At 72.0% G+C, this 229,375-nt stretch carries 200 protein-coding genes, 5 tRNA genes, 5 pseudogenes and 2 riboswitches (2 of these 212 only partly in view); of the genes and pseudogenes, 151 read left to right on the top strand and 59 right to left on the bottom strand.

Features of this window, described 5'->3' with window-relative positions:
• Positions 1–1,799, bottom strand: partial view of an ABC transporter ATP-binding protein gene (locus tag ACFUJY_RS20930; protein ID WP_383301631.1) — the 5' portion only. The gene continues 82 nt to the left of window position 1, outside the view; the window shows 1,799 of its 1,881 coding nt (coding positions 1–1,799); the start codon lies at positions 1,797–1,799; its stop codon lies off the left edge, out of view.
• Positions 1,796–3,736, bottom strand: coding sequence for an ABC transporter ATP-binding protein (locus tag ACFUJY_RS20925; RefSeq protein ID WP_383301628.1), 1,941 nt, complete (start codon positions 3,734–3,736; stop codon positions 1,796–1,798). The genes ACFUJY_RS20930 and ACFUJY_RS20925 overlap by 4 nt, the downstream gene beginning before the upstream one ends.
• A 162-nt stretch (positions 3,737–3,898) precedes the next feature.
• On the opposite strand from ACFUJY_RS20925, the gene ACFUJY_RS20920 reads away from it, so the two are divergent.
• The 4 genes from ACFUJY_RS20920 to ACFUJY_RS20905 are packed head-to-tail and all read left to right on the top strand — an operon-like array spanning position 3,899 to position 7,607.
• Positions 3,899–4,864: an ABC transporter ATP-binding protein gene (locus tag ACFUJY_RS20920; RefSeq protein WP_383301626.1), complete on the top strand. Its 966-nt coding sequence runs from the start codon at positions 3,899–3,901 to the stop codon at positions 4,862–4,864.
• A 1-nt stretch (position 4,865) separates the two neighbouring features.
• On the top strand, positions 4,866–5,645 hold the full coding sequence (locus ACFUJY_RS20915) for an ABC transporter permease (RefSeq protein ID WP_383301623.1): 780 nt from the start codon (positions 4,866–4,868) through the stop codon (positions 5,643–5,645).
• Positions 5,646–5,679: 34 nt separating this feature from the next.
• The gene (locus ACFUJY_RS20910; RefSeq protein WP_383301620.1) at positions 5,680–6,933 is read left to right on the top strand and encodes a sensor histidine kinase; all 1,254 of its coding nucleotides are present in this window, start codon (positions 5,680–5,682) and stop codon (positions 6,931–6,933) included.
• A gap of 23 nt (positions 6,934–6,956) precedes the next feature.
• On the top strand, positions 6,957–7,607 hold the full coding sequence (locus ACFUJY_RS20905) for a response regulator transcription factor (RefSeq protein ID WP_143619627.1): 651 nt from the start codon (positions 6,957–6,959) through the stop codon (positions 7,605–7,607).
• A gap of 167 nt (positions 7,608–7,774) precedes the next feature.
• Here ACFUJY_RS20905 and glgX read toward each other — a convergent pair whose 3' ends face one another.
• On the bottom strand, positions 7,775–10,021 hold the full coding sequence (gene glgX, locus ACFUJY_RS20900; protein WP_383301616.1) for a glycogen debranching protein GlgX: 2,247 nt from the start codon (positions 10,019–10,021) through the stop codon (positions 7,775–7,777).
• Positions 10,022–10,173: 152 nt separating this feature from the next.
• Between glgX and ACFUJY_RS20895 the strand changes: the two genes are divergently transcribed.
• The 5 genes from ACFUJY_RS20895 (at position 10,174) to ACFUJY_RS20875 (ending at position 15,163) form a co-directional block, all read left to right on the top strand.
• A complete protein-coding gene (locus ACFUJY_RS20895) occupies positions 10,174–11,400 on the top strand; it encodes an Ig-like domain-containing protein (RefSeq protein ID WP_383301613.1) in 1,227 nt (408 codons plus the stop codon).
• Between the two features lie 201 nt (positions 11,401–11,601).
• Positions 11,602–12,855 carry an Ig-like domain-containing protein gene (locus tag ACFUJY_RS20890; protein ID WP_383301611.1) on the top strand — a complete coding sequence of 418 codons (1,254 nt, stop codon included), beginning with the start codon at positions 11,602–11,604 and terminating at the stop codon, positions 12,853–12,855.
• 140 nt (positions 12,856–12,995) lie between these two features.
• Positions 12,996–13,763 carry an enoyl-CoA hydratase/isomerase family protein gene (locus ACFUJY_RS20885; RefSeq protein WP_383301608.1) on the top strand — a complete coding sequence of 256 codons (768 nt, stop codon included), beginning with the start codon at positions 12,996–12,998 and terminating at the stop codon, positions 13,761–13,763.
• Between the two features lie 251 nt (positions 13,764–14,014).
• Positions 14,015–14,530 (top strand): ATP-binding protein, encoded by a 516-nt coding sequence (locus ACFUJY_RS20880; protein ID WP_383301605.1) that lies wholly within the window; start codon positions 14,015–14,017, stop codon positions 14,528–14,530.
• Positions 14,531–14,947: 417 nt separating this feature from the next.
• Positions 14,948–15,163: an EF-hand domain-containing protein gene (locus ACFUJY_RS20875; protein WP_018102550.1), complete on the top strand. Its 216-nt coding sequence runs from the start codon at positions 14,948–14,950 to the stop codon at positions 15,161–15,163.
• 160 nt (positions 15,164–15,323) lie between these two features.
• Here ACFUJY_RS20875 and ACFUJY_RS20870 read toward each other — a convergent pair whose 3' ends face one another.
• Positions 15,324–16,304: a terpene synthase family protein gene (locus tag ACFUJY_RS20870; RefSeq protein ID WP_383301686.1), complete on the bottom strand. Its 981-nt coding sequence runs from the start codon at positions 16,302–16,304 to the stop codon at positions 15,324–15,326.
• Between the two features lie 652 nt (positions 16,305–16,956).
• Positions 16,957–18,285: an SGNH/GDSL hydrolase family protein gene (locus ACFUJY_RS20865; RefSeq protein ID WP_383301602.1), complete on the bottom strand. Its 1,329-nt coding sequence runs from the start codon at positions 18,283–18,285 to the stop codon at positions 16,957–16,959.
• 97 nt (positions 18,286–18,382) lie between these two features.
• On the opposite strand from ACFUJY_RS20865, the gene ACFUJY_RS20860 reads away from it, so the two are divergent.
• Together ACFUJY_RS20860 and ACFUJY_RS20855 are read left to right on the top strand one after the other, a co-directional pair.
• Positions 18,383–18,961: an IS607 family transposase gene (locus ACFUJY_RS20860; RefSeq protein WP_383301599.1), complete on the top strand. Its 579-nt coding sequence runs from the start codon at positions 18,383–18,385 to the stop codon at positions 18,959–18,961.
• On the top strand, positions 18,954–20,606 hold the full coding sequence (locus ACFUJY_RS20855; protein ID WP_383301597.1) for an IS200/IS605 family accessory protein TnpB-related protein: 1,653 nt from the start codon (positions 18,954–18,956) through the stop codon (positions 20,604–20,606). Before ACFUJY_RS20860 ends, ACFUJY_RS20855 begins: the two co-directional genes overlap by 8 nt.
• Positions 20,607–20,782: 176 nt before the next feature.
• Here ACFUJY_RS20855 and metG read toward each other — a convergent pair whose 3' ends face one another.
• The 5 genes from metG to gcvT all read right to left on the bottom strand — a co-directional run bounded on the left by metG (position 20,783) and on the right by gcvT (position 27,012).
• Positions 20,783–22,489, bottom strand: a complete 1,707-nt coding sequence (gene metG / locus ACFUJY_RS20850; RefSeq protein WP_383301594.1) for a methionine--tRNA ligase — start codon at positions 22,487–22,489, stop codon at positions 20,783–20,785.
• A gap of 101 nt (positions 22,490–22,590) precedes the next feature.
• Positions 22,591–23,973 carry an L-serine ammonia-lyase gene (locus ACFUJY_RS20845; protein WP_383301591.1) on the bottom strand — a complete coding sequence of 461 codons (1,383 nt, stop codon included), beginning with the start codon at positions 23,971–23,973 and terminating at the stop codon, positions 22,591–22,593.
• A gap of 165 nt (positions 23,974–24,138) precedes the next feature.
• On the bottom strand, positions 24,139–25,398 hold the full coding sequence (gene glyA, locus ACFUJY_RS20840) for a serine hydroxymethyltransferase (protein WP_383301588.1): 1,260 nt from the start codon (positions 25,396–25,398) through the stop codon (positions 24,139–24,141).
• Positions 25,399–25,417: 19 nt separating this feature from the next.
• Complete coding sequence (gcvH, locus tag ACFUJY_RS20835) at positions 25,418–25,795, bottom strand: glycine cleavage system protein GcvH (RefSeq protein WP_383301585.1); 378 nt, start codon at positions 25,793–25,795, stop codon at positions 25,418–25,420.
• Between the two features lie 101 nt (positions 25,796–25,896).
• On the bottom strand, positions 25,897–27,012 hold the full coding sequence (gene gcvT / locus ACFUJY_RS20830; protein ID WP_383301584.1) for a glycine cleavage system aminomethyltransferase GcvT: 1,116 nt from the start codon (positions 27,010–27,012) through the stop codon (positions 25,897–25,899).
• 143 nt (positions 27,013–27,155) lie between these two features.
• Positions 27,156–27,249, bottom strand: a riboswitch (glycine riboswitch).
• Between the two features lie 184 nt (positions 27,250–27,433).
• Here gcvT and ACFUJY_RS20825 point away from each other — a divergent pair.
• From ACFUJY_RS20825 to ACFUJY_RS20780, 10 genes are all read left to right on the top strand, one after another.
• The gene (locus ACFUJY_RS20825; RefSeq protein ID WP_383301581.1) at positions 27,434–28,111 is read left to right on the top strand and encodes an AAA family ATPase; all 678 of its coding nucleotides are present in this window, start codon (positions 27,434–27,436) and stop codon (positions 28,109–28,111) included.
• A gap of 125 nt (positions 28,112–28,236) precedes the next feature.
• Positions 28,237–29,007 (top strand): enhanced serine sensitivity protein SseB, encoded by a 771-nt coding sequence (locus tag ACFUJY_RS20820; RefSeq protein ID WP_383301578.1) that lies wholly within the window; start codon positions 28,237–28,239, stop codon positions 29,005–29,007.
• Positions 29,008–29,121: 114 nt separating this feature from the next.
• Positions 29,122–29,889 (top strand): enhanced serine sensitivity protein SseB C-terminal domain-containing protein, encoded by a 768-nt coding sequence (locus ACFUJY_RS20815; RefSeq protein ID WP_383301575.1) that lies wholly within the window; start codon positions 29,122–29,124, stop codon positions 29,887–29,889.
• 349 nt (positions 29,890–30,238) lie between these two features.
• Positions 30,239–31,231, top strand: coding sequence for an ABC transporter permease (locus tag ACFUJY_RS20810; protein WP_383301572.1), 993 nt, complete (start codon positions 30,239–30,241; stop codon positions 31,229–31,231).
• A 44-nt stretch (positions 31,232–31,275) separates the two neighbouring features.
• The gene (locus ACFUJY_RS20805; RefSeq protein WP_383301570.1) at positions 31,276–33,036 is read left to right on the top strand and encodes an ABC transporter substrate-binding protein; all 1,761 of its coding nucleotides are present in this window, start codon (positions 31,276–31,278) and stop codon (positions 33,034–33,036) included.
• A gap of 89 nt (positions 33,037–33,125) precedes the next feature.
• The gene (locus tag ACFUJY_RS20800) at positions 33,126–34,115 is read left to right on the top strand and encodes an ABC transporter permease (RefSeq protein WP_383301567.1); all 990 of its coding nucleotides are present in this window, start codon (positions 33,126–33,128) and stop codon (positions 34,113–34,115) included.
• Positions 34,112–35,200: an ABC transporter ATP-binding protein gene (locus ACFUJY_RS20795; RefSeq protein ID WP_383301565.1), complete on the top strand. Its 1,089-nt coding sequence runs from the start codon at positions 34,112–34,114 to the stop codon at positions 35,198–35,200. The genes ACFUJY_RS20800 and ACFUJY_RS20795 overlap by 4 nt, the downstream gene beginning before the upstream one ends.
• Entirely contained in the window at positions 35,197–36,396 is a 1,200-nt protein-coding gene (locus ACFUJY_RS20790; RefSeq protein WP_383301562.1) for an ABC transporter ATP-binding protein, read from the top strand. The genes ACFUJY_RS20795 and ACFUJY_RS20790 overlap by 4 nt, the downstream gene beginning before the upstream one ends.
• Before the next feature lie 18 nt (positions 36,397–36,414).
• Positions 36,415–37,074, top strand: a complete 660-nt coding sequence (locus ACFUJY_RS20785; protein ID WP_383301559.1) for a trimeric intracellular cation channel family protein — start codon at positions 36,415–36,417, stop codon at positions 37,072–37,074.
• 58 nt (positions 37,075–37,132) lie between these two features.
• Positions 37,133–37,969: a thioesterase family protein gene (locus ACFUJY_RS20780; RefSeq protein WP_383301556.1), complete on the top strand. Its 837-nt coding sequence runs from the start codon at positions 37,133–37,135 to the stop codon at positions 37,967–37,969.
• Positions 37,970–37,978: 9 nt separating this feature from the next.
• Here the strand turns inward: ACFUJY_RS20780 and ACFUJY_RS20775 are convergent, their stop codons facing one another.
• A complete protein-coding gene (locus tag ACFUJY_RS20775; RefSeq protein WP_383301553.1) occupies positions 37,979–38,629 on the bottom strand; it encodes a TetR family transcriptional regulator in 651 nt (216 codons plus the stop codon).
• Between the two features lie 114 nt (positions 38,630–38,743).
• Here ACFUJY_RS20775 and ACFUJY_RS20770 point away from each other — a divergent pair, with 114 nt between their 5' ends.
• From ACFUJY_RS20770 to ACFUJY_RS20760, 3 genes are all read left to right on the top strand, one after another.
• Entirely contained in the window at positions 38,744–38,896 is a 153-nt protein-coding gene (locus tag ACFUJY_RS20770; protein WP_383301551.1) for a hypothetical protein, read from the top strand.
• A complete protein-coding gene (locus ACFUJY_RS20765; protein WP_383301548.1) occupies positions 38,893–39,162 on the top strand; it encodes a DUF4190 domain-containing protein in 270 nt (89 codons plus the stop codon). The genes ACFUJY_RS20770 and ACFUJY_RS20765 overlap by 4 nt, the downstream gene beginning before the upstream one ends.
• A gap of 86 nt (positions 39,163–39,248) precedes the next feature.
• Complete coding sequence (locus ACFUJY_RS20760; RefSeq protein ID WP_383301545.1) at positions 39,249–40,418, top strand: cysteine desulfurase family protein; 1,170 nt, start codon at positions 39,249–39,251, stop codon at positions 40,416–40,418.
• Positions 40,419–40,421: 3 nt separating this feature from the next.
• On the opposite strand, the gene ACFUJY_RS20755 is transcribed toward ACFUJY_RS20760, so the two are convergent.
• On the bottom strand, positions 40,422–41,102 hold the full coding sequence (locus ACFUJY_RS20755) for an N-acetylmuramoyl-L-alanine amidase (RefSeq protein WP_383301542.1): 681 nt from the start codon (positions 41,100–41,102) through the stop codon (positions 40,422–40,424).
• A gap of 61 nt (positions 41,103–41,163) precedes the next feature.
• Here ACFUJY_RS20755 and mnmA point away from each other — a divergent pair, with 61 nt between their 5' ends.
• From mnmA to ACFUJY_RS20685, 14 genes are all read left to right on the top strand, one after another.
• A complete protein-coding gene (mnmA, locus tag ACFUJY_RS20750; RefSeq protein ID WP_383301539.1) occupies positions 41,164–42,294 on the top strand; it encodes a tRNA 2-thiouridine(34) synthase MnmA in 1,131 nt (376 codons plus the stop codon).
• A 168-nt stretch (positions 42,295–42,462) separates the two neighbouring features.
• Entirely contained in the window at positions 42,463–43,002 is a 540-nt protein-coding gene (locus ACFUJY_RS20745; RefSeq protein ID WP_361019895.1) for a TIGR00730 family Rossman fold protein, read from the top strand.
• Positions 43,003–43,045: 43 nt separating this feature from the next.
• The gene (locus ACFUJY_RS20740) at positions 43,046–43,735 is read left to right on the top strand and encodes an SDR family oxidoreductase (RefSeq protein WP_383301536.1); all 690 of its coding nucleotides are present in this window, start codon (positions 43,046–43,048) and stop codon (positions 43,733–43,735) included.
• Between the two features lie 23 nt (positions 43,736–43,758).
• Entirely contained in the window at positions 43,759–44,784 is a 1,026-nt protein-coding gene (locus ACFUJY_RS20735) for a methionine synthase (protein ID WP_383301535.1), read from the top strand.
• 30 nt (positions 44,785–44,814) lie between these two features.
• On the top strand, positions 44,815–47,031 hold the full coding sequence (ligA, locus tag ACFUJY_RS20730; protein ID WP_383301532.1) for an NAD-dependent DNA ligase LigA: 2,217 nt from the start codon (positions 44,815–44,817) through the stop codon (positions 47,029–47,031).
• Between the two features lie 231 nt (positions 47,032–47,262).
• Positions 47,263–49,437 (top strand): putative bifunctional diguanylate cyclase/phosphodiesterase, encoded by a 2,175-nt coding sequence (locus ACFUJY_RS20725; protein ID WP_383301529.1) that lies wholly within the window; start codon positions 47,263–47,265, stop codon positions 49,435–49,437.
• Positions 49,438–49,723: 286 nt separating this feature from the next.
• On the top strand, positions 49,724–50,020 hold the full coding sequence (gene gatC / locus ACFUJY_RS20720; RefSeq protein ID WP_018102521.1) for an Asp-tRNA(Asn)/Glu-tRNA(Gln) amidotransferase subunit GatC: 297 nt from the start codon (positions 49,724–49,726) through the stop codon (positions 50,018–50,020).
• Positions 50,021–50,025: 5 nt separating this feature from the next.
• Positions 50,026–51,528: an Asp-tRNA(Asn)/Glu-tRNA(Gln) amidotransferase subunit GatA gene (gatA, locus tag ACFUJY_RS20715; RefSeq protein WP_383301525.1), complete on the top strand. Its 1,503-nt coding sequence runs from the start codon at positions 50,026–50,028 to the stop codon at positions 51,526–51,528.
• Positions 51,525–51,767, top strand: coding sequence for a hypothetical protein (locus ACFUJY_RS20710; protein ID WP_073963825.1), 243 nt, complete (start codon positions 51,525–51,527; stop codon positions 51,765–51,767). Before gatA ends, ACFUJY_RS20710 begins: the two co-directional genes overlap by 4 nt.
• Positions 51,768–51,782: 15 nt before the next feature.
• Positions 51,783–53,291: an Asp-tRNA(Asn)/Glu-tRNA(Gln) amidotransferase subunit GatB gene (gene gatB, locus ACFUJY_RS20705; RefSeq protein WP_383301522.1), complete on the top strand. Its 1,509-nt coding sequence runs from the start codon at positions 51,783–51,785 to the stop codon at positions 53,289–53,291.
• Positions 53,292–53,546: 255 nt separating this feature from the next.
• Positions 53,547–55,760: an MMPL family transporter gene (locus tag ACFUJY_RS20700; RefSeq protein ID WP_383301519.1), complete on the top strand. Its 2,214-nt coding sequence runs from the start codon at positions 53,547–53,549 to the stop codon at positions 55,758–55,760.
• Positions 55,761–55,815: 55 nt separating this feature from the next.
• Positions 55,816–56,412 (top strand): hypothetical protein, encoded by a 597-nt coding sequence (locus ACFUJY_RS20695; RefSeq protein WP_383301516.1) that lies wholly within the window; start codon positions 55,816–55,818, stop codon positions 56,410–56,412.
• A gap of 215 nt (positions 56,413–56,627) precedes the next feature.
• Positions 56,628–56,804: a hypothetical protein gene (locus tag ACFUJY_RS20690; protein ID WP_383301515.1), complete on the top strand. Its 177-nt coding sequence runs from the start codon at positions 56,628–56,630 to the stop codon at positions 56,802–56,804.
• 76 nt (positions 56,805–56,880) lie between these two features.
• Positions 56,881–60,015 carry an AAA family ATPase gene (locus tag ACFUJY_RS20685; RefSeq protein ID WP_383301512.1) on the top strand — a complete coding sequence of 1,045 codons (3,135 nt, stop codon included), beginning with the start codon at positions 56,881–56,883 and terminating at the stop codon, positions 60,013–60,015.
• A 9-nt stretch (positions 60,016–60,024) separates the two neighbouring features.
• Here the strand turns inward: ACFUJY_RS20685 and ACFUJY_RS20680 are convergent, their stop codons facing one another.
• Entirely contained in the window at positions 60,025–61,212 is a 1,188-nt protein-coding gene (locus ACFUJY_RS20680) for a PQQ-dependent sugar dehydrogenase (protein ID WP_383301509.1), read from the bottom strand.
• A 179-nt stretch (positions 61,213–61,391) separates the two neighbouring features.
• Positions 61,392–62,348, bottom strand: a complete 957-nt coding sequence (locus ACFUJY_RS20675; RefSeq protein WP_383301684.1) for an aldo/keto reductase — start codon at positions 62,346–62,348, stop codon at positions 61,392–61,394.
• A gap of 110 nt (positions 62,349–62,458) precedes the next feature.
• Between ACFUJY_RS20675 and ACFUJY_RS20670 the strand changes: the two genes are divergently transcribed.
• The 7 genes from ACFUJY_RS20670 to ACFUJY_RS20640 all read left to right on the top strand — a co-directional run bounded on the left by ACFUJY_RS20670 (position 62,459) and on the right by ACFUJY_RS20640 (position 72,814).
• On the top strand, positions 62,459–63,421 hold the full coding sequence (locus ACFUJY_RS20670) for a 2-hydroxyacid dehydrogenase (protein ID WP_383301506.1): 963 nt from the start codon (positions 62,459–62,461) through the stop codon (positions 63,419–63,421).
• Positions 63,422–63,702: 281 nt separating this feature from the next.
• The gene (locus tag ACFUJY_RS20665) at positions 63,703–66,564 is read left to right on the top strand and encodes a putative bifunctional diguanylate cyclase/phosphodiesterase (RefSeq protein WP_383301503.1); all 2,862 of its coding nucleotides are present in this window, start codon (positions 63,703–63,705) and stop codon (positions 66,562–66,564) included.
• A 229-nt stretch (positions 66,565–66,793) separates the two neighbouring features.
• Positions 66,794–68,650: an acetolactate synthase large subunit gene (locus ACFUJY_RS20660; RefSeq protein WP_383301500.1), complete on the top strand. Its 1,857-nt coding sequence runs from the start codon at positions 66,794–66,796 to the stop codon at positions 68,648–68,650.
• Positions 68,651–68,673: 23 nt separating this feature from the next.
• Complete coding sequence (gene ilvN, locus ACFUJY_RS20655) at positions 68,674–69,201, top strand: acetolactate synthase small subunit (RefSeq protein ID WP_018553223.1); 528 nt, start codon at positions 68,674–68,676, stop codon at positions 69,199–69,201.
• A 116-nt stretch (positions 69,202–69,317) separates the two neighbouring features.
• A complete protein-coding gene (gene ilvC, locus ACFUJY_RS20650) occupies positions 69,318–70,319 on the top strand; it encodes a ketol-acid reductoisomerase (protein ID WP_164637845.1) in 1,002 nt (333 codons plus the stop codon).
• Between the two features lie 216 nt (positions 70,320–70,535).
• The gene (gene serA, locus ACFUJY_RS20645; RefSeq protein WP_383301496.1) at positions 70,536–72,128 is read left to right on the top strand and encodes a phosphoglycerate dehydrogenase; all 1,593 of its coding nucleotides are present in this window, start codon (positions 70,536–70,538) and stop codon (positions 72,126–72,128) included.
• An 86-nt stretch (positions 72,129–72,214) separates the two neighbouring features.
• Positions 72,215–72,814, top strand: a complete 600-nt coding sequence (locus tag ACFUJY_RS20640) for a TetR/AcrR family transcriptional regulator (RefSeq protein WP_383301493.1) — start codon at positions 72,215–72,217, stop codon at positions 72,812–72,814.
• Between the two features lie 3 nt (positions 72,815–72,817).
• Here the strand turns inward: ACFUJY_RS20640 and ACFUJY_RS20635 are convergent, their stop codons facing one another.
• Complete coding sequence (locus tag ACFUJY_RS20635; protein WP_383301490.1) at positions 72,818–73,960, bottom strand: PucR family transcriptional regulator; 1,143 nt, start codon at positions 73,958–73,960, stop codon at positions 72,818–72,820.
• A 188-nt stretch (positions 73,961–74,148) separates the two neighbouring features.
• Between ACFUJY_RS20635 and ACFUJY_RS20630 the strand changes: the two genes are divergently transcribed.
• Together ACFUJY_RS20630 and pruA are read left to right on the top strand one after the other, a co-directional pair.
• Positions 74,149–75,075: a proline dehydrogenase family protein gene (locus ACFUJY_RS20630; RefSeq protein ID WP_383301488.1), complete on the top strand. Its 927-nt coding sequence runs from the start codon at positions 74,149–74,151 to the stop codon at positions 75,073–75,075.
• A 48-nt stretch (positions 75,076–75,123) separates the two neighbouring features.
• A complete protein-coding gene (gene pruA, locus ACFUJY_RS20625; protein ID WP_383301485.1) occupies positions 75,124–76,755 on the top strand; it encodes an L-glutamate gamma-semialdehyde dehydrogenase in 1,632 nt (543 codons plus the stop codon).
• An 87-nt stretch (positions 76,756–76,842) separates the two neighbouring features.
• On the opposite strand, the gene ACFUJY_RS20620 is transcribed toward pruA, so the two are convergent.
• From ACFUJY_RS20620 to ACFUJY_RS20610, 3 genes are read right to left on the bottom strand one after another with little or no spacing between them, the layout of a single operon-like run.
• Positions 76,843–78,054: a lysophospholipid acyltransferase family protein gene (locus ACFUJY_RS20620; protein ID WP_383301482.1), complete on the bottom strand. Its 1,212-nt coding sequence runs from the start codon at positions 78,052–78,054 to the stop codon at positions 76,843–76,845.
• Entirely contained in the window at positions 78,051–78,911 is an 861-nt protein-coding gene (locus tag ACFUJY_RS20615; RefSeq protein ID WP_383301479.1) for a phosphatidate cytidylyltransferase, read from the bottom strand. The genes ACFUJY_RS20620 and ACFUJY_RS20615 overlap by 4 nt, the downstream gene beginning before the upstream one ends.
• Positions 78,908–79,480 (bottom strand): CDP-alcohol phosphatidyltransferase family protein, encoded by a 573-nt coding sequence (locus ACFUJY_RS20610; RefSeq protein WP_383301476.1) that lies wholly within the window; start codon positions 79,478–79,480, stop codon positions 78,908–78,910. The genes ACFUJY_RS20615 and ACFUJY_RS20610 overlap by 4 nt, the downstream gene beginning before the upstream one ends.
• A 340-nt stretch (positions 79,481–79,820) precedes the next feature.
• Between ACFUJY_RS20610 and ACFUJY_RS20605 the strand changes: the two genes are divergently transcribed.
• The 14 genes from ACFUJY_RS20605 (at position 79,821) to ACFUJY_RS20540 (ending at position 98,448) form a co-directional block, all read left to right on the top strand.
• Positions 79,821–79,952, top strand: a complete 132-nt coding sequence (locus tag ACFUJY_RS20605) for a hypothetical protein (RefSeq protein ID WP_018102494.1) — start codon at positions 79,821–79,823, stop codon at positions 79,950–79,952.
• A 126-nt stretch (positions 79,953–80,078) separates the two neighbouring features.
• Positions 80,079–81,116, top strand: a complete 1,038-nt coding sequence (locus ACFUJY_RS20600; RefSeq protein ID WP_383301473.1) for a 3-isopropylmalate dehydrogenase — start codon at positions 80,079–80,081, stop codon at positions 81,114–81,116.
• 229 nt (positions 81,117–81,345) lie between these two features.
• Positions 81,346–82,431, top strand: coding sequence for a branched-chain amino acid aminotransferase (locus ACFUJY_RS20595; protein ID WP_383301470.1), 1,086 nt, complete (start codon positions 81,346–81,348; stop codon positions 82,429–82,431).
• A 504-nt stretch (positions 82,432–82,935) separates the two neighbouring features.
• The gene (cimA, locus tag ACFUJY_RS20590; RefSeq protein WP_383301467.1) at positions 82,936–84,543 is read left to right on the top strand and encodes a citramalate synthase; all 1,608 of its coding nucleotides are present in this window, start codon (positions 82,936–82,938) and stop codon (positions 84,541–84,543) included.
• 347 nt (positions 84,544–84,890) lie between these two features.
• Positions 84,891–85,865 (top strand): LacI family DNA-binding transcriptional regulator, encoded by a 975-nt coding sequence (locus ACFUJY_RS20585; protein ID WP_383301464.1) that lies wholly within the window; start codon positions 84,891–84,893, stop codon positions 85,863–85,865.
• A 128-nt stretch (positions 85,866–85,993) separates the two neighbouring features.
• A complete protein-coding gene (locus ACFUJY_RS20580; protein WP_383301462.1) occupies positions 85,994–87,670 on the top strand; it encodes an ABC transporter substrate-binding protein in 1,677 nt (558 codons plus the stop codon).
• A gap of 24 nt (positions 87,671–87,694) precedes the next feature.
• The gene (locus ACFUJY_RS20575; protein ID WP_383301459.1) at positions 87,695–88,756 is read left to right on the top strand and encodes an ABC transporter ATP-binding protein; all 1,062 of its coding nucleotides are present in this window, start codon (positions 87,695–87,697) and stop codon (positions 88,754–88,756) included.
• The gene (locus tag ACFUJY_RS20570) at positions 88,753–89,733 is read left to right on the top strand and encodes an ABC transporter permease (protein ID WP_383301457.1); all 981 of its coding nucleotides are present in this window, start codon (positions 88,753–88,755) and stop codon (positions 89,731–89,733) included. The genes ACFUJY_RS20575 and ACFUJY_RS20570 overlap by 4 nt, the downstream gene beginning before the upstream one ends.
• A 3-nt stretch (positions 89,734–89,736) precedes the next feature.
• Positions 89,737–90,723, top strand: coding sequence for an ABC transporter permease (locus ACFUJY_RS20565; RefSeq protein WP_383301454.1), 987 nt, complete (start codon positions 89,737–89,739; stop codon positions 90,721–90,723).
• Positions 90,720–91,733: an ABC transporter ATP-binding protein gene (locus tag ACFUJY_RS20560; RefSeq protein ID WP_383301451.1), complete on the top strand. Its 1,014-nt coding sequence runs from the start codon at positions 90,720–90,722 to the stop codon at positions 91,731–91,733. Before ACFUJY_RS20565 ends, ACFUJY_RS20560 begins: the two co-directional genes overlap by 4 nt.
• Positions 91,734–91,763: 30 nt before the next feature.
• Positions 91,764–93,182 (top strand): GH1 family beta-glucosidase, encoded by a 1,419-nt coding sequence (locus tag ACFUJY_RS20555; protein WP_383301448.1) that lies wholly within the window; start codon positions 91,764–91,766, stop codon positions 93,180–93,182.
• A 120-nt stretch (positions 93,183–93,302) separates the two neighbouring features.
• A complete protein-coding gene (locus tag ACFUJY_RS20550) occupies positions 93,303–96,380 on the top strand; it encodes a glycoside hydrolase family 3 N-terminal domain-containing protein (protein ID WP_383301445.1) in 3,078 nt (1,025 codons plus the stop codon).
• Positions 96,381–96,468: 88 nt separating this feature from the next.
• Positions 96,469–97,905 carry a hypothetical protein gene (locus ACFUJY_RS20545; RefSeq protein ID WP_383301442.1) on the top strand — a complete coding sequence of 479 codons (1,437 nt, stop codon included), beginning with the start codon at positions 96,469–96,471 and terminating at the stop codon, positions 97,903–97,905.
• A gap of 39 nt (positions 97,906–97,944) precedes the next feature.
• Positions 97,945–98,448 carry a hypothetical protein gene (locus ACFUJY_RS20540; protein ID WP_383301439.1) on the top strand — a complete coding sequence of 168 codons (504 nt, stop codon included), beginning with the start codon at positions 97,945–97,947 and terminating at the stop codon, positions 98,446–98,448.
• A 79-nt stretch (positions 98,449–98,527) separates the two neighbouring features.
• On the opposite strand, the gene ACFUJY_RS20535 is transcribed toward ACFUJY_RS20540, so the two are convergent.
• On the bottom strand, positions 98,528–100,153 hold the full coding sequence (locus ACFUJY_RS20535) for an adenosine deaminase (RefSeq protein ID WP_383301436.1): 1,626 nt from the start codon (positions 100,151–100,153) through the stop codon (positions 98,528–98,530).
• Between the two features lie 303 nt (positions 100,154–100,456).
• On the opposite strand from ACFUJY_RS20535, the gene ACFUJY_RS20530 reads away from it, so the two are divergent.
• The 4 genes from ACFUJY_RS20530 (at position 100,457) to ACFUJY_RS20515 (ending at position 103,769) form a co-directional block, all read left to right on the top strand.
• Positions 100,457–101,311 (top strand): GH25 family lysozyme, encoded by an 855-nt coding sequence (locus ACFUJY_RS20530; protein WP_383301433.1) that lies wholly within the window; start codon positions 100,457–100,459, stop codon positions 101,309–101,311.
• A gap of 92 nt (positions 101,312–101,403) precedes the next feature.
• Positions 101,404–102,531, top strand: a complete 1,128-nt coding sequence (locus ACFUJY_RS20525; protein ID WP_383301431.1) for a glycoside hydrolase family 3 N-terminal domain-containing protein — start codon at positions 101,404–101,406, stop codon at positions 102,529–102,531.
• A 78-nt stretch (positions 102,532–102,609) separates the two neighbouring features.
• Positions 102,610–103,077, top strand: coding sequence for a carboxymuconolactone decarboxylase family protein (locus ACFUJY_RS20520; protein WP_383301428.1), 468 nt, complete (start codon positions 102,610–102,612; stop codon positions 103,075–103,077).
• 32 nt (positions 103,078–103,109) lie between these two features.
• Complete coding sequence (locus tag ACFUJY_RS20515) at positions 103,110–103,769, top strand: class I SAM-dependent methyltransferase (RefSeq protein WP_383301425.1); 660 nt, start codon at positions 103,110–103,112, stop codon at positions 103,767–103,769.
• On the opposite strand, the gene ACFUJY_RS20510 is transcribed toward ACFUJY_RS20515, so the two are convergent.
• Both ACFUJY_RS20510 and ACFUJY_RS20505 read right to left on the bottom strand, forming a co-directional pair.
• Positions 103,766–104,017 carry a DUF397 domain-containing protein gene (locus ACFUJY_RS20510; protein WP_383301422.1) on the bottom strand — a complete coding sequence of 84 codons (252 nt, stop codon included), beginning with the start codon at positions 104,015–104,017 and terminating at the stop codon, positions 103,766–103,768. The two genes, ACFUJY_RS20515 and ACFUJY_RS20510, sit on opposite strands and share 4 nt — an antisense overlap.
• Complete coding sequence (locus ACFUJY_RS20505) at positions 104,014–104,838, bottom strand: Scr1 family TA system antitoxin-like transcriptional regulator (RefSeq protein WP_383301419.1); 825 nt, start codon at positions 104,836–104,838, stop codon at positions 104,014–104,016. Before ACFUJY_RS20505 ends, ACFUJY_RS20510 begins: the two co-directional genes overlap by 4 nt.
• Before the next feature lie 111 nt (positions 104,839–104,949).
• On the opposite strand from ACFUJY_RS20505, the gene ACFUJY_RS20500 reads away from it, so the two are divergent.
• A complete protein-coding gene (locus ACFUJY_RS20500; protein WP_383301416.1) occupies positions 104,950–105,456 on the top strand; it encodes an ATP-binding protein in 507 nt (168 codons plus the stop codon).
• Here ACFUJY_RS20500 and ACFUJY_RS20495 read toward each other — a convergent pair.
• Together ACFUJY_RS20495 and ACFUJY_RS20490 are read right to left on the bottom strand one after the other, a co-directional pair.
• Positions 105,431–105,658, bottom strand: a pseudogene (locus ACFUJY_RS20495) (Txe/YoeB family addiction module toxin); the annotation flags it as partial. The gene ACFUJY_RS20500 and the pseudogene ACFUJY_RS20495 overlap by 26 nt on opposite strands.
• Positions 105,659–105,684: 26 nt before the next feature.
• On the bottom strand, positions 105,685–105,942 hold the full coding sequence (locus tag ACFUJY_RS20490) for a type II toxin-antitoxin system Phd/YefM family antitoxin (RefSeq protein ID WP_383301413.1): 258 nt from the start codon (positions 105,940–105,942) through the stop codon (positions 105,685–105,687).
• 140 nt (positions 105,943–106,082) lie between these two features.
• On the opposite strand from ACFUJY_RS20490, the gene ACFUJY_RS20485 reads away from it, so the two are divergent.
• The 3 genes from ACFUJY_RS20485 (at position 106,083) to ACFUJY_RS20475 (ending at position 108,835) form a co-directional block, all read left to right on the top strand.
• The gene (locus ACFUJY_RS20485) at positions 106,083–107,681 is read left to right on the top strand and encodes an FAD-dependent oxidoreductase (RefSeq protein ID WP_383301410.1); all 1,599 of its coding nucleotides are present in this window, start codon (positions 106,083–106,085) and stop codon (positions 107,679–107,681) included.
• A 62-nt stretch (positions 107,682–107,743) separates the two neighbouring features.
• On the top strand, positions 107,744–108,286 hold the full coding sequence (locus ACFUJY_RS20480; RefSeq protein ID WP_383301408.1) for a DinB family protein: 543 nt from the start codon (positions 107,744–107,746) through the stop codon (positions 108,284–108,286).
• A gap of 30 nt (positions 108,287–108,316) precedes the next feature.
• The gene (locus tag ACFUJY_RS20475; protein WP_383301405.1) at positions 108,317–108,835 is read left to right on the top strand and encodes a proline dehydrogenase; all 519 of its coding nucleotides are present in this window, start codon (positions 108,317–108,319) and stop codon (positions 108,833–108,835) included.
• A gap of 5 nt (positions 108,836–108,840) precedes the next feature.
• Here ACFUJY_RS20475 and ACFUJY_RS20470 read toward each other — a convergent pair whose 3' ends face one another.
• Entirely contained in the window at positions 108,841–109,461 is a 621-nt protein-coding gene (locus ACFUJY_RS20470) for a YceI family protein (protein ID WP_383301402.1), read from the bottom strand.
• Positions 109,462–109,686: 225 nt separating this feature from the next.
• Here ACFUJY_RS20470 and ACFUJY_RS20465 point away from each other — a divergent pair, with 225 nt between their 5' ends.
• Positions 109,687–110,226 (top strand): hypothetical protein, encoded by a 540-nt coding sequence (locus tag ACFUJY_RS20465; protein WP_383301399.1) that lies wholly within the window; start codon positions 109,687–109,689, stop codon positions 110,224–110,226.
• Positions 110,227–110,304: 78 nt separating this feature from the next.
• Here the strand turns inward: ACFUJY_RS20465 and ACFUJY_RS20460 are convergent, their stop codons facing one another.
• Positions 110,305–111,534 carry a glycoside hydrolase family 64 protein gene (locus ACFUJY_RS20460; RefSeq protein WP_383301396.1) on the bottom strand — a complete coding sequence of 410 codons (1,230 nt, stop codon included), beginning with the start codon at positions 111,532–111,534 and terminating at the stop codon, positions 110,305–110,307.
• A 375-nt stretch (positions 111,535–111,909) separates the two neighbouring features.
• Here ACFUJY_RS20460 and ACFUJY_RS20455 point away from each other — a divergent pair.
• A pseudogene (locus ACFUJY_RS20455) lies at positions 111,910–112,878 on the top strand (hypothetical protein); the annotation flags it as partial.
• A gap of 5 nt (positions 112,879–112,883) precedes the next feature.
• Here ACFUJY_RS20455 and ACFUJY_RS20450 read toward each other — a convergent pair.
• Positions 112,884–114,516: pseudogene (locus ACFUJY_RS20450) on the bottom strand (IS200/IS605 family accessory protein TnpB-related protein).
• 99 nt (positions 114,517–114,615) lie between these two features.
• Between ACFUJY_RS20450 and ACFUJY_RS20445 the strand changes: the two are divergent.
• The 8 genes and pseudogenes from ACFUJY_RS20445 to ACFUJY_RS20410 all read left to right on the top strand — a co-directional run.
• Positions 114,616–115,827 (top strand): annotated as a pseudogene (locus ACFUJY_RS20445) (NPCBM/NEW2 domain-containing protein); the annotation flags it as partial.
• A 79-nt stretch (positions 115,828–115,906) separates the two neighbouring features.
• Entirely contained in the window at positions 115,907–117,259 is a 1,353-nt protein-coding gene (locus tag ACFUJY_RS20440; protein ID WP_383301393.1) for a serine protease, read from the top strand.
• A complete protein-coding gene (locus ACFUJY_RS20435) occupies positions 117,256–119,526 on the top strand; it encodes a tetratricopeptide repeat protein (protein WP_383301390.1) in 2,271 nt (756 codons plus the stop codon). The genes ACFUJY_RS20440 and ACFUJY_RS20435 overlap by 4 nt, the downstream gene beginning before the upstream one ends.
• A 77-nt stretch (positions 119,527–119,603) precedes the next feature.
• Positions 119,604–121,007, top strand: coding sequence for a hypothetical protein (locus ACFUJY_RS20430; protein ID WP_383301387.1), 1,404 nt, complete (start codon positions 119,604–119,606; stop codon positions 121,005–121,007).
• Complete coding sequence (locus tag ACFUJY_RS20425) at positions 121,004–122,035, top strand: hypothetical protein (RefSeq protein ID WP_383301384.1); 1,032 nt, start codon at positions 121,004–121,006, stop codon at positions 122,033–122,035. The genes ACFUJY_RS20430 and ACFUJY_RS20425 overlap by 4 nt, the downstream gene beginning before the upstream one ends.
• Positions 122,032–123,276 (top strand): carbohydrate ABC transporter substrate-binding protein, encoded by a 1,245-nt coding sequence (locus ACFUJY_RS20420; RefSeq protein ID WP_383301381.1) that lies wholly within the window; start codon positions 122,032–122,034, stop codon positions 123,274–123,276. The genes ACFUJY_RS20425 and ACFUJY_RS20420 overlap by 4 nt, the downstream gene beginning before the upstream one ends.
• Positions 123,277–123,430: 154 nt before the next feature.
• Positions 123,431–125,014 carry an acyl-CoA carboxylase subunit beta gene (locus ACFUJY_RS20415; protein ID WP_383301377.1) on the top strand — a complete coding sequence of 528 codons (1,584 nt, stop codon included), beginning with the start codon at positions 123,431–123,433 and terminating at the stop codon, positions 125,012–125,014.
• A gap of 18 nt (positions 125,015–125,032) precedes the next feature.
• Positions 125,033–125,236 (top strand): acyl-CoA carboxylase subunit epsilon, encoded by a 204-nt coding sequence (locus tag ACFUJY_RS20410; RefSeq protein WP_328902593.1) that lies wholly within the window; start codon positions 125,033–125,035, stop codon positions 125,234–125,236.
• Positions 125,237–125,385: 149 nt separating this feature from the next.
• Here ACFUJY_RS20410 and ACFUJY_RS20405 read toward each other — a convergent pair whose 3' ends face one another.
• The 8 genes from ACFUJY_RS20405 to ACFUJY_RS20370 all read right to left on the bottom strand — a co-directional run bounded on the left by ACFUJY_RS20405 (position 125,386) and on the right by ACFUJY_RS20370 (position 136,022).
• On the bottom strand, positions 125,386–125,967 hold the full coding sequence (locus ACFUJY_RS20405; protein WP_014048542.1) for an ATP/GTP-binding protein: 582 nt from the start codon (positions 125,965–125,967) through the stop codon (positions 125,386–125,388).
• The gene (locus ACFUJY_RS20400; RefSeq protein ID WP_383301373.1) at positions 125,948–126,604 is read right to left on the bottom strand and encodes a DUF742 domain-containing protein; all 657 of its coding nucleotides are present in this window, start codon (positions 126,602–126,604) and stop codon (positions 125,948–125,950) included. Before ACFUJY_RS20400 ends, ACFUJY_RS20405 begins: the two co-directional genes overlap by 20 nt.
• Before the next feature lie 97 nt (positions 126,605–126,701).
• Positions 126,702–127,115, bottom strand: coding sequence for a roadblock/LC7 domain-containing protein (locus ACFUJY_RS20395; protein WP_018102439.1), 414 nt, complete (start codon positions 127,113–127,115; stop codon positions 126,702–126,704).
• 10 nt (positions 127,116–127,125) lie between these two features.
• Entirely contained in the window at positions 127,126–130,353 is a 3,228-nt protein-coding gene (locus ACFUJY_RS20390) for a nitrate- and nitrite sensing domain-containing protein (RefSeq protein ID WP_383301370.1), read from the bottom strand.
• A gap of 381 nt (positions 130,354–130,734) precedes the next feature.
• A complete protein-coding gene (locus ACFUJY_RS20385) occupies positions 130,735–131,319 on the bottom strand; it encodes an ATP/GTP-binding protein (protein WP_028444348.1) in 585 nt (194 codons plus the stop codon).
• A complete protein-coding gene (locus ACFUJY_RS20380) occupies positions 131,300–131,707 on the bottom strand; it encodes a DUF742 domain-containing protein (RefSeq protein WP_018521347.1) in 408 nt (135 codons plus the stop codon). The genes ACFUJY_RS20385 and ACFUJY_RS20380 overlap by 20 nt, the downstream gene beginning before the upstream one ends.
• Before the next feature lie 127 nt (positions 131,708–131,834).
• Positions 131,835–132,248, bottom strand: a complete 414-nt coding sequence (locus tag ACFUJY_RS20375) for a roadblock/LC7 domain-containing protein (protein WP_006127850.1) — start codon at positions 132,246–132,248, stop codon at positions 131,835–131,837.
• Positions 132,249–132,257: 9 nt separating this feature from the next.
• Entirely contained in the window at positions 132,258–136,022 is a 3,765-nt protein-coding gene (locus tag ACFUJY_RS20370) for a nitrate- and nitrite sensing domain-containing protein (protein WP_383301365.1), read from the bottom strand.
• Positions 136,023–136,605: 583 nt separating this feature from the next.
• Between ACFUJY_RS20370 and ACFUJY_RS20365 the strand changes: the two genes are divergently transcribed.
• From ACFUJY_RS20365 to ACFUJY_RS20325, 9 genes are all read left to right on the top strand, one after another.
• Positions 136,606–136,794 carry a hypothetical protein gene (locus ACFUJY_RS20365; RefSeq protein WP_383301362.1) on the top strand — a complete coding sequence of 63 codons (189 nt, stop codon included), beginning with the start codon at positions 136,606–136,608 and terminating at the stop codon, positions 136,792–136,794.
• Positions 136,795–136,883: 89 nt separating this feature from the next.
• Positions 136,884–137,660 carry a fumarylacetoacetate hydrolase family protein gene (locus ACFUJY_RS20360; protein WP_383301360.1) on the top strand — a complete coding sequence of 259 codons (777 nt, stop codon included), beginning with the start codon at positions 136,884–136,886 and terminating at the stop codon, positions 137,658–137,660.
• Positions 137,653–139,164 (top strand): glutamate--tRNA ligase, encoded by a 1,512-nt coding sequence (gene gltX / locus ACFUJY_RS20355; RefSeq protein WP_383301357.1) that lies wholly within the window; start codon positions 137,653–137,655, stop codon positions 139,162–139,164. Before ACFUJY_RS20360 ends, gltX begins: the two co-directional genes overlap by 8 nt.
• Before the next feature lie 91 nt (positions 139,165–139,255).
• The gene (locus ACFUJY_RS20350; RefSeq protein WP_383301354.1) at positions 139,256–139,975 is read left to right on the top strand and encodes an HAD family hydrolase; all 720 of its coding nucleotides are present in this window, start codon (positions 139,256–139,258) and stop codon (positions 139,973–139,975) included.
• Between the two features lie 85 nt (positions 139,976–140,060).
• Positions 140,061–140,132 (top strand) — tRNA-Gln (locus ACFUJY_RS20345).
• A gap of 27 nt (positions 140,133–140,159) precedes the next feature.
• Positions 140,160–140,232, top strand: a tRNA-Glu gene (locus tag ACFUJY_RS20340).
• A gap of 60 nt (positions 140,233–140,292) precedes the next feature.
• Positions 140,293–140,365 (top strand) — tRNA-Glu (locus tag ACFUJY_RS20335).
• Between the two features lie 12 nt (positions 140,366–140,377).
• Positions 140,378–140,449: transfer RNA gene (locus ACFUJY_RS20330), tRNA-Gln, on the top strand.
• Between the two features lie 27 nt (positions 140,450–140,476).
• A tRNA-Glu gene (locus ACFUJY_RS20325) sits at positions 140,477–140,549 on the top strand.
• Positions 140,550–140,618: 69 nt separating this feature from the next.
• On the opposite strand, the gene ACFUJY_RS20320 is transcribed toward ACFUJY_RS20325, so the two are convergent.
• Positions 140,619–141,260, bottom strand: coding sequence for a MerR family transcriptional regulator (locus tag ACFUJY_RS20320; protein ID WP_383301351.1), 642 nt, complete (start codon positions 141,258–141,260; stop codon positions 140,619–140,621).
• 102 nt (positions 141,261–141,362) lie between these two features.
• On the opposite strand from ACFUJY_RS20320, the gene ACFUJY_RS20315 reads away from it, so the two are divergent.
• Positions 141,363–141,845, top strand: coding sequence for a DUF4188 domain-containing protein (locus ACFUJY_RS20315; protein WP_383301683.1), 483 nt, complete (start codon positions 141,363–141,365; stop codon positions 141,843–141,845).
• 71 nt (positions 141,846–141,916) lie between these two features.
• On the opposite strand, the gene ndgR is transcribed toward ACFUJY_RS20315, so the two are convergent.
• Positions 141,917–142,633 carry an IclR family transcriptional regulator NdgR gene (gene ndgR / locus ACFUJY_RS20310; RefSeq protein WP_026237628.1) on the bottom strand — a complete coding sequence of 239 codons (717 nt, stop codon included), beginning with the start codon at positions 142,631–142,633 and terminating at the stop codon, positions 141,917–141,919.
• 174 nt (positions 142,634–142,807) lie between these two features.
• Here ndgR and leuC point away from each other — a divergent pair, with 174 nt between their 5' ends.
• From leuC to ACFUJY_RS20290, 4 genes are all read left to right on the top strand, one after another.
• Entirely contained in the window at positions 142,808–144,235 is a 1,428-nt protein-coding gene (leuC, locus tag ACFUJY_RS20305) for a 3-isopropylmalate dehydratase large subunit (RefSeq protein ID WP_383301349.1), read from the top strand.
• 2 nt (positions 144,236–144,237) lie between these two features.
• Positions 144,238–144,831, top strand: a complete 594-nt coding sequence (gene leuD, locus ACFUJY_RS20300) for a 3-isopropylmalate dehydratase small subunit (RefSeq protein WP_383301346.1) — start codon at positions 144,238–144,240, stop codon at positions 144,829–144,831.
• 104 nt (positions 144,832–144,935) lie between these two features.
• On the top strand, positions 144,936–145,163 hold the full coding sequence (locus tag ACFUJY_RS20295; RefSeq protein ID WP_018102425.1) for a hypothetical protein: 228 nt from the start codon (positions 144,936–144,938) through the stop codon (positions 145,161–145,163).
• Between the two features lie 142 nt (positions 145,164–145,305).
• Positions 145,306–145,974: an HU family DNA-binding protein gene (locus ACFUJY_RS20290; protein ID WP_383301343.1), complete on the top strand. Its 669-nt coding sequence runs from the start codon at positions 145,306–145,308 to the stop codon at positions 145,972–145,974.
• 144 nt (positions 145,975–146,118) lie between these two features.
• On the opposite strand, the gene ACFUJY_RS20285 is transcribed toward ACFUJY_RS20290, so the two are convergent.
• Positions 146,119–146,322 carry a hypothetical protein gene (locus ACFUJY_RS20285; protein ID WP_018102423.1) on the bottom strand — a complete coding sequence of 68 codons (204 nt, stop codon included), beginning with the start codon at positions 146,320–146,322 and terminating at the stop codon, positions 146,119–146,121.
• A gap of 16 nt (positions 146,323–146,338) precedes the next feature.
• Complete coding sequence (gene cofC, locus ACFUJY_RS20280; protein WP_383301340.1) at positions 146,339–147,022, bottom strand: 2-phospho-L-lactate guanylyltransferase; 684 nt, start codon at positions 147,020–147,022, stop codon at positions 146,339–146,341.
• Positions 147,023–147,184: 162 nt separating this feature from the next.
• Here cofC and ACFUJY_RS20275 point away from each other — a divergent pair, with 162 nt between their 5' ends.
• The 3 genes from ACFUJY_RS20275 to ACFUJY_RS20265 all read left to right on the top strand — a co-directional run bounded on the left by ACFUJY_RS20275 (position 147,185) and on the right by ACFUJY_RS20265 (position 150,181).
• On the top strand, positions 147,185–147,937 hold the full coding sequence (locus tag ACFUJY_RS20275) for a lysophospholipid acyltransferase family protein (protein ID WP_383301338.1): 753 nt from the start codon (positions 147,185–147,187) through the stop codon (positions 147,935–147,937).
• Positions 147,934–148,944, top strand: coding sequence for an NAD(P)H-dependent glycerol-3-phosphate dehydrogenase (locus ACFUJY_RS20270; protein WP_383301335.1), 1,011 nt, complete (start codon positions 147,934–147,936; stop codon positions 148,942–148,944). Before ACFUJY_RS20275 ends, ACFUJY_RS20270 begins: the two co-directional genes overlap by 4 nt.
• A gap of 79 nt (positions 148,945–149,023) precedes the next feature.
• Positions 149,024–150,181: a D-alanine--D-alanine ligase family protein gene (locus ACFUJY_RS20265; protein ID WP_383301332.1), complete on the top strand. Its 1,158-nt coding sequence runs from the start codon at positions 149,024–149,026 to the stop codon at positions 150,179–150,181.
• Positions 150,182–150,237: 56 nt separating this feature from the next.
• Here ACFUJY_RS20265 and ACFUJY_RS20260 read toward each other — a convergent pair whose 3' ends face one another.
• The gene (locus tag ACFUJY_RS20260; RefSeq protein ID WP_383301329.1) at positions 150,238–150,723 is read right to left on the bottom strand and encodes a DUF3515 domain-containing protein; all 486 of its coding nucleotides are present in this window, start codon (positions 150,721–150,723) and stop codon (positions 150,238–150,240) included.
• Between the two features lie 20 nt (positions 150,724–150,743).
• Positions 150,744–150,977, bottom strand: a complete 234-nt coding sequence (locus ACFUJY_RS20255) for an Lrp/AsnC family transcriptional regulator (RefSeq protein ID WP_383301326.1) — start codon at positions 150,975–150,977, stop codon at positions 150,744–150,746.
• 239 nt (positions 150,978–151,216) lie between these two features.
• Here ACFUJY_RS20255 and ACFUJY_RS20250 point away from each other — a divergent pair, with 239 nt between their 5' ends.
• Both ACFUJY_RS20250 and thiD read left to right on the top strand, forming a co-directional pair.
• Entirely contained in the window at positions 151,217–152,188 is a 972-nt protein-coding gene (locus tag ACFUJY_RS20250) for a thiamine-phosphate kinase (protein WP_383301323.1), read from the top strand.
• A 10-nt stretch (positions 152,189–152,198) separates the two neighbouring features.
• Entirely contained in the window at positions 152,199–153,008 is an 810-nt protein-coding gene (gene thiD, locus ACFUJY_RS20245) for a bifunctional hydroxymethylpyrimidine kinase/phosphomethylpyrimidine kinase (RefSeq protein WP_383301320.1), read from the top strand.
• 81 nt (positions 153,009–153,089) lie between these two features.
• Here thiD and rpmB read toward each other — a convergent pair whose 3' ends face one another.
• Positions 153,090–153,275: a 50S ribosomal protein L28 gene (rpmB, locus tag ACFUJY_RS20240; protein WP_026171429.1), complete on the bottom strand. Its 186-nt coding sequence runs from the start codon at positions 153,273–153,275 to the stop codon at positions 153,090–153,092.
• A 280-nt stretch (positions 153,276–153,555) separates the two neighbouring features.
• Between rpmB and ACFUJY_RS20235 the strand changes: the two genes are divergently transcribed.
• The 9 genes from ACFUJY_RS20235 (at position 153,556) to mutM (ending at position 162,637) form a co-directional block, all read left to right on the top strand.
• Positions 153,556–155,193, top strand: coding sequence for a DAK2 domain-containing protein (locus tag ACFUJY_RS20235; protein WP_383301316.1), 1,638 nt, complete (start codon positions 153,556–153,558; stop codon positions 155,191–155,193).
• 63 nt (positions 155,194–155,256) lie between these two features.
• Positions 155,257–157,467, top strand: a complete 2,211-nt coding sequence (recG, locus tag ACFUJY_RS20230; RefSeq protein ID WP_383301313.1) for an ATP-dependent DNA helicase RecG — start codon at positions 155,257–155,259, stop codon at positions 157,465–157,467.
• Between the two features lie 112 nt (positions 157,468–157,579).
• Positions 157,580–158,164 (top strand): 16S rRNA (guanine(966)-N(2))-methyltransferase RsmD, encoded by a 585-nt coding sequence (gene rsmD, locus ACFUJY_RS20225; protein ID WP_383301310.1) that lies wholly within the window; start codon positions 157,580–157,582, stop codon positions 158,162–158,164.
• Positions 158,165–158,190: 26 nt separating this feature from the next.
• Positions 158,191–158,670 carry a pantetheine-phosphate adenylyltransferase gene (coaD, locus tag ACFUJY_RS20220; RefSeq protein ID WP_383301680.1) on the top strand — a complete coding sequence of 160 codons (480 nt, stop codon included), beginning with the start codon at positions 158,191–158,193 and terminating at the stop codon, positions 158,668–158,670.
• Positions 158,671–158,780: 110 nt separating this feature from the next.
• A complete protein-coding gene (locus tag ACFUJY_RS20215; protein WP_383301307.1) occupies positions 158,781–159,875 on the top strand; it encodes a cell division initiation protein in 1,095 nt (364 codons plus the stop codon).
• Positions 159,876–160,066: 191 nt separating this feature from the next.
• Positions 160,067–160,675, top strand: a complete 609-nt coding sequence (locus tag ACFUJY_RS20210; RefSeq protein ID WP_383301304.1) for a YceD family protein — start codon at positions 160,067–160,069, stop codon at positions 160,673–160,675.
• Positions 160,676–160,677: 2 nt separating this feature from the next.
• Entirely contained in the window at positions 160,678–160,851 is a 174-nt protein-coding gene (rpmF, locus tag ACFUJY_RS20205; RefSeq protein WP_003965982.1) for a 50S ribosomal protein L32, read from the top strand.
• Between the two features lie 19 nt (positions 160,852–160,870).
• Entirely contained in the window at positions 160,871–161,695 is an 825-nt protein-coding gene (rnc, locus tag ACFUJY_RS20200; protein ID WP_383301301.1) for a ribonuclease III, read from the top strand.
• Between the two features lie 81 nt (positions 161,696–161,776).
• Positions 161,777–162,637: a bifunctional DNA-formamidopyrimidine glycosylase/DNA-(apurinic or apyrimidinic site) lyase gene (gene mutM, locus ACFUJY_RS20195; protein ID WP_383301299.1), complete on the top strand. Its 861-nt coding sequence runs from the start codon at positions 161,777–161,779 to the stop codon at positions 162,635–162,637.
• On the opposite strand, the gene ACFUJY_RS20190 is transcribed toward mutM, so the two are convergent.
• Both ACFUJY_RS20190 and ACFUJY_RS20185 read right to left on the bottom strand, forming a co-directional pair.
• Complete coding sequence (locus ACFUJY_RS20190) at positions 162,634–163,035, bottom strand: winged helix-turn-helix transcriptional regulator (RefSeq protein WP_383301296.1); 402 nt, start codon at positions 163,033–163,035, stop codon at positions 162,634–162,636. The genes mutM and ACFUJY_RS20190 overlap by 4 nt on opposite strands.
• 97 nt (positions 163,036–163,132) lie before the next feature.
• Positions 163,133–164,137, bottom strand: coding sequence for a CAP domain-containing protein (locus tag ACFUJY_RS20185; protein WP_383301293.1), 1,005 nt, complete (start codon positions 164,135–164,137; stop codon positions 163,133–163,135).
• A 142-nt stretch (positions 164,138–164,279) separates the two neighbouring features.
• On the opposite strand from ACFUJY_RS20185, the gene ACFUJY_RS20180 reads away from it, so the two are divergent.
• The 4 genes from ACFUJY_RS20180 (at position 164,280) to ACFUJY_RS20165 (ending at position 170,532) form a co-directional block, all read left to right on the top strand.
• Entirely contained in the window at positions 164,280–164,561 is a 282-nt protein-coding gene (locus ACFUJY_RS20180; protein ID WP_383301290.1) for an acylphosphatase, read from the top strand.
• Positions 164,562–164,996: 435 nt separating this feature from the next.
• Positions 164,997–165,206 carry a hypothetical protein gene (locus ACFUJY_RS20175; protein WP_018102403.1) on the top strand — a complete coding sequence of 70 codons (210 nt, stop codon included), beginning with the start codon at positions 164,997–164,999 and terminating at the stop codon, positions 165,204–165,206.
• A 227-nt stretch (positions 165,207–165,433) separates the two neighbouring features.
• Positions 165,434–169,006 carry a chromosome segregation protein SMC gene (gene smc / locus ACFUJY_RS20170; RefSeq protein ID WP_383301287.1) on the top strand — a complete coding sequence of 1,191 codons (3,573 nt, stop codon included), beginning with the start codon at positions 165,434–165,436 and terminating at the stop codon, positions 169,004–169,006.
• Positions 169,007–169,107: 101 nt separating this feature from the next.
• Positions 169,108–170,532: a sugar porter family MFS transporter gene (locus tag ACFUJY_RS20165; protein ID WP_383301284.1), complete on the top strand. Its 1,425-nt coding sequence runs from the start codon at positions 169,108–169,110 to the stop codon at positions 170,530–170,532.
• Here ACFUJY_RS20165 and ACFUJY_RS20160 read toward each other — a convergent pair.
• Positions 170,529–171,908, bottom strand: a complete 1,380-nt coding sequence (locus tag ACFUJY_RS20160) for a purine-cytosine permease family protein (RefSeq protein ID WP_383301281.1) — start codon at positions 171,906–171,908, stop codon at positions 170,529–170,531. The genes ACFUJY_RS20165 and ACFUJY_RS20160 overlap by 4 nt on opposite strands.
• A gap of 124 nt (positions 171,909–172,032) precedes the next feature.
• On the opposite strand from ACFUJY_RS20160, the gene ftsY reads away from it, so the two are divergent.
• The gene (ftsY, locus tag ACFUJY_RS20155) at positions 172,033–173,226 is read left to right on the top strand and encodes a signal recognition particle-docking protein FtsY (protein ID WP_383301279.1); all 1,194 of its coding nucleotides are present in this window, start codon (positions 172,033–172,035) and stop codon (positions 173,224–173,226) included.
• Between the two features lie 73 nt (positions 173,227–173,299).
• Here ftsY and ACFUJY_RS20150 read toward each other — a convergent pair whose 3' ends face one another.
• Complete coding sequence (locus ACFUJY_RS20150) at positions 173,300–173,959, bottom strand: bifunctional DNA primase/polymerase (protein WP_383301277.1); 660 nt, start codon at positions 173,957–173,959, stop codon at positions 173,300–173,302.
• A gap of 360 nt (positions 173,960–174,319) precedes the next feature.
• On the opposite strand from ACFUJY_RS20150, the gene ACFUJY_RS20145 reads away from it, so the two are divergent.
• The 5 genes from ACFUJY_RS20145 (at position 174,320) to ffh (ending at position 182,169) form a co-directional block, all read left to right on the top strand.
• The gene (locus tag ACFUJY_RS20145) at positions 174,320–175,792 is read left to right on the top strand and encodes a hypothetical protein (RefSeq protein ID WP_383301275.1); all 1,473 of its coding nucleotides are present in this window, start codon (positions 174,320–174,322) and stop codon (positions 175,790–175,792) included.
• Between the two features lie 537 nt (positions 175,793–176,329).
• Positions 176,330–177,679, top strand: a complete 1,350-nt coding sequence (locus tag ACFUJY_RS20140) for an ammonium transporter (protein ID WP_383301273.1) — start codon at positions 176,330–176,332, stop codon at positions 177,677–177,679.
• A complete protein-coding gene (locus ACFUJY_RS20135; RefSeq protein WP_018102395.1) occupies positions 177,676–178,014 on the top strand; it encodes a P-II family nitrogen regulator in 339 nt (112 codons plus the stop codon). Before ACFUJY_RS20140 ends, ACFUJY_RS20135 begins: the two co-directional genes overlap by 4 nt.
• Positions 178,015–178,066: 52 nt before the next feature.
• The gene (locus tag ACFUJY_RS20130) at positions 178,067–180,520 is read left to right on the top strand and encodes a [protein-PII] uridylyltransferase (protein ID WP_383301269.1); all 2,454 of its coding nucleotides are present in this window, start codon (positions 178,067–178,069) and stop codon (positions 180,518–180,520) included.
• A gap of 98 nt (positions 180,521–180,618) precedes the next feature.
• Complete coding sequence (ffh, locus tag ACFUJY_RS20125) at positions 180,619–182,169, top strand: signal recognition particle protein (RefSeq protein ID WP_383301266.1); 1,551 nt, start codon at positions 180,619–180,621, stop codon at positions 182,167–182,169.
• Positions 182,170–182,232: 63 nt separating this feature from the next.
• Here ffh and ACFUJY_RS20120 read toward each other — a convergent pair whose 3' ends face one another.
• Entirely contained in the window at positions 182,233–183,078 is an 846-nt protein-coding gene (locus tag ACFUJY_RS20120; protein ID WP_383301264.1) for an SAM-dependent methyltransferase, read from the bottom strand.
• A gap of 518 nt (positions 183,079–183,596) precedes the next feature.
• On the opposite strand from ACFUJY_RS20120, the gene ACFUJY_RS20115 reads away from it, so the two are divergent.
• From ACFUJY_RS20115 to ACFUJY_RS20030, 18 genes are all read left to right on the top strand, one after another.
• Positions 183,597–184,190 (top strand): hypothetical protein, encoded by a 594-nt coding sequence (locus tag ACFUJY_RS20115; RefSeq protein WP_018521397.1) that lies wholly within the window; start codon positions 183,597–183,599, stop codon positions 184,188–184,190.
• A gap of 157 nt (positions 184,191–184,347) precedes the next feature.
• On the top strand, positions 184,348–184,782 hold the full coding sequence (rpsP, locus tag ACFUJY_RS20110; RefSeq protein WP_164400952.1) for a 30S ribosomal protein S16: 435 nt from the start codon (positions 184,348–184,350) through the stop codon (positions 184,780–184,782).
• Between the two features lie 2 nt (positions 184,783–184,784).
• Positions 184,785–185,024 carry an RNA-binding protein gene (locus ACFUJY_RS20105; protein WP_005311361.1) on the top strand — a complete coding sequence of 80 codons (240 nt, stop codon included), beginning with the start codon at positions 184,785–184,787 and terminating at the stop codon, positions 185,022–185,024.
• 79 nt (positions 185,025–185,103) lie between these two features.
• Positions 185,104–185,688: a ribosome maturation factor RimM gene (rimM, locus tag ACFUJY_RS20100; protein ID WP_383301261.1), complete on the top strand. Its 585-nt coding sequence runs from the start codon at positions 185,104–185,106 to the stop codon at positions 185,686–185,688.
• Positions 185,688–186,509: a tRNA (guanosine(37)-N1)-methyltransferase TrmD gene (gene trmD, locus ACFUJY_RS20095; protein WP_383301259.1), complete on the top strand. Its 822-nt coding sequence runs from the start codon at positions 185,688–185,690 to the stop codon at positions 186,507–186,509. The genes rimM and trmD overlap by 1 nt, the downstream gene beginning before the upstream one ends.
• Before the next feature lie 128 nt (positions 186,510–186,637).
• The gene (gene rplS, locus ACFUJY_RS20090; RefSeq protein ID WP_073963715.1) at positions 186,638–186,988 is read left to right on the top strand and encodes a 50S ribosomal protein L19; all 351 of its coding nucleotides are present in this window, start codon (positions 186,638–186,640) and stop codon (positions 186,986–186,988) included.
• A gap of 45 nt (positions 186,989–187,033) precedes the next feature.
• Positions 187,034–187,816, top strand: coding sequence for a signal peptidase I (gene lepB / locus ACFUJY_RS20085; protein WP_383301255.1), 783 nt, complete (start codon positions 187,034–187,036; stop codon positions 187,814–187,816).
• Positions 187,809–188,870, top strand: a complete 1,062-nt coding sequence (lepB, locus tag ACFUJY_RS20080) for a signal peptidase I (protein ID WP_383301254.1) — start codon at positions 187,809–187,811, stop codon at positions 188,868–188,870. Before lepB (ACFUJY_RS20085) ends, lepB (ACFUJY_RS20080) begins: the two co-directional genes overlap by 8 nt.
• A complete protein-coding gene (lepB, locus tag ACFUJY_RS20075) occupies positions 188,752–189,678 on the top strand; it encodes a signal peptidase I (protein ID WP_383301677.1) in 927 nt (308 codons plus the stop codon). The genes lepB (ACFUJY_RS20080) and lepB (ACFUJY_RS20075) overlap by 119 nt, the downstream gene beginning before the upstream one ends.
• Complete coding sequence (gene lepB, locus ACFUJY_RS20070) at positions 189,675–190,577, top strand: signal peptidase I (RefSeq protein ID WP_383301251.1); 903 nt, start codon at positions 189,675–189,677, stop codon at positions 190,575–190,577. The genes lepB (ACFUJY_RS20075) and lepB (ACFUJY_RS20070) overlap by 4 nt, the downstream gene beginning before the upstream one ends.
• Positions 190,578–190,626: 49 nt before the next feature.
• Complete coding sequence (gene lepB, locus ACFUJY_RS20065) at positions 190,627–191,376, top strand: signal peptidase I (protein WP_383301249.1); 750 nt, start codon at positions 190,627–190,629, stop codon at positions 191,374–191,376.
• A complete protein-coding gene (locus ACFUJY_RS20060; RefSeq protein ID WP_383301246.1) occupies positions 191,366–191,854 on the top strand; it encodes an NUDIX hydrolase in 489 nt (162 codons plus the stop codon). Before lepB (ACFUJY_RS20065) ends, ACFUJY_RS20060 begins: the two co-directional genes overlap by 11 nt.
• Before the next feature lie 63 nt (positions 191,855–191,917).
• Positions 191,918–192,226, top strand: coding sequence for a DUF2469 domain-containing protein (locus tag ACFUJY_RS20055; protein WP_018102380.1), 309 nt, complete (start codon positions 191,918–191,920; stop codon positions 192,224–192,226).
• Positions 192,227–192,310: 84 nt separating this feature from the next.
• Complete coding sequence (locus ACFUJY_RS20050) at positions 192,311–192,670, top strand: YraN family protein (protein WP_383301243.1); 360 nt, start codon at positions 192,311–192,313, stop codon at positions 192,668–192,670.
• A complete protein-coding gene (locus ACFUJY_RS20045; RefSeq protein WP_383301240.1) occupies positions 192,670–194,295 on the top strand; it encodes a YifB family Mg chelatase-like AAA ATPase in 1,626 nt (541 codons plus the stop codon). The genes ACFUJY_RS20050 and ACFUJY_RS20045 overlap by 1 nt, the downstream gene beginning before the upstream one ends.
• Positions 194,292–195,569 carry a DNA-processing protein DprA gene (gene dprA, locus ACFUJY_RS20040; RefSeq protein ID WP_383301237.1) on the top strand — a complete coding sequence of 426 codons (1,278 nt, stop codon included), beginning with the start codon at positions 194,292–194,294 and terminating at the stop codon, positions 195,567–195,569. The genes ACFUJY_RS20045 and dprA overlap by 4 nt, the downstream gene beginning before the upstream one ends.
• Before the next feature lie 288 nt (positions 195,570–195,857).
• Positions 195,858–196,694 (top strand): RNA polymerase sigma factor WhiG, encoded by an 837-nt coding sequence (gene whiG, locus ACFUJY_RS20035; RefSeq protein WP_383301234.1) that lies wholly within the window; start codon positions 195,858–195,860, stop codon positions 196,692–196,694.
• A 103-nt stretch (positions 196,695–196,797) separates the two neighbouring features.
• Positions 196,798–197,370 carry a TetR/AcrR family transcriptional regulator gene (locus ACFUJY_RS20030; protein WP_073863156.1) on the top strand — a complete coding sequence of 191 codons (573 nt, stop codon included), beginning with the start codon at positions 196,798–196,800 and terminating at the stop codon, positions 197,368–197,370.
• Positions 197,371–197,429: 59 nt separating this feature from the next.
• On the opposite strand, the pseudogene ACFUJY_RS20025 reads toward ACFUJY_RS20030, so the two are convergent.
• A pseudogene (locus tag ACFUJY_RS20025) lies at positions 197,430–197,933 on the bottom strand (murein hydrolase activator EnvC family protein); the annotation flags it as partial.
• Positions 197,934–198,293: 360 nt separating this feature from the next.
• Here ACFUJY_RS20025 and rpsB point away from each other — a divergent pair.
• The 5 genes from rpsB to ACFUJY_RS20000 all read left to right on the top strand — a co-directional run bounded on the left by rpsB (position 198,294) and on the right by ACFUJY_RS20000 (position 202,867).
• Positions 198,294–199,196, top strand: a complete 903-nt coding sequence (gene rpsB / locus ACFUJY_RS20020) for a 30S ribosomal protein S2 (RefSeq protein WP_143625983.1) — start codon at positions 198,294–198,296, stop codon at positions 199,194–199,196.
• 95 nt (positions 199,197–199,291) lie between these two features.
• The gene (tsf, locus tag ACFUJY_RS20015; protein ID WP_018102373.1) at positions 199,292–200,128 is read left to right on the top strand and encodes a translation elongation factor Ts; all 837 of its coding nucleotides are present in this window, start codon (positions 199,292–199,294) and stop codon (positions 200,126–200,128) included.
• 156 nt (positions 200,129–200,284) lie between these two features.
• Complete coding sequence (pyrH, locus tag ACFUJY_RS20010) at positions 200,285–201,061, top strand: UMP kinase (protein WP_383301232.1); 777 nt, start codon at positions 200,285–200,287, stop codon at positions 201,059–201,061.
• Between the two features lie 157 nt (positions 201,062–201,218).
• The gene (gene frr, locus ACFUJY_RS20005) at positions 201,219–201,776 is read left to right on the top strand and encodes a ribosome recycling factor (RefSeq protein WP_018102371.1); all 558 of its coding nucleotides are present in this window, start codon (positions 201,219–201,221) and stop codon (positions 201,774–201,776) included.
• Positions 201,776–202,867, top strand: coding sequence for a phosphatidate cytidylyltransferase (locus ACFUJY_RS20000; protein ID WP_383301229.1), 1,092 nt, complete (start codon positions 201,776–201,778; stop codon positions 202,865–202,867). Before frr ends, ACFUJY_RS20000 begins: the two co-directional genes overlap by 1 nt.
• 65 nt (positions 202,868–202,932) lie before the next feature.
• On the opposite strand, the gene ACFUJY_RS19995 is transcribed toward ACFUJY_RS20000, so the two are convergent.
• On the bottom strand, positions 202,933–203,460 hold the full coding sequence (locus tag ACFUJY_RS19995; RefSeq protein ID WP_383301226.1) for a hypothetical protein: 528 nt from the start codon (positions 203,458–203,460) through the stop codon (positions 202,933–202,935).
• A gap of 117 nt (positions 203,461–203,577) precedes the next feature.
• On the opposite strand from ACFUJY_RS19995, the gene rlmN reads away from it, so the two are divergent.
• The 4 genes from rlmN (at position 203,578) to ACFUJY_RS19975 (ending at position 208,786) form a co-directional block, all read left to right on the top strand.
• The gene (gene rlmN / locus ACFUJY_RS19990) at positions 203,578–204,684 is read left to right on the top strand and encodes a 23S rRNA (adenine(2503)-C(2))-methyltransferase RlmN (RefSeq protein ID WP_164401695.1); all 1,107 of its coding nucleotides are present in this window, start codon (positions 203,578–203,580) and stop codon (positions 204,682–204,684) included.
• Positions 204,685–204,755: 71 nt separating this feature from the next.
• Positions 204,756–204,872, top strand: a riboswitch (TPP riboswitch).
• An 84-nt stretch (positions 204,873–204,956) separates the two neighbouring features.
• Positions 204,957–206,066: a thiamine ABC transporter substrate binding subunit gene (locus ACFUJY_RS19985; protein WP_383301222.1), complete on the top strand. Its 1,110-nt coding sequence runs from the start codon at positions 204,957–204,959 to the stop codon at positions 206,064–206,066.
• 86 nt (positions 206,067–206,152) lie between these two features.
• On the top strand, positions 206,153–207,757 hold the full coding sequence (locus ACFUJY_RS19980) for an ABC transporter permease (RefSeq protein WP_383301219.1): 1,605 nt from the start codon (positions 206,153–206,155) through the stop codon (positions 207,755–207,757).
• A 3-nt stretch (positions 207,758–207,760) separates the two neighbouring features.
• On the top strand, positions 207,761–208,786 hold the full coding sequence (locus ACFUJY_RS19975; RefSeq protein ID WP_383301216.1) for an ABC transporter ATP-binding protein: 1,026 nt from the start codon (positions 207,761–207,763) through the stop codon (positions 208,784–208,786).
• 3 nt (positions 208,787–208,789) lie between these two features.
• Here ACFUJY_RS19975 and ACFUJY_RS19970 read toward each other — a convergent pair whose 3' ends face one another.
• The 3 genes from ACFUJY_RS19970 to ACFUJY_RS19960 form a co-directional block, all read right to left on the bottom strand.
• Positions 208,790–209,920, bottom strand: coding sequence for an LOG family protein (locus tag ACFUJY_RS19970; protein WP_383301213.1), 1,131 nt, complete (start codon positions 209,918–209,920; stop codon positions 208,790–208,792).
• A 95-nt stretch (positions 209,921–210,015) separates the two neighbouring features.
• Entirely contained in the window at positions 210,016–211,197 is a 1,182-nt protein-coding gene (locus ACFUJY_RS19965) for a hypothetical protein (protein WP_383301210.1), read from the bottom strand.
• Positions 211,179–211,916 (bottom strand): ABC transporter ATP-binding protein, encoded by a 738-nt coding sequence (locus ACFUJY_RS19960; protein WP_073963688.1) that lies wholly within the window; start codon positions 211,914–211,916, stop codon positions 211,179–211,181. The genes ACFUJY_RS19965 and ACFUJY_RS19960 overlap by 19 nt, the downstream gene beginning before the upstream one ends.
• 245 nt (positions 211,917–212,161) lie before the next feature.
• Between ACFUJY_RS19960 and ACFUJY_RS19955 the strand changes: the two genes are divergently transcribed.
• Entirely contained in the window at positions 212,162–213,601 is a 1,440-nt protein-coding gene (locus ACFUJY_RS19955; protein WP_383301207.1) for a gamma-aminobutyraldehyde dehydrogenase, read from the top strand.
• Positions 213,602–213,714: 113 nt separating this feature from the next.
• Positions 213,715–214,245: a hypothetical protein gene (locus tag ACFUJY_RS19950; protein WP_383301205.1), complete on the top strand. Its 531-nt coding sequence runs from the start codon at positions 213,715–213,717 to the stop codon at positions 214,243–214,245.
• Between the two features lies 1 nt (position 214,246).
• Here ACFUJY_RS19950 and ACFUJY_RS19945 read toward each other — a convergent pair whose 3' ends face one another.
• From ACFUJY_RS19945 to ACFUJY_RS19925, 5 genes are all read right to left on the bottom strand, one after another.
• Positions 214,247–215,437 (bottom strand): serine hydrolase domain-containing protein, encoded by a 1,191-nt coding sequence (locus ACFUJY_RS19945; protein ID WP_383301203.1) that lies wholly within the window; start codon positions 215,435–215,437, stop codon positions 214,247–214,249.
• Between the two features lie 93 nt (positions 215,438–215,530).
• Entirely contained in the window at positions 215,531–216,262 is a 732-nt protein-coding gene (locus ACFUJY_RS19940) for a response regulator (RefSeq protein ID WP_383301200.1), read from the bottom strand.
• The gene (locus tag ACFUJY_RS19935; RefSeq protein WP_383301672.1) at positions 216,259–217,461 is read right to left on the bottom strand and encodes a sensor histidine kinase; all 1,203 of its coding nucleotides are present in this window, start codon (positions 217,459–217,461) and stop codon (positions 216,259–216,261) included. The genes ACFUJY_RS19940 and ACFUJY_RS19935 overlap by 4 nt, the downstream gene beginning before the upstream one ends.
• On the bottom strand, positions 217,461–218,171 hold the full coding sequence (locus ACFUJY_RS19930; protein WP_383301199.1) for a glycerophosphodiester phosphodiesterase: 711 nt from the start codon (positions 218,169–218,171) through the stop codon (positions 217,461–217,463). Before ACFUJY_RS19930 ends, ACFUJY_RS19935 begins: the two co-directional genes overlap by 1 nt.
• A 24-nt stretch (positions 218,172–218,195) precedes the next feature.
• Positions 218,196–219,230, bottom strand: coding sequence for an adenosine deaminase (locus tag ACFUJY_RS19925; RefSeq protein WP_383301196.1), 1,035 nt, complete (start codon positions 219,228–219,230; stop codon positions 218,196–218,198).
• 112 nt (positions 219,231–219,342) lie between these two features.
• Here ACFUJY_RS19925 and ACFUJY_RS19920 point away from each other — a divergent pair, with 112 nt between their 5' ends.
• Positions 219,343–220,311 (top strand): DUF4190 domain-containing protein, encoded by a 969-nt coding sequence (locus ACFUJY_RS19920; protein WP_383301194.1) that lies wholly within the window; start codon positions 219,343–219,345, stop codon positions 220,309–220,311.
• A gap of 60 nt (positions 220,312–220,371) precedes the next feature.
• Here ACFUJY_RS19920 and ACFUJY_RS19915 read toward each other — a convergent pair whose 3' ends face one another.
• Positions 220,372–220,941 (bottom strand): NADAR family protein, encoded by a 570-nt coding sequence (locus ACFUJY_RS19915; protein ID WP_383301671.1) that lies wholly within the window; start codon positions 220,939–220,941, stop codon positions 220,372–220,374.
• A 168-nt stretch (positions 220,942–221,109) separates the two neighbouring features.
• Between ACFUJY_RS19915 and ACFUJY_RS19910 the strand changes: the two genes are divergently transcribed.
• Both ACFUJY_RS19910 and ACFUJY_RS19905 read left to right on the top strand, forming a co-directional pair.
• Positions 221,110–221,568 (top strand): hypothetical protein, encoded by a 459-nt coding sequence (locus ACFUJY_RS19910; protein ID WP_383301191.1) that lies wholly within the window; start codon positions 221,110–221,112, stop codon positions 221,566–221,568.
• A 100-nt stretch (positions 221,569–221,668) separates the two neighbouring features.
• Positions 221,669–223,498 (top strand): chitinase, encoded by a 1,830-nt coding sequence (locus tag ACFUJY_RS19905; protein ID WP_383301188.1) that lies wholly within the window; start codon positions 221,669–221,671, stop codon positions 223,496–223,498.
• Here the strand turns inward: ACFUJY_RS19905 and ACFUJY_RS19900 are convergent.
• Together ACFUJY_RS19900 and gabT are read right to left on the bottom strand one after the other, a co-directional pair.
• On the bottom strand, positions 223,452–224,270 hold the full coding sequence (locus ACFUJY_RS19900) for a phosphatase PAP2 family protein (protein WP_383301186.1): 819 nt from the start codon (positions 224,268–224,270) through the stop codon (positions 223,452–223,454). The genes ACFUJY_RS19905 and ACFUJY_RS19900 overlap by 47 nt on opposite strands.
• 102 nt (positions 224,271–224,372) lie before the next feature.
• On the bottom strand, positions 224,373–225,713 hold the full coding sequence (gene gabT, locus ACFUJY_RS19895; protein ID WP_383301183.1) for a 4-aminobutyrate--2-oxoglutarate transaminase: 1,341 nt from the start codon (positions 225,711–225,713) through the stop codon (positions 224,373–224,375).
• 248 nt (positions 225,714–225,961) lie between these two features.
• On the opposite strand from gabT, the gene ACFUJY_RS19890 reads away from it, so the two are divergent.
• A complete protein-coding gene (locus tag ACFUJY_RS19890; protein WP_383301181.1) occupies positions 225,962–228,412 on the top strand; it encodes an ATP/GTP-binding protein in 2,451 nt (816 codons plus the stop codon).
• A 130-nt stretch (positions 228,413–228,542) separates the two neighbouring features.
• Positions 228,543–229,375 carry the 5' portion of a PucR family transcriptional regulator gene (locus ACFUJY_RS19885; protein WP_383301179.1) on the top strand. Its footprint extends 742 nt past the window's final position, so 833 of the gene's 1,575 nt are visible here — the first part of the coding sequence; its start codon is at positions 228,543–228,545; its stop codon lies beyond the right edge, outside the window.

Below are 229,375 nucleotides of genomic sequence, written 5' to 3'. Positions count from 1 at the left end.
TCCACGATCCGCCCCCGCTCCATCACGAGCACCCGGTCCGCCACCTCCACGGTCGAGAGCCGGTGCGCGATCACCACCGCGGTGCGGCCGTGCAGCACCGTGTCCATCGCCTGCTGCACCGCGCGCTCACCGGGGATGTCCAGCGAACTGGTCGCCTCGTCGAGGATGAGCACCGCCGGGTCGGCCAGCAGCGCCCGGGCGAACGCCACCAGCTGCCGCTGCCCCGCCGAGATCCGGCCGCCCCGCTTGCGCACGTCGGTGTCGTAGCCGTCGGGCAGCCCGGTGATGAAGTCATGGGCGCCGATCGCCTTCGCGGCCCGCTCGATCTCCTCCCGGCCCGCCGCCGGGCGGCCGATCGCGATGTTCTCCGCGACCGTCCCGGAGAACAGGAACGCCTCCTGGGTCACCATCACCACCCCGCGCCGCAGCTCGGGGGTGGCCAGGTCGCGCAGGTCGGTGCCGTCCAGCAGGACCCGGCCCGCGCTCGGGTCGTAGAACCGGGCGAGCAGCTTGGCGAGCGTCGACTTGCCGGCCCCCGTGGAGCCGACCACGGCCACCGTCTGCCCCGCCGGGATCGTCAGGTCGAACCGGGGCAGCACCTCGCCGCCCGTCCGGTATCCGAAGCTCACCCCGTCGAAGACCACCTCGCGGCCGGGCAGGTCCCCGGCCCTGGCCGGCAACTCACGGGGCTCCAGGGCCTCCGGGACCGTCGGCGCCTGCGCCAGCAGCCCGGCGATCTTCGCCAGCGAGGCGGCCGCGGACTCGAAGGAGTTGAGGAACATGCTGAGCCGGTCGATCGGGTCGTACAGCCGCCGCAGATAGAGCACCACCGCGGCCAGCACCCCCAGCGCGAGACCGCCGTCCGCCACGCGGTACGCGCCCCACAGCACGATTCCGGCCACCGCGGTGTTCGCGACGAGCCGCGAGCCGACGACGTAACGCGCGTTCTCCAGCATCGCGTCGCCGTTGGCGGTCCGGTGACGCGTGTTCAGCTCCTGGAAGGCCGCGTCGTTGATCCGTTCTCGGCGGAACGCCTGGACGGGCCGGATGCCGTTCATGGTCTCCGCGAACTTCACGACGACCGACGCGATCGCCGTCGAACGGCCCGCGAAGATCACCGAGGACCGCTTCCGGTACAGCCGCACCAGCAGATACAGCGGCAGGAAGGACGCCACCGCCGCCGCGCCCGTCGCCAGGTCCAGCCAGAGCAGCACCACGGCGATGGACGCGAACGACAGGACGATGTGGATCAGCTCCTGGAGCCCTTCCTCCAGCAGCTCCCGCAGCGACTCCAGATCGGTCGTGGACCGGGAGATCAGCCGGCCCGAGGTGTACCGCTCGTGGAAGTCCACGCTCAGCGCCTGCGCATGGCGGAAGATCCGGCCGCGCAGGTCGAGCAGGACGTCCTGGCTGACCCGCGCGGACAGCTGGATGAACGCGTACTGCAGGGCGCCCGAGACCACCGAGCAGAGGGCGTAGCCCAGCGCCACGGCGATCAGCGGCCCGTAGTCGTCGTCGCGGAAGGCGGGCACCCCGCTGTCGATGGCGTATGCGACCAGCAGCGGTCCGGCCTGCACCGCCGCCTGCTGCAACAGGATGGCCAGGGCGGACGCGGCCACCCGTCCCCGCATCGGCCGCAGCAACGAGGCGAGCAGCTGCCCGGTGGCACCGCGCGGCGTGGGCAGGTCGTCGCGGTCGAAGGGGTCCCCGGCCGCCGCGTCCGGGGCGGACGCCTGCTGCTCCTCCGCGCCGCCGGAGCCGGCGGGCTCGGCGGGCCGTCCGGTCGTCGTGCTGGTCATCGGGTGCTGCCCTCCTCGGCAGGGGCCTTCGCGCCCAGGGGTTCGGTGAGGTCGGTGTCGGGGGTGGGCCGCGCCTGCGCACCGGGCTCCGGTACGGGCTTCGCCTCCGGTACGGGCCGCGCCCGCGCACCGGGCTCCGTGCCCGCGCCGCCCTCCGCCCCGGCGTCGTCCGACGCCCCCGCGCCCGACATCAGCCAGGCGTACTCGGCGTTGGTGCGCAGGAGTTCCTGATGGGTGCCGACCGCGCTGATCCGGCCCCCGGACAGCAGCGCCACCCGGTCCGCGAGCATCACGGTCGACGGCCGGTGCGCGACCACCACCGCCGTGGTCTCCGCCAGGACCTGCCGGAGCGCCGCCTCCACCAGGGCCTCCGTGTGCACGTCGAGCGCGGAGAGCGGGTCGTCGAGGACCAGGAAGCGCGGCCGGCCCACCACCGCGCGGGCCAGGGCGAGGCGCTGGCGCTGGCCGCCGGACAGGCTCAGGCCCTGCTCGCCGACCTCCGTGCCGGCACCCTGCGGCAACGCGTGGACGAAGTCGGCCTGGGCGACCGAGAGCGCCCGCAGCAGCTCCTCCTCGCCGGCCCCCTCGGCACCCATCAGCACGTTCTCCCCGACGCTGGCCGAGAAGAGCGTCGGCTCCTCGAACGCCACCGACACCAGCTCCCGCAGCCGGGCGCGCGGCATGGCCGTGATGTCCTCGCCGTCCAGGGTGATCCGCCCCGCGGTCGCCTCGTACAGCCGGGGCACCAGTGAGGTGAGCGTGGTCTTGCCGGAGCCGGTGGCGCCGACCAGGGCCATGGTCTCGCCCGGCCGGACGTGCAGGTCGACGCGGTCGAGCACGGGCGCCGAGCCCTCCTCCGCGTCGGGATAGCGGAACCCGACGCCCTCGAAGACCATGCCGCCCGCCTCCCGGGCCACGGGCGCCGCCGCCCGGCCGGTGTCCTCCTCCTCGGCGGCGTCCATCACCTCGAAGTACCGTTCGGTCGCCGTCGCCGCCTCCTGGCTCATCGCCAGCAGGAAGCCGATCGACTCGACCGGCCAGCGCAGCGCGAGGGCGGTGGAGAGGAACGCGACCAGGGTGCCCGCCGACAGACCGCCGTCGGCGACCTGGATCGTGCCGAACACCAGGGCGGCCCCGATGGCGAGTTCGGGGAGGGTGGTGATCAGGGTCCAGATCCGCGCGAGCAGCCGGGCCTTGCCCAGCTCCGTGGTGCGCAGCTTCCCGGCGAGCGCCCGGAAGGCGTCGGACTGGCTGCGGTGGCGGCCGAAGCCCTTGATGATGCGGATGCCGAGCACGCTCTCCTCGACCACGGTGGTCAGGTCGCCGACCTGGTCCTGGGCGCGGCGCGCGACCGCGGCGTACTTCGCCTCGAAGGCCGAGCAGATGATCACGAGCGGGACGACGGGGGCGAGCAGCACCAGGCCGAGCGTCCACTCCTGGAACAGCAGCACCACGAAACCGACGAGGATCGTGGTCGCGTTGACCAGCAGGAAGGTCAGCGGGAAGGCCAGGAACATCCGGACCATCATCAGATCCGTCGTCCCGCGCGAGAGCAACTGCCCCGAGGGCCAGCGGTCGTGGAAGGCCACGGGCAGCCGCTGAAGGTGCCGGTAGAGCTCCGCCCGCATCGACGCCTCGACCCCGGCCAGCGGACGCGCCACCATCCACCGGCGCACCCCGAACAGCACCGCCTCGGCGATGCCCAGGAGCAGCAGGTACAGCGCGCCGAGCCACACCCCGCCCGGGTCCGAGTCCGCGACCGGGCCGTCCACGATCCACTTCAGGACGAGCGGGATCACCAGGCCCAGACAGGAGGCGACGACCGCCACCAGAGCGGCCCCGAAGAGCCGTGCCCGTACCGGCTTCACGTACGGCCACAGCCGCAGCAGCGAGCGGACGGCCGACCGGTCCTTGGGTTCTACATGTTCCTGGCGCATCAGGGAGGAGCCTACGGTCCGTCCGGATATCGGTCCTGCGGTTTTATCCCGCCACCGGACGCACCGGCGGATGGTCGTAGCGGGTATCAACCGATCGGCGGATACCGGTTCGAGCGCGATGGCCGATACCGGCGCGGGCCCGCCGGGCGGATGCTCGGTGCCATGGCAGTCATCGAAGCGAACGGGGTGCGCAAGTCCTACGCCGGCCGCCCCGTGGTCGACGGGGTCACCTTCTCCGTCGAAGAGGGGGAGATCTTCGGGATTCTCGGCCCCAACGGCGCGGGCAAGACCACCACCGTCGAGTGCGTCGCGGGCCTGCGGGTCCCCGACGCGGGCACCGTCCGGGTCGCCGGGCTCGACCCGGTCGCCGACCGCGACCGGGTGACCGGGCTGCTCGGCGCCCAGCTCCAGGAGAGCGAACTCCAGACCAAGATCACCGTGCGCGAGGCCCTGGACCTGTACAGCGCCTTCTACCTCCGGCCCGCCGACTGGCGCCCGCTCGCCGAACGGCTCGGCCTGAACGGCAAGCTCGACACCCGCTTCCACCGGCTCTCCGGCGGTCAGAAGCAGCGGCTGTCCATCGCGCTCGCCCTCGTCGGCCGGCCCCGCGTCGTCATCCTCGACGAGCTGACCACCGGCCTCGACCCGCGGGCCCGGCGCGACACCTGGCAGCTGATCCAGGACGTGCGCGACGGCGGCGTCACCGTCGTGCTCGTCACCCACTTCATGGAGGAGGCCCAGCGCCTCTGCGACCGCATCGCCGTCATCGACAAGGGCCGCGTCGTCGCGCTCGACACCCCGGCCGGGCTCGTCGCCGGCGCCGACGGCTCCACCGTCATCTCCTTCACGCCCTCCGCACCGCTGCCCGACGCCGAACTCGCCGGGCTCCCCGGCGCGGTGTCGTACGAGACCGAGGGCGGCCGGATCGTCATCAACGGCACCGACGAGACCGTCAACGCCGTGATCTCGCTGCTGGCCCGGCTCCGCGTCACCGCGCACCGCCTGCGCGTCTCCGAGACCACCCTGGACGACGCCTTCCTCGGGCTCACCGAGCAGCCGGACCGCACGGAGGACCCCCACCGCACCGGCCCCGCCGACGGGCCCGGCCTCACAGAACGGGCAGCCTGAGATGGCCCTCGCACCCACCGCCGCGTCCCGCACCGCCGTGCCGGGCGCGACGCTCGCCGTCCTCAAGGCGGAGACCCGGCTCTTCCTGCGCGAACCCGGCAGCCTGTTCTGGATCGTCGTCTTCCCGACCGTGCTCCTGGCGATCCTCGGCTTCGTCCCCTCCTTCCGGGAGCACGACGACGCCCTCGGCGGCCGGCGCGTCATCGATCTGTACGTCCCCGTCGCGGTGCTGCTCGCCCTGATCATGTCCGGGCTCCAGGCCATGCCGCCCGTCCTCACCGGCTACCGCGAACGCGGCATCCTGCGCCGTATGTCCACCACACCGGTGCGGCCCTCGGCGCTGCTCGGCGCCCAGATCGCGCTGCACGGCGCCGCCGCGCTCGTCTCCGCCCTGCTGGTCGTGGCCGTCGGCCGGACCGCCTACGGAGTGCGGCTGCCGGAGCAGCCGTCCGGCTATCTGCTGGCGCTGCTGCTCGCGGTCGTCTGCGTCCTCGCCATCGGCTCGCTGATCTGCGCCCTGTCCCGTACGACGAAGATCGCCGCCACCGTGGGCTCGCTGGTCTACTTCGCCATGATGTTCACGGCGGGCGTCTGGGTCCCCGTCCAGGCCATGCCCGACGCGCTGCGCCGCATCGTCCAGGCCACCCCCTTCGGCGCCGCGTCCCAGGCCCTGGACCAGGCCGCCCGGGGAGACTGGCCGGCCTGGGGCTACCTCGGCGCGGTCGCTGCCTGGGCCCTCGCGGCGGGGTGGACCGCGATCCGCACGTTCCGGTGGCAGTAGAGGGCGGCCGGGGGCGCTTGGGAGACTGGCGGCCATGCGCGCACAGGTGACGACGGCCGAGCAGTGGTGGGGGCGGTTCTTCCGGTACGGCCCGTACGGGCTGCTCGGCCTGGCCACCGTCGTCTCGGCCGTCTCCCGGAACCTCGTCATGTCCCCGGCCGACGAGCGCGCCGCCCTGGTGCTCCTCCCGGCGGCGCTCGTCCTCCAGCTGTGGTGGTCCCGCACCCCGCCGGGCGCCGGCCCGGCGGCCGGGGTCTGCTACTTCACCGCCCGCACCCTGCTGGCCCTCGGGCTCACCTGGTGCAACCCCTTCTTCTCCATCTACGCGGTGGTCGGCTACTTCGACGCCGCCCGGGTCCTCCCGCAGCGCGCCATCCGGCCCGGCCTGCTCGCGGTCGCCGTTATCATGGCCGGCGCGCAGAGCGGCAGCCCCCTCCCGCCCGCCACGTTGAGGAACTGGATCGTCTTCGGCGTCGTCCTCGCCGTGCACGCCACACTCACCATGGTCTTCGCCCAGATCGGCGACCGGGAGGCCGAGCAGGACCGGGCCCGCACCAGGACCATCACCGCCCTGGAGACCGCCAACGCCCGCCTGGAACAGGCCCTCGCGGAGAACGCCGGACTGCACGCCCAACTCCTCGTCCAGGCCCGCGAGGCCGGGGTGGCCGACGAGCGGAGCCGGCTGGCCGCCGAGATCCACGACACCATCGCCCAAGGACTCACCGGCATCATCGCCCAGCTCCAGGCCGCCACCTCCACCGCCGACACCGACCCGGACCTCGCCCGCGAACACCTCGTCCGGGCCGCCGCCCTGGCCCGGCACAGCCTCGGCGAGGCCCGCCGCTCCGTGCACAACCTGCTCCCCGCGGCCCTGGAACACGACGACCTGCCCGGCGCGCTCCGGAAGACCGTCGCCACCTGGTCCCGGCGGACCGGGGTGCGCGCCGAGTTCACCGTCACCGGCACCGTGGCCCCCCTGCACGACGAGGTCGGCGCCACCCTGCTCCGTATCGCCGAGGAGGCCCTGGCCAACGCCGGCCGGCACGCCGAGGCGTCCCGCGCCGGGGTCACCCTGTCGTACATGGGCGACGAGATCACGCTCGACGTCCGCGACGACGGCCGCGGCTTCGACCCGGCCGCGCTGCCCCCGTACCGGGGAGCCGGCGGATTCGGCCTCGGCGGCATGCGCTCGCGCGCCGAACGCATCGCGGGCACCGTCGAGGTGGAGACCGGACCGGGCCTCGGTACGGCGGTCAGCGCCCGCGTCCCGCTCGTGCCGCACGGCTGACCCGGTCCGTTACCGTGGGCGCCATGGACCGGGAACCCGCGCGCGTCATCACCCTGATCGTCGTCGACGACCACCCCGTCGTACGGGACGGGCTGCGCGGGATGTTCGCCGCCGCGCCGGAGTTCCGGGTGCTCGGCGAGGCGGCCGACGGGGTCGAGGGCGTCGAGATGGCCGCCCGGCTCGACCCCGACGTGGTGCTCATGGACCTGCGCATGCCGGGCGGCGGCGGGGTCGCCGCGATCACCGAGCTGACCCGGCGCGGCGCCCGCTCCAAGGTCCTCGTCCTCACTACGTACGACACCGACTCCGACACCCTGCCCGCGATCGAGGCGGGCGCGACCGGCTACCTCCTCAAGGACGCGCCCCGCGAGGAGCTGTTCACCGCCGTCCGGGCCGCCGCCGAGGGCCGGACCGTCCTGTCGCCGGCCGTCGCCTCGCGCCTCGTCTCGGCGGTGCGCGCCCCGGCCGCCCCGGGCAACGAGACGCTGTCGGCCCGGGAGCGCGAGGTGCTGACGCTCGTCGCGCGGGGCACCTCCAACCGGGAGATCGCCGCCGAGCTGTTCATCAGCGAGGCCACCGTGAAGACCCACCTCACCCACCTCTTCGCCAAGCTCGGCGTCAAGGACCGGGCCGCCGCCGTGGCCGCCGGCTACGACCGGGGCATCCTCGGCTAGGGGGTGTCTTGCCGGTCAGGGCCGGGTCCGTGGCGTCCGGCACGGCACCTCGCGGCGTTGTCGTCAGTCAACAACGCTCCGCGTTGCCTCCATCCTCCGCCTTGCGATGCACCGCACCAGACGCCGCGGCCTGATCCGGCCCTGACCGGCAAGACACCCCCGGCGGCTCACTCCCGCACCCGCAGCAGCAGCACCGACCGCTCCGGCACCGTCAGCCGCTCGCCGCCCCGGTGCACCGTGCCCGGGGGCCGGGCCTGGTCCTCCCGCGAGGTGTCCAGGACCAGTTCGTACGCCCGCGCCCACGGAGGACCCGGCAGCAGGAAGTCCGCCGGTTCGTGGCCCGCGTGCAGGACGGCCAGGAAGCTGTCGTCGGTCACCTGCGCACCGCGCGCGTCCCGCCCCGGGATGTCCCGGCCGGAGAGGTAGAGCCCGAGCGTCGCGGCGGGCGCGTACCAGTCGGACTCGGTCATCTCCGCGCCCGCGCGGGTGAACCACGCCAGGTCCCGCAGCCCGTCCGGTGCCTGCGGCCGGCCGGAGAAGAACGCCCGGCGGCGCAGCACCGGATGGCGGTGGCGCAGCGCGAGCACCCGCGCGGTCAGCGCGGCCAGCTCCCGCCACTCGGGCCGTTCCAGCAGCGACCAGTCCACCCAGCCGGTCTCGTTGTCCTGGCAGTACGCGTTGTTGTTGCCGCCCTGGGTACGCCCCATCTCGTCGCCCGCGACCAGCATCGGCACCCCGGTCGACAGGAGCAGCGTGGTGAGGAGGTTGCGCAGCTGGCGGCGGCGCAGCGCGTTGACGCCCGGGTCGTCCGTCTCGCCCTCGGCGCCGCAGTTCCACGCCCGGTTGTCGGAGGTGCCGTCCCGGTTGTCCTCGCCGTTGGCCTCGTTGTGCTTCTCCTGGTAGCTCACCAGGTCGCGCAGGGTGAAACCGTCGTGCGCGGTGACGAAGTTGACCGAGGCGTACGGGCGGCGCCCGCCCCACGCGTACAGGTCGCTCGACCCGGTCAGCCGGTAGCCGAGGTCCCGTACGTCGGGCAGCGCGCCGCGCCAGAAGTCCCGTACGGCGTCCCGGTAGTGGTCGTTCCACTCCGTCCACAGCGGCGGGAACGCGCCCACCTGGTAGCCGCCGTTGCCGACGTCCCAGGGCTCGGCGATGAGCTTGACCCGGCGCAGCACCGGGTCCTGGGCGATCACCGCGAGGAACGGCGAGAGCATGTCCACGTCGTGCATGGAGCGGGCCAGCGCCGCCGCCAGGTCGAAGCGGAAGCCGTCCACGCCCATCTCGGTCACCCAGTACCGCAGCGAGTCCGTGATGAGCCGCAGCACGTTCGGCTGGACGACGTGCAGGGTGTTGCCGCAGCCGGTGTAGTCGGCGTACCGCCGGGCGTCGGCCTGGAGGCGGTAGTACCCCCGGTTGTCGATGCCGCGCAGCGACAGCGTCGGGCCCAGCTCGCCCGCCTCCGCGGTGTGGTTGTAGACGACGTCCAGGATGACCTCGATGCCCGCGTCGTGCAGCGCGCGCACCATCCGCTTGAACTCGCCGACCTGCCCGCCCGCCGTGCCGCTCGCCGAGTAGCCGGCGTGCGGGGCGAAGTAGCCGATGGAGTTGTAGCCCCAGTAGTTGCGCAGCCCGCGCCGCAGCAGATGGTCCTCGTGCGCGAACTGGTGCACCGGCAGAAGCTCCACCGCGGTCACCCCGAGGTCCTTCAGATACCCGGTCGCCGCGGGGTGGGCGAGCCCGGCGTACGTGCCGCGCAGCTCCTGGGGGATGCCGGGATGGAGCCGGGTGAACCCCTTCACGTGCAGCTCGTAGATGACGGAGTCCGCCCACGGTGTCTTCGGCCTGCGGTCGTCGGCCCAGTCGTCGTCGTCGTGGACGACGACCCCCTTCGGGACGTACGGGGCGGAGTCCCGTTCGTCCCGGACGGTGTCCGCGAACCGCTGGTCGGGCCAGTCCCTCACATGGCCGTACACCTCGGCCGGAAGGGTGAATTCACCGTCCACGGCCCGGGCGTACGGATCGAGCAGCAGCTTCGCCGGGTTCCACCGGGCGCCCGTCCACGGGTCCCACCGGCCGTGCACCCGGTATCCGTACCGCCGGCCCGGCCGCACCCCGGGCACGAAGCCGTGCCAGACCTCGTGGGTCAGCTCGGTCAGGGGGAGCCGGGTCTCCGTGCCGTCCTCGTCGAAGAGGCACAGCTGGACGGCCTCCGCGCCGCCCGCCCAGAGCGCGAAATTGGTGCCCGCCACCCCGTCCGGGCCGGTCCTGAAGCGGGCGCCGAGCGGCATCGGCGCCCCCGGCCACACCACCGGCGGCCGCCGGCCGGCTGCGGCGGCGGCGACCCGTTCCGCGACCGCCCCGGCCGTCCCCGCGTCCGCCTCCGGTACTGCCTCCTGCTCGGCTGCGCTCGACACCTGCTCGCCTCCCGCGGCTCGTGGGACCGGCACCGGAAGGGGGAGCGCGGCGTCCCGGCCGCGGCTCCCCGAGTGCGGCCGTCCCCTGAGTTCTGCCCACCGGGCGGCCCGCACTCACGTTTCCCGCGACCGGCCCCCGTCGTTGGGGGGACATGACTGACGTAGCGAAGAAGGCAGGGACGCGCCCGGTCACCACTCCGCCCGGGCGGTGGCTGCTCGCCGTACTGGCGCTGTTGGCCGTGCTGACGGGCTGTTCGGGCGCCGGTTCGTTCATCGGCGGGAAGGGGAAACCGCAGGAGGCCATCCGGGTCACGCCCGCCGACCGGGCCGAGGGCGTCCGGGCGGACGGCCGGGTCGCGGTGGAGGTCCCCGACGGGCGGCTGGAGAGCGTCCGGGTGCGGCGGATCGAGGACGCGCGGGAGCAGGAGGTGCCGGGCCGGATCGCCGAGGACGGCCACTCCTGGGCACCGGTGAAGGGGGCGCGGCTCGGCCTCGCCGCCAAGTACAGCGTCGACGCGGTCGCGGTGGACGGCGGCGGCCACCGCGCGGCCCGGCACACCACCTTCACCACCGCGGTGCCCGAGGACCGGTTCATCGGCTACTTCAAGCCGGAGAACCGCTCGACCGTCGGCACCGGCATGATCGTCTCCTTCGAGTTCAACCGCCCCGTCACCCGCCGCGCGGCGGTGGAGCGGGCGATCCGGGTGACCGCCGATCCGCCGGTGGCCGTGACCGGGCACTGGTTCGGCAAGAGCCGCCTGGACTTCCGCCCCCGGGAGTACTGGCGGCCCGGCACTGAGGTCACCGTGGACATCGGGCTGGCCGACGTGGAGGGCGCGCCCGGGGTGTACGGCAGCCAGCGCAAGACCGTGCGCTTCACGGTGGGCCGGGAGCAGATCTCCCGGGTGGACGCGGCGGCGCACACGATGGAGGTGCGCCGGGACGGGGAGCTGGTCTCCACGGTCCCGGTCACCGCGGGCTCCGCGACGACCACCACGTACAACGGCAAGATGGTGGTCAGCGAGATGCACGAGGTGACGCGGATGGACGGGCGGACCGTCGGCTTCGGCGGCGAGTACGACATCAAGGACGTGCCGCACGCCATCCGGCTGACGAAGTCCGGCACCTTCCTGCACGGCAACTACTGGTCCGACGAGGACGTCTTCGGCTCCACCAACGTCAGCCACGGCTGCATCGGGCTGCGGGACGTGCAGGGCGGCAGCGGTTCGACCCCGGCCGGCTGGTTCTTCGACCGCACCCTCGTCGGGGACGTGGTCGAGGTCGTCAACTCGGCCGACAAGACGGTCGCACCGGACAACGGACTCGGCGGCTGGAACCTGGGCTGGGCCAAGTGGGGGGCGGGCTCCGCGCTCCGGTAGCGGGCCGCCGCGGCACCCCCGGGCGTGACGGCGGAAACCCTGCCGTCACTTGGGACGGAACAGTGACAATTCCGGGGGGATCTGCCCGCAGTCGGTGTGATTATCTCTTTGCTGAGCGTGCATGTGCAGCGCGCGGGGGTGGGAACCCGAGGGTTCCCGGGGCCTAGGCGGGGCCAGGCCGTGTGAGGGGAGACGACCACATTGAACGGGCAGCCGATATCGGGGACATCGGCCGGAACGGGCGGCAGACGGCGGCTGCGGGGAGCCACCGGTCTGCCGGCCCTGGCGGTGGGTGCGCTGTTGCTTCTGGTGACGGCGTGCGGCGGGGGAGACGCCGACGGCGCGAGCGCGGACGCCAAGGCGGGCGGGGTCAGGAACCAGGACACCAGCGCCTCGCAGGCCGTGGTGACCGTCGCGCCCAAGGACGGCGCCGACGACGTCGCGACGAGCGGCGCGCTGAAGATCACCGCCGAGCGCGGGAAGCTGACCACGGTCAAGGTCTCGGACCCCAAGGGCGGCGAGGTCGAGGGCAAGATCGCGGCGGACGGCGCGAGCTGGGTGCCCGACCGGCACCTGGCCTCGGCGACCAAGTACAAGGTCCACGCGGTGGCCAAGGACGCCAAGGGCCGTGAGTCCGCGAAGGACACCTCCTTCACCACGCTGGTCCCCAAGAACACCTTCATCGGGCAGTACACCCCGGAGGACGGCTCGACGGTCGGCGTCGGCATGCCGGTCTCCATCCACTTCACGCGCGGCATCACCGACCCGGAGGCCGTCGAGAAGGCCATCGAGGTGACCGCCGAGCCCGCCGTCCCCGTCGAGGGCCACTGGTTCGGCAACGACCGCCTGGACTTCCGCCCCGAGCAGTACTGGGCCGCCGGCACCAAGGTGACCGTGAAGCTCGACCTCGACGGCGTCGAGGGCCGGCCCGGGGTCTACGGCAAGCAGGCCAAGACCGTCTCGTTCACCATCGGCCGCAGCCAGGTCAGCACCGTGGACGCGAAGTCGCACCGGATGAAGGTCGTCCGCGACGGCAAGCAGATCAAGGACATCCCGATCTCGGCGGGCGCCCCGGCCACCACCACGTACAACGGCCAGATGGTCATCAGCGAGAAGCTGCGGGTGACCCGGATGAACGGCGACACCGTCGGCTTCGGCGGCGAGTACGACATCAAGGACGTGCCGCACGCGATGCGCCTGTCCACCTCGGGCACCTTCATCCACGGCAACTACTGGGGCGGCCCCGGGGTGTTCGGCAGCGCCAACACCAGCCACGGCTGCGTCGGCCTCCAGGACGTGCGCGGCGGCGGCAACTCCGCCATGCCGGCGTCCTGGTTCTTCAACAACTCGCTCATCGGCGACGTGGTCGTCGTGAAGAACTCGCAGGACAAGACGATCAGCCCGGACAACGGCCTCAACGGCTGGAACATGAGCTGGTCGGAGTGGACCGCGTGACCGCGTAGCTCCTCGCCCCGCGCGTCCCGGCGGGCCCGGCACCGAGATCCAGGGTGCCGGGCCCGTCCGCGTCCGCCGTGACGCACGGCACCGCCCCCGGCACGTGCCGCCCGTGGTTAGCGTTGGTTAACCTGCATCCCATGACCGTAACCCTCGAAGTAAGCGGCGGCGTCGGCACCATCCGGCTGGACCGCCCGCCGATGAACGCCCTGGACGTGGCGACCCAGGACCGGCTGCGCGAGCTCGCCGAAGAGGCGTCCCGGCGCGACGACGTGCGCGCCGTGGTGCTCTACGGCGGCGAGAAGGTGTTCGCGGCGGGCGCGGACATCAAGGAGATGCAGGCGATGGACCACGCGGCCATGGTGCTGCGCTCCAAGGCCCTCCAGGACTCCTTCACCGCCGTCGCCCGCATCCCCAAGCCCGTCGTCGCGGCCGTCACCGGCTACGCGCTCGGCGGCGGCTGCGAGCTGGCCCTGTGCGCGGACTTCCGCATCGCCGGGGACAACGCCAAGCTCGGCCAGCCGGAGATCCTGCTGGGCCTCATCCCGGGCGCCGGCGGCACCCAGCGGCTCGCCCGCCTGGTCGGCCCCGCCAAGGCCAAGGACCTCATCTTCACCGGCCGCCACGTCAGGGCGGACGAGGCCCTGACGATGGGGCTCGTGGACCGCGTGGTGCCCGCCGCCGAGGTGTACGAGCAGGCGCACGCGTGGGCTGCCGGCCTGGCGAAGGGGCCGGCGCTGGCGCTGCGCGCGGCCAAGGAGGCCGTCGACGCGGGGCTGGAGACGGACATCGACACCGGCCTCACGATCGAACGGACCTGGTTCGCGGGTCTGTTCGCCACGGAGGACCGGGAACGCGGCATGCGCAGCTTCGTGGACGAGGGCCCGGGCAAGGCGACATTCGTCTGACCGAACGCCGGTTGAGAACGGCAACGGGAGCGTTCATCCGTGCGGGCGGATTGGCGCACCCCTGGGGGAGCCGTGCGAGAGCCCGCGGCCGGGCCGTCGGTGAACCTCGCCGAAGGCGGCATAAGTGCAGGTCAGACCGGCTGTCTCGGGGTGCGTAGTGCCTCTGGCATATGCCTGCGGGTCCTCGGGGACCGACTGATTACGGGTCGCGTATTCCACCGGAACGGCCCCGGAAGGCCCGTCGTGCGGCCATGATGGTGTCCATGGCGGGCCTGGAGGGTGTGGAGCAGCCGCGACCGCGCAGCAGCGCGACAGCGGCACGGAGATTGCCGGCCGTCGAGGACGAACAGGCGTTCAAAGCGCTGGAGTTGTTCGGAAACCCGACGGAGGAAGAAGTCCGGCTGCCCTCCCGCCCGGAGTCGGCGGCCACGGCGCGCCGGCTCACCTCGTGCGTCGTCCTGCATCAGTGGGCGCTCTCCTCGCAGGCCGCCGAGCACGCCGTCCTGCTCGTCTCCGAGCTCGTCGGCAACGCGGTACGGCACACCGGGGCCCGGGTCTTCGGGCTGCGTATGCTGCGCCGTCGCGGCTGGATCAGGATCGAGGTGCGCGACCCCTCGCGCGGGCTGCCGTGCCTCATGCCGGTCCGCGAGATGGACATCAGCGGCCGGGGCCTCATGCTCGTGGACAAGCTCTCCGACCGCTGGGGCGTGGACCTCTTACCCCGGGGCAAGACCACCTGGTTCGAGATGCGCATCTCCGACCGCTGACGCCCTCTTCCGCAGGCCGCCCCGGGCAGACAGAAGCCCCCGTGTCGGCCGTGGTGCGGCGCCTCGGGGGCTTCTGTGGGGGGACCGTGAAATGGGGGGTGTGTTCACGGCCGCTCATGACGACCTGGCCCGGGTCAATGGGGGTCGTGGCATCGACTATGACAGACGGAAGACTCCCCAGCCAAAGCCGTATTCTTCGCATACCCCTGCACATCCGGACATTTCACTGAAGAAACGCAGGTGTGGTGGGTCACGTGCCTGGAAATCGATGAATATTCATGAGTTCATGCGCATGATCCATTGATCGTCCACGATATGGACGGCGTGTGCCGGTGTGCCGCCCCTCCCACGCGCCGGGCCGCCCGGCCCGCCCGATAATCTGAGCCCCGTCAGACAGTCATACGAAGGGGCGGAACAGTGGCGGACATCGAGTCGGCGCGCAAGGCGTTCGAGCGGTACGACCTGAACGGCGACGGGTTGATCTCGGCCGCCGAGTACAAGAGCGTCATGGCTCAGCTGGGTGACCCGTACGTCACCGAGCCGGTCGCGCAGGCCGTGATCAACTCCCACGACGCGAACGGCGACGGGCTCCTCACGTTCGACGAGTTCTGGGCCGCGCAGAACAAGGGCTGATCCGGGACAGGTGCCGGGACCACCGGTTCCGGCCACCGGCGGCCTCCCCGTCTGTGACCGGGGGCGCGGGGGGCGGCGCGGCGAGAAATGTCCGGAAATCGCTGACGCGGCCCCGCGCACCGGTCCCGGCCACCGCCCCGCCCGCCCCCGTCCCGGCCCGTCAGGCCGCGAAGTTCCGGGACATCGAGTCGTCCTCGTCGATCTCCGTCAGCTCCGGGCGGGTGTAGCGCTCGGCCCGGGCGTGGTAGTCGAAGTCCCCCCGTACAAGCCCCCGGTAGTCGCGGACGCAGCGCTCCAGCGCGATGCGCACCGAACCCTCGATTCCCGCCGCCTCGATCTCCTGCACGAGTTCCTTCTCGGCCCGCTGCACGCGGTCGGCGATACGGCCGAGCAGAATTCCGGCTTCCTCCACCGCCTCCTGGAGCGAGCAGCCCCGGTCGCGCTGGAGCAGCCGTACGGTGTTGTGCTCGTATCCGAGGACGGCCTCCTTCTCGAACGAGCAGATGTCGTTGCAGAGCCCGGAATGGTCGGCCACCGCATTGCGCAGCGCGATATAGGCGGGGAGGCTGCGGGCGGATTCCGGAAGGTCGATTCCGGCGGTGATCTCGTGCAGATCCAGGAACGGCTGCATCGCCACCGAATCGCGGCGGTGCTTGACGAAGTCGGCGGTGCTCGGCACATGTCCCGCCGCCCGGTCCACGGCCTCCGCGTAGTACGTCCACAGCCAGGCCGCCGTGTCCCGCCGGAACTGCCGCACCCAGTGCGCCGGGCGGTCCACGCAGGTCCGGGCGAGCAGGTCGTCCAGCGCGTGCTCCATGCGGCCGACGGGCGCCCGCACCCCGTCCAGCACGTCCACCAGACGCCCGATCGCGCTCTCGCACCGCCGGGGGTCGCGTCCGGCCGGGCCGTCGTCGAACTCGTCGTCCACCAGGAAGGCCCAGAAGAGCCACTGGCAGAAGAGGTCCAGATGTTTCTGCGAGGCCCGGGGGAATATCAGGGAGATCCAGAGTTCCGGGCGCGTTCTGATCATTTTCTTCTCGGCCACGGGTGACAGGACGAGATCACTGGCCTCCGCCCATTCCCAGGCGGCCTTCTTCGTCTTCTCAACTCCCGGATGGCATCCCGCACTCTCGAACGGCATGTGGAATTCGGGAAGCGCGATCTTGCTCATGGTGCACCTCGTCGTGACGATAAGAACAGGGCAGGGGGATGCGCGAGTCGGATACGCGCACGCGGAATGCGGGGTGACGAGAGGCGGACGTGCGCACGGCCGGCCGGCGGCAGGCCGCGCCGGCACGACGGGAACGCACCCGGGCCGCGGTCCGGCCGCGACGACGCCCGCCGCCCCGGCGGACCGGAGCGGGCGGGAAGGGCGGCCGTCGTTGGGCCCCCGGCCACCCCCTCCGGAGGGCCGTACGCGGCCCGCACGGCCGGAACGCGCCATGGGCGTGCCGGGGAACGGGTGGCTGGCATGGCTGTCCTCTTTCCTCCGCGCGGACCGGGCGACCGGAGCAGGGCCCAGGGCAGCGCGCCGCCTGACGTGCGCGGCGTTCGCGTCACCCCTCGTCACGTCCAGTGAACTCCCCGCGAGCACGGGAGGGAAGGAGCAGGTGACCGAAAATGTGTGATCGGCGCGAACTCCTGCGCGGTTGTGAGCAGTTGGATTACTCCTGAGCCGCCCGCGCGTCGGACGGCGGCGGGCACCGCATGGCCGATTCGGTGAGCCGCACCGGGAACGCGAAAGGCGGGTCCGCGCACCGGCACCGGTGCGCGGACCCGCCCTCGGGCGCGGGTCAGTTGTAGCCGAAGCCCGCCCGGAGCGGCGACGGCTCGAACAGCCGGACCGGGACGGCCTCGGCGAGGGCCCGGTATCCGGCCGGGTTCAGGTGCAGGTGGTCGCCGACGTCCAGCGAGGCGCGGAGCGCGGCGGGCCGGTGCGGGTCGCGGACCGCCCGGTCGAAGTCCAGCACCGCGTCGAACCGGCCGCTGGTGCGTATCCAGCTGTTGACCGTACGCCGGGCCTCCTCGCGGTACCCGTCCGGATCGTCGTACATGGTGTTGCCGCCGAACGGCGTCAGCGTCGCCCCGTACACCCGGATGCCCTGCGCGTGGGCGCGGGTGATGATCTGGTCGTACGCGGTGATGACGGCCTCGGCCGTGGCCTTCTGGGCCGCCGGGGTGGCGTCCGCCGTGCCGATGTCGTTGACGCCCTCGAAGACGATCAGCCGGTCCGTCCCGCTCTGCGCCAGGACGTCGCGGTCGAGCCGGGCCAGCCCGTTGGGGCCCAGGCCGTCGGCGAGCAGCCGGTTGCCGCCCGCCGCCTGGTTGACCACGGACGTGCGGGCCGTCAGCCGCCGCTGGAGCACGTCCGGCCAGCGGTCGTTGCCGTTGGTCGTGGAGCCCCGGCCGTCCGTCAGCGAGTCCCCGAGCACGGCCGTCGCAGACGTGGTCTTGCGGGCCCAGACCTCGACGCCGCTGAGGAGGTACCAGTGGTCGGTGGGCGTGGCGCCGGGCAGGTCCCCGTCCCGGACATGGTCGCCGCGCAGCAGGTACGAGGTCGTGCGGGAGCCCGGGTGCGAGGTGAGGGCGGTGGACGCCTGCCCGGTCGCCAGGTAGGCCGTCGCCGTGAGGTTGGACCCCGGGGCGACCCGGAAGTCCAGCGGGTCGGAGACGGCCTGCGCCCCGGCCGGTACGTCGATGGACGCCGAGCCCCGGAAGGTCACCCGGTGCGAGGTCCCCGGGCGGATCGCCCCGGTCCCCGCCTTCCCGTCCAGCGGAAGGGCCACGGAGACCTCGGTGATCGGCAGCACCGCACCGCCGAACGCGTTGGAGAACCGCAGCCGGATGTGGTCGCCGCCCGCCGAGACGTGGACGGTCTGCCGCAGCGTCGTGTCCGTCAGCACGGAGTCGTCGCCGGTGAACGGAGCCGGGGGCATGTTCGAGGGTTCCGTCAGCTGGGGCATCGACGTCCAGGTGCTGACCCAGTGCGCGCCGCGTTCCCGGGGGCCGGGCTCGCCGCCGGAGTGCGCGTCGCCGGCGCCGAGGGCCGGGGAGACGGCGGCGAGGGTCGCGCAGAGCGCCCCCGCGGTGATCAGGCTGAGGAGCGGCGTTCTTCGGTTCATGGCGGTGTTCCCTCTGCGTGGTGGGGGTTGCCGACTGTTGGCTTCGAAGGGTCGTTGAGTGTGCGTAACCATGCGGGAGTGGTGGCGTTATCAGCGTATGAACCTGACGGAGTGGGCGCGTTTGCAGGGGGTGAACCCGCATACGGCGTATCGGTGGTTTCGTGAGGGGACTCTTCCGGTGCCTGCCCGCCGGGTGGGGCCTCGCACGATCCTGGTGAACATCGACGCGAACTCCTCACCCGCCGTGACCGGTGGCGTGGGTCTGTATGCCCGTGTCTCCTCGCACGATCAGAAGCCGGATCTGGAGCGGCAGGCGGCACGGTTGTCGGCGTGGGCGGCGAAGGCGGGTCACGAGGTCGTGCGTGTCGAGTTGGAGATCGCCTCCGGTATGAACGGCTGCCGCGCGAAGGCGAAGCGGCTGCTGGCCGACCCCAAGGTGACCACGGTCGTGGTCGAGCACAAGGACCGCCTCGGCGGTATGAACGTGGAACTCGTCGAAGCCGCCCTGTCCGCGTCCGGGCGCCGTCTCGTCGTGCTGGATGACGGCGAGGTCGAAGACGATCTGGTCCGCGACATGGTCGAGGTCCTGACCTCGTTCTGCGCCCGGCTGTACGGCCGCAGGTCGGCGAGGAACCGTGCGCGCAAGGCGCTGGAAGCGGCGGTCTCGGATGACTGAGCCGAAGAAGAGGAAGAAGGAGCTGCGGACTGTCGAGGCGCCGTTCGTCGCGCTCGGCCCGTCCGGGGTGGCGGTACGCGACCGTCTCAAGCAGCTCACGCCCGTGGACGAGGAGGTGTTGCGCCGGGTCGGCGAACACCTCGGGCGCCTGGCGTCCCTGGACCTCAAGACGCGGTGCGCTGAGGGCCTGGACCACGACGCGCAGTCGTGGGCGGCCCGCAAGCAGGGCCTGACCAGTGACTCGTCGTCCCGCTGGGCCGGTGCGATCACGAAGGCGACCCACGATCAGTGGGCCCTGTCCCGCCGCTGCCAACTCGCTCACATCCAGTCCCTCGAAGCGGGCGTGCGCACCTTGACGCACCGCCTGTCGCTGCCGATCGGTGCGAAGGGCACCAAGCGGGTTCCGGGTGGCTACCGTTCCAAGGGCGAGTGGTTCCACAAGTCCCGCCGCCTGGCCACCCTTCAACACCGCCTCGACGTGGCCCGAGCCGAGTGGGAGGCCGGTGCCGTGCACGTCGTGCGCGGCGGCCGGAAGCTTCTGAAGAACCGTCACAGCCTGGATGCCGCACAGCTCACCGAGCACGAGTGGCGCCAACGCTGGGAGAGCGAGCGGTGGTTCTTCGCCGCCGATGGTGAGTCCGGCAAGCGCTTCGGGAACGAGACGATCCGTGTCACCCCGGACGGCGAGGTCAGCATCAAGCTGCCCCCACCGCTCGCCCACCTCGCCAACGCCAAGCACGGCCGGTACGTCCTCGCCTCCCAGGTCGCCTTCCAGCACCGGGGCCAGGAGTGGCGCGAGCGCGTCGAAGCGCACCGGGCCGTGGCCTACCGCATCCACCTCGACGTGGAACGCGGGCGCTGGTACCTGACCGCGTCGTGGACCCGGCCCTCGGTCAGGACCGTGCCGTTGGCCAGTGCCCGTGCTCAGGGCATGGTCGGTGTGGACACGAACGCCGACCACTTCGCCGCCTACCGGCTCGACGCGCAGGGCAACCCGGTCGGCGACCCGCGCCGGTTCTTCTACGACCTGTCCGGCACCGCCACTCACCGTGACGCCCAGATCCGGCACGCCATCACCCGACTGCTGCACTGGACCAATCGGCATGGCGTGAAGGCCATCGGCCTGGAGAACCTGGACTTCACGGCGGAGAAGAACCGCGAGAAGCACGGACGCAAGAAGAAGTTCCGGCAGCTCATCTCCGGCATCCCCACCGGCAAACTCAAAGCCCGGCTGGTCTCCATGGCCGCCGAGCACGGACTGTCGATCGTCGCCGTTGATCCCGCGTACACGTCGATGTGGGGCGATGAGCACTGGAAGAAGTCCCTGACCAGCAACAAGCGAAAGATGTCCCGTCACGATGCCGCCGGCATCGCGATCGGGCGACGTGCCCTCGGGTACCCGATCCGGCGACGGACGGCACCGCCCCGCGACGACCGGAGTGATCGTCGCGGGCATCGGACCGCCCAGGCCGGACCAGGCGTACGAGGGCATGAGGGAACCCGCCCACCAGTCACGGAGCGTGCACACGATGCGCGTCGCCGGACCGGGGAACAGCGAACGCGGGAACCCAGCGCATCCAACACCGCTCGGGATACGCGCAGTTCTCGGAGCTGGCATCAGATGTCACTCCTGGACACTGCTTAGGAACGGTTTCTCCATGCACACGTGCGTGCCCCGGCCGGGCATGCGGCAGGCTAGCGGCACCGGAACTTTCGGTCAACGGTTCGAAATGTTTCGACGGTCCACGGGTGACGGTCCCCGAACGCGAAGTCGCCCGGCCGGAAGGACCCGGCCGGGCGACGACGTACGACTGTGCGGGACTACTGGGCGCCGAAGCGCGAGCGCCACGCCTCCAGGTCCTCGTCGGTGATCTTGGCGAAGAGCACCGGCGGCACCGTGAAGGCGGTCCCCGCCGGCACGGACGCCAGGGCGCGGGCCTCGTCGGCGCTCACCCAGGTCGCCGTGTCGTCCGCCAGGGCGAACGCCTCGCGCATGGCCCGCGCGGACGACGGGATGAACGGCTCCGAGACGACCGCGTACAGGTGGATCAGGTTCATCGCGGTGCGCAGGGTGAGCGCGGCGCCCTCCTGGTCGGTCTTGATCTCCAGCCAGGGGGCCTTCTCCTCCAGGTAGGAGTTGCCCGCGCTCCACAGCGCCCGCAGGGCCTGGGCGGCCTTGCGGAACTGGAGCGCCTCCATGTGGCCCTCGTACTCGGCGAGCAGCCGCGCGATCTCCTCGCCCAGCTTCCGCTCGGCGTCCCCGGCCTCCTTGCCCGCCGGGACGTCGTCGCCGAAGCGCTTCCGCGAGAAGGACAGCACCCGGTTCACGAAGTTGCCGAGGGTGTCGGCCAGGTCCTTGTTCACCGAGGTGGCGAAGAGCTCCCAGGTGAAGGACGTGTCGTCCGACTCCGGGGCCTGCGCCATCAGGAAGTAGCGCCAGTAGTCGGCGGGCAGCAGTTCGAGGGCGGTGTCCGAGAAGATGCCGCGCTGCTGCGACGTCGAGAACTTGCCGCCGTAGTAGTTCAGCCAGTTGAACGCCTTGACGTGGTCGACCCGCTTGACCGGCTCCCGGGTGCCGATCTGCATGGCCGGGAACATCACCGTGTGGAACGGGACGTTGTCCTTGGCCATGAACTGCGTGTACCGGACGTCGGACGCCTCGTACCACCAGGACTTCCAGTCCCGGCTCCCCGGCTCCAGGTCCGCCCACTCCTTCGTCGCCCCGAGGTACTCGATGGGGGCGTCGAACCAGACGTAGAAGACCTTGCCCTCGGCCGCCAGCTCCGGCCAGGTGTCGGCCGGGACCGGCACGCCCCAGTCCAGGTCACGGGTGATCGCCCGGTCGTGCAGGCCCTCGGTGAGCCACTTGCGGGCGATCGAGGACGCCAGGTGCGGCCACTCGTCGCTGGTCTCGTCGATCCACGCCTCGACCTCGCCGGACAGCTTCGACTGAAGGAGGAAGAGGTGCTTGGTCTCCCGGACCTCCAGCTCGCTGCTGCCGCTGATCGCGGAGCGCGGCTCGATCAGGTCCGTCGGGTCCAGCACACGGGTGCAGTTCTCGCACTGGTCGCCGCGCGCCTTGTCGTACCCGCAGTGCGGGCACGTGCCGACGATGTAGCGGTCCGGCAGGAAGCGGTCGTCGGCGATCGAGAAGACCTGGCGGATCGCCCGCTCCTCGATGAAGCCGTTCTCGTGCAGCTTGCGGGCGAAGTGCTGGGTGATCTCGCGGTTCTCGGCGGAGGAGCTGCGCCCGAAGTAGTCGAACGCGAGCCCGAATCCGTCGTAGACCGCCTTCTGCGCGTCGTGCTGCTGCGCGCAGAACTCGGCCACCGGCAGCCCGGCCGCCTTCGCGGCCAGCTCCGCCGGGGTGCCGTGCTCGTCGGTGGCGCAGATGTACAGCGCCTCCTCGCCCCGCTGGCGCAGATACCGCGTGTAGACGTCCGCCGGGAGCATCGACCCGACCAGGTTCCCCAGGTGCTTGATCCCGTTGATATAGGGAAGCGCGCTGGTGATCAGGTGTCGAGTCATCGTCGGATGCTCCCAATTTCTACGGTGCGGGTGCCTCTGTCGCAGGCCGTTGGCATCCTATCGAACGGGGGACACCCCCCTTTACCGGATTTCCGGCGCCCTCAGCACTCGATGATGTTCACCGCGAGCCCGCCCCGGGCGGTCTCCTTGTACTTCACGGACATGTCCGCGCCGGTCTCCTTCATCGTCTTGATGACCTTGTCCAGGGAGACCTTGTGGCTGCCGTCGCCGCGCAGGGCCATCTTCGCCGCCGTGACCGCCTTCACCGCCGCCATCCCGTTGCGCTCGATGCACGGGATCTGGACGAGGCCGCCGACCGGGTCGCAGGTGAGGCCCAGGTTGTGCTCCATGCCGATCTCGGCGGCGTTCTCCACCTGCTCGGGGGTGCCGCCCAGGACCTCGGCGAGGGCGCCGGCGGCCATGGAGCAGGCGGAACCGACCTCGCCCTGGCAGCCGACCTCGGCGCCGGAGATGGAGGCGTTCTCCTTGAACAGCATACCGATCGCACCGGCCGCCAGTAGGAAGCGGACGATGCTGTCGTCCTTCTCCGCCTCGGTCGCGCCGCCCGCCGCGAAGTTCACGTAGTAGTGCAGGACGGCCGGGATGATGCCGGCCGCGCCGTTCGTCGGGGCGGTGACCACGCGGCCGCCCGCCGCGTTCTCCTCGTTCACCGCCATCGCGTAGAGGGTGATCCACTCCATGGCGTGCGTCTGGGGGTCGCCCTCCGCGCGCAGCTGGCGGGCGGTCTTCGCGGCGCGGCGGTGCACCCTGAGGCCGCCGGGCAGGACGCCCTCGCGGGACATCCCGCGCGTCACGCACGCCTGCATGGCCCGCCAGATCCCGAGGAGCCCGGCGCGGATCTCCTCCTCGGTGCGCCAGGCGCGCTCGTTCTCCAGCATCAGCGAGGAGATCGACAGACCGGTCTCGCGGGCCAGGCGCAGCAGCTCGTCGCCGGTGCGGAAGGGGTGCTTGAGGACCGTGTCGTCGAGCACGATCCGGTCCTCGCCCACGGCGTCCTCGTCCACGACGAAGCCGCCGCCGACCGAGTAGTACGTCTTCTCCAGGAGCGGGGCGCCGTCGGCGTCGTACGCGAAGACGGTCATGCCGTTGGCGTGGTACGGGAGCGCCTTGCGGCGGTGCAGGATCAGCTGCTCGTCCGCGTCGAAGGGGATCTCGTGCATGCCGAGGAGGTTGATCCGGCCGCCGGCGCGGATCGCCTCGACCCGCTCGTCGGCCGTCTCGACGTCGACGGTGCGGGGGGACTCGCCCTCCAGGCCGAGCAGGACCGCCTTGGGGGTGCCGTGGCCGTGGCCGGTGGCGCCGAGGGAGCCGTACAGCTCGGCCCGGATCGAGGCGGTGTGGGCGAGCAGGCCCTCGTTCTTCAGGCGGCGCGCGAACATACGGGCCGCACGCATCGGGCCGACCGTATGGGAGCTGGACGGGCCGATGCCGATCGAGAACAGGTCGAAGACCGAGATGGCCACGGGGGAACTCCTCAAAGTTGGTAGACGCCGTTGTCTGCCGGGTGGTGCGGTACGGGCGGGACGGCCCGGAGTGCAAGAGACAAAGCGGGAAACAAGGGACGGGACACCGCGCCCACTGTTCAGTGTGCGGGTGCCCCTCCCGGAGACGCGAATGCGCCGGGCCGGCTACTTCAGGCCGGGGTACAGCGGGAACTTCTCGGCCAGCTTCGCGACCCGGGCCTTCAGGTCGTCCGCGTCGTAGGACGGCTTGAGGGCCGAGGCGATGATCTCGGCGACCTCGGTGAAGTCCTCGGCGCCGAAGCCGCGGGTGGCCAGGGCCGGGGTGCCGATCCGGAGGCCGGAGGTGACCATCGGCGGGCGCGGGTCGTTGGGGATCGCGTTCCGGTTGACCGTGATGCCGATCTCGTGGAGCCGGTCCTCGGCCTGCTGGCCGTCCAGCTCCGAGTTGCGCAGGTCCACCAGGACCAGGTGCACGTCGGTGCCGCCGGACAGGACGGAGACGCCCACCTCGGTGACGTCGGGCCGGACCAGGCGCTCGGCCAGGATGCGGGCGCCCTCCAGGGTGCGCTGCTGGCGCTCCTTGAACTCCTCGCCCGCCGCGACCTTGAAGGAGACCGCCTTGGCCGCGATCACGTGCTCCAGCGGGCCGCCCTGCTGACCCGGGAAGACCGCCGAGTTGATCTTCTTCGCGAGCTCCTGGGTGGAGAGGATCACACCGCCGCGCGGACCGCCGAGGGTCTTGTGCGTGGTGGTGGTGACGACGTGGGCGTGCGGCACCGGGTTGGGGTGCAGGCCCGCGGCGACCAGACCGGCGAAGTGCGCCATGTCGACCATCAGGTACGCGCCGACCTCGTCCGCGATGCGGCGGAAGGCGGCGAAGTCCAGCTGGCGCGGGTAGGCGGACCAGCCGGCGACGATCAGCTGCGGCTTCGCCTCCTTGGCCAGGCGCTCGACCTCGGCCATGTCCACGACCCCGGTGTCGTCCACGTGGTACGGGACCACGTTGTAGAGCTTGCCGGAGAAGTTGATCTTCATGCCGTGGGTCAGGTGACCGCCGTGCGCCAGGTTCAGGCCCATGATCGTGTCGCCCGGCTTCAGCAGCGCGAACATCGCGGCGGCGTTCGCCTGCGCACCGGAGTGCGGCTGGACGTTCGCGGCCTCGGCGCCGAAGAGCGCCTTGATCCGGTCGATCGCGATCTGCTCGACCACGTCGACGTGCTCACAGCCGCCGTAGTAGCGGCGGCCGGGGTAGCCCTCGGCGTACTTGTTGGTCAGGACGGAGCCCTGTGCCTCCATGACCGCGACCGGAGCGAAGTTCTCCGAGGCGATCATTTCGAGCGTGGACTGCTGGCGCAGGAGCTCGGCGTCGACGGCGGCGGCGACGTCCGGGTCCAGCTCGTGGAGGGAGGAGTTGAGAAGCGACATCAGGTGGTCCCTTGGGGTCTCAGTTGCCGGAGAACTCGGTGTACTCGTCGGCGGAGAGCAGGTCCTTCGGCTCCTCCGCGACACGTACCTTGAACAGCCAGCCGCCTTCGAACGGAGCGGAGTTGACCAGCGACGGGTCGTCCACGACGGCCTGGTTGGACTCCGTGATCTCACCGGTCACCGGCGAGTACAGGTCGCTGACCGACTTGGTCGACTCCAGCTCGCCGCAGGTCTCGCCCGCGGTCACCGTGTCACCGACCGCGGGAAGCTGCGCGTAGACGACGTCACCGAGCGCGTTGGCCGCGTGCTCCGTGATGCCGACCGTGGCCACACCGTCCTCGGCGGGCGACAGCCACTCGTGCTCCTTGCTGTACCGCAGCTGCTGGGGGTTGCTCATGGTCTGAATTCTCCTGTACGCGGGGAGTGCGGATGAACGGTGGTCTTACGGTGTGAGACGGGACCGCGTCACGTACGCGGCACCGGCCGGGTCCTACGGTTCTACTTCTTGCGCTTGTAGAAGGGGAGCGCCACGACCTCGTACGGCTCGTGGCTGCCTCGGATCTCCACCGCGACTGAGGCGGTGCCCGGCTCGGCGTGCGCCGCGTCGACGTACGCCATGGCGATCGGCTTGCCCAGGGTGGGGGAGGGGGCACCCGAGGTGACCTCGCCGATGACCTGACCGCCGGCGACGACCGGGAACCCGGCGCGCGGCACCCGGCGGCCCTCGGCGACCAGGCCGACGAGCTTGCGCGGCGGAGCGGTCTCGGCGCGCTCCGCGGCGGCCTCCAGCGCCTTGCGGCCGACGAAGTCGCCGTCCTTCTCGAACTTCACGACCCGGCCGAGCCCGGCGTCGAACGGGGTCAGCGAGGTCGTCAGCTCGTGCCCGTACAGCGGCATGCCCGCCTCCAGGCGCAGCGTGTCACGGCAGGAGAGGCCGCACGGGATCAGGCCGTGCGCGGCACCCGCCTCGGTGAGCGCCTGCCACAGCTGCTCGGCGTGGCCGGGCGCGACGAACAGCTCGAAGCCGTCCTCGCCGGTGTAGCCGGTACGGGCGATCAGCGCGGGCACCCCGGCGACGGTGCCGGGCAGTCCGGCGTAGTACTTCAGGCCGTCCAGGTCGGCGTCGGTCACCGCCGCGAGGATCGCCGGGGACTCGGGGCCCTGGACGGCGAGCAGCGCGTACGCGTCGCGGTCGTCGCGGACCTCGGCGTCGAAGCCGGCGGCGCGCTCGGTGAGCGTGTCCAGGACGAGCTGGGCGTTGCCGGCGTTGGCGACGACCATGTACTCCGTGTCCTGGAGGCGGTAGACGATCAGGTCGTCGAGGATGCCGCCGTCCTCGGCGCAGATCATCGTGTAGCGGGCCCGGCCGGTCGAGACCGTGCCGATGTTGCCGACCAGCGCGAAGTTCAGCAGGTCCACCGCCTGCGGGCCGGTGACCGTGATCTCGCCCATGTGGGACAGGTCGAAGAGGCCGGCCTTCGTGCGGACGGCGTTGTGCTCGTCGCGCTCGCTGGCGTAACGCAGCGGCATGTCCCAGCCCGCGAAGTCGGTCATGGTGGCGCCCAGCGAGCGGTGCAGGGTGTCGAGGGCTGTGAGGCGGGGGGTGCTGCTCATGAAACGGGCTCCCAGGGCATGACGACGGCGAGGACGATCCCTCCCCATCTGTCATCGGAACCTGAGAGGTTCGCCGAGAGGCCCCAGGGGGGTCGGCTTGCACCTTGGGTGGAGCCGCCGGGCGGCTCGCTTTTCAGATATGCCTCATCCACGCGGTACGGGGCCTGAGAGATTCAAGGGAGGATCTTGCTCCTTCGGCGCCCGGCACGGTGACCGGGACTCTCCCGCGCGGATTCAAGCGGCCTGTATGCAGTTGGCGGGGTCATCATCGCACGCATTCCGGGGGAGTGGTGCGCCGGGAGCGGTGCCGCTCGTCACGGTCTTCCGGCGGGTCGGACGGTTGTGCCGCATTACCTTTTCTTTACACTTCCGGGGTAGGTATCGGTCCTGCACGCGTCGGCCGTACGGCCAGGGGGAGGCGATGACGTTGCGCTACGCGACGACCGCGGGAACCACCAGCACGGCACTGCCCGCCCAGTCCGGCTCACCACCCCGGCAGGCGGTGGGCACCCATCCGCCCGTCGTCCGGGACCTGCGCGGCCGGGCCGGCCCGCGCGCCCTGCGCTTCGCCGCCGGGGACGTGGTGGTGGTCTCCGGACTCCCCGGCAGCGGCAAGTCCACCCTGATCTCCCGCACCGCCCCGGCGTACGCGGTCGACTCCCAGGACACCCGGGACCGCTGGGCCCGCCGGCTGCCCCGTTTACTGCCCTACGCCCTGTACCGCCCGCTGGTCCGCCTCGCCCACTACCGGGGGCTGCGGCGGGTGCTGCGCTCCGGCGCCTCCGTCGTCGTCCACGACTGCGGTACGCAGAGCTGGGTCCGCGCCCTGCTCGCCCGCCATGCCCGGCGCCGGGGTGCCGGCCTGCACCTGGTCCTGCTCGACGTCTCCGCCAGGACCGCGCGCGAGGGCCAGCGCGAGCGCGGCCGGGGCGTCTCCGCGTACGCCTTCGCCCGGCACCGCAAAGCCGTCGGGCGGCTGCTGCGGAACACCGAGGCGGGGCTGCTGCCGCGCGGCTGCGCCTCGGCGGTGCTGCTCGACCGCGAGGCGGCCGGGGCGCTCACGCGCATCACATTCGCAGACGCACAGACCGACGGCTGAAAACGGACCGTCCAACAGACGGACAGGAGCCGGGTACCGGCGGTTTCCGGACAGCCCCCAGGGCCGACGGAGGCCGCGCGAGGCCGTACCCTCTTGCTTCACGGCAACGGGGCGAGAGGGAAGCAGTGGACATTCCGGCACAGGCCGGGAGCCTGCCGCAGGGCGGCTGGCCGGCCAATGAACTCGAAGAGGTGCTGGGCGCCTCGCTCGGCACCCCGGAGGCGGGCGGCCGCCTGCTGGAGGTGCTCGGCCGCAGCCACGTCTGGGTGCCGCTGCCCAACGGCGGCGGACCCGACGCCCGGGACCTCGACCTGCCCGCGATGGAGATCGACGGCGCCGCGTACGTCCCCGTCTACAGCTCCGAGCACCAGTTCCTCACCTGCGTCGGCGACCGGATGTCCTTCACCGTCGCCCCCGCCGTCGAGTTCGCCCGCGGCCTGCCCCCGCAGCTCGGCATCGCCGTGAACCCGGGCGGCGCCGTCGGCCTGCCGCTGCCGCCGCCCGCCGTCGCCGAGCTGTGCCGGGCCGGCCGCACCCCGCTCGACGGCCCGGCCACCGGGGGCCGCGTCCGGCTGTACGAGCCGGACTGGAAGGAGGAGCCCGTCGACTTCCTGGCCGCCGCGGCCGGCGAGTTCCAGGAGAGCGGCGTCGTCCGCACCGCCCGCCGGGTCCTGGCCAGCATCGAGGGCGACGACCCCGTGCTCTTCGTCGGCGTCGAGTTCTCCACCTGGGACGGCGCCGGACAGAGCGCCCCGATGGACGCCCTCGGCCGGGCGCTGGGCCGCGTCGCGGTGCCGTGGCCGGTCAACCTCGTCCTCCTCGACGTGGCGCAGGACCCGGTCGCCGACTGGATGCGCGAGCGGGTGCGGCCCTTCTACACGCGCGTCCCGGAGTGACGGGGACGGCCGTGGCGTCAAGCCGGTGACAGCACGGCCGCATAAGCTGGTTTGATGGCTGAAGGCCGATGCCCGGTGGCCGAAGCAGAGGATCTACGAGGGGCGGGACCCAGGGTGAGTGCGTCAGGCACCGCGGCGGCCGGTCAGGTCGAGCACATGCTGCGACAGGTCGCGCCCGGGCGCTACGACGCGTACGAGGCGCTGCTCCAGGCCCTGTCGGCCGGCCGGGTCTGGATGCTCCTCTGGCACGGCCGCCCCGGCGCCCCCGACGCCCAGTACGGGAACATGGAGGTCGACGGCCTCGGCTACGCCCCGTGCGTCACCTCCCCCCAGGAGCTCACCGCCAGCGGCTGGAGCCGGGACCACGAGGTGGTGGCCGGACTGGACATCGCGCGCGCCCTCTACCCCGACCGCTGGGGCGTCTGGCTCAATCCGCACGCCCCGGGCGGCGGCGTCGGCATCCCCTGGCTGGATCTGCGCCGCATCGCGACCGGCCTCGACCGGATGCCCGCCGGGCCGCTCAGGATCAGCGAACCGGCCATCGAGATCCCGCAGTTCTACGCCCAGCTGACGCAGAACGCCCACCACACCCCCGCGATCCGCTCGCTGCGCCGGGCCTGGGTGCAGCCCGCGCTCGGCGTCCCCTACCTCGCCGTCGGCCTCGACCTGTACGACACGAGCCGGCCGTCCGTCGACGCGGTGCGCGGGATGATGCGCCAGTCGATCGGCGCCGTCCCCGAGGGTCTGCCGGTCTCCACGGTCGCGATGTCCGACGAGTACGACCCGGTCGCGATGTGGCTGCGCGCCAACTCCTGCCCCTTCTACGACCGCGAGGCGCACGCCGCGCCCGGTTACGGGTACCCGCAGGCACCCGCGTACTGAGCCGGTGTCAGGCCCCCGGCGAATCGGGGGCATTGCGGGCACTTCGGGGTTCGTGCGCGAAGTGTTCGTTATCGCTGTTTTGCGACCGAGAGGCCCGATTGCCGAGTCCGGCTGTTCGGATACCGGAAGCATTTTGGCGTCATCACGTTTGAGCAAACATTCCCCGTCAGGTCTGGCGGGTGTGCGCGCAGTGGCTGAAGACTCCCTCGCAACAGGTGCTCTGTGCCCGTAGTCGCCCCCCTTTCCGGTCCGGGCCGACGGGCGCCGTCACTCGAATCGGGCTATGTAGGAGCCGCTACCGCGGCGGTCACGGGCCGGCCACCGCCGGCCGAGAGGGGTCTCCAGCGCAATGACGGCACCTATCGAGACCACCAGGGCGGATACGCAGCCCGAAGCGGTGCTGGAAGGCGCGGACCGCAAGGAGATCGAGGGCCGTTCGCTCGGCCGCATCGCCTGGACCCGGTTCAAGCGGGACAAGGCCGCGATGGCCGGTGGCATCGTTGTCGTCCTGCTGATCCTGACCGCGGTGCTCTCCAAGCCGCTCCAGTCGCTGCTGGGGCTCGACCCCAACGCGTTCAACCAGAGCCTGGTCGACCCGGTCATGCTGGCGCCCAAGGGCAGCTTCGGCGGGATGAGCTGGGACCACCCGTTCGGCGTCGAGCCGCAGACCGGCCGCGACATCTTCGCGCGCATCCTCGAAGGCTCCTGGGTCTCGCTCGTCGTCGCCGTCGGCTCCACCCTGCTCTCCGTCGCCATCGGCGTCGTCATGGGTGTCGTGGCCGGGTTCTACGGCGGCTGGGTGGACAGCGTCATCAGCCGGCTGATGGACACCTTCCTCGCCTTCCCGCTGCTGCTCTTCGCGATCTCCATCTCCGCTTCCCTCCAGGGCAACGCCTTCGGGATGGAAGGGCTCACGCTGCGGATCGCGGTCCTGATCTTCGTGATCGGCTTCTTCAGCTGGCCGTACATCGGCCGCATCGTGCGCGCGCAGACGCTGTCGCTCCGCGAGCGCGAGTTCGTGGAGGCCGCCAGGTCGCTGGGCGCCCGCGGGCCGTTCATCCTCTTCCGTGAGCTGCTGCCCAACCTGGTCGCGCCGATCCTCGTGTACGCGACGCTGCTGATCCCCACGAACATCCTCTTCGAGGCGGCCCTGTCCTTCCTGGGCGTCGGCATCGCCCCGCCGCAGGCGTCCTGGGGCGGCATGCTCACGCAGGCGGTCGACCTCTATGAGGTGGACCCGATGTTCATGGTCATTCCCGGCATGGCGATCTTCATCACCGTGCTGGCCTTCAACCTGCTGGGGGACGGGCTGCGTGACGCACTCGACCCTCGTGGCAAGTAAACGCGGCAGTGCCGCACAGGACTAGCGAGGGGGCTTTCCTCAGCATGCAGAACAGAAAGACAGCGGCGCTCATAGCCGTCGCGATCGCGGTGTCGCTGGGCGCCACGGCGTGCAGCAAGGACTCGGACGGCGGCAGCGGCAAGGGCGGCGGCGGCAACGCCAAGGCCGACGCCGGCCTGACGAGCATCGTCAACGCCAGCGACAAGAAGGGCGGGACGGTCACCTACGAGCACACCAGTGGCCCGGACTCCCTCGACCCCGGCAACACGTACTACGGCTGGGTGCAGAACTTCGCCCGCCTGTACGCCCGTTCGCTGGTGACCTTCCAGCCGGCCGCCGGCAAGGACAGCCTGAAGGTCGTCCCCGACCTCGCCACCGGCCTCGGCAAGGCGAGCGCGGACGCGAAGACCTGGACCTACACGCTGCGCAAGGGCGTGAAGTTCGAGGACGGCTCCGAGATCACCTCGCAGGACGTCAAGTACGCCATCGAGCGCTCCAACTTCGCGCCGGAGGCCCTGTCCAACGGCCCGACGTACTTCAAGGCGTACCTCGAGGGCGGCGACAAGTACAAGGGTCCCTACAAGGACAAGTCGCCCGAGGGTCTGAAGTCCATCGAGACCCCGGACAAGTACACGATCGTCTTCCACCTGAACAAGCCGTTCGCGGACATGGACTACCTGGCGGCATTCTCGCAGACGGCCCCGATCCAGCAGAAGGCCGACACGGGCGCCAGCTACGTCCAGAAGATGGTCTCCTCGGGTCCGTACAAGTTCTCGGCGTACGACGAGAGCAAGGGCGCGACCCTGGTCCGCAACCCGGAGTGGGACCCGAAGACGGACCCGATCCGCAAGGCGCTGCCGGACCGGATCGAGCTGAAGTTCAACGTCAACCCCACCACGGTCGACGAGCACCTGCTCAACGACGAGACCACCGCGGACATCGCGGGCACGGGTCTGCAGTCCAAGACCCAGCCCAAGGTCCTCAGCAAGGCGTCCGAGAAGGCGAAGACGGACAACCCGTACGCCGGCGCCCTGCAGTACCTCGCGCTGAACGTCAACGTGAAGCCGTTCGACAACGTCGAGTGCCGCAAGGCCGTCCAGTACGCCGTCGACAAGCAGAGCATGGTCGACTCGATCGGCGGCTCGGTCAAGGGCGACCCGGCGAGCACGGTCATCCCCCCGACCGTCGCCGGCTACAAGAAGTTCGACCTGTACCCGACCGAGGGCAGCAAGGGCGACGCGGCCAAGGCCAAGGAGCACCTGGCCAAGTGCGGTCACCCGGACGGCTTCAAGACCACGCTGACGGCACGCTCCGACCGTCCTGACGAGGTCACCGCCGCCACGCAGCTCCAGAACAGCCTGAAGGCGGTGGGCATCACCGCCGAGATCAAGCAGTTCCCGGCGGACAAGTACTTCACCGACTTCGCGGGCGTCCCGGCCTGGGTCCACAAGAACAACGCGGGCATGATGATGATGGCCTGGGGCGCCGACTGGCCGACCGGCTTCGGCTTCCTGGACCAGATCGTCAACGGCTCGGCCATCAAGCCCTCCGGCGGCACCAACCTGATGGAGCTGAACGACAAGGGGATCAACGACCTCCTCGTCAAGGGCATCGGGACCGTCGACACCACGGAGCGCAACGCCACGTGGGGCGAGGTCGACCAGAAGGTCATGGAGAACGCCTCGGTCGTTCCGCTCTTCTACCGCAAGAACCTGCTCTACCGCCCGGACTCCGCGGCGAACGTCACCGTCACCGACGCGTACCTCGGCATGTACGACTACGTGCTCATGACGTCCACCAAGTAGCGCCTGTTCATCAAAAGCATCCCCTGAAAGGCAGGTGAAGGCGCCGGGCGGCGGGGTTTCCCGCCCCACCCGCCCGGCGCCGCACGGCTGTGGCTGCGTATATCATCCGACGCGTATTCGCCGCGGTGTTGCTGCTGCTGGTGGTCAGCGCAGTCACGTTCGCGATCTTCTTCCTGGTGCCCCGCCTCGGCGGGCAGACCCTCGACTCCATGGCCGCCCAGTACGTGGGGAAGAGCCCCGACCCCGACGTCATCGCGGCGGTCAAGAAGAACCTGGGGCTGGACCAGCCCCTGTACCTCCAGTACTGGCACTTCATCAAGGGCATCGTGGTCGGCGCCGAGTACCAGTTCGGCCCGGACCCCGTCATGTGCAACGCCCCGTGCTTCGGGTACTCGTTCAAGACCCACACCGAGATCTGGCCGCAGCTCGTGGACCGGGTCCCGGTCACGCTCTCGCTGGCCGTCGGTGCCGCCGTCATCTGGGTCGTCTCCGGTGTCGCCATCGGCGTCGTCTCCGCGCTGAAGCGGGGCTCGCTCTTCGACCGCCTCTCCATGGGCGTCGCCCTCGCCGGCGTCTCCCTCCCGATGTTCTTCACCGGCCTGGTGGTCCTGGCGCTCTTCGGCAACGGGGAGTACGTGCCCATCACCGAGGACCCGGTCGCCTGGGCGGGCAGCCTGGTCCTGCCCTGGTGCACGCTCGCCCTGCTGTACTCCGCGCTCTACGCCCGGCTGACCCGGGCCGGGATGCTGGAGACCATGGGCGAGGACTACATCCGGACCGCGCGCGCCAAGGGGCTCCAGGAACGCAAGGTGGTCGTCAAGCACGGGCTGCGGTCCGCGCTCACCCCGCTGGTCACGATCTTCGGCATGGACTTCGCGCTGCTCCTCGGCGGCGCGGTCATCACCGAACGCGTCTTCTCCTTCCAGGGGCTCGGCGCCTTCGCGATCCAGGGCGTGACCACCGCCGACCTGCCCAAGGTGATGGGCGTGACCCTGGTCGCGGCCTTCTTCATCGTCATCTGCAACTTGCTGGTGGACCTCGTGTACGCCGCGATCGACCCCCGGGTGAGGCTCTCATGAGCGGCGCGACCAAGAAGGACCCCCAGACGGACGGGACCGTTCCGGCCCCCCGCCCGGGCGACGGCCACCCCTTCCTCTCCGTACGCGACCTCAGCGTCCACTTCGACACCGACGACGGCCTGGTCAAGTCCGTGGACGGCGTCAGCTTCGACCTGGGGGCCGGCCAGACCCTCGGCATCGTCGGCGAGTCCGGCTCCGGCAAGTCCGTGACCTCGCTGGGGATCATGGGCCTGCACACCTCGGAGCGGGCTCGGATCGGCGGCGAGATCTGGCTCGACGGCGAGGAGCTGATCGGCTCGGGCGCCGAGCGCGTACGCAAGCTGCGCGGCCAGAAGATGGCCATGATCTTCCAGGACCCGCTCTCCGCCCTGCACCCCTACTACACGATCGGCGCGCAGATCGTGGAGGCCCACCGGGTCCACCACAAGATCGACAAGAAGACCGCGAAGAAGCGCGCCGTCGAGATGCTCGACCGGGTCGGCATCCCCGAGCCGCACCGCCGGTTCGAGGACTACCCGCACCAGTTCTCCGGCGGCATGCGCCAGCGCGCGATGATCGCGATGGCCCTGGTCAACAACCCGGAACTGCTCATCGCCGACGAGCCGACGACCGCCCTCGACGTCACCGTCCAGGCGCAGATCCTCGACCTGATCCGCGATCTGCAGAAGGAGTTCGGCTCCGCGGTCATCATGATCACCCACGACCTCGGCGTCGTCGCCGAGATCGCGGACGAGATCCTCGTGATGTACGCGGGCCGGTGCGTCGAGCGCGGCTCCGCCGAGAAGGTGTTCTACGAGCCCCAGCATCCCTACACCTGGGGCCTGCTCGGCTCGATGCCGCGGATCGACCGGGAGCAGACCGAGCGGCTGATCCCCGTCAAGGGCTCGCCGCCCAGTCTCATCAACGTCCCGTCGGGCTGCGCCTTCCACCCGCGCTGCCCGTACGCCGACGTCCCGCCCGACAACATCACCCGCACCGAGCGTCCGGAGCTGCAGCAGGTCGGCGACGGGCACTACTCCGCGTGTCATATGTCGCGTGAGCAGCGGGAACGGATCTGGACCGAAGAGATTGCGCCGAAGCTGTGACTGAGCTGAACAAGAAGACTCCCGCGCCGGCCGCGGCCGGGTCGGACGGGTCCGGCCCCGAACCGCTCCTCAAGGTGGACGGCCTGGTCAAGCACTTCCCGATCACCAAGGGCGTGCTGAAGCGCAAGGTCGGCGCGGTCCAGGCGGTCGACGGGCTCACCTTCGACGTGCGCCCCGGGGAGACCCTGGGCGTCGTCGGCGAGTCGGGCTGCGGCAAGTCGACCATGGGCCGGCTGGTGACCCGGCTGCTGGAACCGACCGGCGGCAAGGTCGAGTTCCAGGGCCGCGACATCACCCACCTGTCCGCCGGACGGCTGCGGCCGATGCGGCGCGACATCCAGATGATCTTCCAGGACCCGTACGGTTCGCTGAACCCGCGTCACACGGTCGGCGGGATCGTCTCCACCCCCTTCCGGCTCCAGGGCGTCAAGCCCGAGGGCGGTGTGAAGGCGGAGGTCCAGCGGCTGCTGGAGCTGGTCGGGCTCAACCCCGAGCACTACAACCGCTACCCGCACGAGTTCTCCGGCGGTCAGCGCCAGCGCATCGGCATCGCCCGGGCGCTCGCGCTCAAGCCGAAGCTGGTCGTCGCGGACGAACCGGTCTCGGCGCTGGACGTGTCGATCCAGGCGCAGGTGGTGAACCTGCTGGACGACCTCCAGGACGAGCTCGGGCTCACGTACATGATCATCGCGCACGACCTGTCGGTGATCCGCCATGTCTCGGACCGGATCGCGGTCATGTACCTCGGCAAGATCGTCGAGCTGGCGGACCGCACGTCGCTGTACGAGGCGCCGATGCACCCGTACACCAAGGCGCTGATGTCCGCGGTGCCCGTGCCGGACCCGCGCCGGCGCGGTGCCAAGAGCGACCGCATCCTGCTCAAGGGCGATGTGCCGTCGCCGATCTCGCCGCCCGCCGGCTGCCGGTTCCACACCCGGTGCTGGAAGGCGACGAAGGTCTGCGGGACGACCGAGCCGCCGCTGCTCCAGCTGAAGACCGGGCACCAGGTGGCCTGCCACCACCCGGAGAACGGCGAGGACCAGGTGCCGGGTGACGCCCCGCTGGTCGCGGACGTCATCACGGTCCGGTCGGCTCCGGCGGAGGAGCCCGCCTCGGAGCCCGCGGCCGAGGCGCCGGAGCAGCCCGCGAAGGCCGCCGAGCCCTCCGAACCCGCCCCGGACGGTACGAAGGAGTAGTACGGGCACAATTGCCCGGTGCTCAACGAACTGTTCACGCCCTCCGTCCAGCACGCGCTCGACATCGTGGGGATCTTCGTCTTCGCGATCTCGGGCGCCCTGCTCGCCGTACGCAAGAACTTCGACGTCTTCGGCATCGCGGTGCTCGCCGAGGCGACGGCGCTGGGCGGAGGGCTGTTCCGTGATCTGATCATCGGCGCGGTGCCACCCGCCGCCTTCACGGATCTGGGGTACTTCACCACCCCGCTGCTCGCCGCCGGTCTGGTCTTCTTCCTCCATCCGCACGTGGAGCGCATCCAGGTCGGCGTGAACGTCTTCGACGCCGCCGGGCTCGGGCTGTTCTGCGTCACCGGCACGGTGAAGGCGTACGACTACGGGCTCGGCCTCACCTCGTCGGCGGCGCTGGGCCTGGCCACGGCGGTCGGCGGTGGTGTGCTGCGGGACGTGCTGGCCAACGAGGTGCCGTCGCTGCTGCGCTGGGACCGGGACCTGTACGCGGTGCCCGCCATGGTGGGCGCCACCGTGATCGCGCTCTGCATCCGCTTCGACGCGCTCAACGCCCTGACCAGCGGCGCGGCCGTGATCACCGCGTTCGTCCTGCGGCTTCTCGCGCTCCGCTTCCACTGGCGGGCCCCGCGCGCCTACAACCGGCGCTCGGCGCGGGCGGAGGAGGCGTGACCTACACGGCCGGACAAAAAGCTACCGCTCAGTAATACAATCGGTGTACGGTGCCACCATGGCACAGGCAACCATCGGGGACAGCGAGTTCGACCGGGACACCGCGGTCACCCTGCGCGAAGAGGGCGTCTACGACGCGGAGCTCTCGGCGGGCTGGACGATCATCCAGGCCGTCAACGGCGGCTATCTGCTGGCGCTGCTCGGCCGCGCGCTCGGCGAGGCCCTGCCGCACGCGGACCCGTTCTCCGTCTCGGCGCACTACCTCACCGCGTCCGTGCCCGGCCCGGCGGTGATCCGGACCCAGACCGTCCGCACCGGCCGCACCCTCTCCACCGGCCAGGCGTCCCTCTTCCAGTACGCCGAGGACGGCACCGAGGTGGAGCGCATCCGCGTCCTCGCCACCTACGGCGACCTGGACGGACTCAGCGACGACGTCCGCACCTCCGCGAAGCCGCCGGCCATCCCGCCGCGCGAGCACTGCCTCGGCCCCAGCGACGGACCGGCGCCGATCCCGGGCAGCTCCGCGATCACCGACCGGCTCGACATCAAGCTGGACCCGGCGACCATCGGCTGGGCGATCGGGCAGCCCTCCGGCAAGGGCGAGATGCGCGGCTGGTTCGGGCTTGCCGACGGCCGCGACCCCGACCCGCTCTCCCTGCTGCTCACCGTGGACGCGCTGCCGCCCACCTCGTTCGAGCTGGGGCTCAAGGGCTGGACGCCCACCATCGAGCTCACCACGCACATCCGCTGCCGCCCGGCCCCCGGCCCGCTCCGGGTCTCCATCACCACCCGCAACCTGGCGGGCGGCTTCCTGGAGGAGGACGCGGACGTCTGGGACAGCGCCGACCGCCTGGTCGCCCAGTCCCGCCAGCTCGCCCGCGCCCCGCGCGGCTGACCCGCTCCCTCAGGCGCCCTGTGCCGGCTCGTCGAGCCAGTGCAGGGCGCCCAGCGCGATGAGCCGCAGCCGGCGCCCCGCCGTGCGGGCCACCCGCTCGTCCTCCGCCGGGCCCGCGTCCAGCAGGGCCGACGCGGTGATCACCATGTGGTCCACATAGAGACCGCCCAGCATCAGCAGGTCCTCCTCGGACCAGCCCTTCGCCTCCGGTTCCGCCGCGAGGGCCGCCGCCACCTCCTCGGCGAACAGCCGCAGCTGCGCCGCGATGGCCTCGCGCACCGGGCCGACCCCGCCGTGCTGCTCCCGCGCGATGAAGCGGAAGTGCGCGGGCTGCTCCCGTACGTGACGCCGTATCAGCTCCACGCTGCGGTCGAGCCGGAGCTCGCTGTCGCCCGTCTCGGCGAGTATCGCGCCGATCATGCCGTGCAGGCTGCCCAGGGTCTGCTCCACCAGGGCCACGCCGAGCGACGCCACGCTCCCGAAGTGCCGGTAGAAGGCCGTGGGCGTGATGCCGGCCGCCCGGGACACCTCGCGCAGCCCGAGGCTGCTCAGGCTCTGCTCCGCCAGCAGCCCCAGGGCGGCGTCGAGCAGCGCCTGGCGCGTCTTCAGCTTCTGGCTCTCGCGGATGCCGTTCCCTCGGACTCCGGCGGTGTGACTCATGCCATTCAGTAAACAACTGTTCTCCGGGCCGGGGAAGAGGTGCGCGGGTTTAGACTCGTAAGTCAGTGAACAGGTGTTCTCTGAATGGTCCGTCCGCACACGGAAAGGCCGAACATGATCGTCCTCGTCGTCGCCCTGCTCCTGCTGGGCATCGTGCTGGGAGCGGTGGCCCAGATCCCCCTCCCGCTGTCCCTCGTCCTCGGCGCCCTCATCGGCTGCTGGCTGCTGGTCTTCGCCGTGCGCGAGCGGGCGCGGGGTTCCCGGTGAGCGCGCCGGTGCAAGCCGCCCCGCGCTCCCGCCGGGACGCCGACGGGCTCGCCGTCGCCTCGTTCGTGCTCGGGCTCGTCGGGCTGCTGGTGATGAACCTCCTGCTGGGCCCCGCCGCGATCGTGATGGCGCTCGTGGCCCTGGCCCGCTCCACCGCCCGGCGCGGCCGTGCCTTCCTCGGCCTCGCGCTCGGCGTCGCCGACCTCGTGGTCCTCGCCTTCCTGGTCACCGGGAACGGCACCGTCTCCTGGGGCTTCGGCGGCTGACCGGGGCCCCCGTGCGCGGCGCGCGGGTCCCGGCACCCATGCGCCCGGCGTGGGCGCCGCCGGCGGCTCGTAGAATCGAGCCCACCATGGCTTACCTCGACCACGCCGCGACCACGCCGATGCTTCCCGAGGCGATCGCGGCGATGACCGCGCAGCTCGCCGTCACCGGCAACGCGTCCTCACTCCACGCCGCCGGGCGCCGGGCCCGCCGTACCGTCGAGGAGTCCCGGGAATCCCTCGCCGACGCCCTCGGCGCACGCCCCAGCGAGGTGGTCTTCACCTCCGGCGGCACCGAGTCGGACAACCTCGCGGTGAAGGGCCTGTACTGGGCCCGCCGCGACGCCGACCCCCGCCGCACCCGGGTCCTCGCCAGCCCCGTCGAGCACCACGCCGTGCTCGACGCCGTCGACTGGCTGGCCACCCACGAGGGCGCCACCGTCGAATACCTCCCCGTCGACCGGTACGGGCGCGTCCACCCCGAAGCGCTGCGCGAGGCGGTCCTGCGCGACCCCGACGACATCGCGCTGATCACCGTCATGTGGGCCAACAACGAGATCGGCACGATCCTCCCGGTACGCGAACTCGCCGAGGTGGCCCGTGAGTTCGGCATCCCGATGCACGCCGACGCGGTCCAGGCGTTCGGTCAGCTCGACGTGGACTTCGCCGCGTCCGGGCTCGCCGCGATGACCGTCAGCGCGCACAAGATCGGCGGGCCCACCGGTGTCGGCGCGCTGCTGCTCGGCCGCGAGCACACCCCGGTGCCCGTGCTGCACGGCGGCGGGCAGGAGCGCCATGTCCGTTCGGGCACCCTGGACGTGCCGGGCATCGCGTCGTTCGCCGTCGCCGGAAGGATCGCCGCCGACCGGCGCGAGGACTTCGCCCGGGAGACCGGCGCCCTCCGCGACGCGCTGGCCGCCGCCGTCCTGGCGGAGGTCCCCGACGCCCTCCTGGGCGGCGACCCGGCGCCGGGCGGCCGGCTGCCGGCCAACGCGCACTTCACCTTCCCCGGCTGCGAGGGCGACTCCCTGCTGCTGCTGCTGGACGCCCAGGGCATCGAGTGCTCCACCGGCTCCGCCTGCACCGCCGGGATCGCCCAGCCCAGCCACGTCCTGCTCGCCACGGGCACCGACCCGGACCTGGCCCGGGGCACCCTGCGCTTCTCGCTCGGCCACACCTCGACCGGGCAGGACGTCCAGGACGTGGCCCGGGCGATCGGCCCGGCGGTGGAACGGGCGCGCTCGGCGGGGCTCAGCTAGTCCCTAGGACTTCTCCGCAGCGGGGGCCGAGGCCGCGCGGCGGACCAGCTCCAGGTAGCGGTCCCAGTCCCAGCCGCGCCCCGGGTCCGTGTGGTCGGCGCCCGGGACCTCCACGTGCCCGATGATGTGCTCGCGGTCCACCGGGATGCCGTACCGCCCGCATATCGACGCGGTGAGCTTCGCCGACGCCCGGTACATCGCGGGGGTGAAGTCCTGGGGGCGCTCCACGAAGCCCTCGTGCTCGATGCCCACGCTGCGTTCGTTGTACGAGCGGTTGCCCGCGTGGAACGCCACGTCCAGCTCGCGGACCATCTGCGTCACATGCCCGTCCTTGCGCACCACGTAATGCGCCGCCGCCCGGTGCCCGGGGTCCTGGAAGACGCGGACCGCGCTGCTGAAGCCGCCCTGGGTGACGTGGATGACCACCCGGTCGATCCCGTAGTCGTCGGGGCGGTCGGCCCGCCGCCAGTTCGCCTCCGAGGCCGCCACCCACTCCGCCCCCGCGTAGTCCACCGCCCCCGGAGTGCGCGGCTTCTCCACGCCCGGCAGCCGCCACCAGGCCCGCTTCAGCCGGTCCCGCGCCAGCACCGCCGTGCCCACGGCCGTGACGGCACCGCCGATCAGCACCGAGCGCCGGCTGATCCCGGTCCCGGTGCCGCCGCCGTCCGTCCCCTTGGTCCCCATGAGACGGACAACGCATATCCGCGGGCTTTCGGTTCCCGCCCCCACGTACCCTGGTGGGGCTATGACTCAGACTCCCCAGCGCCCCCTCCGCGTCCTCGCCGCCATGTCGGGCGGTGTCGACTCCGCCGTCGCCGCGGCCCGCGCCGCCGAGGCGGGCCACGACGTGACCGGTGTGCACCTCGCCCTCTCCGCGAACCCGCAGTCCTTCCGGACCGGCGCCCGGGGCTGTTGCACCATCGAGGACTCCCGCGACGCCCGCCGCGCCGCGGACGTCATCGGCATCCCCTTCTACGTCTGGGACCTGGCGGAACGCTTCCGCGAGGACGTCGTGGAGGACTTCGTCGCCGAGTACGAGGCGGGGCGCACCCCCAACCCGTGCCTGCGCTGCAACGAGAAGATCAAGTTCGCCGCCCTCCTCGACAAGGCCCTCGCGCTCGGCTTCGACGCGGTGTGCACCGGCCACTACGCCACCGTCGTCACCGGCGCGGACGGCAGCCGGGAGCTGCACCGCGCTTCCGACATGGCCAAGGACCAGAGCTATGTGCTCGGCGTCCTGGACGAGCGCCAGCTCGCCCACGCGATGTTCCCGCTCGGCGACACCCTCACCACCAAGGACGAGATCCGCGCCGAGGCCGAGCGCCGGGGCCTCGCGGTCGCCAAGAAGCCCGACAGCCACGACATCTGCTTCATCGCCGACGGCGACACCCAGGGCTTCCTCGCCGACCGCCTCGGCGGCAAGGCGGAGGGCGACATCCTGGACGAGTCCGGTACGAAGGTGGGCACCCACGAGGGCGCCTTCGGCTTCACCATCGGCCAGCGCAAGGGCCTGCGCATCGGCCACCCGGCCCCCGACGGCAAGCCGCGCTACGTCCTGGACATCTCCCCGGTGAACAACACGGTGACCGTCGGCCCCGCCGAGGCCCTGGACGTCACCGCGCTCACCGCGATCAAGCCCCGCTGGTGCGGAACACCCCCGTCCGGCCCCGGGGCGTACACCGCCCAGCTCCGCGCCCACGGCGGCGAGACCGAGGTGACCGCCGAGCTGGCGGACGGCACCCTGCACGTCACGTTCACCGAGCCGGTGCGCGGCGTCGCCCCCGGCCAGGCGGTCGTGCTGTACGACGGCAGCCGCGTGGTCGGCTCGGCGACGATCGCGACGACGGTGCGCCGGGAGCGCGCGGCGGCGGGCTGAGCCGCGTACGGACGCGGAAGCCCCGCACGGCAACGCCCGACCCCAGTACGGGCGTGGCCGCGCGGGGCGCTCAAGGGTGTGCACACCACGCATTTCAGGGTCCGTCACCCAGGCGCCCGCCGCATCCCGGCGGCGGGGCCGCGGACGACGGGCCTTACCGTGGCAGCCATGAACATCTGCGTCTTCCTCTCCGCCGCCGACCTCCCCGACCGCTACACCGTGCCCGCCCGTGAATTCGCCGAGCTGCTGGGCCGCGGCGGGCACACCCTGGTCTGGGGCGGCTCCGAGAGCGGCCTGATGAAGGTCGTCGCGGACGGCGTCCAGGAGGCGGGCGGGAAGCTGGTCGGGGTCTCCGTGGACTTCCTGGCCGCGAAGGCGCGTACCGACGCCGACGAGATGGTCATCGCCCGCGACCTCGCCGAGCGCAAGGCCCTGCTGCTCGCGAAGTCCGACGCGATCGTGATCATGGTCGGCGGTACCGGGACGCTGGACGAGGCGACCGAGATCCTGGAGCTGAAGAAGCACGGCAAGCACACCAAGCCGGTCGTCCTGCTCAACACCGCCGGCTTCTACGACGGCCTGCGCGAGCAGTTCCAGCGCATGGAGGACGAGGGATTCCTGCCCCTCCCGCTGACCGAGCTGGTGTTCTTCGCGGAGGACGGCGTCGGCGCCCTGGCCTACCTGGAGGAGTCGGCCGGCCTGCAGTGATGTGACGTACGGGGCCCGGGCGGCGGATGCGACGATGGGGGCCATGTCCACTCACCTCATCACCGGTGCCGGCTCCGGCATCGGCGCAGCGGTCGCCCGGCGCCTCACCGAGCGCGGCGACGATCTCGTCCTGCTGGCCCGCGACGCGGGCCGCGCCAAGGAGCTCGCCGCGCTCCACCCCGGCGCCCGCACCCTCGTCGGCGACCTCGGCAACCCGGACCGGCTCTCCTGGGCCCTCGCCCAGCAGACCGTGCCGGAACGGCTCGACTCGCTGCTGCACATCGCGGGCGTGGTCGAGCTCGGCCCGGTCGGTGAGCTGACCCCCAAGGCATGGCACTACCAGCTCAACGCCAACCTCGTCGCCCCCGCCGAGCTGACCCGGCTCACCCTGCCCCAGCTGCGCGTCGCCCAGGGCCACGTCCTGTTCGTCAACTCCGGCGCCGGGCTCTCCGCGAGCCCCGAGTGGAGCGCGTACGCCGCCAGCAAGCACGGCCTGAAGGCGCTCGCGGACTCGCTGCGCCACGAGGAGCACGGCAACGGCGTCCGCGTCACCACCGTCTACCCGGGCCGCACCGCCAGCCCCATGCAGGAGAAGGTCCACCGGCAGGAGGGCAAGGAGTACGACCCCGCCCGCTGGATCGACCCCGAGTCCGTCGCGACCACCATCCTGATGGCGCTCGACCTGCCGCGGGACGCCGAGGTCAACGACCTCACCGTCCGTCCCGGCCGCTGACCCCCGGGCCGTACGCTTCTCGCGTGAGCGAGAACAGCGTGTTCAGGGACTGCCCGGCCACCGGGATCGGTTCGATGCCCGGGGGAGACGCCCGGGAGGCGGCGAAGACCGTCACCGGCTCCTTCGGCGACGGCGAGGGCATGCCGTACCTGGCGGAACTTCCGGCGCGCGGGCCCGGCGCCGACATGACCGGCCGCACGGTCGGACTGCTCTCCGAGCTGTACGGGCACGTCGAGCCGAGCGGCTGGCGGATCAGCGACCGGCCCGGCCGCGACACCCGCCGGGCCCGGTCCTGGCTGGGCGAGGACCTGGACGCCCTGGAGGAGTTCACCCAGGGCTACCAGGGCCCGCTCAAGGTCCAGGCCGTGGGGCCCTGGACCCTCGCCGCCGCCCTGGAACGCCGGGGCGGCGAGGCGTTCATCGGCGACCCGGGCGCCTGCCGCGACCTCGCGGACTCGCTCGCCGAGGGCCTGCGCGGCCACCTCGCCGAGGTGCGCCGCCGGGTGCCCGGGGCGCGCCTCGCCGTCCAGCTGGACGAGCCCTCCCTCACCGCCGTGCTGCGCGGCCGGGTCAGGACCGCCAGCGGCTACCGCACCTACCGGGCGGTGGACCGCCAGGTCGTGGAGGCCACCCTGCGCGAGGTGCTTGCGGCGGCCGGGGAGGCCGCCACGCTCGTGCACACCTGCGCCCCCGAGGTGCCGTTCGCGCTGCTGCGCCGGGCCGGGGCCGACGGGATCTCCTTCGACCTCTCCCTGCTCACCGAGCGTGAGGAGGAGGCGGTCGGGGAAGCCGTCGAAGGCGGCACCCGGATGTTCTTCGGGGTCGTACCGGGCACCGACCCGGCCTCGGGCCGATTGTCCGACCCGGGCGGTAGCGTCATGGGTGTCAGGACGCTGTGGCGCAGGCTGGGGCTGAATCCGGGGACTCTGACCGAGTCCGTGACGGTCACCCCCTCGTGCGGTCTCGCGGGTGCGTCGCCCGCGTACGCACGGGCCGCACTCGCCCACTGCGCCCGGGCCGCGAGATCGCTCGCAGACAACCCTGAGTAGCGGGACGCTGGGTAACGGGAGGACGGGACGATGGCCGGCGAAGAGCAGACGGCGGTGCCAGTCGAGGCGCAGGAGCGGCACAAGCTCCTCGCGGAGCAGATCGAGGAACACCGCTTCCGGTATTACGTGAACGACCAGCCGGTCGTCAGCGACGCCGAGTTCGACCGGCTGCTGCGGGAGCTGGAGGCCCTGGAGGAGTCCCACCCGCCGCTGCGCACGCCGGACTCGCCGACCCAGAAGGTCGCCGGGCCGTACCGTACGGAGTTCACGTCGGTCGAGCACCGCGAGCCGATGCTGTCGCTGGACAACGCCTTCGACGACGAGGAGCTGGCCGCCTGGGGCGAGCGCATCGCCCGGGACGTCGGCTCGCCCGGCTACCACTTCCTGTGCGAGCTGAAGATCGACGGACTCGCCGTCAACCTCACGTACGAGAACGGCGTGCTGACCCGCGCCGCGACCCGCGGTGACGGCCGCACCGGCGAGGACATCACGCCCAACGTCCGCACCATCGCGGACATCCCGCACCGGCTCAAGGGCGACCGGGTGCCCCCGCTGGTCGAGGTGCGCGGCGAGGTCTTCTTCCCGATGGAGGGGTTCGAGGAGCTGAACGCCCGGCTGGTGGAGGCCGACGACAAGCCCTTCGCCAACCCCCGTAACGCGGCGGCCGGTTCGCTGCGCCAGAAGGACCCCAAGGTCACCGCCGCCCGCCCGCTGCACATGGTGGTCCACGGCATCGGCGCCCGCGAGGGCTTCGACATCGACTGCCTGTCGCACGCCTACGAGCTGCTGCACGAGTGGGGCCTGCCCACCGCCAAGTACAACAAGGTGGTCGACTCCCTCGACGGTGTACGGGAGTTCATCGCGTACTTCGGCGAGCACCGGCACTCCGTGGAGCACGAGATCGACGGCGTCGTCGTCAAGCTGGACGAGATCCCGCTCCAGGGCCGCCTGGGCTCCACCTCCCGCGCCCCGCGCTGGGCCATCGCCTGGAAGTACGCGCCGGAGGAGGTCAACAGCAAGCTGGTCAACATCCGCGTCGGCGTCGGCCGCACCGGCCGCGTCACCCCGTACGCCCAGGTCGAGCCGGTCGTGGTGGCGGGCTCCGAGGTCGAGTTCGCCACCCTGCACAACCAGAACGTGGTCCGGGCGAAGGGCGTCCTGATCGGCGACACGGTGGTGCTCCGCAAGGCCGGCGACGTGATCCCGGAGATCCTCGGCCCGGTCGCCGACCTGCGCGACGGCACCGAGCGGGCGTTCGTCATGCCGACGCACTGCCCCGAGTGCGGCACGGAGCTGAAGCCCATGAAGGAGGCGGACGTCGACGTCCGCTGCCCCAACGCCCGCTCCTGCCCCGCCCAGCTGCGCGAACGCGTCTCCTACCTCGCCGGCCGCAAGTGCCTCGACATCGACCACTTCGGCTACGTGGCCGCCGCCGCGCTGACCGCACCGCTGGAGCCCGCCGAACCGCCGCTGCGCGACGAGGGCGACCTCTTCGGCCTGACCATGGACGAACTGCTGCCGATCCGGGCCTACGTCCGCGACCCGGACAGCGGTCTGCCCAAGCGCGACCCGAAGACCGGCGAGGAGAAGATCGCCCGGGTCTTCGCCAACCAGCAGGGCGAGCCCAAGAAGAACGCCCTGGCGATGCTCGACGCCATCGCGGCGGCCAAGGAGGCCCCGCTGGCCCGCGTCCTCACCGGGCTCTCCATCCGCCACGTCGGACCGGTCGCGGCCCGGGAGTTGGCCCGCCAGTTCCGGTCCATGGACCGCATCGAGGAGGCCACCGAGCAGGAGCTGATCGACGCCGACGGGGTCGGGCCGATCATCGCGGCCTCGGTCAAGCAGTGGCTGGCCGAGCCGTGGCACCGCGAGATCCTGCGCAAGTGGCGCGAGGCCGGCGTCCGGATGGAGGACGAGGGGGCCGGCGAGGACGAGGGCCCCCGCCCCCTCGAAGGGCTCACCGTCGTCGTCACGGGCACGCTGACCGGGCACACCAGGGATGGCGCGAAAGAGGCCCTGCAGAGCCGGGGCGCGAAGGTCACCGGTTCCGTTTCCAAGAAGACCGCCTTCGTCGTCGTCGGAGACAACCCCGGCTCCAAGTACGACAAAGCGGTCCAGCTGAAGGTCCCCGTCCTGGACGAGGCCGGCTTCGCCGTCCTGCTCACCGAGGGCCCGGACGCGGCCCGCGAGGCGGCGGTGCCCGCAGGGGAACCGGCCCCGGAGGCGGGTGACGCACCCGGAGAGTGAACGGCCGCCGACGCACCGTCGGCGTCACCCGATCGGCGCATACCAGATGCTGACGGATAGTCGGTTCGCATTCGGGCAAGAGCGGTAGACCGCTGCCCGTAGCAGCCCTCCGCGGCCTACTGTGGTCAGACGCGCCCCCGAACCTCGGCCACCGGGCGGGGCCGGGGCGCGTCGTGGCTCGGAACGCATTCATCGGGTGACATCGGCATCGCCGGCTGTGAGAGGGACGGAATGAAACCGACCGAGAGCGCCGCACCGGTGACGCGGCTGCAAGGTTTCGTGGGACCCGCGCCCAAAGTGGGCGCCGTCGTGCTGGCCCTCGCCACGGTCCAGCTCGCGGCCGGCTTCTCCCGGGCCCTCAGCGAGGGGCGCGCCCTCTTCCCGGACGGCCGGGCCGGCTGGTCGCTGGCCGTCCTCACCGGCATCGTCGTCGGCCACCTCGTCGCGCTCGGCCGCGACCGCTGGTGGGGCGGCACCGGCTCCGGCGCCGCCCTCACCCTGGCCGTCCTGCTGTTGTACGGCTGGGTGCCCGCCGGTCTGGTCAGCCTGGTGGTGGTCGTCCTCGTCGGCGTCGCCCGCCGTCACCGCTGGTGGCAGGGGCTGCTGCACGGCGCCGTGGACATCCTCGGGGTCGGCGCGGCGACCCTGGTGCTCGCCGCGTTCGGCGAGGTGCAGTCCGTCGAGACGCCCTGGCGGCCACTCGACTGGGGCATCGACGCCGTTCCGGAAGTCCTGCTCGCCGCCGCCACCTATCTGCTGGTCACCCGGGTCCTGCTGTGGTACTCGCGGGCCCAGCCCGGCGGCGGCCTGCCCACCGTCGCCCGCACCGCGCTGCTGCGCCAGGGCCTCGTCGCGGTCGCCCTGCTCGGCATCGCGCCGCTGATCTGCGTCGTCGCGATGGCCCGGCCGGTCCTGCTGCCGCTCTTCGCGGTGCCGCTGATCGCGCTCGACTCCACGCTGTGGATCGCCCGCGCCCGGGCCGAGGAGCAGCTGAAGGACCCGCTGACCGGGCTGCCCAACCGCCAGTGGCTGCTGGAGCGGACCTGGAGCGCGCTGGAGGAGGCGGAGAGCGTCGGCAGCCGGGTCGCCCTGGTCCTCATCGACCTCGACCGCTTCCGGGCCGTCAACGACACCCTCGGCCACCTGGCCGGCGACCGGCTGCTGCTCCAGATCGCGGAACGCCTCCGGCTCGCCCTGCCGCGCGGCGCGGAGGCGGCCCGGCTCGGCGGCGACGAGTTCGCGGTCCTGCTGCCCACCGCCGACTCCACGACCAGCGCCCAGCGCGTCGCCCGCCACCTGGTCGCCGAGCTGTCCTCCCCGCTGGACCTGGACGGGCTGACCCTGGTCCTGGAGGCCAGCGCGGGCGTCGCGGTCTTCCCGGACCACGCGGTGGACGCGGAGGGGCTGCTGCGCCGGGCCGACGTGGCGATGTACCAGGCCAAGCGGGACCGCACCGGCGTGGAGGTCTACGAGTCCAAGCGCGACAGCAACACCCCGGACCGGCTCGGCCTCCTCGGCGACCTGCGCCGCGCGCTGGACGCGGGCGAGGTGGAGCTGCACTACCAGCCCAAGGTCCGCTTCGACGGCCAGGTCGCCGGGCTCGAAGCGCTGGTGCGCTGGGTGCACCCGGAGCGCGGCAGGGTGCCCCCGGACGAGTTCATCGCCATCGCGGAGTCCTCCGGGCTGATGCCGCACCTCACCGAGTACGTCCTGGAGACGGCGCTCGCCCAGGTCGCCCGGTGGCGGGCCCAGGGCCTCTTCGTGCCCGTCGCGGTCAACGTGTCGCCGCGGGATGTGCACACCCCCGGGTTCGCCGGCGGCGTCGCGGCCCGGCTCGCCCGGCACGGCGTCCCGGCGGGCGCGCTCCAGCTGGAGATAACGGAGCACGTGCTCCTGGAGGACCCGCAGCGGGCGGCGGACACGCTCGCCGGACTGACCGGGCACGGCGTGAAGATGTCCCTGGACGACTTCGGCACCGGGTACTCCTCCCTGGTCCATCTGCGCCGGCTGCCGGTCAGCGAGCTGAAGATCGACCGCTCCTTCGTGGCGCGGCTCGCCATCGACCAGGAGGACGCCGAGATCGTCCGCTGCACCATCGACCTGGCCCACTCGCTCGGCCTGCTGGTCGTGGCCGAGGGCGTCGAGGACGACGAGACCTGGGAGCGGCTGCGGGACCTGCGGTGCGACGCGGTCCAGGGCTGGCTGGTGGCGGCCGCGATGCCGCCCCAGGAGACCACCGCCTGGCTGCGGGCCCGGGGCGAGCACGGCTGGCGCCGCCCGGCCGAACTGGCCGCGGCGGCGGGGGCGGCCCCGGCACCCGCCGCGACGCCCGCGGCGGCCCCGGCCTCCGAGCTGGAACAGCGCCCCTCGGGCCGCACGGCGGGCCCGCGCCCGGCGACCACGTAGCGGCCTCCCATAAAGACGACGTAGCGGCCTCCCGTAAAACCGTGTCCTCAGCCGTGTGGCCGACCCCATAGGATTGGTGGCCGGCGGCACATTTCCACCTGCCGCGCGACGCCTGGCACGCACGCTCGCCGCGTTGCCGAAACGCCCGAGTGGCTCCGCCACAAGGGCGCTCCGGCGCCTTGCGAGCGCACGCGCCAGACGCCGCGCGGCCCGTCCTTCGGACGGACGGTGGAAATGTGCCGCCGGCCCCCGGCAAAACCACACACCAACCCCTGAGGATCGCTGCATGCCTGGCATCACGCGCGAGGAGGTCGCCCACCTCGCCCGGCTGGCGCGTCTGGAGCTGAAGGGCGAAGAGCTCGATCACTTCGCCGGACAGCTCGACGACATCATCGGCGCGGTCGCCCGCGTCTCCGAGGTCGCCGACCAAGACGTACCGCCGACCTCCCACCCGCTGCCGCTGACGAACGTCATGCGGGCGGACGTCGTCCGTCCGTCTCTCACCCCCGAGCAGGCGCTCTCCGGCGCCCCGGCCCAGGAGCAGCAGCGTTTCAAGGTGCCGCAGATCCTGGGGGAGGACTGACTGCCATGACGGACATCAGCAGCATCATCAAGCTCACCGCGGCCGAGATCGCCGCGAAGATCGCCTCCGGCGAGCTCACCGCCGTCCAGGTCACCGAGGCCCACCTCGCGCGGATCGACGCCGTGGACGAGAAGGTGCACGCCTTCCTGCACGTCGACCGCGAGGGCGCGCTCGCCCAGGCCCGCGCCGTGGACGCCAAGAAGGCGGCCGGCGAGAAGCTGGGCCCGCTGGCCGGCGTCCCGCTCGCGCTCAAGGACATCTTCACCACGAAGGACATGCCGACCACCGTCGGCTCGAAGATCCTCGAGGGCTGGGTCCCGCCGTACGACGCGACCCTCACGCAGAAGCTGAAGGCGGCCGACGTCGTCATCCTCGGCAAGACCAACATGGACGAGTTCGCCATGGGGTCCTCCACCGAGAACAGCGCCTACGGCCCCACCGGCAACCCCTGGGACCTCACCCGCATCCCCGGCGGCTCCGGCGGCGGCTCCTCCGCCGCCCTCGCCGCCTTCGAGGCCCCGCTCGCGATCGGCACGGACACCGGCGGCTCCATCCGCCAGCCCGCCGCCGTCACCGGCACGGTCGGCGTCAAGCCCACCTACGGCGGGGTCTCCCGCTACGGCATGGTCGCCTTCTCCTCCTCCCTCGACCAGGGCGGCCCGTGCGCCCGCACGGTCCTGGACGCGGCGCTGCTGCACGAGGCGATCGCCGGGCACGACCCGATGGACTCGACGTCGATCGACGCGCCGGTCCCGCCGGTCGTGGAGGCGGCGCGGGGCGGCTCCGTCCAGGGCATGCGCGTCGGTGTCGTCAAGCAGTTCTCCGGCGAGGGCTACCAGGCCGGGGTCGTCCAGCGCTTCAACGAGTCGGTCGAGCTGCTGAAGTCGCTCGGCGCCACGGTCGTGGAGCTGGACTGCCCGACGTTCGACCTGGCGCTCTCGGCGTACTACCTGATCGCGCCGTCCGAGTGCTCCTCGAACCTCGCCCGGTTCGACGCCATGCGCTACGGCCTGCGCGTCGGGGACGACGGCACGAAGTCCGCCGAGGACGTCACCGCGCTCACCCGCGAGGCCGGCTTCGGCGACGAGGTCAAGCGCCGCGTCATCCTCGGCACGTACGCGCTCAGCTCCGGCTACTACGACGCGTACTACGGCTCCGCGCAGAAGGTCCGCACGCTGATCACGCGCGAGTTCGAGCAGGCGTTCGAGCAGGTCGACGTGATCGTCTCGCCGACCACGCCCACCACCGCCTTCCCGATCGGCGAGCGCGCCGACGACCCGATGGCGATGTACCTGGCCGACCTGTGCACCATCCCGACCAACCTCGCCGGCAACGCGGCCATGTCGCTGCCCTGCGGCCTGGCCCCCGAGGACGGCCTGCCCGTCGGGCTCCAGATCATCGCCCCCGCGATGAAGGACGACCGGCTGTACAAGGTCGGAGCCGCCGTCGAGGCCGCTTTCGTGGAAAAGTGGGGACACCCGCTGATCGAGGAGGCTCCGTCGCTATGAGCGCCATGACCAAGAAGGCCAAGAACTTCAAGAAGTCGAAGACCGGGCTGTACGTGTCGATGGCGACCACCGCCTTCGGAGCGCTCAGCGTCGCCAAGCAGGCGAAGCTGGCCCGCTCGGACAACGACACGCTGCGCCTCATCGACGCCGCCGTGTCCGCCGCCGCCATCGCCACCGGTCTCGCGATCCTCTATCGCGAACTGAAGCGTCTCGGCGACGACGACGTACTGCTGGGCTGAGAGGGAAAGTTTTCCGTGACTGTCATCGACCTGGAGTCGTACGAGGACGCCCTCGCGACGTACGACCCCGTCATGGGCCTTGAGGTCCATGTGGAGCTCGGCACCAAGACGAAGATGTTCTGCGGCTGCTCCACGGAGCTGGGGCAGGACGCCAACACGCAGACCTGCCCCGTCTGCCTCGGGCTGCCCGGCGCGCTGCCGGTCGTCAACGAGATCGGCGTGGAGTCCGCGATCAAGATCGGCCTCGCGCTGAACTGCGAGATCGCCGAGTGGTGCCGCTTCGCCCGGAAGAACTACTTCTATCCGGACATGCCGAAGAACTTCCAGACCTCCCAGTACGACGAGCCGATCGCCTTCAACGGCTATCTGGACGTCCAGCTGGAGGACGGCGAGGTCTTCCGGGTGCAGATCGAGCGCGCCCACATGGAGGAGGACACCGGCAAGTCGACGCACGTCGGCGGCGCCACCGGCCGTATCCACGGCGCGTCCCACTCCCTGCTCGACTACAACCGCGCGGGCATCCCGCTCATCGAGATCGTCACCAAGCCGATCGAGGGAGCCGGCGCACGCGCCCCCGAGGTCGCCCGGGCGTACGTCGCCGAGCTGCGCGAGCTCATCAAGGCGCTCGGCGTCTCCGAGGCCCGCATGGAGATGGGCCAGATGCGCTGCGACGTCAACCTGTCGCTGCGCCCGAACGGCACCGAGACCTTCGGTACGCGCTCCGAGACGAAGAACGTGAACTCGCTGCGTTCCGTCGAGCGCGCCGCCCGCTTCGAAATCCAGCGCCACGCCGCGGTGCTGAACTCCGGCGGCACGATCGTGCAGGAGACCCGGCACTTCCACGAGGAGGACGGCTCCACCACGGCCGGCCGCATCAAGGACAACGCCGAGGACTACCGCTACTTCCCCGAGCCCGACCTCGTACCGGTCGCCCCGGCCCGCGAGTGGGTCGAGGAACTGCGCAAGGGCCTCCCCGAGCTGCCGCGGGTCCGCCGCGCCCGGCTCAAGGAGGAGTGGGGCGTCTCCGAGCACGACATGCAGTCCATCCTCAACGCGGGCGCGGTCGACCTGATCGTCGCCACGACCGAGGCGGGCGCCCCCTCGGACCAGGCCCGGAAGTGGTGGATGGGCGAGCTGGCCCGCAACGCCAACGAGACCGGCCGCGGCCTGGACGAGCTGCCCGTCACCCCGGCGCAGGTCGCCCGGGTCGCCGAGCTCGTCGCCGCGGGCGACCTCAACGACAAGCTGGCCCGCCAGGTCCTGGAGGGCGTGCTCGCCGGCGAGGGCGACCCGGACACCGTCGTCGAGAAGCGCGGCCTGAAGGTCGTCTCCGACGAGGGCGCGCTGTCCACCGCCGTGGACGAGGCCATCGCGGGCAACGCCGCCATCGCGGACAAGATCCGCGGCGGCAAGGTCGCGGCGGCCGGCGCCCTGGTCGGCGCGGTCATGAAGGCGACCCGCGGCCAGGCGGACGCGGCCCGGGTCCGCGAGCTGATCCTGGAGAAGCTGGGCGTCGAGGGCTGACGCCGTCCGCGTACGCCGAGAGGGGCGGTGGGTCCGGTGAGAACCGGGCGCGCCGCCCCTCTCGGCTGCGCGGGTCCCGAACGCGCGCGCACCCCATGTCGCCCATAAGCGGATGTGCCCGCTGTGACCCTCCCCACGAATGGGGCAAATGATCTCGAATGGCTGCGAGAGTGGCCGTTCTCAGGTCATGCGTTCTCCCGCGGGCGGCTTCCGCCGGCCCCGGGAAGACCACGAACCCGCAGGGAGCGCGTCCCCTTGGCTGCCATCGCCCGCTGGTGCGTCTCGCACCGCCTCATCGCCGTTCTGATCTGGCTGCTCGCCCTCGGGGGCACGGCCGCCGCCGCGGGGTTCGCGGGGTCCGCCTACTCCAACGACTACGAGGCGCCCGGCACCGAGTCCGGGCGGGCCGCGGAGCTGTTGAAGAGCGGGTTCACCGATCTCGGCGGGGACACCGACACCATCGTCTGGCACACCGAGGACTCCACGGTCCGGGCCACCGACGTCGAGCAGAAGATGACCCGCACCCTGCACGCCGTGGAGCGGCTGCCCGGGGTCGGGGCGGTCGACAGCCCGTACACCGAGACCGGGGCCGCGCGGATCAGCGCCGACGGGCACACCGCGTACGCCACCGTCACCTTCGACAAGCGCGCCGACGACGTGCCCGTGGCGCAGGCGCGGGCGGTCGTGGACACCGCGAAGGCGGCCGAGAGCCCGCATCTGCGCGTCGAGCTGGGCGGCCAGGCCGTCGGGCTCACCGAGGCACCCGCCGCGCATCTCAGCGAGGTCATCGGGGTGGCCGTCGCGGCCGTCGTGCTCTTCCTCGCCTTCGGGTCGCTCGCCGCGAGTCTGCTGCCCATCGCCACGGCGCTCGTCTCGGTCGGCACGGCGTACGCGGGCATCGTGCTCCTCGGGCACCTGATGACCGTCGCCGACTTCGCACCCATGCTCGGCATGCTGATAGGGCTCGGCGTGGGTATCGACTACGCCCTGTTCATCGTCACCCGGCACCGCAGAGGGCTGCGGCGCGGCATGACCGTGCCGGAGGCCGCGCAGCACGCGGTGGCGACGACCGGGCGGGCCGTCGTCTTCGCCGGGGCCACCGTCTGCATCGCGCTCCTCGGCATGCTGATCCTCCGGCTGAGCTTCCTCAACGGCGTGGCCATCGCCGCCTCGCTCACCGTGATCCTGACCGTCGCCGCCTCGGTGACCCTGCTGCCGGCCCTCCTCTCGCTCATCGGACTGCGGGCGCTCAGCCGGCGCGAACGGGCCCGGCTGGCCGCGTACGGACCGCAGCCCGAGCCGCCGACCGGTTTCGCCGCCCGCTGGTCCGCCTTCGTGGAGCGCCACCCCAAGCTCCTGGGCGCGGTGGCGGCCGTGGTGATGCTGGTCCTCGCGCTGCCCACCTTCTCGCTCCACCTGGGCAGCTCCGACCAGGGCAACAACGCGGAGTCCTCCACCACCCGGCAGGCGTACGACCTGCTCGCCGACGGCTTCGGCCCCGGCGTCAACGGACCGCTGACCGTCGCCGCGCAGCTGGACGGCGCCGACGACCGGCTCGCGATGGACGCCCTGCCCGCCACCCTGCGTACGGTCGACGGGGTGGCCTGGGCCTACCCGGTGACGTACAACGCCGGGGGCGACACCGCGTACGTCACCGTCGTCCCCGACTCCGCCCCGCAGTCCCGCGCGACCAGCGACCTCGTGGAGCGGCTGCGTACGGACGTGCTGCCGAAGGCGGCCGACAACACCTCGCTGGAGACCCATGTGGGCGGGGTCACGGCCAGCTACGACGACTTCGCGCAGATCATCATCGGCAAGCTGCCGCTGTTCATCGGGGTCGTCATAGGGCTCGGCTGCCTGCTCCTGCTGCTGGCCTTCCGGTCCGTCGGCATCCCGCTGAAGGCGGCGGCGATGAACGTCGCCGCGGTCGCCTCCTCGTTCGGCGTCGTCGTCGCGATCTTCCAGTGGGGCTGGGGCAGCGAACTGCTGGGCCTGGGCAGCGCGGGCCCCATCGAACCCTTCCTGCCGGTGATCATGGTCTCGGTGCTCTTCGGCCTCTCCATGGACTACCAGGTCTTCCTGGTCGGCCGGATGTACGAGGAGTGGCTGGAGACCCGCGACAACCGGCGGGCGGTCCGGGTGGGCCTCGCCGAGACCAGCCGGGTCATCAACTCGGCCGCTGTGATCATGATCTCGGTGTTCCTCGCCTTCGTCCTCAGCGGCGACCGCGTCATCGCGATGTTCGGCATCGCCCTCGCGGCCGCCGTCGCCCTGGACGCCTTCGTCCTGCGCACCCTGCTCGTCCCGGCCCTCATGCACCTGCTGGGCGGCGCCAACTGGTGGCTCCCCGGCTGGCTGGAGCGCCGCCTGCCCCGCCTGAGCATCGAACCGCCGGACCGCCCGGTGGTCCGGGTGCCGGCGCCCGGCGTGCGGACGTACGAGGACGAGCCGGCCGAGCGCGTCCACTGACCGCCCGCCGGGGCGACCGGATGCGTTAAGGGGCCTCTCATCTGCGGCACCTAGCGTGCGCCGCATGAACCCCACCACGCCCGAAGCCGTCGCCGACGGCGCGAAGAAGACCGACGGGACGCCCGACGGGACGCCCGAAGAGACGCACGACGGGACGACCGTCGAGAAGACCGACGGGACGACCGACGAGGAGACCGACGGGACGACCCCGGAGGAGACCGACGAGGAGACCGACGACACCGACGAGGAGACCTCGGGCCGGCTCGCCGCCGCCTCCGCGGCCGTCGTCTCCGCCGGACTCGGCGTCGTCGGACTCACCGGCGCCTGGAGCGGCCGGGTCGCCGCCGAACGCGAGACCCTGATCGGCCAGATCAAGACCTCGTCCGGCGGCTCGGCGGCCCAGCAGATCAACGAGATAGGCGACGCCTGGCACGCCACCGCCCTGGTCAACGGCCTCTTCGGGCTCCTCGCCCTGCTGGTCGGCGGCTACGTCCTGGTCCGGCCCGCCTTCGGCGCCCCGGCCCGGCAGCCGCAGGCCGGCTGGGTCCGCGCGGTCGCCCGGGGCGGCCTCGCCCTCGGCGCCCTCGGCGTGCTGATCTCCGTAGCCATGTACTTCGACCTCATCGTCGCCGTGCCCGCCACGGGCGGATAGGACGGTTCCGGGGCCCGGGCACCCCGTACTAAGGCATGCCGGAGCGGTCTCACCGGCCCTGAGCGGTGGTGAGCCCCCGGGCCTAAGGCGTCCATGCGCCACAGATGCGGAACACGCCCGATGCGGCGCACCCCCCTGGGGGACGAGAGTGGTGGCACGGCAGCGGAACTGCCGCCACCGAGGCCCGAGAGGGCCCTCACCCAGGGGGACATCCCATGTTCGAGTACGAACTCCACAAGGTCATGCACGCCGAACTCCTCCGCCGCGCCGACCTCCGGCGCCTCGCCGGAGAGGCGACCCGCGCCCGCCGCTCCCGCCGGACCCTCCGCAAGGAATCCGGAAGGACGGTGAGTACCGGCGGCGTACGGGACCGGTTCACGCCGGCCGCGTAGGGCGGCGGCGGTGGACCGGGGCCGGGGGCCCTTCAGCCCCCGGCTTATTCCGTCCGCACTGTCGGCCCCGTGTGCGATGCTCGGCCCCGTGGAGACCAGGTCAGTCAGCCCCGTCTTCGTCGGCCGCACCGGCGAACTCAACTCGCTCACCGGCGCCCTCACCCGCGCCACCAAGGAACCCTCCGGCGCCGCCGGAGGGTTCTGCGGTGCGCCGCAGGCCCTGCTCATCGGCGGCGAGGCCGGCGTCGGCAAGACCCGCCTCGTCGAGGAATTCCTCGCCGTCGCCGCCCGCCGCGACGCGGTCGTCGCCGTGGGCGGCTGCGTCGAGATCGGCGCCGACGGCCTGCCCTACGCCCCCTTCTCCACCGCCCTGCGCGCCCTGCGCCGCGCCCTGCCCGACGAGATGGCCGCCGCCTGCGCCGGCCAGGAGGGCGAACTGGCCCGGCTGCTCCCCGAACTCGGCGAGACCGGCCGCGACGGCAACGACGAGCTCGGCACCGCCCGCCTCTTCGAGCTGACCGTCCGGCTCCTGGAACGCCTCTCCGCCGACCGTGCCGTCGTCCTCGTCCTGGAGGACCTGCACTGGGCGGACTCCTCGACCCGCCACCTCCTCGCCTACCTCTTCCGCACCCTGCGCAGCGGCCGGCTCGTCGTCGTCGGCACCTACCGCGCCGACGACATCCACCGCCGCCACCCCCTGCGCCCGCTCCTCGCGGAGATCGACCGGCTCCGCACCGTCCGCCGCATCGAGCTCTCCCGGTTCACCCGCTCCGAGGTCCGCCGCCAGCTCGCCGGCATCCTCGCGGACACCCCCGATCCCGCCCTGGTGGACGAGATATTCGAGCGCTCCGACGGCAACGCCTTCTTCGTGGAGGAGCTGGCCTGCATCCTGGAGTGCGGCGACGGGGACGGCGACGGCCTGCCCGAATCGCTGCGCGACCTCCTCCTCGTCCGCGTCGAGACGCTGTCCGCCGACGCCCAGAAGGTCGCCCGGATCGTCGCCGAGGGCGGCTCCGCCGTCGAGTACGAACTGCTCGCCGCCGTCGCCGGGCTCGGCGAGGACGACCTCATCGCGGCGCTGCGCACCGCCGTCGGCGCCAACCTGCTCCTGACCACCCCGGAGGGCGACGGCTACCGCTTCCGCCACTCCCTGGTGCGCGAGGCCGTCAGCGACGACCTGCTCCCCGGCGAGCGCTCCCGCCTCAACCGCCGGTACGCGGAGGCGCTGGAAGCCGATCCCGCCCTCGTCTGCGACGGCGAACGCGCGACCCGCCTGGCCAGTTACTGGTACGGGGCGCACGATCCCGCCAAGGCGCTGCCCGCCGTGCTGAAGGCATCGGTCCGGGCCCGCCACCGCAACGCCTACGCCGAGCAACTGCGCCTCCTGGAACGCGCCCTCGAACTCTGGGACGACGCCCCCGAGGACGTCCGCCGCACCCTGCGCCCCATCGACTACGCCGAGGTCTACCCGACCTGCGGGCGGGACGCCTCGACCCCGCTGACCTACCTCGACCTGATGGCCGAGGCCACCGTCGCGGCCCGCCTCGGCGGCGAGCGCGAACGGGCCTTCGCCATCTGCAAGAAGGCCCTGCGCATCCTGGAGGGCGAGGACGACGCGCTGCGCGCCGCCTGGTTCTGGGTCCAGCGCTCCCGCCTGGTCCAGGACCTCACGCGCGGCGACGGCTGGGAGGAACTGGCCACCGCCGAACGGCTGGTCCGGGGCCTGCCGCCGTCCGCGGTGCACGCGGACGTCCTGATGATGGTGGCCGGCTGGGGCGCCCTGCACCGCCCCGGCGCCGAGACCCTGACCGCCGCCGAACGGGCCGTGGAGTACGCCCAGCTCGTCGGCGACGAGTACATCGAACTGCACGCCCGGCTCACCCGGGGCTGGCTGAACGCGGACGCGGGCGCCGTCGACGCGGGCATCGCCGAGATGTACGCCGTGCGCGACCGGGCCGACGAGCTGGGCCTCATCGACATCATGGGCCGAGCCAGCATCAACCTGCCGTCCACCCTGGAGGCCATGGGCCGCTCCCTCGAAGCGGTGGCCGCCGCCGACCACGGCATCCGCATCTGCCACGAGCACGGTGTCGCGGACATGGAGGCGTGGGTCCGCACCAACCAGGGGATGTCCCTGTTCTCGCTGGGCCGCTGGGACGAGGCCGTGGCCACCACGGAGGCCGCCGCCCGCAAGTCGCTGTCCCGCAAGTCCCAGGGCCTGGTCGCCTCCCGCCGTACCGAGCTGGCCATCGCCCGGGGCGACCTCGCCGAAGCCGAACGGCAACTCGCGCTGACCCGGCGCTGCTTCGGCTCCAGCGACCCCCAGCCACAGCACTTCATCAACCCCGTGCGCCACGCCATCCAGATCGCCGTGCTGCAGGGCCGGCTGCCCGAGGCGCGCGCCGCCTTCGAGGCGCAGGCCGCCGAGGGCTTCCCCACCGGCACCCAGCGCTACGCCTTCCCGATGCTGCACGCCGTCGCGGCGGCCGAGGCCGACGCCCGGGGCCTGCCCGCCACCGAACCGGGCCGCCCCGCCGTCCTCGACCTGGTCCGGGGCCACCTCAAGCGGCTGCCGGTCCTGGTGCCGGTCTGGTCCGCCTACGCCCTCCTGATCGAGGCGGAACTGGCGAGGGCCGAGGGCGTCGACACCCCGGACCACTGGGAGGGCGCCGCCCGGGCGTTCACCCCGCTGCACCGCCCGTACGAGCTGGCGCAGATCCACCACCGCTGGGCGGAGGCCCTGCTCGTCGCCTCCGGTGACCGGGCCACCGCCACCGGCCTGCTGCGCGACGCCCACAGCACCGCCGTCCGGCTCGGGGCCCGCCCGCTCACCGAGACCATCGAGCTGCTGGCCGGCCGCGCCCGCATCGCCCTGGCCGGCGCGGGCGGCGAGGACCGGGCCGAGGAGCTACCGGCCGCGGTCGTCGTCCCGGACGAGCCCGGGACCGCCCGGGACCCCTCCGAGGAGCAGCTGCGGGCCGCCGCGGCCGCCGTGGAGTCCTTCGGGCTGACCCCGCGCGAGCAGGACGTGCACCGGCTGGTCGCGGCGGGCCTCACCAACCGCCGGATCGCCGAGGAGCTGTACATCTCGCCGAAGACCGCGAGCGTCCACGTCTCCAACATCCTGGCCAAGCTGGGCGTGACCGGCCGGGGCGAGGCCGCCGCCCTGGCCCACCGGCTGAGGCTCTACCCGGTGCCGGAACAGCGCTGAGACGGCGGCTCACCGCACCTGGACCAGCAGAATCCTGTCGTCCCCCGGCTTCGGCGTGCCCCGGCTGTCCGTCTCGCTCGTGACCAGCCACAGCTTGTCGCCGCCCGCCGCGAGCACCGTGCGCAGCCGGCCGTACTCGCCCTCCAGGAACGCCTGGGGGTCGGCCAGGGGCTCCTTCGCGGCCCCGCCCTCGCGGGAGAGCGGGATGCGCCACAGCCGTTCGCCCCGCAGCCCGGCCATCCAGATGGAGCCCTTGACGTACGCGATGCCGCTCGGCGACGCCTCGGAGGTCTTCCACTGGGCGACCGGGTCGCGGAAGCCCTCCTCGTGCGCGGTGCCCTCGACGTCCGGCCAGCCGTAGTTGCCGCCCGGCTCGATCAGATTCAGCTCGTCCCAGGTGTCCTGGCCGAACTCGGAGGCCCACAGCCGCTTCTCCGCGTCCCAGGCGAGACCCTGCACATTGCGGTGCCCGTACGAATACACCACGGAGTCGCCCTCCGGGTTGCCGTGCAGCGGCTCCCCGTCGGGCGTCATCCGCAGGATCTTGCCCGCCAGGGACTCCTTGTCCTGGGCGCGGCCGTCGTCGCCCGTCTCGCCCGTGCCCGCGTACAGCGCCCGGTCGGGCCCGAAGGCGATCCGGCCGCCGTTGTGGATCTGGCCCTTGGGGATGCCGCGCAGGATGGTGTCCGGGGCGCCGAGCAGCCGGCCGGGCGAGCCGTTCTCGTCGTAGATCATGCGGGCGATGCGGTTGTCCGACGCGGTGGTGAAGTACGCGTACACCTGGTGGTCCGTGCCGAAGTCGGGCGACACGGCGAGGCCGAGCAGCCCGCCCTCGCCGGCCGGGGCGACCCCGGGCACCGTGCCCAGGAGCTTCTTCTTGCCGGTCTCCGCGTCGATCCGGGTGATGGTGCCCTTGTCCCGGGAACCCACCAGGAGGTCGCCGCCGGGGAGCGCGGCCAGCCCCCACGGGGAGTCCAGCCCTTCGGTGAGCGTCGACACCACCTTCGCCGAGCCCTTGGCCGGGGGCCGGCCGGCCGGGGGGCGCGAGACGGACGGCGACGGGGACGGGGACGCGGCGGCCGATGCGGAGGGGGAGGAGGCCGGGGAGCTCGCGCCCCGGCCCGCCGAACTCTCCATGCCCTCCTGGGAGCTGCACCCGGCGGCCATCAGCAGGGCGCCGGCCGCCAGCACGGCCACCGCGCCCCGCCGTGCCCCGGGGCGGCCCCCGCCGCGGCCCGTCCGACGCCCCTCGGCCCCCTGCACTGATCCCAACACCGCACCTGTCCCTTCAACGGCCGCCTGTCCCCTGTGTTCTTACACCGAGCCCGCCCGGACCGGGGTGCTTTCCGGACCGGCGACCGGGGCGCGCCGGACGATCAGTCCCAGGACTCGCGCGGCGCCGGCAGCCCGTCGATCTCCGCCAGGTCGCGTTCCGTCAGCGTCAGCCCGGCCGCGCCCGCGTTCTCCACCGCCCAGTCCGCCCGCTTGGTGCCGGGCACCGGCACCACCTGGGGCCCCTGGTGCAGCACCCAGGCCAGGGCCGCCTGCGCGGGCGTCGCCCCGTGCCGCTCGGCGACCCGGCGCAGCCCCACCACCAGCGGCTGGTTCGCCGCCATCATCTCGGCCGTGAACCGGGGATGCCGGGCCCGCAGGTCCTCCGGCTCGAACCCCTGCCCCGGCGTGAGCGTCCCCGTGAGGTAGCCGTTGCCCAGCGGCATCGCGGCCAGGAAGCCCACGCCCCGGGCCGCGCACCACGGCAGCAGCGACTCCAGTGCCTGCGGCGACCACACCGAGAGCTCCGCCTGCACCGCGCTGACCGGGAACACCTGCTGCACCCGCTCCAGTTGCCGGATCGTTCCGTCGTGCATCCGGGAGCCCGGCCGCCGGGACGCCCGCGCACCGACCGCGCACAGGCCCAGCGCCCGCACCTTGCCCGCGCCCACCAGCTCGGCCATCGCGCCCCACGTCTCCTCGACGGGCACCTCCGGGTCGGCGCGGTGCAGCTGGTAGAGGTCGATCACATCGGTCTGGAGCCGCCGCAGCGAGGCGTCGCAGGCCCGGCGCACGTAACCCGGCCTGCCGTTGGCCACGATGTGCTGATCACCCACCAGGAGCCCGCACTTGGTGGAGACGAACGCCTCGGCCCGACGGCCCTTCAGCGCCCGCCCCACCAACAGCTCATTGGTGAACGGGCCGTACATGTCGGCGGTGTCGAGCAGATCGACCCCCGCGTCCAGCGCCGCGTGCACCGCCCGCAGCGCACGGTCGCCCCGCTGCTGCGAGGCGCTGTACGCCCAGCTCATCGGCATGCAGCCGAGACCGACCGCACCCACGGCGAGCGCCGCCGCACCGAGACTCCTGCGCTCCAACTCCCCGAACCCTCCCTCGCACCCACAACAACCTAACCTCTGCGTCCCGGAGGGCTTCGCATAGCCTCCTGACCATGACTTCCACCACGCACTCCGCCCCCGCCCCCGAGGTCTGGCTGCCCCTCCCGGCCGACGAGATCGAAGGGCTTCCCGAGGGTCTGACGTACCGCTTCTGGGACGGCGGGGAGGACTACCCGGCCGACCCCGCCGACTGCGCCTACTACGTCGTCCCGTACATGAAGGGCATGGAGGTCGCGGTCCGGCCGCTCGGTGCGATGAGCCGCGTCCGGGTCGTGCAGACGCTCTCGGCGGGCACCGACCACGTCGAGCCGGGCCTCGCCGGACTCCACGCCGGTGTACGGGTCTGCAACGCCAAGGGCGTCCACGAGGCGTCCACCGCCGAGCTGACCCTCGCTCTGATCCTGGCCTCGCTGCGCGGACTCCCCGGCTTCGTGCACGGCCAGGACGCCGAGGAGTGGCGGTCCGGGTTCTACCCGGCGCTGGCCGACAAGTCCGTGCTGATCGTGGGGTACGGATCGATCGGCTCGGCGATCGAGGACCGGCTCGTGCCGTTCGAGTGCGCGCGGGTCGCACGCGTCGCGCGCTCCGCACGGACAACCGCACGCGGCCCCGTACACACGCTCGACGACCTGCCGGCCCTGCTGCCCGAGGCCGACGTGGTCGTCCTGTCCACCCCGCTCAACCCCTCCACGCAGGGGCTGGTGGGCGCCGAGTTCCTCGCCGCGATGCGCGACGGTGCGCTCCTGGTCAACGTCGCCCGGGGCGGAGTGGTCGACACCAAGGCCCTGCTGTCCGAACTCGAGTCCGGCCGGCTGCGCGCCGCCCTCGACGTCACCGACCCGGAACCGCTGCCTTCCGGCCATCCCCTCTGGCATGCTCCGAACGTCCTCATCACCCCGCACGTGGGCGGCAGCACCTCCGCGTTCCTGCCGCGCGCCAAGCGGCTGATCGCCGGACAGCTCACCCGCTTCGCCGCGGGGCAGCCGCTGGACAACGTCGTACGCACCACCGGCTGACCACGCAACGAGCACGTCCGGCTCCCCTCCGTGGCCGCAACACCGCAGGTCGTCACGGAGAGTAGAGGAACTATGTCCCTGAGTGACGAGTCTGGTGTATCGTCCCGAAAGGGGTGTCGCGCCGTGGCAGGGACGGCGCCGGGGAGCCAGCCACACGCGAGGGGGCGACGGGCGATGGACGGCCGATGGGCGAACGATCCGACACGACGCGGCCGGCGACGGCGCGCGGAGGGCCCGGTGAGCCGGCGCCGCAGCCGGCCGGGGACCTCGGGGGGCCCGCGGTGAGCGCCCCGGCGAGCACCCGCGGAGCGCTCCTCGCCCGGCAGTCCGGGCCGGGCCGCACCTCCGCGCTGCTCCCGCAGCTCGTCCTCGGTCTCGTCTGCGGCGGATACGCGGTGGGCGCGGCCACCGGCTGGGGCTCGGCCGAGGTCGCCCTGTTCATGGGGGACTTCGGCCTGAGCGCCGCCGCCCTCGCCGCCGCCGTCTCCTGCTTCCTCTTCGCCCGCGTCGCCGACCCGAGGTTCCGCCCGGCCTGGCTGCTGTTCGCGCTCTCCTCCCTGATGGCCTCGGGCGGCAACGCCGTCTGGGGCTGGTACGAGTGCGTGCGCGCGGTCCGCGTCCCGAGCCCCTCCCTCGCCGACGTCTTCTTCCTCTGCTTCGCGCCGCCCGCGATCGTCGGACTCCTCGTCCTCGCCAAGCGGCCCGTCACCCGCGCCGGCTGGGTCTGCCTGGCCCTCGACTCCTGGCTGATCGGCGGCTCGCTGCTCACCCTGTCCTGGAGCCTCGCCCTCGCCCACACCGCGCACGTCGCGGACATCGAGGGCGACAGCGTGGCCCGCGCCGCGCTCTCGCTGGCGTACCCGCTGCTCGACATCGTGCTCGTCTCGATGGTCCTCGCCCTGCACTTCCGGCGCTCCAGCGTCAACCGCGCCGCGGTGAACACCGCCATCGCCGCGCTCGCCCTGACCGTGCTCTGCGACGCCCTGTTCACCTCGCCGCTGCTCCGCCAGACGTACCACTCGGGCCAGTTGCTCGACGCCGGCTGGTTCGCCGGCTCGCTGCTCCTCGCGTACGCCCCCTGGGGCGCCGCGCGCGACGCGGACGACACCGCCCGGGGGGAGAGCGGGGGCGAGCGCGAGGACCCGGCCGAGCCGCGCACCACCAGCCGTCCCATCGCCGGCTCACTGGCCGCGCTGACCCCGTATCTCGCCGCGGCCGTCTGCACCCTGGGCATCCTGTACAACGTGATCGAGGGCCGCCGGGTGGACCGCGTCGTCGTCCTCACCGGGTGCACGGTGGTCCTCGCCCTCGTCGTCCGCCAGGGCATCATGCTCCTCGACAACATCGCCCTCACCCAGGAACTGGCCCAGAAGGAGAACCACTTCCGCTCCCTGGTGCAGGGCTCCAGCGACGTCATCATGATCGCCGCCCCCAGCGGAGTCCTGCGCTACGTCAGCCCCGCAGCCGCCGGTGTCTACGGGCGGGACGCGGACGAGCTGGTCGGCACCGAGCTGTCCTCGATCATCCACCCCGACGACCTCGGCCGCGTCGTCCACGAGGTCCGCCGCTTCCTCGCCGCCCCGCCCGGCGAGGAGCCTGCCACGCGCATCGAGTGCCGCTTCCGGTCCGGCTCCGGCGACTGGCTCAACGTCGAGTCCACCGTCAACCGCCACCAGGGCGGCCTGCTCCTCAACAGCCGGGACGTCACCGAACGCGTCCGCCTCCAGGCCCAGTTGCAGCACAACGCCGAGCACGACCCGCTCACCGACCTGCCCAACCGGGCCCTGTTCACCGCCCGGGTCCGCCAGGCGCTCTCCGGCCGCCGCGCCGGGGACGCGGGCACCGCCGTCCTCTTCATCGACCTGGACGGCTTCAAGGCGGCCAACGACCGGCTCGGCCACCAGGCGGGCGACGAACTGCTCGTCCAGGCCGCCCGCCGCCTCCACGAGTCCGTCCGCTCCGGGGACACCGCCGCCCGCCTCGGGGGCGACGAGTTCGCCGCCCTCATCGTCGGGGACGCCGGCCGCGAGCAGGACGCCCGCGAGTGCCAGGTCCACGAGATCGCCGACCGGCTCCGCCTCACGCTCTCCGAGCCCTACCGCGTCGGCGACGGCGAGGTCCGCGTCACCGCCTCCATCGGCGTCGCCTTCGCCGAGCCCGGCATCACCCCCAACGACCTCATGCGCAACGCGGACCTCGCCATGTACCGCGCCAAGGCCGGCGGCAAGAACCGCGTCGAGCTGTACGCCCCGCAGATGCAGGCCGACGTGGTCCGCCGCTCCGAGCTGGCGACCCGGCTGCGCGGCGCCCTGCGCGACGGAGAGTTCGCGCTCCTCCACCAGCCCGTGGTGCACCTGGCCACCGGCCGGGTGGCCGCCGTCGCCGCCCAGGCCCGCTGGCGCTCCGCCCAGGGCATCCTGTTCACGCCCGCCGAGTTCCTGCGGATCTCCGAGGACGGCGACCGCACCGCCGAGCTGGGCCGCTGGCTCCTCGAAGAGGCCGTCGAGCAGGCCGCCGACCGGGCCAGGGCGGGCCACCAGGCCGCGGTGTCCGTCCGCCTCCCGGCCCGCAGGCTGCTCGACCGGGGCTTCCCGGCCGGCTCCGTCGAGGCGCTGCTCACGCGGTACGGGCTGCCCTCCGGGGCGCTCATGATCGAGGTCGCGGACAGCGATCCCCGGGTCTCCTTCGACGACCTGGAACAGCGTCTGGCCGCCCTGCGCCGGCTGGGCGTCCGGATCGCGCTCGACGGCTTCGGCAGCGGCTACGCCGCGATCAACGCCCTGCGCCGCCTCCCCATCGACGTGCTCAAGCTGGACCGGGGCCTGGTGGAGGGCGTCGTGGAGTCGGCCCGGCTGCACAAGATCACCAGCGGGCTGCTCCGGATCGCCTGCGACCTCGGCATGCAGTCCGTGGCCGACGGCGTGGACGTCCCGGAGCAGGTCCTCGCCCTGCGCGCCATGGGCTGTACGCACGGCCAGGGCGCGGCCTTCTCGGGTCCGCTGGACGAGTACCGGCTGCGCCGCGCCCTCGTGCGCGGGACCTTCCCGGTGCCCGCCGGGGTGCCCGCGCAGCCGGTCCTCACGGGCGGCGTGATCCCGTCCCTCACCCGCTCACATGGTGAGACACCCGTCCCACCCACTTGACACTCCGCGTGCGTCGGAGAGAGGGTCATTGCCATGCGCACCCGAATTCTCGTACTTGGAAAGCGCGTCGGCTGAAGCAGAGTCCCTCCATGACACTCTGCGGACCGCACCGGCGCGCTCCCCTCGCTTGCCTCACGGCACGAGGGGTTTTTTGTTGCACCGGACCAGGCAAAACGTCGTAAAACACTCGCAAGAAACCTCAGCTTCAAACCTCAGCTTCGAGAAGAGAATGCCGATGACCGAGCAGGCCACCGGGGCCCACCATCCCCAGCCGCGGGCCCGTAGCGGCGGATCGCCCTCCGCCACCGTTGAGCACCTCACGGGCGCGCAGTCCCTGATCCGTTCTCTCGAGGAAGTCGGCGCCGACACCGTATTCGGCCTCCCCGGCGGCTGCATTCTCCCGGCCTACGACCCGCTGATGGACTCCACCCGCGTCCGTCACATCCTGGTCCGGCACGAGCAGGGCGCGGGTCACGCGGCCACCGGTTACGCGCAGGCCACCGGCAAGGTCGGGGTCTGCATGGTCACCTCGGGTCCCGGCGCCACCAACCTCGTCACCCCGATCGCCGACGCGGCCATGGACTCCGTGCCGATGGTCGCGATCACCGGTCAGGTGGCCTCCGGCGCCATCGGTACGGACGCCTTCCAGGAAGCCGACATCTGCGGCATCACCATGCCGATCACGAAGCACAACTTCCTGGTCACCCGCGCCGAGGACATCGCGCACACGATCGCCGAGGCGTTCCACATCGCCTCCACCGGCCGCCCGGGCCCGGTCCTGGTCGACATCGCCAAGGACGCGCTCCAGGCGAAGACCGCCTTCAGCTGGCCGCCGGTCATGGACCTGCCCGGCTACCGCCCGGTGACCAAGCCGCACGCCAAGCAGATCCGCGAGGCCGCCAAGCTCATCACTCAGGCCAAGCGCCCGGTGCTCTACGTGGGCGGCGGCGTGATCAAGGCCGGGGCCACCGCCGAACTCAAGGTGCTGGCCGAGCTGACCGGAGCGCCCGTCACCACCACCCTGATGGCGCTCGGCTCCTTCCCCGACAGCCACCCGCTGCACGTGGGGATGCCCGGTATGCACGGTGCGGTCACCGCCGTCACCGCGCTCCAGAAGGCCGACCTGATCGTCGCCCTCGGCGCCCGCTTCGACGACCGCGTGACCGGCAAGCTCGACAGCTTCGCCCCGTACGCCAAGGTCGTCCACGCCGACATCGACCCGGCGGAGATCGGCAAGAACCGCGCGGCCGACGTCCCGATCGTGGGCGACGCCCGCGAGGTCATCGCCGACCTGGTCCAGGCCGTCCAGGCCGAGCACACCGAGGGCAACACCGGGGACTACAGCGCCTGGTGGAAGGACCTCAACCGCTGGCGCGAGACCTACCCGCTCGGCTACGACCTCCCCGAGGACGGCAGCCTCTCCCCGCAGCAGGTCATCCAGCGCATCGGCGAGCTCGCCCCGCCGGACACGATCTTCGCCGCGGGCGTCGGCCAGCACCAGATGTGGGCCTCGCACTTCATCCAGTACGAGCAGCCCGCCACCTGGCTCAACTCCGGCGGCGCCGGGACCATGGGCTACGCGGTCCCCGCCGCGATGGGCGCCAAGGCCGGCATGCCCGACCGCACGGTCTGGGCGATCGACGGCGACGGCTGCTTCCAGATGACCAATCAGGAGCTGACCACCTGCGCCCTGAACAACATCCCGGTCAAGATCGCCATCATCAACAACGGCGCGCTCGGGATGGTCCGCCAGTGGCAGACCCTGTTCTACAACCAGCGGTACTCCAACACCGTGCTGCACGCGGGCCCGGACGGCGAGACCCCGCCCAACAAGGGCACCCGCGTCCCGGACTTCGTGAAGCTCTCCGAGGCCATGGGCTGCTACGCGATCCGCTGCGAGGACCCGGCCGACCTGGACAAGGTCATCGCCGAGGCGAACGCGATCAACGACCGCCCGGTCGTCATCGACTTCATCGTCCACGAGGACGCCATGGTGTGGCCGATGGTCGCCGCCGGCACCTCCAACGACGAGGTCATGGCCGCCCGGGGCGTCCGCCCCGACTTCGGCGACAACGAAGACGACTGAGAGACAGAGAGAGACCGACTTCCATGTCCACCAAGCACACGCTCTCCGTCCTGGTCGAGAACAAGCCCGGTGTCCTGGCCCGGATCACCGCCCTGTTCTCCCGCCGCGGCTTCAACATCGACTCGCTCGCGGTCGGCACCACCGAACACCCCGACATCTCCCGCATCACCATCGTCGTGAATGTCGAGGACCTGCCGCTGGAGCAGGTCACCAAGCAGCTCAACAAGCTGGTCAACGTCCTCAAGATCGTCGAACTCGAGCCGTCCGCTGCGATCCAGCGCGAGCTCGTCCTGGTGAAGGTCCGCGCCGACAACGAGACCCGCTCCCAGATCGTCGAGATCGTCCAGCTGTTCCGCGCCAAGACCGTCGACGTCTCGCCCGAGGCCGTCACGATCGAGGCGACCGGCGGCGCCGACAAGCTGGAGGCGATGCTCAAGATGCTGGAGCAGTACGGCATCAAGGAGCTCGTCCAGTCCGGCACCATCGCCATAGGGCGCGGCGCGCGCTCGATCACCGACCGGTCCCTGCGCGCCCTCGACCGCACGGCGTAAAACCCCCGGGACCCGCCGTCCTGCCGACACCGCTCGCATGGCGAGACCCGAAAACGTATCTGACGCACCCCGCCGTACGGTGGGACGCAACACCTGCACACCAAGGAGAAGACCCAGTGGCCGAGCTGTTCTACGACGACGATGCCGACCTGTCCATCATCCAGGGCCGCAAGGTCGCGGTCATCGGCTACGGCAGCCAGGGCCACGCCCACGCGCTGTCGCTGCGTGACTCGGGTGTCGACGTCCGTGTCGGTCTGCACGAGGGTTCCAAGTCCAAGGCCAAGGCCGAGGAGCAGGGCCTGCGCGTGGTGACCCCCTCCGAGGCCGCCGCCGAGGCCGACGTCATCATGATCCTCGTCCCGGACCCGATCCAGGCCCAGGTCTACGAGGAGTCCATCAAGGACAACCTGAAGAAGGGCGACGCGCTGTTCTTCGGCCACGGCCTGAACATCCGCTTCGACTTCATCAAGCCGCCGGCCGACGTCGACGTCTGCATGGTCGCCCCCAAGGGCCCGGGCCACCTGGTCCGCCGCCAGTACGAGGAGGGCCGCGGCGTCCCGTGCATCGTGGCCGTCGAGCAGGACGCGACGGGCAACGGCCTGGCGCTCGCCCTGTCGTACGCCAAGGGCATCGGCGGCACCCGCGCCGGCGTCATCAAGACGACCTTCACCGAGGAGACCGAGACCGACCTCTTCGGCGAGCAGGCCGTCCTCTGCGGTGGCACCGCCGCCCTGGTCAAGGCCGGTTTCGAGACCCTGACCGAGGCCGGTTACCAGCCGGAGATCGCCTACTTCGAGTGCCTGCACGAGCTGAAGCTCATCGTGGACCTCATGTACGAGGGCGGCCTGGAGAAGATGCGCTGGTCCATCTCGGAGACCGCCGAGTGGGGCGACTACGTCACCGGCCCGCGCATCATCACGGACGCCACCAAGGCCGAGATGAAGAAGGTGCTCGCCGAGATCCAGGACGGCACCTTCGCCAAGAACTGGATGGCCGAGTACCACAACGGTCTGCCCAAGTACAACGAGTACAAGAAGGCCGACGGCGACCACCTGCTGGAGACCACCGGCCGCGAGCTGCGCAAGCTCATGAGCTGGGTCAACGACGAGGACGCGTAAGGCCCGGGCCCCGGGGGCGGGTCACCCCCGCCCCCGGGGCCCACGCACTCGTGCGGGTGATCCTTCCGAAGGGGCGCTGATCGGGGTCTCGCGCATGACTACACTGCTCCACATACACGCGTCAGGCCCACAGTGTCGTGCGTCTTCCACGCGGCAAGCCCCTCCACGCCTGCGGCCGTCGGGACGGCCGTCCGCACTGGATCTGTGAGGACTCACGTGAGCTCGAAACCTGTCGTACTCATCGCTGAAGAGCTGTCGCCCGCCACGGTGGACGCCCTGGGCCCGGACTTCGAGATCCGGCACTGCAACGGCGCGGACCGCGCCGAGCTGATCCCCGCCATCGCCGATGTCGACGCCATCCTGGTGCGCTCCGCCACCAAGGTCGACGCCGAGGCCATCGCCGCCGCGAACAAGCTGAAGGTCGTCGCCCGCGCGGGCGTCGGTCTGGACAACGTCGACGTCTCCGCCGCCACCAAGGCCGGCGTGATGGTCGTGAACGCCCCGACCTCCAACATCGTCACCGCCGCCGAGCTGGCCTGCGGTCTGCTCGTGGCCACCGCGCGCCACATCCCGCAGGCCAACACCGCCCTGAAGAACGGCGAGTGGAAGCGCTCGAAGTACACCGGCGTGGAGCTGAGCGAGAAGACCCTCGGCGTCGTCGGCCTCGGCCGCATCGGCGTCCTGGTCGCGCAGCGCATGTCCGCCTTCGGCATGAAGATCGTCGCCTACGACCCCTACGTGCAGCCCGCGCGCGCCGCGCAGATGGGCGTCAAGCTCCTCTCGCTGGACGAGCTCCTCGAGGTCTCCGACTTCATCACCGTGCACCTCCCGAAGACTCCGGAGACGCTGGGCCTGATCGGTGACGAGGCGCTGCACAAGGTGAAGCCCACCGTGCGCATCGTCAACGCCGCGCGCGGCGGGATCGTGGACGAGGAGGCGCTGGCCTCCGCGCTCAAGGAGGGCCGCGTCGCCGGCGCCGGCCTCGACGTGTACGCGAAGGAGCCCTGCACGGACTCCCCGCTCTTCCAGTTCGACCAGGTCGTCTGCACCCCGCACCTCGGCGCCTCCACCGACGAGGCCCAGGAGAAGGCGGGCATCGCGGTCGCCAAGTCCGTGCGCCTGGCGCTCGCCGGTGAGCTGGTCCCGGACGCGGTCAACGTCCAGGGCGGCGTCATCGCCGAGGACGTGCGCCCCGGCCTGCCGCTCGCCGAGAAGCTGGGCCGGATCTTCACCGCGCTGGCCGGCGAGGTCGCCGCCCGCCTCGACGTCGAGGTCTACGGCGAGATCACCCAGCACGACGTCAAGGTGCTCGAACTCTCCGCGCTCAAGGGCGTGTTCGAGGACGTCGTGGACGAGACGGTGTCGTATGTGAACGCCCCGCTGTTCGCCCAGGAGCGCGGCGTCGAGGTGCGCCTCACCACCAGCTCCGAGTCGGCCGAGCACCGCAACGTCGTCACCGTCCGGGGCACCCTGGCCGACGGCCAGGAGGTCGCGGTCTCCGGCACGCTGGCCGGCCCCAAGCATCTCCAGAAGATCGTCGCGATCGGTGAGCACGACGTGGACCTGGCGCTCGCCGACCACATGATCGTGCTCCGCTACGAGGACCGCCCCGGCGTCGTCGGCACGGTCGGCCGCATCCTCGGCGAGGCCGGTCTCAACATCGCGGGCATGCAGGTCTCCCGCGCCGACGTGGGCGGCGAGGCGCTGGTCGTCCTCACCGTGGACGACGACGTCCCGGCGGCCGTGCTGACCGAGATCTCCTCGGAGATCGGCGCCGCCTCGGCCCGCTCGGTGAACCTCACCGACTGACCTCGCGCACCGCACGAGTCCCACCCGTACCCGGTATGTAGACGCGCGTCTTACACACGCGTCTGCATGCCGGGTACGCTGCTGTCATGGGACATCGTGAGGATCTGCTCGAAGGCGCCAAGCGCTGCCTGCTGGAGAAGGGGTACGCGCGCACCACGGCGCGCGACATCGTGGCCGCGTCCGGCACGAACCTCGCCTCCATCGGCTACCACTACGGCTCGAAGGACGCGCTGCTCAACCTCGCCTTCATCAAGCTGACCGAGGAGTGGGGCGAACGATTCGCCCCGGACGGGGAGGGCTCCGAGGGGGCGGCGGCGCCGGAGGTCCCCGCCCCACCGCTCGACCAGTTCCGCGAGACCTGGGAGCGGGTGATCGGGACCTATGAGCAGACCCGGGCCGTCTGGCAGCTCCAGATGGAGGTCATCTCCCGGATCGACTCCGACCCCGAGCTGCGCAAGGCCCTCATCGGACCGCAGCGTGCCGGACGCGACGGACTCGCCGAGGGCATGATGGGCATCGACCCGGAGACCGACCCCGAGCGCGCCCGCGTCGCCGGCCTCTTCATCCAGGCCCTGCTGGCCGGGGTCATGGTCCAGTGGCTGATGGACCCCGATTCGGCGCCGTCCGCCCAGGACCTGACGGACGGCCTGAAGGTCGTCCTGGAAGGGCGCGGCCCCGCGAACTGAGCCTCAGAGCCGGGCCGCCTTCAGGGCCATGTGCAGCAGCAGCCGGTCCTCGCCGTCGTTCAGGTCGAGGCCGGTGAGCTGCTGGACGCGGGAGAGGCGGTAGTACAGCGTCTGACGGTGGATGCCCAGCTCGGCCGCGGTCCGGGACGCCTGGCCCGCGCAGTCCAGGAACACCTCCGCGGTCCGGGCCAGGTCCCGCTGCGCCGGGGTCAGCAGGGGACGCACGGCCGGGTCGGGCAGGCCGTCCGGGGCGAGCGCGGTCAGCGTGCGGTACGGGCCGATGGCCGTCCAGTCGGCGACCGGGCCGAACCGGGTCTCCGCCGCCGCGGCCCGGGCCGCCGCGGACGCCTCCTGCCAGGCGTCCGCCAGCTCCGTGAGGCCCCGGCGCGGGACCGCGATCCCGGCGGTGGCCGTCTCCCCGGCGGTGGCGCGCAGCCGGCCGGCCGCGGTGAGCGCCGGGTCCAGGACCTCCGGCGACCGCAGCCGGATCAGCGCCGCCAGCGCGGGCGGCCCGGACCGGCCCGGCAGCGAGGCCCCGGTCAACGCCGCCGCCGAGGGGACGGTGCGCACGGCGGGCGCGCCGTCCGGCCACGGGGCCACGCACACCACGGTGTGCAGCCCGTCCGCGTCGGGGCCCAGGGCCTCGGCGAGCGCGGCCACCGCCATGTCACGCTGCCAGCCGCGCCCGGCGGCCAGCACCGCGCCGAACTCCCGGGACAGGTCGGTGCCCGCCCGCTCCTCGTCGGCCAGCAGCGCGCCGATCCGGGCGGCGACGTCCATCGCCGCGTCGAGCTGGCGGTCGGTCGGCCCCGGGTCGGCGTCGAGCAGCCATACGTAACCGAGCACCACACCCCGATGGCGTACCGGCAGGCAGATGCGGTCGCGGTAGACGCCGGCCTCGGGGGCGGCCGGGATGCGCAGGGGGCCGGTGGCGCGGGTGATGCCGAAGTTCTCGAACCAGGCGCGGACCGCCGGGGTGGAGCGGCGGGTGAGGATCGACCGGGTGCGGACCGGGTCCATCGCCGTGGTGTCGTCGCTGTCGTGGGCCCCGAAGGCGACCAGGCCGAAATCCCGGTTCTCCAGCGTCGCGGGGACGCCGAGCAGCGCGGAGATCTCGTCCACCAGCTCCTGGTAATCGCCCTTCACCCGGCCATTCTCGCACCCCTTCAGACATATGTCTGAGATCCAGTCCACGGATGTGTGGCAGCTGTCGATGGCAGGGAATCGGCGCGATCCTTAGATTTCACGGTGGTTCTCCGTGCTGTACCGCTTATGTTCGTTACACGGCATATACGGCGGTGTGGCTTCGTTCGTACTTTCCGTGGAGGTGCCCCGTGCTGGGTCCCGTGATTCTCGCCGCGTCGCGAAGCGACAAGATGCGCCGGTTCATCTCGGCCGCGCCCGGCACCAAGCAGGTCGTGGACCGCTTCATCGCCGGTGAGACGGTCGACCAGGTCGTCCCGGTCATCGAGGACGCCGCCGGCAAGGGTCTGGAAGTCACCCTCGACGTCGTCGGCGAGGACATCACCACGCCCGAGCAGGCCGCCGCCGCGCGCGACGCGTACCTGGAGCTCGTCGAGCGCCTCAAGGACCTCGGCCTGGGCACCCGGGCGGAGATGTCCGTCAAGCTGTCCATGTTCGGCCAATCGCTGGACGGCGGCCACGAGCTGGCCCTGGCCAACGTGCGCCCGGTCGTGGAGGCCGCCGCCGCGATCGGCACCACGGTCACCCTGGACGCCGAGGACCACACCACCCTCGACTCGATGTTCGCCATCCACGAGGAGCTGCGGAAGGACTTCCCGCAGACCGGCTGCGTCATCCAGGCGTACCTCTTCCGCACCGAGGAGGACGCCCGCCGCCTCGCCGCCGCCGGCAGCCGCGTGCGCATCGTGAAGGGCGCCTACAAGGAGCCCGCCTCCGTCGCGTACCAGGACAAGGCCGAGATCGACAAGGCGTACGTCCGCATCCTGAAGATCCTGATGCGGGGCGAGGGCTACCCGATGATCGGGTCCCACGACCCCCGCCTGATCGCCATCGCCCAGGAGCTGGGCCGCCAGGCCGGCCGCAAGCTGGACGAGTACGAGTTCCAGATGCTGTACGGCATCCGCAGCGACGAGCACATCCGGCTCGCGGCCGAGGGCCACCGCATGCGCGTCTACACCGCGTACGGCACCGACTGGTACGGGTACTTCATGCGCCGCCTCGCCGAGAAGCCGGCCAACCTGCTGTTCTTCGGCCGCTCCATCCTCACCAAGGGCTGAGCACCCCCGCCCCCCTCCCAACGACTGACTGAAGGAGCATCGGAACCCATGGACGCTGTGACCCAGGTCCCCGCGCCGGTCAACGAGCCGGTCCACTCCTACGCCCCGGGCTCCCCGGAGCGCGCCCGCCTGGAGGCCAAGCTCAAGGAGCTCAGCCAGAACCCCATCGACCTGCCGATGACCATCGGCGGCGAGAAGCGGATGGGCGGCGGCGAGCGCATCGACGTCGTGCAGCCCCACAACCACAAGGCCGTCATCGGCACCTTCGCCGGCGCCACCGAGCAGGACGCCCAGGACGCGATCGACGCCGCCCTGGCCGCCGCCCCGGCCTGGCGCGCGATGTCCTTCGACGACCGCGCCGCGATCATCCTGCGCGCCGCCGAACTGCTGTCCGGTCCGTGGCGCGAGACGCTGGCCGCCTCCACCATGCTCGGCCAGGGCAAGACCGCCCAGCAGGCCGAGATCGACTGCCCCTGCGAGCTGGTCGACTTCTGGCGCTTCAACGTGCACTACGCGCGCCAGATCCTCGCCGAGCAGCCCCCGGCCAACTCCCCGGGCGTGTGGAACCGCATGGACCACCGCCCGCTGGAGGGCTTCGTCTACGCGATCACGCCGTTCAACTTCTCGGCCATCGCCGCCAACCTGCCGACCGCGCCCGCCCTCATGGGCAACGTCGTCGTGTGGAAGCCGTCCCCGACGCAGACCCACGCCGCCGTGCTGCTCATGCAGCTGCTGGAGGAGGCCGGTCTGCCCAAGGGCGTCATCAACCTGGTGACCGGTGACGGCATCGCCGTCTCCGAGGTGGCCCTGAACCACCGCGACCTGGCCGGCATCCACTTCACCGGCTCCACCCCGACCTTCCAGCACCTGTGGAAGACCGTCGGCAACAACATCGCCAACTACCGCACCTACCCGCGGCTGGTCGGCGAGACCGGCGGCAAGGACTTCGTCGTCGCCCACCCGTCGGCCGACCGGGCCGTCCTGAAGACCGCGCTGACCCGCGGCGCCTTCGAGTACCAGGGCCAGAAGTGCTCGGCGACCTCGCGCGCCTACATCCCGGCCTCCATCTGGAACTCGGGCTTCAAGGAGGCGTTCGCGGCCGAGGTCGACTCCATCACCATGGGCGACGTCACCGACCTGTCGCACTTCATGGGCGCCGTCATCGACGACCGCTCCTTCGCGAAGAACAAGGCCGCGATCGACCGCGCCGCCGCCGACCCGGCCTGCACGATCGTCGCGGGCGGCACCTACGACGACTCGGTGGGCTACTTCGTCCGCCCGACCGTCATCGAGTGCACCGACCCCGAGAACGAGGTCTTCACGACCGAGTACTTCGGCCCGATCCTCGCCGTGCACGTCTACGAGGACGACCGGTACGACGCGATGCTGGAGCAGATGGAGTCGGTCTCCGACTACGCCCTGACCGGGTCCGTCATCGCGAACGACCGCGCGGCTGCCGCGTACACGATGGAGAAGCTGCGGTACGCCGCGGGCAACTTCTACATCAACGACAAGTCGACCGGAGCCGTCGTCGGCCAGCAGCCCTTCGGCGGCGGCCGTGCCTCGGGGACGAACGACAAGGCCGGCGCCCCCCAGAACCTCCAGCGCTGGACCCTCACCCGGGCCATCAAGGAGACCCTGGTCCCGCCGACCGAGTACACCTACCCCCACCAGGGCTGACGCCCTCCGGGGCGCCCGTCGCCCCGCCCCGATTCCCGCCCCCCGTCCGGTTCCCCTGCCGGACGGGGGGCGGTTTCCATACGCGGCTCAGCTCCACCCGCGCACGATCAGCCCGAGCCCCACCGCGAACCCGCCGCCGAGCAGCGCCAGGTAGAGCCCGTACAGCCGGCGGTGGCGGCGCAGCAGCAGCCCGGACGCGCCGAGGGCGAGCCCCACCGTGAGCGTCCGCGCGCCCCGCGCCGCCGCCGAAGCGGCCACCCAGTCCGCCGCGGGCACCGAAGCCCGGCCCGCCTCCGCCCCGTACACCTTGAACGGGATGCCGTTCCACGGCTGGTGGCGGACGGCCGACGCGCCCTCCACCGCCAGCTCCGCGCGCACCTCCACCCGCATCCGGTCCGTGGTCAGCGGCGCCGGCAGATGCGCGCCCGCCGCCGCCATGTGCAGCGCGAGCAGCCCGCCCACCAGGCTCCCGGCCAGCGCCCCCAGCGACATCCTGAGGGCCGCGCGCGGCACCGCCACGCAGACCGCGGCCAGCAGCAGCTCCGGCATCAGCGGCCAGCTCAGCGCCTCCGCGAACGCCCAGCAGAAGGCCAGCGGCAGCCCCGCCCGGGACGTGACGACCGAGGCCACCCGCCGGCGCACCCCGGAGTCCCGCAGCGGTTCCGCGGCCGTCCGGTCGTGCAGTCCGCGCACCGCGTCCCGGGCTTCCTCGGGGGTGGCCCCGCAGGGCAGCGGCTCCCCGATCGCCACCCGGACCAGGGACGAGCACAGCCGGCCGTGCTTGGGCAGCAGCCGGTCCGTGCCCGCGATGCCCACCGGCACCACCGGCACGCCCGCCTCCTCGGCCAGGACCAGCGCGCCCTTGTGGAAGGAGCCGAGCGTGCCGTCCTCGGCGCGGGTCCCCTCCGGGAAGAGCACGACCGCCCGGCCCGCACGCAGGTCGCCGGTCATCGCCAGCAGGTCCGCCGTCCCGCCGCCCGCCCGCCGGACCGGGAAGCCGGCCGCCAGCCTGCGGCAGATCCGGCGCCGCCAGGGGGACGCGAACCAGTAGTCCGCCGCCGCGCCGATCGCCGGGCCGTGCCGGGCGTCGAGCGCGGCCAGGAGCGCCGCCGTGTCCGCGTGCGAGGTGTGGTTGGCGACGACCACGCAGCCGCCGCGCGGCAGCCGCCCGCGCCGCTCGATGCCGCCGGTGAGGCTGAGCACGCACCACCACAGGCCGCGCCGCAGGGCGGAGGCGGCCCGGGAGCGGACCGGGAGGACACCGGAGGTGCGTACACGCGTGCTTCCCAGAGGCTTCACGTCGTCACCATCGCCAGGAGCAGGGCCACCAGCAGGGAGTCGATCCGGTCGAGCAGGCCGCCGAAGCCCGGCAGCCAGCTGCCCGCGTCCTTGACCCCGGACTCGCGCTTGACCATCGACTCGACGAGGTCGCCGAGCACGCACCCGCCGACCACGGCCGCCCACAGCGGCGGGGTGAACGCGCCGAGCACGAGCAGCAGCGCCCCGGTGGCGACGGCCGCGCCCAGCACCCCCGCCCACGTCTTGTTCGGGGAGAGCGGCGACAGCGGCCGGGCGAGCGGACCGCGCCGCCCCAGCGCCGTACCGCCGCACCAGGCGCCGACGTCGCCCAGGGCCACCGCCAGGCCCACCGCGACCGCGGTGTCCCCGAGCGTGACCAGACCGGTCAGCGCGACCGGTATCCACAGCAGCCCGAAGGCGGTCCGGGCGGTGCGGGTGAAGCCCGTGCGGTCGTCCCCGCCCAGCACGGAGGGCAGCGCCGCCGCGACGAGCAGCAGGGCCGCCGCCCGCAGGTCCAGCGTGCGCGGGGCGAGCCAGGCGAGGGCCGGGAGCGCGGCCGAGGCCGCCGCGAGCACGGCCAGGTCGCCCCGGCGCAGGCCCGCCATCCGGGCGTACTCGCCGGCCGCGACCACACCGAGACCGGCCGCCAGCGCGTACGTGCCGCCGCCGCCCAGGAAGAACGCGCCCAGGAAGACCGGCGCGACCACGGCCCAGGTCCGCCAGCGCCGGCGCAGCTCGGCGCGCATCCGGACCTTCGCGGGCAGCGCCGCGACGGCGACCCCGCCCGCGCCCAGCACGCCCGCGACCAGCGGGACCGCGCGGGCGGCGGCCTCCTCGGCGATCAGTGCGGCGCTCATGCCAGCTCCCGCCAGAGGCCGGCCAGCCGAAGGGCGGCGGTGAGCAGGGACCCGACGGCGATCACGGCCAGCACCGGGACCGCCCAGCCGCTCGCGGCGGCGATCACCACGAGGAGGCAGCGCTCGGTCTTGCCGACCGGACCCCCGTTGCGGCGGGGTGCCCCGGCGGCGGCCCCGGCCAGCGACACCCAGGAGGGCAGCGTGGCCGCGAGACCCGCCGCCGCGACCAGCCAGAGCGGGGCGAGCGTCAGGAAGCCGGCCAGCACGACCAGGTCGGCGACCCGGTCGCCCAGCTCGTTGAGGACGGCGCCGCGCCGGGTGGTGCGGCCGGTGTCCCGGGCGAGCGCCCCGTCCAGGTTGGCGAAGGCGAGCCGCGCCGCGAGCAGGACGGCGACCGGCAGGGCGGCGGCCGGGGCGGGCAGCCAGGCCAGGGCGGCGGCGGCACCGGCCGCGGCGGCCACCCCGGCGGCGGTGAGGGTGTCGGGCGACACCTCACGGCGGACCAGCGAGGCGCGGACGCCGGAGAGCCGGTCCGCGTACCAGGGCTTGAGAGCGTAGAGGCCGTTCATGGCTGCAACTCTCGTGCGGCGCACGTTCTTTCGGCACGGCCCTGGTACTCAACTCCGCCTGAGTACGTGGGCGGGCGCAGGGGCCGGCCCGGGGGCGCCGTCTCAGATAGTAGGAAGTCCGAGTAATTGTGGAGACAGACCGGCTCCGCTGTTCTAGCTTTGTAGGAGCCGAACGTCTCGCTAGATCCAGCGACTGGCGGTCGAGAGCACGCGCCCCGCGCAGGCAACCCCTGCGGCGCGTCGTTCCCCGCCCCTTCCGGCGCCTCGAAATCACTGATCTCGACATCACCCCACGCTGTTCGATCTCGAAATCCGCGCGATCTCAAGGAGTCGATCCACCATGGCCGAGACCACCACCCGCCGCCGTGTCCGTCACGCCCACCGCCCCACCGAGTCGGAGCGGCAGGCCGCCGCCGCCGCGCTGCAGCGCGCCCTCGACCGCAGGGACAACGGCGGCTCCACCGGCCACTGACCGGGACGCGCCGGCCCGCCCGGCCCGGCCCCGGTCGCATGGGTGACCGGTACACGTACAGCCGCCCCGATGTCCGCATGATGGACGGGATGTGTCATGGGGTGGGACGAGCAGTAGGGTGCCAGCATGTCTCGCAGCATCAATCTCGCAGTGATCCCCGGTGACGGTATCGGCCAGGAGGTCGTGGCCCAGGGCCTCAAGGTCCTCAACGCTGTTCTCCCGCAGGATGTGAAGCTGGAGACCAAGGAGTACGACCTTGGCGCCCGGCGCTGGCACCGCACCGGTGAGACCCTTCCGGACGCGGAGCTCGACGCCCTCAAGGGGCACGACGCCATCCTGCTCGGCGCGATCGGCGACCCGTCGGTGCCGTCCGGCGTCCTGGAGCGGGGGCTGCTGCTGAAGCTGCGCTTCGCCTTCGACCACTTCATCAACCTGCGGCCGTCGAAGCTCTTCCCGAACACCGAGACCCCGCTGGCCGGCCGCCCGGACATCGACTTCGTCGTCGTCCGCGAGGGCACCGAGGGCCCGTACACCGGCAACGGCGGCTCGCTGCGCACCGGTACGGAGCACGAGGTCGCCACCGAGGTCAGCCTCAACACCGCCCTCGGCGTCGAGCGGGTCGTCCGGGACGCCTTCGAGCGCGCCGCCGCCCGCCCCCGCAAGAAGCTGACGCTGGTCCACAAGAACAACGTCCTGGTGTACGCGGGCCACCTGTGGAAGAACATCTTCGACCGGGTCGCCGCGGAGTACCCGCAGGTCACCACCGACTATCTGCACGTCGACGCCGCGACGATCTTCTTCGTCACGCAGCCGGAGCGCTTCGACGTCATCGTCACCGACAACCTCTTCGGCGACATCCTCACCGACCTCGCCGCGGCCGTCTCCGGCGGCATCGGCCTGGCCGCCTCCGGCAACATCAACCCGACGGGCGCCTTCCCGTCGATGTTCGAGCCGGTCCACGGCTCCGCCCCCGACATCGCGGGGCAGGGCAAGGCGGACCCGACCGCCACAATCCTCTCCGTCGCCCTCCTGCTGCGCCACCTCGGCTACGAGGCCGAGGCCGCGCGCATCGAGGACGCCGTCTCCGCCGACCTGGCGGAGCGCGACGGTGCCCGTACGACCGATGAGATCGGCGACGCCCTCGCGGTACGCGTAGCGGGCTGACCCGACGACTCCCACAGAAGCCGCCGGGTCGCAGACGCACCCGGCGGCTTCTCCTGTGCGGCCCCGGGTGTCACCATCGAACCCTGGACCGCAATCACGCCATTTCGTGCACGGCAGCCTTCGAGCAATAATCGAACGGGGCCGTGGCTCGCAGCGAAGCTCGGACGTCCTAGCACCTGAAGGCGTGCACGCGGTCCTACACACACATCACGGTGAAGGACACGCACTCATGACGACCACGATCGAGCTCAAGCCCTCCGCGAACCCGCTGTCCGACGCGGAGCGCGAGGCGATCCTGGCCCAGCCCGGATTCGGCCGCTACTTCACCGACCACATGGTGACGATCAAGTGGACCGAAGGCCGCGGCTGGCACGACGCTCAGCTCGTGCCGTACGCGCCGCTGTCGATCGACCCGGCCAACATGACGCTCCACTACGGCCAGGAGATCTTCGAGGGCCTGAAGGCGTACCGGCAGCCCGACGGCTCCGTCGCCACCTTCCGCCCCGAGGCCAACGGCGAGCGCTTCCGCTCCTCGGCCCGCCGCCTCGCCATGCCGGAGCTGCCGGTCGAGACGTTCGTGGCGGCCTGTGACGCGCTCGTCCAGCAGGACGCGGCCTGGGTCCCGGCCCACGGCGGCGAGGAGTCCCTGTACCTGCGCCCCTTCATGATCGCGACCGAGGTCGGCCTCGGCGTGCGGCCGTCCAACGAGTACCTGTTCCTGGTCATCGCCTCGCCGGCCGGCGCCTACTTCCCCGGCGGTGTGAAGCCCGTCTCCATCTGGCTCTCCGAGGACCGGGTCCGCGCCGTCCCCGGCGGCATGGGCGACGCCAAGACCGGCGGCAACTACGCCGCCTCCCTCCTCGCCCAGGCCGAGGCCGCCGCCAAGGGCTGCGACCAGGTCGCCTACCTCGACGCCGTCGAGCACAAGTGGGTGGAGGAGCTGGGCGGCATGAACCTCTACTTCGTGTACGGGGACAAGATCGTCACCCCGTCCCTCACCGGCTCCCTGCTCGCCGGGATCACCCGGGACTCGCTCCTCAAGCTGGCCGGCGACCTCGGCCACACCTCGGAGGAGGCCCGCGTCTCCATCGACCAGTGGCGCGAGGACACCGCCGCCGGCACCCTCACCGAGGTCTTCGCCTGCGGCACCGCCGCCGTCATCACCCCCGTCGGTACGGTGAAGAGCGCGGGCGGCGAGTGGACCCAGGGCGACGGCACCCCCGGCCCGGTCACCCTCAAGCTGCGCGAGCGCCTGCTGGACATCCAGCGCGGCACCGCCGAGGACACCCACGGCTGGATGCACTCCCTGGCGTGAGCACCCGGTACGGAGAGCCCCCGGTGTCCCGCCGGGGGCTCTCCGTACGCCCGCATCCTGAGACGGCCGGTTCACGGCGGCGGTCCTGTGCCAGACTGCTTCCGTGCCCTCGTTCGTCATGATTATTGGCAGCAGGCGCGCCGGTCCGCAGTGACCGTCCCGTACCACCACGTACGGCACGGCCACCGTGCCCCAGACCCGCGCGCAGACCTCTCGCACCCGCGAGGGGTTTTTTGTTTTCCGGCCGCCACCTCGGCCGGCGAACGCGGCGCACGGGATGATGGGGGCAAGTGGAGCCGGGCCGTGTCCGGCAGATCAGGGTCGGGTAGGGCGCGGCGTCTGGTGCGGTGCATCGCAAGGCGCCGGAGCGTCCTCATCGCGGAGCGATTAGGGCGGTTCGGCAACGCGGCGAGGTGCCGTGCCAGGCGTCGCGACCCCGGCCCTGATCCGCCGGACACGGCCCAGCCGTCCGGATCCACTCATCCGACAGGAGTCAGAGCAGCAATGACCACCAAGGCCAAGCCCACCGACGACAGCTTCCATGTCTTCGACACCACGCTGCGCGACGGTTCACAGCGTGAAGGCATCAACCTGACGGTCGCCGACAAACTGACCATCGCCCGGCACCTGGACGAGTTCGGCGTCGGCTTCATCGAGGGCGGCTGGCCCGGCGCCAACCCCCGCGACACCGAGTTCTTCGCCCGCGCCCGCCAGGAGATCGAGTTCAAGAACGCCGAGCTGGTCGCCTTCGGCGCGACCCGCCGGGCGGGCGGCTCTGCGGCCGAGGACCCCCAGGTCAAGGCGCTGCTGGAATCCGGCGCCCCGGTGATCACGCTGGTCGCCAAGTCCCACGACCGCCACGTGGAGCTCGCGCTGCGCACCACGCTGGAGGAGAACCTGGAGATGGTCCGCGACACCGTCGCCCACCTCCGCGAGCAGGGCCGCCGGGTCTTCGTGGACTGCGAGCACTTCTTCGACGGATACCGCGCCAACCCCGAGTACGCCAAGGCCGTCGTCAAGGCCGCCGCCGAGGCCGGCGCCGACGTGGTCATCCTCTGCGACACCAACGGCGGGATGCTCCCGGCCCAGATCCAGGCCGTCGTCTCCACGGTCCTCGCCGACACCGGCGCCCGGCTCGGCATCCACGCCCAGGACGACACGGGCTGCGCCGTCGCCAACACCCTCGCCGCCGTCGACGCGGGCGCCACGCACGTCCAGTGCACCGCCAACGGCTACGGCGAACGCGTGGGCAACGCCAACCTCTTCCCCGTCGTCGCCGCGCTGGAACTCAAGTACGGCAAGCGGGTCCTGCCCGACGGCGCCCTCGCCGACATGACCCGCGTCTCGCACGCCATCGCCGAGGTGGTCAACCTCACCCCGTCCACGCACCAGCCGTACGTCGGCGTCTCCGCCTTCGCGCACAAGGCCGGGCTGCACGCCTCCGCGATCAAGGTCGACCCGGACCTCTACCAGCACATCGACCCCGCCCTGGTCGGCAACACCATGCGGATGCTGGTCTCCGACATGGCCGGGCGGGCCTCCATCGAGCTGAAGAGCGACGAGCTCGGCATCGACCTCGGCGGCGACCGGGAGCTGGTCGCCCGGGTCGTCGCACGGGTCAAGGAGCGCGAGCTCAAGGGCTACACGTACGAGGCCGCCGACGCCTCCTTCGAGCTGCTGCTGCGCGCCGAGGCCGAGGGCCGGGTGCGGCGCTACTTCCGCACCGAGTCCTGGCGGGCGATCGTGGAGGACCGCCCCGACGGCACCCACGCCAACGAGGCGACCGTGAAGCTGTGGGCCAAGGGCGAGCGGATCGTCGCCACCGCCGAGGGCAACGGCCCGGTCAACGCCCTGGACCGGGCGCTGCGGGTGGCCATGGAGCGGATCTACCCCCAGCTGGCCAAGCTGGAGCTGACCGACTACAAGGTCCGCATCCTGGAAGGCCGCACCGGGACCGACTCCACCACCCGCGTGCTGATCACCACCGGTGACGGGACCGCCGAGTGGTCGACCGTCGGGGTCGCCGAGAACATCATCTCCGCGTCCTGGCAGGCGCTGGAGGACGCGTACACCTACGGTCTGCTGCGCGCCGGCGTCGAACCGACGGACTGACCCCGAAGGGCCCGTGCCCGTACCCGCGCGCCCCCGTCCGCCCGCCTCAACCGGCAGGGCGGACGGGGGCGTTCGCGTGTACGGCCCCGTACGGGCACCGAGTGAACGGGATGCGGGGCGCCCGCGTCAAGAGGTCTGTGCGTTCAGGAAATGAACGAAAGGGCCGTGTTCTCCTCGTTATCAGATGGGTACGGACCAATCTCGACGTGAAGTATTGACGGCTGTGTTCCAGCGGGGTTAACTCACGCCACCAACGCCGGTACCGGTTCCGGAACCGGTTGCGGTACCGGTTCCATCCCGGCCGTCACGGCCGTTCCCTCTGTCCCGTTGTGTCCTGGAGGCCCCCGATGCGCGTCACCATCGCTGATGTCGCCCGCGAGGCCGGCGTCAGCAAGACGACCGTGTCCCGGGTCATCAACACCAAGGGCGAGGTGGACGGTTCGACGGCCGCGCGCGTTCGCGAAGTGATCGCACAGCTCGGCTACGTCCCCAGCTCGGGCGCCGTCGGCCTGGCCCGCGGCAGCAGCCGTACGGTCGGCATGCTGGTGCCCTCGCTGACCTGGCCCTGGATGGGCGAACTGCTCCAGGGCGTGGTCGACACCGTCGAGGCCGCCGACTACGGGCTGCTGCTGTTCACCTGCAACCGCGGGGCCGAGTCCGTGGAGCGCTTCACCAGCCAGGTGTCGGCCCGGGCCTTCGACGGCCTGGTGGTGGTGGAACCCGAGAACACCCTGGACCACCTCACCGAACTGCACCGCGACGGCCTGCCGATCGTGCTCATCGACGATCGCGGCCACCACCCCGAATTCCCCTCCGTCGTGACCACCAACCACGAAGGAGGCGCGTCGGCCGCCCGCCATCTGCGGGACGCCGGCCGCACCAGGCCCGTCGTGATCACCGGCCCCGAGCACTTCGGCTGCGTACGCGACCGGACGGCCGGGTTCGTCTCGGTCCTCCCCACGGACCTCGTCATCCCGGGGGACTTCACCGAACGCTCCGGCCGGCTCGCCGTGGAGGAACTCCTCGCTTCCGGCACGGAGTTCGACTCGGTCTTCGCGCACAACGACATCACCGCGGCAGGCGTCCTGCGGGCCCTGCGCGCCGCGGGGAGGACCGTACCCGGTGACATCGCGGTCGTCGGCTTCGACGACATCCCGATGTCCGAGCACACCGAACCGCCCCTGACCACCGTGCGCCAGCCCACCCGGCAGATGGGTGAGACGGCCGCACGGATGCTCCTCTCCCACCTGGGCGGCACGCCCGCACCGGAAACCCCGGTCGTGCTCCCCACCGAACTGGTCGTGCGCCACTCGGCGCCCTAGCGGACAAGGGCACCCCCAGGCCCACACCGCACCCGCACCACCGCACGTGCAACGCCCGTACCAAGGCGCGCGCCCCGCGCTGCCCGTTTCCGGAATTCACAGACCCGCCAGTCCCTCCTGGAGTCGTTATGTCCGCACGCCGTCACACGCTGAGAGCAGCCGCCCTCGCCACCGCGGTGGTCGCCCTCGCCGCAGGCTGTTCCTCGGCCAACTCGAACCACGACAAGAACAACGGCAGTGCCGCTTCGGGCGTCCTGAACATCGGCAAGCCGGACGGGCCGCAGACGAACAACAGCAACCCGTTCCTCAACACCTCGGCCGGCGCCACCCTCGGCTACCGCTGGATGATCTACGAGCCGCTGGCGATGGTGAGCCAGATCCGGCCCGCCGACAAGCCCGACCCGTGGCTGGCGACCGACTGGAAGTGGGACCTCAACTTCACGAAGGTCACCCTCACCATCGACGAGCGCGCCAAGTGGGCCGACGGCAAGCCGCTGACCGCCGACGACGTGGCGTACACCTTCAACCTGCTGAAGAAGCACCCGGCCCTCAACGCCGACGGCATCCAGTGGGGCGGGGTCGAGGTCAAGGACAAGAAGGTCATCCTGACCTTCAACACCTCGCAGTACGTCAACCAGAACAAGATCCTCCAGCAGTTCATCGTGCCCAAGCACATCTGGGAGAAGGTCGACAACCCGGAGACCTGGCCGAACCGGAAGCCCGTGGGCTCGGGCCCGTACAAGCTGAAGACGTTCACGCCGCAGACCACCACCCTGACCGCCACGCCGACCTACTGGAAGGGGTCGACCAAGGTCAAGGAGCTGCGCTACAGCACGTACAACGACAACAACGCGGCGACCACCGCGCTGGCCAGCGGCAAGCTGGAGTGGTCGTTCGTCTTCATGCCGGACTTCAAGAAGCTGTTCATCGACAAGGACCCGAAGAACCACAAGCTGTGGTTCCCCTCCGGCCTCGGCATCCACGGCCTCTGGTTCAACACCACCCGCAAGCCGTTCGACGACCCGGCGCTCCGCAAGGCCATGGCGATGGTCATCGACCGCAAGGCCATCTACACCCAGGCCGAGGCGACGCTGTACCCGGAGATCACCAACCCCACCGGCATCCCGCTGCCGGCCGGTGAGTCCTTCATCGCCCCGGACTACAAGAACGCCACCACCACGCCGGACGTCGAGGGTGCCAAGAAGGTCCTGGAGAAGGCCGGTTACACGCTCGGCGGCGGCGTCCTCAAGGCCCCGGACGGCAAGCCGGTGAAGCTCACGCTCACCGACCCGGCCGGCTGGAACGACTACATCACCGGCCTGTCGATCATCAAGGACAACATCAAGAAGATCGGCATCGACGCCAAGGTCAAGACGCAGACCGCGGACGCCTGGGGCGCGGACGTCGCCAACGGCAACTTCGACGCCACCCTGCACTGGACCAACAGCGGCGCCACCCCGTACGACATGTACCAGAACATCATGGACGGCGCCCTGCTCCAGCCGATCGGCAAGCCGTCCCAGTCCGGCAACTTCGGCCGCTTCAAGAGCACCGAGGCGACCGAGGCGCTGAAGGACTTCGCCCAGGCCACCACGGACACCGCCCGCAACGAGGCGATGAACACGCTCCAGAAGATCATGGTCGAGCAGGTGCCGATGGTCCCGACCGCGGCCGCGCCCATCGGGGCGGAGTACTCCACGAAGAACTGGGTGGGCTGGCCCACCGAGGACGACCCGTACGCCGACCCGCAGCACACCCAGCGCACCTCGCTGGAAGTCGTGCTGAAGCTCAAGCCCGCCAAGTAGGACCAGGGATTCCAGGTACCGGCCATGTCTGAACAGTCAGAGAACAACCACATCGTGCTCGAAGCACGCGGAGTCACCAAGCACTTCGCCGTGCGGCGCAACGCCCGCGACCTCCTCGCGCGCACGCGCCGTACCGTCCACGCCGTCGACGACGCCTCGCTGCAGCTGCGGCGCGGCACCGTCACGGCACTGGTGGGGGAGTCGGGCTCCGGGAAGTCCACCGTCGCCAGACTGCTCGCCCAGCTGTATCCGCTCACCTCGGGCGAGATCCACCTGGACGGGCAGCCGGTGAAGGCCGGACGTGGCCGGTCCTTCCGCAGTTACGTACGCCGGGTCCAGCTCATCTTCCAGGACCCGTTCGCCTCGCTGAACCCCGTGCACACCGTGCGCTACCACCTGACCCGGTCGCTGAAGATCCACGGCCGGGCGGGCAGCGGCGAGGCGGAACTGGAACAGAACCTGACCGCTCTGCTGAACCGCGTCCAGCTGACTCCTCCTCATCAGTACCTGGACAAGTTCCCGCACGAGCTGTCGGGCGGTCAGCGCCAGCGCGTGGCCATCGCCCGCGCGCTCGGCGCCGACCCCCAGGTCCTCCTGGCCGACGAGCCGGTCTCGATGCTGGACGTGTCCATCCGGCTCGGGGTGCTCAACCTGCTCAAGGACCTCAAGGACCGGCTCCACCTCGCGATCCTCTACATCACCCACGACATCGCGTCCGCCCGCTACTTCGCGGACACCACCCTGGTGATGTACGCGGGCCGCATCGTCGAGGGCGGTGACAGCGAGACCGTCACCCAGCGCCCGGCACACCCCTACACCCAGCTGCTCATCGCTTCCGCGCCGCACCCCGACCGGACGGGCGACGAGGACGAGCCGGAGGACACCGGCACCGGCGAGCCGCCGTCGCTCATCGACCCGCCGGCCGGCTGCCGCTTCCACCCCCGCTGCCCCAAGGCGATGGAGCGCTGCCGCACCGAGCTGCCGCCCCGGTTCGACCTGGCCGACGGCCAGTGGGCCGCCTGCTGGCTCTACGACGGCACCGGCACCGCCCGCACCGACGACCACGAGAAGGAGGCTGCGAAGTGAAGTTCCTGCTCCAACGGCTCGCCTTCTACCTGGTCACGGCCTGGGCCGCGATCACGATCAACTTCCTCATCCCGCGCCTGATGCCCGGCGACCCGGTCCAGGCCCTCATGGCCCGCTTCCAGGGCCAGCTCGACACCAGCGCCATCGACTCGCTGAAGGCCCTCTTCGGCCTCGACGAGAAGCAGTCGATCTGGGAGCAGTACACCGACTACTGGGCGCACCTGTTCCACGGCGACCTCGGCCTCTCGTTCACCTTCTTCCCGACCCCGGTCAGCGAGGTCATCGCGCAGTCGCTGCCCTGGACGCTCGCGCTCGTCGGCATCACCACGCTGATCAGCTTCCTGCTCGGCACCGGCATCGGCGTCTTCACGGGCTGGCGGCGCGGCTCCTGGATGGACAGCCTGCTGCCCGTCACCACGTTCATCTCGTCCATCCCGTACTTCTGGCTCGGGCTCATCGCGATCTCGCTGTTCGCCGTGAAGTGGCCGCTCTTCCCGGCCGACGGCGGCTACGACAACTCGCTGGTGCCCGCCTTCGACTGGCCGTTCATCTCCAGCGCGCTCTACCACGGGGTGCTGCCGGGCTTCACGATCGTGCTCAGCGCGGTCGCCGGCTGGATTCTCGGCATGCGGAACATGATGGTGACGGTGTCCAGCGAGGACTACGTCATGGTCGCCCAGGCCAAGGGGCTCTCCGAGCGCCGGGTGATGTTCGGTTACGCGGCACGCAACGCGGTCCTGCCCAACATCTCCGGGTTCGCCCTCTCGCTCGGCTTCATCGTCGGCGGCACGCTCCTGGTGGAGATGGTCTTCTCCTACCCGGGCATCGGCTATCAGCTCTTCCAGGGCGTGGGTGCCAAGGACTACCCCCTCATGCAGGGCATCTTCCTCATCATCACGCTCTCCGTCCTCGCGGCGAACCTCCTCGCCGACATCCTCTACATGCTCCTTGACCCCCGTACCCGAAGGGAGGCGTAGGACATGGCCGTCACCGCATCCGAGGTCGCCGTACTCGATGCCACCGACACCCCGGCAGCGAGCAAGCGCACGTTCCGGTTCCTGCGCGGCCGGAAGACCGTCGTCGGACTGGGCATCCTGCTCTTCTTCGTGCTGATCGCGATCATCGGCCCGTGGATCGCCCCGTACGACCCCGACACGATGAGTCAGGACCTGCTCCAGGCACCCTCCGGTTCGCACTGGTTCGGCACCACGCAGACCGGTCAGGACGTGCTCTCGCAGATCCTCGTCGGCACCCGGGGCGTGCTCGTCGTCGGCTTCGTCGCGGGCATCCTCGCCACTGCCCTGTCCGTGCTGATCGGCGTCACCGCCGGCTTCCTCGGCGGGCTGGCCGACGAGGTGCTGTCGCTGCTGTCCAACGTCTTCCTGGTCATCCCCGGACTGCCGCTGATCATCATCATCGCCAGCTTCGTCACGGACGCCGGCGACCTGCTCATCGCCTTCGTCATCGCCCTCACCTCCTGGGCCTGGGGCGCCCGCGTCCTGCGCGCCCAGACCCTGTCGCTGCGCCGCCGCGACTACGTGGAGGCGGCCCGCGCCACCGGCGAGCCGACCTGGCGGATCATCCTCTTCGAGGTGATGCCCAACCTCACCGCCGTCATCGCCTCCGGCTTCGTCGGCACGGTCATCTTCGCGATCCTCTCCGAGATCACCCTCGCCTTCATCGGCGTCGCCGACATCTCCAACTGGAACTGGGGGACCGTCCTGTTCTGGGCGCAGTCCAGCCAGGCACTGGCCCAGGGCGCCTGGTGGTGGTTCGTCCCGGCCGGGCTCTGCATCGCCCTGCTCGGCATGTCCCTCGCCCTGATCAACTTCGGCATCGACGAGTTCGTCAACCCGCGACTGCGCACCGAGACCGGCGGCTCCCGCAAGGTCAAGATGCGCGTCGGCTTCACCCCGGTGGCCCGTCCCGGCACCGGCACCCAGCGCCACAAGGAGACCCGCTCATGAGCGAGCCCGTCCTCACCATCAGCGGCCTCAACGTGGACTACGGGACCGGCGCCGACGCCGTGCACGCCCTGCGCGACATCGACCTCACCCTGCACCGCGGCGAAGTCCTCGGCCTCGCCGGCGAGTCCGGCTCCGGCAAGTCCACCCTGGCCTACGCGGTCACCCGGCTCCTCTCCCCGCCCGGCGTCATCACCGGCGGCGAGGTCCACTACCACGGGCGCGACGGCGAGGCCATGGACCTGCTCGCGATGTCGGCGGCCCAGCTGCGCGCCTTCCGCTGGCAGGAGCTGTCCATCGTCTTCCAGGGCGCGATGAACTCGCTGAACCCCGTCTACACGGTGCACAGCCAGCTCACCGACGTGCTCCAGGCGCACCGTCCGGAGATGAAGAAGGCCGACCGCACCGCACGCGCCCGGGAACTCCTCAACCTGGTCGGCATCTCCGCCGACCGGCTCGGTGCCTACCCGCACCAGCTGTCCGGCGGCATGCGCCAGCGCGTGATGATCGCGATGGCGCTCGCCCTGGAACCCGAGATCGTCATCATGGACGAGCCGACCACCGCGCTCGACGTCGTCATGCAGCGCCAGATCCTGCGCCAGCTGGTCCGGCACCGCGAGGAACTCGGCTTCTCGGTCGTCTTCATCACCCACGACATCTCGCTGCTGATCGAGTTCTCCGACCGGATCGCGATCATGTACGGCGGCCGGATCGTGGAGGAGGCCGGCTCCACCGAGATCTACCGCGACCCCCACCACCCGTACAGCGCCGGGCTGCTGCACTCCTTCCCCGCGCTGCACGGACCCCGCCGTGAACTCAGCGGCATCCCCGGCTCGCCCCCGCACCTCTCGGCGATGCCCACCGGCTGCGCCTTCCACCCCCGCTGCGCCAAGAAGGTCGAGGGCTGCGACACCCACGTCCCGGTGCTCACGGCGCCCGGGACGGACGGCTCCCGCTCGGTGGCCTGCTGGCTGCACCACGAGGCCCCGGCCGCCACCGCCGCCCGCGCCTAGGCCCTGAGCTCCGCACACCACAGGAGAACCATGAACCTCGTCACCCCTCAGGCATACGCCCGCGAGATCACCGCCCGGGCCGTACCCGGACTCCCCGCCGGCTTCCGCTGGGGCGTCGCGACCGCCGCGTACCAGATCGAGGGCGCGGCGGCCGAGGACGGCAGAACACCGTCCATCTGGGACACGTACTGCCGGGTGCCGGGCATGGTCGTCCGCGGGGAGAACGGTGACGTGGCGTGCGACCATTACCACCGCATGCCGGAGGACGTACAGCTGATCGCGGACCTCGGCGTCGACACGTACCGCTTCTCGCTGGCCTGGCCCCGCATCCAGCCGGGCGGCCGGGGCCCCGCGAACCCGAAGGGCCTCGACTTCTACAAGCGCCTGCTGGACGAGCTGGAGGCCAAGGGCGTCACCCCCTGGGTCACCCTCTACCACTGGGACCTGCCGCAGGAGCTGGAGGACGCCGGCGGCTGGCCGGTCCGCGACACCGCGTACCGCTTCGCCGAGTACGCCGCGCTCGCCTACGACGCGCTGGGCGACCGGGTCACACACTGGACCACGCTCAACGAGCCCTGGTGCTCCGCGATGCTCGGTTACGCCTACGGGGGCCAGGCGCCCGGCCGGCAGAACTTCGGCGAGGCGATCCACGCCGTGCACCACCTGCTCCTCGGCCACGGCCTCGCCTCGCGGCACCTCCGGGAGCAGGCCGCCGCCCGGGGCAACGACCTCGAACTCGGCATCACCCTCAACCTGGGCACCGCCACCCCGGAGACCGACAGCCACGAGGACGCCGAGGCGTGCCGCCGCGCCGACGGCCTGGGCGCCCGGCTCTACCTGGACCCGGTCGTCAAGGGCACCTACCCGGAGGACATCGTCGCCGACCTCGCCGCCCAGGGCATCGAACTGCCCGTCCAGGAAGGCGACCTGGCCGCGATCTCGACGCCGCTGGACGTGCTCGGGGTCAACTTCTACCGGGGCTCGCTCTTCTCCGGCGTCACGGAGGAGGGCGCGGCCACCGACGCGGAGGGGCTGCCCGTCACCCGGCAGGTGGAGCGCGACCTGCCGCGTACCGCCATGGACTGGGAGATCACCCCCACCGCGCTCACCGACCTGCTCGTCCGCCTGGAGAACGACTACGGCCTCCCGACGGTCATCACGGAGAACGGCGCCGCCTTCGACGACACCGTCTCCGAGGACGGCGAGATCCACGACGCCGACCGCACCACCTACCTCGCCGACCACATCGCCGCCGTCGCCGCCGCCCGCGCCCAGGGGGCCGACGTGCGGGGCTACTTCGCCTGGTCGCTGATGGACAACTTCGAGTGGTCCTACGGCTACGACAAGCGGTTCGGCATCGTCCGCGTCGACTACGACACGCAGGAGCGGACGCTCAAGGACAGCGCCAAGTGGTACCGCGACACCATCCGGCTCACCCGCGACGCCTGACCCCCAACACCCCCCGCAGGACGGCACGACAGCACGACAGCAGCACCGGCGCGGGCCCCCGAGGGCCCGCGCCGCCCCCGTACGCACCGCACCAGCAATCCGTACGAAGGAGCCGCACACATGCCACCCCGCACCCGCCGCCGGGCGAGACCCGCCACCGCCGTGCTGGCCGCCGCCACCGTGGTGGCCGGCCTGCTCGCCGGGGCCGTCCCGTCCACGGCGGCACCGGCCGCCGACGAACCGGCACCGGTCGCCGTCGACCGCTTCGAGGGGGAGGTGCCCTTCGCCAACCAGCCGGCCGAGGGCATCTTCACCTGGGGCGGCGACGCCGACGACCCGCCCGCCCTGGCGCTGAAGGACCGCGCCGACGCCCCCGAGGGCGCCAAGGTCCTCGAAGGCACCTACGACATCAGCGGCTACGGCGGCTTCAGCCACGACTACGCCGCCGACCAGCCGGCCCACGACTGGTCCGCCCACAAGGGCATCCGCTTCTGGTGGTACGGCCAGAACACCGCGCCGCTGCCGCCCGGTTCGGGCAAGCGCATCGCCTTCGAGATCAAGGACGGCGGCGCCAACGGCGAGGCGTCCGAGCTGTGGACCACCTCGTTCACCGACGACTGGGAGGGCTGGCACCTCGTCGAGATCCCGTTCGCCGACTTCACCTACCGGGGCGACTACCAGCCCGTCGGCGGCATCGACCAGGTGCTCGGCCTGAACGAGATGTGGGGGTATGCCCTCACCCTGCCGCCCGGCGCCCCCGGGAAGTTCGCCATGGACGGCGTCGAGCTGTACGGCAAGGCCGACGCGGCGCTGAAGGCGAGCGTCGTCACCGAGGCGGCGGTGGTCCCGGTGAAGCAGGGCGCGTCCGCGTCCCTCGGCTTCACGCTCACCACGACCGGGTCCGTCCCGCTGGAGGAGCCCGTCACCGTCGCGTACGAGACGAAGGGCGGAACGGCCGAGTCCGGCACCGACTTCACGCCGGTCAGCGGCACGTACACCTTCCCCGCAGGCACCGCGTCGGGCACCACCCACCACGTGGCCGTCGACACGAAGAAGGTCTCCGGTGCCGCCACCGCGAAGACCGTCCCGCTGGAGCTGACGGTCACCGGCGCCCGGCCGCCCAAGGAGAACCCGCAGGCCGTCATCGACGCCCACGGGCTGCCGTACCAGAACCCGAAGCTGCCGGTGAAGAAGCGCGTCGCCGACCTGCTCGCCCGGATGTCGCCCGCCGAGAAGGCCGGCCAGATGACCCAGGCCGAGCGCAACGCGCTCTCCTCGCAGGGCGACATCGCGGCCTACGACCTCGGCTCGCTGCTCTCCGGCGGCGGTTCGGTCCCCTCGCCCAACACCCCCGAGGCGTGGGCGAAGATGATCGACGGCTACCAGCTGCGCGCCCAGGCCACCCGCTTCCAGATCCCGCTGATCTACGGCGTGGACGCGGTGCACGGCCACAACAACCTGGTCGGCGCGACGGTCATGCCGCACAACGTCGGCCTCGGCGCCACCCGCGACCCGAAGCTGGCCCGGAAGACCGGTGCCGTCACCGCGAGCGAGGTCCGCGCGACCGGCGTCCCATGGGACTTCGCCCCCTGCCTCTGCGTCTCGCGCGACGAGCGCTGGGGCCGCTCCTACGAGGCGTACGGTGAGGACCCGGCCCTCGTGAAGTCCCTGGAGACGGTGATCCAGGGCATGCAGGGCGCGGCCGACGGCAGGGACCTGGACCGCAACGACAAGGTGCTGGCCACCGCCAAGCACTACGTCGGCGACGGCGGTACGGAGTACGGCTCGTCGACCACCGGTTCGTACACGACCGACCAGGGCGTCACCAAGGTCACCCGGCAGGAGCTGGAGGCCGTCCACCTCGCGCCCTTCGAGGACGCGGTGAAGCGGGGCGTCGGCACGGTCATGCCGTCCTACTCCTCGCTGGACATCATCGGGGACGACCAGGGTCCGGTGAAGATGCACGGCGACGCCGAGATGATCAACGGTGTCCTCAAGGACCGCATGGGCTTCGAGGGCTTCGTCATCAGTGACTACAAGGCGATCGACCAGCTCCCCGGCGACTACGCGAGCGACGTGCGCACGTCCGTCAACGCCGGGCTCGACATGATCATGGTCCCGACCGAGTACAAGGACTTCACGAAGACGCTCCAGGACGAGGTCGCCGCGGGGCGCATCCCGCAGTCCCGGATCGATGACGCGGTCGCCCGCATCCTGACCCAGAAGTTCAAGCTCGGCCTCTTCGAGCAGCCGTACGCGGACACCGCCAACCTGGAGAAGATCGGCTCGGCGGAGCACCGGGCCGTGGCCCGCGAGGCCGCCGCCAAGTCGCAGGTGCTGCTGAAGAACGACGGCGGCGTGCTGCCGCTGAAGTCCTCGCAGAAGGTGTACGTCGCCGGCTCCAACGCCGACGACATCGGCAACCAGGCCGGTGGCTGGACCGTCAGCTGGCAGGGCTCGTCCGGCGCCATCACCCCGGGCACCACGATCCTGTCCGCCATGAAGAAGGACGCCGCGTCCGTCACGTACTCCAAGGACGCGTCCGCCGACACCGCCGGCTACGACGTGGGCGTGGTCGTCGTCGGTGAGACCCCGTACGCGGAGGGCGTCGGCGACGTCGGCAACGGGCACGACCTGAAGCTGTCCGACGCCGACCGGGCCGCGATCGACAAGGTCTGCGCCGCGATGAAGTGCGCCGTCCTGATCGTCTCGGGCCGCCCCCAGCTCATCGGCGACCAGCTCGACGGCATCGACGCGCTGGTGGCGTCCTGGCTGCCGGGCTCCGAGGGCGACGGCGTCGCCGACGTCCTCTTCGGCAAGCGGCCCTTCACCGGGCAGCTCCCGGTGACCTGGCCCAAGTCCGAGGCGCAGCTCCCGATCAACGTGGGCGACGCGTCGTACGACCCGCAGTTCCCGTACGGCTGGGGTCTCACCACGCTGAAGAAGCCTCCGGCCGGCGGCGAGCTGACGCTGGCCCTGCTCGGTATGGCCGCCCAGGTCGCCGAGAAGGCCGGCCTCGGCCGGACCGAGGTGGGCCGGGAGATCGTCGGCCAGGCCCGGCTGCTGGTCCAGCAGAAGACCGGCGGCAAGCTGACCGAGAAGGTGTCCAAGCCGTTCGCGGACGCCGACCACCTGCTGCTCACCGGTGATCTGACCGGTGCGGTGGCGAAGCTCAGGACGGCCTACCGGGCCGCCTGAGGACACGGGACGGGCGGGCGGCTCCGGGAGGCCGCCCGCCCGTTTCGTACGCGTGTGCGCCAGCTCGCCCGTGCGTTAGCTTGGAGGTATGCGGAACAGGTGGTTCCACAGCTTCCCGGCCCCGGCACTCCTGGCGGGGCTCCTGGCCCTGCTGTCCGCCCTCGCCCTCTTCCTGGCCCCCGCGGCGGCCCCCGCCGCACCGGCCGCGACCGGCGCATCCACCGTGGACGACGTCGCCCGGGCGCTGCGCAAGGGGCCCGTCCACGTCGACCCGGCCGCCTCCGACCAGCTCTCCCGGAGCCAGGCCGCGGCGCTGCGCGACAAGATCGAGAACGCGGACAAACCGGTGTTCGTGGCCGTGCTGCCCGACACCGCCGCCTTCCCCGAGGACACCGTGCTGCGCACCCTGCGCGCCGAGACCGGCATCACCGGGGTCTACGCGATCCGCCTCGGTGACGGCTTCAGCGCCGGCGCCGACCCCCGCGTCATGTCCCGGAACGCCGTCATCAACCTCACCGCCGCCGTGAAGACCCCCGGCGCCGACGCCGACGCGGCGACCCAGCTCAACACCTTCGTGGACCGCGCCGTCGAACAGGCCCGGGGCAGCGCCCCCGCCTCCTGGAGCGGCGGCGAGCACTCCGCGTCCGACGGAGGCTCGGCCGCCGTCGGCCTGGCGGTGACCGGGGCCGTGGTGGTCCTCGGCGGCGCCGCCGCGTTCACGGTCGTCCGCCGCAACCGCAGGCGTAAGGCGGAAGAGGAGCGGGCCGCGCTCGACAGGCTGCGGGTGGTCGTCGACGAGGACATCACGGCGTACGGCGAGACCCTGGAACGGCTGGACTTCCACCCCGCGGAGCCCGGCGCCGACGACGCGATGCGCGCCGACTACGAACGCGCCCTCGACTCCTACGAGAGCGCCAAGACCCGTATGGCCGGCGCGGAACACCCCTCGGACGTGCGCGGGGTGACCCAGGCCCTGGAGGACGGGCGGTACTCCCTGGCCGTGCTCGACGCCCGCCGATCCGGCCGCGAACTCCCGGCCCGCCGTCCGCCCTGCTTCTTCGACCCGCGCCACGGCCCCTCGGTCGCCGACGTCCGCTGGGCCCCGGCGGGCGGCAGCGCCCGGGAGGTCCCGGTGTGCGCGGCGGACCGGGTGCGGCTGAACGAGGGCGAGGACCCGATGAGCCGGACGGTCGAGGTGGGCGACGGCACCCGCCGCCCGTACTGGGAGGCCGGTCCGGCCTACGGTCCGTGGGCGGGCGGCTACTTCGGCGGCGGCCTCCTGCCGGGCCTCCTGGTCGGCACCATGCTCGGCTCGATGCTCGCCACCCCGGCGTACGCGGCGGACTACGGGGGCGGCGACTACGGCGGCGGTGATGTGGGCGGTGACTTCTCCGGCGGCGACTTCTCCGGCACCGACTTCGACTCGTCCGGCTTCGGCGGCGGCGGTTTCGGCGACGGGGGAGGCTTCGGCGGCGGCGACGGCGGCGGTTTCGGCGGCGGCGGGGACTTCGGCGGAGGGTTCTGACCGCGGAGGGGCCGGGTACCCCGTGCCAGAATCGAGCACATGAACGAGTCGGTTGCGGGGTCCATGGCCGAGCTGGTGCACCGCCGCTGGCGCGAGCGGGAGGCGCCCGACGGCGACGTCATTGTGTTCGCCGACGGCTCCCTGCGCGTGATGGATCTCGTGCGGACGCAGTCGCCCGACCGGCCCGACGATCCGCGGGCCGAGAGGTGGCACTGGCTGGAGATCCTGCGGGCCACCGAGTGGAGCACGGACGACTGGGTGGAGGTCGAATCCACCCGCGCCACCCACGCCCACGGGGGGAGCCGGGCCTCGGCGGGCGAGTCCGCCCACCACGGTTCCATCGGCTGGGTCGCGCTGACCCGGGACAACGGGGAGAGCACCCTCGAATGGCTCGCCGTCTCCCGCTGGTCCGACCCGTTCCGCGACGTCATCCTGGACGACACGGCGGTGACCGCGGTCAGCACCGCCGGCCACGTCTGGACCTTCCCCCGCGACGCGCCCCAGAACGTGCGGATCGCCGTCGCCCCGGACCCGCGCCCCTGAGGCGGGCACCGGACACGCGTCCGGGCCGCGGGGGACGGTCCCCGCGGCCCGGACGTGGTGCAACGGCCGCCCCGCGGGCTCAGCCGCGCCCGCCGTGCGTCCGCTCGAACGCGGCGAACGCCGCCTCCTGGCGCCACTCGGTCGCGGCCTTCGGGCTGCCCGCGAGGTAACGCGCGCAGCGGGCGCTCGGGCGGCCGTCACCGGGGCGGTCGGCCCGGCAGGCCGCCACCACGCGGTAGCCGGAGGGCGCGGTGCCGGTGGCCCACAGGCTGCGGCCGTCGCGGAAGGCGTACTCCAGCGAGGCGCGGGCCAGGTCCTTCAGCTCGGTGTACGAGAGGCTGTACGTCTTCGCGGCGTACTGGTACTCGTGGCTGATGTCGATCCGGGAGACGCCCGGGTCGTCCGTGGAGAGCACGACCGGCACGCCGTAGCGGCGGTACGCGTTGAACGGGTGGTCGTCGCCCGCGATGCCGAGGATCTGCTTGTTGCTGGAGAACGGCACCTCGATGGCCACGTGCCGCCGTGCCATGGTCCGGGCCAGCGCGCGCCAGTCGTCCTCGTGGACCAGGTCGACGCCGTGGCCGATGCGCTCGGCGCCGGCGACCCGGACCGCCTCGTTGATGTGGAAGGTCAGGTCCTCCGGCTTGACCAGGCCCGGGGCGAGCTCACCGGCGTGCAGGGTGAGGTGGGCGCCCGGGTACTGCCCGCGCAGGTACTTCAGCATCCGCATCTGGAGGCTGTAGTTCTCCAGCGAGCTGTCCCAGTCCTCCGGCTGGACGAGGTTGACCGCGACGAACCTCGGGTCGCGCTCGGCCAGCCGCATCCCGACCACCATCTGCGTGAACACGCGGGCCGGGGAACTGCCCCGGGAGACCTGAGAGATCCACCGGACGGGCAGCTCGCAGGCGGGGGCGGGGCGCGGGGTGTCGCAGTGCGCGGCCTCGCGGAACTGGACGTCGGTGTCGTCGGCCTCCTGGACCGCCTCGTCGATGACCTTGTCCAGCTTGCCGCCGGCGACCAGCTTGCGGTGGAAGGCGGCCAGGTCGGCGTCGTAACCCACCTGGTCGGCCAGCTTCTTGGCGCTCTCGGAGGCCGGGCTGACCATCGTCTCCAGGTAGAACTGGTTCTGCTTCACCACGGTGTCGGCGACGTTGGCGAGCATCTTGCCCCGGGCGTACCAGGTGGCCATGCCGAACTTGCCGAAGGTGTCGAAGAAGTGGTCGTGCCCGGACTCGTCGGCCGGGAAGTCCTGCATCGACCAGGCCCGGATGATCTGCTGCCGGAACGCGGCGTCGGTGCGCGCGTCGGCGGCCGGCCGGCTGCCCGGGGCGCACGGGGAGGCCACGGCGGTCATCGTCGCGTCGATGCAGAGCCCCTGCTCGATGGCGAGCTGGAGCAGGTATTCGGTGGTCACCGCTCCGGAGAGGTGGTTGTGCAGGTCGCCGCCCTTGGGCAGCTCCTTGAAGAAGGCCCGCAGCCGTGCGGGCCGGTCCCGCAGCGAGTCCAGGTGGGCGGCGGTACGGCGTTCGGCGGGTGTCACCGGGCGCGGCGCCGCGTAGGCGGTGGAGCGTACGGCGCTGTCGGGCGCGGGCGCGGCGGCGGTCGCGGGGATCGCCGGGATCAGGCTCAGCAGGGCGAGGGCACCGCCGAACCCGGCCAGCAGAGGGGACTTGGGGCGACGGGCTGTCCGATGGGAAGAGATCACCGAGGCATGATCGCGCTCGCATTCGTCATTTGCCCGCGAATCATGCCTTTGCGGAGGAACGTCCACCCGATCGAGTGGAGACGCCCTCCGGAAAGTTCTGCCGGACGGGGGCCGTTCGCGCAGCTCACGCGGACGGGGGTAGGTCTAGACCACTAACGAAGAGTGGAAACTGTTTACCAGGGGGCGGTTCCTGTGGCTCACTGTGTCGTGTTCGCGACAAGTGGACGCGCGTAGACCATGCGTGAAGCGTGCTGCCCGAGCGGCCGGCCACGGCCGCTTTCCCCCCACAGCAGGAGGCTCCTCATGACCACTCGCAAGAGACTCACCGTGGCCGGTGTCCTCGGCACGACCGCGGCTCTGCTGCTCGGTCTGATGTCCGGCACCGCCTCGTCGGCGCCCCGCCACGACAACCCCGTCCCGCTCGGCAAGGGCTACATGGGTGTCGGCTACGTCCAGGACACCAGGGACTTCAAGCCGGACACCCGGCAACTGCACCTCGGCGCACAGCCGGACGCCAACCTCAAGGCGGCCCCCGAGGGCATCGACGTCTCCAGCTGGCAGGGCTCCATCAACTGGAACTCGGTGCGCGGCGCGGGCATCGAGTTCGCCTGGATGAAGGCCACCGAGGGGCTGACGTACAAGGACCCGACGTTCAGCGCCAACTACCTGAACGCCTACCACGCGGGCGTGATCCGGGGCGCGTACCACTACGCCCGCCCGGACGTCTCCGGCGGCGCGGCGCAGGCCGACTTCTTCGCGAGCAACGGCGGCGCCTGGTCGCGCGACAACCTCACGCTCCCGGGCGTGCTGGACATCGAGGGCACCTGCTACGGCTACTCGCAGGCGTCCATGCAGCAGTGGATTCTCGACTTCTACAACCGGTACAAGGCCCGCACCGGCCGCGACGTCGTGATCTACACCAGCCCGAGCTGGTGGAACACCTGCACCGGCGGCTGGAGCGGCATGTCCGCCCGCAGCCCGCTGTGGGTCGCGCACTGGACCACCGGCACTCCCAGCATCCCGTCGGGCTTCCCCTTCTACACCGTCTGGCAGTACAGCTCCACCGGCTCGGTGAGCGGCGTCTCCGGCAACGTCGACCGGGACCGCTTCGGCGGCGACCGCTCCCGGCTGCTCGCCCTGGCGAACAACACGCCGTGAACGCAGGCGTATAGACGTATAGGTGTACGAGCCGGAGCGGCCGGGTAAAGCCGCTCCGGCCCCGCCCCCGACCGTTCACCAAGGAGCACGTCATGATCCCACCCCTGAGCCGGCGCGGCGCCCTGATCGCCGGGGCCGCCGCCCTCGCCGGCGGTCTGGGCCCGGCGGCCGGCGCGGAGGCGGCCCGCCGGCTGCCCGAGAGCACGCGGCCCCGCTTCTCCGCACTGTCCCCCCTCCAGCGCGCCGGGCAGCGCGTCATCCACTCCTACCCGGGCGCGACACCCCCCGCGTCCCTGCTGACGGCCATCGAGCAGGGCCACACGGCGGGCGTCATCTTCTTCGGCGAGAACATCCAGAACCTGACGCAGATCGAGGGCGTCATCCGGACGATGAACGAAGCCCACGCCTCGTCCCCGGTCAAGGCGCCGCTCCTCCTCATGACCGACCAGGAGGGCGGCCTGATCCGCCGCCTCCCGGGGGAGCCCGTCAAGTCCGCGAAGGACGTCGGGGCCTCCGCCGATCCGCACTACTGGGCCGACTTCACCGGCAGCGGCGCGGGCCTCAACCTCGCCGGGGTCGGCATGAACGTCAACCTGGCGCCGGTCCTCGACGTCTACCGCAAGGACGGCGACTTCACCGACCAGTACGAGCGCTCGTACAGCAAGTCGGCCGCAGCCGTGGCCAGTTGCGGCGTCGACTTCATCACCGCCCAGCAGCGCGAGGGCGTCGCCGCGACCGCCAAGCACTTCCCGGGCCTGGGCCCGGCGTCGGCGAGCCAGAACACCGACCTGCGGTCCGTCACGATCACCACGTCCGCCTCGACGCTCCGTAGCGTGGACGAGGCCCCCTACCGGGACGCGATCGCGGCGGGCGTCAAGCTCGTCATGCTGTCCTGGGCGGTCTACACGGGGCTGGACTCCGCCCGTCCGGCCGGTCTCTCCCCGACCGTCGTCGGCGAGCTGCGCAACCGCCTCGGCTTCACCGGGGTCACCGTCACCGACGCCTTGGAGGCCGGTGCGCTCTCGTCCTACGGCAGTACGTCGCAGCGCGCCGTGAAGGCCGCCGCCGCCGGGATGGACCTGCTGCTCTGCTCGGCCCGCAGCGTCTCCCAGGGCGACGAGGCCGTCGCCGCCCTGGCCGACGCCCTGGGCGGCTCACTCGACCCGACCGCCTTCGACGCTGCGGCGGCCCGCGTGAACGCCCTGCGCGCGGGGCTGTGACGGGGCGCTTGTTACCTCGGTCCCGGCCGCTCCGTCAGAGAGGTGTAGCCACCGCTCGACAGAAGGCAGGAACCGATCATGAACGCTCGCCTCGACCTCTTCGCGCACGCTCCCTCGGCCAAGACCCTGAAGCACATCGTCGCGGCGGGCCGGGCCCTGGAGGACTCGACGCTGCCCCTCTCCACCCAGGAACTGGTCCGGGTGCGGGCCAGCCAGATCAACGGCTGTGCGGCCTGCCTCGACATGCACACCAAGGAGGCCGCGCACGCCGGGGAGACCGCGACCCGCCTCAACCTGGTCGCGGCCTGGCGCGAGGCGACCGTGTTCACCGACGCCGAGCGCGCCGCGCTGGAACTGACCGAACACGGCACCCGCCTCGCGGACGGCGGTGTCCCGGACGAGGTCTGGGCCGACGCCGCCGAGCACTACGACGAGGACCAGCTCGCGGCCCTGGTCTCCGCGATCGCCGTCATCAACACCTTCAACCGCATGAACGTGCTGGTGCGGCAGCCGGCGGGCGACTACGTGGTGGGTCAATACGCCTGAGAAGGGCCCGACCGGCACGGTACGTTGCCGTGATGGCCGACATACCGCTGTCCTCGCCGGAACCCGGCAGCTCCGCCGACGTCGTGCGTACGTGGGACGCGCGCGCGGAGCGGTATCTCCAGGTCTTCCGGTACGAGTTGGAGGCGAAGCCGTACGACCTGGGGGTGCTGCGCGCGTTCGCGGAGCGGGTCGGGGCGGGCGGCCGGGTGTACGACGCGGGCTGCGGTCCCTGCGGCCACGTCACGGCCCTGCTCGCGGCCTACGGCCTCGACATGCTGGGCATCGACCTCTCGCCCCGCTGCGTCGCGCTCGCCCGCCGGGAGCAGCCCGGCTGCCGGTTCGCCGTCATGGACCAGGGCGCGCTCACGGGCGGCCCGCTGGACGGCCTCGTCGCGTACTACTCGCTCCACGACCAGCCCAAGAGCCGGCTGCCCGACACGATGGCGTCCTGGGCCGCCGCGATACGCCCCGGCGGCCGGCTGCTCGTCGTCGCGAAGGAGGGCGAGGCCGACGGCGTCATCGCCGACCCCCTGGGCAGCGAAATCCGCGTCTACTGGGCGGAGTACACCGCGTACGAGCTCCGCCGGGCGGCCCACGAGGCGGGCTTCGGCACCGACGACTGCACGGTCCGCGAGGCGTACGAGGACGAGATCCCGGCCCGCCGCGTGTACCTCACGGCGACGAGGCGTTAGGCGTTCGCCCGGAGGAAGGCGTCCCAGGCGGCGGGCGGGACGGTGAGCACGGGCCCGTCGGTCACCTTGGAGTCCCGGATGTGCACGGCGGCGGGGTGCGCGGCGACCTCGACGCAGTCGCCGCCTTCGCTGCCGCTGTAGCTCGACTTGTGCCAGTTGTAAGCGACTTCGACGCAGTTGCCGCCTTCGCTGCCGCTGTAGCTTGACTTGAACCAGCTGAGGCCGGTGCCGTGTGCTGCGCGGGTCATGTCTCTCCAAGCAGGTCGTCCATTAGGCAGACACTCTCCTCGGGTGAGTGCGCCTGCGATCGGAGCATCCCACACTTCTGTTGGAAGACGCTGACTTCCTCAGGCTCATCGATCAGGTAGCTGACGCGCTGCCCCTCGATGTAGGCCACGTGATCGTGATCCGGGGTTTCGAGCAGCACCATCGGGCCGTCGAGGGCGGCGTGTGTCTGGCGGCTGGTCGGCATGATCTGGAGGCTCAGGAAGGGGAGTTCGGCGTACTCACGCAGACGCCCGATCTGCTCGCGCAGGACCTCAGGCCCCCCGATGGGTCGGTGCAGGATCACCTCTTCCAAGAGGAAGCTCAGCATCGGACGCGGTTTCCGCTCCAGGAGCGCCCGGCGCTGCATACGGTTCTTCACTCGCTCTTCCACCTCCTCAGGCTCCAAGGGTGGGTAGAGGGACTTGAAGACCGCTCGCGCGTAATCCTCGGTCTGGAGGAGCCCGGGCACCACCTGGTTCTGGTATGAGTGCAGCGAGACCGCCTCCTGCTCATGCTCCACGTAGTCCTGTACGAACAGCGGGAACCGTTCCTTCTCCGGCACCTTCTCCACGGCGACCTGCAAGGCCCCCTTGGTTTCCAGGAGCCGATCCAGGAGGATCGCGAAGTCCAGCTGAAGCGGGCGCCGCCCCTGCTCGATCGACGCGATCGTGTCCTCGCTGACACGGCACATGTCCGCGAGGGCGGCCTGCGTTAACCCGGCGGCCCGCCGGAAGGTCGCCACTTGTACACCGATCACGTGCCACGCTGTGACGCGCTTCCTGTTCTGCTTCGGGTTCGCCATGCAGTGCCTCTCCCCGCTGAGCGCTGGTGATGACCCGTCAGCGGTCGTACATCGACTCCGTACGACCTGACGCGATGCACAAACATAGTGACCGTATGTGACCGTCGTCTCATGAACGAGCCAACTCAACTCCTCGAATTCCGCGAAGCGTTCTACCGCCGGGAGCGGCGGTCGGTGCCGCTCGTACGGAGGTTCGTACGGCAGGCCCTGCTCGACTGGGCGTGCGAGGCGCACCAGGTGAACACCGATGACGTGCTGCTCTGCGTGAGCGAGCTCGCGACCAATGCGCTCGTGCACGGCGTGCCGCCGGGCCGGGGTTACCGGCTGTTCCTGTACTGGGACCGCGCGGAGACCCGGCTGCGGGTCGAGATCCACGACAGCGGCGACGGTGAGGTCCCGGAGGCGGCGCCGTCCTCGGACCCCACGGCGGAACGCGGACGCGGCCTGATGCTGGTCGCCGCGCTGGCAGCCACATGGGGCGTCAGCGAGCGCATCCCGGGGAAGATCGTGTGGTGCGAGTTCGCCGCACCGGCGCGGATTCGTCAGCGAGATCATGTGGACCGCGCTGCTGAGATCTTTCCGACCCTGGCGGTCAGTAGTGGTCGCGGGCCTGGATGATTTCCAGGCCGCCGGAGTCGGTGACGCGGTAGACCAGCCGGTGTTCTTGTGTGATGCGGCGTGACCACCAGCCGGACAGGTTCCCCTTCAGTGGCTCGGGCTTGCCCCTGCCTTCGAAAGGGGTCCGCTTGATCTCCTTGATGAGGTCGTTGACCCTCCGGAGTGCCTTGCGGTCGGTGTCGGCCCAGTGGGTGGAGTCCTCCTACCCGTCGTCCGAGAGCGACGTCTTCACGCCTCGTCCGTGTCGATCAGGTCTCGTACGGTGCCGCGTCCGGCGTCCATCTGCTCGGTGGAGCGCATGAGGCGGGCGGCGTTACGGGGGGAGCGCAGTAGGTACATCGTCTCCTCCCAGGCGTTGTAGTCCTCCTCAGACATGATCACGACGTTGCCCGCCTTCGACGTGACGTGCTCCGGCGCGTGGTTTTCGGTGACGCGATGGATCAGACCGAAGAAGTCCCTCCGCGCTTGGCTTGCGCTGATGGCCATGGGTTTCCTCCTGCCGCGTGTGTCGCCAGCCCTCCAAGACAACGTACTTCCTGTTTGAGTCCTCTTTTGCCGCACCGGCAAGGATGTTTGCCGGAGCGGCGTCCGGCGCGCACCATCTCCCCTAGATGGAGGAGGTTCGCATGAGCGACAACACGCAGACGTACGACGTAGTGGTGATCGGTGGCGGGGCCGCCGGGCTGAGCGGGGCGCTGGCCCTCGGGCGGGCCCGGCGCTCCGTGCTCGTGATCGATTCGGGCACTCCGCGCAACGCGCCCGCGTCGCACGTCCACAACTACCTGGGCCGCGAGGGCACCCCGCCCTCGGAGCTCCTGGCGATCGGCCGGGACGAGGTCGCCGGGTACGGGGTCGAGGTCGTGACCGGCGAGGTCACCGTGGCCGAGCGGCTGCCGGAGGACGCCGGGTTCCGGGTCGTGCGCGGGGACGGGACCGCCGTCACGGCGCGGCGGCTGCTGGTCACGACCGGGCTGACCGACGAGCTGCCGGCGGTGCCGGGCCTGGCGGAGCGGTGGGGCAACGAGGTGCTGCACTGCCCGTACTGCCACGGCTGGGAGGTGCGCGACGCGGCGATCGGGGTCATCGCGGTCAGCCCCATGGCCGTGCACCAGGCGCTGCTGTGGCGGCAGTGGAGCGAGGACGTCACACTCTTCCTGCACCAGGGGCCCGAGCCCTCCGACGAGGAGTACGAGCAGCTCGCGGCGCGCGGCATCGCGGTCGTGGACGGCGAGGTGGCCGGCCTGGAGGTGACCGACGACCGGCTCACCGGTGTCCGGCTCGCGGGCGGCCGGGTGGTCGAGCGGGCGGCCGTGGTCGTCCAGCCCCGGTTCACGGCGCGCTCCGGCGTACTGGAGAGCCTGGGGTTGCGGCCGGTACCGCTGGAGATGGGCGGCCACACCGTCGGCTCGTACATCGAGGCGGACCCGACCGGCGCCACGGCGGCGGCCGGGGTGTGGGTGGCCGGCAACGTCACCGGCCTCATGGACCAGGTGATCGGCGCGGCGGCGGCCGGGCTCAAGGCGGGCGCGGCCATCAACGGGGACCTCGTCACCGACGACACCCGGAGCGCCGTGGAAGCCCGCCACGCCCCGTCCGACGCGGAGCTGTGGGACAACCGGTACCGCGAGAGCCACCGCATCTGGAGCGGGAAGCCCAACACCGTGCTCGTCCGCGAGGTCGAGGACCTGGCGCCCGGCCGGGCGCTGGACCTGGGCTGCGGGGAGGGCGCGGACGCGGTCTGGCTGGCCGGCCGGGGCTGGCAGGTCACCGCGACGGACATCTCGCGCGTGGCGCTGGCCCGGGCCGCCGAGCACGCGGCGGAGGCCGGGGTCGCCGACCGGGTGGACTGGCAGTTCCACGACCTGGGCGCCACGTTCCCCGAGGGGTCGTACGACCTGGTCTCGGCGCAGTTCCTGCACTCCATGGGCGACCTGCCCCGCGCCCGCATCCTGCACCGGGCGGCCCGCGCCGTCGCCCCGGGCGGGGTGCTGCTGATCGTGGGGCACGCGGGCTTCCCGGCCTGGGACCACCACCACGCCGACATGGAGCTGCCGACCCCGGACGAGGTGCTGGCCCAGCTGGAACTGCCGGAGGGGGAGTGGGAGGTGCTGCTCAGCGACGAGCACGAGCGCGTCCAGAACGACCCGGACGGCAACCCCACCACCCGTACGGACAACGCCCTGAAGGTCAGGCGGCGTCGAGTCCGCGTACAGGACCGGACCTGACCTAATGCACTCCTACTGTCATTCCTGAGGGCGGAACAGGAACGACGGAAGGCAGTGACACCATGAACGCCAACGAGACGGCTATCGCGCACACCGGTTCGGACGAGCGGGCGGACTACCTGGAGGCGCTGGGCAAGCAGCGGCACTTCCTGCGGTTCACCACCCGCGACCTGACCGACGAGCAGGTGGGGGAGCGGACCACGAAGAGCGAGCTGTGCCTCGGTGGCCTCGTCAAGCACGTGACCTCGGTCGAGCGGAGCTGGGCCGCGTTCATCGTGGAGGGCGCCGCTGCGATGCCGGACTTCACCGCGATGACGGAGGCCGACTTCGCGAAGCGTGCCGACGACTTCAGGATGCTGCCGGGGGAGACGCTGGCGGGCGTGCTCGACGCGTACGAGAAGGCGGCGGCGCAGACCGACGAGCTGGTCGCCTCGCTGCCGGACCTGGGCGTCGCGCACGCGCTGCCGAAGGCCCCGTGGTTCGACGGGGACGCGACGTGGTCGGCCCGCCGGGTGCTGATGCACATCATCGCGGAGACCGCGCAGCACGCCGGCCACGCGGACATCATCCGGGAATCCCTGGACGGCTCGAAGTCCATGGGCTGATCGGGTCCGGGCGGCGGCACAATGGCGCGCATGGATGCCGAAGTCGCCGCGCTGATAGGGGCCGCCGTCGGCTCGCTCGCCACGCTGGGGGCGGCCTTCGTCACCGGGCGGACGGCGGCCCGCTCCCAGTACGACCAGTGGCGCAGGCAGCACCGCAGGGACGCGTACGTGGCGTACCTCGGGGCGCTGCACGACCGGGACATCGCGCTGGACGCCGTGTTCGAGGCGCTGCGGCCGGAGCGGCCGGACATGGCGGCGGTGGACGAGCGGGTCGGCGTGTTCGTCGGCCTGGCCCGCGAGGTGCACCGGGCCGCCGAGGTGGTCCTCGTGGAGGGGCCGGACGCCATGGTGGCGGCGGTCGGCCGGGTGGGCCGGGCGTCCGCCGAGCGCGCCGAGCTCATGCGGCGGATGGTCGCCGACGCCCGCGCCGGCGACACCGCGCACAGGGCCGCGCACACCGTGCCGGCCGCCCGGCGCGACGAGGCCCTTCACCAGGCGGTGAAGGGCCTCCGTGCTGCCGCCGCGCGGGTGCTCGACGCGCCGCGCTGAGCGGATTACGCCTGCGGGGCGGCCTTGATCGCGGAGATGTCGAAGTTCAGCTTCACCTTGTCGCTGACCATGACGCCGCCGGTCTCCAGCGCCGCGTTCCAGGTCAGGCCCCAGTCGGAGCGCAGGATCTCGGCGCCGCCCTCGAAGCCGACGCGCTCGTTGCCGTAGACGTCCTTGGCGGAGCCGTTGAACTCCAGGTCGATGGCGAGCGGGCGGGTCACGTCCTTGATGGTCAGGTCGCCGGTGACGCGGTACTTGTCGCCGCCCAGCTGCTCGGCGGAGGTCGAGCGGAACGTCATCAGGGGGAACTTCTCGGCGTCGAAGAAGTCACCGCTCACCAGGTGGCCGTCGCGGTCCTTGATGCCGGTGTCCACGCTGGCGATCTTCACGTCGATCGAGGCGGTGGAGTTGGCCGGATCGCTGCCGTCCAGCTTCAGGGAACCCTCGTGCTCGGCGAAGGAGCCGCGGACGTTGGTGACCATGGCGTGACGCACGGTGAAGCCGATGCTGCTGTGCGCCGGGTCGATCGTGTAGTCACCCGTCAGGGCGGCCAGGGCGGGGTCGACGTCGGCCGTGGTCGTGGCGGCGGCAGCGGCGTCGTCGGACTTGCGGTTGAACAGAGCCATGGCTCCTCCTCGGGGACCGGGCCGAGTGGACTCGACCTGTTGTTTAACCTTCAACGAGATTCACTGTAGACCCATCTTGTTCAAAGTTCAACATCTATCGCGAGGACTGTTACGGCTCCCACCGTCCGTTCACGCGGCCGTTACGCGAGACCCCCTGGCGACGCGCGTAGAACTGGGGCACCATCTCTCCTGCCCCTTTGTCATGCACAGGAGGAGAATCCCCCCATGGCCTTTCACGCCCCCCATGTCTCCCGGATGACGCTGCGCCCCGTCCTGACCGCCCTCGCCCTCGTGCTCGGCGTTCTCTTCGCCCCCGGCTTCGGCCTGGTGAGCGGCACGACGGACGCGTACGCCGTCACCAAACTCACCCACAGCCAGGCGACCGCCCGCTTCAGCTCGTCCGGGATCACCTGGTCGTCCTCCGGCGGCTGCTCCAACCGGAACGTCTCCACCTGCACCTCGTTCGACCAGCTCAACCTGGCGACCGCCCAGGGCGCCCAGACCCTGAAGAGCGCCACCGGCTGCGCCCTGAACATCACCGGCGGCACCGAGACCGGGCACGCGAGCGGTACGTACTCGCACTGGAACGGTTACAAGCTGGACTTCGGCAAGACCACCTGCCTCACCAACTACGTGCACAGCGCGTTCAGCTACATCGGCCTGCGGGGCGACGGCGCACCCCAGTACAAGTCCGCCTCCGGCAACGTCTACGCCGACGAGGGCAACCACTGGGACGTGACCTACTACAACTGCGGCGGCTGCTGACCCGGTCCGGGCCGCGCACGCGTGAGGAAGGGCCCCCGTCCCGCCCGGACGGGGGCCCTCCCTGCCTGTGGGGTGAGGTCAGGAACCGACGCTCACCGTGAACCGCCTCGGGTTGCCGTCGTTCGCGGCGCCCGAGACGTCCGGCTGGCCGTCCGGGCGTACGTCGTCGTACGGGAAGGCGTAGCCGATCGGGCTGTTGGCGTGGACGATCCGGGACCAGTGGTTGGTCACCGCGCCCTGGTAGTAGTCGGACACCGAGGTGCCGTTGGGCTGGTCCGGGTGGCTGAGCATGATCGAGCGGTTGAAGCCCGCCGCGAGCCGGGCCAGCAGGGCCTTCTTGTCGTCGTTGTCCGCCGGGTTGTTGGTGAACGGCCCGTGGTTGCAGGTGAAGATGTCCTTCGACACCGGCTTGCCGAAGGTGTGCCCGCCCTCGAACACCAGCGTGTCCCCGCTGACCCGGCCCGTGCGCACCCCGCGCCCGCCCTGGAGGTCGATGCGCAGGTCCGTCGAGCGGTACTTCTCCCAGACCTGGTCGATCTGCGCCGTGAACAGGTCCCGGAACGGCATCTGGTCGGGGCGGTCGAAGTAGGGCGCCATCAGGTTCTGCGGCGAGATGACCCGCAGCACGCTGCCGTCCGCGCCGCGGGTCACCAACTTGTCCCAGGGCTGGCCGTCGGCGGCCGCCTGGGCGATGAGGCCGTCGGCGATCCGCTGCACGGCGCCGTCGGGGAGCGGGGCGACGGTGTGCGTGGCGTCGCCCTCCAGGGTCAGGCCGATCGGGAGCGCGGTCACCAGGTCGACGTAGCTGATGTTGGCGTACAGCTGCTGCGGGTTGAACGTGAACTCGCAGAACGACCAGGTCCGCCCGTAGTTCGGGTCCGTGGAGGTGGCGAACGCCGGCTCGACCAGGGCGGGGCCGGGGTTGAGGTAGAAGGTCAGGGTGTCGTCGCGGACGAAGTACACGCGGGCGCCGTACATCTGGGGCAGGGTCAGCACCACGGGCGCGCCGCCCGCCCCGTTCAGCGGGATCGCGCAGTCGACCGGCAGCGGGGTCTGCGGTGCCGAGGGGGAGTCGGGGTGGTAGACGCCGCCGTCGGCGCGCAGCAGGACCCAGCGGCCGGTGCCCTGCTCGTGGCCGGTGACGTAGGCGTTGACGCGGCCGGGCAGCGACTTGTTGACCAGGGCGAGTTCGCAGGTGGCGGCGGAGGCCGACGCGCTCGGGCTCAGCGCGCTGCCCCAGAGGGGGTAGGTCAGTGCGGTGGCGGTGGCGGCGGCACCGCCCGTCAGGAACTTCCGGCGCGAAATCATGAGGCGACTCCGGGGGTACGTGGGGGGTGCGGACGGGGGACCGTGCGGGGGAGGTGGAGCGGGGGGCGTCCGCGGTGCGCACCACTTTCTCGACGTGGAGGACGGGCGTCAAGACTTGTGACTGAGAGCGCTCTCAAAAAGAAGAACTCTTCACAACTCGACGCTGGTGAGCGGCACTTGCCGGGCCGGCCCCCTGGGGCGTCTCGGCGTGTGATCAGGAACTGAACACGGCGCCCCGGATGTCCCGGTCCGGCCCCACTTGGGCTCGCTTGGACTTACGGAGGGCGGTTGTTGGACTGGCGAAGCCCTCGGCGCCGTCCGTCGTTGACGGTGCGCGGAGCCGACGACTACGCAGTGCACATGTCACCAAGCCGTATGCCGGTGGGCGTCGCAGCCGCCGCCTCAGCAGCCGTCCTGGCCCTGGTGGGGACCGCCCTCCCCGCCGTGGCCGCCGCCCCCTCACCCGCTGCCGCCGCCGTGCCCGCGGGCAGCCCCGTCATCGCCTCCGCGCAGCTCGCGGTCGCCGTCGCAGCGGACTTCCCGCGCGTCCTCACGTACACCGACCGGGGAACCGGCGCGCAGCTGACCGGCTCCACCCGCCCGGTCACCGCCGTCACCCTGAACGGCACCGCGCACCCGGTGAAGCTCAAGGGCGCCCCGAAGGTCACCGGCTCGGCCGCCCGCTACACGCTGGTCTTCACCGACCTGCCCGGGGTCGAGATCGACGCCGTGCTCTCCGTGTCCGGCCGCGCCACCACGTTCAAGGTCACGGCCGTCCGCGACACCGGCGCGTTCCGCGTGGGCACGATCGACATACCCGGGCACGACCTGGTCTCCGTCGCCAGTACGGACAGCGGGGCGGCCACGGCCTTCACCAAGCTGGACACCGACTCCACCAGGACCGCGGACGTCTTCGCGAAGGTCACCCCGGACACCCCCGCCGAATCCGCGCCCGCCGGCGCCACGTACGCCCTCCTCAACACCGGCTCCCTGGCGGCGGCCGTGGAGTCCAACTCCTCGTACGACAAGCCGTCCGGCGCCACCGGCGGGGACGACGCACGGTTCTGGCACCAGGCCCGCAAGGAGGACGACGGCACGACACGGGTCGCCGTCTGGTCCGGCCAGTGGACCTACCGGGGCGAGGGCGCGCCGAAGCGGAGAGCGGGGACGCCCTGCCCTGGGCCAAGGTCGTCGTCACGCCCGACGCCAACGGCGACAGGACCGTCGACTGGCAGGACGAGGCCGTCGCGTTCCGCTCGATCGGCGTGGTCGCGCCGGGCAGCGAGGACACCGCGGACCGGGTCATCACCCACATCCCGTTTCTTCGCCAGCCAGGCCACGCACCGTTCCTACTCAGTGAGCAGGAGTGAGTCTTGGACCCATTCCTGTTCGCTGCGGACATCCCGAACGGTATTGGGTGTCCTGGTTGCCCGCGTTCTCGCCGCGTCCGGTGGCACGGATCGTGTCCGTGGTCCGGGGATGCGGGGGCGGGGGTCCCTCACGTCCTGGGGCACCTGGTGCGGCCTGGACGGTCCGATGCCCGTGCGCATCGCTCCGGTGCGCACGGGGCGGTGTCGTCCGACGCCGGATCGGGTGTCCGAGGGCGCGTCGCCCGATCGCGATACCGGCGGCATCGTGACGGGACATCTTCCGGTGCGGGGTGGTCAGTGGCTTCTGCCAGTGCTGAGCACCCCACCGGGAGGTGTAGGCCGGGTCGACCGCGATGATCGCGAGACCGTGTTCGGCGGCCATGGAGACAAGGCGGGCCTTGAGCCTGCCGGTCGGCATACCGGAGACCAGCTGCCGGAAACGCTTCCTGCGTCCGTGCTTCTCCCGGGTCTTCTCCGCACCGAAGTCCAGGTCCTCGATGGCGATCGCGGTGACGCCGGACCGTGTGGCCCAGTGCAGGAGGCGGGTGAGGGCGTGGCGGACCTGCGCGTCACGGTGTGCGGCTGTTCCGGACAGGTCGTAGGGGAAGTGGTGTGGTTCGCCGACCGGGTTGCCATGGGCGTCGAGGCGGTACGCGGCGAAGTGATCGGCGTTGGTGTCCACACCGATCACACCACCAGCACGAGCCGCCTCCAACGGGACGGTCTGCACGACTGGTTTCTGCCAGGACGCGGTCAGATACCAGCGCCCTCGGTCGGTGTCGTAGTGGATGCGGTAGGCCACACCACGGTTCGCCTCGATACGGTCGGCCCACTCCGCGCCCCGGTGCGCGAAAGCCACCGACGAGGTGAGGGTGTAGCGGCCGTGTGCGCTGTTGGCCAGGTGGGCCAAGGGGGCGGGGAGCTTGATGCTGACCCGGCCGTCCGGGGTGACGCGGATCGTTTCGTTCCCGTACCGCTTCCCCGACTCACCGTCCGCCGCCAGGAACCAACGCTCCGCCTCCCACCGCTGACGCCACTCACCCTCGCCCAGCCCGGCCTCGGCCAGGTGATGGCGGGTCTTCAACAGGCGCTTCCCACCCCGTACGACCCGCACTCGTCCCGACCGCCAGTCCGCAACAGCAGCCGCCAGTCGGTCCTCCAGGGCCTTGAGGCGACGCGACTTCTGGAACCACTCACCCCGGGACCGATATCCGCCCGCCGCGCGCTTGGTGCCTTCGGTCCCGACCGGGAGCGACAACCGGTGCCGCAAGGTTCTGATCCCGGCCTCCAAGGAGCGGATGTGCGCCGCCAGGCCCCGCCTCGCCAGCGCCCACTGATCATGCGACGCCTTCGTGATCGCCCCGGCGATCCGCGACGACGACACTCCCGTCAACCCACGCTTGCGCGAAGCCCACGACTCAGCATCGTGGTCCAAGCCGTCCGCACACCGGGCCTTCAGATCACGCGACGCCAGCCCACCCTGGTGCGCGCCGACGGCCCTCAGCACCCGCTCGTCCTGTTCGGTGAGGTGCTTGAGGCGGTCCCGCACTGCCACCCCGGACGGTCCGGGCACCACGAACGACGCCGCCACCTCCCTCACCGCGTCCACCATCGCACCCCCACCGGCCCAGCCCGTCACCCAGCACAACGAGCAACCGTCCACCAGGTCACCCATTCGATCCGAGAACCCACATCCTCACGCCACCCCCCCGCACCACCGTGCCAGGCCGGCTGGAACGGGAAGCTCATCGACGACGTGATCGGCGGCAAGGAGTCCCTGAAGGCACACGAGGAGAACACCGGCCTCGTCTACCGCACGGCCCCCTGGACCGTCCCGATGACCTCGGGCCACCGCTACCAGGTCGAGTACGACTACCAGTCCAGCCACGCCGGGGCCTACGAGTGGGTCGACGGCTACGACCGGATCACCGCCGACGGCAAGCCCGCCTCCGTCGAGACCCGGACCACCGCCGTCGGCGCCCAGCACACCACCGGCCACTTCACGGAGACCGTCACGGCGGGCTGCGGCGACACCTGGACCGGACTGCGCAAGCGCGGCGACGCCCCGGAGGGCGCCGACTTCGTGCTCGACGCCTTCACGGTGACCGACCTCGGCGAGGCGCCCGCCGGTGAGCGGGCGGCCTGCGGCACGCTCGCCCTCGCGGCCGGCGGAGAGACGCTGGAGCCGGGCGCCGCCAACCCCGTCGAGGCGAGCTTCACCAACTACGAGTCCACCGCCGCCACCGGCGTGCGGGTGGACCTCGACCTCCCCGAGGGCTGGCAGGCCGAGCCCGCCGGAGCCGTCACCTTCGACTCCGTGGCCCCCGGCGCGAAGGTCACCGCCCGCTGGCAGGTCACCCCGCCGGTGGACGCCGAGTACCGCACGTACACCCTGGCCTCCCATGCCACGTACACGGCCGGCGACGGGCAGCGGAAGCTCGGCGCGCAGACCTCCGTACGGACGCTGCCCCCGCCGCCCACCGAGGACGGCTGGGCCAGCGACCTGGACTGGACCGACGCCACCAACGGCTGGGGGCCGGTCGAGCGGGACCTGTCCAACGGCGAGACCGGCGCCGGTGACGGCACCGCGCTGACGATCGGCGGCACGGTCTACGAGAAGGGGCTCGGCAGCCACGCCCCGGCGGCCATCCGCTACTACCTCGGCGGGCAGTGCACCTCCTTCACCGCCGAGGTCGGCGTGGACGACGTCCAGAAGACCGCCGGCAGCGTCCAGTTCTCCGTGAAGGCCGACGGCACCGAGAAGGCGAAGTCCCCGGTGCTCCGCGCCTCGGACGCCGCCTGGTCGCTCACGGCGGACGTCACCGGAGCCGCGTACGTCGAACTGATCGCCGCTGACGGCGGCGACGGCAACGGCAACGACCACGCGGACTGGGGCGACGCCCGCTTCCACTGCGGAAGCTGAGCCCCACGGCACCGGCCCCGCCTCCCTTTGTGTCCGGACTCTGGGAAGCGGGGCCGGTGCGCGCGTACGCTCGTGCACCATGGGGGAGTTGAGAGCGGACTGGCGACTGCGGTTGCGCCGGGACGGCCCGGAGGGGCCGGTGCGCGGAGCCGGGGTGCTGATCACCCAGGACCGGATGCTGACCTGCGCCCACGTCGTCGGGCAGCCCGACGCCCGGATGTGGGTCGAGTTCGCCGAGAACCCGCGCATCCCGCCCGTCGCCGCCCGGGTCGCCCCGGACGGCTGGCTCGAAGACCGCGAGGACATCGCCGTCCTCGCCCTGGACGGCCCCCGCCCCCAGGCCGAACCCGCACCCCTGTCCCGGCGCCTCGAACGCGGCGCCGAGGTGTGGCTCGGCGGCTACGCGGCCCCGTTCGACGCGGACGGCATGTGGCTCGCCGGCCGGATCAGCGGCCTCCACGGCGACTGGGTGCAGCTCGACGCCCGCACCAACGCGGAGGTGGTGCGCCCCGGCTTCAGCGGCGCCGCCGTCCACACCGGGCGCGAGGGCGAACGCCCCGAGAGCGTCGTCGGCCTCGTCGTCAGCTGGCGCGGCGACCTGGAGATGGGACTGCCCACGGAGAACGACCTCGCGTTCTCGTACATGATCCCGGTGGACCGCATCGCCGAACTCGTGCCCCTGGTCGCCGAGCTGAGCGGCCCGGACGGCTGGGACCACGCCTTCGCCGGGCGGCTCCGGCGCTGGTTCGCGGGCGCCGACCAGCCCTCGGTGCGCTTCAGCGTCATCCCGGAGGGCGGCGGCCGCGACCGCACCCTGCGCCACCAGCTCCACCGCGCCCACCTCGTCCACCAGGGCGGACGCAGCCGCCCCGACGAACTGGTGGACACCCTGGTCGCCCAGCTGCGCCCCCCGCGCCACCAGCGCAACCGCTACCGCGACTGGCTCCTCGAAGGCGGCGACGAACCCGAACGCTCCCTCGCCGGACGCCCCGCCGCCGGCCCGGTCCTCGCGGTGATCGGACTGGACGAGGACCCGGACCCGGCCGGGCTCGTACGCGTACTGGCCCGGGTGCACACCCTCGGCTTCCGGCTGCTGGTCGTCGTACGCGGTACCGGGGGCCCGGCGCCCGGCGCGGTGGAACGCGACCTGCTCGTGCCGGCGCTGGACGAGCGCGCCGAGGAGCTGGTGAGGAAGGCGGAGCGGATGGAGCGCACCTGGTCCCGCCTGGAGGGCCTGACCGACTCCGCGTCGGCGCCGCCGCGCCCGGCCACCGACCCGGCCGCCCGCCGGCACCGGCTGGGGGAGCTGCGCGCCCTGCGGGAGCCGCATGCCCGGCTCGTGGGGCTCAAGCAGCTGTTACGCGAGTTACGCGCCGACCTCGCGGACGCGCCGGGCCTGCCCGGACAGCGCACCGGACCGGGCCGTCCATGAGAATCCCCTGCCCGCACCGCCGCTTCACCGGCGGCCCCTGCACCGGCGCCGTCCAGCCCACCGGCTACTGCGACACCTGCGGTCGCGACGAGACCGCCCCCGGCCTCCCGGCGCTGCCCGCCGCGCCCGAGGACCACGGACCCGCCCGGCTCCTCGGACTCCCGCTGCTCGACCCGGGCAGCCCGGCCGAACGGCTGGCCGCCGCCGAGCACCCCGTGCGCATCGTGATGACCTGCTCGGCCAAGTCCTGCGACACCGCGTTCGTCCCGCCGCACACCGCCGCCCCGCCCCCGGACGAGGGGTACTGCCCGGTCTGCGGAGCGCCCTACTCGTACCGCCCCGAGCTCACCAAGGACGGCCCGCCGCTCCAGGACCAGTACGTCATCCGGGGCCCCATCGCCCACGGCGGGCAGGGCTGGGTCTACCTCGCCGAGGACACCCACCTGGAGGACTTCGTCGCCGTCAAGGGCCTCCTCAACCGCTACGCCGAACGCGGCGCCGCCCAGGCCGGTGAGGAGCGCCGCAGCCTGGTCGCCATCCGGCACGAACGCATCGTCCAGATCCGCGACTTCGTCTCCACCGCCAACGCCGACGGCACCGTCTCCGGCGGCTACATCGTCATGGAGGACGTCGGTGACCGCACCCTGTCCGCCCTGGTCGAGTCGGTCCGGCGGGGCGCCTTCGTCCTCGACATCGAACACGTCATCACCTACGGCTGCCAGATCCTGGAGGCCCTGTCCCACCTGCACGGGATGGGCTTCCTCTACGGCGACATGAAGCCGTCCAACGTGATCCACCACCTCGACGGCATCAAGGTCATCGACCTCGGCGGCGTCCGCAAGGCGGGCAGCGTCGACCCGCCGCCCGTGATCACCCCGTACTACGCCGCCCCGGAGACGGACGGCAGCAAGCCGCTCACCGTGGCCCACGACGTGCACACCGTCGGCGTCACCCTCGACGAACTGGCCCGCTGGGCGGTCGGCGACGACGTCCCCGGGCTCGGCATCAGCTCCTTCCGGCTCGTCGTGGCGCGGGCCACCGCCGAGGACCCCGAGGCACGGTTCGGCACCGCCGAGGACATGGCCGGGCAGCTGCGCGGGGTGCTCCGCGAGATCCGGGCCCTGCGCGGCAAGCGCGACCAGCCCGAGCCCTCCACGCACTTCACGCCCTCCACCGAACTGCTCGGCGCCCGCCTGGGCTCGGTGCCGGACTACGCGCACTGGCTGAGCCGCCCGCCGCACCGCCGCCGCGAGACGCCCCCGGCGCCCGCGCTGGACCCGGGGACACCGACCCCCACGGAGATCGCCCGGAGGCTGCCGGTGCCCCGGCCCTACCCCGGCGACCCGCAGGCCGCCCGCTTCGGGGTCAGCAGCTACGACCCGGGCCAGCCGCTCGCCCAGCCGGCCGAGGGGGAGCGGTCCGTCGAGATCTGCCTGCACAACGCCCGGCTGCTGCTCGGCCAGGAGGGCGCCGGCGCGCTGACGGCGGCCCACGAGCAGGTCGAGGCGGCGGCGGCGATCCCCGGGCCCGGCCCGGTACGGCAGTGGCGCCTCAGCTGGCACCGCGGGCTGGTCGCCCTCCGCGGCTCCGACGTCCGCCCGGCGGAGCGCCGGCCGCTCCTCGAGGCCGCCCACGCCCACTTCTCGGCCGTCCACCGCGCCCTGCCCGGCGAGTACGCGGCGAAACTGGCCCTCGCGTACTGCGCCGAACAAGTGGGCCCCGGGGCGGGCCCGTCCGCCTACGAACTGTTCCGCGCGGTCCACGCCCGCAACCCGTCCCACGTCGGCGCCGCCCTCGGCCTCGCCCGGCTCGCCCTCGCCCGCGGCGACCGGGCCGCCGCCGTCCGGGTCCTGGACCTGGTCCCCGACGAGTCCCGCGACCACACCGTGGCCCGGGTCGCCGCGCTGCGCATCCGGGCCGCCCGACTGGCCTCGGGGGACCGGCCGCTCCCCGGCGAGCCGGAGATCGACGCGGCGCTGAAGGCGATCGCCGCCCCCGTCGTCGCCGGCGACGAGGCGGCCTGGCTGCTGCGCACGGAACTGTACGAGTGGAAACTCGACGCGGTCCGGGCGGCCGCCGACCCCCCTCCGGCGCCCCGGACCTGGCCCTGCAGGGCCCTCCCGCCCCCTCCCGTCCCCGGTGAACGGGAGGTCCGCGCGGAACTGGAGCAGTGCTACCGCTGGCTGGCCCGTCAGCGCCAGAAGCCCGAGGACCACGAACGGCTGATCGACCTCTCGCACGCGGTGCGCCCGCAGACACGGTTCTGAGGAGCCCCCCCCCGGGCCGCCCGACCGTCCACCCCGGCGCCCCGCGCCCCCGCCGCCGTACCCCTGGAGATCCGTTCATGGCCGCTCCCGCCCCCTCGCCGACCGGGCTCCGCTTCGCCGTGTCCGTCGACGTCCGGCGCGACCAGCAGCCGCACCACGAGACCCGGATCGACGCCCATGTGCGCGTCAAGGCCTCCGGAACCGGCCCCCGGGACCAGCGGCCCGCCACCGAACTCGCCGTCGTCCTCGCGCTGGACGTCGCCCCGGCGCGCAGGGATGCCGCCGCCGCCGCGCTCGCCGCAGCCCTGCGCGCCCTGCCCGACGGGCTGTCGTTCGCCGTGCTCGGGGGCGCCGGGGACGACGGGCCAAGCCGCCGCTACCCGCTGCGCGGGGCATGGGCCCTCGCGGACACCGATGAGAAGCGGCGCGCCGCGTTCAGCGCGGGGAGCGTCGCGCCGACCCCCGACGACCGGCCGCCGCCGGGGTACGGGGCCTGGCTCACCGCCGCCCGGGCCCTCTTCGGACAACGGCCCCTGCCCGTACGGCACCTGGTTCTCGTCACCGACGGCGGCGGCCACGACCCGGCCGGCGAGGCGGCCCTCGGGGCGGAGATCGCCGCGTGCGAGGGGGCGTTCAGCGCGGACGTGCTCGCGCTCGGCGCGGACTGGGACCCCGCGCCGCTGCTCGCCCTCACCGAGGGGCTGCACGGCACGGCGGACACCGCGCCCGACCGGTTCGCGCCGGCCGTCACCGGGGCGCTGCGGCGGCTGCGCCGGGTCCGGAGCCCCGAACTGCCCGTCACCGTCACCGGCCGCCCCGCGGTGACCGGCGTGACGCTGACCGAGACCGCGCCCCGGCCGCTCCTGCTCACCGCGGTCACCGGAGCGGACCACCGGCACCGGTACGCGTTCGCCACCCACCAGTGGGAGCCGGGCACCCGCGACTACCTCCTGACCCTGGGCGTCGACGCGAGCACCGACCCGCTCGGCGTGCTGCTCCAGCTCGCCACCGTGTCCGTCGGCGACGCCACCGCCCCGCTCCTGGTCCGCTGGCTGCCCCCGGGCGTCGCCGTGGGCGCCGGCGGCACCGGCGGCGGAGGCGGCACCGTCGACGCGGTCAACGCCGCCACCCGGATGCGCGCCGCCCTCAACCGGGGCTACGCCGCCCTGGACCCGATGAGCCGCGACGAGGCCGAGCGGCAGTTCGGCCTCGCGGTCCGGCTCGCCCACGAGATCGGCGCCGCCTGGGTCCTCGCCGACATCCGGAAGGTGGCCGACATCGTCGACGGGGTGCGCGGCCTGGTCCGCGTCGGGCCCACCGTGGACCGGGGGACCGTGCGCGAGGGCCGGCTCCACGTCGCCTCCGGCCACCTGCTCGACCTGCCCGCCCACGCGGCCGGCACCCCCGTCAAGTGCCCCGGCTGCCGCCACCTCGCCGGGCCGCACGCCCGGTACTGCATCGCCTGCGGGAGGCTCCTGTGACACCCCGGCCCACCCGGTGGACGCGTCCCTTCCGGGCGCGCCGGCGCACCGGATCGCGCACCCGGCGCCTGCTCGAACTGCACCTGGCCGTCGCCCTGCTGTCCGCCCTCGTCTCCATGACCGCGCTGCTCGTCTCGTACCGCGAGGTGCAGAACGCCGCCGGTGAGATGCGCACCCACGCCGCGCCCGCCGTGCAGGGGGTGGCCTCCACCCAGCTCGCCCTGCTCCGCGCCCACCATGAGGCCGTCACCTCCGTGGGCTCCGGGATCGACCGGGTCGTCGGGGCCGGCGCGCGCTACGAGGCACAGCTCGCCGCCGCCAGCCAGGGCCTGTCCCGGCTCTCCGACGTACAGATCGACGGGGAGCGCGGCCGGGGCGTCCTGGCCACCGTCACCGGCGTACTGACCTCGTACGGCGGCTCCATCACCCCGGGCACCACCACGTACGTGGACGACGAGCTGATGCAGGGACAGAAGCTGGCCGAGGCGGCACGGCAGCTCGACCGGCCGGGCACCGGAGTCGTGCCCAGGCTGGACGTGCTCCAGCACCACCAGATGCAGCGCATGGCCCGGATCAGCACCCTGGGGCCCCTCCAGCTCACCGGCTGGGCCGTCGCCGAACTGGGCCTCCTCGTCCTCGCCCTGACCCTGCTCAGCTCCCTGTGGCTGCTGCGCAGCCGCTGCGGACGCAGCCTGGACCCGTGGCTGCTCGCGGCGCTGCTGCTGACCGTCGCCCTGGCCGTCGTACCGCTGCGGGCGACCGTCGCCACCCAGGAACGGCTGGACACCGCCCGCCACGGGCTGGCCGCCATCGAGGACCGGGCCCGCGACCACGACCGGAACCACCTCGCCGAGGCCCAGTCGTTCGTCACCCGCACCTCGTTCGACCTGCGCGACCGGCTGGCCGTCGAGAGCTGGCAGAGCTGGACGTACTACGGGGCCCTGGGCGCGGGCACGCTCATCCTCCTGCTGCCGGTCGCCGGTCTCGGCCGCAGGCTCAACGCCGACTACTACTGGAGGGCCGGATGAGACCGCGGACGCCGGTGCTCCTGCTCGTCCTCGCCCTGCTTCTGACCGCGGCCGGCTGCGGCCTCGCGGCCCCAGGCGGCAGCGACGCCGAACCCCGGGTGACGATCCTCGGGCCCTGGACCGACGAGCAGGAACGGCAGTTCAAGGACGTCCTGGACGGCTTCGGCATCCCGTACACCTACCAGGGCACCGCGGCCACCCGCGAGGTGCTGCTCGCCGAGGTCCAGGCCGGCAACCCGCCGGACATCGCGATCCTGCCCGGCGTCGGCGAACTCGTCGAATACGCGAAGGAGGGCCGGCTCCAGTCGCTGACCGGCCTCTACGACGAGGAGGAGTACGGCAAACCGTGGCTGCCCGTGGCCAAGGGCATAGGGCAGCACCTGTGGGTGCCGCTCAAGGTGGACCTCAAGTCCATCGTGTGGTTCCGCGAGGGCGAGGCTCCGCCGTCCCGGCCCGCCCCGCTCCGCGCCTGGTGCCTGGCCATGGGCGACGACGGCTCGTCCGGCTGGCCCGGCAGCGACTGGATCGAGGACCTGCTCCTCCAGCAGGCCGGTCCGGTGCTGTACGCGCGCTGGGCGACCGGCGAACTGGAGTGGACCGCCCCCCAGGTCGTCACCGCCTGGCGCACCTGGGCCGGGCTGCTGGCCCAGGGACCGGCCGACGCGCGCGCGGACATCCTCGAAGGCGACCACCGGGGCGAGGACGGGGCACCCGGGCTGCTCTTCGGGGACAGCGGATGCTCCCTCGAACACCAGGGCTCCTTCGCCCGCGCCTTCTACGGGGACCGCAGCGCCGGGGCCGCCTTCACGGACTCGGCACGGCTGCTGCCCGGCGGCTCGTACAGTGTGAAGGCGCACGAGGTCTCCGCCGACTTCGCCGCCCTGTTCGGCAAGGGCGACCGGGCCCGCGCGCTGGTCAGGCGGCTCACCTCCGAGCAGGCCCAGGAGGAGTGGGGCCGCAAGGGCGGCGTGTTCTCGGCCAACTCCGCCGTCCCGGCCCGCGAGGGCGCGGTCGAGAAGGAGGTCGGCCGGCGCCTCACGGAGCAGCGGGTGCCGCTGTGCCTGGACGCGTCGGACGTGATGCCGGCGGCGGTGCGGGACGCGTTCTACGAGGCGGTGCTGCTGACCGTGGCCCACCCCGACGAGCCGGTGCTCCCGCGCCTGGAGGACATCCAGAAGGTGCAGAACGAACAGCCCGCCTCCCTCCCCCGGCTCACCGGCGTGTGCGGCAGGCCACAGTGAACCCTTTGTGGAACCCCCACAAGAGGAACCCGGTACCGGCTGGTACTTCGCCTGCATGGGCCCGGGCTTCTGTCAGGCTCCACCAGTAAACCGGGCAGGAGACTGTACGGAGTCGACGGCACGATTTTCTTGGCGGGGTTCGTAGGGTCGTTACATGACCGTTGTGGACGAAACCCAGGGCGAGCCGAGTGACACCCGCGGCCGTGTGGCCGAACTGCTGGCACTGCGCGAGCAGGCCCGCCGCGGACCCAGCGACCGGGCGACCGAGGCGCAGCACGCCAAGGGCAAGCTGACCGCCCACGAGCGCATCGAGCTCCTCCTCGACCCGGGTTCCTTCCACGAGGTCGAGCAGCTGCGCCGCCACCGGGCGACCGGTTTCGGCCTGGAGGCGAAGAAGCCGTACACGGACGGTGTGGTCACCGGCTGGGGGACGGTGGAAGGCCGCACGGTCTTCGTGTACGCGCATGACTTCCGGATCTTCGGCGGGGCGCTGGGTGAGGCGCACGCGACGAAGATCCACAAGATCATGGACATGGCCATCTCGGCCGGTGCGCCGCTGGTGTCGCTGAACGACGGTGCGGGTGCCCGTATCCAGGAGGGTGTGTCGGCGCTCGCCGGTTACGGCGGGATCTTCCAGCGCAACACGCGTGCTTCCGGGGTGATCCCGCAGATCAGTGTGATGCTCGGTCCGTGCGCGGGCGGTGCGGCCTACAGCCCCGCCCTGACGGACTTCGTGTTCATGGTCCGTGAGACCTCGCAGATGTTCATCACCGGACCGGATGTCGTGAAGGCGGTCACCGGCGAGGAGATCACCCAGAACGGCCTCGGCGGCGCGGACGTGCACGCCGAGACCTCGGGCGTCGCGCACTTCGCGTACGACGACGAGGAGACCTGCATCGCCGAGGTCCGGTACCTCATCGGGATGCTGCCCTCCAACAACCGGGAGAACCCGCCCACCGCGGCGAGCGACGACCCGGCCGACCGGCGCGGCGACGCCCTCCTGGACCTGGTCCCGGCCGACGGCAACCGCCCGTACGACATGCACAAGGTCATCGAGGAGCTCGTCGACGACGGCGACTACCTGGAGATCCACGAGCGCTGGGCCCGCAACATCATCTGCGCCCTGGCCCGGATGGACGGCCAGGTCGTCGGCATCGTCGCCAACCAGCCCCAGGCCCTGGCCGGCGTGCTGGACATCGAGGCGTCCGAGAAGGCCGCGCGGTTCGTCCAGATGTGTGACGCCTTCAACATCCCCATCATCACTCTTCTGGACGTACCCGGCTTCCTGCCCGGCGTCGATCAGGAGCACGGTGGGATCATCCGGCACGGCGCGAAGCTGCTCTACGCGTACTGCAACGCGACGGTGCCGCGGATCTCCCTGATCCTGCGCAAGGCGTACGGCGGCGCCTACATCGTCATGGACAGCCAGTCCATCGGTGCGGACCTCACCTACGCCTGGCCCACCAACGAGATCGCCGTGATGGGCGCGGAGGGCGCCGCCAACGTCATCTTCCGCCGGCAGATCGCGGAGGCCGAGGACCCCGAGGCCATGCGGACCCGCATGGTCAAGGAGTACAAGACCGAGCTGATGCACCCCTACTACGCCGCCGAGCGCGGCCTGGTCGACGACGTCATCGACCCGGCCGAGACGCGCGAGGTCCTGATCGCCTCGCTCGCGATGCTCCGCACCAAGCACGCCGACCTGCCGGCCCGCAAGCACGGCAACCCCCCGCAGTAGAAGACGGAGACACCACTCATGACCACTGCCACCGCCGAATCCGTGCTGCGCGTCGAGAAGGGCCTCGCGGACCCCGAGGAACTGGCCGCGATCACCGCGGTCCTCCTCGCCCGCGCCGCGGCCCAGCCCACCACGGCCCCCACCCGAGTCCGCGACACGGCCGGCTGGCGCCGCCTGGAACGCACCCCGGGCTTCCGGGCCCCGCACAGCTGGCAGGGCTGAAGACCGAGCCCGCAGGCGCATTCCAAGGCCGGCGGGCAAGATCAAGCCCGTCCGGCGATTGAGGACAAGCAAGGCCGCCAGGCCGAGCGGCGCAACGCCGATGGCCCCGCACTCCCAGGAGTGCGGGGCCATCGGCGTACCGGGAACACCTACCGCAGGCGCGCCATGAGCGCATGCTCCACCAAGGTGATCAACGCACTCTTCGCATCCGCCCGGTGCCGCGCGTCCGTCGTCAGGATCGGCGTGTCGGGCCCGATCTGAAGCGCCTCGCGCACCTCGTCCGGCGTGTACGGCTGGTGGCCGTCGAAGCCGTTGAGGGCGATGACGAACGGCAGCCCGCTGTTCTCGAAGTAGTCGACCGCCGGGAAGCAGTCCGCCAGACGGCGCGTGTCGACCAGCACCACCGCGCCGATCGCACCCCGCACCAGGTCGTCCCACATGAACCAGAAGCGGTCCTGGCCCGGCGTACCGAAGAGGTACAGGATCAGGTCCTGGTCCAGGGTGATGCGGCCGAAGTCCATCGCCACCGTCGTGGTGGTCTTGTCCCCCGTGTGCGTCAGGTCGTCGATGCCCGCCGACGCGGACGTCATCACGGCTTCGGTGCGCAGCGGATTGATCTCCGAGACGGCACCGACAAACGTGGTCTTACCCACGCCGAAGCCCCCTGCCACCACGATCTTCGCCGAGGTAGTGGAGCGGGCCGCTCCGCCGCTAGAGCTTGCGAAGTCCACTGAGCACCCTTTCGAGCAGTGTCACATCTGGCTGGCCGCCGGCGGACTCGTCGCCGCCGGGCTGATGGATAGCGACGAGTCCCGCCTCGGCCAGGTCGGCTACGAGGATGCGGGCCACGCCGAGGGGGATCGAGAGGAGGGCCGAGATCTCGGCCACCGACTTGATCTCGAAGCACAGCCGGCAGATCCGCTGGTGCTCGGGCAACTGCCCTTGCAGCCGGGACGGATCAGCCGTAGTACTGACCAACGCCTCAATGGCGAGTTGGTAGCGCGGTCGGGTCCGGCCACCTGTCATGGCGTACGGACGGACGAGCGGATTGTGCGCTGCCGGAGCCGCCGGCTCGGGCGCCCGCCGCGGCTGCACCGGCTGGATACGGGGCTGCTGCTGCGGCGCGTCGAAGCGGTGCGGCCTGCGCGCGCGGGGCTGCTGCGGCTGCGCGGGCTGCTGGGGCTCCTGCTGCGGCCAGCCGGGCCCCGACTGGCCGTACTGGCCCTGCCCGTACGGCTGGTAGGGCTGCTGAGGCTGCTGAGCGCCCTGTCTGCCGGGTGCGGAGGGGAAGTTGAAACGTTCGTCCCCGTGCTCACCCGGAACGTGCCGGTCACCGTCGTACTGGTGCCCGCCTGGGGGTGTACCCACGATTCCTCCTCCGCCTGCCGGTCCCGATCCAGTGGACCGCGCCACCGCACCCTATGGCGCGGTGACGCGAAACGCACTGTCTGGTTACTGGATAAGACTAGTTAAGAAGACTTCCCTGGAGCTCGGCACGGAGGTCCGGCGTCAGAACGCTGCCCGCGCGGTCGACCAGAAGGGCCATTTCGTACCCGATGAGGCCGATGTCGGCGTCCGGGTGTGCGAGAACGGCCAAGGAGGACCCGTCGGAAACGGACATGATGAAGAGGAATCCTCGCTCCATCTCCACAACCGTCTGATTCACCGCGCCGCCCTCGAAGATCCGCGAGGCGCCGGCGGTCAGCGAGGTCAGACCGGAGGCGACCGCCGCCAGCTGGTCCGCGCGGTCGCGCGGGAATCCCTCGGACATCGCCAGCAGGAGTCCGTCGGCGGAGACCACCACCGTGTGCGACACCCCGGGGGTGTTGTCCACGAAGTTGGTGATCAACCAGTTCAGATTCTGCGCCGCCTGGCTCATCGGGCTCACACTAACGCTCCTGGTTGTAGGTAGTACTTGTGTCCGTACCCGCGTTGCGTCCCCGGAGGACACCGCGCCGCAGGTTGCTCAGCCTGCCACGCACGTCTTCCGGCGCGCGGGAGACCTGGGGGCCGCCCTGCTGGGTCTGTTCGGCGGTGCCCTCGACCAGGTTGGCCTTGGGCACGCGCCGGGGAAGACCGGACGGGGTGATCCCGCCCGCCTTCGGCTCCCGGAGCTTCTCGGCCCGCTCCCAGCGCTCGTCGTTGGCCGAGCGCCAGTCGTCGGTGCCGTCGTTCCCGTCGTTTCCGTCGGCGGCCTGCTGCGCCGGGGACGGCCGCTGCGGCAGTTCCTGCTGCTGCGGACGCTCCTGCGCTCCACCGGACCCGCCGTTCCCGCGGCCCGTGGGCTGCCAGTGCTGCTGGCCGCCCCGGCGCGGAAGACCGGCTTCGGTCAGTTCGTGGCCGGTGTTCGGGACGGGGCCCGAACGCTCGAAGCCTACGCGCTCCTGCGGCTCGGCGGGAGCGCTCACCGCAGATTCCGGTTCCGCCTGGCCGACCGGCTCGAAGCCGCCCTGGTACGTGCCCTGATCTGCCCACTCTTCCTGCTGGGGCTGGGCGGCGTACTGCTCGTCGTAGCCCTGCACGGGCGCCTCGGGGGCCGCGTAGGCCGCCTCCGGATAGCCGCCCTGGGCGCCGTCGTAGGCGGGCTGGGCGTCGTAGCCGGGGGCACCGGCGTACGGGTCGTACCCGCCCTCGTACTGCTGCGCCGCGTAGGCGTCCTGACCGTTCCCGGGGTAGGCGTCCTGGCCGTTCCCCGGGTAGGCGTCCCGGCCGTACGCGCCCTCGGCGTACACCTGCTCGGGCTGCGCCTGCTCCGGCTGCTCCGGGAACGCCTGGCGCTCGCCGCCGGCGGCCTGGGCCTCCAGCGCCGCGCGGCGCTCCTCGCGCATCAGCGAGCGGCCCACCGGGTCGAGCTGGGCGGAGTCCGCGGAGCCCTCGTCGTAACGCGAGTCGTCGAAGCCGAGTTCGGCCGCCGTACGCAGCTGCTGCTGGTGCGGCAGGGCGTCGAACGCCTGCTGCTGCGGGATGATCGAGGAGACGGTGAAGTCGTCCGGCTCCGGCGCGTCGCCGCCGCCACCGTGGGTGATCGCGTCCGGCAGCATGACCAGCGAGGTCGTGCCGGCCTGCTCGCCCGAGGGGCGCAGCTGGACCCGGATGCCGTGCCGGTCGGCGAGGCGGCCGACCACGAACAGGCCCATGCGCTGCGAGACCGCGGCGTCCACCGTCGGCGGGTTGGCCAGCTTGTGGTTGATGTCGGCGAAGTCCTCGGCGGTGAGGCCGATGCCCTTGTCGTGGATCTCGATCATCACGCGGCCGTCGGGCAGCCGGGTCGCGGTGACCCGCACCTTGGTCTGCGGCGAGGAGAACGTCGTGGCGTTCTCCAGCAGCTCGGCCAGCAGGTGCACGAGGTCGGTGACGGACTGACCGTGGATCTCGGTCTCCGGGACGCCGGAGAGCTCGATGCGCTCATACGACTCCACCTCGGAGGAGGCGGCGCGCAACACGTCCACCAGCGGCACCGGCTGGTTCCAGCGGCGGCCGGGCTCCTCGCCGGCGAGGACGAGAAGGTTCTCGCCGTTGCGGCGCATGCGGGTCGCCAGGTGGTCGAGCCGGAACAGGCTCTCCAGCTGGTCCGGGTCGGCCTCGTTGTTCTCCAGGTCGGTGATCAGGGTCAGCTGGCCCTCGATGAGCGACTGGTTGCGGCGCGAGAGGTTGGTGAAGATCGCGTTGACGTTGCCCCGGAGCATGGCCTGCTCGGCCGCGAGCCGGACCGCCTCCTGGTGCACCTGGTCGAAGGCGCGGGCGACCTCGCCGATCTCGTCCTGCGAGGTGATCGGGATCGGCTGCACGCGGGTGTCGACCCGGCCCGGGTCGGTGCGCGACAGCTGGTCGACCAGCGAGGGCAGCCGCTGCTCGGCGATGGAGAAGGCCGCCGTACGCAGCCGGCGCATCGACCGGCTCATCTGGCGGGCCATGACCCCGGCCAGGAGGAACGCGGCCAGCAGGGCGACGATGACGATCGACGCGTTGACGATGGCGTCGGTCCGGGCGTCGGAGGAGATCTCCGCCGCCTCGGTCACGGCCCGGTCGACCAGCTCGTCCTCGACCGTGGTGTAGCCGTCGAACTTGGCGGTGGCGGCGGCCATCCAGGTCTCGGCGGTGATCCCCTTCGCCTTCAGCTCGTCCGGGTCCTTGCCGAGGCCGATCTCCTTGGCCATGCCGTCGTAGACCGAGCCGTCGATGGAGGGCGGCGCCACGAACGGCACACCGGCCGCGTCCGCCTTCTCCTTGGCGTCCTTCAGTTGGGACGCGCCCTCGGCGGCCTTGGCACCCATGACCTTGCGCAGCCGGGCCGCGTCGGCCTCCGTACCGCCGGAGGTGAACTCACCGAGGGCGATCTGCTCCAGGTAGTTGTACGAACCGAACGCCTTGACCTGGTCGTTGAACTTGCCCTCCACCTTGCTGGGACGGACGAGGAGGTGCATGCCGATGGAGCGCTGAAGCGATTCTGCGGCCTTGGCCAGCTCGATCGCGTAGACGGTCCGGCCGTAGCTCGTGATGTTGCCGGTGCCGAGGCCGAGTTCGTTGCAGAACTCCATCAGGGAGTGCTGGACCTGGACGTAGCCCTCTTCGGTCTTCACCGGGTCCATGGCCGCGGTGTACGCCGCCTTGCGCAGCTGCGGGAGCTTCGGCTCCTCCAGCTTGAACAGCTTGAGGCGGCGCTGGAGGCCCTCCTTGGCCGGCATGTCCTTGACGGCGTCGGCGAACTTGGCGGCGGCCGCGTCGGTGGTGGCGCGGGTCTGCGTGACGACCTCGTCCTCACGCTTGTTCGACAGCAGCGGCTGGGCGGTGAGGTCGCGCTCGTTGAGCAGGGCCTGTCCGTACTCCGCGGCGGCCCGCACGATCAGCGCGGTCTTCTCCGCGTCCTGGGCCTCCTGCCAGGTGTTGACCGAGCCCTTCACCTGGAACCCGCCCATGACCAGGCCGACCAGTACCGGGACCAGGAGGATCGCGTTCAGCCGGGTGGGCACCCGCCAGTTGCGCGGCGACAGCCGGCTGGTGCTGCCACCGGCCGGTGCCCCTTCGGACACGTCGGCGGACGGCGCCGCGGCACGCGACGGCGGGGTGAAGTTGCCCCGCTCCGCCTGCGCCGTGGAGCCCTCGTTGTTACGCCTCACTCGACCAACAACCTCTCGGCGTCGGCACCTACGCTGTGCCGGGTTTTGTTCAGGGCCGTACTGAGACCGTCCGGCACATGGTGGGCGGACGGTCTTACTCGGGAGTTGGTCGAATTGCAGCACGGCTGACGGCCGCGTTCCAAACAGTCGGAATGGGCGATTCCGAGTGGCTCACGCCTCAGATAAATCGGGCATAAAGAGCGAGCCCCGCCAAAAGGCGAGGCTCATGTGAGCGCAGCGACACCGGTCGTGCGCATCCGGTGTCGGTCGCGGGGCAATTCTCTTTCGAAACGTTATGAATACGGGGGCGGATCGTGTCAAAGGACACAGCCCGCCCCCGTGTGACTACGGTAACTGCCGTATGCCACTTCCGACTTGCGGCTACTTGAGCCGGGCCATCAGAGCGTGCTCCACCAGCGTGATCAGACCGCTCTTCGCGTCCGCGCGGTGCCGCGCGTCCGTGGTGATGATCGGCGTGTCGGGCCCGATCTGCAGCGCCTCGCGCACCTCGTCCGGCGTGTACGGCTGGTGGCCGTCGAAGCCGTTGAGGGCGATGACGAACGGCAGCCCGCTGTTCTCGAAGTAGTCGACCGCCGGGAAGCAGTCGGCGAGGCGGCGGGTGTCCACCAGGACGACGGCGCCGATCGCGCCCCGCACCAGGTCGTCCCACATGAACCAGAAGCGGTCCTGGCCCGGCGTACCGAAGAGGTACAGGATCAGGTCCTGGTCCAGGGTGATGCGGCCGAAGTCCATCGCCACCGTCGTGGTGGTCTTCCCGCCGGTGTGCGTGAGGTCGTCGATGCCCGCCGACGCGGACGTCATCACGGCTTCGGTGCGCAGCGGATTGATCTCCGAGACGGCACCGACGAACGTGGTCTTGCCCACGCCGAATCCACCGGCCACGACGATCTTCGCCGAGGTGGTGGCCCGGGTCGCCGCGCCGCCGTTAGAGCTTGCGAAGTCCACTGAGCACCCTTTCGAGCAGTGTCACATCCGGCGCGCCGCCGGCCTCTCCATTGCCCGGCTGGTGAATGGCCACCATGCCGGCTTCCGCCAGGTCCGCGACGAGAATCCGCGCCACACCGAGGGGCATCGACAGCAGGGCCGAGACCTCGGCCACCGACTTGACCTCGCGGCACAGATGGCAGATCCGCTGATGCTCGGGAAGCAGGGTCCCCAGATGCGCGGGATCGGCCGTGGTGCTGACCAGGGCTTCTATCGCCAGCTGATAGCGCGGCCGGGTACGTCCACCGGTCATGGCGTACGGGCGGACCAGCGGCTGGTCGCCCTCACCTTCGTACGACGCGTGACTCGACGCGCCGTACGGATCGGGTGAGGCGGGTGGCGGGGTCATGAATCCTCCGGGCGTGACAGCAGGGTGTCGGCTTGCCGTCTGAAGGGGCCGGTGGGGGGCTGTAAGCGGCCGGACGGTCGAGGGTGGGTTGTCGGGTTGATCGTCTGTGTCACTGGTTCACGGCCGCCTAGTGGAGCAGGCTGCCCTGGAGCTCCGCGCGGAGGTCCGGGGTCAGGACGGTGCCCGCCCGGTCCACCAGCAGGGCCATCTCGTACCCGACCAGACCGATGTCGGCGTCCGGGTGGGCCAGCACGGCCAGCGAGGAGCCGTCCGAGATGGACATCAGGAACAGGAAGCCCCGCTCCATCTCCACCACGGTCTGGCTGACGGCACCGCCCTCGAAGATCCGGGAGGCGCCGGCGGTCAGCGAGGTCAGCCCGGACGCGACGGCCGCCAGCTGGTCGGCGCGGTCACGCGGGAAACCTTCGGACATCGCCAGCAGCAGCCCGTCCGCCGAAACCACCACCGTGTGCGACACCCCTGGGGTGTTGTCCACGAAGTTGGTGATCAGCCAGTTCAGATTCTGTGCGGCCTGACTCATCGGGCTCAACTAACGCTCCTGCTGGTGAGTGGGGCCGAGGGGGAAGCTACCGGTCTGACCGCTGCCCGCCTGACGCCCCTGCTGGATGCCCCGGCGGAGATTGGTCAGACGGCCGCGCACGTCATCGGGCGCGCGCGAGACCTGCGGACCGGACTGGTGGTTCTGCTGCTGGGCGGTACCCGGCACCAGGTTGGCACGCGGGACCCGGCGCGGCAGACCGGACGTGGTGATGCCACCCGCCGCGGGCTTCTTCACCCGCTCCGCCTGCCGGACGATCTCATCGTTCGGCGACGCCCGCCAGGCGCTCGCCGCGCCGCTGTCGCCGAGGGTCCGCTGCGGCGCGGGAGCCAGGGGCTCCTGGGCCGGCTGCTGCGGGAAGTCCTGCGCCGGGGCGGCCGGAGGCTGCTGCGGGGCACCCGGCTGCGGACCGCGGAACCAGTTGGTCTCCAGCGTGTCGTACAGCGGGGTGCGGCCGTCGCCGGGCCCGGCCGGCGGCAACGCCTCGGGCTGCTGCGGCTGCTGCGGCAGGACCGGGCGGTACGGGGCCTCGGGCGCCTGGCCCGCCATGGGCGGACGCGGCGCGCCGAAGTCCTGGTCGTCGCGCTGCCGGGGCGCGGGCTGCTGCGGGGCACCGAAGTCCGGGCGGGCGAACTGCGAGGTGCTCGTCACGTCCGGGCTCTGCGGCCCGTTGCCGTACCCGCCGTTGTGCTGGGGGCCGTTCGGCTGCGGTACGCCGCGCTGCGGCAGACCGGCCTGCGGGCCGTTGTGCTGCGGTGCGTTGCCCTGCTGCGGCGCGGGTGCCGAGAAGTCGGGCCGGGCGAACTCCGCCGTGGAGCCGGGCCCCTGGCGGTCGTCGGCCGGAAGACGCGGGGCCGGCGGCTGCGGGAAGCGGCCCGTGGTCTCCGACTCCTCGTGACCGCGCGGCGCGTCGAGCGGCGTGCGCCGGGGCGCGGACGGCTCGTCGGTGCCCCAGCTCGTCGTCTGCGGGCGCTGCGGGGCCGGGAAGCCGCCGGGCGCACCCTGGGCCGGGTTCGGGCCGGCGTTCGGGGCCGGCGAGCCACCGGGCAGCTCGGCGCGCGGACCGCCGACCGGCGGCAGCTGGCGCTCGTTCCGCCCCGGACCGCGCGGCGGCTCGAAGGCGTTGCGCCCGTCCTGACCGCCCTGGCCCGCCTGGTCGAACCGGGCCTGCTGGGGCTGCGGGGCCTGCGGGGCGCCCGGGCCGTTCGGCTCGGGGCGCCGCTGGTCGAAGAGGCTGGGCCGGTTCGCGTCCGGGCCGCCCTCGCCCTGACCGCGGGCGCCGAGCCGGGCACCGCCGAACGCACCGGCCAGGCCGCCGCCCTGACGGGGGCCGTCCTGACGGGGGCCGTCCTGGGCCGGGCGGCCCTGCGGGTTCTGGAACGCCGAGTCCTGCGCGCCCGGTCCGCCCTGCGGGTTCTGCGGGCGGTTGCCGTCGCGGGCGGGCAGCGCGGCCCGGGGGCCGGAGCCGGCGCCGACCTGGCCGCGCTGGGGGCCGGGGCCCGCGGCGGGGCGTCCGCCCTGTCCCTGGGCGTCGTTGCCGCCGGCGAGCAGGCCGCCGGGGGCCTGCTGACCGGGCGCCTGCTTCGGGGCCGGCTGCCGGCCGCCGTGCGCGACGTCCACCGGGAGCATGACCAGCGCGGTGGTGCCGCCGGAGTCCGAGGGGCGCAGCTGGATGCGGATGCCGTGGCGCAGCGAGAGCCGGCCGACCACGAACAGGCCCATGCGGCGGGAGACCGAGACGTCCACGGTGGGCGGCGAGGCCAGCCGCTCGTTGATCGCGGCCAGGTCCTCCGGGGAGAGCCCGATGCCGGTGTCGTGGATCTCGACCAGCACCCGGCCGTCGGGCAGGGCGTGACCGGTCACCCGGACCTTCGTCTGCGGCGAGGAGAACGAGGTGGCGTTCTCCAGCAGCTCGGCGAGGAGGTGCACGAGGTCGTTGACGACCCGGCCCGCGACCTCGGTGGCGGGCACCGCGGCCAGTTCGATGCGCTCGTACTGCTCCACCTCGGACGCGGCGGCGCGGAGCACGTCGACCAGCGGCACGGGGCGGGTCCACCGGCGGCCCGGCTCCTCGCCGGCGAGGACGAGGAGGTTCTCGCCGTTCCGGCGCATACGGGTCGCGAGGTGGTCGAGCTTGAAGAGCGAGGAGAGCTGGTCCGGGTCGGCCTCGCGCGACTCCAGCTCGGAGATGAGCGAGAGCTGGCGCTGGATGAGGCCCTGCGAGCGGCGCGAGAGGTTGGTGAACATCGCGTTGACGTTGCCCCGCAGAAGGGCCTGCTCGGCGGCGAGACGGACCGCCTCGCGGTGCACGTCGTCGAAGGCCGCGGCCACCTTGCCGATCTCGTCGCGGGAGTGCACACCGACGGACTCGACCGAGGTGTCGACGTCCTGCGGGTCGGCCTCGGAGAGCTGCTTGACCAGCTCGGGCAGACGGTCCTGGGCGACGCGGGTCGCGGTGTCCTGGAGCCGGCGCAGCGAGCGGATCATGGACCGGGCGACGACGAAGGCGCCGACCAGCGAGACACCGAGCACGAGCAGGATCAGCGCACCGGAGATGATCGCCTCGCGCTGGGACTCCTCGCGCAGTTCGCGCGCCTTGCCCTCCATGTCGCTGAGCAGGGTCTCCTCGACCCGCTTCATGGTGTTGATCTTGACGGTGTCCTGGTCGTACCAGTTCATGTACGAGCGCCGGGCCTTGGAACCGCCCATGGAGAGCGGGTTCTCCAGCATCTTCTGCGCGTACGTCTCCGCGGCCTTGATGTCCGGGTTGCCGTCGTCGAGCGTCGCGGTCAGCTCGTCGGCGTCCTTGCCGGTGGAGGTGTAGATCGCCTCGAACGACGTGAGGGCGGCCTGCTCCTTGCTGTGCGCGGCCAGGCCGAACTGCTGGTCGTTGCGGTCGAGGTCGGGCTTCTTGTCGTCGCTGGTGGGCAGCGCGGCGGCGATGATCGCACGCTGGATCGAGGCGTACTCCTTGGCGGAGGAGAACGCCGCCAGCGCACGGGTCCGCTTGATCATCTCGGGGCTGCTGGTCGCCTGGGCCATGTCCTGGGACAGGCTCAGCAGCGAGGTGATCAGCTGGCTGTAGGCGTCGATCGTCTGGAGGGACGGGCTGCCCTTCTCGTACGCGTGCTTGCGGATGTCGCGGATGGAGCTGAGCCGCGTGGCGATCTGCTGGACGCTGGTGTGGATGCTCTCCAGGGTGTCGTCACCGGTGGTGTCACCGATGTCGCCCGTGCCGTGGAGGAACGCCAGCTGCGCCCGGTCGGTCTTCTGCCGGGGCGTGGTGATCTTGAAGTCGGTCTCGGGCACGCCGTGCGACAGCGGACCGGCCGTCTGGTCGCGCTCCTCCTGGAGCGCCTGTGCCAGCGAGGTCGCCTGCTTCGTCATCTCGGTCAGCAGCTGCATGTGCTCCAGCTGCTGGATGTCGTTCAGGGAGTCGTTGATGCGCAGACCACCCAGCGTGGTCGCGGCGACCACGGGGAGGGCGAGCAGGGACACCAGGCGGGTGCTGATGCGCCAGTTGCGGAGAGCTACCCGCGAGCCCGTGCTGACGGGGCCTCGCGGTGCCGGCGTGGCGGCCTGCTCGGGCTCGCCGCCGGCCGGAGCGGCGCCGGGGCGGCGGTCGCGGTCACCTTGGTCACCGGCCGCGGCCGATCCGGGGTTCTGGGCGTGCTGGGGCGAGGAGCCGCGGTCGGTCCCGCCGCGCGGCTCCTGTTCCGCCGCAGCGCTGCCATCCCTCTTGAAACGTCCCTGCACTAGCGTCGCAACCTCTGGACCAGGCGTTCTTCCGTCATGAACGGAGAAAACGGTGTCGGCGTGGTGGGGCGTTGTCCTGCCCCCATGGTGGTCGTGAGTGACCGGCGCTCTTCCCCTTCCCGCCGCCACTCGGCGCTGCGTTGCGCCCCTGCGCGCCGGCTTGAAACCCGCGGCGGTGCGTGGAATTTCAGCACAGTGCTGGATCTCCAACAAGGGCCAGGTACCGGGCTGTGACCTGCGTGACACCGTGTGATGGGTGCGTAACAAGCGGTGGAGGCGGTTCGCGGACAATCCGGACGATTGCGGGTGAGTCCCCACGGGGTGAGGGGTGTCCCAGTCGCCATGATCAGGAGCGGAATGGTGGGTTCAGGGGTGACATGTCCGTTTCGGAGGTTCAGACCGCGCGTCCCTATTGAGGCAATTGTCGTGGTGCTCGTGAGCAAACTCACATGAAGATCGCCGACTTTTCCGGGCCGCCGGAGGGAATTGCATGTTTAGCCTGACGCTTTACTGGGATGGCAGAACCGACAACCGGCGCCCCCTCTCGTACGGGCGGCGCCCCGACGACAGGGCCGTACGGCAGATGAACACGACGACGCTCCGCAACCTCGCCAACCCCCGCCGCACCACGCTGGCGCACCTCAAGGACGCCGAGGCGCTGCAGACGGCGGTACTCCCGGAGCACGCGGTCCAGCTGCCGACGCAGACCGCCAACCCGCGCCGCACGATCCTGATGAAGGCCCCCGCCGCCGTCCCCGCCGCCGCGGAGTAATCCCGCGCGGAGGCGCCCCTCATGCGCGCTAGCCTGGAGCGTCAGTCTTTTCCAGGCACCCAGCAAGCAGTGAGGGGCGACAGCAACCCGTGCGCATCGCCAGGTTCTCCATCGACGGCAATGTCGCCTTCGGCGCGGTCGAGGGCGACGGGCCCGACGGTCTCGTCCTCGACATCATCAAGGGCATCCCGTACTCCGAGTTCGAGCTCTCCGGGACCAAGGTCCCGCTGAACAAGGTGCGGCTGCTGCCGCCCGTGCTCCCCAACAAGGTCGTGGCCATCGGCCGCAACTACGCGGAGCACGCCGCCGAACTCGGCCACGAGGTCCCCGACGTCCCCGTCGCCTTCTTCAAGCCCACCACCTCGGTGATCGGCTCCGGCGACGCCATCGAGTACCCCTCCTTCTCCGACGAGGTCCACCACGAGGCCGAGCTGGCCGTGGTCATCGGCCGGATGTGCCGCGAAGTGCCGCGCGAGCGGGTCAAGGACGTCGTCTTCGGCTACACCTGTGCCAACGACGTCACCGCCCGCGACGCCCAGAAGCGGGAGAAGCAGTGGGCCCGGGCCAAGGGCTTCGACACCTCCTGCCCCCTCGGCCCCTGGGTGGAGACCGACCTCGACCCCGGCGACCTCGCCATCCAGGCCACGGTCAACGGTGAGCAACGCCAGCTCGGCCGCACGAGCGACATGATCCGGTCCATCGAGGACCTGGTCGTCCACATCACGGAAGCCATGACGCTGCTTCCGGGCGATGTGATCCTCACCGGCACTCCCGCGGGGGTCGGACCCCTCCATGTCGGCGACGAGGTCGCCGTCACCATCGAAGGCATCGGCACTCTCACCAACAAGGTGATCAAGCGTGGCTAACGCACCCTTCCCCAAGCTCTCGACTCCACTCGACCAGGGGAGGCCCCACCGCGTACGTTTCTGTCCCTCCCCGACCGGCAACCCGCACGTCGGTCTGGTCCGGACGGCTCTCTTCAACTGGGCCTTCGCCCGGCACCACCAGGGCACCCTGGTCTTCCGCATCGAGGACACCGACGCGGCGCGCGACTCCGAGGAGTCGTACGAGCAGCTCCTCGACGCGATGCGCTGGCTCGGCCTGGACTGGGACGAGGGCCCGGAGGTCGGCGGCCCGCACGCGCCGTACCGCCAGTCGCAGCGGATGGACATCTACCGGGACGTCGCGGAGAAGCTGCTCGCCGGCGGTTACGCGTACCACTGCTACTGCACCACGGAGGAGCTGGACACCCGCCGCGACGCCGCCCGCGCCGCCGGGAAGCCGTCCGGCTACGACGGCCACTGCCGCGAGCTGACCGACGAGCGGAAGGCCGCGTACGAGGCCGAGGGCCGCACGTCGATCGTCCGCTTCCGGATGCCCGACGAGGCGATCACCTTCACCGACCTGGTCCGCGGCGACATCACCGTCCAGCCGGAGAACGTCCCGGACTACGGCATCGTCCGCGCCAACGGCGCCCCGCTCTACACGCTGGTCAACCCGGTGGACGACGCGCTGATGGAGATCACCCACGTCCTGCGCGGCGAGGACCTGCTCTCCTCCACCCCGCGCCAGATCGCCCTGTACCGGGCGCTCATCGAGCTGGGCGTCGCCAAGGACACCCCCGCCTTCGGGCACCTGCCGTACGTCATGGGCGAGGGCAACAAGAAGCTCTCCAAGCGCGACCCGCAGGCTTCGCTCAACCTCTACCGCGAGCGCGGCTTCGTCCGTGAGGGGCTGCTCAACTACCTCTCGCTGCTGGGCTGGTCGATCGCCGAGGACCGCGACATCTTCGACATCGAGGAGATGGTCGCCGCCTTCGACATCAAGGACGTCAACGCCAACCCGGCCCGCTTCGACCTCAAGAAGTGCGAGCACGTCAACGCGGAGCACATCCGCCGCCTCGACGTGAAGGCCTTCACCGAGGCGTGCGGCCCCTGGCTCCGGGCGCCGTTCGCCCCCTGGGCCCCGGAGTCCTTCGACGCGGCGGTCTTCGCCGAGATCGCCCCGCACGCCCAGACCCGGGTCACGGTGCTCTCCGAGATCACCGCCAACGTGGACTTCCTGTTCCTGGACGAGCCGGTGCACGACGAGGCGTCGTGGAACAAGGCGATGAAGGAAGGCTCCGACGCCCTCCTCGTCACCGCCCGCGCCCAGCTCATCGCCGCCGACTGGAACGCCGACGCCCTCAAGGCCGCCGTCCTCGCCGCCGGCGAGCAGCACGGCCTCAAGCTCGGCAAGGCCCAGGCCCCTGTCCGCGTGGCCGTCACCGGCCGCACGATCGGCCTCCCCCTCTTCGAGTCCCTGGAGATCCTGGGCCGCGAGAAGACGATCGCCCGCATCGACGCGGCGCTGGCCAGGCTGGCCGCGTAACGCGTCAGCCACGTACGGGACGGGCCCGGCGGCCGCACAGCGCGGTCGCCGGGCCCGTCCCGCTGTGCACGGTCGCGCGTAGAGTCGGGCCATGCCCATCAGAGCCGTCCTCTGGGACATCGACGACACGCTGTTCGACCACACGGCGGCCGCCGCCACCGGGATGACCCGGCACATCGCGGCGGAGGGGCTGCCTCCGGGGCACGCCTCGGCCGAGGAGGCCGTCGAGGCCTGGCAGCGGGTCACGCGGCGGCACTGGGCGCGGTTCTCCGCCGGGGAGACCGACTGGCAGGGGCAGCGGCGGGACCGGGCCAGGGAGTTCCTGGGGCGGGCGCTCGACGACGACGAGGCCGATGCCTGGTTCGCCCGCCACGTCTCGCACTACGAGTCCGCCTGGGCGCTCTTCCCGGACGCCGTCCCGGCGCTCGACGCCCTGGCGGGGACGTACCGGCACGCCGTGCTGTCCAACTCGGCCCAGGGGCCGCAGCACCAGAAGCTGACGGTGCTCGGGGTGCGCGACCGGTTCGAATCGCTGCTGTGCGCGGCCGAGCTGGGCGTCTCCAAGCCGGACCCGGGGGCGTTCCTGGCCTCCTGCGAGGCGCTGGGGCTCGATGCGCACGAGGTGCTGTACGTCGGGGACGAACCCGACATCGACGCCGCCGGGGCCATCGCCGCCGGCCTCGCGGCCGTCTGGCTGGACCGGCGCGGCAGGGGAGGGCGGCCCGAGCTGGTCCGGATCACGGGGCTCGACCAGCTGCCGGGGCTGCTCGCGGGCGATACCCGTTTTGGAGCGTCGGACACCTTCGGGTAATGTTCTTTCTGCGCCGCCCGAGCGGGCCGAAAGATCCGGCCGGGAAGCGCAGACAGGAACAAGGCCCCGAGGGGTTGCGTTTCAGTGGGCTATGGTGTAATTGGCAACACTACGGTTTCTGGTACCGTCATTCTAGGTTCGAGTCCTGGTAGCCCAGCGCAGTACAAAGCACATTGCAGGACAAGCCCCCGTTGTGTAGCGGCCTAGCACGCTGCCCTCTCACGGCAGTAGCGCCGGTTCGAATCCGGTCGGGGGTACAGATCCTTCCCGCGAGATCATCTGGGTCGCACCCACGGTCTCGATGCAGGATCGCTAGGGCCCCCGTTGTGTAGCGGCCTAGCACGCTGCCCTCTCACGGCAGTAGCGCCGGTTCGAATCCGGTCGGGGGTACTTGCAACACCATGGGCTATGGTGTAATTGGCAACACTACGGTTTCTGGTACCGTCATTCTAGGTTCGAGTCCTGGTAGCCCAGCGCAGTACAAAGCAGGTTGTAGGACAAGCCCCCGTTGTGTAGCGGCCTAGCACGCTGCCCTCTCACGGCAGTAGCGCCGGTTCGAATCCGGTCGGGGGTACAACAGGCAAGAGGCGAAGGCCCTTCACTCCGGTGAGGGGCCTTTCGCTTGTACGCGGGGCAGCCCCGCTCAGTACCCGTACCGCCGGGCCGACTCCTCCTCCTGGGCCAGCCTGCGCAGCGACGTGAGCAACGGCTCGTACAGCACCGCCGAGGCCACCGCCATCTCCACCTGCTGGGAGCGGCTCGGATAGGTCTCCAAGAGGTCCAGGTCCCGGACGGCCACCTCGTGCATCAGCCGCGCGTGCTCCTCCAGGTGCGCGCGCTCGTACGGATAGCCGAGGCGGGCGAGCGTGGCCAGACCCGCGACCAGCGAGCGGTAGACGGGGGACAGCTCGCCGATCTCCCGGGCACCGGTCCAGCCCAACCGGTCCAGCAGCGCGTCGACTTCCGTCCGCGCCGCCGCCGTCTCCGGGGCCTCCTCGTCCGGCTCGGGCCCGTGCGGGAGCGCCCAGAGGGCCGCGCCCAGGCGGATCGTACGGCCCAGCGAGTCGTCGTCCACGTGGGCCAGCACCTCGCGGGCCGTGGCCACGGGCAGCCGGCCCGCCTGGAGCAGCGCCCGGACCAGGCGCAGCCGGCGCAGATGGCTCTCGCCGTACTCGGCCTGCGTCGCGCTCACCCGCTCTCCGGGCGGCAACAGCCCTTCGCGCAGGTAGTACTTGATCGTCGCGGTCGAGATGCCGCTCCGCTCGCTCAGCTCCGAGAGGCGCATGCCGTCCTTCCCTTGCGTCCACCCTTGGGCAGTGCCACTATCCAACCATTGGACAGTGCCGGTATCCCATGCCTGTCAGGGGGCCCAGTGTTCGCGAACATCATGCCGGGGCGGACGACCGCCGCGGCCGAGGGCGAGGTCGTCGTCCTGCTGCTCGGTATGCGGATCAACCACTTCAGGGGCGTGCACCACTGGCTGCCGGTCATGCTGGCGATGCTGCGCATGCTGCGGGAGCTGAAGGGGGACCGGCCCAGGGGGCTGCTCGGCCACGTCCTGCTGTCCGGCTCACCGAGGACGTACTACGTCGTCCAGTACTGGGAGTCGAAGGAGAAGCTGTACGCCTACGCCTCGGCGCCCGACATGTTCCACCGGCGGGCGTGGGCGCTGCTCAACCGCAAGGAGAAGAAGTCCCGGCAGCACGTGGGGTTGTGGCACGAGACCTACATCGTGCCCGAGGGCGGCTACGAGTCCATCTACGCCGACATGCCGGCGTACGGACTGGCCGCGGCGACCGGGTCGCTGCCGATCGAGGGGCGGGGCCGCCGTGCGGCGGACCGGCTGGCGCACCGTTCGGGTGCCAAGTGACGAAGGGGCGTTGAGAAGGGGGCCGCCACGACGCTGGGGCGGCCTCGGGCAGGGGAGGCGCGGCCGGGGGCTCAGCCGCTGCGGCGCAGCGCCTCGCTCAGCCGGGCGGCCGAGTCGATGACCGCCTGGGCGTGCATCCGGCCCGGGTGGCGGGTCAGCCGCTCGATCGGTCCGGAGACCGAGACCGCGGCGACCACGCGGTTCGACGGCCCGCGCACCGGGGCGGAGACCGAGGCCACGCCCGGCTCGCGCTCACCGATCGACTGGGCCCAGCCGCGCCGCCGTACGCCGGAGAGCGCCGTCGCCGTGAAGCGGGCGCCCTGGAGGCCGCGGTGCAGCCGCTCAGGCTCCTCCCAGGCCATCAGGATCTGCGCGGAGGAACCGGCCTTCATGGTCAGCGTGGAGCCGACCGGCACGGTGTCCCGCAGTCCGGACAGCCGCTCCGCCGCCGCCACGCAGATGCGCATGTCGCCCTGACGCCGGTAGAGCTGGGCGCTCTCGCCGGTGATGTCGCGCAGATGTGTGAGCACCGGTCCGGCCGTGGCCAGCAGGCGGTCCTCACCGGCCGCCGCCGCCAGCTCGGAGAGCCGGGGGCCGAGGATGAACCGGCCCTGCATGTCCCTCGCCACCATCCGGTGGTGTTCCAGTGCCACGGCCAGCCGGTGGGCCGTGGGTCGTGCGAGCCCGGTCGCCGCGACCAGCCCGGCGAGGGTGGCCGGCCCGGACTCCAGGGCGCTCAATACCAGAGCCGCCTTGTCGAGAACGCCGACGCCGCTAGAGTTGTCCATACGACGATACTCGCGTCTCACTCTGTGAAACGCAAGTTCAATTTTCCCGGGAAGTTGCGAACCTGTACCGGCGGCCCCACAACGGCCCGTAGCCACCGCCCCGTACGGGGGTCCGGACGGGGGCGCACCGAATCTCTAGTTGGGCCGGCGATGACGCCGGCCGGAGGGAAAGCGATGGGTAGGACACTCGCGGAGAAGGTTTGGGACGACCACGTCGTCCGGCGCGCCGAGGGCGAGCCCGACCTCCTCTTCATCGATCTGCACCTGCTGCACGAGGTGACCAGTCCCCAGGCGTTCGACGGCCTGCGGCAGGCCGGACGCCCGGTGCGGCGGCTCGACCTCACCATCGCCACCGAGGACCACAACACCCCGACCCTCGACATCGACAAGCCGATCGCCGACCCGGTCTCCCGCGCCCAGCTGGAGACGCTGCGGAAGAACTGCGCGGAGTTCGGCGTCCGGCTGCACCCGCTGGGCGACGTCGAGCAGGGCGTCGTGCACGTGGTCGGCCCGCAGCTGGGTCTGACCCAGCCCGGCACCACCGTGGTCTGCGGCGACTCGCACACCTCGACGCACGGCGCGTTCGGCGCCCTCGCGTTCGGCATCGGCACCAGCCAGGTCGAGCACGTGCTGGCCACCCAGACGCTGCCGATGGCCCGCCCGAAGACGATGGCGATCACCGTCGAGGGCGAACTGCCCGAGGGCGTCACGGCCAAGGACCTGATCCTGGCGATCATCGCCCGGATCGGCACCGGCGGCGGCCAGGGCTACATCCTCGAATACCGCGGCTCCGCCATCGAGAAGCTCTCGATGGAGGCCCGGATGACCATCTGCAACATGTCGATCGAGGCCGGTGCGCGGGCGGGCATGATCGCCCCCGACCAGACCACCTTCGACTATCTGCGGGGCCGCGACCACGCCCCGCAGGGCGAGGACTGGGACGCCGCCGTCGCGTACTGGAAGACGCTGCGCACCGACGACGACGCGGTCTTCGACGCCGAGGTGGTCATCGAGGCCGCCGAACTGGCGCCGTTCGTCACCTGGGGCACCAACCCCGGCCAGGGCGCGCCGCTGTCGGCCAACGTCCCCGACCCGGCTTCGTACGAGGACGCCTCGGAGCGCAACGCCGCCGAAAAGGCCCTGGAGTACATGGGGTTGACCGCGGGCCAGCCGCTGCGCGAGATCAGTGTCGACACCGTCTTCGTAGGCTCCTGCACCAACGGCCGCATCGAGGACCTGCGCAACGCCGCCGCGATCCTGGACGGCCGCAAAGTCGCCGACGGCGTACGGATGCTGGTCGTCCCGGGCTCCGTCCGGGTCGCCCTCCAGGCGGTCGACGAGGGCCTGGACAAGGTCTTCACCGCCGCCGGCGCCGAATGGCGGCACGCGGGCTGCTCGATGTGCCTCGGCATGAACCCCGACCAGCTGGCCCCCGGCGAGCGCTCCGCCTCCACCTCGAACCGCAACTTCGAGGGACGGCAGGGCAAGGGCGGCCGTACGCACCTGGTCTCCCCCCAGGTGGCCGCCGCCACCGCGGTGCTGGGCCACCTGGCCTCGCCCGCCGACCTGTCCGACACCCGTACGCCCGCCGGAGTCCGATAACCATGGAAGCCTTCACCACGCACACCGGCCGGGCCGTTCCGCTGCGCCGCAGCAACGTCGACACCGACCAGATCATCCCCGCCCACTGGCTCAAGAAGGTCACCCGGGACGGCTTCGAGGACGGCCTCTTCGAGGCGTGGCGCAAGGACGAGAACTTCGTCCTCAACCGCCCCGAGCGCCAGGGCGCGTCGGTCCTGGTGGCCGGCCCCGACTTCGGCACCGGCTCCTCCCGCGAGCACGCCGTCTGGGCGCTCCAGAACTACGGCTTCAAGGCCGTCATCTCCTCCCGGTTCGCCGACATCTTCCGCGGCAACTCGCTGAAGAACGGTCTGCTGACCGTGGTCCTGGACCAGAAGACGGTCGACGCCCTCTGGGAGCTGACGGAGGCCGACCCGACGGCGGAGGTGACGGTCGACCTGGAGGCCCGGCAGGTCCGCGCCGAGGGCGTCACCGCCGACTTCGAGCTGGACGAGAACGCCCGCTGGCGGCTGCTGAACGGCCTGGACGACATCAGCCTCACCCTTCAGAACGAAGCCGACATCGCGGCTTACGAGGCGGCCCGGCCGGCCTACAAGCCCCGCACAATTCCGGCCTGATCAGCGCGTTTTCAGGACTGCGCCCCCTTCCTTCTGGTAGGGGGCGCAGTCGTTTGTTGGGACCCCGTCGGGCGACAACTCGCCCCAGATGGCACAATCGGTGCATGGAACGCGACAGCCAACTCAAGATTTACGGCCAAGTCGCCGACCAATTGAAGGAAGCGCACTCCCGGGTGCGCGCACTGCAAGTCCCGGACGGCGTAAGGATGGCGTTGAACCGGAAGCTGTTGGTCGTCACGGCCACGGCGAAGCACGATCTTCCGGGCGCGGCAAGGCGTCTGGACCGGTTGATGAAGGACCTCGACGAGGGCCGATTCCCCGAAGGTGACTGACTCCGCAGAACTGCGCAGCGGTCGACTTCGTTGCGGCACTAGGGTGATTAGCCCGTTTCGTGTTTGATTTGCGGTATATATCTGCCTAACGTGCGAAAAAGCCGGACAGATTCGTTCCGGCGATGTCTCCGAAGGGGAAGACGTGAACAAGGCGCAGCTCGTAGAAGCGATTGCCGACAAGGTCGGCGGCCGGCAGCAGGCCGCGGACGCCGTCGACGCGGTGCTCGACGCGATCGTCCGTGCGGTTGTCGCGGGGGACCGGGTCTCGGTCACCGGCTTCGGCTCGTTCGAGAAGGTCGACCGCCCCGCCCGCTACGCGCGCAACCCGCAGACGGGTGAGCGCGTGCGGGTCAAGAAGACCTCCGTGCCCCGCTTCCGCGCGGGCCAGGGCTTCAAGGACCTGGTCAGCGGCTCCAAGAAGCTCCCCAAGAACGACGTGGCCGTGAAGAAGGCCCCCAAGGGCAGCCTCTCCGGCGGCTCTTCCGCCCGTACGACGGCCAAGGCCGCCGCCAAGAAGGCCACCGCCAAGAAGGCCGTGGCGAAGAAGGCCACCGCCAAGAAGGCCACCCCGGCGACGAAGACCACCGCCGCGGCCAAGAAGACCACCGCGAAGAAGACGTCGCCGGCGAAGAAGACGACGACGGCCGCCGCGAAGAAGGCCACCCCGGCGGCGGCGAAGTCGACGGCGGCCAAGAAGACCACCGCCGCCAAGACCGCGCCCGCCAAGAAGACCACGGCGAAGAAGGCGCCCGCGAAGAAGACCACCGCGCGCAAGACCACGGCCAAGAAGGCCACCGCGCGCAAGAAGTGAGACCGGGCCGCACAGGCCCCACACACGCGCCGGGCCGGGCTCCCCTCGGGGAGCCCGGCCCGCGGGCTGTCCGGGGACACTCCGCCCCGGAGGACCCAGCAAGACCCCGGCGGACCCCGGAAGGCCGGGAAGACCCAGGAAGGCTCAGAACGTCTGGAGCGTCACCAGGCTGATCCGCAGCCCGGCCCCCTCGCCCTCGCCCTCGATCCGCACCCGCTGCCCCGGCCGCAGCAGCCGCAGGCCGCCCGCGTCGAAGGCCGCCGCGTCGAAGTCCACCGGGGTGCCGTCGTCGAGCAGCACACTGCCGCTCCGCGTCTCGGGGTCGTACGTGTACGAGGTCGCCTGCATGGAAGCAGACTAGGCCCTAGCGGTCCCCGCCGACCGCCCCCGTGGCCCAGCGGCCCGCCGTGAACGGGCCGACGCCCAGGTCCAGGGCCACCCGCAGATCGTCGCCGGTGTCCACGTCCCGGCGCACCGAATCGATCCCCGGCAGCGTGATTTCCACCGCGCCCGACGCCAGATGGCGCACCCGCGACGGACCGCCGAAAGAAGGCTGCAATTCCACGCCCGGAGCAGCCGACAGAAATGTCGTCCCGATTCCCGCCGCATCGGGAACAAATGCGCGGGGAAAAGCGGCGGCGAATTCGAGGACCCGGGACAATTCCGCCGGGCGCAGCGCGGGCAGATCCGCGTTGAGCGCGGCCAGCGGCGCCCCCGGCCTGCCCGCCCGGACCGCCCGCTCACCGTGCGCGAGGGCCGCGTTGAGCCCCGATCCCGGGACGTCCGGCACGACCAGGGCGCCGAGCGCCGCCAGCGCCGTCCCCGCCACCGTGTCGTCCGTGACGACCACCACATCCGCCACATCCGGGCAGGACAGCGCGGCGGCCACCGTGTCACGGGCGAAGGCGAGGGCGAGCCGGGGGCGCAACAGCGCGCCGGAGGCGGGCGCCAGCCTGCTCTTGGCCCGCGCCAAGGGCTTCAACGGGACGACCAGGGACCAGCGGCCGGCCGGGTCGGTGTTCGTGGCGGTCCCTCCCTCGATACGCATCGCCGCCTATTCTCGCCTGCCGGTGCGCCGACCCGGAGGGTCGCTCCCCGGGGCGAGGCGTACGGTGTTCTCGACAGAGCAGGGGCCTGGGGCGAGACTTGACCCTCGGTAGTCAGGCAGCAGACAGTTCCACGGTCTTGTTCACAGAGGAAAGGTGTCCGAGTGTCCCGCCGCAGAATCGGCTTCTGGTACCGCCTGGCGGCGGTCATCGCGAAACCGCCGCTGGTGGTTCTGTTCAAGCGCGACTGGCGGGGAACGGAACACATTCCGGCCGACGGCGGATTCATCACAGCGGTCAACCACAACTCGTACCTGGACCCGCTCTCGTACGGGCACTTCCAGTACAACACCGGCCGCGTGCCGCGCTTCCTGGCCAAGGCGGGGCTCTTCAAGGGAGCCTTCATCGGCACGATGCTGCGCGGCACCGGCCAGATCCCCGTCTACCGCGAGACCACCAACGCGATGGACGCCTTCCGGGCCGCCGTCGGCGCCATCGAGCGCGGCGAGTGCGTCTGCTTCTACCCCGAGGGCACCCTCACCCGCGACCCCGACATGTGGCCGATGGCCGGCAAGACCGGCGCCGCCCGCGTCGCGTTGATGACCCGGGCCCCCGTCATCCCGGTCGCGCAGTGGGGCGCCAACGAGGTGATGCCGCCGTACGCCACGGAGAAGAAGGTGCGCCTCCTGCCCCGCAAGACCCTCCGGGTCAAGGCCGGGCCGCCCGTCGACCTCTCCCGCTTCTACGACCAGGAGCCGACGCCCGAGGTGCTGCGCGAGGCCACCGAGGTGATCATGCGGGCGGTCACCGCGCAACTGGAGGAGATCCGCGGGCAGCAGGCACCCGCCGAGCCCTACGATCACCGCAAGGCCCGGGCCGAACAGCGGCGCAAGGCCCGAGGAGAGGGACTCACGTGACGCACCCCCCGAAGGCCGCCGTCTTCGGAACCGGCTCCTGGGGTACCGCCTTCGCCGTCGTCCTCGCGGACGCGGGCTGCGAAGTGACGCTCTGGGGCCGCCGGGCCGAGGTCGCGGAGGCCGTCAACACCACCCGTACCAACCCCGAGTACCTGCCGGGCATCGAGCTGCCCGCCTCGGTCCGGGCCACCACGGACGCGGCCGAGGCGCTGCGCGGCGCCGACTACGCGGTACTGGTCGTGCCCTCCCAGACGCTCCGCGCCAACCTCGCCGAGTGGGCCCCGCACCTGGAACAGCGGACGGTGCTCGTCTCCCTGATGAAGGGCGTCGAACTCGGCACCGCCAAGCGGATGAGCGAGGTCATCGAGGACGTCACCCGGGTCTCCCCGGACCGCGTCGCCGTCATCACCGGACCCAACCTCGCCAAGGAGATCGCCGAACGCCGTCCCGCCGCGGCCGTCGTCGCCTGCCGGGACGAATCCGTCGCCCAGCGCCTCCAGACCGCCTGCCACACCCCGTACTTCCGCCCGTACACCAGCACCGACGTGGTCGGCTGCGAACTCGGCGGCGCCGTCAAGAACGTCATCGGCCTCGCCGTGGGCATCGCGGACGGCATGGGGCTCGGCGACAACGCCAAGGGCTCGCTCATCACCCGGGGCCTCGCCGAGACGATCCGGCTGGGCGCGGCCATGGGCGCCGACCCGCTGACGTTCTCCGGCCTCGCCGGCCTCGGCGACCTGGTGGCGACCTGCTCCTCGCCGCTCTCGCGCAACCACACCTTCGGCACCAACCTCGGCCGGGGCATGACGCTCCAGGAGACCATCGCCGCCACCAAGCAGACCGCCGAGGGCGTCAAGTCCTGCGAGTCGGTGCTCGACCTGGCCCGCAGGCACGGCGTCGAGATGCCGCTGACCGAGACCATCGTCGGCATCGTCCACGAGGGCAAGCCGCCGAAGGTCGCGGTCAAGGAGCTCATGTCGCGCAGCGCCAAGGCCGAACGCCACTGAGGCCACCCGGGGCCCACCCGCCCCGGGCGGCCCGTGCCGCGCTGACGCGGCCGGTACCAGCAGGTACGCTCATCGCGATATGAGCAGCGAGAACCTCCCCCAGAGCCCGGAGCAGCAGCTCCGCAAGCCGCGCGTGGCCGTCGTGTTCGGCGGCCGCAGCTCCGAACACGGCATTTCGGTGGTCACGGCCGGCGCCGTCCTGAACGCCATCGACCGGACCGCGTACGACGTCCTGCCGATCGGCATCACGACGGACGGCCGCTGGGCGCTCACCGCCGACGAACCCGAACGCATGGCCATCGCGAACCGGACCATGCCGGACGTGGCGCAGCTGGCCGAGTCCGAGGAGGGCGGGGTCGTCCTCTCCGTCGACCCCGGCAGCCGCGAAGTGGTCTACACCGAGCCCGGCGCGGTGCCCAAGGCGCTCGGCGAGGTCGACGTCGTCTTCCCCGTCCTGCACGGCCCGTACGGCGAGGACGGCACCCTCCAGGGACTCCTTGAGCTGTCCGGCGTGCCGTACGTGGGCGCCGGGGTCCTCGCCTCGGCCGTCGGCCAGGACAAGGAGTACATGAAGCGGGTCTTCACCTCCTTCGGCCTCCCGGTCGGCCCGTACCTGGTGGTCCGCCCCCGCGAGTGGGACCACGACCCGGCCGCCGCCCGCGAGCGCATCACCGGCTTCGCCGCCGAGCACGGCTGGCCGCTCTTCATCAAGCCCGCCCGGGCCGGCTCGTCCATCGGCATCACCAAGGTCGAGGACGCCTCCGGACTCGACGCGGCCATCGAGGAGGCCCGCCGCCACGACCCGAAGTTCCTGGTCGAATCGCTGCTGAGGGGCCGCGAGATCGAGTGCGGCGTCCTGGAGTTCGAGGACGGGCCGCGCGCCAGCGTGCCGGCCGAGATCCCGCCGGTCACCGCGCACGACTTCTACGACTTCGAGGCCAAGTACATCGACGCCGCCTCCGGCATCGTGCCCGCGCCGCTCACCGAGGAGCAGACCGCCGAGGTCCAGCGGCTCGCCGTCGAAGCCTTCGAAGCGTGCTCCTGCGAGGGACTGGTGCGCGCCGACTTCTTCCTCACCGAGGACGGCGGCTTCGTCATCAACGAGATCAACACCCTGCCGGGCTTCACCCCGATCTCCATGTACCCGCGCATGTGGCAGGAGAGCGGCGTCAGCTACCCGCAGCTGGTGGACCGGCTCATCCAGGCCGCGCTCAACCGGCCGACCGGCCTGCGCTGACCCGGCGGGACACGGCGAAGGGTGTGCGCTCAAGACGCTCGGCGCGAGCGCACACCCTAGAGCCGGTTCGGGATCGTCTTCCTGACCGCCGGGGCGAACGCCGCGAGCGGGGTCGTGTCATGCGCGTACGCCTCCGAGAGCGACACCTCGACGTACGTCTCGCGCAGGGTCGTCGTCAGCCGGGGGCCGTCGCCCTCCCGCTGCTCCAGCATCCAGTTCACCCCGCTCGCGGTGATGCCCTTCGACTGGTCGTCGTCCATCTTCGCGGGGCGCTCCACACCGCAGCGCAGTACGATCGCCCCGTCCCCCCACCCGGCGGTCAGCGCCGAGGAGGGCTCGGGGTCACTCCGCTCCAGACCGCCGACGGTCTCCGGCAGTTCCCGGTCCAGTGCGCGGCAGTAGGCTGCGGCTTCCGGGGACGGGGAGGGCACCGTGACCGACGCCGTCGCGTCCCCCCCGGAACAGCCCGCCGTCAGCAGCACCAGGGCGGCGGACGGAGCGAGGAGGACGGGGTGCGGGAACCGGCGGCTGGAGGACGTCACCGGCCCAGCGTAGACGGGGGCTACAGGTGAACGACCGGGCAGGTCAGGGTTCGGGTGATGCCGTCCACTTGCTGGACCCGCGCCACCACCATGCGCCCGAGCTCGTCCACCGTGTCCGCCTGGGCACGCACGATCACGTCGTAGGGACCGGTGACGTCTTCTGCCTGGATGACTCCCGGGAGTTCGGAGATGGTCTGGGCGACGGTCGACGCCTTGCCCACCTCGGTCTGAATGAGGATGTACGCCTGTACCACGGAACCTCCAGGGCGCCACGAGGATCATGTGGGGGAAAGGGACGCCACGTTATCGCGTCGCCGCGCGGAGCGGGGAGACCCGCGGGCCGGATGACGTCCTCAGCGTGGCGTACGGAACGCGCAAGTTGACGTAACTCTTGACAGTACCGACAGCAGAGACGGCACGCGACCGCGAGTGGGGCGGCGCGCACGGGGGACAGGCCGGAGCGTCCGGCCCGACAGATGAGAGGTGACACTCGGTGAAGGCAACCGTGGGCGAGTTGGGGGAGTTCGGGCTCATCAGGGAGCTCACGTCCCGGCTCACCACCACTCCGGCGGTCCGGCTCGGCCCGGGCGACGACGCCGCGGTCGTGACGGCCCCCGACCGCAGGGTCGTGGCCAGCACGGACATCCTGCTGGAGGGACGGCACTTCCGGCGCGACTGGTCGACGGCGTACGACGTCGGCCGCAAAGCCGCCGCGCAGAACCTCGCCGACATCGCCGCCATGGGCGCCGTGCCCACCGCGATCCTGCTCGGCCTCGTCGTCCCCGCCGAACTCCCGGTCACCTGGGCCGCCGAGCTGATGGACGGACTGCGCGACGAGTGCCAGGTCGCGGGGGCGGCCGTGGTCGGCGGGGACGTCGTGCGCGGCGACCTCATCACCGTCTCGATCACCGCGCTCGGCGACCTGCGCAACCACGAACCCGTCACCCGGGCCGGCGCCCAGCCCGGGGACGTCGTCGCCGTCACCGGCTGGCTCGGCTGGTCCGCCGCCGGATACGCCGTGCTCTCCCGGGGCTTCCGCTCGCCGCGCGCCTTCGTCGAGGCACACCGCCGCCCCGAACCGCCGTACCACGCGGGCCCCGCCGCCGCCGGGCTCGGCGCCACCGCCATGACCGACGTCAGCGACGGGCTCGTCGCCGACCTCGGGCACATCGCCGAGGCCAGCAAGGTCCGCATCGACCTGCGGTCCGGGCTCATCGACGTGCCGTCCCAGATGTCGGACATCGGGCAGGCCGTCGGCGTCGACCCCATGCAGTGGGTGCTGACCGGCGGCGAGGACCACGCGATCGTCGCGACCTTCCCGCCCGACGTGAAGCTGCCGGCCCGCTGGAAGGTGATCGGCGAGGTCCTCAACCCCTCCGCGCTGCCCCAGGTGACGGTCGACGGGGCGCCCTGGACCAGCAAGAACGGCTGGGACCACTTCGGCGACATCGAGGACGCCCAGTAGATTGCGGCGTATGCCGATAACCACCTCCGTACCGCCCCGCGTGCTCACCGTCGCCGGATCCGACTCCGGCGGCGGTGCGGGCATCCAGGCCGACCTCAAGACGATGCTCGCGCTCGGCACGCACGGGATGAGCGTGCTCACCGCCGTCACCGCGCAGAACTCCCTCGGCGTCCAGGGCGCCTGGGAACTGCCCCCCGAAGCGGTCCGCGCCCAGTACCGCAGCGTCGTGGACGACATCGGCGTCGACGCCGTCAAGACCGGCATGCTGGCGTCCGCCCCGCTGGTGGAGACCGTCGCGGGACTCCTCGCGGACACCGGGGCGCCCGTCGTCGTGGACCCGGTCGGCGTCTCCAAGCACGGTGACCCGCTCCTCGCCGCCGACGCCCTCGAATCCGTCCGGACGAAGCTGCTCCCCGTCGCGACCGTGGCGACGCCCAACCTGGACGAGGTGGCGCAGCTCACGGGCATCGCCGTCACCGACGAGGCCGGAATGCGCCGGGCCGCCGGCGCCCTGCTCGCCTTCGGACCCCGCTGGGTCGTGGTCAAGGGCGGCCACCTGCCCGGCGAGCCCGTCGACCTGCTCACCGACGGCAGCGAGGAGCACTGGCTGCGCGCCCCCCGCCACGACAACCGGCACACCCACGGCACCGGCTGCACCCTCGCCTCCGCCATCGCGAGCCACCTGGCACGGGGCGCCGGGGTGCCGGAGGCGGTCCGGGCCGCGAAGGCGTACGTCACCGGGGCGATCGAGGCGGGCTTCCCGCTGGGCGCGGGCATCGGCCCGGTCCGCCACGGCTGGCGGCTGCGCGACGCGGGCTGACGTACGGGCACAGCAAAAAGCCGGTCCACCGAGGTGGACCGGCTTTTCGGGCAACCGGTAGGGCTGCGCTACGACGAAACGTCAGCGCGCGACCTTGCCGGCCTTGATGCACGAGGTGCAGACGTTGAGCCGCTTCGGCGTCCGACCGACCACGGCACGCACGCGCTGGATGTTGGGGTTCCAGCGACGGGACGTACGGCGGTGCGAGTGCGAAATGTTGTTGCCGAAGCTCGGCCCCTTGCCGCAAACGTCGCAGTTGGCAGCCACGGGTCACTCCAAAGACTTCAGATGCACTTACAGTGAATTCCGGTACGCCGGATTCAAGGACTGAAGTGGCGGTACCGGGGGAATGGCCCGACTTTCATCGGGCAACCGAAGCAGCATACAACGCCTGCTCCGGAGATACGAAACTACCATGTCTTCCGCCCCCGCCCTCCCCGCCCCCGGACCGCCCGCACCCCCCGGCCGGGACTAATCTGCGGTGCAGCCAGCCACCCCGCCCCCGTCACGAGTCCCCGTTCCGAGTCCCGTCCGAGGAGGACCCGAGGTGCCGCAGACCGCCGACGAACCGGATGCCGTCGCGGTACGGAGCTGGTGCTCCCTGGCCCTCGAAGCGCTCGGCCGGGAGCGGGAGGCCATCGACGCGATCAACGTCTATCCCGTCGCCGACGGGGACACCGGCACCAACCTCTACCTCACCGTGGAATCCGCGGCGGCGGCCGTCGAAGCGGTCTTCGCCGCCCACGAGACCGGCACCTCGGTGCCCTCCGCGGCGGACGCGGTACGGGCCATGGCCCACGGCGCCCTGATCGGCGCCCGCGGCAACTCCGGCACCATCCTCGCTCAGCTCCTGCGCGGCATGGCCGGCGTCCTCGCGGAGGGCACCGGCGGCGACCGGATGCGCCTCGCCCTCGACCGGGCCGCCGCCTGGGCCCGCGAGGCCGTCGCCCACCCCGTCGAGGGCACCGTCCTCACCGTCGCGGACCGCGCCGCGGCCGCCGCCGGACAGGCCCCACCCGGCGCGGACACGGCCGAGGTGGCCCGGGCCGCCTACGAGGGCGCCCGCACCGCGCTGGACGCGACGCCCGGACAGCTCCCCGCCCTCGCCCGGGCCGGAGTGGTCGACGCCGGCGGGCGCGGCCTGGTCACCCTCCTCGGAGCCCTGGTCGAAGCCGTCTCCGGGCGCGGGCCGGAGCGGCCGTACGAGGCCCCCGTCCCGTTCGTCCCGGCGGGCGGCGAGGACGCGGAGTGCCCGGCGGGCGACGACGGGGCCGGGGGCGGCCCCGCCTTCGAGGTCATCTACCTGCTGGAGGCCGGGGACGAGGCCGTCGACCGGCTGCGCGCCCGGCTGGACGCCCTCGGCGACTCCCTGGTGGTCGTCGGCGGCGACGGCCTGTGGAACGTCCACGTCCACGTGGACGACGCCGGCGCCGCGGTCGAGGCGGGCGTCGAGGCCGGCCGGCCCTACCGCATCCGCATCACCCACTTCGCCGCCGACCGCGACCGTGCCCGCCCCGAGCCCGCCGGGCGCGCGGTCGTCGTGGTCGTCCCGGGGGACGGACTCGCCGCCCTCTGCCGGGAGGCCGGCGCGACGACCGTGCTCGCCCGGCCCGGCGAACCGCCCGCCAGCGGCGAACTGGCCGACGCCGTCCGCCGCGCCCACGCCCGCGAGGTGGTCCTCCTCCCGAACGACGCGGACCTGCGCCACACCGCGGCCGCCGCCGCCGAACAGGCCCGGGCCCAGGGCATCCGGGTCGCGGTGATCCCGACCAGGGCCGCCGTGCAGGGCATCGCGGCGCTCGCCGTCCACGAGCCGGACCGCAGCTTCGACGAGGACGTGGTCGCGATGACCTCGGCGGCCGGCGCCACCCGCTACGCCGAACTGGCCGTCGCCGAACGGCAGTCCTGGACCACGGCGGGCATCTGCCAGGCCGGGGACGTCCTCGGGCTCATCGACGGCGACGTGGCGGTCATCGGCCAGGACGTCCCCGGCACCGCCCGCAAGGTGCTGGACCGGATGCTCGCGGCCGGCGGCGAACTGGTCACCCTGGTCCTGGGCGAGAACACCCCGCCCGCGCTGGCCGAAGCGCTGGAACAGCACGTCCGCGACGGCCACCTGGCGGTGGACACCACCACCTACCGGGGCGGCCACCAGGGCGCGCCGCTGCTGATCGGCGTCGAATAGCACCCGGCGCGACGACGGGCCCGGGCGGCGCCCGACGGACAACTGTCACTGCCGTGGTGTGCAATGGACCGCGTGTCTGCGTTCGAAGAACCCCTCAGGAAGCTGCTCGGCGGACCCACCGCGAAGGTGATGGCCGAGCACCTCGACCTGCACACGGTCGGTGATCTCCTCCATCACTACCCGCGCCGGTACGAGGAGCGCGGCCGGCTCACGGCGCTGACCGACCTCCCGCTGGACGAGCACGTCACGGTCGTCGCCCAGGTCGCCGACGCCCGCGTCCTCACCTTCAACGGCGGACGCGGCAAGCGCCTCGAAGTGACCCTCACCGACGGCCACGGCCGCCTCCAGCTCGTCTTCTTCGGCCACGGCGTGCACAAGCCGCACAAGGACCTGCTGCCCGGCCGGCGCGCGATGTTCGCCGGCAAGGTCTCCGTCTTCAACCGGAAGATGCAGCTCGCCCACCCCACGTACCAGCTGCTCGACGCCGCCTCCGCGGACGACGCCGAGGCGACCGAGGCCGTCGACGCCTTCGCGGGCAAGCTGCTGCCGATCTACCCCGCCTGCAAGCAGCTCGACTCCTGGCGTATCGCCAAGGCGGTGGACGCCGTGCTGCCCAGCGCCCGCGAGGCCGTCGACCCGCTCCCCGAAGCCCTGCGCGAGGGCCGCGGCTTCACCTCGCTGCCCGAGGCCCTGCTGAAGATCCACCGCCCGGCCACCAAGGCCGACGTGACGGAGGCCCGGGACCGGCTCAAGTGGGACGAGGCGTTCGTCCTCCAGGTCGCCCTCGCCCGCCGCAGGTACGCCGACACCCAGCTCCCCGCCGCCGCCCGCAGGCCCGTCCCCGGCGGCCTCCTCGACGCCTTCGACGCCAAGCTCCCGTTCACCCTCACCGACGGCCAGCGGAAGGTCTCCGGCGAGATCTTCGACGACCTCGCCACCGAGCACCCGATGCACCGCCTCCTCCAGGGCGAGGTCGGTTCCGGGAAGACCATGGTGGCCCTGCGCGCCATGCTCGCCGTGGTCGACGCGGGCGGCCAGGCCGCCATGCTCGCGCCCACCGAGGTCCTGGCCCAGCAGCACCACCGGTCGATCACCGAGATGATGGGCGAGCTGGCCGAGGGCGGCATGCTGGGCGGCTCCGACCAGGGCACCAAGGTCGTGCTGCTCACCGGGTCCATGGGCACCGCCGCCCGCCGGCAGGCCCTGCTCGACCTGGTCACCGGTGAGGCCGGCATCGTCATCGGGACGCACGCCCTGATCGAGGACAAGGTCAAGTTCCACGACCTGGGCCTGGTCGTCGTGGACGAACAGCACCGCTTCGGGGTCGAGCAGCGCGACGCCCTCCGCTCGAAGGGCAAGCAGCCGCCGCACCTCCTCGTCATGACCGCGACGCCCATTCCCCGTACCGTCGCCATGACCGTCTTCGGGGACCTGGAGACCTCCGTCCTCGACCAGCTCCCGGCCGGCCGCTCGCCCATCGCCAGCCACGTCGTCCCCGCCAAGGACAAGCCGCACTTCCTCAGCCGCGCCTGGGAACGGGTCCGCGAAGAGGCGGAGAACGGCCACCAGGCGTACGTCGTCTGCCCCCGCATCGGGGACGACGAGGACGGCCCCGCCAAGAAGAAGGGGAAGAAGGCGGCCGAGGAAGAGGCCGACAAGCGGCCTCCGCTCGCCGTCCTGGAGATCGCCGAACAGCTCGCCAAGGGCCCCCTGCACGGACTGCGCGTCGAGGTGCTGCACGGCAGGATGCAGCCCGACGACAAGGACGACGTCATGCGCCGCTTCGCCGCCGGCGACGTCGACGTCCTCGTCGCCACCACCGTCATCGAGGTCGGCGTCAACGTCCCCAACGCCACCGCGATGGTCATCATGGACGCCGACCGCTTCGGCGTCTCCCAGCTGCACCAGCTGCGCGGCCGGGTCGGCCGCGGCTCCGCCCCCGGGCTCTGCCTGCTGGTCACCGAGGCCCACGAGGCGAGCCCCGCCCGCGCCCGGCTCTCCGCCGTCGCCGCGACCCTGGACGGCTTCGAGCTCTCCCGGATCGACCTCGAACAGCGCCGCGAGGGCGATGTGCTCGGCCAGGCCCAGTCCGGGGTGCGCTCCTCGCTGCGCGTCCTCAACGTCATCGACGACGAGGAGGTCATCGCCGCCGCCCGCCAGGAGGCCGTCGCCGTCGTCGCCGCCGACCCCGGCCTGGAGCACCTGCCCGAGCTGCGCACCGCCCTGGACGCCCTGCTCGACAAGGAGCGCGAGGAGTACCTGGACAAGGGGTGAGCCCGCCCGCCCCGGGAAGCCCGGGGCGCCCCGTCCTCCCCGACGCCATATCGTGGGAGGTACGGCGCCCACGGCACCCCGCGCGCCGCCCCGACCCGAGGACCAGTCACCCATGACCCGCGTGATCGCAGGCGTGGCCGGCGGACGCCGCCTGGCCGTCCCGCCCGGCACCGGCACCCGGCCCACATCCGACCGCGCGCGCGAGGGCCTGTTCTCCACCTGGCAGGCGCTCCTGGGCACCCTGGACTCCATCCGGGTCGCCGATCTCTACGCCGGCTCCGGCGCCGTCGGCCTCGAAGCGCTCTCCCGGGGCGCCGCCCACGCCCTGCTCGTGGAGACCGACGCCAAGGCCCTGCGCACCGTCAAGGAGAACGCCCGCACCCTCGGCCTGCCCGGTGCCGAGGTCCGCGGCGGCAAAGCCGAACAGATCGTTACGGGCCCGGCACCCGCGGAGCCGTACGACGTGGTCTTCCTGGATCCGCCGTACGCCGTCACCGACGACGATCTTCGCGAGATCCTCCTCACACTCCGTACGCAGGGGTGGCTCACGGGCGACGCACTCGTCACCGTGGAACGCAGCACCAGAGGCGGAGAATTCAGCTGGCCCAAGGGTTTCGAGCCATTGCGGGCCCGTCGCTACGGCGAGGGAACGCTTTGGTACGGTCGCGCCGCCGCCACGTGCGAAGACGCACGATGACCGGACCGGAGAGCGAGGGAATCAAGTTGCGCCGCGCCGTATGCCCGGGGTCGTTCGACCCCATCACCAACGGACATCTCGACATCATCGGCCGAGCTTCGAAGCTGTACGACGTCGTGCACGTCGCGGTGATGATCAACCAGTCCAAGAAGGGCCTGTTCACGGTCGACGAGCGGATCGAGCTCATCCGCGAGGTCACCGCCGAGTTCGGCAACGTCCAGGTCGAGTCCTTCCACGGGCTGCTCGTGGACTTCTGCAAGCAGCGCGACATCCCGGCGATCGTGAAGGGCCTGCGGGCCGTCAGCGACTTCGACTACGAACTCCAGATGGCCCAGATGAACAACGGCCTCTCCGGCGTCGAGACGCTCTTCGTGCCGACCAACCCCACCTACAGCTTCCTGTCGTCCTCCCTGGTCAAGGAGGTCGCGGCCTGGGGCGGCGACGTCTCCCACCTGCTGCCGCCGGTCGTCCAGCGGGCCCTGACCGAACGCCTCGCACAGCGCTGAGCCACTGACGGCGCGTCAGCGCCACGCACCGCAGGTGTCGGGCGGGCGCCGACTGGCCGTACAGTCGTCCCGTCCGTCTCCAACCGGCAGTAGAGAGTGGCGAGCACACGGTGGACGTGCAGAAGAAGCTGGACGAGATCGTCGCGACGGTCGGGAACGCCCGGTCCATGCCCATGTCGGCGTCCTGCGTGGTCAACCGCGCCGAACTGCTCGCGATGCTCGAAGAGGTGCGCGAGGCCCTGCCCGGCTCGCTCGCCCAGGCCGCCGAGGTCATCGGGGGCCACGAGCAGCTGGTGGAGCAGGCCCGCCAGGAGGCCGGCCGCATCATCGAGAGTGCCCACGCCGAGCGCACCGCCCTGATCGCCGACACCGAGATCGCCCGGCGCTCCCAGGACGAGGCGGACCGCATCCTCGCCGACGCCCGCAAGGAGGCCGACGAGGTCCGCGCCGAGGCCGACGAGTACGTCGACAGCAAGCTCGCCAACTTCGAGGTCGTCCTCACCAAGACCATCGGCTCCGTCGACCGGGGCCGAGAGAAGCTCCTCGGCCGCGGTCAGGGCTTCGACGAGCAGGGCTACGAGGACCCGGACTTCGCCGAGGCCCCGGAGCGCAGCACCGACCCGGACACGCTCCGCCAGCGCGCCGACGCGTACGTGGACACCAAGCTCGGCGCCTTCGAGGCGGTGCTCGCCAAGACCCTGGAGGCCGTCGGCCGGGGCCGGCAGAAGCTGCACGGCCGGGTCGCCACCGACGAGCTGGGCGCGCACATCGCCGCCCAGGACGCGGCCGGCGACCAGGGGCACACCAGTGACGAGGACCACTGGGCCGGACTGGCCGAGGTCGCCGCCCCCCAGTCGCTCCCGATCCCGCACCAGACCGAGCCGCAGTACGCCCAGCCGGAACCGCAGTACGCCCAGGGCTACGGCTACCAGGACCAGCAGCAGGACGCGTATCAGGCGCCCCAGCCCCAGCAGGACGTCTACGGCTACCCGCAGCAGCCCGACCCGTACGCGGCCTACCAGCAGCAGGGCTACGACCAGGGCCAGGCGCAGGACGCGATGCAGGCGCAGGGCGGCTACGACGCCTGGCCGCAGCCCCAGCAGCCCCAGCAGCCCCACGGCGACGCCGCTCTGGACGAGACCAGCCTCTTCGACACCAGCATGATCGACCTGGACCAGCTGCGCCGTTACGAACAGGAACGCTGACCACCGGAAGGGCCCGGATTGGGAGCTGGGCGGTGTGTCCAGTATCCTGGCTCTTCGGTCGCGCGTATGTCCGCGATCCCGGCTGCCCGCTTCGACTCCGGACGGGCCGGCCCCCTCCCACCACGCGTGACGCGTTCGATCCGAAAGCAGGAGAAGCCCTGAACGGCCACCTCGACCACCGAAACCCCCTCGTGTTCGACACGCACGAGCTGGGCCGGCGTCCCGGTGCCATGAAGCGGCTGACCCGCACGGCGGACGCCCCCGCCGACCTCGGTATCGGCGGCGTCATCGGAGTGCCGGAAGGCGCGCCGGTGGAGCTGGACCTCCGTCTCGAATCCGTCATGGAGGGCGTGCTCGTCACCGGGACCGCCCGTGCGACGGTCGAGGGGGAGTGCGTAAGGTGTCTGGAGCCGCTGAGCCGCGAGGTCGAGGCGGACTTCCAGGAGATGTTCTCGTACCCTGACGCCGATGACCGGAACCACGGCAAGCCCGCGGACCCGGTCGACGACGCCGAGGACGACGAGGACAGGCTTTTCCTCGAGGACGGCCTGTTCGACCTCGAGCCGGTGCTGCGTGATGCGGTGGTGCTCGCACTGCCGATGCAGCCGGTGTGCAAGGAATCCTGTGCCGGTCTGTGCTCCGACTGCGGAGTCAGGCTGGACGAGAATCCCGGCCACCACCACGATGCCGTCGACGCTCGTTGGGCGGCACTGCAAGGACTCGCCGAGACCATTCAGGACGGCGAGAAGGACAACATGGGCGGCGCCGCACCCGGCGTCGACAAGAAGCAGGAGAAGTAGCCGTGGCTGTTCCGAAGCGGAAGATGTCGCGCAGCAACACGCGCCACCGCCGGTCGCAGTGGAAGGCTGCGGTCCCCACCCTGGTTTCGTGCGAGCGCTGCCAGGAGCCGAAGCTGCAGCACATCGCGTGCCCCAGCTGCGGCACGTACAACAAGCGCCAGGTCCTCGAGGTCTGAGCGGCTGGTGAGAGGCCCGATGTCTGAGTTGTCCCACGCCAAGAAGCAGGCAGACAACGTCAACACAGCCTCGTCCCACACGCTTCTGGAAGGGCGGCTCGGGTACCAACTCGAGTCCGCCCTTCTGGTGCGTGCGCTGACCCACCGTTCGTACGCGTACGAGAACGGCGGTCTGCCCACCAACGAGCGGCTGGAGTTCCTCGGGGACTCCGTGCTCGGCCTGGTGGTCACGGACACGCTGTACCGCACCCACCCCGACCTGCCCGAAGGCCAGCTGGCCAAGCTGCGGGCCGCGGTGGTCAACTCGCGTGCGCTTGCGGAGGTGGGCCGCGGCCTCGAACTCGGCTCCTTCATCCGGCTCGGCCGCGGTGAAGAGGGCACGGGGGGCCGGGACAAGGCTTCCATCCTCGCCGACACCCTGGAAGCGGTGATCGGCGCGGTCTATCTCGATCAGGGCCTCGATGCGGCGTCCGAGCTGGTCCACCGGCTCTTCGACCCGCTGATCGACAGGTCCTCGAACCTCGGCGCCGGCCTGGACTGGAAGACCAGCCTCCAGGAACTCACCGCGAGCGAGAGCCTCGGAGTCCCCGAGTACCTCGTCACGGAGACCGGCCCGGACCACGAGAAGACCTTTACTGCTGCTGCTCGCGTCGGTGGTGTCTCGTACGGCACCGGCACCGGCCGTAGCAAGAAGGAAGCGGAGCAGCAGGCGGCCGAGTCCGCCTGGCGCGAGATCACCGCCGCCGCCGAGGCGCGGGAGGCGGCGGCGAAGGCCACCGCCGACGGAGGGGCCGCCGACACCCCTGCCGACCCCGCGCCGTCCACGGACGTCGCTCCGGCCTGACCTGCGAGAACCCCCCCGGTGCCGCCGTGCGCCGGGGGGTTCTTCCTTTCTCTGTACGCCCTTCGTCCCAGGAGCCTCCCCGTGCCCGAACTGCCCGAGGTCGAAGTCGTCCGCCGAGGCCTGGAGCGCTGGGTCGCCGGGCGGACGGCCGGTGAGGTCGAGGTGCTGCACCCGCGCGCGGTCCGGCGCCACCTCGCGGGCGGGGTGGACTTCGCGGCCCGGCTCACGGGGGCGCGGTTCGGGACGGCGATGCGGCGGGGCAAGTACCTGTGGGTGCCGCTGGACGAGGCGGCCGGCTCGCTCCTCGGCCACCTGGGCATGAGCGGGCAGCTGCTCGTCCAGCCCGAGGGGGCGCCGGACGAGAAGCATCTGCGGATCAGGATCAGGTTCGCCGACGCGGTCGGCACCGAGCTCCGCTTCGTGGACCAGCGCACCTTCGGCGGACTCTCGCTCCACGAGAACACCCCGGACGGGCTGCCCGACATCATCGGCCACATCGCCCGCGACCCCCTGGACCCGGCCTTCGACGACGCCGCCTTCCACACGGCACTGCGGCTGCGCCGTACGACGATCAAGCGCGCGCTGCTCGACCAGTCGCTGATCAGCGGGGTCGGCAACATCTACGCGGACGAGGCGCTGTGGCGCGCCCGGCTGCACTACGACCGGCCGACCGCGACGCTCACCCGCCCCAAGTCCGCCGAACTCCTCGGCCATGTCCGCGACGTGATGAACGCCGCGCTGGCCCAGGGCGGCACCAGCTTCGACAGCCTCTACGTGAACGTGAACGGCGAGTCGGGCTACTTCGACCGCTCGCTCGACGCCTACGGCCGCGAGGGCGAGCCCTGCCACCGCTGCGGTACGCCGATGGCACGGCGCCCCTGGATGAACCGGTCCAGCTACTACTGCCCCCGCTGCCAGCGCCCGCCGCGCCTCAGGCCCTAGTTCTCGCGGGCGTCGTAGCGGGCCCGGGCCGCCAGGACCTCGGGCATCCGGCCCTCCACGAAGTGGATCAGGCCGAGCAGCCGCTCCGCGATCTCGAAACCGAGCGGGGTCAGCTCGTAGTCCACCCGGGGCGGGTTGGTGAGCTGCGCCTCGCGGTGCACGAGGCCGTCCCGCTCCAGCGCGTGCAGCGTCTGGGACAGCATCTTCTCGCTCACCCCGTCGACCCTGCGGCGCAGCGCGTTGAACCGCAGGCTCTCCTCGTACAGGGCGCCGAGCGTGAGGGCGCCCCAGCGGCCGGTGGCGTGTTCGAGCAGGCCGCGCGAGGGGCACTCCTTCGAGAACACGTCGAAGCACGAGACGTCCTCCGCCGACGTCTGCGGTGCGGTGCTCTGGTCCATGAAACCAGCGTACGCCCGCACAGCGCTTTCCCGGAGTCAGTGTGATCGGGGGAGGCGAGTGGGGCGTACGAGGTGGCGCGTACGGCGGTGGCGCGGGTCAGAAGCCGAAGTCCTGGGTCCACCAGGGGCCGCCGGCCCCGTAGTGGACGCCGACGCCGAGCGTCTTGTAATCGCAGTTGAGAATGTTTGCGCGGTGACCGTCGCTGTTCATCCAGGCATCCATCACGGCCTGCGCGTCGGCCTGTCCGCGGGCGATGTTCTCGCCGCCGAGGCCCGAGACACCGGCCGCGTCCGCCCGGTCCCAGGGGGTCTTGCCGTCGGGGTCCGTGTGGCCGAAGAAGCCGCGCGCCGCCATGTCGTCGCTGAAGTCCTGGGCGAGCGAGGCGAGCGAAGCGCTCGCGGTGACCGGGCTGCACCCGACCTTGCCGCGCTCCTCGTTGACGAGGGCCAGGATCGCGGCCTGCGCCGAGGCGGCGGTGGCCTTCGGCGTGCTGCTCCGGGAGGGGGCCGGCGCGGAGGACGTGGGGGCGGCCGGCGCCGAGCTCTTCGCGGCCTTGGTGGCCGGGGCCTTCGACGGCGAGGAGGAGGACTCGGCCGACTCCTTCTTCCGGGACGCGGACTTCGACGGCGACGCGGACTTCGAGGCCGCGGCCGTCTTCGGGGGCGAGGCGGAAGCGGAGTGCGAAGCGGAGGGCGAGTGGGAGGCGCTGGGCGAGGCCGACTCGGAGGGCTTCGACGTCGCGGAATGCGACTTCTTGGGCGCGGCCGGGCGGTCGGTGCCGCGGCTCGCCGGTGCCGAAGCGGAGGAGCGGTCGGAGGGCGATGCGGTGATCCCGCCCTGGGTGAGCAGGTCCGGGGCCGCCTGGGAGCGGATCTGGTCGGCGGCCGGACCGCCGCTCACGGTGTGGCCGTCCCCGCCGGGCAGCAGACCCGACGCCACGGCGACGGCGCCGACGGCCACGGCCGCCGAGACGCCTATGAGTCCGGTGCGCAGGGGGATCACGGACCGCTTGCCGCGACCCGTCCCGCGGTGCCGGGCCGAGGCCCCGTCCGCGTGTTCCTCAGCGGCGGGGGCTGCGGCGCTGCGTCGATGGCGTCCCATCTGCTGTGCCCTTCTGACGACCTGGACGCCGTTTTCGACGCCCGTGCTCACCCGAACGAGTGAAGCTTTTGCGAGGGGACTGTACGCCATGGCGATTCGCCGGGACGTGCTTCGAAAGCAAAGGGACCGATAGCGTTCGGGCATGAACGAAGATGTACGGCTCACCGCTTGGGTACGCGGCCGAGTACAGCAAGTAGGCTTCCGCTGGTTCACCAGGGCAAATGCTTTGGAGATCGGCCGCCTCACCGGTTTCGCCCTCAATCTGGACGACGGCCGGGTGCAGGTCGTGGCGGAGGGCCCGCGTGAGAATTGCCACCGTCTTCTCGACTGGCTCCGCTCCGACGACACACCCGGCCGCGTCGACGGCGTCACTGAGATATGGGACACGCCGCGCGGCGGATACGAGGGATTCGCGATCCGCTGAGACCGCTCCCGAAAGGCCCCGGAAAGGGCTCGTGTCCGGCCCGTGTCCGATGCGCGGCGGGCGGTGACGGCATACCCCCCGTCGCGCGTACACATGAAATGACCTGCGGAATGTCCTGATGGTTGCCAAGATTCGGCCGGCATGCCAGGCTGCCGCCCTAAGGATGATCTCCGTACCCCTGAGGGCCCCGTCGGAGAGCCGCGCCGCATGATCGTCTCGCCGCGCGCCCCCGGGACGCCCGCCTCTGTGGGGTGTGATCGTGTTGACCGTCAAACTTTTTGGTGAGACTCTGAAATCCCCGCGCACCTCAGCTGTTCGGCAGGGCTGGTAGGCAGCAGGACAGCAGTGACAGTGAGCACTGCCGAACACCGCGGGTGCGATCCCTCACGACCCACACCGCATCGGTCGGTCACTCATTGTGGAGGACCATCCATCATGGCAAAGGCGCTTCTCGGTTACGTCGGCGGTTCCGACCCGCGACTCCTCGCCGAGATGCGACGGCTCCAGCAGCGCGTCCAGGACCTCGAATCCGAGCTCGTACGGATTCAGGAGGAGAACGACGCGCTCAACGCCGCCGCCCAGCACCAGTCGCTGCTCGACAGCATCGACATCGACGTACCCCAGGCGGAGCCGGCACTGACCTGACCCGCACGCCGATCCGACCCGTACGGCACGCCCGCCATCTCCGTCGAGCCGCGGGCCGTGCGCGGTACCGCCTGATCCGCAGAATCACAGGGGACGCTTCGGCGTCCCTTCTTTCTTTTCCCCGCCTCGCGCAGCTCCCGCCCCGGACGTACACCCCTTCCCTTACCGTCTGATGTGCCCTGCACCTTCATCAGCGAAACCGACAGCGAAAGGTAGAGTCCGGCGGCGTGCACCTCAAGGCCCTGACCCTGCGCGGTTTCAAGTCGTTCGCCTCCGCCACGACGCTGCGGTTCGAACCCGGCATCACCTGCGTCGTCGGGCCCAACGGGTCGGGTAAATCCAATGTGGTGGACGCGCTCTCCTGGGTCATGGGAGAACAGGGCGCGAAATCCCTGCGCGGCGGCAAGATGGAGGACGTGATCTTCGCCGGGACCACCGGCCGGCCGCCGCTCGGCCGGGCCGAGGTCTCGCTGACCATCGACAATTCCGACGGCGCCCTGCCCATCGAGTACGCCGAAGTCACCCTTACGCGGATCATGTTCCGCAACGGCGGCAGCGAATACCAGATCAACGGCGACACCTGCCGGCTGCTGGACATCCAGGAACTCCTCTCCGACTCCGGCATCGGCCGCGAAATGCACGTCATCGTCGGCCAGGGCCAGCTGGACTCCGTCCTGCACGCCGACCCCATGGGCCGCCGCGCCTTCATCGAGGAGGCGGCCGGCGTCCTCAAGCACCGCAAGCGCAAGGAGAAGGCGCTGCGGAAGCTGGACGCGATGGGCGCGAACCTCGCCAGGGTCCAGGACCTCACCGACGAACTGCGCAGACAGCTGAAGCCCCTCGGCCGGCAGGCGGCCGTGGCCCGCCGCGCCGCCGTCATCCAGGCCGACCTGCGCGACGCCCGGCTGCGCCTCCTCGCCGACGACCTCGTGACGCTGCGCACCGCCCTGCGCAGCGAGATCGCCGACGAGGCCGCGCTCAGACAGCGCCGGGAGGCCGCCGAGGCGGAACTCAAGGCCGCCCTCGCCCGCGAAGCCGAACTGGAGGACCAGGTACGGCGCCTGACGCCCAGGCTCCAGCGCGCCCAGCAGACCTGGTACGAGCTGTCGCAGCTCGCCGAACGGGTGCGCGGCACGGTCTCGCTCGCCGACGCGCGGGTGAAGAGCGCCACCGCGCCGCCCGAGGAGGAGCGCCGGGGCCGCGACCCCGAGGACATGGAGCGCGAGGCCGCCCGCATCCGCGAGCAGGAGGCCGAACTGACCGCCGCCCTGGAAGCGGCCGAACACGCGCTGGACGACACCGCCTCTCACCGCGCCGAACTCGAACGCGAGTTGGCGGCCGAGGAACGCCGCCTCAAGGACGCCGCCCGGGCCCTGGCCGACCGCCGCGAAGGGCTCGCCCGGCTGCACGGCCAGGTCAACGCCGCCCGCAGCCGAGCCGGTTCCGCCCAGGCGGAGATCGACCGGCTCTCCGCCTCGCGCGACGAGGCCCGGGAGCGGGCCGTGGCCGCCCAGGAGGAGTACGAGGAGCTGAAGGCCGAGGTCGACGGCCTGGACGCGGGGGACACCGAACTCGGCGAACAGCACGAGGCCGCCCGCCGTGCGCTGAAGGAGGCCGAGGCGGCGCACTCCCGGGCCCGCGAGGAGGCCACCGCCGCCGAACGCAGGCGCGCCGCCGTAGCGGCCCGGCACGACGCGCTCGCCCTGGGGCTGCGGCGCAAGGACGGTACGGGGGCGCTGCTCGGGGCCCGCGACCGGCTCACCGGCCTGCTCGGGCCCGCCGCCGAACTGCTGACGGTGACCCCGGGCCACGAGGTCGCGGTGGCGGCGGCGCTGGGCGCGGCGGCGGACGCCGTCGCGGTCACGGACCCGGCCACCGCGGCCGAGGCGATCCGGCTGCTGCGCAAGCAGGACGCGGGCCGCGCGGCCCTGCTCCTGGGCGGCGTGCGACGGGCCGATGCCGGGGCACCGGCGCCCGTGGCACCGGCCGGCACCCCCGCCGTCGCCGATCTCGTCGGCGGCCCCGTCGAACTGGTGGCCGCCGTCCGCAGGCTGGTGCGGGACATGGTGGTCGTCGCGACCCTGGAGGACGCCGAGGACGTGGTCGCCGCGCACCCGGAGCTGACCGCGGTGACCGCCGAGGGCGACCTGCTCTCCGCCCACTTCGCGCACGGCGGCTCCGCCGGGGCGCCCAGCCTCCTCGAAGTGCAGGCGTCCGTGGACGAAGCCGCCGCCGAGCTGGCCGGGCTCGCCGTGCGGTGCACCGAACTGGCCGAGGCCCAGCACCTCGCGGCCGGGCGGCGCACCGCCTCGGCGGCGCTGGTCGAGGAGCTGGGGGAGCGCAGGCGGGCCGTCGAGCGGGAGCGGTCCGGGGTGGCCCAGCAGCTCGGACGGCTGGCCGGACAGGCGCGGGGCGCCGCCGGTGAGGCCGAGCGCATGGACGCCTCCGCGGCCCGGGCCCAGGAGGCGCTGGAACGGGCCACCGAGGAGGCGGAGGAGCTGGCCGAGCGGCTGCTCGTCGCCGAGGAGGCGGCCGGGGACGGGGCCGACGACGAACCGGACACCGGCGTCCGCGACCGGCTCGCGGCCGACGGTGCCAACGCCCGCCAGACCGAGATGGAGGCCCGCCTCCAGGTCCGTACGCACGAGGAACGCGTCAAGGCCCTCGCCGGGCGCGCCGACTCGCTGGACCGGGCCGCGCGCGCCGAGCGCGAGGCGCGCGCCCGGGCCGAGCGGCGGCGCGCCCGGCTGCGCCACGAGGCCGAGGTGGCGGCGGCCGTTGCCTCGGGGGCCCGGCAGCTGCTGGCGCACGTCGAGGTGTCCGTCGTACGGGCGGAGCGGGAGCGGGCGGCGGCCGAGGCGTCCAAGGGGGAGCGGGAGCGCGAGCTGGCGGCGGAGCGGCTGCGGGGCCGGGACCTCAAGGGGGAGCTGGACAAGCTGACGGACTCGGTGCACCGGGGTGAGGTGCTCGGTGCCGAGAAGCGGCTGCGGATGGAGCAGCTGGAGACGAAGGCGCTGGAGGAGCTGGGCGTCGAGCCGGCCGGTCTGGTGGCGGAGTACGGCCCCGACCAGCCGGTGCCGCCGTCGCCGCCCGCCGAGGGCGAGGAACTGCCGGAGGACCCGGAGCATCCGCGTAACCGGCCGCGGCCGTTCGTCAGGGCCGAGCAGGAGAAGCGGCTCCGGTCCGCCGAACGGGCGTACCAGCAACTCGGCAAGGTGAATCCGCTCGCCCTGGAGGAGTTCTCCGCGCTGGAGGAACGGCACAAGTTCCTCTCCGAGCAGCTGGAGGACCTGAAGAAGACCCGGGCCGATCTGCTCCAGGTCGTCAAGGAGGTCGACGAGCGGGTCGAGCAGGTGTTCACGGAGGCGTACCGGGACACCGCGCGCGAGTTCGAGGGCGTCTTCTCGCGCCTCTTCCCGGGCGGGGAGGGGCGGTTGATCCTGACCGACCCCGACCACATGCTCACCACCGGTGTGGACGTCGAGGCCCGGCCGCCGGGCAAGAAGGTCAAGCGGCTCTCCCTGCTGTCCGGCGGCGAAAGGTCCCTGACGGCCGTGGCGTTGCTGGTCTCGATCTTCAAGGCGAGGCCCAGTCCGTTCTACGTGATGGACGAGGTCGAAGCGGCGCTGGACGACACCAACCTCCAGCGGCTGATCCGGATCATGGAGGAGCTCCAGGAGAGCTCTCAGCTCATCGTCATCACGCACCAGAAGCGGACGATGGAGGTCGCCGACGCGCTCTACGGCGTCTCGATGCAGGGCGACGGAGTCTCGAAGGTGATCAGCCAGCGTCTTCGCTGAGGGCGGGGGTACCCGAGTGGTGGCGGGGCCGAAGTTGTGCGCCACTTGAGATCAGCTTCACCCATGTCCGATGCCGCGGCCCCGCCCCAGGGAGGCCTTACGTGACCAGTACATCGCCAGGATCAGGACCGGAGTCCGGAGCCCGCACGGCCCATCCGGACCACCTCGGCCATGTCATCTTCATCACCGCCGCGGCTGCGATGGGGGGCTTCCTCTTCGGCTACGACAGCTCCGTGATCAACGGCGCCGTCGAGGCGATCCGCCACCGTTACGACATCGGCTCGGGAACGCTCGCCCAGGTCATCGCCATCGCACTCATCGGCTGCGCGATCGGCGCCGCCACGGCCGGCCGGATCGCCGACCGCATCGGGCGCATCCGCTGCATGCAGATCGCCGCCGTCCTGTTCACCATCAGCGCCGTGGGCTCCGCGCTCCCCTTCGCGCTCTGGGACCTGGCGATGTGGCGGATCATCGGCGGCTTCGCGATCGGCATGGCCTCGGTGATCGGCCCCGCCTATATCGCCGAGGTCTCGCCGCCCGCCTACCGGGGCCGCCTCGGCTCCTTCCAGCAGGCCGCGATCGTCATCGGCATCGCCATCTCCCAGCTCGTCAACTACGGCATCCTGCAGATCGCCGACGGCGACCAGCGCGGCAAGATCGGCGGGCTCGAAGCCTGGCAGTGGATGCTCGGCGTGATGGTCGTGCCCGCCGTGCTCTACGGGCTGCTTTCGTTCGCGATCCCCGAGTCGCCGCGCTTCCTGCTCTCCGTCGGCAAGCGGGAACGGGCCCGGGAGATCCTGGAGGAGGTCGAGGGCAAGGACGTCGACCTCGACGCGCGCGTCCAGGAGATCGAGACCGCGATGCGCCGCGAGCACAAGTCGACCTTCAGGGACCTGCTCGGCAGCCGCTTCGGCTTCCTGCCGATCGTCTGGGTCGGCATCGGCCTCTCCGTCTTCCAGCAGCTCGTCGGCATCAACGTGGCGTTCTACTACTCGGCGACGCTGTGGCAGTCCGTCGGCATCGACCCGACCGACTCCTTCTTCTGGTCGTTCACCACGTCGATCGTCAACATCATCGGTACCGTCATCGCGATGATCCTGGTGGACCGGGTCGGCCGCCGCCCGCTCGCCCTCGTCGGCTCCTGCGGCATGGCCGTCGCCCTCGCCTTCGAGGCCTGGGCCTTCTCCGCGGATCTGGTCGACGGCAAGCTTCCGACGGCCCAGGGCGCGGTCGCCCTCGTCGCCGCCCACGTCTTCGTGCTCTTCTTCGCCCTGTCGTGGGGCGTGGTGGTCTGGGTCTTCCTCGGCGAGATGTTCCCCAACCGCATCCGCGCCGCCGCGCTCGGCGTCGCCGCGTCCGCGCAGTGGATCGCCAACTGGGCGATCACCGCCAGCTTCCCGAGCCTCGCGGACTGGAACCTCTCGGGCACGTACATCATCTACGCCTGCTTCGCGACGCTCTCCATCCCCTTCGTGCTCAAGTTCGTGAAGGAGACCAAGGGCAAGGCGCTGGAGGAGATGGGCTAAGGCGTTTCGTCGGGGCGGCCCGGGCGCGGCAGCACCGCGTACAGGCCGCCCGAGACGAGCGCCGTGACCGCCCAGCCCAGGCCGCTGCGGCCCGGCCAGGTACCGGCCAGCGGACCGGTGAACCACTCCACGCCGGTGAACAGCAGCCCCACCGCGAGACCCGCGCCCCACGCGGCGAGGGCGGGCCACGCGACGCCTCCCGTGTACCAGTACGCGCCGCCCCGGCCGGTGTCCATGAGCGCGACCGGGTCGTAGACGCGGCCGCGCAGCATGTCCGTGGCGAAGACCCCGATCCACGCCGAGAACGTCACCGCGAGCAGACGCAGGAACGACACGAAGGCGTCGATGAAGCTGCTCGCCACCATCATCAGGAGCGCGCCCAGGAACAGACTGATCGCCGCGTTCACCCCGACGGCCCAAGCGCGCGGCACGGAGAAGCCGAGGGTCTGCGCGGTGAAGCCGGCCGAGTACAGCGACAGCGCGTTGATCAGCACCATGCCCGTGACCGCGACGACCAGATAGGGGACGGAGAGCCAGGTCGGCAGCAGGACCCCGATGAAGGAGACCGGATCACGGGTCAGTGCGAGCTCCGGCGTCCGCACCGCCATCACCGCCCCCATCATCACCAGCGGCACCAGCACCGCCAGCGCCCCGCCCACCGTCGCCGCGACCAGCGCCCGGCCCGAGGCGGCGCGCGGCAGATAGCGGGCGAAGTCCGGACCGGACGGCGCCCAGCTGATCCCCCCGGCCGTCAGCGTGCCGATGCCCGCGATCACCATCGACACCGGACCCGCCGGCCGGTCGAGCACCGCGAGCCAGGGCACCGACACGGCCAGATGCACCAGCACCAGGACGCTGAAGGCGCCGAAGAGGTACGCCGACCAGGTGCAGCACACCCGCAGCGCCCGCAGCCCGAGACCCGACAGCAGAAAGCTGCCCGCCACGAACGCGAGCAGCGTCGCCATGATCAGCGCGGTCGTGCTCCGGACCCCGAACAGCACATCGCCCACGGCCAGCAGGGCGTACGCGCCGGTGACCGCGTTCATCGTCTCCCAGCCCCACCGCGCCACCCAGATCAGCGCCCCCGGCGCCAGATTGCCCCGCACGCCGAAGACGGCCCGCGACAGCGCCATGCCGGGGGCGCCGCCGCGCTTCCCGGCCAGCGAGACGAAGCCCACCAGGCCGAACGAGATCACGGGCGCCACCACGGCCGTCACCAGCACCTGCCGGAAACTCAGCCCGTTCAGCACCACGAGCCCCGCGCCCACCGTGAGGAGCAGCACGGTCATGTTGGCGGTGGCCCAGGTGGGGAGGAGGGCGCGGACCCGGCCGGTGCGCTCCTCGTCGGGCACGGGGTCCAGGCCACGGGTCTCCACGGCCAGGATCGTACCTTTCCGGCATGCCGGACGTAACGACCACAAGGTCCCACGGGCCCGTGCTCCTGTGCCGCACCCGTCCCTTCCCCGATTGCCGGCCCGGGTGACCGATACTGGGGGGGTTATGGAATTCGTCATCCTTGCTGTAGTCATCGCCCTGGTCGCGGTCGGCGTGATCAGCGGGCTCGTGGTCAGCAGCCGCAAGAAGAAGCAGCTGCCCCCGGCACCGTCGAGCACGCCGACCATCACACCTCCCGCCGAGCCCCGTGTCGGCGAGGAGGCCGAAGAGCCGCGCGAGGAACCGCGCCGCACCATCGAGGACGTCGCGGCCCCGCCCGCCGAGCCGGAGACCGTGGAGCCGGAGGCGCCCGCCGCCCCCGCGCTCGACGTCCCCGAGCCCACCGCCGGGCGGCTCGTCCGGCTGCGCGCCCGCCTCGCCCGCTCGCAGAACACCCTCGGCAAGGGGCTCCTCGCGCTCCTGTCCCGGGACAATCTGGACGAGGACACCTGGGAGGAGATCGAGGACACCCTCCTCACCGCCGACGTCGGCGTCGCCCCCACCCAGGAACTGGTCGAGCGCCTCCGCGAGCGCGTCCGGGTGCTCGGCACCCGCACCCCCGACGAGCTGCGCGGCCTGCTCCGCGAGGAGCTGCTCGCCCAGCTCGGCACCGACTTCGACCGCGCCGTGAAGACGGAGGGCGGCCTGGAGACCCCCGGCATCGTGATGGTCGTCGGCGTCAACGGCACCGGCAAGACCACCACCACCGGCAAGCTGGCCCGGGTGCTCGTCGCCGACGGCCGCAGCGTCGTGCTCGGCGCGGCCGACACCTTCCGCGCCGCCGCCGCCGACCAGCTCCAGACCTGGGGCGAGCGCGTCGGCGCCCGTACCGTGCGCGGTCCCGAGGGCGGCGACCCGGCGTCCATCGCCTTCGACGCCGTCAAGGAGGGCATCGCCGAGGGCGCCGACGTGGTGCTCATCGACACCGCCGGCCGGCTGCACACCAAGACCGGGCTGATGGACGAGCTGGGCAAGGTCAAGCGGGTCGTGGAGAAGCACGGCCCGCTGGACGAGGTGCTGCTCGTCCTGGACGCCACCACCGGGCAGAACGGCCTGGTGCAGGCGCGGGTCTTCGCCGAGGTCGTCGACATCACCGGCATCGTCCTCACCAAGCTGGACGGCACCGCCAAGGGCGGCATCGTGATCGCCGTCCAGCGCGAGCTGGGCGTCCCGGTCAAGCTCGTCGGACTCGGCGAGGGCCCGGACGACCTGGCCCCGTTCGAGCCGGAGGCGTTCGTCGACGCGCTGATCGGGGACTGACCCCCACCGCGCGGCGTCGAAGCCCGGCCGCCTCCGTGCGGCCGGGCTTCGACGCTGTCGTACGGTACGCGGCTCAGCCGCAGGGCGCCGCCCACCGGTGGCAGAGGTACGCCAGCGTGCCCAGCAGCAGCCGGGCCTCCGGAGGCGTCGCGCTGTCGGGCCCCGGCGCCCGCAGCCAGCGGACCGGTCCGAGCCCGCCCCGGTCCGAGGGCGGCGCCGTGATGTGGCTGCCCGGGCCGAGCGCCCGCAGATCGAGCCCCGCGTCGTCCCAGCCCATCCGGTACAGCAGCCGGGGCAGCTCGTCGGCGGCCCCCGGCGCGACGAAGAACTGCGCCCGGCCCTGCGGGGTCACCGAGACCGGGCCCAGCGGCAGGCCCATCCGCTCCATCCGCACCAGGGCCCGGCGCCCGGCCCCCTCCGCCACGTCGAGCACGTCGAAGCTCCGGCCCACGGGGAGCATCATCGAGGCGCCCGGCACCTCGGCCCAGGCGCGTGCCGCCGCGTCGAGCGTCGCCCCGGCGGGCACCTCCCGGGCGAACTCCAGCGGATGGGCGCCCGGGGCGGTGCAGCCGGCGGCCCCGCAGGAGCAGACGCCGCCCGCCGCGCGGGCCCCGGGCACCACGGCCCAGCCCCAGAGCCCGGTGTACTCGGCCACCTCCGTACCGCCGGCGGCGGCACGGGCGCGACGCCGTGCGCCGGCGCGCATCTCGCGGATTCCGATCGTGAAGCCCATGCCCCCTCCAACGGGTCCGGTTCGCCGGTGGTTACGACGAGGAGCGTGCAACCGCCCGCGCGCCCCCGGACGCTTCCTCGCGCCCGTGCGCATCGTCCTGTCAAGTGAATCGCGGCCCACGGGAGTGGCGTTCAATCGAAGGGGTGGCGAATGGTGGCGATTACGCAAAGGGCCTCGCGGTGCCCGTGATTGCAGGATTACCGTCGGTACACGAACCATGGAAGTATGTGCGCCCGTGGGTATGCCGCAGGCAACCCGGCTTTCTGTTCGACCGGGCCCAACGCCCGTACGGGCAACATGAGTTCGAGGCATTCTGAAATGCTTCGCGCGACACGTATTCGGCGGGATGGGGGCTTATCCGTGAGTGGCAGCGGCGCAGGCGAGACGAGTGCCGGCAAGCGCCCGAACGGGCAACTGGGATCATGGTTCGTGCGCAGCGGCTGGTCGAAGGGCGAGCTGGCCCGGCAGGTGAACCGCCGGGCGCGCCAGATGGGCGCCCACCACATCAGCACCGACACCTCCCGGGTGCGGCGCTGGCTGGACGGCGAGCAGCCGCGCGAGCCGATCCCGCGCATCCTGTCCGAGCTGTTCTCGGAGCGTTTCGGCAGCGTCGTCGCCGTCGAGGACCTGGGGCTGCGCACCCCGCACCAGGCACCCTCCGTGGCCGGTGTGGACCTGCCGTGGGCGGGCCCGCAGACCGTCACCCTGCTCAGTGAGTTCTCGCGGAGCGACCTGATGCTCGCCCGCCGGGGCTTCCTCGGCAGCTCCCTCGCCCTCGCCGCCGGCCCCGCCCTCATCGAGCCCATGCAGCGCTGGCTGGTGCCGGTCGCGGCCGCCCCCGCCGCCGAACCGGAACCTGCCGCCGCCCGCCGCCCGTCCCGGCTCTCCGGGCCCGAGCTGGACCTGCTGGAGTCGACCACCGCGATGTTCCGCCAGTGGGACGCGCAGTGCGGCGGCGGACTGCGCCGCAAGGCCGTCGTCGGCCAGCTCCACGAGGTCACCGACCTGCTCCAGGAGCCCCAGCCCGCCGCCACCTCCAAGCGCCTCTTCCGCTGCGCCGCCGAACTGGCCGAGCTGGCGGGCTGGATGAGCTACGACGTCGGCCTCCAGCCCACCGCCCAGAAGTACTTCGTGCTCGCCCTGCACGCCGCCAAGGAGGCCGGCGACAAGCCGCTCGGCTCGTACGTCCTGTCCAGCATGAGCCGGCAGATGATCCACCTCGGCCGCCCCGACGACGCCCTGGAGCTGATCCACCTCGCCCAGTACGGCAGCCGCGACTGCGCGACCCCGCGCACCCAGGCCATGCTGTACGCGATGGAGGCCCGCGCCTACGCGAACATGGGCCAGCCCAGCAAGTGCAAGCGGGCGGTCCGCATGGCCGAGGACACCTTCCTGGACGCCGGGGTCGACGGCGAGCCCGAGCCCGACTGGATCCGCTTCTTCTCCGAGGCCGAGCTGAACGGCGAGAACTCGCACTCGTACCGGGACCTCGCCTACGTGGCCGGCCGCAGCCCCACGTACGCCTCGCTCGCCGAGCCCGTCATGGAGAGGGCGGTCCAGCTCTTCGGCGAGGACGACGAGCACCAGCGCTCCTACGCGCTCAATCTGATCGGCCTCGCCACCGTCCACCTCCTCAAGGGCGAGCCCGAGGCGTCCACCGCGCCGGCCGAGCAGGCGCTGCGCGTCGCCAAGAAGGTGCGCTCCGAGAGGGTCAACACCCGGCTCCGCAAGACCGTCGACACCGCCGCCAGGGACTACGGGGACGTGCCCGAGGTCGCCCGGCTCACCGAACTCCTCATCGAACAACTGCCCGAGACCGTGGAAACCGTCTAGCGACGGCCACCGGGCCCCCGGACACCGGCCACGACGACCACCCAGCACAGACCGACTTCGGCTCCCCCCATTGCCAGGTCAACGGGTGATCGCCGTGGCCGGTTCGTGTGGTCGTTCCCCTGCCGGAGCGTCGTAACCGCACCGTATGCGGCCCGGGCCGCAGAGTGGGCGCGAGCGCGGGTACGGCATGCGCGGTTCATGGGGACGTAACACGTCGCTTCCCTTCGTCACTGGCGCGAAACATCGCGGCGCACCGGCCGAAACGGCACTGGGCGAACCTCGTGGCTCATAGGACCGGCCGACGATTGGAGGGTGGCGTCGCGGGGCTGGGCACGCACATCTGCGGCGTTGTCGTCAATCACCATGGCTCCGCCATGGCTCAATCCTCCGCCTTGCAGCTGCACGCACCCAGCCCCGCTCCTTCCTCCACCCTCCAATCGCCGGCCGGTCCAACCGGCCCGCACCCTTCCCAGTGGTCCCGCAGTGGTTGTGCCCCCACCGCCCGCACGCGGCCGCACCGACGACGAGGAGACGCCGATGCCCCCAGGCATCACGACGCTTGCCGCAGACACCCCGACGCTGTCTGCCGCCAACACCGGCTTCATGCTCATCTGCTCGGCCCTGGTGATGCTCATGACCCCGGCCCTCGCCTTCTTCTACGGAGGCATGGTCCGCGTCAAGAGCACCCTCAACATGCTGATGATGAGCTTCATCAGCCTCGGGATCGTCACGGTCCTGTGGGTGCTGTACGGCTTCAGCCTCGCCTTCGGGACCGACGCCGGATCGGTCATCGGCTGGAGCCAGGACTTCCTCGGCCTCAGCGGGATCGGCGTCACGGAGCTCTGGGACGGCTACACCATCCCGGTCTACGTCTTCGCCGTGTTCCAGCTGATGTTCGCCGTCCTCACGCCCGCGCTGATCAGCGGTGCCCTCGCCGACCGGGTCAAGTTCACCTCCTGGGCCCTGTTCATCACGCTGTGGGTCACCGTCGTCTACTTCCCGGTCGCGCACTGGGTGTGGGGCGCCGGCGGCTGGCTGTTCGAGCTCGGCGTCATCGACTTCGCCGGCGGCACCGCCGTCCACATCAACGCGGGTGCCGCCGCCCTCGGCGTGATCCTGGTCATCGGCAAGCGCGTCGGCTTCAAGAAGGACCCGATGCGGCCGCACAGCCTGCCGCTCGTCATGCTCGGCGCCGGTCTCCTCTGGTTCGGCTGGTTCGGCTTCAACGCCGGCTCCTGGCTCGGCAACGACGATGGCGTGGGCGCGGTCATGTTCGTCAACACCCAGGTCGCCACCGGTGCGGCGATGCTCGCCTGGCTCGCCTACGAGAAGATCCGCCACGGCGCCTTCACCACCCTGGGCGCCGCCTCCGGCGCGGTCGCCGGACTCGTCGCCATCACCCCGGCCGGCGGCGCGGTCAGCCCGCTCGGCGCCATCGCGGTCGGCGCCATCGCCGGTGTGCTCTGCGCCATGGCCGTCGGCCTCAAGTACAAGCTCGGCTACGACGACTCCCTCGACGTCGTCGGCGTCCACCTCGTCGGCGGCATCATCGGCTCCCTGCTCGTCGGCCTCTTCGCCACCGGAGGCGTCCAGTCCGACGCCAAGGGCCTCTTCTACGGCGGCGGGCTCGACCAGCTCGGCAAGCAGGCCGTCGGCGTCTTCGCGGTCCTCGCGTACTCTCTCGTCGTCTCCGCGGTCCTCGCCTTCCTGGTCGACAAGATCGTCGGGATGCGGGTGGCCGAGGACGACGAGATCTCCGGCATCGACCAGGTCGAACACGCCGAGACCGCGTACGACTTCAGCGGCGCCGGCGGCGGCGCGGCCTCCCGTACCGCCGCTCCTGCCCCCGGCCCGGCCGCCCCGACGAACAAGAAGGTGGACGCATGAAGCTCATCACCGCAGTCGTGAAGCCCCACCGTCTGGACGAGATCAAGGAAGCCCTCCAGGCGTTCGGCGTCCAGGGCCTCACCGTCACCGAGGCCAGCGGCTACGGTCGTCAGCGCGGCCACACCGAGGTCTACCGGGGCGCCGAGTACACCGTCGACCTCGTCCCCAAGATCCGCATCGAGGTGCTGGTCGAGGACGAGGACGCCGAACAGCTCCTCGACGTCGTCGTCAAGGCCGCCCGCACCGGCAAGATCGGTGACGGCAAGGTCTGGACCGTCCCGGTCGAGACGGCCGTCAGGGTCCGTACGGGCGAACGCGGCCCGGACGCCCTCTGACCGGCCCCCGCCGACTGTTTCGCACGGTTCCGCACACGGAAAGGGCAGCTGGGTGACGAGCATCGAAGCGACCACCGAATCCGAGGACTCGCGCCCCAGCGGCTACGCGGCGGCCCGGCTGAGCCTTCTCCAGGAGAAGGAGCGGCCCGGGCCGCCGCGCCGTGCGGCCCTCGCCGCCCTCACCGACGACTGGCTCACCGCCCTGTTCACGGGCGCCGCCCAGCACGCCGGGGTCCGGGGCGCCGCCCTCGTCGCCGTCGGCGGCTACGGCCGCGGCGAACTCTCCCCGCGCAGCGACCTCGACCTCCTCCTGCTGCACGACGGCACCGCCGACGCCGCGGCCGTCGCCGCCCTCGCGGACCGGATCTGGTACCCCGTCTGGGACCTGGGCCTCGCCCTCGACCACTCCGTACGCACCCCCGCCGAGGCCCGCAAGACCGCCGGCGAGGACCTCAAGGTCCAGCTCGGACTGCTCGACGCCCGCCCCGTCGCCGGCGACCTCGGCCTCGTCGCGTCCCTGCGCACCGCGATCCTCGCCGACTGGCGCAACCAGGCACCCAAACGCCTCCCCGACCTCCACGAACTCTGCCGCGAACGCGCCGAACGCCACGGCGAACTGCGGTTCCTCCTCGAACCCGACCTCAAGGAGGCCCGGGGCGGCCTGCGCGACGTCACCGCCCTGCGCGCCGTCGCCGCCTCCTGGGTCGCCGACGCCCCCCGCGAAGGACTCGCCGAGGCCCGCCGCACCCTCCTCGACGCCCGCGACGCCCTCCACCTCACCACCGGCCGCGCCACCGACCGGCTCGCCCTCCAGGAACAGGACCAGGTCGCCCAGGCCCTCGGCCTCCTCGACGCCGACGCCCTGCTCCGCCAGGTCTACGAAGCCGCCCGCACCGTCTCGTACGCCACCGACGTCACCTGGCGCGAGGTCAACCGGGTCCTGCGTGCCCGCTCCGCCCGGCCCCGGCTGCGCGCCCTGCTCGGCGGCGGCCGGACCCCCACTCCCGACCGGACCCCGCTCGCCGACGGAGTCGTGGAGGCCGACGGCGAGGCCGTCCTCGCCCGCACCGCCCGGCCCGAACGCGACCCGGTGCTCGTGCTGCGCGCCGCCGCCGCGGCCGCCCAGTCCGGACTGCCGCTCTCCCGCCACGTCGTACGCCACCTCGCCACCACCGCCCAGCCGCTTCCGGTGCCCTGGCCGGCCGAGGCCCGCGAGGAGCTGGTCACCCTCCTCGGCGCCGGCGAGGCCACCGTCCCCGTCTGGGAGGCCCTGGAGGCCGAAGGGCTGATCACCCGCCTGCTGCCCGACTGGGAACGCGTCCACTGCCGCCCCCAGCGCAACCCGGTCCACACCTGGACCGTCGACCGCCACCTGGTCGAGACGGCCGTCCGCGCCGCCTCGCTCACCCGCCGCGTCGGCCGCCCCGACCTCCTCCTCGTCGCCGCCCTGCTGCACGACATCGGCAAGGGCTGGCCCGGCGACCACTCCGTCGCCGGTGAGGTCATCGCCCGCGACATGGCCGCCCGCATCGGCTTCGACCAGCACGACGTGGGCGTCATCGCCACCCTGGTACGGCATCACCTCCTGCTCGTCGAGACCGCCACCCGGCGCGACCTGGACGACCCCGCCACCGTCCGCGCCGTCGCCGACGCCGTGGGCAGCGCCGCGACCCTGGAACTGCTGCACGCCCTCACCGAGGCCGACGCCCTGGCCACCGGGCCCGCCGCCTGGTCCGCCTGGCGCGCCTCCCTCGTCACCGCGCTCGTCGAACGCGTCGCCCAGCTCCTGGCCGGGGAGGCCCCCGAGGAACCCGGCCCCGCCGCCCCGAGCGCCGAGCAGGAACGCCTCGCGATCGAGGCGCTGCGCACCGGAACGCCCGTCCTCGCCCTGCACGCCCGGCCCGAGGCCCCGCACGAGGAGGAGGGCCCCCAGCCCGTCGGCGTCGAACTCCTCATCGCGCTCCGCGACCGGCCCGGCGTGCTGCCCGCCGCCGCCGGTGTCCTCGCCCTGCACCGCCTCACCGTCCGCGCCGCCGACCTGCGCGCCGTGGAGCTGCCCACCGAGCTGGGGGACTCCGCGGGCCTGCTGCTGCTCAGCTGGCGGGTGGCCGCCGCATACGGCTCGCTGCCCTCGGCGGACCGGCTGCGCGCCGACCTCGTACGCGCCCTGGACGGCACCCTGGACATCCCCGCCCGCCTCGCCGAACGCGAGGCGGCGTATCCCCGGCGGCGCGGCATGAAGGCGCCACCGCCCCGGGTGACGGTCGCCCCGGCGGGCTCCCGGCTCGCCACGGTCATCGAGGTGCGCGCGCAGGACGCCCCCGGGCTGCTGCACCGCATCGGGCACGCGCTGGAACGGAGCGCGGTGCGGGTGCGGAGCGCACATGTGTCGACGCTGGGGGCGAACGCGGTGGATGCCTTCTACGTCACGGACGCGGAGGGGGAGCCGCTGTCGGCGCGGCGGGCCGCGGAGCTGGCCCAGGAGGTCGAGAAGGCGCTCGGCTGAGGCCGGAGCCGGGCGAGGTCTTGGCGTTCTCCGGCGTCCGGATACCCTGGGAACCTACTGACCCGACCCGCCCCCGACCCTGAGGACCGACGAGCGCCGTGTTCGATACTCTCTCCGACCGCCTTGCCGCGACTTTCAAGAACCTCCGGGGCAAGGGCCGCTTGTCCGAGGCGGACATCGACGCCACGGCTCGCGAGATCCGTATCGCCCTGCTCGAAGCGGACGTGGCGCTGCCCGTCGTCCGGTCCTTCATCGCCAACGTCAAGGAACGGGCGCGCGGCGCCGAGGTCTCGCAGGCGCTGAACCCGGCCCAGCAGGTCGTCAAGATCGTCAACGAGGAGCTCATCTCGATCCTCGGCGGCGAGACCCGGCGGCTGCGGTTCGCCAAGAACCCGCCCACCGTGATCATGCTCGCCGGTCTCCAGGGTGCCGGTAAGACGACCCTCGCCGGAAAGCTCGGCCTCTGGCTCAAGGGCCAGGGCCACTCCCCGCTGCTCGTCGCCTGCGACCTCCAGCGCCCCAACGCCGTCAACCAGCTGAGCGTCGTCGCCGACCGCGCCGGTGTCGCGGTCTACGCCCCCGAGCCGGGCAACGGCGTCGGCGACCCGGTCCAGGTCGCCAAGGACTCCATCGAGTACGCGAAGACCAAGGTCCACGACATCGTGATCGTGGACACCGCCGGCCGCCTCGGCATCGACCAGGAGCTGATGCAGCAGGCCGCGGACATCCGCGACGCCGTCAGCCCGGACGAGATCCTGTTCGTGGTCGACGCGATGATCGGCCAGAACGCGGTCAACACCGCCGAGGCGTTCCGCGACGGCGTCGGCTTCGACGGCGTGGTGCTCTCCAAGCTCGACGGTGACGCCCGCGGCGGTGCCGCCCTGTCGATCGCCCACGTCACCGGCAAGCAGATCATGTTCGCGTCGAACGGCGAGAAGCTGGACGACTTCGACGCGTTCCACCCGGACCGCATGGCGTCCCGGATTCTCGACATGGGTGACCTGCTCACCCTGATCGAGCAGGCGGAGAAGACCTTCAGCCAGGAAGAGGCCGCCAAGATGGCCTCCAAGCTGGCGTCCAGCAAGGGCAAGGACTTCACGTTCGACGACTTCCTGGCCCAGATGGAGCAGGTCAGGAAGATGGGCTCCATCTCCAAGCTGCTCGGCATGCTGCCCGGCATGGGGCAGATCAAGGACCAGATCAACAACATCGACGAGCGCGACATCGACCGCATGGCCGCGATCATCAAGTCGATGACCCCGAAGGAGCGCGCCGACCCGACGATCATCAACGGCTCGCGCCGGGCCCGGATCGCCAAGGGCTCCGGCTCCGAGGTCTCCGCCGTCAAGGGGCTGGTCGAGCGGTTCTTCGAGGCCCGCAAGATGATGTCGAAGATGGCGCAGGGCGGCGGCATGCCGGGCATGCCCGGGATGCCGGGCATGGGCGGCGGCCCGGGCCGGCAGAAGAAGCAGGTCAAGCAGGCCAAGGGCAAGCGCAAGAGCGGCAACCCGATGAAGCGCAAGGCCGAGGAGCAGGCCGCGGCCGCCCGCCGCGAGGCCGCCCAGAACGGCAGCGTCCCGGGCCTGCCGGCCGGCCAGAGCGGTCAGAACTTCGAGCTGCCGGACGAGTTCAAGAAGTTCATGGGCTGACTCGCGTCACGTCGTGCCGGAGGGGCGCTCACCGCACACGGTGGGCGCCCCTCCGGCGTACGTTCACGTGGTGCAGACCAGGTACCGGAACACGTTGGACATCCACACCGTGCCGTCCGGGCGCCGGTGCGGGTGCAGGGCCTCGGCGAGCTCCTTCTCCACCTGCCACCGGTCCGTCGCCCGGACCGCCGCCTCGAACAGCCGGGTCGACAGCAGACCGCGCACCGCGCTGTCCATGTCCGCGTAACCGAACGGGCAGGCCACCCTGCCCGAACCGTCCGGCCGCAGCCCGGCCCTGAAGGCCACGTCCTCCAGATCGTCGCGGCGCGGTCCGCGCCAGCCCCCGCCCGGTCCGCGCCCGTCGTCGGCGAGCCGCCCGGCCACCCGGAGCACCGCCTCGGTGGCGCACCGCTCCGGCGGCCCCCAGCCGGTCAGGACCACCGTGGCGCGCCGGTCCGCCGACGGCACGGCGGTCTCCAGCGCCCGGACCAGCTCCTCGCCGTCGCCCGCCTCGCAGCCGATCGGGGTGAACGCGGTGATCAGGTTGTGCGGCCCGTCGTCCGCCGCGGCGGCGACCTCGTCCGTGAGCAGCGGTGCGGCGGCCGGTGCGCCGCGGTCATCCGGCGCGGGCAGCAGCCGGGCCCGGGCGAGGGCGAGCCGGTCGGGGTCGGTGTCCACGCCGGTGACTCCGGCGCCCCGGCCCACGGCCATCAGCAGCGCCAGACCGGAGCCGCAGCCGAGCGAGAGCATCCGCGTGGCGGGCCCGACCTCAAGGCGCGTGTACACCGCTTCGTACAGCGGTGCCAGCATCCGTTCCTGGATCTCCGCCCAGTCGCGGGCGCGGGAGGCGCCGTCCGCGGGGGCGGACGACTCCGTGTGCCGGTGGTGCCGAACGAGCGTTGGTGTCATGGAATGCGCCCCAATCCGCCGAGGTTGCCGGTTCTGCCGATCGGTCGTGCCCGAGTGGACGGCCGTCCCGTCCAGGTGACGCGCGCTTCCCCCGTATGCCAGAGAACTGCGCATCCGCCGCCGCGTCCAGAGGTCTGCGGGGCGGGGTTGTCCGCACTGCCGTCCGGCGCGCGACGGCACCGGCGGACCCGGACGGCGGGGACGCCCCGGGTGGTCCGTCCCGTCCTCCGCCGGTCCCAGTCTGACCCGACACGCCGGTGGAGGCACGTCGAGCACGTCAGGGCGGTGCGGGTACCCTCGCCCCCTGCCGTCCGCGCCCGGAGGGGGCGCGTACCGCGTCTACGCGCGCAGGCGTACGCGCCGCTACGTACCGTCTTGGTGCGAGCTGTGAGGCTTCTCCGCAGATCAGCGCACCCGCCCTCGTCGCGACGCATGAAGGTCAACCGACTGGTACGTGCAAAATATTTGGGATGGCCCGGAATCGGAACACCGAGGGCCCCGCGCTCGTTGGTCACGACGTGAGCACGACACCACCTGTACTTGCCGCAGAGCTGGCGCAGGCGTGGGCCGACATTCAGCGGTACCACCCCGAGCTGCCCGATCTCGCCGCACCCGAGTCCCTGATCGGAGAGTCCTCGTCCGCCTGTGGCGCCGAGCTCTCCTTCGAGCGACTGCTCCACGAGGCAGTCCACGGCATCGCCGCCGCCCGAGGTGTCCGCGACACCTCGCGCGCCGGCCGTTATCACAACCGACGATTCCTGGCGATCGCCGAGGAGCTGGGCCTCGACCATGCCGAGGAGCCCCATCCCAGCAGCGGCTTCTCGCTGGTCACGCTCAACCCCGAGGCCAAGCGCCGCTACCGGCCGACGACGGAACGGCTCCAGCGCGCCCTCAAGGCGCACACCGTGGCCACCGCCGCCGACACCAAGCGCTCCTTCCGCGGCCCGGCCGCCCGGCACGGCTCCTCCGGAGGGGGTGTGCGGGTCAAGGCCGTCTGCGACTGCGGCCGCAACGTCCGCGTGGTCCCCTCGGTCCTCGCCCAGGCGCCGATCGTCTGCGGCGGCTGCGGAAAACCGTTCAGAATCCCGGAGACCGCGGTCGCGGTGGGGTGAGCCGATGGGGTGTGGCACAATGGCTAGCTGTACTCGACAGTCGCACAGGACCCCTCTCTCCTCCGGCTGACGCGTCCATCGGGCACCCGAGTACCGCAACCCCACGTGGCATTTTCGTTGTGCCCAACCACGTCATAGACCAGGAGACACCACTTCCGTGGCAGTCAAGATCAAGCTGAAGCGTCTGGGCAAGATCCGTTCGCCTCACTACCGCATCGTCGTCGCCGACTCCCGTACCCGCCGTGACGGCCGGGCCATCGAGGAGATCGGTCTGTACCACCCGGTGCAGAACCCGTCGCGCATCGAGGTCAACTCGGAGCGTGCGCAGTACTGGCTGTCCGTCGGCGCCCAGCCGACCGAGCCGGTCCTCGCGATCCTGAAGCTCACCGGCGACTGGCAGGCGCACAAGGGCCTTCCGGCCCCCGCGCCGCTGCTGCAGCCGGAGCCCAAGGCCGACAAGCGCGCCCTGTTCGAGGCCCTCGCCGGCGACGGTGAGGAGTCGAAGGGCGAGGCCATCACGCCGAAGGCGAAGAAGGCCGACAAGAAGGCGGACGAGGCTGCGGCCGCCTCCGCCGAGTCGACCGAGGCCTGAGCATGCTCGAGGAGGCTCTCGAGCACCTCGTGAAAGGCATCGTCGACAACCCCGACGATGTGCAGGTCGCCTCGCGCAACCTGCGCCGTGGCCGTGTGCTGGAGGTCCGGGTCCACCCCGACGACCTCGGCAAGGTGATCGGCCGCAACGGCCGCACCGCACGCGCGCTGCGTACCGTCGTGGGCGCCATCGGCGGCCGTGGCATCCGCGTCGACCTCGTCGATGTGGACCAGGTTCGCTGACAGAGTTGAACACCGGCACGGGCCGGGGAGGGCCAAGCGCCCGCCCCGGCCCGTCGTCGTACGACAGGAGAGAAATCAGGTGCAGTTGGTAGTCGCGCGGATCGGTCGCGCCCACGGCATCAAGGGCGAGGTCACCGTCGAGGTGCGCACGGACGAGCCGGAGCTGCGGCTCGCGCCCGGCGCCGTCCTGGCCACCGACCCCGCCACGGCGGGCCCGCTGACGATCGAGACCGGCCGGGTGCACAGCGGCAGGCTGCTGCTGCGCTTCGAGGGCGTGAAGGACCGTACGGCCGCCGAGGCGCTGCGCAACACCCTGCTGATCGCCGACGTCGACCCGGCGGAGCTCCCCGAGGACCCCGAGGAGTTCTACGACCACCAGCTGATGGACCTGGACGTGGTCCTCGCCGACGGCACCGCGATCGGCCGGATCACCGAGATCACGCACCTGCCCTCGCAGGACCTCTTCATCGTGGAGCGGCCGGACGGCAGCGAGGTGATGATCCCGTTCGTGGAGGAGATCGTCACCGAGATCGACCTGGACGAGCAGCGCGCGGTGATCACCCCGCCGCCCGGCCTGATCGACGCGAGCGAGGCGGTCGTGGCGTCCGCGCGCGAAGCGGAGTCCGGCTCCGAGGGCTCCGAGCCGAAGGCCGGGGACGCCTGATGCGGCTCGACGTCGTCACGATCTTCCCCGAGTACCTGGAACCGCTGAACGTCTCCCTGGTCGGCAAGGCCCGCACGTCCGGCCGCCTCGACGTCCATGTGCACGACCTGCGCGACTGGACGTACGACCGGCACAACACCGTGGACGACACCCCGTACGGCGGCGGCCCCGGCATGGTCATGAAGACCGAGCCCTGGGGCGAGGCCCTGGACGAGGCCCTGGCGGACGGTTACGAGGCCGGGGCGCGCGCCCCGGTCCTCGTGGTGCCCACGCCGAGCGGCCGGCCGTTCACCCAGGAACTCGCCGTCGAGCTCTCCGAGTGCCCCTGGCTGGTCTTCACCCCGGCCCGCTACGAGGGCATCGACCGGCGTGTGACCGAGGAGTACGCCACCCGGATGCGGGTGGTCGAGGTGTCCATCGGCGACTACGTGCTGGCGGGCGGGGAGGCCGCGGTGCTGGTGATCACCGAGGCGGTGGCCCGGCTGCTGCCCGGCGTCCTCGGCAACGCGGCCTCGCACCAGGACGACTCCTTCGCCCCCGGCGCGATGGCCAATCTGCTGGAGGGCCCGGTCTACACCAAGCCGCCCGAGTGGCGCGGCCGGTCCATCCCCGATGTGCTGCTCAGCGGCCACCACGGGCGGATCGCCCGCTGGCGGCGCGACGAGGCGCTGCGGCGTACGGCCGCCAACCGGCCCGATCTGATCGAGCGGTGCGAGGCGTCCGCCTTCGACAAGAAGGACCGGGAAATGCTGTCGATCCTGGGCTGGTCCCCGGAACCGGGTGGCCGATTTTGGCGCAGGCCCGAGGCCGTGGAAGAATAGGCCGCTGCTGTCCGTCCGGCGTGCGCCCCTGCCACAGGGGGACACGACGCCCGTCCGACGCGACCGGCCCCTAGCATTCACCACTCTCCCGTCGATGACCTGTGGCATCGGCGAAGAAAGCAGACAACATGGCTTCCCTGCTCGACGACGTCAATGCCGCGTCGCTGCGTACCGACATCCCGGCCTTCCGCCCGGGTGACACGGTCAACGTTCACGTCCGCGTGATCGAGGGCAACCGCTCCCGTGTCCAGCAGTTCAAGGGCATCGTCATCCGCCGCCAGGGCGCGGGCGTCAGCGAGACCTTCACGGTCCGCAAGGTCTCCTTCAGCGTCGGCGTCGAGCGCACCTTCCCGGTGCACAGCCCGATCTTCGAGAAGATCGAGCTCGTGACCCGCGGTGACGTCCGTCGCGCCAAGCTGTACTTCCTCCGTGAGCTGCGCGGCAAGGCCGCGAAGATCAAGGAGAAGCGCGACCGCTGAGCTGACTGCCTCGTCCACAGGGTGTCCGGTTAAGCTCTGGCCCCGATGGACACGCAAGCAGAACTCCAGGAGCGCGATCTCTCCTCCGCACCCGATACGGGGCCGGGGGAGGGGTCGCGCTCTTCGCGTGTCCGCGCCCGCCTCGCCGGACTCATGTCGTGGCGGCTGTCCTGGCGGGGGACGCTCGGGCTCGGCGCCCTCTGCGCGGTGTTCGTGCTCCTGTTCAGCACCTTCGTGGTGCAGCCGTTCCTGATCCCCAGCGGTTCGATGGAGCGGACGCTCCGGGTGGGCGACCGGGTGCTCGTCAACAAACTCGCGTACCGCTTCGGCGCCGTCCCGCGCCGCGGTGACGTGGTGGTCTTCGACGGCACCGGCTCGTTCGTACGCGAAGAGGCGGAGCAGAACCCCGTCACCGCGCTGCTGCACGGGGCCGCCGCGTCCCTCGGGCTCGCCGAGCCCGCCGAGACCGACTTCGTGAAGCGGGTGGTGGGCGTGGGCGGCGACCGGGTGGTCTGCTGCGACGCACGGGGCCGCATCGAGGTGAACGGCCGGCCGCTGGACGAGGACTACCTCTTCCCCGGGGACGCGCCCTCCGAGGTGCCCTTCGACATCGTGGTGCCGGAAGGCACCCTGTGGATGATGGGCGACCACCGCGCCCGTTCCCGGGACTCCCGCGACCACCTCGGGGAGCCGGGTGGCGGCATGGTGCCGGTGGAGCGGGTGATCGGGCGGGTCGACTGGTTCGGCTGGCCGCTCGGCCGGGTGGGCTCGCTGCCGGGGACCGCCGCCTTCGACTCCGTACCGGCGCCCGGCTCGTCCCATGGGTAGCCACGGGCGCCACGGTGCCCCGGCGGCGGACGACGGCGCGCGCTCCCTGCCCACCCGGGCCGATCGGCGCAAGCTGGCCCGCAAGGTGAAGCGCAAGCGGCGCCGGTCCGCCGTGCGGGAGATCCCGCTGCTGATCACGGTGGCGCTGCTGATCGCGCTCGTCCTCAAGACCTTCCTCGTGCAGGCATTCGTGATCCCCTCCGGGTCGATGGAGCAGACCATCCGGATCGGCGACCGGGTGCTCGTGGACAAGCTGACGCCCTGGTTCGGCTCGAAGCCGCAGCGCGGCGACGTCGTCGTGTTCCGCAATCCGTCGGACTGGCCGCCGCCGAACCCGGAGAGCCCCGGAGAGTCCCCCGTCGTCGTCAAGCAGGTGAAGCAGGTGCTCACCTTCGTCGGGCTGCTGCCGTCGGACGACGAGCAGGACCTGATCAAGCGGGTCGTGGCCGTCGGCGGCGACACCGTGAAGTGCTGCGCGACGGACGGGAGGCTCCTCGTCAACGGCGTGGCGGTCGAAGAACCGTACGTCTATCCCGGGGATTCACCCTCCACCATCAAATTCGAGGTAAAGGTTCCGGCGGGCCGCCTCTTCGTCATGGGGGACCACCGCTCCAATTCCGCCGATTCGCGCTTCCACATGGACAAGACGGCGAACGGCACGATCTCCGAGGACGCGGTCGTCGGACGGGCCAAATGGATCGTCTGGCCCTTCGGCCACTGGGCCGGCCTGGAGGAGCGCTCGGCGTTCGCCTCGGTCCCGGACGCGCGCGCCGGTCCGGTGGGCGCCTCGGGGCCGTCGAATAGTGTGTCCAGTGATCCAGGCGGATTGATCCGGCTCCCGACCCCTGCGGAACTCCCGCTCGTTATGGGAGTGGTGGGCCTGCGTCGGCTAGGACGCGGGCGGTGGCACGGAGTAAGGAGTGGATGTGGGGGATGTGGCGGTCGGCGCACGATCCGGACACGACGAACCCGAGGACCGGCCGGGCCGTCCGGCGCATTCCGAGTCCGCCGGTGCGGCGGAGGACGGGACGACGGTGAGCGGTACGGAAGCTGACGGCGGCGAGTCCGGGGGCAGCACGGCCCGGAAGAAGAATCCCCGCCCGTTCTGGAAGGAGCTGCCGCTCCTCATCGGCGTCGCCCTGGTCCTGGCGCTGCTGATCAAGACGTTTCTGGTGCAGGCGTTCTCGATTCCGTCGGATTCGATGCAGAACACGTTGCAGCGGGGTGACCGGGTCCTGGTGGACAAGCTGACGCCGTGGTTCGGGTCGGAGCCGGAGCGCGGCGAGGTCGTCGTCTTCCACGACCCGGGCGGCTGGCTGGAGGACAGCCAGGCCCCCGAGCCGAACGCGGTGCAGAAGTTCCTGAGCTTCATCGGCCTGATGCCGTCCGCCGAGGAGAAGGACCTGATCAAGCGGGTCATCGCGATCGGCGGTGACACCGTGGAGTGCAAGAAGGGCGGCCCGGTCGAGGTCAACGGCAAGGCGCTGGACGACAAGTCCTTCATCTTCGAGGGCAACAGCGCCTGCGACGACGAGCCGTTCGGGCCGATCAAGATCCCGAAGGACCGGATCTGGGTCATGGGCGACCACCGGCAGAACTCCCTGGACTCGCGTTACCACCAGAACCTGCCGGGCGGCGGCACCGTCTCCAACGACGAGGTGGTCGGCCGGGCCATCGTGATCGCCTGGCCGGTCAGCCGCTGGGCGACCCTCCCGATCCCGAAGACCTTCGACCAGCCCGGCATCAACGCCGCCGCCGCGGCCGCCCCGGGGGTGATCGGCCTCGCGGGTGCGGTGCCCCTGGTGCTCTGGCGCAGGCGGCGCCGGACCACGACCGCCGGCACAGTGAGGAACGACGCGTGAGCGACCTGGCAGACGGAGCACGGTCCGAGCAGGAGCGGTCCGCGGAGCCTTCCGACGCGCATCCTTCCTACGCGGAGCCTTCCGCCTCCGAGCCGGAGACCGGCACGGACGGCGGCACCGACGGCACCGCCGACAAGAAGAAGAGCAGCCGCCCGTTCTGGAAGGAGCTGCCGCTCCTCATCGGCATCGCGCTGGTCCTGGCGCTGTTCATCAAGACGTTTCTGGTGCAGGCGTTCTCGATTCCGTCGGATTCGATGCAGAACACGTTGCAGCGGGGTGACCGGGTCCTGGTGGACAAGCTGACGCCGTGGTTCGGGTCGGAGCCGGAGCGCGGCGAGGTCGTCGTCTTCCACGACCCGGACGGCTGGCTGGACGACGAGCCGACCCCGAAGCCCAACGCCGCGCAGAAGTTCCTGAGCTTCGTCGGGCTGATGCCGTCCGCCGAGGAGAAGGACCTGATCAAGCGGGTCATCGCGGTCGCCGGTGACACCGTGGAGTGCAAGAAGGGCGGCCCGGTCGAGGTCAACGGCAAGGCGCTCACCGAGCCCTACGTCTTCCCCGGCAACAGCGCCTGCGACGACATGCCCTTCGGCCCGTTCAAGGTGCCGGACGGCAAGATCTGGGTGATGGGCGACCACCGCCAGGACTCGGCGGACTCCCGGTACCACACCGACGACGCCAACAAGGGCTTCGTCCCGGTGAGCCAGGTCGTGGGCCGGGCCGTGGTCGTCGCGTGGCCGGTGAACCGCTGGTCCGTGCTGTCCGTCCCGGACACCTTCGACCAGCCCGGGATCAGCGCCGCGGCCGGTGCCGCACCGGGCGTCCTGGGGCTCGCGGGCGCGCTGCCGCTCGTCCTCCGGCGCAGGCGGAGGCTGACCGCCGGGCGTACTGCCGGGTAGGGTGCCCACGCGGATCAGCGATTGTCGATCTCCGATGGGGGACGCCGGTATGGGTGCAACAGGTCGTACGGACGACGGCCGCGGCCGGCTGGGCAGCAGGCTGTCCGGGGCGGCGGTGGCCCTCGGCTGCCTGCTCTTCCTCGGCGGCTTCGTCTGGGGCGCGTTCGTCTACCAGCCCTACACGGTGCCCACCGGGTCGATGACGCCGACGGTCGAAGCGGGCGACAAGGTCCTCGCGCAGCGCGTGGACGGCAGCGAGGTCCGGCGCGGCGACGTCGTGGTGTTCACCGACACGGAGTGGGGTGACACCCCCATGGTGAAGCGGGTCGTCGGGGTCGGCGGCGACAAGATCGCCTGCTGCGGCAAGGACGGCCGCCTCACGGTCAACGGCATACCCATGGACGAACCGTATCTGCGGTCGTCCGGCCGCGCCGCGGCCCAGGACTTCACGGCCGAGGTCCCCCAGGGCCGGCTCTTCCTGCTGGGCGACGACCGCACGGTCTCGCTGGACTCCCGGGTCCACCTGGAGGACGCCACCCACGGCTCGGTGCCCCGGGACGCGGTGGAGTCCAGGGTCGACGCCGTCGCCTGGCCGCTGGGCTCCATGATCGACCGGCCCGAGGCGTTCGCCGCGCTGCCGGGCGGCGTCTCGTCGCCCGGGCCGCTGGGACTCCAGCTGACCGCCATGGCGGTGGGCATCGTGCTCATCCTGGGCGGGGCGGCGTACGGCCCGCTCGCGGCCCGTGCCGCCCGGCCGAAGCGGAGCGCGAAGCCCGAGGCGGCCGCCGGTGTCCGCTGAGGTGCGCAGGGTCGCCCGCCTGGTGCTCCTCGACCCGGACGACCGGATTCTGCTGATGCACGGCTTCGAACCGGAGGACCCGGACCGGACCTGGTGGTTCACGCCGGGCGGTGGCCTGGAGGGCGACGAGACCCACGAGGCGGCGGCGCTGCGCGAGCTGGCCGAGGAGACCGGGATCACCGACGTCGAACTGGGCACGGTGATCTGGCGGCGCTCGTGCTCCTTCACCTTCGACGGCCGGCGATGGGACCAGGACGAGTGGTACTTCCTGGCCCGTACGGCACAGACCGCCACGGACACCAGCGGCCACACATGGCTGGAACGCCGCAGTGTCACAGGGTTGAGGTGGTGGACCTCCGCCGAACTGTCGGCGGCGCGTGAGACGGTGTACCCCACCGGGCTCGCCGACCTGCTCCGGAGGCTGCTCGACGAGGGCCCTCCGCCTACGCCGGTGGACCTGGCCCCCGGAAGCGGCTGAGCGGCCGGGGCGCCGGAGCCCGGCGCACAATGGGGAAACGCACGGCTGAAGGGGAACATGCCAATGAGCGCCGAGGACCTCGAGAAGTACGAGACCGAGATGGAGCTGAAGCTCTACCGGGAGTACCGCGATGTCGTCGGTCTGTTCAAATTCGTGATCGAGACCGAACGGCGCTTCTACCTCACCAACGACTACGAGATGCAGGTGCACTCGGTCCAGGGCGAGGTGTTCTTCGAGGTGTCCATGGCGGACGCCTGGGTCTGGGACATGTACCGGCCCGCCCGGTTCGTGAAGCAGGTACGGGTACTGACGTTCAAGGACGTCAACATCGAGGAGCTCAACAAGAGCGATCTCGAACTTCCGAGTGGCTGAGTTATCCACAATCGCCCGCTTGTCCACCAAGATCCACTGAAGTAGGGGGGGCGCGTCAGAGTCGGTGCCGGAGGTGGTGCCGATATGAACGCACGGGGGGCTCTCGGGCGGTACGGCGAGGACCTGGCGGCGCGGCTGCTGGCCGACGCCGGCATGTCCGTACTGGAACGGAACTGGCGCTGTCGCGCCGGTGAGATCGACATCGTCGCGATGGACGGGGACGCGCTCGTCATCTGCGAGGTGAAGACCCGCAGAGCGGGCGGGTACGAGCATCCGATGGCCGCGGTCACCCCGGCCAAGGCCGAGCGGCTGCGCCGGCTGGCCGCGCTCTGGCTGGAGCGGCACGGCGGCCCGCCGCCGGGTGGGGTGCGCATCGACCTGGTCGGGGTGGTGCTGCCCCAGCGCGGCGCGCCCCTGGCCGAGCACGCGCGGGGGGTGGCCTGATGGGGTTCGCGCGTGCCTGCTCGGTCGCCCTGGTGGGCGTCGAGGGCGTGGTGGTGGAGGTCCAGGCGGACCTGGAGGCCGGCGTGGCCGCGTTCACGCTGGTGGGCCTGCCCGACAAGAGCCTGGTGGAGAGCCGGGACCGGGTCAGGGCGGCCGTGGTCAACTCCGGGGCGGAGTGGCCGCAGAAGAAGCTCACCGTGGGGCTGTCCCCGGCCTCGGTGCCCAAGAGTGGTTCGGGCTTCGATCTGGCCGTGGCGTGCGCGGTCCTGGGCGCGGCGGAGCGCATCGACCCCAAGTCGATCGCCGACGTGGTGATGATCGGTGAGCTGGGGCTCGACGGCCGGGTGCGCCCGGTGCGGGGGGTGCTGCCCGCGGTCCTGGCGGCGGCCGACGCCGGCTACCGCCAGGTGGTCGTCCCGGAACAGACCGCGGGCGAGGCGGCCCTCGTCCCCGGTGTCTCCGTGCTCGGGGTGCGCAGCCTGCGGCAGCTGATCGCGGTGCTGTGCGACGAACCGGTGCCGGACGAACAGCGGTCCGACGAGGAGGGGCGCCCCGATCCGATGCTCGCGGGGCTGATGGTGCCCGGCGCCGGACTGGGCACCGGCCTCGCCCGGGGCTCGGCGGCCGGGGACCGCGCCCGGCCGGACCTGGCGGACGTGGCGGGCCAGGAGCGGCCGCGCAAGGCCCTGGAGGTCGCCGCGGCCGGCGGCCACCACCTGCTGCTGACCGGCCCGCCGGGCGCCGGCAAGACCATGCTGGCCGAGCGCATGCCCGCGATCCTGCCGCCGCTCACCCGGCAGCAATCCCTCGAAGTGACCGCCGTCCACTCGGTGGCCGGCATCCTGCCACCGGGCGAGCCCTTGATCGCCCGGGCCCCGTACTGCGCCCCGCACCACTCGGCGACCATGCAGTCGCTGGTCGGCGGGGGCAACGGACTGCCCAGGCCAGGAGCCGTCTCGCTCGCCCATCGCGGAATCCTCTTCCTGGACGAGGCGCCGGAGTTCTCCGTGAAGGCACTGGACGCGCTGCGCCAGCCCCTGGAGTCCGGGCACGTCGTGGTCGCCCGCAGCGCGGGGGTGGTGCGGCTGCCGGCCCGGTTCCTGATGATGCTCGCGGCCAACCCGTGCCCCTGCGGGCGGCACACCCTGAGCGGTGACGGCTGCGACTGCCCGCCGTCGGCGGTGCGGCGCTATCAGGCCCGGCTCTCCGGGCCGCTGCTCGACCGGGTGGATCTCAGGGTGACCGTGGCCCCGGTCACCCGGGAGGACCTGATGGGCCGGGGCGGCCGGGGCGAGTCCACGGCGACCGTCGCCGCCCGGGTGCGGGAGGCCCGGGACCGGGCGGCCGAGCGGCTGGCCGGCACGCCCTGGACGACCAACAGCGAGGTGCCCGGCCACGAGTTGCGGACCCGGCTGGCCGCGGCCCCGGGGGCGCTGATGGCGGCCGAGCGGGACATGGAGCGCGGGCTGCTCACGGCCCGGGGACTGGACCGGGTGCTGCGGGTGGCGTGGACGGTGGCGGACCTGCGCGGCGCGGCCCGCCCCGACGCCTCGGACGTGGCGGCGGCCCTGGAACTGCGCAGCGGCATCCCACGCGGGGTGCCGCTGGGAGCGGGGGCACCGTGACGGGCCACGGGGGAGCGGGGCTCGCGTACGGCGCGGGGGAGGGGGGCCCGGTCCCCGGGGCGGCCGGAGGCGCCGGCCCGGGGACGGCCGGGAGTACGGGCCCGGGGCCGGCCGGAGGCGCGGAGTCCGCGGAGCGGCTGGCGCGGGCGGCGCTGACCCGGGTGCTGGAGCCCGGCGACGAGCGGGGCGGTCGGTGGCTGCGGGAGTGCGGCGCGGTGGGCCTGTGGCGGCGGATCACGGACCCGGCCGGGGAGGCGGAGCGGCTGCGCGGCATGACGGCGCGGCGGCTCGCGGGCTACCGGCTCCGGGCCGCCCGGGCCGACCCGGAGCGGGACCTGGCCGCCGTCGCGGCGGTCGGCGGACGCTTCGTCTGTCCCGGCGACCGGGAGTGGCCGACGCAGCTGGACGACCTGGGCGACGCGCGGCCGACCGGGCTGTGGGTGCGGGGCGGGCCCGATCTGCGGCTCTGGGCGCTGCGCTCGGTCGCCGTGGTGGGCGCCCGCGCCTGCACCCCGTACGGGGCCCACATGGCGACGACGTTGGGCGCGGGGCTCGCGGAGCGCGGCTGGGTGGTGGTCTCGGGCGCCGCCTTCGGGGTGGACGGCGCGGCGCACCGGGGTGCGCTGGCGGCGGGCGGGGCGACGGTCGCGGTGCTGGCCTGCGGGGTGGACGTCGTCTATCCGCCGGGACACGCCGAGCTGATCGCGCGGGTGGCCGGGCAGGGGCTCGTCATCGGTGAGCTCCCGCCGTCCGAGCACCCGACGCGGAGCCGGTTCGTCCTGCGGAACAGGGTGATCGCCGCCCTGACGCGGGGGACGGTGGTCGTGGAGGCGGAGTACCGCAGCGGTTCGCTGGTGACGGCGCGGGTCGCGCAGCGGCTGGGGCGCTTCACCATGGGGGTTCCGGGGCCGGCGACCAGCGGTCTGTCCGCCGGTGTCCACGAACTCCTGCGCGGCGAGGGCGTGCTGGTGACGGACGCCGCCGAAGTGGCCGAGCTGGTGGGCGACATCGGGGACCTGGCGCCGGTCCGGAGCGGTCCGGTGCTGGACCGGGACCTGCTCGACGCCGTCGCCGGGCGGGTGCTGGAGGCCCTTCCGGCGCGCGCCGCCGTCGATGCCCGGGAGGTGGCGCGGGGCGCCGGGACCAGCGTGGACGAGGCCCTCGGCAAGTTGTACGAACTGCACTCACTGGGATACGTCGAACGCGTGGGCGAGGGATGGAGGTTGACGCGGAGGCCGACTTGCCGGGACGACGTGCGGCGAGGCGGTTCTTGACCCGGGGCATTCGGGTGAAAAGGTGATGCCGATGACCTCGGCGGACGCTTCGACGGTGGCCCCGGGGCCGGTGCCTGCGGCGACGGCCCCGGGTGCCCGACGCGTCCGCACCCCGGCGGGCTGTCATGTTCGCGGCCGGTGCGCGCGTCATGTCCGCAGGCCCGGGGGCGCCCGGCCGTCATCCTCTATCCTGCGCGCACCGCGACGACTCAGTCACGCTACGCTCACAAGGATTCCGCCCCAGAGACACGTCCCAGTACTTCACGGCAGAACGGCTCAAGGCACCACATGCCCCAGCACACCTCCGGGTCTGGCCGCGCGGCAGTACCACCGGCTGCGCGTGGCACTGTGCGCCCTCCCGCCCCGTCCTCGCTCGACGAGTTGTGGCGCTCGTACAAGACGACCGGCGACGGGCGGCTGCGGGAGCAGCTGATCCTGCACTACTCGCCCCTGGTCAAGTACGTCGCCGGGCGGGTGAGCGTGGGCCTGCCGTCCAACGTCGAGCAGGCGGACTTCGTCTCGTCCGGGGTGTTCGGGCTGATCGACGCGATCGAGAAGTTCGACATCGAACGGGCCATCAAGTTCGAGACGTACGCGATCACCCGCATCCGGGGCGCGATGATCGACGAGCTCCGGGCGCTGGACTGGATTCCGCGTTCGGTGCGGCAGAAGGCCCGCGCCGTCGAACGCGCCTACGCGACGCTGGAGGCGCAGCTGCGCCGCACCCCGTGCGAGGCGGAGGTCGCGGCCGAGATGGGCGTCACGCTGGACGAACTGCACGCCGTCTTCAGCCAGTTGTCCCTGGCCAACGTGGTCGCGCTGGAGGAGCTGCTGCATGTCGGCGGCGAGGGCGGCGACCGGCTGAGCCTGATGGACACGCTGGAGGACACCGCCGCGGACGACCCGGTGGAGGTGGCGGAGGACCGGGAGCTGAGGCGGCTGCTCGCCCGGGCGATCAACACCCTTCCGGACCGCGAGAAGACGGTCGTCACGCTCTACTACTACGAGGGACTGACCCTCGCCGAGATCGGCAACGTCCTCGGGGTCACCGAGAGCCGGGTCAGCCAGATCCACACCAAGTCGGTGCTCCAGCTCCGCGCGAAACTGGCGGACGCCGGGCGCTGAACGGGCCCGCCGGGCGCCCGGGCCGGCCACCTCGGCCCGCGCGCGTACCTCTGGGCGGCGGTCGCCGTAGAGTGGAGCCGTGCCCAGGATTCGAGCGGCCTCCGTGGCCGAGCACCGGACCATGCAGCGCGGCGCCCTCCTGGACGCAGCGCGCTCCCTCCTGTCCGAAGGGGGCACGGAAGCGCTGACCTTCCCCGCCCTCGCCGAACGCACGGGCCTCGCCCGGTCCTCCGTCTACGAGTACTTCCGCTCCCGCGCCGCCGTCGTGGAAGAGCTCTGCGCCGTCGACTTCCCCGTCTGGGCGGCCGAGGTGGAGAGCGCGATGGAGCGGGCGGGGACGCCCGAGGAGAAGATCGAGGCGTACGTACGGCGCCAGCTCGACCTGGTCGGGGACCGGCGCCACCGGGCCGTGGTCGCGATCTCCGCCAGCGAGCTGGACGCGGGCGCCCGCGAGAAGATCCGGGCCGCGCACGGCGGGCTGATCGCCATGATCGTGGAGGCGCTCGGCGACCTCGGCCACGCGGAGCCCCGCCTGGCCGCCATGCTGCTCCAGGGCTCCGTGGACGCCGCCGTCCGGCGCATCGAGCTGACCGTCGCGGAGGAGCCCGGCGTCATCGCCGATACCGCCGTCGCCATGATCCTCGACGGCGTCCGGGGCGCCGGCACCCGCGACTGACCCCACCGCGACGCCCGACGCCACGGCGCGGCGAGCGCCACCAGCAGGGCGGACCCGAGGGCCCCGTGCGGGGCCGGTGCCCCCGCCCCCGGCGGCTCCGGCACCCCGTACACCGGCAGCAGGCGGGACGGGCCGCGCCGCAGCAGTGACGGTGGCAGCAGCGACAGCGGGTCCAGATAGGCGTCCCCCCGGCGCAGCCCCCAGTGCAGGCAGCCCGCCGCGCAGTGCGACGGCCCCGCCTCCAGCACCGCCACCACCTGCCCCGCCGCCACCTCGTCGCCCTCCGTGACCAGCGGGCGCACCGGCTCGTAGGTGGTCCGCAGCGGTGGGTCGCCGGTCCCCGCGAGCTCGACGGAGACCACCCCGCGCCCGGCGACCGCCCCGGCGAACGAGACCCGGCCCGCAGCGGCGGCCAGCACCTCGGTGCCCGGCGCGGCGGCCAGGTCCACACCCCGGTGGCCCGGCCCGTAGGGCCCGGCGGGCGGTTCCCATCCCCGTACCACCGCGGGACGCCCGGCCAGCGGCCAGACACGTTCGCCGGTGCCCGCCGCCGCGGCGGCGCCCGGCCAAGCGCCCCACGCCGCCAGCGCGGCGAGCACGACGGCCCAGGGCAGCCGCCACCGCGCCCCTTCGCTTGTGATTCGCATGGCACCACCGTCCCCCGGGCCCCGCCCGCGTGGGGATCACGAGCCGGATCTGTGGACTACCAGCCGGTTGTGGACAGCGCCGTCACCCGGGACCCGGACGGTCCCGTACACTTCTTCTGGCGACCCGGGTCACCGGGTCGACTTCGCACGCCCCGCCACCACCCGTTCAGCGGAGGTGGCCGCGCCCCTCGGTCCCTTGCGGCACGGCGCGCCGGGGCGTCAGGCGCGGCGGTAATCCTGCTGCCGCGGCAACCGAGAAAACCAAGGAGTACGGCCATGGCCGTCGTCACGATGCGGGAGCTGCTGGAAAGCGGCGTCCACTTCGGTCACCAGACCCGTCGCTGGAACCCGAAGATGAAGCGCTTCATCTTCACCGAGCGCAACGGCATCTACATCATCGACCTGCTCCAGTCGCTGTCGTACATCGACCGCGCCTACGAGTTCGTCAAGGAGACCGTCGCGCACGGCGGCTCCATCATGTTCGTGGGTACGAAGAAGCAGGCCCAGGAGGCCATCGCCGAGCAGGCGACGCGCGTCGGCATGCCGTACGTCAACCAGCGCTGGCTCGGTGGCATGCTCACCAACTTCTCCACCGTCTACAAGCGCCTTCAGCGCCTGAAGGAGCTGGAGCTCATCGACTTCGAGGACGTGGCCGCCTCCGGCCTCACCAAGAAGGAGCTCCTGGTCCTCTCCCGCGAGAAGGCCAAGCTGGAGAAGACCCTCGGTGGTATCCGCGAGATGCAGAAGGTGCCGAGCGCCGTCTGGGTCGTCGACACCAAGAAGGAGCACATCGCCGTCGGTGAGGCGCGCAAGCTCCACATCCCGGTCGTCGCGATCCTCGACACCAACTGCGACCCCGACGAGGTCGACTACAAGATTCCGGGCAACGACGACGCGATCCGCTCCGTCACCCTGCTCACCCGCGTGATCGCCGACGCCGTCGCCGAGGGCCTCATCGCCCGCTCCGGCGCCGCCACCGGCGACTCGAAGCCGGGCGAGAAGGCCGCCGGCGAGCCCCTCGCCGAGTGGGAGCGCGACCTGCTCGAGGGCGACAAGAAGGCCGACGCCGAGGTCCAGTCCTCCGTCGAGACCGAGAAGGACGCCGCCGCCGACGCGGAGCCGGCCGCCATCGCCGCCGAGCAGGCCGAGGCCCCGGCCGCGGACGCCGAGCAGGCCTGACACCCGTCACGGCTGAAGACGGCGGGGACGGTGCACCGGCACCGCCCCGCCGTCCACCCGTAGATCTTTCAGACTTCGAGAGAGAACACAGACTCATGGCGAACTACACCGCCGCTGACGTCAAGAAGCTCCGCGAGCTCACCGGCGCCGGCATGATGGACTGCAAGAAGGCGCTCGACGAGGCCGACGGCAACGTCGACGCCGCCGTCGAGGCGCTCCGCATCAAGGGCCAGAAGGGCGTCGCCAAGCGCGAGGGCCGTTCCGCCGAGAACGGCGCCGTCGTCTCCCTCGTCTCCGAGGACAAGACCTCCGGCGTCCTCGTCGAGCTGAAGTGCGAGACCGACTTCGTCGCCAAGGGCGACAAGTTCCAGGCCGTCGCCAACGCCCTTGCCGCGCACGTCGCCGCGACCTCCCCGGCCGACATCGAGGCGCTCCTCGCCTCCGAGATCGAGCCCGGCAAGACCGTCCAGGCGTACGTGGACGAGGCCAACGCCAACCTCGGCGAGAAGATCGTCCTGGACCGCTTCGCGCAGTTCCAGGGTGCCTTCGTCTCGGTCTACATGCACCGCACCATGCCCGACCTGCCCCCGCAGATCGGCGTGATGGTCGAGCTGGACAAGGCCGACGCCGACCTGGCCAAGGGCCTCGCCCAGCACATCGCCGCCTTCGCGCCGAAGTACCTCTCCCGCGAGGACGTCCCGGCCGAGGTCGTCGAGGCCGAGCGCCGCGTCGCCGAGGAGACCACCCGCGCCGAGGGCAAGCCCGAGGCCGCCCTCCCGAAGATCGTCGAGGGTCGCGTCAACGGCTTCTTCAAGGAGGCCACCCTCCTGGGCCAGCCGTACGCGCTGGACAACAAGAAGTCGGTCCAGAAGGTTCTGGACGAGGCCGGTGTCACCCTGAAGCGCTTCACGCGTATCAAGGTCGGCATCTGAGTCCGTCCGCGTAAAACGGCGGACCCGGTAGGGTCTGGTGCAGTCGACGGCCGCACACCGCCGTACGACCGCAGATCTGACGAGGAGGCCATTGCCGCAAGGGACACCAGACCCACCGGCAATGGCCTTCTTCGTATGTGCACGAGGAGAATCCCCATGAACAAGGGCGCGGACGCCGCCAAAGACGACGACAAGCGCGAGGACGGCAAGGTGCCCGGACGCTTCATGCTGAAGCTGTCCGGGGAGGCGTTCGCCGGCGGCGGGGGTCTCGGTGTCGACCCCGACGTCGTGCACGCCATCGCCCGCGAGATCGCGGCAGTCGTCCGGGACGGCGCGGAGATCGCGGTCGTCATCGGCGGCGGCAACTTCTTCCGCGGCGCCGAGCTCCAGCAGCGGGGCATGGACCGGGCGCGCTCCGACTACATGGGCATGCTCGGCACCGTGATGAACTGCCTCGCCCTCCAGGACTTCCTGGAGAAGGAGGGCATCGACTCCCGCGTCCAGACCGCCATCACCATGGGCCAGGTCGCGGAGCCGTACATCCCGCTGCGCGCCGTGCGGCACCTGGAGAAGGGCCGCGTCGTGATCTTCGGCGCGGGCATGGGCATGCCCTACTTCTCCACCGACACCACCGCCGCCCAGCGCGCCCTGGAGATCGACGCCGAGGCGCTGCTCATGGGGAAGAACGGCGTGGACGGGGTCTACGACTCCGACCCGAAGACCAACCCCGCCGCGGTCAAGTTCGACGCGCTGGAGTACAGCGAGGTGCTCGCCCGCGACCTCAAGGTCGCCGACGCCACCGCCATCACGCTCTGCCGTGACAACGAGCTGCCGATCCTCGTCTTCGAGCTCACCACCGCGGGCAATATCGCCCGCGCCGTCAAGGGTGAGAAGATCGGCACGCTCGTGAGCGACCAGGACACCCGCGCCTGACCATGGGCGCGTCCACCGGTGAGGCCCGGTGGGACAGGGGCGCGGGACCGCCCCGGAAGATGGACAACGGCCTGCCGGTCGGACACCGTGCAGGTGAGGACGCGACGCAGGACCCGCCGGGCCCGCCGGGCCCGTTCACAACACGCAGGAGCACGTGGTGATCGAAGAAACCCTCCTCGAGGCCGAGGAGAAGATGGAGAAGGCCGTCGTCGTCGCGAAAGAGGACTTCGCCGCGATCCGTACCGGCCGTGCGCACCCGGCGATGTTCAACAAGATCGTCGCCGACTACTACGGTGCGCCGACCCCGATCAACCAGCTGGCCTCGTTCTCGGTGCCCGAGCCCCGTATGGCCGTCGTGACGCCGTTCGACAAGACCGCGCTGCGCAACATCGAGCAGGCCATCCGCGACTCGGACCTCGGCGTCAACCCGAGCAACGACGGCAACATCATCCGGGTCAACTTCCCCGAGCTGACCGAGGAGCGTCGCCGCGACTACATCAAGGTCGCGAAGACCAAGGCCGAGGACTCCAAGATCTCGATCCGCGCCGTCCGCCGCAAGGCCAAGGAAGCGCTCGACAAGCTGGTCAAGGACAAGGAGTCCGGCGAGGACGAGGTGCGCCGCGCCGAGAAGGAGCTCGACGACACCACCGCGAAGTACGTCGCGCAGGTGGACGAGCTGCTGAAGCACAAGGAAGCCGAGCTGCTCGAAGTCTGATGAACGACTCTTCCTGGGGCGCTCCGCAGGGCGCCGGCCACCGGGTCGCGCCGGAGATGCAGGGTGCTGCGGCGGGTCCTGCCTACGATGTGCACGACGCCCAGCAGACTCGGCCCATGCCCATCGTGCCGGACGTTCCCGACGCAGGTAGAGACGCTGAAGACCGTGATCACCGGAACCAGGGGGCCGGACGCCTGAGCGGCGGCCCCCTGTTCCGCGACGAGAAGCCGCAGGAGCCCATGCCGACCGCGCCGCCGCCCCAGCCCCCGCAGAAGAAGCGCGCGGGCCGGGACCTGGGAGCCGCCATAGGGGTCGGCCTGGGGCTCGGCGCCCTGGTCGTCGTCTCGCTCTTCGTCGTCAAGGCGGTCTTCGTCGGCGTGATCGTGCTCGCCGTCGTCGTCGGGCTCTGGGAGCTCACCTCCCGCCTGGAGGAGCGCAAGGGCATCAAGGCGCCCCTCGTGCCGCTCGCCGTCGGCGGTGCCGCGATGGTCGTCGCGGGATACGCGCGCGGGGCCGAGGGCGCCTGGATCGCCATGGCCCTCACCGCCCTGGCGGTGCTCGTGTGGCGGATGGCCCAGCCGCCCGAGGACTACCTCAGGGACGTCACGGCGGGCATCTTTGCCGCGTTCTACGTGCCGTTCCTGGCCACCTTCGTCGCGCTGCTCCTGACCGCCGACGACGGCCCGCAGCGGGTGCTGACGTTCCTGCTGCTGACCGTGGTCAGCGACACGGGGGCGTACGCGGTCGGCTGGCGGTTCGGCAAGCACAAGCTGGCGCCGCGCATCAGCCCCGGCAAGACCCGCGAGGGCCTGTTCGGGGCGGTCGCCTTCGCCATGGTGGCCGGGGCGCTGTGCATGCAGTTCCTGGTCGACGACGGTTCCTGGTGGCAGGGGCTGCTGCTGGGCCTCGCGGTCGCGGCCAGCGCCACCCTGGGCGACCTGGGCGAGTCCATGATCAAGCGGGATCTCGGGATCAAGGACATGGGCACGCTGCTGCCCGGCCACGGCGGGATCATGGACCGGCTGGACTCGCTGCTGCCGACCGCCCCGGTGGTCTGGCTGCTCCTGGTGCTGTTCGTCGGTTCCGGCTGAGGCCGGCGTCCGCACATGGCTGAGGGGCCACCGCTCGCGAGCGGTGGCCCCTCAGCCATGTGGCGTCAGCCTTGTTCGCGCAGCGCCCTCCGCATGTCGCGGTAGAGGGTCAGCGCCCGGCGGCGGGTCCACAGGAGCCAGACACAGAACGCCGCCACGAAGACGGCGAAGAACAGGGAGTACCCGAGGGCCCCGCCGGTGAAGCCCAGGACGAGCAGACCGACCGCGATCAGGCCCATGGCGCCCAGCCAGTACGGCAGCCACCGCTCACCCCGCTCGATCTTCCCCAGCTGATCGTCGACGAGACGCCGCATCACGGCCCGTTCCCGCGGGTCGCGCGGCACCTCGTGGTGGCGGATCTTGCGCAGGAGGCCGGCGATGGCGCCCGGGGAGGCGCCCGTGACCCGGCTCATGCGCCGCCGCTGGAGAACGATGGCCACCATCGCGACGACGGTGAAAACGGCCCCCTGGACCAGCCACATGGCCGGGGGATCGTCGTGGCGTAACAGCGCGTTCAGGCCCACGCCGAGTCCGAAGACCAGCAGGCCCTGGCCGACCAGGCTGTCGTTGAACCAGTGCTTGACGGTGTGCACGGCATCTACCTCCTACGGCGGCTGCGGAACTCCCTGTGGTGGCCCGGTTACCCCGTAAGGTGCGCCTCACCGCGACGCACAGGGGCACCTCCGCGCGTCTGCGACACTGGAAGAACCATGCCTAAGCCCGGAGAACTCACTTTCGTCGCGCCCCGCGGAGCCAAGAAGCCGCCGCGGCACCTCGCCGACCTCACGCCCGCCGAGCGCAGGGAGGCCGTCGCCGCGATCGGCGAGAAGCCGTTCCGCGCCCAGCAGCTCTCGCAGCACTACTTCGCGCGGTACGCGCACGACCCGGCCGAGTGGACCAACATCCCGGCCGGCTCCCGGGACAAGCTCGCCGAGGCGATGTTCCCCGACCTGATGTCCGTCGTCCGGCACATCAGCTGCGACGACGACACCACCCGCAAGACCCTGTGGAAGCTGCACGACGGGACCCTGGTGGAGTCCGTCCTGATGCGCTACCCGGAGCGGGTCACGATGTGCATCTCCTCGCAGGCCGGCTGCGGGATGAACTGCCCGTTCTGCGCGACCGGGCAGGCCGGACTCGACCGCAACCTGTCGACCGCGGAGATCGTCCACCAGATCGTGGACGGCATGCGCGCGCTGCGCGACGGCGAGGTCCCCGGCGGGCCGGCCCGGCTCTCCAACATCGTGTTCATGGGTATGGGCGAGCCGCTGGCCAACTACAACCGCGTCGTCGGCGCGATCCGCCGGCTGACCGACCCCGAGCCCGACGGCCTCGGCCTCTCGCAGCGCGGGATCACCGTGTCGACCGTCGGCCTGGTCCCCGCCATGCTGAGGTTCGCCGACGAGGGCTTCAAGTGCCGCCTCGCGGTCTCGCTGCACGCCCCGGACGACGAGCTGCGCGACACCCTCGTGCCGGTGAACACCCGGTGGAAGGTGCGCGAGGTGCTGGACGCCGCGTGGGAGTACGCCGAGAAGTCCGGCCGCCGTATCTCCATCGAGTACGCCCTGATCCGCGACATCAACGACCAGGCGTGGCGGGGTGACCTGCTGGGCCGCCTCCTCAAGGGCAAGCGGGTGCACGTCAACCTCATCCCGCTGAACCCGACGCCCGGCTCCAAGTGGACCGCTTCGCGGCCGGAGGACGAGCGGGCGTTCGTGGAGGCCATCGCGAGCCACGGCGTGCCGGTCACCGTCCGCGACACCCGGGGCCAGGAGATCGACGGCGCCTGCGGACAGCTGGCGGCCTCCGAGCGCTGAGGGAGCGGGGTCCCGGACACCCGGGGCCCCGGCCGAAAACGGCCGTGTAGCCTGGGGCCGAAATCAACTGCATATTCCGACAGGGGAGCGCCACAGCGCTGAGAGTGCGGCACCGAGGACAGGTTGGCCGCAGACCCTCTGAACCTCGCCCGGGTCATTCCGGGTAGGAAGTTCGGACCATACTCAAGCTGTTGCGCCCTGCCCGCTTCCGGCTCCGGCCGGTGTGCGGGCGGGGCCGCGTCTCTTCCTGGTCACTCCAGGAGGAATCACACATGAGCACCACCCAGAAGGCCGCGGTCGCGGCCGTCGCCGCCGCGCTCGGCGTCACCGCGCTGGCCGGCTGCGGAAGTTCCGACGACCCGGCGTCCGGTTCCGGTTCCGGTTCCACCAAGGGGTCCGGTTCCAAGACCGTCACCCTGGTCAGCCACGACTCCTTCAACGCCTCCAAGGACGTCCTGAAGGAGTTCACCCGGGAGACCGGCTACACCGTCAAGGTCCTCGAGAGCGGGGACGCGGGCGCCGCCCTGAACCAGGAGATCCTGACCAAGGGCTCCCCGCGCGGCGACGTGTTCTTCGGCGTCGACAACACCCTGCTCTCGCGCGCCCTGGACAACGGCCTGTTCACCCCGTACGAGGCCAAGGGCCTGGACCGGGTCCCGGCCGATGTCCAGCTGGACGCGGACAAGCACCGGGTCACCCCGGTCGACACCGGCGACATCTGCGTCAACTACGACAAGAAGTACTTCGCCGACAAGAAGCTCGCACCGCCGAAGACCTTCGCCGACCTGGCGAAGCCCGCGTACAAGGACCTGCTGGTCACCGAGAACGCCGCGACCTCCTCGCCCGGCCTCGGCTTCCTCCTCGGCACCGTCGCCACCTTCGGCGAGGACGGCTACCAGGACTACTGGAAGAAGCTCAAGGACAACGGCGTCAAGGTCGTGGACGGCTGGGAGCAGGCGTACAACGAGGAGTTCTCCGGCTCGGCCGGCGGCAAGAAGGCCAAGGCCGACCGCCCGCTCGTCGTCAGTTACGCCTCCAGCCCGCCCGTCGAGGTGCTGTACGCGGACCCGCAGCCCAAGACCGCGCCGACCGGGGTCGCCACCGGGACGTGCTTCCGCCAGATCGAGTTCGCCGGTCTGCTGGACGGCGCGAAGAACGAGGCGGGCGGCAAGGCGCTGCTGGACTTCCTGATCGGGAAGAAGTTCCAGGAGGACATGCCGCTCACCATGTTCGTCAGCCCGGTCGCGAAGGACGCGAAGGTGCCCGAGCTCTTCACGAAGTTCGGTGCCACCGCCGACAAGCCGGCGACCGTCGCCCCGGACGCCATCGCCGAGAACCGTGAGCAGTGGGTCCAGTCGTGGTCCTCGCTCGTAGTGAAGTAGCGAAGACCCCCGTACGCGGCCCGGGCGCGCGCGGGAGGTCCGCACGCGCCCGGGCCCGGCGCGCGGCCGCGGTGCGGCTCGGCCTGATGGCCGTGCCCGTCGCGTTCTTCGCCCTGTTCTTCGCCTACCCGGTCGCCGCGATCGTGGGACGGGGGCTCAAGGCGGACGGCGTCTGGCAGTTCGGCCGGTTCGGCGAGGTGCTGGCCCGGCCGGAGATCCGGGACGTCCTCTGGTTCACGCTGTGGCAGGCGCTCGCCTCGACCGCGCTGACCCTGCTGATCGCGCTGCCCGGCGCGTATGTCTTCGCCCGGTTCGACTTCCCCGGCAAGCAGGTGCTGCGGGCCGTGGTCACCGTCCCGTTCGTGCTGCCGACCGTCGTCGTGGGCACCGCCTTCCTCGCGCTGCTCGGGCGGGGCGGGCTGCTGGACGAGCTGTGGGGCGTACGGCTCGACACCACCGTGTGGGCGATCCTGCTGGCCCACGTGTTCTTCAACTACGCGGTCGTCGTCCGCACCGTCGGAGGGCTCTGGGCGCAGCTCGACCCGCGCCAGGAAGAGGCCGCCCGGGTGCTCGGCGCGAGCCGGTTCACCGCCTGGCGGCGCGTCACGCTGCCCGCGCTCGCCCCGGCCGTGGCCGCCGCCGCCCTGATGGTCTTCCTCTTCACCTTCACCTCCTTCGGGGTCGTACAGATCCTCGGCGGCCCCGGCTTCTCCACGCTGGAGGTGGAGATCTACCGGCAGACCGCGCAGCTGCTCGCCCTGCCCACGGCCGCCGTGCTGACGCTCGTGCAGTTCGCCGCCGTCGGCGCGATCCTCGCCGTGCACGCCTGGACCGTACGCCGCAGGGAGCGCGCGCTGAAGCTGGTCGACCCGGCGACGACCGCGCGCAGGCCGCACGGGGCCGGGCAGTGGACCCTGCTCGCCGGGGTCCTGCTGAGCGTGCTGCTGCTGGTCCTGCTGCCGCTCGCGGTCCTCGTGGAACGCTCGCTGGGCGGCTCCGGCCTCGCCTACTACCGCGCGCTGACCTCGGCGGACGCCAACAGCGGTACGTTCCTGGTCGCGCCGGTCGAGGCCATCGGGAACTCGCTGCGCTACGCCCTCGTCGCGACCCTGATCGCCCTCGTCGTCGGCGGGCTCGCCGCCGCCGCGCTCACCCGGCGGGCGGGCCGGCTCGTCCGGGGCTTCGACGCGCTGCTGATGCTGCCGTTGGGGGTCTCCGCGGTCACCGTCGGCTTCGGCTTCCTGATCACCCTGGACAAGCCGCCGCTGGACCTCCGTACCTCCTGGATTCTGGTGCCGCTCGCCCAGGCACTGGTCGGGGTGCCCTTCGTCGTACGGACCATGCTGCCGGTGCTGCGGGCGGTGGACTCCCGGCTGCGCGAGGCGGCGGCGGTGCTCGGGGCCTCGCCCCTGCGGGCCTGGCGCGAGGTGGACTTCCCGCTCGTGCGGCGGGCGCTGCTGGTTGCCGCCGGGTTCGCGTTCGCCGTGTCGCTCGGGGAGTTCGGCGCGACAGTCTTCATCGCGCGGCCCGACAACCCGACGCTGCCGGTGGCCGTGGCCCGGCTGCTCGGCCGGTCCGGCGACCTGAACTACGGCCAGGCCATGGCCCTCAGCACCATCCTGATGCTCGTGTGCGCGGTCTCGCTGCTGCTGCTCGAACGCATCCGCACCGACCGATCCGGGGAGTTCTGAACGATGCTGACGCTCGAATCGGCCACCGTCCGCTTCGGCGACCGGGCCGCGCTCGACGGGGTCGACCTGGAGGTCGCCGACCACGAGACCGTCTGCGTCCTCGGACCGAGCGGCAGCGGCAAGTCCACCCTGCTGCGCCTGGTCGCCGGGCTCCAGGAGCCGGACGGCGGCCGGGTCCTGCTCGACGGCGCCGACCAGGACGGCATCCCGGTCCACCGGCGCGGGCTCGGCCTGATGTTCCAGGACCACCAGCTCTTCCCGCACCGGGACGTCGGCGCCAACGTCGCCTTCGGCCTGCGGATGCACGGGGCCGGCCGGGGCGAACAGAGCCGCCGGGTCGCCGAACTCCTCGACCTCGTGGGCCTGCCCGGCGCCGAACGCCGCGCCGTCGCCGCGCTCTCCGGGGGCGAGCAGCAGCGCGTCGCCCTCGCCCGGGCCCTCGCGCCCAGCCCCAGGCTGCTGATGCTCGACGAGCCCCTGGGCCAGCTGGACCGCAGCCTGCGCGAACGGCTCGTCGTCGAGCTGCGCGCCCTCTTCGGCCGCCTCGGCACCACCGTGCTCGCCGTCACCCACGACCAGGGCGAGGCGTTCGCGCTGGCCGACCGGGTCGTCGTGATGCGCGAGGGCCGCGTCGCCCAGGTGGGCACCCCGCTGGACGTGTGGCAGCGCCCCGCCTCCGCCTTCGTGGCGCGCTTCCTGGGCTTCGACAACGTGGTCGAGGCGACCGTCGAGGGGGACGCGGCGGACACGGCCTGGGGCGAGGTGCCGGTGCCGAAGGGGTCACCGCAGGGCGCGTGCGACCTTCTGGTGCGGCCGGCCGGGGTACGGATCGGTGGGCCGGAGACGGGGCTGCGCTGCGTCGTGGGCGCACGCACCTTCCGGGGCAGCCATGTCGCCGTGACCCTGCACCCGGAGCGCGGTCCGGTGCTGGAGGCCGAGTGCCCGCTGCGCGGGACACCGGAGGAGGGCGAGCGGGTGGGCGTCGCCTTCGACGCGTCGGAGTGCGTGGTGCTCCCCGCCCTGTTCTGAGGGCTACGCCCCCGAGAGCCGGGCCAGGGCGCCGGGCGCCTCCTCCACCGTGTCGACCAGGGCGATGCGGGCCGCCATCCTCCGGCCCGCCGCCAGCGTGCGCAGGAGCGGCCAGGCGGGAAGCTCGCGCGTCCAGTGGTCGTGGCCCACCAGCACCATCGGGACGGGTTCGCCGCGTGACTCGTAGTAGTTCGGGGTGGCGCTGTCGAAGATCTCCTGGACGGTGCCGGCCGCGCCGGGGAGGAAGATCACGCCCGCGTTCGACCGGGCCAGCAGCCCGTCCTCGCGCAGCGCGTTGGTGAAGTACTTGGCGATGTGTCCGGCGAACGGGTTCGGCGGCTCGTGGCCGTAGAACCAGGTGGGGATCGACACCGACGGGCCGCCGCCCGGCCAGCGCTCCCGCACCGCGAAAGCGGCCCGCGCCCAGTCGGTGACCGACGGGGTGAAGGACGGCACCGCGCCGAGCATCGCGCACGCCTCGTCCAGCATCGTGTCGGCGTGCGGCGCCGCGTACGCCCCCAGGTTGGCCGCCTCCATCGCGCCCGGGCCGCCCCCGGTCGCCACGGTGAGGCCGCTGCGGGCCAGGGTCCTGCCGAGCCGGGCCGCCGCCGCGTAACCGGCGCTGCCCCGGGGCGTCGCGTGGCCGCCCATCACGCCGGCCACCCGGGCCCCGGCGAGCACCTCCTCCAGCGCGTCGGAGATCGCGTCGTCGTGGAGCGCCCGGAGCATCGAGGCGAACGCGTCCCCGTCCGACCGGGTCCGCCGGAACCAGTCGTGGGCCAGGGCGTCCGGCGTGGCCGCGTAGCCCTCCCGCGCGATTCCGTCGTAGAGCGCGTCGGGGGAGTAGAGCAGGCCCCGGTACGGATCGAAGGGCAGGCCGGGGACGGGCGGGAAGACGAAGGCGCCGTCGGCCCGGACCTTCTCCTCGGCGCGGGGCTCCATCAGGCAGCCGAGGAACACGGCGCCCGCGGTGTCCGTGGCCAGCAGCGCCGCGCTCCGCCCCGTCAGGTCCACCGACTGCACGCGGCGCCCGGCCAGCGAACCGGCGGCCACCGCCGCGTCGAACTCGGCCCGCGACTCGATCTCGTCGCCGTGGCCGTTCCGGTACTCGTCCGCGCTCTCCACGCGGCTCATGCTACGAAACGTTCATCCGATCCGGACGGGCCCCCGCGCGCACGCGGAACCGGCCGGGCAGGGGCCCGGCCGGTCCGGTGGGCGTCCAGCCGCGCTCAGGGGGTCAGCGGCAGCGCGGCCAGCTCGGCGATCGCCCAGGTGAGCGGGGCGAAGAGGACCAGCAGCGCCCCCGCGCGCAGGGCGGTCGCCGCGCGCAGCGCCGAGGCCGGCGCCCCGAGCCGCAGCAGGGCCCTGGCCGTCTCCGCGCGGGCCTGCCGGGCCTCCAGGGCCGAGGTCAGCAGCGTCGCCGTGGTGCAGCCGACGACGAGCACCGCCCCCAGGGCCGTGAGCGGGCCGAACGGCCGGGACCCCGTCCCGTACAGCGCGAAGGCGGCGACGACCGCCGACAGGACCGCGCAGACGATGCCCAGCGGGCGGCCGATCCGGCGCGCCTCGTCCATCAGGACCCGGCCGGCCAGCAGGCGTACCGCCCCCGGCCGGACCGTCTGGAGCAGCTTGCCGCACAGGTGGGTCAGGCCGGGGCCCGCCGTGGCCAGGCCGATCGCGGTCAGCGTCCAGCCGACGAGCACCCAGGCCGGAGTGGCGTCCGGCTTGCCGGGAAGCGGGAAGGGGCTGCCCGCCGCGCCCCGGCTCGCGTACGCCTCGACGGCGAGCCCGGCGGCGGTCAGGGCGACGCCCCAGGGCAGCCCGGCCGGCGGCGCGGCGGGGGCGGGGATCTCCTCGGCGGGCACCAGGTCACCGCCGTCGTCCGTCTCGCGCGCGGCCCCCGACGGACGGCCACGCAGCGCCAGCGCACTGGCCGTGGCAGCCGCCACCGGCACCAGGGCCAGCAGGACCAGCACGGCGGCGACCGGCAACGAGGCGTCCGCGCCGAGCAGATCGGCGGCGGCCCCGTCGAACGGCAGCCCGGACAGGTCGCCGCGCAGATGGAGGAAGAACAGCAGCGCCACCGCGGAGCCGAGGGTGCACGAGACGGCGGTGGAGACCGCGGCGAGCACGCTGAGCTTCACCGGGCCCAGGCCCACGGCGGACAGCCCGCTACGCGGCCGGGTGCTCGGGTCCGTACGGGCCACCGCGACGGCGAACTGCACGGTGGCGGCCAGCGGGACGAAGCACCACAGCAGCCGCAGCACCGCACCGGCCGAATGGGGGTGCGCGGCGGTGTGGCCGAGGGTGCACAGGAGCAGGAAGCCGACCCCGGCGGAGGCGGCCGCGACCAGCAGCCGCCGCATCAGGACCAGCGGATGGGAACCGCGGGCTAGACGGAGAGCGAGCACGCCGCGCGCCCCTCCGGATCGGCTTCGGCGGGCAGGCCGACGGTGGAGACGCGGCGCCCGTCGAGCAGGGGCACCACGCGGTCGGCGAGCGCGGCGATCTCGGCGTCGTGGGTGGCGAGCACCACCGTGATCCCGTGCGAGCGGGCGGCGCTGGTCAGGGTCCGCAGGACGTGCGTGCGGTCCGTGCGGTGCAGCGTCGCGGTCGGTTCGTCGGCGAAGATCACCGAGGGCCCGGCGGCCAGCGCCCGGGCCACGGCGATGCGCTGCCGCTGGCTCTGCTGGAGGGTGTGCGGGCGCTTCTTGGCGCATGTGCCGATGTCCAGGCGCTCCAGCCACTCCATGGCGGCCTTCCTGGCCTCCCGGTGCGAGGCGCCGCGCAGCAGGAGCGGCAGGGCGGTGTTCTCCCAGGTGTTCAGCTCCGGGACCAGCTGCGGCTCGGGGGCGATCCAGCCGAACTTGTCGCGGCGCAGCCGCTCGCGCAGCCTCGGCCCCATCGTGTGCACGGGCACGCTGTTGAACCAGACCTCGCCCTGCTCCGGCACCAGCTGGCCGGAGAGGCAGTGCAGCAGGGTCGTCTTGCCGCTGCCGCGCGGACCGGTCACCGCCAGGATCTCGCCGTCGCGGATGCCCAGGGAGACCCCGCCGAGCGCGGGTGAGCCGTTGTGGGAGTGCTGCAGGGAACGCGCCCAGATCACATCGTTGTCCGGCGGGGCCACCATGGCGTACACCTCGGTTCAGATCAGATATCCCGTCCCCCGTACGGGGGAACGAAGAGGGGGCCGATCGGTCACTCGGCACCGTAAGGATTCGGATCGCGGTGAGCGGACAGCACGCGGCCCGGGCCCGCCTCTTCCCACTCGATCGGCCGCATCCGGGCCCGGGGGATGCCGTGCCCGGCACCGCGCGGCGGGGCCCGACTACGCTGGTCGTCTCACCCATTGGACAGATACGAGGAGGGGTGGCCGTGACCGCCGAGGTACGCCGTCTGCGCAACTACATCAACGGGGAGTTCCGGGACGCCGCCGACGGGCGGACGATCGACGTGGTCAACCCGGTGACCGAGGAGGTCTACGCGACCTCGCCGCTCTCCGGACCCGCCGACGTGGACGCCGCGATGGCCGCCGCCGCGGCCGCGTTCCCCGCCTGGCGCGACGCCACACCGGCCGAGCGCCAGCGCGCCCTGCTCAAGATCGCCGACGCGTTCGAGGAGCGGGCCGAGGACCTCATCGCCGCCGAGTCCGAGAACACCGGCAAGCCGATCGGGCTGACCCGCACCGAAGAGATCCCGCCGATGGTGGACCAGATCCGCTTCTTCGCGGGCGCCGCCCGGCTCCTGGAGGGGCGCTCGGCCGGCGAGTACATGGAGGGGCTGACCTCCATCGTGCGGCGCGAGCCGGTCGGCGTCTGCGCGCAGGTCGCGCCGTGGAACTACCCGATGATGATGGCCGTCTGGAAGTTCGCCCCGGCGCTCGCCGCGGGCAACACGGTGGTCATCAAGCCGTCCGACACCACGCCCGCCTCGACCGTGCTGATCGCCGAGATCATCGGGCAGATCCTGCCCCAGGGCGTCTTCAACGTCATCTGCGGCGACCGTGACACCGGCCGCGCGATGGTCGAGCACCGGACCCCGGCGATGGCCTCCATCACCGGCTCGGTGCGGGCCGGCATGCAGGTCGCCGAGTCGGCCGCCAAGGACGTCAAGCGGGTCCACCTGGAGCTCGGTGGCAAGGCGCCCGTCGTCGTCTTCGAGGACACCGACATCGCCAAGGCCGTCGAGGACATCTCGGTCGCGGGCTACTTCAACGCCGGACAGGACTGCACGGCCGCCACGCGCGTGCTGGTCCACGAGTCGATCCACGACGAGTTCGTCACCGCGCTCGCCAAGGCCGCCGCCGACACGAAGACCGGCCGGCCGGACGACGAGGACGTGCTGTACGGCCCGCTCAACAACGCCAACCAGCTGGCCCAGGTCAGCGGCTTCATCGAGCGCCTTCCCGCCCACGCCCGGGTCGAAGCGGGCGGCCACCGGGTCGGTGACAAGGGGTACTTCTACGCCCCGACCGTCGTCTCCGGGCTCAAGCAGGACGACGAGATCATCCAGCACGAGGTCTTCGGCCCGGTCATCACCGTCCAGGCGTTCCGCGACGAGGCGCAGGCCGTGGAGTGGGCGAACGGCGTCGAGTACGCCCTGGCCTCCTCGGTGTGGACCAAGGACCACGCGCGTGCCATGCGGATGTCGAAGAACCTGGACTTCGGCTGCGTCTGGATCAACACCCACATCCCGCTGGTCGCCGAGATGCCGCACGGCGGTTTCAAGAAGTCCGGTTACGGCAAGGACCTCTCGGCCTACGGCTTCGAGGACTACACCCGGATCAAGCACGTGATGACGTCCATCGAGGGCTGAGCGACCATCTCCGCGCCCCGTGCGAACCGGCCGGTTCGCACGGGGCGCGGACGTTCCGGCGCTGTACCGGGGGCGGCGTAAAGCGCTGGTAAACACGGGCGTACGCTGCGGACATGAGCGAGCGACACGCCCTGCGAAGGCGTATACGCGTGTGGTTGGTCGTCTTCATCGTCTGTCTGGTTCTGAGCGGGCTGACCGCCTTCCCGCTCGTCCACGAACTGCGGTGGACCGAGGACCTGCTGACGTCCTCGGCCTCTCCCGTCCCCGAACACTTCCCGGACCTGCTGGAGTGGATCACCCGCGTCCGCACCGGTCTCGACGAGGCCGACGCCCGGTATCCCTTCGTCCTGTACGGCACCGACTGGCTGGCCTTCGCCCACCTGGTCATCGCGGTCGCCTTCTACGGACCCTTCCGCGACCCGGTCCGCAACATCTGGGTGATCGAGTTCGGCATGATCGCCTGCGCCGGGATCATCCCCCTCGCGCTGATCTGCGGCCCCATCCGCGACATCCCGTTCTGGTGGTCCGTCATCGACATGTCGTTCGGCGTCTTCGGGGTGATCCCGCTGCTGATCGTGCACCGCAAGATCAAGCGCCTGGAGGCCCTGGAGCGGGCGCCGGAGCCGGAGCCGGTGGCGGCCTGACTCAGCCGGCCGAGGGGGCGCCGAAGACGGTGGAGACGATGCCCATGATCAGGGCGTTCTCCCCCTCGCCCTTCGCGTCCGTGGAGTTGACGCTGTAGACGAGGGTGCGGGAGAGGTCGCGCGTGGCACCGATCCCCGCGTTGTACCCCCAGCGGGCGCCGGTCTTGCCCCAGACCTGGCGGCCGCCCAGCTTCCAGGTGGTCAGACCGGCGCTGCACACGGGTTCCTCGCCGGTCACGAAGTCGCGCACCGAGGGGTCCGGCAGCGTGAACATCTCCTCCAGCAGCGGACCGCGCACCACCCGGCCCGCGAACAGCGCGGTCAGGAAGCGCTCCAGATCGGCGGTGGTGGAGATGATGTCCCCGGCCGCCCAGCCGGAGGTCACGCCCCACACGCTGACGTCCCGCAGACCGGTGGTGCCGTCCGCCAGCGTCATGCGCTGGTACCCGTGGTTGTGCGGTCCGTGGATACGTGGGTCGGAGCCGGGGAACGAGGTGCCGCGCAGACCCAGCGGGGCCAGGATGCGCCGGGAGACCTCCGCCTCGTAGGCGTGCCCGGTGACCTTCTCGATCAGCAGCCCGGCCACCGTGTAGTTGATGTTGAGGTAGTGCTGCCGCGTCCCCGGGGGGAACTCGCGCTCCTTGGCCGTCGCCGAGGCGACCAGCTCGCGGGCATCGAAGCGGTGGAACCGGTCGGCGTACCACTCCTCCACCGTGTCGCCCGGGAAGTCCGCCGACGGCAGGCCGCTGGTGTGGTTCAGCAACTGGCGTACGGTGACGGCCCCGTACGCCGCGGGTATCAGCTCCGGCAGGTACGAGCGGACCGGGCGGTCCAAGCTCAGCTTCCGTTCGGCGGCGAGTTGGAGGACGGTCGCCGCGGTGAACACCTTGGTCACCGAACCCGCCCGGAAGCGCGCGTCCGGGTCCGCCGGGCGCCGCGTCACCAGGTCGTGGACCCCGGCGGAGCCGCGCCACGCGCCCTCCGTGCCGCCGAGGCGGATCAGGGCGGCCGTCGCCCCCTCGTCCGGAAGCCCGGCCATGAGGTCGCTCAGCGCCCCGGTGTCCGGGCCGGCCGCCGCCGGTGCGGTGCTGTGCGCCGGGGCGCCCGTCGCCAGGGCCGGGCCCGCGGCACCCGCCGCGAGGCCGGCGACCAGGGCGGCGGCGAGGACGGTACGGTGGATGCGGGCGTGCATCGTGATGCCTCCAGGTGGGAATCCGTGGCGGCGAGGTCACGTCGACCGCGCCGTTGCCGCTCCCATCCTGCGGACCGGGAGGCCCTTCGCGGATCACCGGCGCGGGGGGTTCCCGGCGGGTCCGTTCCTCCCCTGCGCGGGGGAGGGGGACGGTGGTGCTCCCTCCGGCGAGGGAGCGACGAGCCCGGTCTCGTAGGCGCAGATGACGGCCTGGACGCGGTCGCGCAGGCCCAGTTTCGACAGCACGTTGCCCACGTGCGTCTTCACCGTGTGGTCGCTGACCACCATCGCCGCCGCGATCTCCGCGTTGGACAGCCCGCGCGCCAGATGCAGCAGCGTCTCGCGCTCCCGGGCGGTGAGCGCGCCCAGCCGCCGCTCGTCCGGAACCGCCGCCGCCCGCTCCGGGCGCGAGGTGTACTCGGCGATCAGCAGCCGGGCCACCGAGGGCGCCAGCAGCGAGTCGCCCGCCGCCACCACCCGCACCGCGTGCACGAGATCGTCGCGGCGGACGTCCTTGAGGAGGAAGCCGCTCGCTCCGGCGTGCAGCGCCTCGTACACGTACGCGTCGGAGTCGAACGTCGTCAGCATGACCGTCCGGCAGGCGGTCCGGGCGCTGATCTCGCGGCAGGCGCCGATGCCGTCCAGGACGGGCATCCGGATGTCCAGCAGGGCCACGTCCGGCTCCAGCCGGCGCACCGCCTCCACCGCCTGCGCCCCGTCGCCGGATTCGGCCACCACCTCGATGTCCGGCTGGGCGTCCAGGATCATCGCGAAGCCGCTGCGGACCAGCTCCTGGTCGTCGGCCACCACGACACGGATCGTCAACTCCCCACCTCCACCGTTGACGTTACCGGTGTCAGCGGCAGCGTCACATCGACCCGGAACCCCCGCCCGTCCGGCCCCGGACCGGTACGGGCGTCGCCGCCGTGCGCCGCGGCCCGCTCCCGGATGCCGATCAGGCCGTGCCCGGTACCCGGGTCCGCCCCCGGGCCGCCGCCGTCGTCGGTCACCGAGACGGTCAGGCTGCTCTCCCGGTATGCCAGCAGGACGCCGGCCTCGGAGGCGGCGGCGTGCTTGACCGTGTTGGTCAGGGCCTCCTGCACGATGCGGAACACGGCGCTGTCGGTGTCCCGCGGCAGCGGGCGCTCCGGACCGGTCACCGTGTGGGTCACCGCCAGGCCGCTGGAGCGTACCCGCTCCACCAGCGCCGGGAGTTCGGCCAGGGCGGGCTGCGGGGAGCGGGGCGCCCCGGGCCCCCGGCCCTCCTCGCGCAGCACCCCGAGCATCCGGCGCAGCTGGACCATCGCGTCCCGGCCCGTCTCCGAGATCGCGTCGAACGCCGCCTCGGCCCGTTCCGGAGCGGTACGGACCGCCACCGGGCCGGCCTCCGCCTGGACGATCATCAGGCTCACCGCGTGCGACAGGATGTCGTGCATCTCCCGGGCGATCCTGGACCGTTCGCGGGCCGCCGCCTGTTCGGCCTCGATCCGCCGGGTCACCTCCAGCTGCCTCGCCCGGTCCTCGACGGCCCGCGTGTACGCCTGGCGGGTGTCGGTGAACCGGCCGAACCCGTACGCCGCCGTGAACACCATCAGCGAGAAGACCAGCTCCCGGGCCTCGCCCGTGTTGGAAGCGACCGCGGGGAAGACGAAGGCCGGGGTCAGCGCCGCGCAGAGCCGGCGGGCCGGCGACGGGGCGTGGGCGGCGACGCTGTAGAGAGCGACCAGACCGGTGTACGGCAGGGTCTGCCCCGGGCCGTCGAGGGCCAGCCCGTACAGGCTCTGCGCCGCCACCACGGCCAGCAGCACCCGCACCGGGGCCCGGCGCCGCCACAGCAGCGGAAGCACGGTCAGGGTGGTCAGCAGATACGCGGACACCGTGGCGGGTTCGAGGCGGGGGTCGCGGGGGAGCACCCACGGGACCGACACCGCCGCCTGCACTACCAGGACCACACCGATGTCGGTCGTCCAGGGCCCCGGGCCGCCGGTCTCCCGCAGCCGCCGCCAGACGGCACGGGGGCGTATCACGGTCTGCGCCCGGCGGTGTTCCGGTCGATCAGCTTGCGGAGCACGTCGATCCGGTTGGTGGTGACGGAGTCCACGCCGGCTCCGATCAGCCGGCGCATCGTCCGGCCGGTGTCGGCGGTCCAGGCCGAGACGAGCAGTCCGTCGCGGTGGTTGCGGTCCGTCAGGTCTCTGCCGACCAGCCCGAAACGGTAGTTGAGCCAGCGCGGCCGGACCGCGTCGAGCAGCGTGGCGCGCGGCGGAGCGAGCGTGGTCCAGGTCATCGCGATCTCGGCGGACGGGTCGGCCGCGCGCACCCGCAGCATGGCCTCGGGCCCCGCGCAGTAGTAGACCCGCTCCCCGGCACCGCACTCCCGGACCACGTCCACCGTGCGCCGCACCGACTCCGGCGTGGAGCCCGGCAGGTCGATCATCACGCGGTGCGCGCCGACGGCGAGCAGCGCCTCGCGCAGCGTCGGCACACCGCCCGCCGTCAGCTCGGTCAGCTCCTGGTGGCGGAGCCGGTCCAGCCGCAGGTCACGGCCCCACAGCCGGCCCAGCGTGGCGTCGTGCAGCAGGACCGGCACCCCGTCCCGGGTGACCCGGACGTCGATCTCCACCGCGTCCGCCCCGCGTTCGACCGCCGAGCGGATCGAGGGGAGGGTGTTCTCGCGGGCGCGGTACGGATCGCCGCGATGGGCGACGGCGGTGACGGGCCTGTTGATGGGCATGGGGCCATTGTCACCGCCCGGGGGTCACCGTCCGGCGCGGGCGAGCCAGTTGGTGGTGTACGTGTCGATCTCGTCGGTCAGCGTGCGCTTGCCGGCCGGGTCCAGGAAGGACGCCTCGACGGCGTTCTTCGCGAGCGCGGCCAGACCGTGTTCGTCCAGGCCGAGGACGCGGGCGGCCACCGCGTACTCGTTGTTGAGGTCGGTGCCGAACATGGGCGGGTCGTCGCTGTTGATCGTGACCAGCACCCCTGCCCCGACCATCTCGCGGACCGGGTGCTGCTCGATGTCCTTCACCGCCCGGGTCGCGATGTTGGACGTGGGGCAGACCTCCAGGGCGATGCGCCGCTCGGCGAGGTGGTCGAGGAGCTTCGGGTCGGCGACCGAGCTGGTGCCGTGGCCGATGCGCTCGGCGCGCAGCGCGGTCAGCGCGTCCCAGACGGTCTGCGGGCCCGTGGTCTCCCCGGCGTGCGGCACGGAGTGCAGGCCCTCGGCGATCGCGCGGTCGAAGTAGGGCTTGAACTGCGGCCGGTCCACGCCGATCTCGGGGCCGCCGAGACCGAACGAGACCAGCCCCTCGGGCCGCAGGTCCACCGCGAGCCGGGTGGTCTCCTCGGCGGCCTCCAGGCCGGCCTCGCCGGGGATGTCGAAGCACCAGCGCAGGACGACGCCGAGCTCCCGTTCGGCCGCCTTGCGGGCGTCCTCGATCGCCTCCATGAAGCCCTGCTCGGGAATGCCGCGCCGGGTCGAGGAGAACGGGGTGACCGTCAGCTCCGCGTACCGGATGTTCTGCCGGGCCATGTCACGGGCGATCTCGTACGTCAGCAGCCGGACGTCCTCCGGGGTGCGGATCAGGTCCACGACCGAGAGGTAGACCTCGATGAAGTGGGCGAAGTCGGTGAAGGTGAAGTAGTCGGCCAGCGCCTCGGGGGCGGTGGGGACCTTGGAGTCGGGGTGGTGCGCGGCCAGCTCCGCGACGATGCGGGGGGAGGCCGAACCGACGTGGTGGACATGGAGCTCGGCCTTGGGCAGCCCCGCGATGAAGGGGTGCAGGTCGGTCATCGGGGCCTCCGTGGGCGTGGCGTGAGACGGGCTCCGGCCGTGGGGCGGCCGGGGGACGGGAGCCATCGTAGGACGGGCCCGTAGCATGACCGCATCACGATGGGGGAGGCCCATGTCAGACAACACAGATCGGCCTGCGGACGGGGCCGCACCGCTCGACCCCTGGGCGCCGCCGGAGCGGCGCGCGCCCCGCGACGAGCCGACGGCTCCGGGCAGCCCCGCGCCCTCGGACACCCCGGCGCCCCCGGCCGGCCGCGTACCCCTGGACAAGAAGCCCGGCCCCGCCGAGCCCGCCCCCGACGCCTCGCCCACCCCGGCCGACGGCATATCCGGCGACGGCATATCCGGTGCCCCGCGACCGCCCGCCGTGCACGACCAGCTGACGGTCACCTCCATGCCGGGCATCGGAACCGGACCGGGGCAACCGCTGCCGCACGCCGGATTCGGCACGCCGCAGACCGGGCCCGCCGGATGGGCCGCACCCGGGACGCCCGGGGCCGTCCCCCCGCCGCCCGTCGGACCGAACGGCCCTGGGCAGGCCGGACCGCCGCCCCAGGACGGCTACCCCGGCGCCCAGCCGCAGTACGGCTACCCCGGCCCGCAGGCCCCGGGATACGGTTACCCCGGCGCGCAGCCCCCGCAGTACGGCTACCCGGCCGGGCAGGCGCCGCAGTACGGCTACCCGGGCCACCCCGGTTACGGGAACCCCTGGGGAGGCCCCGCGCCGGCCAACGGGTTGGGCATCGCGGCCCTGGTGCTGGGCATCATCGCGACGGCCGGCTTCTGCATGTACGGCCTGGGCATCGTCCTCGGCGTCCTCGCGCTGATCTTCGGCATCATCGGCCGCGGCCGTGCCCAGCGGGGCGAGGCCGACAACCCGGGCGTGGCACTCGCCGGGATCATCCTCGGTTCCATCGGGATCGTCGTCAGCGCGGCGTTCCTCGGCTTCTTCATCTGGGTCCTGACCAACGACGACTTCGATGACGACGACAGCGGGTCCGACTACGAGCCCGCGCCCGTCTCCCTCGTCGCCGAGGCGCGCGAGCAACCGCCGCTGGGCCACTTCTCCGTACGGGCCTGAGCGGACCGCGGCCACGGCTCGCGGGGCGACGGGGGAGCCCCCGCCGCCCCGCGAGCCGTCTCACCGGGACCCGGCCGCGCCCCGCAGCTCGTCCCGGGCCGCCATCAGCGCGAACCCCAGCAGATTGAGCCCGCGCCACTCCGCCGGGTCCTCGGCGCGCGGGTCGTCCGCCGCGAGCCCGATGCCCCAGATCCGGTCGAGGGGGCTCGCCTCCACCAGCACCCGGTCACCGGTGCCCAGCAGGAACGCCCCCAGCTCCGCGTCCTGGCCGAACTTGTGCACGCTGCCCGCCACCACCAGGCCGTACCGCTCACGCTTCCAGACGGCGTCGTCGAAGCCCCGGACCAGTCGGCCGGTCTTCTTCGCCTCCGCCGGGCTCTTCGCCGCCACCGCTTGCTCCATCGCCTCCGCGTCGCCGAACAGCCGGGCTTTTCCGGCCATCATCCAGTGCTCCGCCGACGCGTACGTCACGCCGTCGACCGTGAACGGCGAGGGCCACCACTGACTGAGGCAGCTCGCGCCGATGCTGCCGTCCGGGCGCGGCCGGTGGCCCCAGAAGTGCAGGTACTTGACCCTCTCGCCGCGACCGGCCAGCTCCACGAGCTCCTCGACGCTGCGCACGTCCCCCATGTGTTCCATGCCCCGGAGTCTGCCACCCGCCGCTGACAGCGAGCCGGCGTGATCCAGATCACCATCACTGAGTAGCCGAACCCGCGTCACGGATCGGCCCCGGCCCGCTCTCCCCGGTGAACGCGCCCGCCGCCCGGCCGGCGCGACACGGACTTACGGAGGCGGGCCATGAAGGGCTCGGAGGCCAGGGCAGCGGTCGAGTGGCTGGCATCGGCGGCACCCGATCCGGCCGCCTGCCGGTGGGACTGGGAGCGCGATCCGCGGGGGATCGCGCTCCTGCCCGCCGGCCGGCGCTGGGACGTGCTCATCCTGCCGGGTGAGCTGGGATATCCGACGCTCGACGTGCTCACCCGGCTGATCGACCGGCCGGGGCCGGTCCTCGCGGATTTCGGCGAGTCCCGGCTGGGCTTCTTCGTGGCGCCGGGCACCGTCGCCCGCTGGCTCGGCACAGGGGTCCGGGGGGCCGGGCACGGGACCTGGATCGTCGTCCCGTACCCGGGCCGCCCGGCCGGAAAGGTGCGCTGGCTCGTCCCGCCCGACGGCTCGGGCACGCTCACCGACGCCACCCTCCTGGAACTCGCGATGCACGAGGCGGCGGCGGGACCGGCGGGGGGCGAGGGGGCCTGACGCTGCCAGAGGTCTTGACAACCCGATTGGTCTGGACCATGTTGTGCGCGCCGCATCAATTCCCCGCGCCGCACCAATTCCCCCCTGTACGGAGGCCGTTGTGGAACGCACAAGACCCCCCGCCCGCACGACCGGACTGGTGGCCGCCTTCTCGGCCGCCCTCCTGGCCGCCGGCGGCCTCGCCGCCTCGGCGCCCACCGCCGCCGCGGCCGACGCCGAGCTGGCGGGCAACGGCACCTTCGAGGCCGGGCTGTCCGGCTGGAACTGCTCCGGCGGCAGCGGAGTCGCCGTCAGCACCCCCGTACACGGCGGGACGTCGGCGCTGAAGGCCACCCCGGCCGGCAGCGACAACGCCAAGTGCTCCCAGTCCGTGAAGGTGAAGCCCGGCTCCACGTACACGCTGAGCGCCTGGGTGCAGGGCAGTTACGTCTACCTCGGCGCCTCGGGCACCGGCACGACGGACGTCTCCACCTGGACGCAGTCCGCCCCCGGCTGGCAGAAGCTCACGACCACCTTCACGACCGGCCCGTCCACCAGCTCCGTCAGCATCTACACGCACGGCTGGTACGGCACCCCGGCCTACTACGCCGACGACATCAGCCTGATCGGCCCCGGCGGCGACCCGGTCGTGCTGCCCTCCGCCCCCACGGGCCTCAAGGCCGGTACGGTCACCGCCTCCTCGGTCGCCCTGTCCTGGACGGGCTCCTCCGGGGCCACCGGCTACCACGTCTACCGGGGCGGCACCAAGGTCCAGAGCGTCACCGGTACCTCGGCGACCGTGACGGGCCTCAGCGCCTCGACCGCGTACAGCTTCCAGGTCAGCGCGGTGAACGAGGCGGGCGAGTCCGCGAAGTCCGCCGCCGTGTCGGCCACCACCGCCGAGGGCGGCGGAGGCGACGGCGGAACCGGGACCCAGCTGCCGGCCCACGCGCTCGTCGGCTATCTGCACGCCAGCTTCGCCAACGGCTCCGGCTACACGCGCATGGCGGACGTGCCCGACTCCTGGGACGTCATCGACCTGGCCTTCGGCGAGCCGACCTCCGTCACCTCGGGCGACATCCGCTTCAAGCTCTGCCCGGTCACCGAGTGCCCGAACGTCGAGTCCGAGGCCGAGTTCAAGGCGGCCATCAAGGCCAAGCAGGCGGCCGGCAAGAAGGTGCTGATCTCCATCGGCGGCCAGAACGGCCAGGTGCAGCTCGCCACCACCGCCGCCCGGGACATGTTCGTCTCCTCGGTGAGCAAGATCATCGACGAGTACGGTCTGGACGGCCTGGACATCGACTTCGAGGGCCACTCGCTCTCGCTGAACACCGGGGACACCGACTTCCGGAACCCCACGACCCCGGTGATCGTCAACCTGATCTCGGCGGTGAAGACCCTCAAGGCCAAGTACGGCGACGACTTCGTCCTGACCATGGCCCCCGAGACCTTCTTCGTGCAGCTCGGGTACCAGTACTACGGCTCCGGCCCCTGGGGCGGCCAGGACCCGCGCGCCGGCGCCTATCTGCCGGTGATCCACGCGCTGCGCGACGACCTCACCCTGCTGCACGTCCAGGACTACAACTCGGGCTCCATCATGGGTCTGGACAACCAGTACCACTCCATGGGCGGCGCCGACTTCCACATCGCGATGACCGACATGCTGATGGCCGGCTTCCCCGTCGCCGGTGACCGCACGAAGGTCTTCCCCGGACTGCGGCCCGACCAGATCGCGATCGGCCTGCCGGCCTCCACCCAGGCGGGCAACGGACACACCTCGCCGGCCGAGGTCACCAAGGCGCTGAACTGCCTCACCAAGAAGACCGACTGCGGCTCCTACGCCACCCACGGCACCTGGTCGGGCCTGCGCGGCCTGATGACCTGGTCCGTCAACTGGGACCGCTTCAACAACTGGGAGTTCTCGAAGAACTTCGACGCCTACTTCGGCTGACCAGCCCGTACGGCAGCAGGAGCAGCAGCCCGCACAGGAACCAGCTGCCCAGCACATCCAGCGGCCAGTGGTAGCCGCGGAGCACCAGACCGATGCCCGTCACCGCCGTCAGCAGGACGGCGGTGACGGGCATCATCCACGCGTACCGCCCGCGCCCGGCGAGCAGCAGCGCCGAAGCCCCGTACGCCACCGCCGCCGTCGCCGCGTGCCCCGACGGGTAGTAGCCGGTGGCGTCCGTCAGCGGGCCGGGCCGGGCGGTCCAGTCCTTCAGCGGCACGACGAGCAGGGGCACCGCCGCCATCGCGAGGACCGCTCCCAGCACCTCCCACCGCCGTCCGCGCAGCAGCGACCAGCCGATCGCGCAGACCAGCACCGGAAGGGCGACCTGCATGGTGCCGAGATCGGCGAAGAACTCGGTGAGCCACCGGGGACCGCGGCCGACGAGGGCCCGTCCGGCGCGCTCGTCGAGGCCGCGCAGCGGGCCGTCGGCGGCGATCTGCCAGGTGGTCAGCGCGAAGAGGGCCGACAGGCCCGACACCAGGGAAAAGAAAAAAGCCGTCCGCCCCGGAACTGGGGGGGTTGTTCCGGAGCGGACGAGTGGACCGGTTTGCCGCGCGCCCCGGGGGGTGTGGGGCGGGCGGCCATCCGATCGGTGAGGAGTTCCGGAGCGTGATGCCCCAGTGGTGTGCGCGAAGGCACGCCCGGGACGGTGCTGGGGAAGCCCCGACCCGGATTCACCCGCAGTCCCCTGCGGGCGGGGTGTTTCTCTCATCTGCGAAAACCGTACGTCAGGCGAAGGGGGACCGATAGCGGGAACGGTATCCCGCCATCGGCCCCCCACCGTTTCTTCACAGGCGCACACGGAACCCCGGGGTCAGATCCCGGCGAAGGCGCCCTCCAGGACGTCCAGGCCCTCGTTCAGCAGGTCCTCGCCGATCACCAGCGGCGGCAGGAAGCGCAGCACGTTGCCGTACGTGCCGCAGGTCAGCACCAGGACGCCCTCGGCGTGGCACGCCTTCGCGAGCCGGGTGGCCGCCTCCGGGTGCGGGTCCTTCGTGCCCGGCTGCACCAGCTCGATCGCGATCATCGCGCCGCGGCCCCGGATGTCACCGATCAGCCCGCCGTTCGGCAGCTTCGCGCGCATCGCTTCGAGGCGGCCCTTCATGACCTCCTCGATCCGCTTCGCCTTCTTGTTCAGGTCGAGCTCGCGCATGGTCTCGATCGCCCCGAGCGCGCCTGCGCAGGCCACCGGGTTGCCGCCGTACGTACCGCCGAGGCCGCCCGCGTGCGCCGCGTCCATGATCTCGGCGCGGCCGGTCACGGCCGACAGCGGGAGGCCGCCCGCGATGCCCTTGGCCGTGGTGATCAGGTCCGGGACGATGCCCTCGTCCTCACAGGCGAACCACTGGCCGGTCCGGCAGAAGCCCGACTGGATCTCGTCGGCCACGAAGACGATGCCGTTGTCCTTCGCGAACCGGGCGATCGTCGGCAGGAAGCCCTTGGCCGGCTCGATGAAGCCGCCCTCGCCGAGCACCGGCTCGATGATGACCGCGGCCACGTTCTCCGCGCCGATCTGCTTGGTGATCTGGTCGATGGCCTGGGCGGAGGCCTCCGCGCCGGCGTTCTCGGCACCGGTCGGCCAGCGGTAGCCGTACGCCACCGGCACCCGGTACACCTCCGGCGCGAACGGCCCGAAGCCGTGCTTGTACGGCATGTTCTTGGCGGTCAGCGCCATCGTGAGGTTCGTCCGGCCGTGGTAGCCGTGGTCGAAGACGACGACCGCGCTCCGCTTCGTGTACGCGCGGGCGATCTTCACCGCGTTCTCGACGGCCTCGGCGCCCGAGTTGAACAGCGCCGACTTCTTCGCGTGGTCGCCCGGGGTCAGCTCCGCGAGCCGCTCGCAGACCTCCACGTACCCCTCGTAGGGGGTGACCATGAAACAGGTGTGGGTGAAGTCCGCGAGCTGCGCGGAGGCCCGGCGCACGACGGCCTCGGCGGAGGCGCCGACCGAGGTCACGGCGATGCCGGAACCGAAGTCGATCAGCCGGTTGCCGTCCACGTCCTCGATGATCCCGCCGCCCGCCCGCGCGGTGAACACCGGCAGGGTGGAGCCGACGCCCGCGGCGACCGCCGCGAGCCGGCGGTCTTGCAGCTCGACCGACTTCGGACCGGGGATGGCGGTGACGAGTCGGCGCTCCTGCGGGATTTCGGTCATGCGGGGCTCCTGGGGGTGTTTCGGACGCTTCTTCGTTGTGCAGGCTAGGCGCGTGACCCGGGGACGGGCATGCTCCGATCGGTAGTGGTCGCGCACGTGTCGTTGTCCGCGAAGGACAGAAGGCGGCGCGCGGGCACCGGGCGCAGTCCCGGCGGTCACTATCCGGGCGCGTTGCTGAACTCACCGTGTGCGCGCACTAGATTGGCCGGTGCAGCGACGGACCTGGCTGGTCAAGGGGGCAACGGACCATGGACAACGACGGTACGCACGGCGCGTGGGACACGCGGGGTGCGCAGCCGCCCGGCATGCGGGCCGGAGGCTCCGTACCGCGTCCGGCCGGTCCGCCCCCCGCCGCCCCGCCCGCCTACCCGCCCACGCTCCCGCCGCCCGCCCGGCCCCCCGCCGTTCCGGCGCCCCCCGCGCACACCCCGGCCCCGGGCACCGCCGCGCCCACCGCCGACTGGCTCAACGCGCCCCGCCCCGAAGCCGGACCAGGCGTCTGGCGGTACGGATTCGTGCCCCGGCCCGCCGAGCGCCCGCCGCGCCCCTCACTGGTGGGCCCGGCCGCGACGCTGATCCTCTGGCTGCTGCTGTGGCTGCTGCTCTCCGCTCGCGCCGTCCCCTACGTGTTCAAGCCGATCGAGATCATCACCGGGCCCGAGTGGTGGACCCTGGGCCGTCTGCGGGAGGACGCGCCCGGGCTGGTGGTCGACTCGACGACCCTGTACTACGAGATCCTGGTGCTCGTCCTGGGCTTCTACGCCGCCCGGGTCGGCGGCTGGGCCGACGTCCTGCGGTACTTCGCCGGCGAGCGGTTCGCACGCGTCCGGCTGATCCTGTCGGTGGCCGCCGCCCTGCTGCTGCTGTGGCTGGCGTGGACCCCGAAGGTGCCGCTGCTGCTCGTGCTCATGGGGTCGGCGCAGGGGTGGCTGCTCAGCGGCGACCAGTTCAAGGCCACCGTGGCCGCCTACACGTGCTACGCGCTGACGACCGCCATCGTCGTGTGGCCCATCGCCCGCGCCGGGCACTGGGGAGATGCCCTCCGTGACCTCCGGGCCCGGCGCGCGCCCGGCGGCCCCCGGGGCGCGGAAGGCCCGAACGCGGCCCCCGCCCCCGCCCCGGCGGACGGCCCCCTGCGCGCCCACTGGCCCGACCTGCGCGCCGCCGGTTCCGCCGACGCCGCCGAGGCGCTGACCGCCGCCGTGTACGCGGGCCGGATGAACGACGTGGACTGCGTACGGGTGGGCCACGCCTGGACCGGGGCGCGCGGCCGTCCCGACCGGCTGGCGTCCTTCACCGAGACCGTGCTCCGCAAGGGCGCCGACGCCTTCCTGCACCCCTCCGGCCTCCGGGACGTGCCCCGGCGCACCGCCACCCACGACCCGCTCACCGGCCAGGTCCGCATCGGGGAGTGCGCCGACGACCCGCGCAACCCCTACCCGCGCCGGGGCTCCGGCATGGCGCTGGAACCCGCGTCGCTCGGCACCTCCCTGCTCGCCGTCGGCCCGCCGGGCTCCGGCAAGACCGAGCGGGTCGTCGGGCCCGTCGTGGAGGCCCTCGCGCTGCGGGCGCTCACCGGTCAGGCGGCGGTGCTCGCCGTCGGCGGGGCGGGCGGCGGGCTCGGCCCGGACGACGCCTACGACGTGGTCATCCGCATCGGCGACCCCGCCTCCCTGCACGACTTCGACCTGTACGGCGGCACCACCGACCCGGACGAGGCCGCGGCGGCCCTCGCCGAGGGGCTGGCCGGGGACATCCCCACCCTGGAGACCCGGCGCGCCGCGACCGTCCTCGGGCAGCTGCTCGGCCCGTTCCGCACGGTCCACGGCCGCTTCCCCTCCGTGCCCGAACTCCGCGAACTCCTCGAAGGCTCCGCCACCGCGATCGGCGCCCTGCGCGAGGCCCTGGAGACCGGGGGGCACCAGGCGATGCTGCGCGAACTGGAGGCCAGGGCCCGCCAGGCGGGCGGCGGGGCCGACCCGGCCGCCGTCCTGGCCGACCGGATCGCCACGCTCGACCGCCCCGCCTTCGCCGGGTTCTTCGCCACCGGCGAGGGCGCCCGGCCGTTCTCGCTGCGCTCCCTGGGCCGGCACCCGCTGCGGGTCCGCGTCGACCTGCCGGAGCGGGTCCACGCCGAGGCCTCCCGCATCCTGGCCCGCCTGGTGCTCGCCCAGTTCAACGCCGTCACCGCCGCCCGCACCGACCGCTCGCTGTTCGTCTGCCTGGTCCTGGACGACGCCACCCACGCGGTCACCGCCGACACCGTCCGGGGCATCCGCCGCCTCCGGTCCGTCAACGCCGGGGCGGTCCTTGCCCTGCGCACCCTGGACGACGTGCCGGAGGGGCTGCACACGGCGCTGCTCGGGGCGTTCGGCTGCACCATGGTCTTCCCGGGCCTCACCACCTGGGACGGCAAGCGCTTCGCGGAGGCGTGGGGCAAGGAGTGGGTGGAGGTCCGCGAGGTCGCCCAGCACGGCGTCTTCGCCGACCAGCCGCTCACCCGCGCCCTGCACTCCCTGCGCAAGATGGCCACCGGCAAGGCCGTCACCACGGACGCGGTGACCGTGCGCCAGGTCGAGCGGGAGCGGTGGTCCGCCTCCGCGCTCGCCTACGAACTGCCGCACGGCCACGCGGTGCTCTCCCTGACCACCGTGGACGGCGCGCACATGCCGCCGCTGCTGGTGCGGCTGGCCGGCTGAGGCGGGGCGGGGCGGGGCGTGCGGGACACGGGTGGCAGCGGTGACAGGAACTCTGCCACCCTGGCAGAATCGAAGTGAGCCGTTCATACGGGACGGCGCAATCCGACCCCTGCCGAAGGCCCTCACCCCCATGCCGCCCACGCTCGCCTCGCTCGTCCAGCACTCGGCGCTCAAACTCACGGTGCGCGCGGGGGCGGACCGCCTCGACACCCCGGTGCGCTGGGCACACGCCAGCGAGCTGACCGACCCCGTCCCCTACATGGAGGGCGGCGAACTGCTGCTGGTCACCGCGACCAACCTGGACGCGGAGAACCCCGAGGCGATGGGGCGTTACGTGCGCCGGCTCGCCGACGCCGGGGTCGCCGGGCTCGGCTTCGCCGTCGGCGTCAACTACGACGAGGTGCCCCAGCCGCTGATCGGCGCCGCCGAGGAAGCCGGGCTCCCGCTGCTCGAAGTGCCCCGCCGCACCCCGTTCATCGCCATCGCCAAGGCCGTCTCCTCGCACATCGCGGCCGACCAGTACCGCGCGGTCACCGCCGGCTTCGAGGCGCAGCGGGAGCTGACGAGCGCGGCGCTCTCCGGGGACGGCCCCGCCGCCCTCCTCACCCGCCTCGCCGCCCACGTCAACGGCTGGGCCGCCCTCTACGACGCCGCCGGGGCCGTCGTGGCCGCCGCGCCCGACTGGGCGGCCCGCCGCGCCGCCCGGCTCACCCCCGAACTGGAGCGGCTGCGGGCCCGCCCCGTCCCGGCCAGCATGGTCGTCGGCGACACCGACGACCGCGTCGAACTCCAGTCCCTGGGCACCGGCCGCCGGGTCCGCGGCGCCCTCGCCGTCGGCACCGGGGCGGCCCTCGGCACCGCCGAGCGGTACGCCGTGCACTCGGCGGTCGCCCTGCTCACCCTCACCACCGCCCGCTCCCGCGCCCTCCAGGGCGCCGAACAGCGACTCGGCGCGGCGGTCCT

Source organism: Streptomyces sp. NPDC057249, assembly GCF_042669245.1.
Classification (GTDB): Bacteria; Actinomycetota; Actinomycetes; order Streptomycetales; family Streptomycetaceae; genus Streptomyces.
The sequence above is the reverse complement of the archived record's forward strand: the minus strand, read 5'-3'. Positions and strand labels throughout refer to the sequence as shown.

Bases quoted from the DNA above. Each gene is read 5' to 3' on its own strand.
- cimA (WP_383301467.1), top strand. From the start codon at position 82,936: ATGACCACCAAGGCCAAGCCCACCGACGACAGCTTCCATGTCTTCGAC.
- ACFUJY_RS20105 (WP_005311361.1), top strand. From the start codon at position 184,785: ATGCTCGAGGAGGCTCTCGAGCACCTCGTGAAAGGCATCGTCGACAAC.
- mnmA (WP_383301539.1), top strand. From the start codon at position 41,164: ATGACTCAGACTCCCCAGCGCCCCCTCCGCGTCCTCGCCGCCATGTCG.
- ACFUJY_RS20745 (WP_361019895.1), top strand. From the start codon at position 42,463: ATGAACATCTGCGTCTTCCTCTCCGCCGCCGACCTCCCCGACCGCTAC.
- trmD (WP_383301259.1), top strand. From the start codon at position 185,688: ATGCGGCTCGACGTCGTCACGATCTTCCCCGAGTACCTGGAACCGCTG.
- gatC (WP_018102521.1), top strand. From the start codon at position 49,724: ATGCCTGGCATCACGCGCGAGGAGGTCGCCCACCTCGCCCGGCTGGCG.
- ACFUJY_RS20770 (WP_383301551.1), top strand. From the start codon at position 38,744: ATGATCGTCCTCGTCGTCGCCCTGCTCCTGCTGGGCATCGTGCTGGGA.
- ACFUJY_RS20910 (WP_383301620.1), top strand. From the start codon at position 5,680: ATGCGCGCACAGGTGACGACGGCCGAGCAGTGGTGGGGGCGGTTCTTC.
- ACFUJY_RS20180 (WP_383301290.1), top strand. From the start codon at position 164,280: ATGAACGAAGATGTACGGCTCACCGCTTGGGTACGCGGCCGAGTACAG.
- ACFUJY_RS20615 (WP_383301479.1), bottom strand. From the start codon at position 78,911: ATGAGCGCCGCACTGATCGCCGAGGAGGCCGCCGCCCGCGCGGTCCCG.
- ACFUJY_RS20465 (WP_383301399.1), top strand. From the start codon at position 109,687: ATGGCCTTTCACGCCCCCCATGTCTCCCGGATGACGCTGCGCCCCGTC.
- ACFUJY_RS20175 (WP_018102403.1), top strand. From the start codon at position 164,997: ATGGCAAAGGCGCTTCTCGGTTACGTCGGCGGTTCCGACCCGCGACTC.
- ACFUJY_RS20315 (WP_383301683.1), top strand. From the start codon at position 141,363: ATGCCGGGGCGGACGACCGCCGCGGCCGAGGGCGAGGTCGTCGTCCTG.
- ACFUJY_RS19985 (WP_383301222.1), top strand. From the start codon at position 204,957: ATGAGCACCACCCAGAAGGCCGCGGTCGCGGCCGTCGCCGCCGCGCTC.
- ACFUJY_RS20595 (WP_383301470.1), top strand. From the start codon at position 81,346: ATGACGACCACGATCGAGCTCAAGCCCTCCGCGAACCCGCTGTCCGAC.
- ACFUJY_RS20895 (WP_383301613.1), top strand. From the start codon at position 10,174: ATGACTGACGTAGCGAAGAAGGCAGGGACGCGCCCGGTCACCACTCCG.
- metG (WP_383301594.1), bottom strand. From the start codon at position 22,489: ATGACTCGACACCTGATCACCAGCGCGCTTCCCTATATCAACGGGATC.
- ACFUJY_RS20885 (WP_383301608.1), top strand. From the start codon at position 12,996: ATGACCGTAACCCTCGAAGTAAGCGGCGGCGTCGGCACCATCCGGCTG.
- ACFUJY_RS20540 (WP_383301439.1), top strand. From the start codon at position 97,945: ATGAACGAGTCGGTTGCGGGGTCCATGGCCGAGCTGGTGCACCGCCGC.
- ACFUJY_RS20375 (WP_006127850.1), bottom strand. From the start codon at position 132,248: ATGAGTCAGGCCGCACAGAATCTGAACTGGCTGATCACCAACTTCGTG.
- rpsB (WP_143625983.1), top strand. From the start codon at position 198,294: ATGGCCGTCGTCACGATGCGGGAGCTGCTGGAAAGCGGCGTCCACTTC.
- ACFUJY_RS20480 (WP_383301408.1), top strand. From the start codon at position 107,744: ATGAACGCCAACGAGACGGCTATCGCGCACACCGGTTCGGACGAGCGG.
- ACFUJY_RS20660 (WP_383301500.1), top strand. From the start codon at position 66,794: ATGCCGATGACCGAGCAGGCCACCGGGGCCCACCATCCCCAGCCGCGG.
- ACFUJY_RS20925 (WP_383301628.1), bottom strand. From the start codon at position 3,736: ATGCGCCAGGAACATGTAGAACCCAAGGACCGGTCGGCCGTCCGCTCG.
- ACFUJY_RS20690 (WP_383301515.1), top strand. From the start codon at position 56,628: ATGTTCGAGTACGAACTCCACAAGGTCATGCACGCCGAACTCCTCCGC.
- ACFUJY_RS20500 (WP_383301416.1), top strand. From the start codon at position 104,950: ATGAACGAGCCAACTCAACTCCTCGAATTCCGCGAAGCGTTCTACCGC.
- ACFUJY_RS20560 (WP_383301451.1), top strand. From the start codon at position 90,720: ATGAGCGAGCCCGTCCTCACCATCAGCGGCCTCAACGTGGACTACGGG.
- ACFUJY_RS20585 (WP_383301464.1), top strand. From the start codon at position 84,891: ATGCGCGTCACCATCGCTGATGTCGCCCGCGAGGCCGGCGTCAGCAAG.
- ACFUJY_RS20265 (WP_383301332.1), top strand. From the start codon at position 149,024: ATGAGCAGCGAGAACCTCCCCCAGAGCCCGGAGCAGCAGCTCCGCAAG.
- ACFUJY_RS20610 (WP_383301476.1), bottom strand. From the start codon at position 79,480: ATGAACGGCCTCTACGCTCTCAAGCCCTGGTACGCGGACCGGCTCTCC.
- ACFUJY_RS20140 (WP_383301273.1), top strand. From the start codon at position 176,330: ATGCCCCCAGGCATCACGACGCTTGCCGCAGACACCCCGACGCTGTCT.
- ACFUJY_RS20810 (WP_383301572.1), top strand. From the start codon at position 30,239: ATGACGGCACCTATCGAGACCACCAGGGCGGATACGCAGCCCGAAGCG.
- ACFUJY_RS19945 (WP_383301203.1), bottom strand. From the start codon at position 215,437: ATGCACGCCCGCATCCACCGTACCGTCCTCGCCGCCGCCCTGGTCGCC.
- ACFUJY_RS20295 (WP_018102425.1), top strand. From the start codon at position 144,936: ATGGAACGCGACAGCCAACTCAAGATTTACGGCCAAGTCGCCGACCAA.
- ACFUJY_RS20525 (WP_383301431.1), top strand. From the start codon at position 101,404: ATGATCCCACCCCTGAGCCGGCGCGGCGCCCTGATCGCCGGGGCCGCC.
- ACFUJY_RS20880 (WP_383301605.1), top strand. From the start codon at position 14,015: ATGATGGTGTCCATGGCGGGCCTGGAGGGTGTGGAGCAGCCGCGACCG.
- ACFUJY_RS20905 (WP_143619627.1), top strand. From the start codon at position 6,957: ATGGACCGGGAACCCGCGCGCGTCATCACCCTGATCGTCGTCGACGAC.
- ACFUJY_RS20505 (WP_383301419.1), bottom strand. From the start codon at position 104,838: ATGGCGAACCCGAAGCAGAACAGGAAGCGCGTCACAGCGTGGCACGTG.
- ACFUJY_RS20555 (WP_383301448.1), top strand. From the start codon at position 91,764: ATGAACCTCGTCACCCCTCAGGCATACGCCCGCGAGATCACCGCCCGG.
- ACFUJY_RS20865 (WP_383301602.1), bottom strand. From the start codon at position 18,285: ATGAACCGAAGAACGCCGCTCCTCAGCCTGATCACCGCGGGGGCGCTC.
- ACFUJY_RS20565 (WP_383301454.1), top strand. From the start codon at position 89,737: ATGGCCGTCACCGCATCCGAGGTCGCCGTACTCGATGCCACCGACACC.
- gcvT (WP_383301584.1), bottom strand. From the start codon at position 27,012: ATGAGCAGCACCCCCCGCCTCACAGCCCTCGACACCCTGCACCGCTCG.
- ACFUJY_RS20855 (WP_383301597.1), top strand. From the start codon at position 18,954: ATGACTGAGCCGAAGAAGAGGAAGAAGGAGCTGCGGACTGTCGAGGCG.
- ACFUJY_RS20185 (WP_383301293.1), bottom strand. From the start codon at position 164,137: ATGGGACGCCATCGACGCAGCGCCGCAGCCCCCGCCGCTGAGGAACAC.
- ACFUJY_RS19920 (WP_383301194.1), top strand. From the start codon at position 219,343: ATGTCAGACAACACAGATCGGCCTGCGGACGGGGCCGCACCGCTCGAC.
- ACFUJY_RS20575 (WP_383301459.1), top strand. From the start codon at position 87,695: ATGTCTGAACAGTCAGAGAACAACCACATCGTGCTCGAAGCACGCGGA.
- pruA (WP_383301485.1), top strand. From the start codon at position 75,124: ATGGACGCTGTGACCCAGGTCCCCGCGCCGGTCAACGAGCCGGTCCAC.
- rplS (WP_073963715.1), top strand. From the start codon at position 186,638: ATGGCTTCCCTGCTCGACGACGTCAATGCCGCGTCGCTGCGTACCGAC.
- ACFUJY_RS20415 (WP_383301377.1), top strand. From the start codon at position 123,431: ATGACCGTTGTGGACGAAACCCAGGGCGAGCCGAGTGACACCCGCGGC.
- ACFUJY_RS20410 (WP_328902593.1), top strand. From the start codon at position 125,033: ATGACCACTGCCACCGCCGAATCCGTGCTGCGCGTCGAGAAGGGCCTC.
- ACFUJY_RS20825 (WP_383301581.1), top strand. From the start codon at position 27,434: ATGACGTTGCGCTACGCGACGACCGCGGGAACCACCAGCACGGCACTG.
- ACFUJY_RS20190 (WP_383301296.1), bottom strand. From the start codon at position 163,035: ATGGACCAGAGCACCGCACCGCAGACGTCGGCGGAGGACGTCTCGTGC.
- ACFUJY_RS20915 (WP_383301623.1), top strand. From the start codon at position 4,866: ATGGCCCTCGCACCCACCGCCGCGTCCCGCACCGCCGTGCCGGGCGCG.
- ACFUJY_RS20350 (WP_383301354.1), top strand. From the start codon at position 139,256: ATGCCCATCAGAGCCGTCCTCTGGGACATCGACGACACGCTGTTCGAC.
- tsf (WP_018102373.1), top strand. From the start codon at position 199,292: ATGGCGAACTACACCGCCGCTGACGTCAAGAAGCTCCGCGAGCTCACC.
- ACFUJY_RS20600 (WP_383301473.1), top strand. From the start codon at position 80,079: ATGTCTCGCAGCATCAATCTCGCAGTGATCCCCGGTGACGGTATCGGC.
- whiG (WP_383301234.1), top strand. From the start codon at position 195,858: ATGCCCCAGCACACCTCCGGGTCTGGCCGCGCGGCAGTACCACCGGCT.
- ACFUJY_RS19970 (WP_383301213.1), bottom strand. From the start codon at position 209,920: ATGAGCCGCGTGGAGAGCGCGGACGAGTACCGGAACGGCCACGGCGAC.
- ACFUJY_RS20475 (WP_383301405.1), top strand. From the start codon at position 108,317: ATGGATGCCGAAGTCGCCGCGCTGATAGGGGCCGCCGTCGGCTCGCTC.
- ACFUJY_RS20120 (WP_383301264.1), bottom strand. From the start codon at position 183,078: ATGACACCAACGCTCGTTCGGCACCACCGGCACACGGAGTCGTCCGCC.
- ACFUJY_RS20510 (WP_383301422.1), bottom strand. From the start codon at position 104,017: ATGACCCGCGCAGCACACGGCACCGGCCTCAGCTGGTTCAAGTCAAGC.
- ACFUJY_RS19950 (WP_383301205.1), top strand. From the start codon at position 213,715: ATGAGCGAGCGACACGCCCTGCGAAGGCGTATACGCGTGTGGTTGGTC.
- ACFUJY_RS20550 (WP_383301445.1), top strand. From the start codon at position 93,303: ATGCCACCCCGCACCCGCCGCCGGGCGAGACCCGCCACCGCCGTGCTG.
- ACFUJY_RS19960 (WP_073963688.1), bottom strand. From the start codon at position 211,916: ATGGTGGCCCCGCCGGACAACGATGTGATCTGGGCGCGTTCCCTGCAG.
- ACFUJY_RS20920 (WP_383301626.1), top strand. From the start codon at position 3,899: ATGGCAGTCATCGAAGCGAACGGGGTGCGCAAGTCCTACGCCGGCCGC.
- ACFUJY_RS20545 (WP_383301442.1), top strand. From the start codon at position 96,469: ATGCGGAACAGGTGGTTCCACAGCTTCCCGGCCCCGGCACTCCTGGCG.
- ACFUJY_RS20775 (WP_383301553.1), bottom strand. From the start codon at position 38,629: ATGAGTCACACCGCCGGAGTCCGAGGGAACGGCATCCGCGAGAGCCAG.
- ACFUJY_RS20530 (WP_383301433.1), top strand. From the start codon at position 100,457: ATGACCACTCGCAAGAGACTCACCGTGGCCGGTGTCCTCGGCACGACC.
- ACFUJY_RS20640 (WP_383301493.1), top strand. From the start codon at position 72,215: ATGGGACATCGTGAGGATCTGCTCGAAGGCGCCAAGCGCTGCCTGCTG.
- leuC (WP_383301349.1), top strand. From the start codon at position 142,808: ATGGGTAGGACACTCGCGGAGAAGGTTTGGGACGACCACGTCGTCCGG.
- ACFUJY_RS20580 (WP_383301462.1), top strand. From the start codon at position 85,994: ATGTCCGCACGCCGTCACACGCTGAGAGCAGCCGCCCTCGCCACCGCG.
- ACFUJY_RS19925 (WP_383301196.1), bottom strand. From the start codon at position 219,230: ATGACCGACCTGCACCCCTTCATCGCGGGGCTGCCCAAGGCCGAGCTC.
- lepB (WP_383301249.1), top strand. From the start codon at position 190,627: ATGGGTGCAACAGGTCGTACGGACGACGGCCGCGGCCGGCTGGGCAGC.
- gcvH (WP_383301585.1), bottom strand. From the start codon at position 25,795: ATGAGCAACCCCCAGCAGCTGCGGTACAGCAAGGAGCACGAGTGGCTG.
- ACFUJY_RS20285 (WP_018102423.1), bottom strand. From the start codon at position 146,322: ATGCAGGCGACCTCGTACACGTACGACCCCGAGACGCGGAGCGGCAGT.
- ndgR (WP_026237628.1), bottom strand. From the start codon at position 142,633: ATGGACAACTCTAGCGGCGTCGGCGTTCTCGACAAGGCGGCTCTGGTA.
- recG (WP_383301313.1), top strand. From the start codon at position 155,257: ATGGACCGCGTGTCTGCGTTCGAAGAACCCCTCAGGAAGCTGCTCGGC.
- gabT (WP_383301183.1), bottom strand. From the start codon at position 225,713: ATGACCGAAATCCCGCAGGAGCGCCGACTCGTCACCGCCATCCCCGGT.
- ACFUJY_RS19975 (WP_383301216.1), top strand. From the start codon at position 207,761: ATGCTGACGCTCGAATCGGCCACCGTCCGCTTCGGCGACCGGGCCGCG.
- leuD (WP_383301346.1), top strand. From the start codon at position 144,238: ATGGAAGCCTTCACCACGCACACCGGCCGGGCCGTTCCGCTGCGCCGC.
- ACFUJY_RS20440 (WP_383301393.1), top strand. From the start codon at position 115,907: ATGGGGGAGTTGAGAGCGGACTGGCGACTGCGGTTGCGCCGGGACGGC.
- gatA (WP_383301525.1), top strand. From the start codon at position 50,026: ATGACGGACATCAGCAGCATCATCAAGCTCACCGCGGCCGAGATCGCC.
- ligA (WP_383301532.1), top strand. From the start codon at position 44,815: ATGGCCGGCGAAGAGCAGACGGCGGTGCCAGTCGAGGCGCAGGAGCGG.
- ACFUJY_RS19890 (WP_383301181.1), top strand. From the start codon at position 225,962: ATGGACAACGACGGTACGCACGGCGCGTGGGACACGCGGGGTGCGCAG.
- ACFUJY_RS20520 (WP_383301428.1), top strand. From the start codon at position 102,610: ATGAACGCTCGCCTCGACCTCTTCGCGCACGCTCCCTCGGCCAAGACC.
- ACFUJY_RS20430 (WP_383301387.1), top strand. From the start codon at position 119,604: ATGGCCGCTCCCGCCCCCTCGCCGACCGGGCTCCGCTTCGCCGTGTCC.
- ACFUJY_RS20725 (WP_383301529.1), top strand. From the start codon at position 47,263: ATGAAACCGACCGAGAGCGCCGCACCGGTGACGCGGCTGCAAGGTTTC.
- ACFUJY_RS20320 (WP_383301351.1), bottom strand. From the start codon at position 141,260: ATGCGCCTCTCGGAGCTGAGCGAGCGGAGCGGCATCTCGACCGCGACG.
- ilvN (WP_018553223.1), top strand. From the start codon at position 68,674: ATGTCCACCAAGCACACGCTCTCCGTCCTGGTCGAGAACAAGCCCGGT.
- ACFUJY_RS20380 (WP_018521347.1), bottom strand. From the start codon at position 131,707: ATGACCCCGCCACCCGCCTCACCCGATCCGTACGGCGCGTCGAGTCAC.
- rlmN (WP_164401695.1), top strand. From the start codon at position 203,578: ATGCCTAAGCCCGGAGAACTCACTTTCGTCGCGCCCCGCGGAGCCAAG.
- ACFUJY_RS20470 (WP_383301402.1), bottom strand. From the start codon at position 109,461: ATGGCTCTGTTCAACCGCAAGTCCGACGACGCCGCTGCCGCCGCCACG.
- ACFUJY_RS20490 (WP_383301413.1), bottom strand. From the start codon at position 105,942: ATGGCCATCAGCGCAAGCCAAGCGCGGAGGGACTTCTTCGGTCTGATC.
- ACFUJY_RS19900 (WP_383301186.1), bottom strand. From the start codon at position 224,270: ATGAGAGAAACACCCCGCCCGCAGGGGACTGCGGGTGAATCCGGGTCG.
- ACFUJY_RS20365 (WP_383301362.1), top strand. From the start codon at position 136,606: ATGAACACGACGACGCTCCGCAACCTCGCCAACCCCCGCCGCACCACG.
- ACFUJY_RS20045 (WP_383301240.1), top strand. From the start codon at position 192,670: ATGGGGTTCGCGCGTGCCTGCTCGGTCGCCCTGGTGGGCGTCGAGGGC.
- ACFUJY_RS20395 (WP_018102439.1), bottom strand. From the start codon at position 127,115: ATGAGCCAGGCGGCGCAGAATCTGAACTGGTTGATCACCAACTTCGTG.
- ACFUJY_RS20055 (WP_018102380.1), top strand. From the start codon at position 191,918: ATGAGCGCCGAGGACCTCGAGAAGTACGAGACCGAGATGGAGCTGAAG.
- cofC (WP_383301340.1), bottom strand. From the start codon at position 147,022: ATGCGTATCGAGGGAGGGACCGCCACGAACACCGACCCGGCCGGCCGC.
- ACFUJY_RS20515 (WP_383301425.1), top strand. From the start codon at position 103,110: ATGGCCGACATACCGCTGTCCTCGCCGGAACCCGGCAGCTCCGCCGAC.
- ACFUJY_RS19980 (WP_383301219.1), top strand. From the start codon at position 206,153: ATGGCCGTGCCCGTCGCGTTCTTCGCCCTGTTCTTCGCCTACCCGGTC.
- thiD (WP_383301320.1), top strand. From the start codon at position 152,199: ATGCCGATAACCACCTCCGTACCGCCCCGCGTGCTCACCGTCGCCGGA.
- ACFUJY_RS20050 (WP_383301243.1), top strand. From the start codon at position 192,311: ATGAACGCACGGGGGGCTCTCGGGCGGTACGGCGAGGACCTGGCGGCG.
- ACFUJY_RS20435 (WP_383301390.1), top strand. From the start codon at position 117,256: ATGAGAATCCCCTGCCCGCACCGCCGCTTCACCGGCGGCCCCTGCACC.
- ACFUJY_RS19915 (WP_383301671.1), bottom strand. From the start codon at position 220,941: ATGGGGGACGTGCGCAGCGTCGAGGAGCTCGTGGAGCTGGCCGGTCGC.
- ACFUJY_RS20860 (WP_383301599.1), top strand. From the start codon at position 18,383: ATGAACCTGACGGAGTGGGCGCGTTTGCAGGGGGTGAACCCGCATACG.
- ACFUJY_RS20710 (WP_073963825.1), top strand. From the start codon at position 51,525: ATGAGCGCCATGACCAAGAAGGCCAAGAACTTCAAGAAGTCGAAGACC.
- ACFUJY_RS20740 (WP_383301536.1), top strand. From the start codon at position 43,046: ATGTCCACTCACCTCATCACCGGTGCCGGCTCCGGCATCGGCGCAGCG.
- ACFUJY_RS20795 (WP_383301565.1), top strand. From the start codon at position 34,112: ATGAGCGGCGCGACCAAGAAGGACCCCCAGACGGACGGGACCGTTCCG.
- ACFUJY_RS20150 (WP_383301277.1), bottom strand. From the start codon at position 173,959: ATGGGCTTCACGATCGGAATCCGCGAGATGCGCGCCGGCGCACGGCGT.
- rsmD (WP_383301310.1), top strand. From the start codon at position 157,580: ATGACCCGCGTGATCGCAGGCGTGGCCGGCGGACGCCGCCTGGCCGTC.
- glyA (WP_383301588.1), bottom strand. From the start codon at position 25,398: ATGTCGCTTCTCAACTCCTCCCTCCACGAGCTGGACCCGGACGTCGCC.
- ACFUJY_RS20670 (WP_383301506.1), top strand. From the start codon at position 62,459: ATGACTTCCACCACGCACTCCGCCCCCGCCCCCGAGGTCTGGCTGCCC.
- ACFUJY_RS20000 (WP_383301229.1), top strand. From the start codon at position 201,776: ATGAACGACTCTTCCTGGGGCGCTCCGCAGGGCGCCGGCCACCGGGTC.
- ACFUJY_RS20805 (WP_383301570.1), top strand. From the start codon at position 31,276: ATGCAGAACAGAAAGACAGCGGCGCTCATAGCCGTCGCGATCGCGGTG.
- rnc (WP_383301301.1), top strand. From the start codon at position 160,871: ATGTCTGAGTTGTCCCACGCCAAGAAGCAGGCAGACAACGTCAACACA.
- ACFUJY_RS20685 (WP_383301512.1), top strand. From the start codon at position 56,881: ATGCTCGGCCCCGTGGAGACCAGGTCAGTCAGCCCCGTCTTCGTCGGC.
- ACFUJY_RS20870 (WP_383301686.1), bottom strand. From the start codon at position 16,304: ATGCCGTTCGAGAGTGCGGGATGCCATCCGGGAGTTGAGAAGACGAAG.
- ACFUJY_RS20460 (WP_383301396.1), bottom strand. From the start codon at position 111,534: ATGATTTCGCGCCGGAAGTTCCTGACGGGCGGTGCCGCCGCCACCGCC.
- lepB (WP_383301255.1), top strand. From the start codon at position 187,034: ATGGACACGCAAGCAGAACTCCAGGAGCGCGATCTCTCCTCCGCACCC.
- ACFUJY_RS20420 (WP_383301381.1), top strand. From the start codon at position 122,032: ATGAGACCGCGGACGCCGGTGCTCCTGCTCGTCCTCGCCCTGCTTCTG.
- ACFUJY_RS19930 (WP_383301199.1), bottom strand. From the start codon at position 218,171: ATGCCCATCAACAGGCCCGTCACCGCCGTCGCCCATCGCGGCGATCCG.
- ACFUJY_RS20760 (WP_383301545.1), top strand. From the start codon at position 39,249: ATGGCTTACCTCGACCACGCCGCGACCACGCCGATGCTTCCCGAGGCG.
- ACFUJY_RS20135 (WP_018102395.1), top strand. From the start codon at position 177,676: ATGAAGCTCATCACCGCAGTCGTGAAGCCCCACCGTCTGGACGAGATC.
- ACFUJY_RS19910 (WP_383301191.1), top strand. From the start codon at position 221,110: ATGAAGGGCTCGGAGGCCAGGGCAGCGGTCGAGTGGCTGGCATCGGCG.
- pyrH (WP_383301232.1), top strand. From the start codon at position 200,285: ATGAACAAGGGCGCGGACGCCGCCAAAGACGACGACAAGCGCGAGGAC.
- ACFUJY_RS20755 (WP_383301542.1), bottom strand. From the start codon at position 41,102: ATGGGGACCAAGGGGACGGACGGCGGCGGCACCGGGACCGGGATCAGC.
- lepB (WP_383301254.1), top strand. From the start codon at position 187,809: ATGGGTAGCCACGGGCGCCACGGTGCCCCGGCGGCGGACGACGGCGCG.
- ACFUJY_RS20605 (WP_018102494.1), top strand. From the start codon at position 79,821: ATGGCCGAGACCACCACCCGCCGCCGTGTCCGTCACGCCCACCGCCCC.
- ftsY (WP_383301279.1), top strand. From the start codon at position 172,033: ATGGAATTCGTCATCCTTGCTGTAGTCATCGCCCTGGTCGCGGTCGGC.
- ACFUJY_RS20485 (WP_383301410.1), top strand. From the start codon at position 106,083: ATGAGCGACAACACGCAGACGTACGACGTAGTGGTGATCGGTGGCGGG.
- ACFUJY_RS20780 (WP_383301556.1), top strand. From the start codon at position 37,133: ATGGCACAGGCAACCATCGGGGACAGCGAGTTCGACCGGGACACCGCG.